The organism is Andreprevotia chitinilytica DSM 18519 (assembly GCF_000711875.1).
In the GTDB taxonomy this organism is placed as follows: domain Bacteria; phylum Pseudomonadota; class Gammaproteobacteria; order Burkholderiales; family Chitinibacteraceae; genus Andreprevotia; species Andreprevotia chitinilytica.
In genome coordinates this window covers 1-230,686 of sequence record NZ_JONM01000007.1, presented here as the reverse complement: position 1 = coordinate 230,686, position 230,686 = coordinate 1, and the positions used below count along the sequence as shown (strand labels likewise).

Annotated in this window: 197 protein-coding genes and 5 tRNA genes (1 of these 202 cut by a window edge); 96 read left to right on the top strand and 106 right to left on the bottom strand. The window is 60.3% G+C overall.

Annotated elements, in window-relative coordinates; translation table 11 throughout:
• The 3 genes from BR41_RS11590 to BR41_RS11580 form a co-directional block, all read left to right on the top strand.
• On the top strand, positions 1–2,497 hold the 3' portion of the coding sequence (locus BR41_RS11590) for an RICIN domain-containing protein (protein WP_035056471.1). The gene continues 59 nt to the left of window position 1, outside the view; the window shows 2,497 of its 2,556 coding nt (coding positions 60–2,556); its start codon lies beyond the left edge, outside the window; it ends in the stop codon at positions 2,495–2,497.
• 215 nt (positions 2,498–2,712) lie between these two features.
• The gene (locus tag BR41_RS11585; RefSeq protein ID WP_035056468.1) at positions 2,713–3,579 is read left to right on the top strand and encodes a hypothetical protein; all 867 of its coding nucleotides are present in this window, start codon (positions 2,713–2,715) and stop codon (positions 3,577–3,579) included.
• 110 nt (positions 3,580–3,689) lie between these two features.
• Positions 3,690–4,043, top strand: a complete 354-nt coding sequence (locus tag BR41_RS11580; RefSeq protein WP_035056466.1) for a hypothetical protein — start codon at positions 3,690–3,692, stop codon at positions 4,041–4,043.
• A gap of 63 nt (positions 4,044–4,106) precedes the next feature.
• Here the strand turns inward: BR41_RS11580 and BR41_RS11575 are convergent, their stop codons facing one another.
• Complete coding sequence (locus tag BR41_RS11575) at positions 4,107–4,388, bottom strand: hypothetical protein (RefSeq protein ID WP_035056463.1); 282 nt, start codon at positions 4,386–4,388, stop codon at positions 4,107–4,109.
• A gap of 503 nt (positions 4,389–4,891) precedes the next feature.
• Positions 4,892–6,031 (bottom strand): helix-turn-helix transcriptional regulator, encoded by a 1,140-nt coding sequence (locus tag BR41_RS11570; protein ID WP_035056460.1) that lies wholly within the window; start codon positions 6,029–6,031, stop codon positions 4,892–4,894.
• Positions 6,032–6,571: 540 nt separating this feature from the next.
• Here BR41_RS11570 and BR41_RS11565 point away from each other — a divergent pair.
• Positions 6,572–8,410, top strand: coding sequence for a hypothetical protein (locus BR41_RS11565; RefSeq protein ID WP_035056457.1), 1,839 nt, complete (start codon positions 6,572–6,574; stop codon positions 8,408–8,410).
• Between the two features lie 115 nt (positions 8,411–8,525).
• Here BR41_RS11565 and BR41_RS11560 read toward each other — a convergent pair whose 3' ends face one another.
• Together BR41_RS11560 and BR41_RS22935 are read right to left on the bottom strand one after the other, a co-directional pair.
• The gene (locus tag BR41_RS11560; RefSeq protein WP_035056455.1) at positions 8,526–9,941 is read right to left on the bottom strand and encodes a hypothetical protein; all 1,416 of its coding nucleotides are present in this window, start codon (positions 9,939–9,941) and stop codon (positions 8,526–8,528) included.
• The gene (locus BR41_RS22935) at positions 9,938–10,588 is read right to left on the bottom strand and encodes a TMEM175 family protein (RefSeq protein ID WP_051710760.1); all 651 of its coding nucleotides are present in this window, start codon (positions 10,586–10,588) and stop codon (positions 9,938–9,940) included. The genes BR41_RS11560 and BR41_RS22935 overlap by 4 nt, the downstream gene beginning before the upstream one ends.
• A 302-nt stretch (positions 10,589–10,890) precedes the next feature.
• Here BR41_RS22935 and BR41_RS11550 point away from each other — a divergent pair, with 302 nt between their 5' ends.
• Positions 10,891–11,283, top strand: a complete 393-nt coding sequence (locus tag BR41_RS11550; protein ID WP_035056453.1) for a DUF4280 domain-containing protein — start codon at positions 10,891–10,893, stop codon at positions 11,281–11,283.
• A gap of 161 nt (positions 11,284–11,444) precedes the next feature.
• Here the strand turns inward: BR41_RS11550 and BR41_RS11545 are convergent, their stop codons facing one another.
• From BR41_RS11545 to tssB, 17 genes are all read right to left on the bottom strand, one after another.
• Positions 11,445–11,987: a toxin-antitoxin system YwqK family antitoxin gene (locus BR41_RS11545; protein ID WP_035056450.1), complete on the bottom strand. Its 543-nt coding sequence runs from the start codon at positions 11,985–11,987 to the stop codon at positions 11,445–11,447.
• 159 nt (positions 11,988–12,146) lie between these two features.
• Positions 12,147–14,162 carry a type VI secretion system Vgr family protein gene (locus tag BR41_RS11540; RefSeq protein WP_035056448.1) on the bottom strand — a complete coding sequence of 672 codons (2,016 nt, stop codon included), beginning with the start codon at positions 14,160–14,162 and terminating at the stop codon, positions 12,147–12,149.
• 42 nt (positions 14,163–14,204) lie between these two features.
• A complete protein-coding gene (locus tag BR41_RS11535) occupies positions 14,205–15,146 on the bottom strand; it encodes a hypothetical protein (RefSeq protein WP_035056445.1) in 942 nt (313 codons plus the stop codon).
• 90 nt (positions 15,147–15,236) lie between these two features.
• Positions 15,237–16,172: a hypothetical protein gene (locus BR41_RS11530; protein ID WP_156970665.1), complete on the bottom strand. Its 936-nt coding sequence runs from the start codon at positions 16,170–16,172 to the stop codon at positions 15,237–15,239.
• An 88-nt stretch (positions 16,173–16,260) separates the two neighbouring features.
• Positions 16,261–17,166, bottom strand: a complete 906-nt coding sequence (locus BR41_RS11525) for a hypothetical protein (protein WP_035056441.1) — start codon at positions 17,164–17,166, stop codon at positions 16,261–16,263.
• Between the two features lie 39 nt (positions 17,167–17,205).
• Positions 17,206–18,393, bottom strand: coding sequence for a hypothetical protein (locus tag BR41_RS11520; RefSeq protein WP_035056438.1), 1,188 nt, complete (start codon positions 18,391–18,393; stop codon positions 17,206–17,208).
• A gap of 137 nt (positions 18,394–18,530) precedes the next feature.
• Entirely contained in the window at positions 18,531–19,583 is a 1,053-nt protein-coding gene (locus BR41_RS11515) for a hypothetical protein (protein WP_035056435.1), read from the bottom strand.
• A 66-nt stretch (positions 19,584–19,649) separates the two neighbouring features.
• Complete coding sequence (locus BR41_RS11510) at positions 19,650–20,681, bottom strand: hypothetical protein (RefSeq protein WP_035056433.1); 1,032 nt, start codon at positions 20,679–20,681, stop codon at positions 19,650–19,652.
• A gap of 101 nt (positions 20,682–20,782) precedes the next feature.
• Complete coding sequence (locus BR41_RS11505) at positions 20,783–21,550, bottom strand: hypothetical protein (RefSeq protein WP_035056432.1); 768 nt, start codon at positions 21,548–21,550, stop codon at positions 20,783–20,785.
• A 57-nt stretch (positions 21,551–21,607) separates the two neighbouring features.
• Positions 21,608–22,063, bottom strand: a complete 456-nt coding sequence (locus BR41_RS11500; protein ID WP_035056430.1) for a putative adhesin — start codon at positions 22,061–22,063, stop codon at positions 21,608–21,610.
• A gap of 26 nt (positions 22,064–22,089) precedes the next feature.
• Complete coding sequence (tssH, locus tag BR41_RS11495) at positions 22,090–24,648, bottom strand: type VI secretion system ATPase TssH (RefSeq protein ID WP_211251726.1); 2,559 nt, start codon at positions 24,646–24,648, stop codon at positions 22,090–22,092.
• Between the two features lie 205 nt (positions 24,649–24,853).
• Positions 24,854–25,903, bottom strand: coding sequence for a type VI secretion system baseplate subunit TssG (tssG, locus tag BR41_RS11490; protein ID WP_051710758.1), 1,050 nt, complete (start codon positions 25,901–25,903; stop codon positions 24,854–24,856).
• A gap of 205 nt (positions 25,904–26,108) precedes the next feature.
• The gene (tssF, locus tag BR41_RS11480; protein WP_035056425.1) at positions 26,109–27,914 is read right to left on the bottom strand and encodes a type VI secretion system baseplate subunit TssF; all 1,806 of its coding nucleotides are present in this window, start codon (positions 27,912–27,914) and stop codon (positions 26,109–26,111) included.
• 324 nt (positions 27,915–28,238) lie between these two features.
• Positions 28,239–28,709, bottom strand: coding sequence for a type VI secretion system baseplate subunit TssE (tssE, locus tag BR41_RS11475; protein WP_035056422.1), 471 nt, complete (start codon positions 28,707–28,709; stop codon positions 28,239–28,241).
• Positions 28,710–28,724: 15 nt separating this feature from the next.
• Complete coding sequence (locus tag BR41_RS11470) at positions 28,725–29,222, bottom strand: Hcp family type VI secretion system effector (RefSeq protein WP_035056420.1); 498 nt, start codon at positions 29,220–29,222, stop codon at positions 28,725–28,727.
• Positions 29,223–29,389: 167 nt separating this feature from the next.
• On the bottom strand, positions 29,390–30,871 hold the full coding sequence (gene tssC, locus BR41_RS11465) for a type VI secretion system contractile sheath large subunit (protein WP_035056417.1): 1,482 nt from the start codon (positions 30,869–30,871) through the stop codon (positions 29,390–29,392).
• Positions 30,872–30,950: 79 nt separating this feature from the next.
• Positions 30,951–31,490, bottom strand: a complete 540-nt coding sequence (gene tssB / locus BR41_RS11460) for a type VI secretion system contractile sheath small subunit (RefSeq protein WP_035056416.1) — start codon at positions 31,488–31,490, stop codon at positions 30,951–30,953.
• A 310-nt stretch (positions 31,491–31,800) separates the two neighbouring features.
• Between tssB and BR41_RS11455 the strand changes: the two genes are divergently transcribed.
• The 6 genes from BR41_RS11455 (at position 31,801) to BR41_RS11430 (ending at position 40,638) form a co-directional block, all read left to right on the top strand.
• A complete protein-coding gene (locus BR41_RS11455; RefSeq protein ID WP_211251725.1) occupies positions 31,801–32,316 on the top strand; it encodes a hypothetical protein in 516 nt (171 codons plus the stop codon).
• 199 nt (positions 32,317–32,515) lie between these two features.
• Entirely contained in the window at positions 32,516–33,904 is a 1,389-nt protein-coding gene (gene tssK, locus BR41_RS11450; protein WP_051710756.1) for a type VI secretion system baseplate subunit TssK, read from the top strand.
• Between the two features lie 243 nt (positions 33,905–34,147).
• Entirely contained in the window at positions 34,148–34,900 is a 753-nt protein-coding gene (locus BR41_RS11445) for a DotU/TssL family secretion system protein (RefSeq protein ID WP_035056413.1), read from the top strand.
• Positions 34,897–38,814 carry a type VI secretion system protein gene (locus tag BR41_RS11440; protein ID WP_035056411.1) on the top strand — a complete coding sequence of 1,306 codons (3,918 nt, stop codon included), beginning with the start codon at positions 34,897–34,899 and terminating at the stop codon, positions 38,812–38,814. The genes BR41_RS11445 and BR41_RS11440 overlap by 4 nt, the downstream gene beginning before the upstream one ends.
• On the top strand, positions 38,811–39,905 hold the full coding sequence (tssA, locus tag BR41_RS11435) for a type VI secretion system protein TssA (RefSeq protein ID WP_035056408.1): 1,095 nt from the start codon (positions 38,811–38,813) through the stop codon (positions 39,903–39,905). The genes BR41_RS11440 and tssA overlap by 4 nt, the downstream gene beginning before the upstream one ends.
• Before the next feature lie 151 nt (positions 39,906–40,056).
• Positions 40,057–40,638 carry an O-methyltransferase gene (locus BR41_RS11430; RefSeq protein WP_035056406.1) on the top strand — a complete coding sequence of 194 codons (582 nt, stop codon included), beginning with the start codon at positions 40,057–40,059 and terminating at the stop codon, positions 40,636–40,638.
• Between the two features lie 26 nt (positions 40,639–40,664).
• On the opposite strand, the gene BR41_RS11425 is transcribed toward BR41_RS11430, so the two are convergent.
• Positions 40,665–42,695, bottom strand: a complete 2,031-nt coding sequence (locus BR41_RS11425) for an autotransporter outer membrane beta-barrel domain-containing protein (protein ID WP_035056404.1) — start codon at positions 42,693–42,695, stop codon at positions 40,665–40,667.
• A 236-nt stretch (positions 42,696–42,931) separates the two neighbouring features.
• On the opposite strand from BR41_RS11425, the gene hflK reads away from it, so the two are divergent.
• From hflK to BR41_RS22930, 4 genes are all read left to right on the top strand, one after another.
• Entirely contained in the window at positions 42,932–43,984 is a 1,053-nt protein-coding gene (hflK, locus tag BR41_RS11420) for an FtsH protease activity modulator HflK (protein WP_035056402.1), read from the top strand.
• Between the two features lie 14 nt (positions 43,985–43,998).
• Positions 43,999–44,880 carry a protease modulator HflC gene (gene hflC, locus BR41_RS11415; RefSeq protein ID WP_035056641.1) on the top strand — a complete coding sequence of 294 codons (882 nt, stop codon included), beginning with the start codon at positions 43,999–44,001 and terminating at the stop codon, positions 44,878–44,880.
• A 192-nt stretch (positions 44,881–45,072) separates the two neighbouring features.
• A complete protein-coding gene (locus BR41_RS11410) occupies positions 45,073–46,308 on the top strand; it encodes an NRAMP family divalent metal transporter (RefSeq protein WP_035056399.1) in 1,236 nt (411 codons plus the stop codon).
• A gap of 18 nt (positions 46,309–46,326) precedes the next feature.
• Positions 46,327–47,535, top strand: coding sequence for a TerC family protein (locus tag BR41_RS22930; RefSeq protein ID WP_051710749.1), 1,209 nt, complete (start codon positions 46,327–46,329; stop codon positions 47,533–47,535).
• A gap of 755 nt (positions 47,536–48,290) precedes the next feature.
• Here BR41_RS22930 and xylB read toward each other — a convergent pair.
• From xylB to BR41_RS11375, 6 genes are all read right to left on the bottom strand, one after another.
• Positions 48,291–49,751, bottom strand: a complete 1,461-nt coding sequence (xylB, locus tag BR41_RS11400) for a xylulokinase (protein WP_035056396.1) — start codon at positions 49,749–49,751, stop codon at positions 48,291–48,293.
• Between the two features lie 120 nt (positions 49,752–49,871).
• Positions 49,872–51,272: a D-arabinitol 4-dehydrogenase gene (gene dalD, locus BR41_RS11395; protein WP_035056393.1), complete on the bottom strand. Its 1,401-nt coding sequence runs from the start codon at positions 51,270–51,272 to the stop codon at positions 49,872–49,874.
• 301 nt (positions 51,273–51,573) lie between these two features.
• A complete protein-coding gene (locus BR41_RS11390; protein ID WP_035056391.1) occupies positions 51,574–52,680 on the bottom strand; it encodes an ABC transporter ATP-binding protein in 1,107 nt (368 codons plus the stop codon).
• A gap of 295 nt (positions 52,681–52,975) precedes the next feature.
• The gene (locus BR41_RS11385) at positions 52,976–53,791 is read right to left on the bottom strand and encodes a carbohydrate ABC transporter permease (protein ID WP_035056381.1); all 816 of its coding nucleotides are present in this window, start codon (positions 53,789–53,791) and stop codon (positions 52,976–52,978) included.
• Entirely contained in the window at positions 53,788–54,723 is a 936-nt protein-coding gene (locus BR41_RS11380; protein WP_035056379.1) for a carbohydrate ABC transporter permease, read from the bottom strand. Before BR41_RS11380 ends, BR41_RS11385 begins: the two co-directional genes overlap by 4 nt.
• Before the next feature lie 236 nt (positions 54,724–54,959).
• On the bottom strand, positions 54,960–56,273 hold the full coding sequence (locus BR41_RS11375; protein WP_051710748.1) for an ABC transporter substrate-binding protein: 1,314 nt from the start codon (positions 56,271–56,273) through the stop codon (positions 54,960–54,962).
• 397 nt (positions 56,274–56,670) lie between these two features.
• Between BR41_RS11375 and BR41_RS11370 the strand changes: the two genes are divergently transcribed.
• Complete coding sequence (locus tag BR41_RS11370; protein ID WP_035056377.1) at positions 56,671–57,618, top strand: sugar-binding transcriptional regulator; 948 nt, start codon at positions 56,671–56,673, stop codon at positions 57,616–57,618.
• Between the two features lie 179 nt (positions 57,619–57,797).
• Here BR41_RS11370 and BR41_RS11365 read toward each other — a convergent pair whose 3' ends face one another.
• Both BR41_RS11365 and BR41_RS11360 read right to left on the bottom strand, forming a co-directional pair.
• Positions 57,798–58,349 (bottom strand): glutathione peroxidase, encoded by a 552-nt coding sequence (locus tag BR41_RS11365; protein ID WP_035056374.1) that lies wholly within the window; start codon positions 58,347–58,349, stop codon positions 57,798–57,800.
• 94 nt (positions 58,350–58,443) lie between these two features.
• Positions 58,444–58,692: an AbrB/MazE/SpoVT family DNA-binding domain-containing protein gene (locus BR41_RS11360; protein ID WP_035056371.1), complete on the bottom strand. Its 249-nt coding sequence runs from the start codon at positions 58,690–58,692 to the stop codon at positions 58,444–58,446.
• A gap of 99 nt (positions 58,693–58,791) precedes the next feature.
• Here BR41_RS11360 and BR41_RS11355 point away from each other — a divergent pair, with 99 nt between their 5' ends.
• Positions 58,792–59,151, top strand: coding sequence for a Rid family hydrolase (locus tag BR41_RS11355; RefSeq protein WP_035056368.1), 360 nt, complete (start codon positions 58,792–58,794; stop codon positions 59,149–59,151).
• 270 nt (positions 59,152–59,421) lie between these two features.
• On the opposite strand, the gene BR41_RS11350 is transcribed toward BR41_RS11355, so the two are convergent.
• Both BR41_RS11350 and BR41_RS11345 read right to left on the bottom strand, forming a co-directional pair.
• Positions 59,422–61,878, bottom strand: a complete 2,457-nt coding sequence (locus BR41_RS11350) for an ABC transporter permease (protein ID WP_035056365.1) — start codon at positions 61,876–61,878, stop codon at positions 59,422–59,424.
• Positions 61,878–62,582: an ABC transporter ATP-binding protein gene (locus BR41_RS11345; protein WP_035056362.1), complete on the bottom strand. Its 705-nt coding sequence runs from the start codon at positions 62,580–62,582 to the stop codon at positions 61,878–61,880. The genes BR41_RS11350 and BR41_RS11345 overlap by 1 nt, the downstream gene beginning before the upstream one ends.
• Here BR41_RS11345 and BR41_RS11340 point away from each other — a divergent pair.
• Positions 62,581–63,228 (top strand): arylesterase, encoded by a 648-nt coding sequence (locus tag BR41_RS11340; protein WP_084187054.1) that lies wholly within the window; start codon positions 62,581–62,583, stop codon positions 63,226–63,228. The genes BR41_RS11345 and BR41_RS11340 overlap by 2 nt on opposite strands.
• Before the next feature lie 59 nt (positions 63,229–63,287).
• Here the strand turns inward: BR41_RS11340 and BR41_RS11335 are convergent, their stop codons facing one another.
• The 4 genes from BR41_RS11335 to BR41_RS11320 all read right to left on the bottom strand — a co-directional run bounded on the left by BR41_RS11335 (position 63,288) and on the right by BR41_RS11320 (position 66,015).
• A complete protein-coding gene (locus tag BR41_RS11335) occupies positions 63,288–63,902 on the bottom strand; it encodes a BON domain-containing protein (RefSeq protein ID WP_051710746.1) in 615 nt (204 codons plus the stop codon).
• Positions 63,903–64,493 (bottom strand): phosphoheptose isomerase, encoded by a 591-nt coding sequence (locus BR41_RS11330; protein ID WP_035056360.1) that lies wholly within the window; start codon positions 64,491–64,493, stop codon positions 63,903–63,905.
• A 110-nt stretch (positions 64,494–64,603) separates the two neighbouring features.
• Positions 64,604–64,936: a YraN family protein gene (locus BR41_RS11325; RefSeq protein ID WP_035056357.1), complete on the bottom strand. Its 333-nt coding sequence runs from the start codon at positions 64,934–64,936 to the stop codon at positions 64,604–64,606.
• Positions 64,933–66,015 (bottom strand): penicillin-binding protein activator, encoded by a 1,083-nt coding sequence (locus BR41_RS11320; RefSeq protein WP_035056355.1) that lies wholly within the window; start codon positions 66,013–66,015, stop codon positions 64,933–64,935. The genes BR41_RS11325 and BR41_RS11320 overlap by 4 nt, the downstream gene beginning before the upstream one ends.
• 63 nt (positions 66,016–66,078) lie before the next feature.
• Between BR41_RS11320 and rsmI the strand changes: the two genes are divergently transcribed.
• Both rsmI and BR41_RS11310 read left to right on the top strand, forming a co-directional pair.
• The gene (rsmI, locus tag BR41_RS11315) at positions 66,079–66,957 is read left to right on the top strand and encodes a 16S rRNA (cytidine(1402)-2'-O)-methyltransferase (protein ID WP_245615855.1); all 879 of its coding nucleotides are present in this window, start codon (positions 66,079–66,081) and stop codon (positions 66,955–66,957) included.
• A gap of 44 nt (positions 66,958–67,001) precedes the next feature.
• A tRNA-Leu gene (locus BR41_RS11310) sits at positions 67,002–67,086 on the top strand.
• A gap of 160 nt (positions 67,087–67,246) precedes the next feature.
• Here the strand turns inward: BR41_RS11310 and BR41_RS11305 are convergent.
• The 3 genes from BR41_RS11305 to BR41_RS11295 form a co-directional block, all read right to left on the bottom strand.
• The gene (locus BR41_RS11305) at positions 67,247–68,785 is read right to left on the bottom strand and encodes a BCCT family transporter (RefSeq protein ID WP_035056352.1); all 1,539 of its coding nucleotides are present in this window, start codon (positions 68,783–68,785) and stop codon (positions 67,247–67,249) included.
• An 89-nt stretch (positions 68,786–68,874) separates the two neighbouring features.
• Positions 68,875–69,897 carry a glycosyltransferase family 9 protein gene (locus BR41_RS11300; protein WP_051710744.1) on the bottom strand — a complete coding sequence of 341 codons (1,023 nt, stop codon included), beginning with the start codon at positions 69,895–69,897 and terminating at the stop codon, positions 68,875–68,877.
• Positions 69,898–70,153: 256 nt separating this feature from the next.
• Positions 70,154–71,170 carry a phytanoyl-CoA dioxygenase family protein gene (locus BR41_RS11295; RefSeq protein ID WP_035056350.1) on the bottom strand — a complete coding sequence of 339 codons (1,017 nt, stop codon included), beginning with the start codon at positions 71,168–71,170 and terminating at the stop codon, positions 70,154–70,156.
• Between the two features lie 117 nt (positions 71,171–71,287).
• Between BR41_RS11295 and BR41_RS11290 the strand changes: the two genes are divergently transcribed.
• Positions 71,288–72,151, top strand: a complete 864-nt coding sequence (locus BR41_RS11290; protein ID WP_035056347.1) for a helix-turn-helix domain-containing protein — start codon at positions 71,288–71,290, stop codon at positions 72,149–72,151.
• A 73-nt stretch (positions 72,152–72,224) separates the two neighbouring features.
• On the opposite strand, the gene BR41_RS11285 is transcribed toward BR41_RS11290, so the two are convergent.
• From BR41_RS11285 to BR41_RS11270, 4 genes are all read right to left on the bottom strand, one after another.
• Positions 72,225–73,181 carry a lipase secretion chaperone gene (locus tag BR41_RS11285; protein WP_051710742.1) on the bottom strand — a complete coding sequence of 319 codons (957 nt, stop codon included), beginning with the start codon at positions 73,179–73,181 and terminating at the stop codon, positions 72,225–72,227.
• On the bottom strand, positions 73,178–74,107 hold the full coding sequence (locus tag BR41_RS11280; protein WP_051710740.1) for a triacylglycerol lipase: 930 nt from the start codon (positions 74,105–74,107) through the stop codon (positions 73,178–73,180). The genes BR41_RS11285 and BR41_RS11280 overlap by 4 nt, the downstream gene beginning before the upstream one ends.
• A 210-nt stretch (positions 74,108–74,317) precedes the next feature.
• Complete coding sequence (locus tag BR41_RS24640; protein ID WP_156970664.1) at positions 74,318–76,087, bottom strand: glycoside hydrolase family 19 protein; 1,770 nt, start codon at positions 76,085–76,087, stop codon at positions 74,318–74,320.
• 743 nt (positions 76,088–76,830) lie between these two features.
• Positions 76,831–78,444, bottom strand: a complete 1,614-nt coding sequence (locus tag BR41_RS11270) for a methyl-accepting chemotaxis protein (RefSeq protein ID WP_035056344.1) — start codon at positions 78,442–78,444, stop codon at positions 76,831–76,833.
• Between the two features lie 290 nt (positions 78,445–78,734).
• Between BR41_RS11270 and BR41_RS11265 the strand changes: the two genes are divergently transcribed.
• From BR41_RS11265 to BR41_RS11235, 7 genes are all read left to right on the top strand, one after another.
• Complete coding sequence (locus tag BR41_RS11265) at positions 78,735–78,959, top strand: hypothetical protein (protein WP_156970663.1); 225 nt, start codon at positions 78,735–78,737, stop codon at positions 78,957–78,959.
• A gap of 63 nt (positions 78,960–79,022) precedes the next feature.
• Positions 79,023–79,619: an undecaprenyl-diphosphatase gene (locus BR41_RS11260; protein ID WP_035056339.1), complete on the top strand. Its 597-nt coding sequence runs from the start codon at positions 79,023–79,025 to the stop codon at positions 79,617–79,619.
• A gap of 65 nt (positions 79,620–79,684) precedes the next feature.
• Positions 79,685–80,347, top strand: coding sequence for a response regulator transcription factor (locus BR41_RS11255; RefSeq protein WP_035056337.1), 663 nt, complete (start codon positions 79,685–79,687; stop codon positions 80,345–80,347).
• The gene (locus BR41_RS11250; RefSeq protein ID WP_051710739.1) at positions 80,323–81,705 is read left to right on the top strand and encodes an ATP-binding protein; all 1,383 of its coding nucleotides are present in this window, start codon (positions 80,323–80,325) and stop codon (positions 81,703–81,705) included. The genes BR41_RS11255 and BR41_RS11250 overlap by 25 nt, the downstream gene beginning before the upstream one ends.
• Before the next feature lie 64 nt (positions 81,706–81,769).
• A complete protein-coding gene (locus tag BR41_RS11245) occupies positions 81,770–82,339 on the top strand; it encodes a LemA family protein (protein ID WP_035056335.1) in 570 nt (189 codons plus the stop codon).
• Positions 82,340–82,348: 9 nt separating this feature from the next.
• Entirely contained in the window at positions 82,349–83,323 is a 975-nt protein-coding gene (locus tag BR41_RS11240; protein ID WP_035056332.1) for a hypothetical protein, read from the top strand.
• 42 nt (positions 83,324–83,365) lie between these two features.
• Complete coding sequence (locus BR41_RS11235) at positions 83,366–83,716, top strand: hypothetical protein (protein WP_156970662.1); 351 nt, start codon at positions 83,366–83,368, stop codon at positions 83,714–83,716.
• Between the two features lie 513 nt (positions 83,717–84,229).
• On the opposite strand, the gene BR41_RS11230 is transcribed toward BR41_RS11235, so the two are convergent.
• On the bottom strand, positions 84,230–84,469 hold the full coding sequence (locus BR41_RS11230; RefSeq protein ID WP_035056328.1) for a hypothetical protein: 240 nt from the start codon (positions 84,467–84,469) through the stop codon (positions 84,230–84,232).
• A gap of 136 nt (positions 84,470–84,605) precedes the next feature.
• On the opposite strand from BR41_RS11230, the gene BR41_RS11225 reads away from it, so the two are divergent.
• The 3 genes from BR41_RS11225 to BR41_RS11215 all read left to right on the top strand — a co-directional run bounded on the left by BR41_RS11225 (position 84,606) and on the right by BR41_RS11215 (position 87,683).
• On the top strand, positions 84,606–86,234 hold the full coding sequence (locus BR41_RS11225) for an NAD+ synthase (protein ID WP_035056326.1): 1,629 nt from the start codon (positions 84,606–84,608) through the stop codon (positions 86,232–86,234).
• 184 nt (positions 86,235–86,418) lie between these two features.
• Positions 86,419–87,288, top strand: a complete 870-nt coding sequence (locus BR41_RS11220; RefSeq protein ID WP_035056324.1) for a helix-turn-helix domain-containing protein — start codon at positions 86,419–86,421, stop codon at positions 87,286–87,288.
• Between the two features lie 35 nt (positions 87,289–87,323).
• Positions 87,324–87,683 carry a nuclear transport factor 2 family protein gene (locus BR41_RS11215; RefSeq protein WP_035056322.1) on the top strand — a complete coding sequence of 120 codons (360 nt, stop codon included), beginning with the start codon at positions 87,324–87,326 and terminating at the stop codon, positions 87,681–87,683.
• A 17-nt stretch (positions 87,684–87,700) separates the two neighbouring features.
• Here BR41_RS11215 and BR41_RS11210 read toward each other — a convergent pair whose 3' ends face one another.
• Together BR41_RS11210 and BR41_RS11205 are read right to left on the bottom strand one after the other, a co-directional pair.
• Positions 87,701–88,711 (bottom strand): CAP domain-containing protein, encoded by a 1,011-nt coding sequence (locus BR41_RS11210; protein ID WP_035056321.1) that lies wholly within the window; start codon positions 88,709–88,711, stop codon positions 87,701–87,703.
• A gap of 142 nt (positions 88,712–88,853) precedes the next feature.
• The gene (locus BR41_RS11205) at positions 88,854–89,438 is read right to left on the bottom strand and encodes a TetR/AcrR family transcriptional regulator (protein WP_035056319.1); all 585 of its coding nucleotides are present in this window, start codon (positions 89,436–89,438) and stop codon (positions 88,854–88,856) included.
• 236 nt (positions 89,439–89,674) lie between these two features.
• Between BR41_RS11205 and BR41_RS11200 the strand changes: the two genes are divergently transcribed.
• Positions 89,675–91,471 (top strand): GGDEF domain-containing protein, encoded by a 1,797-nt coding sequence (locus tag BR41_RS11200; protein ID WP_211251724.1) that lies wholly within the window; start codon positions 89,675–89,677, stop codon positions 91,469–91,471.
• 41 nt (positions 91,472–91,512) lie between these two features.
• On the opposite strand, the gene BR41_RS11195 is transcribed toward BR41_RS11200, so the two are convergent.
• Positions 91,513–92,628 carry a response regulator gene (locus tag BR41_RS11195; RefSeq protein ID WP_051710734.1) on the bottom strand — a complete coding sequence of 372 codons (1,116 nt, stop codon included), beginning with the start codon at positions 92,626–92,628 and terminating at the stop codon, positions 91,513–91,515.
• Positions 92,629–92,795: 167 nt separating this feature from the next.
• On the opposite strand from BR41_RS11195, the gene BR41_RS11190 reads away from it, so the two are divergent.
• Positions 92,796–93,143, top strand: coding sequence for a hypothetical protein (locus BR41_RS11190; RefSeq protein WP_156970660.1), 348 nt, complete (start codon positions 92,796–92,798; stop codon positions 93,141–93,143).
• A gap of 76 nt (positions 93,144–93,219) precedes the next feature.
• On the opposite strand, the gene rpsT is transcribed toward BR41_RS11190, so the two are convergent.
• Positions 93,220–93,483: a 30S ribosomal protein S20 gene (rpsT, locus tag BR41_RS11185; protein ID WP_035056313.1), complete on the bottom strand. Its 264-nt coding sequence runs from the start codon at positions 93,481–93,483 to the stop codon at positions 93,220–93,222.
• Between the two features lie 266 nt (positions 93,484–93,749).
• On the opposite strand from rpsT, the gene BR41_RS11180 reads away from it, so the two are divergent.
• Positions 93,750–94,253 carry a glycine zipper 2TM domain-containing protein gene (locus tag BR41_RS11180; RefSeq protein ID WP_035056310.1) on the top strand — a complete coding sequence of 168 codons (504 nt, stop codon included), beginning with the start codon at positions 93,750–93,752 and terminating at the stop codon, positions 94,251–94,253.
• 104 nt (positions 94,254–94,357) lie between these two features.
• Here BR41_RS11180 and BR41_RS11175 read toward each other — a convergent pair whose 3' ends face one another.
• The gene (locus BR41_RS11175; protein WP_035056307.1) at positions 94,358–96,379 is read right to left on the bottom strand and encodes a UvrD-helicase domain-containing protein; all 2,022 of its coding nucleotides are present in this window, start codon (positions 96,377–96,379) and stop codon (positions 94,358–94,360) included.
• A gap of 479 nt (positions 96,380–96,858) precedes the next feature.
• Between BR41_RS11175 and BR41_RS11170 the strand changes: the two genes are divergently transcribed.
• From BR41_RS11170 to BR41_RS11140, 7 genes are all read left to right on the top strand, one after another.
• The gene (locus BR41_RS11170; RefSeq protein WP_035056304.1) at positions 96,859–100,332 is read left to right on the top strand and encodes a transglutaminase family protein; all 3,474 of its coding nucleotides are present in this window, start codon (positions 96,859–96,861) and stop codon (positions 100,330–100,332) included.
• A gap of 253 nt (positions 100,333–100,585) precedes the next feature.
• Positions 100,586–103,141, top strand: coding sequence for a circularly permuted type 2 ATP-grasp protein (locus tag BR41_RS11165; RefSeq protein WP_035056301.1), 2,556 nt, complete (start codon positions 100,586–100,588; stop codon positions 103,139–103,141).
• A 193-nt stretch (positions 103,142–103,334) separates the two neighbouring features.
• Entirely contained in the window at positions 103,335–104,225 is an 891-nt protein-coding gene (locus BR41_RS11160; protein ID WP_035056299.1) for a transglutaminase family protein, read from the top strand.
• Between the two features lie 316 nt (positions 104,226–104,541).
• Positions 104,542–105,894 (top strand): YdgA family protein, encoded by a 1,353-nt coding sequence (locus BR41_RS11155; protein ID WP_035056296.1) that lies wholly within the window; start codon positions 104,542–104,544, stop codon positions 105,892–105,894.
• 334 nt (positions 105,895–106,228) lie between these two features.
• Positions 106,229–106,570: an ArsR/SmtB family transcription factor gene (locus BR41_RS11150; RefSeq protein ID WP_245615853.1), complete on the top strand. Its 342-nt coding sequence runs from the start codon at positions 106,229–106,231 to the stop codon at positions 106,568–106,570.
• Positions 106,567–107,016, top strand: a complete 450-nt coding sequence (locus BR41_RS11145; RefSeq protein WP_035056290.1) for an SRPBCC family protein — start codon at positions 106,567–106,569, stop codon at positions 107,014–107,016. Before BR41_RS11150 ends, BR41_RS11145 begins: the two co-directional genes overlap by 4 nt.
• A gap of 126 nt (positions 107,017–107,142) precedes the next feature.
• On the top strand, positions 107,143–107,601 hold the full coding sequence (locus tag BR41_RS11140; RefSeq protein ID WP_035056287.1) for a carboxymuconolactone decarboxylase family protein: 459 nt from the start codon (positions 107,143–107,145) through the stop codon (positions 107,599–107,601).
• Between the two features lie 106 nt (positions 107,602–107,707).
• Here the strand turns inward: BR41_RS11140 and BR41_RS11135 are convergent, their stop codons facing one another.
• The 10 genes from BR41_RS11135 to BR41_RS11085 form a co-directional block, all read right to left on the bottom strand.
• Positions 107,708–107,995, bottom strand: coding sequence for a type II toxin-antitoxin system RelE/ParE family toxin (locus tag BR41_RS11135; RefSeq protein ID WP_035056284.1), 288 nt, complete (start codon positions 107,993–107,995; stop codon positions 107,708–107,710).
• Entirely contained in the window at positions 107,985–108,227 is a 243-nt protein-coding gene (locus BR41_RS11130; RefSeq protein ID WP_035056282.1) for a hypothetical protein, read from the bottom strand. Before BR41_RS11130 ends, BR41_RS11135 begins: the two co-directional genes overlap by 11 nt.
• 50 nt (positions 108,228–108,277) lie before the next feature.
• Positions 108,278–109,684 carry an efflux transporter outer membrane subunit gene (locus tag BR41_RS11125; RefSeq protein ID WP_211251723.1) on the bottom strand — a complete coding sequence of 469 codons (1,407 nt, stop codon included), beginning with the start codon at positions 109,682–109,684 and terminating at the stop codon, positions 108,278–108,280.
• A 310-nt stretch (positions 109,685–109,994) separates the two neighbouring features.
• Positions 109,995–113,090 carry a multidrug efflux RND transporter permease subunit gene (locus tag BR41_RS11115; protein ID WP_035056602.1) on the bottom strand — a complete coding sequence of 1,032 codons (3,096 nt, stop codon included), beginning with the start codon at positions 113,088–113,090 and terminating at the stop codon, positions 109,995–109,997.
• A 304-nt stretch (positions 113,091–113,394) separates the two neighbouring features.
• Positions 113,395–116,514 carry an MdtB/MuxB family multidrug efflux RND transporter permease subunit gene (locus BR41_RS11110; RefSeq protein WP_035056273.1) on the bottom strand — a complete coding sequence of 1,040 codons (3,120 nt, stop codon included), beginning with the start codon at positions 116,512–116,514 and terminating at the stop codon, positions 113,395–113,397.
• 211 nt (positions 116,515–116,725) lie between these two features.
• Entirely contained in the window at positions 116,726–118,048 is a 1,323-nt protein-coding gene (locus BR41_RS11105) for an MdtA/MuxA family multidrug efflux RND transporter periplasmic adaptor subunit (protein ID WP_084187049.1), read from the bottom strand.
• Between the two features lie 141 nt (positions 118,049–118,189).
• Entirely contained in the window at positions 118,190–118,840 is a 651-nt protein-coding gene (gene nth / locus BR41_RS11100) for an endonuclease III (protein WP_035056270.1), read from the bottom strand.
• A gap of 13 nt (positions 118,841–118,853) precedes the next feature.
• A complete protein-coding gene (locus BR41_RS11095) occupies positions 118,854–119,408 on the bottom strand; it encodes a DinB family protein (RefSeq protein WP_035056268.1) in 555 nt (184 codons plus the stop codon).
• Positions 119,409–119,536: 128 nt separating this feature from the next.
• Positions 119,537–121,528, bottom strand: a complete 1,992-nt coding sequence (locus BR41_RS11090; RefSeq protein ID WP_084187047.1) for a S41 family peptidase — start codon at positions 121,526–121,528, stop codon at positions 119,537–119,539.
• A gap of 269 nt (positions 121,529–121,797) precedes the next feature.
• Positions 121,798–122,616: a MipA/OmpV family protein gene (locus BR41_RS11085; protein WP_169741288.1), complete on the bottom strand. Its 819-nt coding sequence runs from the start codon at positions 122,614–122,616 to the stop codon at positions 121,798–121,800.
• Positions 122,617–122,812: 196 nt separating this feature from the next.
• On the opposite strand from BR41_RS11085, the gene BR41_RS11080 reads away from it, so the two are divergent.
• Both BR41_RS11080 and BR41_RS11075 read left to right on the top strand, forming a co-directional pair.
• Positions 122,813–123,538 carry a response regulator gene (locus BR41_RS11080; RefSeq protein WP_035056259.1) on the top strand — a complete coding sequence of 242 codons (726 nt, stop codon included), beginning with the start codon at positions 122,813–122,815 and terminating at the stop codon, positions 123,536–123,538.
• A gap of 160 nt (positions 123,539–123,698) precedes the next feature.
• The gene (locus BR41_RS11075) at positions 123,699–124,994 is read left to right on the top strand and encodes an ATP-binding protein (protein WP_035056257.1); all 1,296 of its coding nucleotides are present in this window, start codon (positions 123,699–123,701) and stop codon (positions 124,992–124,994) included.
• A 141-nt stretch (positions 124,995–125,135) separates the two neighbouring features.
• Here BR41_RS11075 and BR41_RS11070 read toward each other — a convergent pair whose 3' ends face one another.
• Genes BR41_RS11070 through folD form a run of 3 tightly spaced genes read right to left on the bottom strand, consistent with a single transcriptional unit; the run spans position 125,136 to position 127,804 of the window.
• Positions 125,136–125,927: an RnfABCDGE type electron transport complex subunit B gene (locus tag BR41_RS11070; RefSeq protein ID WP_051710730.1), complete on the bottom strand. Its 792-nt coding sequence runs from the start codon at positions 125,925–125,927 to the stop codon at positions 125,136–125,138.
• The gene (locus BR41_RS11065) at positions 125,927–126,946 is read right to left on the bottom strand and encodes a quinone-dependent dihydroorotate dehydrogenase (RefSeq protein WP_035056254.1); all 1,020 of its coding nucleotides are present in this window, start codon (positions 126,944–126,946) and stop codon (positions 125,927–125,929) included. The genes BR41_RS11070 and BR41_RS11065 overlap by 1 nt, the downstream gene beginning before the upstream one ends.
• Before the next feature lie 3 nt (positions 126,947–126,949).
• The gene (gene folD / locus BR41_RS11060; RefSeq protein ID WP_035056252.1) at positions 126,950–127,804 is read right to left on the bottom strand and encodes a bifunctional methylenetetrahydrofolate dehydrogenase/methenyltetrahydrofolate cyclohydrolase FolD; all 855 of its coding nucleotides are present in this window, start codon (positions 127,802–127,804) and stop codon (positions 126,950–126,952) included.
• Positions 127,805–127,927: 123 nt separating this feature from the next.
• Here folD and BR41_RS11055 point away from each other — a divergent pair.
• The 4 genes from BR41_RS11055 (at position 127,928) to BR41_RS11040 (ending at position 129,888) form a co-directional block, all read left to right on the top strand.
• Positions 127,928–128,004 (top strand) — tRNA-Pro (locus BR41_RS11055).
• 41 nt (positions 128,005–128,045) lie between these two features.
• Positions 128,046–128,122: transfer RNA gene (locus BR41_RS11050), tRNA-Arg, on the top strand.
• A gap of 79 nt (positions 128,123–128,201) precedes the next feature.
• Positions 128,202–128,277, top strand: a tRNA-His gene (locus tag BR41_RS11045).
• A 123-nt stretch (positions 128,278–128,400) separates the two neighbouring features.
• Positions 128,401–129,888, top strand: coding sequence for a DUF6538 domain-containing protein (locus tag BR41_RS11040; protein ID WP_035056250.1), 1,488 nt, complete (start codon positions 128,401–128,403; stop codon positions 129,886–129,888).
• 158 nt (positions 129,889–130,046) lie between these two features.
• Here the strand turns inward: BR41_RS11040 and BR41_RS11035 are convergent, their stop codons facing one another.
• Together BR41_RS11035 and BR41_RS11030 are read right to left on the bottom strand one after the other, a co-directional pair.
• Positions 130,047–131,534, bottom strand: a complete 1,488-nt coding sequence (locus tag BR41_RS11035) for a hypothetical protein (protein WP_156970658.1) — start codon at positions 131,532–131,534, stop codon at positions 130,047–130,049.
• A gap of 16 nt (positions 131,535–131,550) precedes the next feature.
• Entirely contained in the window at positions 131,551–131,946 is a 396-nt protein-coding gene (locus BR41_RS11030; protein ID WP_035056245.1) for a plasmid mobilization protein, read from the bottom strand.
• A gap of 451 nt (positions 131,947–132,397) precedes the next feature.
• On the opposite strand from BR41_RS11030, the gene BR41_RS11025 reads away from it, so the two are divergent.
• Together BR41_RS11025 and BR41_RS11020 are read left to right on the top strand one after the other, a co-directional pair.
• A complete protein-coding gene (locus BR41_RS11025) occupies positions 132,398–132,622 on the top strand; it encodes a hypothetical protein (RefSeq protein ID WP_035056243.1) in 225 nt (74 codons plus the stop codon).
• Positions 132,619–132,816: a hypothetical protein gene (locus BR41_RS11020; RefSeq protein ID WP_035056241.1), complete on the top strand. Its 198-nt coding sequence runs from the start codon at positions 132,619–132,621 to the stop codon at positions 132,814–132,816. Before BR41_RS11025 ends, BR41_RS11020 begins: the two co-directional genes overlap by 4 nt.
• Positions 132,817–133,920: 1,104 nt before the next feature.
• Here the strand turns inward: BR41_RS11020 and BR41_RS11015 are convergent.
• Entirely contained in the window at positions 133,921–134,361 is a 441-nt protein-coding gene (locus BR41_RS11015) for a hypothetical protein (protein WP_156970657.1), read from the bottom strand.
• A gap of 101 nt (positions 134,362–134,462) precedes the next feature.
• Between BR41_RS11015 and BR41_RS23590 the strand changes: the two genes are divergently transcribed.
• Positions 134,463–134,729 (top strand): helix-turn-helix domain-containing protein, encoded by a 267-nt coding sequence (locus tag BR41_RS23590; RefSeq protein ID WP_084187043.1) that lies wholly within the window; start codon positions 134,463–134,465, stop codon positions 134,727–134,729.
• Positions 134,730–134,783: 54 nt separating this feature from the next.
• Here the strand turns inward: BR41_RS23590 and BR41_RS11010 are convergent, their stop codons facing one another.
• Genes BR41_RS11010 through BR41_RS22925 form a run of 3 tightly spaced genes read right to left on the bottom strand, consistent with a single transcriptional unit; the run spans position 134,784 to position 136,879 of the window.
• Positions 134,784–135,206 carry a hypothetical protein gene (locus BR41_RS11010; RefSeq protein ID WP_035056237.1) on the bottom strand — a complete coding sequence of 141 codons (423 nt, stop codon included), beginning with the start codon at positions 135,204–135,206 and terminating at the stop codon, positions 134,784–134,786.
• Positions 135,207–135,217: 11 nt separating this feature from the next.
• The gene (locus BR41_RS24175) at positions 135,218–135,865 is read right to left on the bottom strand and encodes an RHS repeat-associated core domain-containing protein (protein ID WP_156970656.1); all 648 of its coding nucleotides are present in this window, start codon (positions 135,863–135,865) and stop codon (positions 135,218–135,220) included.
• A 27-nt stretch (positions 135,866–135,892) separates the two neighbouring features.
• On the bottom strand, positions 135,893–136,879 hold the full coding sequence (locus BR41_RS22925) for a transglutaminase family protein (RefSeq protein WP_156970655.1): 987 nt from the start codon (positions 136,877–136,879) through the stop codon (positions 135,893–135,895).
• A 782-nt stretch (positions 136,880–137,661) separates the two neighbouring features.
• Here BR41_RS22925 and BR41_RS11000 point away from each other — a divergent pair.
• Positions 137,662–138,834, top strand: coding sequence for a GGDEF domain-containing protein (locus BR41_RS11000; RefSeq protein ID WP_211251722.1), 1,173 nt, complete (start codon positions 137,662–137,664; stop codon positions 138,832–138,834).
• A 107-nt stretch (positions 138,835–138,941) separates the two neighbouring features.
• On the opposite strand, the gene BR41_RS10995 is transcribed toward BR41_RS11000, so the two are convergent.
• From BR41_RS10995 to BR41_RS10985, 3 genes are all read right to left on the bottom strand, one after another.
• Entirely contained in the window at positions 138,942–140,159 is a 1,218-nt protein-coding gene (locus BR41_RS10995; RefSeq protein ID WP_084187041.1) for an alginate lyase family protein, read from the bottom strand.
• 175 nt (positions 140,160–140,334) lie between these two features.
• Positions 140,335–140,988 carry a glutathione S-transferase family protein gene (locus tag BR41_RS10990; RefSeq protein WP_035056235.1) on the bottom strand — a complete coding sequence of 218 codons (654 nt, stop codon included), beginning with the start codon at positions 140,986–140,988 and terminating at the stop codon, positions 140,335–140,337.
• 223 nt (positions 140,989–141,211) lie between these two features.
• The gene (locus tag BR41_RS10985) at positions 141,212–141,727 is read right to left on the bottom strand and encodes a DUF1993 domain-containing protein (protein WP_035056233.1); all 516 of its coding nucleotides are present in this window, start codon (positions 141,725–141,727) and stop codon (positions 141,212–141,214) included.
• A 116-nt stretch (positions 141,728–141,843) separates the two neighbouring features.
• Between BR41_RS10985 and BR41_RS10980 the strand changes: the two genes are divergently transcribed.
• Positions 141,844–142,740: a LysR family transcriptional regulator gene (locus BR41_RS10980; protein WP_035056232.1), complete on the top strand. Its 897-nt coding sequence runs from the start codon at positions 141,844–141,846 to the stop codon at positions 142,738–142,740.
• Positions 142,741–142,770: 30 nt separating this feature from the next.
• Here the strand turns inward: BR41_RS10980 and BR41_RS10975 are convergent, their stop codons facing one another.
• From BR41_RS10975 to BR41_RS10945, 7 genes are all read right to left on the bottom strand, one after another.
• Positions 142,771–143,208 (bottom strand): response regulator, encoded by a 438-nt coding sequence (locus tag BR41_RS10975; RefSeq protein ID WP_035056230.1) that lies wholly within the window; start codon positions 143,206–143,208, stop codon positions 142,771–142,773.
• Positions 143,205–146,207, bottom strand: coding sequence for an ATP-binding protein (locus BR41_RS10970; RefSeq protein ID WP_051710726.1), 3,003 nt, complete (start codon positions 146,205–146,207; stop codon positions 143,205–143,207). The genes BR41_RS10975 and BR41_RS10970 overlap by 4 nt, the downstream gene beginning before the upstream one ends.
• Positions 146,208–146,702: 495 nt before the next feature.
• The gene (gene fabV, locus BR41_RS10965) at positions 146,703–147,893 is read right to left on the bottom strand and encodes an enoyl-ACP reductase FabV (protein WP_035056228.1); all 1,191 of its coding nucleotides are present in this window, start codon (positions 147,891–147,893) and stop codon (positions 146,703–146,705) included.
• A gap of 159 nt (positions 147,894–148,052) precedes the next feature.
• Positions 148,053–148,757 (bottom strand): formylglycine-generating enzyme family protein, encoded by a 705-nt coding sequence (locus tag BR41_RS10960; protein ID WP_035056226.1) that lies wholly within the window; start codon positions 148,755–148,757, stop codon positions 148,053–148,055.
• Positions 148,758–148,982: 225 nt separating this feature from the next.
• Positions 148,983–149,453 (bottom strand): SRPBCC family protein, encoded by a 471-nt coding sequence (locus BR41_RS10955; RefSeq protein ID WP_035056224.1) that lies wholly within the window; start codon positions 149,451–149,453, stop codon positions 148,983–148,985.
• Positions 149,440–149,769 carry an ArsR/SmtB family transcription factor gene (locus BR41_RS10950; protein WP_035056222.1) on the bottom strand — a complete coding sequence of 110 codons (330 nt, stop codon included), beginning with the start codon at positions 149,767–149,769 and terminating at the stop codon, positions 149,440–149,442. Before BR41_RS10950 ends, BR41_RS10955 begins: the two co-directional genes overlap by 14 nt.
• Before the next feature lie 7 nt (positions 149,770–149,776).
• Complete coding sequence (locus BR41_RS10945; protein ID WP_035056219.1) at positions 149,777–150,235, bottom strand: SRPBCC family protein; 459 nt, start codon at positions 150,233–150,235, stop codon at positions 149,777–149,779.
• A 122-nt stretch (positions 150,236–150,357) separates the two neighbouring features.
• Here BR41_RS10945 and BR41_RS24170 point away from each other — a divergent pair, with 122 nt between their 5' ends.
• Together BR41_RS24170 and BR41_RS10935 are read left to right on the top strand one after the other, a co-directional pair.
• Positions 150,358–150,624 (top strand): hypothetical protein, encoded by a 267-nt coding sequence (locus tag BR41_RS24170; RefSeq protein ID WP_169741287.1) that lies wholly within the window; start codon positions 150,358–150,360, stop codon positions 150,622–150,624.
• A 924-nt stretch (positions 150,625–151,548) separates the two neighbouring features.
• On the top strand, positions 151,549–151,842 hold the full coding sequence (locus BR41_RS10935; RefSeq protein ID WP_035056213.1) for a hypothetical protein: 294 nt from the start codon (positions 151,549–151,551) through the stop codon (positions 151,840–151,842).
• Between the two features lie 70 nt (positions 151,843–151,912).
• Here the strand turns inward: BR41_RS10935 and BR41_RS10930 are convergent, their stop codons facing one another.
• The 3 genes from BR41_RS10930 to BR41_RS10920 form a co-directional block, all read right to left on the bottom strand.
• On the bottom strand, positions 151,913–152,290 hold the full coding sequence (locus tag BR41_RS10930) for a hypothetical protein (RefSeq protein ID WP_035056211.1): 378 nt from the start codon (positions 152,288–152,290) through the stop codon (positions 151,913–151,915).
• 210 nt (positions 152,291–152,500) lie between these two features.
• The gene (locus tag BR41_RS22920; RefSeq protein ID WP_051710724.1) at positions 152,501–154,771 is read right to left on the bottom strand and encodes a sensor histidine kinase; all 2,271 of its coding nucleotides are present in this window, start codon (positions 154,769–154,771) and stop codon (positions 152,501–152,503) included.
• Positions 154,772–155,064: 293 nt separating this feature from the next.
• Positions 155,065–156,678, bottom strand: coding sequence for a methyl-accepting chemotaxis protein (locus BR41_RS10920; RefSeq protein WP_035056208.1), 1,614 nt, complete (start codon positions 156,676–156,678; stop codon positions 155,065–155,067).
• Positions 156,679–156,932: 254 nt separating this feature from the next.
• Here BR41_RS10920 and BR41_RS10915 point away from each other — a divergent pair, with 254 nt between their 5' ends.
• From BR41_RS10915 to murJ, 4 genes are all read left to right on the top strand, one after another.
• Positions 156,933–157,220, top strand: a complete 288-nt coding sequence (locus BR41_RS10915; RefSeq protein WP_156970653.1) for a hypothetical protein — start codon at positions 156,933–156,935, stop codon at positions 157,218–157,220.
• 70 nt (positions 157,221–157,290) lie between these two features.
• Complete coding sequence (gene sbcB / locus BR41_RS10910; protein WP_035056202.1) at positions 157,291–158,727, top strand: exodeoxyribonuclease I; 1,437 nt, start codon at positions 157,291–157,293, stop codon at positions 158,725–158,727.
• 19 nt (positions 158,728–158,746) lie between these two features.
• Positions 158,747–159,694, top strand: coding sequence for a LysR family transcriptional regulator (locus BR41_RS10905; protein WP_035056199.1), 948 nt, complete (start codon positions 158,747–158,749; stop codon positions 159,692–159,694).
• Between the two features lie 143 nt (positions 159,695–159,837).
• Complete coding sequence (gene murJ / locus BR41_RS10900; protein ID WP_035056197.1) at positions 159,838–161,373, top strand: murein biosynthesis integral membrane protein MurJ; 1,536 nt, start codon at positions 159,838–159,840, stop codon at positions 161,371–161,373.
• 8 nt (positions 161,374–161,381) lie between these two features.
• On the opposite strand, the gene BR41_RS10895 is transcribed toward murJ, so the two are convergent.
• Positions 161,382–162,104 (bottom strand): SAM-dependent methyltransferase, encoded by a 723-nt coding sequence (locus BR41_RS10895; protein ID WP_035056194.1) that lies wholly within the window; start codon positions 162,102–162,104, stop codon positions 161,382–161,384.
• Positions 162,104–162,748 carry a Maf family protein gene (locus tag BR41_RS10890; protein WP_084187035.1) on the bottom strand — a complete coding sequence of 215 codons (645 nt, stop codon included), beginning with the start codon at positions 162,746–162,748 and terminating at the stop codon, positions 162,104–162,106. Before BR41_RS10890 ends, BR41_RS10895 begins: the two co-directional genes overlap by 1 nt.
• A gap of 60 nt (positions 162,749–162,808) precedes the next feature.
• Here BR41_RS10890 and BR41_RS10885 point away from each other — a divergent pair, with 60 nt between their 5' ends.
• From BR41_RS10885 to ribA, 15 genes are all read left to right on the top strand, one after another.
• Positions 162,809–163,375 (top strand): YceD family protein, encoded by a 567-nt coding sequence (locus BR41_RS10885; protein ID WP_084187033.1) that lies wholly within the window; start codon positions 162,809–162,811, stop codon positions 163,373–163,375.
• 34 nt (positions 163,376–163,409) lie between these two features.
• The gene (rpmF, locus tag BR41_RS10880) at positions 163,410–163,589 is read left to right on the top strand and encodes a 50S ribosomal protein L32 (protein ID WP_035056189.1); all 180 of its coding nucleotides are present in this window, start codon (positions 163,410–163,412) and stop codon (positions 163,587–163,589) included.
• A 103-nt stretch (positions 163,590–163,692) separates the two neighbouring features.
• Positions 163,693–164,769, top strand: coding sequence for a phosphate acyltransferase PlsX (plsX, locus tag BR41_RS10875; protein ID WP_051710722.1), 1,077 nt, complete (start codon positions 163,693–163,695; stop codon positions 164,767–164,769).
• A 68-nt stretch (positions 164,770–164,837) separates the two neighbouring features.
• On the top strand, positions 164,838–165,794 hold the full coding sequence (locus BR41_RS10870) for a beta-ketoacyl-ACP synthase III (protein WP_035056186.1): 957 nt from the start codon (positions 164,838–164,840) through the stop codon (positions 165,792–165,794).
• Positions 165,795–165,880: 86 nt separating this feature from the next.
• Positions 165,881–166,822, top strand: coding sequence for an ACP S-malonyltransferase (gene fabD, locus BR41_RS10865; protein ID WP_035056183.1), 942 nt, complete (start codon positions 165,881–165,883; stop codon positions 166,820–166,822).
• Positions 166,823–166,903: 81 nt separating this feature from the next.
• On the top strand, positions 166,904–167,647 hold the full coding sequence (gene fabG / locus BR41_RS10860; protein WP_035056180.1) for a 3-oxoacyl-ACP reductase FabG: 744 nt from the start codon (positions 166,904–166,906) through the stop codon (positions 167,645–167,647).
• A 144-nt stretch (positions 167,648–167,791) separates the two neighbouring features.
• Positions 167,792–168,031: an acyl carrier protein gene (gene acpP, locus BR41_RS10855; RefSeq protein WP_035056177.1), complete on the top strand. Its 240-nt coding sequence runs from the start codon at positions 167,792–167,794 to the stop codon at positions 168,029–168,031.
• 122 nt (positions 168,032–168,153) lie between these two features.
• A complete protein-coding gene (gene fabF / locus BR41_RS10850) occupies positions 168,154–169,398 on the top strand; it encodes a beta-ketoacyl-ACP synthase II (protein WP_035056174.1) in 1,245 nt (414 codons plus the stop codon).
• 197 nt (positions 169,399–169,595) lie between these two features.
• Positions 169,596–172,433, top strand: a complete 2,838-nt coding sequence (locus BR41_RS10845) for a DUF2339 domain-containing protein (protein WP_051710720.1) — start codon at positions 169,596–169,598, stop codon at positions 172,431–172,433.
• A 239-nt stretch (positions 172,434–172,672) separates the two neighbouring features.
• The gene (locus BR41_RS10840; protein WP_035056171.1) at positions 172,673–174,004 is read left to right on the top strand and encodes a DUF3999 domain-containing protein; all 1,332 of its coding nucleotides are present in this window, start codon (positions 172,673–172,675) and stop codon (positions 174,002–174,004) included.
• A 205-nt stretch (positions 174,005–174,209) separates the two neighbouring features.
• Entirely contained in the window at positions 174,210–177,251 is a 3,042-nt protein-coding gene (locus BR41_RS22915) for an EAL domain-containing protein (protein WP_156970652.1), read from the top strand.
• An 87-nt stretch (positions 177,252–177,338) separates the two neighbouring features.
• Positions 177,339–178,673: an aminodeoxychorismate synthase component I gene (locus BR41_RS10830; protein ID WP_035056168.1), complete on the top strand. Its 1,335-nt coding sequence runs from the start codon at positions 177,339–177,341 to the stop codon at positions 178,671–178,673.
• The gene (gene pabC / locus BR41_RS10825; protein WP_051710716.1) at positions 178,670–179,509 is read left to right on the top strand and encodes an aminodeoxychorismate lyase; all 840 of its coding nucleotides are present in this window, start codon (positions 178,670–178,672) and stop codon (positions 179,507–179,509) included. Before BR41_RS10830 ends, pabC begins: the two co-directional genes overlap by 4 nt.
• The gene (locus tag BR41_RS10820; RefSeq protein ID WP_156970651.1) at positions 179,500–179,823 is read left to right on the top strand and encodes a hypothetical protein; all 324 of its coding nucleotides are present in this window, start codon (positions 179,500–179,502) and stop codon (positions 179,821–179,823) included. Before pabC ends, BR41_RS10820 begins: the two co-directional genes overlap by 10 nt.
• A gap of 129 nt (positions 179,824–179,952) precedes the next feature.
• Positions 179,953–180,555, top strand: a complete 603-nt coding sequence (gene ribA / locus BR41_RS10815) for a GTP cyclohydrolase II (protein ID WP_035056162.1) — start codon at positions 179,953–179,955, stop codon at positions 180,553–180,555.
• A gap of 190 nt (positions 180,556–180,745) precedes the next feature.
• On the opposite strand, the gene BR41_RS10810 is transcribed toward ribA, so the two are convergent.
• From BR41_RS10810 to BR41_RS10745, 13 genes are all read right to left on the bottom strand, one after another.
• Entirely contained in the window at positions 180,746–181,045 is a 300-nt protein-coding gene (locus BR41_RS10810) for a HigA family addiction module antitoxin (protein ID WP_035056159.1), read from the bottom strand.
• Between the two features lie 9 nt (positions 181,046–181,054).
• On the bottom strand, positions 181,055–181,333 hold the full coding sequence (locus tag BR41_RS10805) for a type II toxin-antitoxin system RelE/ParE family toxin (RefSeq protein ID WP_035056156.1): 279 nt from the start codon (positions 181,331–181,333) through the stop codon (positions 181,055–181,057).
• Between the two features lie 62 nt (positions 181,334–181,395).
• On the bottom strand, positions 181,396–183,051 hold the full coding sequence (locus BR41_RS22910) for a response regulator (protein ID WP_169741286.1): 1,656 nt from the start codon (positions 183,049–183,051) through the stop codon (positions 181,396–181,398).
• Between the two features lie 201 nt (positions 183,052–183,252).
• Entirely contained in the window at positions 183,253–184,344 is a 1,092-nt protein-coding gene (cheB, locus tag BR41_RS10790; protein WP_211251721.1) for a chemotaxis-specific protein-glutamate methyltransferase CheB, read from the bottom strand.
• 40 nt (positions 184,345–184,384) lie between these two features.
• The gene (locus tag BR41_RS10785; protein ID WP_035056150.1) at positions 184,385–186,745 is read right to left on the bottom strand and encodes a hybrid sensor histidine kinase/response regulator; all 2,361 of its coding nucleotides are present in this window, start codon (positions 186,743–186,745) and stop codon (positions 184,385–184,387) included.
• A 98-nt stretch (positions 186,746–186,843) separates the two neighbouring features.
• Positions 186,844–188,616 carry a sensor histidine kinase, YfiR-like protein-associated gene (locus BR41_RS22905; protein ID WP_051710712.1) on the bottom strand — a complete coding sequence of 591 codons (1,773 nt, stop codon included), beginning with the start codon at positions 188,614–188,616 and terminating at the stop codon, positions 186,844–186,846.
• Between the two features lie 10 nt (positions 188,617–188,626).
• Positions 188,627–189,196 (bottom strand): TOL_0243 family YfiR-like periplasmic protein, encoded by a 570-nt coding sequence (locus tag BR41_RS10775; protein ID WP_051710710.1) that lies wholly within the window; start codon positions 189,194–189,196, stop codon positions 188,627–188,629.
• Between the two features lie 227 nt (positions 189,197–189,423).
• The gene (locus tag BR41_RS10770; RefSeq protein WP_051710708.1) at positions 189,424–191,343 is read right to left on the bottom strand and encodes a TOL_0244 family TonB-dependent receptor; all 1,920 of its coding nucleotides are present in this window, start codon (positions 191,341–191,343) and stop codon (positions 189,424–189,426) included.
• 74 nt (positions 191,344–191,417) lie between these two features.
• On the bottom strand, positions 191,418–193,496 hold the full coding sequence (locus BR41_RS22900) for a CHASE3 domain-containing protein (RefSeq protein WP_051710706.1): 2,079 nt from the start codon (positions 193,494–193,496) through the stop codon (positions 191,418–191,420).
• Positions 193,497–193,592: 96 nt separating this feature from the next.
• Positions 193,593–195,320 carry a methyl-accepting chemotaxis protein gene (locus BR41_RS10760; protein ID WP_035056148.1) on the bottom strand — a complete coding sequence of 576 codons (1,728 nt, stop codon included), beginning with the start codon at positions 195,318–195,320 and terminating at the stop codon, positions 193,593–193,595.
• 86 nt (positions 195,321–195,406) lie between these two features.
• Positions 195,407–196,021 (bottom strand): chemotaxis protein CheW, encoded by a 615-nt coding sequence (locus BR41_RS10755; protein WP_035056144.1) that lies wholly within the window; start codon positions 196,019–196,021, stop codon positions 195,407–195,409.
• Complete coding sequence (locus tag BR41_RS10750; protein WP_035056550.1) at positions 196,018–197,529, bottom strand: CheR family methyltransferase; 1,512 nt, start codon at positions 197,527–197,529, stop codon at positions 196,018–196,020. Before BR41_RS10750 ends, BR41_RS10755 begins: the two co-directional genes overlap by 4 nt.
• Before the next feature lie 37 nt (positions 197,530–197,566).
• Entirely contained in the window at positions 197,567–198,034 is a 468-nt protein-coding gene (locus tag BR41_RS10745) for a chemotaxis protein CheW (protein WP_035056141.1), read from the bottom strand.
• A gap of 397 nt (positions 198,035–198,431) precedes the next feature.
• On the opposite strand from BR41_RS10745, the gene BR41_RS10740 reads away from it, so the two are divergent.
• The 12 genes from BR41_RS10740 to BR41_RS10690 all read left to right on the top strand — a co-directional run bounded on the left by BR41_RS10740 (position 198,432) and on the right by BR41_RS10690 (position 211,430).
• Positions 198,432–199,823, top strand: a complete 1,392-nt coding sequence (locus BR41_RS10740; RefSeq protein WP_051710701.1) for a TolC family outer membrane protein — start codon at positions 198,432–198,434, stop codon at positions 199,821–199,823.
• 101 nt (positions 199,824–199,924) lie between these two features.
• Positions 199,925–200,236: a hypothetical protein gene (locus BR41_RS10735; protein WP_156970650.1), complete on the top strand. Its 312-nt coding sequence runs from the start codon at positions 199,925–199,927 to the stop codon at positions 200,234–200,236.
• 181 nt (positions 200,237–200,417) lie between these two features.
• Complete coding sequence (locus BR41_RS10730) at positions 200,418–201,686, top strand: HlyD family secretion protein (RefSeq protein WP_035056136.1); 1,269 nt, start codon at positions 200,418–200,420, stop codon at positions 201,684–201,686.
• An 86-nt stretch (positions 201,687–201,772) separates the two neighbouring features.
• The gene (locus BR41_RS10725) at positions 201,773–203,914 is read left to right on the top strand and encodes a peptidase domain-containing ABC transporter (protein ID WP_035056132.1); all 2,142 of its coding nucleotides are present in this window, start codon (positions 201,773–201,775) and stop codon (positions 203,912–203,914) included.
• A 111-nt stretch (positions 203,915–204,025) separates the two neighbouring features.
• Positions 204,026–204,343 carry a hypothetical protein gene (locus BR41_RS10720; protein WP_035056129.1) on the top strand — a complete coding sequence of 106 codons (318 nt, stop codon included), beginning with the start codon at positions 204,026–204,028 and terminating at the stop codon, positions 204,341–204,343.
• A gap of 156 nt (positions 204,344–204,499) precedes the next feature.
• Entirely contained in the window at positions 204,500–204,703 is a 204-nt protein-coding gene (locus tag BR41_RS10715; RefSeq protein WP_035056126.1) for a hypothetical protein, read from the top strand.
• 96 nt (positions 204,704–204,799) lie between these two features.
• Complete coding sequence (locus tag BR41_RS24880; protein WP_211251720.1) at positions 204,800–205,048, top strand: hypothetical protein; 249 nt, start codon at positions 204,800–204,802, stop codon at positions 205,046–205,048.
• A gap of 380 nt (positions 205,049–205,428) precedes the next feature.
• Positions 205,429–205,974 carry a fimbrial protein gene (locus tag BR41_RS10710; protein ID WP_035056123.1) on the top strand — a complete coding sequence of 182 codons (546 nt, stop codon included), beginning with the start codon at positions 205,429–205,431 and terminating at the stop codon, positions 205,972–205,974.
• 168 nt (positions 205,975–206,142) lie between these two features.
• Positions 206,143–206,895 carry a fimbria/pilus periplasmic chaperone gene (locus tag BR41_RS10705; protein WP_211251719.1) on the top strand — a complete coding sequence of 251 codons (753 nt, stop codon included), beginning with the start codon at positions 206,143–206,145 and terminating at the stop codon, positions 206,893–206,895.
• Positions 206,896–207,175: 280 nt separating this feature from the next.
• A complete protein-coding gene (locus BR41_RS10700; RefSeq protein WP_169741285.1) occupies positions 207,176–209,722 on the top strand; it encodes a fimbria/pilus outer membrane usher protein in 2,547 nt (848 codons plus the stop codon).
• 89 nt (positions 209,723–209,811) lie between these two features.
• Positions 209,812–210,855, top strand: a complete 1,044-nt coding sequence (locus BR41_RS10695) for a fimbrial protein (RefSeq protein ID WP_084187018.1) — start codon at positions 209,812–209,814, stop codon at positions 210,853–210,855.
• Between the two features lie 272 nt (positions 210,856–211,127).
• Positions 211,128–211,430: a type 1 fimbrial protein gene (locus BR41_RS10690; protein ID WP_035056118.1), complete on the top strand. Its 303-nt coding sequence runs from the start codon at positions 211,128–211,130 to the stop codon at positions 211,428–211,430.
• Positions 211,431–211,678: 248 nt separating this feature from the next.
• Here the strand turns inward: BR41_RS10690 and BR41_RS10685 are convergent.
• Positions 211,679–211,768: transfer RNA gene (locus BR41_RS10685), tRNA-Ser, on the bottom strand.
• Between the two features lie 132 nt (positions 211,769–211,900).
• Between BR41_RS10685 and mltF the strand changes: the two genes are divergently transcribed.
• The 4 genes from mltF (at position 211,901) to BR41_RS10665 (ending at position 216,910) form a co-directional block, all read left to right on the top strand.
• Positions 211,901–213,355, top strand: a complete 1,455-nt coding sequence (gene mltF / locus BR41_RS10680) for a membrane-bound lytic murein transglycosylase MltF (protein ID WP_051710697.1) — start codon at positions 211,901–211,903, stop codon at positions 213,353–213,355.
• A gap of 146 nt (positions 213,356–213,501) precedes the next feature.
• Positions 213,502–214,905, top strand: a complete 1,404-nt coding sequence (gltX, locus tag BR41_RS10675) for a glutamate--tRNA ligase (RefSeq protein ID WP_035056116.1) — start codon at positions 213,502–213,504, stop codon at positions 214,903–214,905.
• A gap of 8 nt (positions 214,906–214,913) precedes the next feature.
• A complete protein-coding gene (gene nagZ / locus BR41_RS10670; protein ID WP_245615851.1) occupies positions 214,914–216,455 on the top strand; it encodes a beta-N-acetylhexosaminidase in 1,542 nt (513 codons plus the stop codon).
• A gap of 92 nt (positions 216,456–216,547) precedes the next feature.
• Positions 216,548–216,910 carry a hypothetical protein gene (locus tag BR41_RS10665; protein ID WP_035056113.1) on the top strand — a complete coding sequence of 121 codons (363 nt, stop codon included), beginning with the start codon at positions 216,548–216,550 and terminating at the stop codon, positions 216,908–216,910.
• Positions 216,911–216,970: 60 nt separating this feature from the next.
• Here BR41_RS10665 and BR41_RS10660 read toward each other — a convergent pair whose 3' ends face one another.
• Both BR41_RS10660 and recQ read right to left on the bottom strand, forming a co-directional pair.
• Positions 216,971–217,363, bottom strand: coding sequence for a nuclear transport factor 2 family protein (locus BR41_RS10660; protein WP_035056110.1), 393 nt, complete (start codon positions 217,361–217,363; stop codon positions 216,971–216,973).
• A gap of 9 nt (positions 217,364–217,372) precedes the next feature.
• The gene (gene recQ, locus BR41_RS10655) at positions 217,373–219,163 is read right to left on the bottom strand and encodes a DNA helicase RecQ (RefSeq protein WP_051710695.1); all 1,791 of its coding nucleotides are present in this window, start codon (positions 219,161–219,163) and stop codon (positions 217,373–217,375) included.
• Between the two features lie 131 nt (positions 219,164–219,294).
• Between recQ and BR41_RS10650 the strand changes: the two genes are divergently transcribed.
• Positions 219,295–219,609: a tetratricopeptide repeat protein gene (locus BR41_RS10650; protein WP_035056105.1), complete on the top strand. Its 315-nt coding sequence runs from the start codon at positions 219,295–219,297 to the stop codon at positions 219,607–219,609.
• Positions 219,610–219,738: 129 nt separating this feature from the next.
• On the opposite strand, the gene BR41_RS10645 is transcribed toward BR41_RS10650, so the two are convergent.
• From BR41_RS10645 to BR41_RS10635, 3 genes are all read right to left on the bottom strand, one after another.
• The gene (locus tag BR41_RS10645) at positions 219,739–220,323 is read right to left on the bottom strand and encodes a GNAT family N-acetyltransferase (RefSeq protein WP_035056102.1); all 585 of its coding nucleotides are present in this window, start codon (positions 220,321–220,323) and stop codon (positions 219,739–219,741) included.
• Between the two features lie 119 nt (positions 220,324–220,442).
• Positions 220,443–221,120 carry a hypothetical protein gene (locus BR41_RS10640; protein ID WP_051710693.1) on the bottom strand — a complete coding sequence of 226 codons (678 nt, stop codon included), beginning with the start codon at positions 221,118–221,120 and terminating at the stop codon, positions 220,443–220,445.
• Positions 221,121–221,299: 179 nt separating this feature from the next.
• Positions 221,300–221,620 carry a Dabb family protein gene (locus tag BR41_RS10635; protein ID WP_035056531.1) on the bottom strand — a complete coding sequence of 107 codons (321 nt, stop codon included), beginning with the start codon at positions 221,618–221,620 and terminating at the stop codon, positions 221,300–221,302.
• An 86-nt stretch (positions 221,621–221,706) separates the two neighbouring features.
• Between BR41_RS10635 and BR41_RS10630 the strand changes: the two genes are divergently transcribed.
• The 4 genes from BR41_RS10630 (at position 221,707) to BR41_RS22895 (ending at position 224,149) form a co-directional block, all read left to right on the top strand.
• Positions 221,707–222,393: a helix-turn-helix transcriptional regulator gene (locus BR41_RS10630; protein ID WP_035056100.1), complete on the top strand. Its 687-nt coding sequence runs from the start codon at positions 221,707–221,709 to the stop codon at positions 222,391–222,393.
• 230 nt (positions 222,394–222,623) lie between these two features.
• Complete coding sequence (locus BR41_RS10625) at positions 222,624–223,043, top strand: SRPBCC family protein (protein ID WP_035056097.1); 420 nt, start codon at positions 222,624–222,626, stop codon at positions 223,041–223,043.
• The gene (locus BR41_RS10620; RefSeq protein WP_035056095.1) at positions 223,040–223,465 is read left to right on the top strand and encodes an EVE domain-containing protein; all 426 of its coding nucleotides are present in this window, start codon (positions 223,040–223,042) and stop codon (positions 223,463–223,465) included. Before BR41_RS10625 ends, BR41_RS10620 begins: the two co-directional genes overlap by 4 nt.
• A 153-nt stretch (positions 223,466–223,618) precedes the next feature.
• Positions 223,619–224,149: a hypothetical protein gene (locus BR41_RS22895; protein WP_051710689.1), complete on the top strand. Its 531-nt coding sequence runs from the start codon at positions 223,619–223,621 to the stop codon at positions 224,147–224,149.
• 60 nt (positions 224,150–224,209) lie between these two features.
• Here the strand turns inward: BR41_RS22895 and BR41_RS10610 are convergent, their stop codons facing one another.
• The 4 genes from BR41_RS10610 to BR41_RS10595 form a co-directional block, all read right to left on the bottom strand.
• Positions 224,210–224,566, bottom strand: coding sequence for a DUF1304 domain-containing protein (locus BR41_RS10610; protein WP_035056093.1), 357 nt, complete (start codon positions 224,564–224,566; stop codon positions 224,210–224,212).
• A gap of 65 nt (positions 224,567–224,631) precedes the next feature.
• Positions 224,632–224,991, bottom strand: a complete 360-nt coding sequence (locus BR41_RS10605) for a 5-carboxymethyl-2-hydroxymuconate Delta-isomerase (protein ID WP_035056091.1) — start codon at positions 224,989–224,991, stop codon at positions 224,632–224,634.
• 36 nt (positions 224,992–225,027) lie between these two features.
• On the bottom strand, positions 225,028–225,822 hold the full coding sequence (locus BR41_RS10600) for an MOSC domain-containing protein (RefSeq protein WP_035056089.1): 795 nt from the start codon (positions 225,820–225,822) through the stop codon (positions 225,028–225,030).
• The gene (locus tag BR41_RS10595) at positions 225,819–228,128 is read right to left on the bottom strand and encodes a DNA internalization-related competence protein ComEC/Rec2 (protein WP_035056088.1); all 2,310 of its coding nucleotides are present in this window, start codon (positions 228,126–228,128) and stop codon (positions 225,819–225,821) included. Before BR41_RS10595 ends, BR41_RS10600 begins: the two co-directional genes overlap by 4 nt.
• 291 nt (positions 228,129–228,419) lie before the next feature.
• Between BR41_RS10595 and BR41_RS10590 the strand changes: the two genes are divergently transcribed.
• A complete protein-coding gene (locus BR41_RS10590) occupies positions 228,420–228,920 on the top strand; it encodes a MarR family winged helix-turn-helix transcriptional regulator (protein WP_051710686.1) in 501 nt (166 codons plus the stop codon).
• Entirely contained in the window at positions 228,917–230,455 is a 1,539-nt protein-coding gene (locus tag BR41_RS10585) for an MFS transporter (protein WP_035056086.1), read from the top strand. Before BR41_RS10590 ends, BR41_RS10585 begins: the two co-directional genes overlap by 4 nt.
• Positions 230,456–230,686 lie beyond the last annotated feature (231 nt).

Here is a 230,686-nt window from a genome sequence, read left to right as displayed (position 1 = left end):
CTCGCTGCTGGGCAGCCCCCCAACCGCCAATGCCGCGACAGCCAGTCCGGTCACGGTCCCCACCGTGGGTGCAACCTATCGCATCGTCAATCGCTGGCAAGGCACGGGCCTGACCGACAATGGCACCAATGCCGGATATGGCACGGACGCAAGCAGCCGTGCCGGTCAATGGGTGGTAGAGGCCACGACGGATGGCTATTACGAGTTCCGCAACGTTGCCACCGGCGATTACCTGAATATCGAAAGCAATAACGGTCTGGTGCAGGCCACGCCGCGCAATCCGGTATGGCAGAGCGCCATGTGGAGCATCGAGCAAACCGGCGATGGCTACATGCGCATCCGCAGCCGCTGGCACAACACCCAGTACATCAATATTCAGGACCTGAACGGGTCTGCCGAGATCAGCACGATTTACCCCACGTGGGCCAGTGCAGAGTGGCAGCTTTACCCGGTCAGCGGCGCACCCACGCCGACCCCCACACCAGTGCCCGCGACACCAACGCCGACGCCGACACCTGTGCCGGTCACGCCGACACCGAAACCGGTCACCCCGACACCGACACCAACGCCGGTTCCGACACCGCTTCCAACCCCAGTCCCGACGCCGGTTGCAACGCCAGTTCCAACCCCAGTGGCTACGCCCACCCCAACGCCAGCTCCTACCCCAACGCCTAGCCCATCCGCCAGTCGGGGCATGAATGCACCGTGGACCGAATTCCTGGCGCAGGAAGCGCAGACCAACGCCCAAATCCTGCCGCCGAATCGCACCAAATGGGATGCCAATTACATTCAGGCCGAAGCCATCGGCCGTAGCGCGGTCAAGCTCAACAACACCGGCGATTACGTCGCGTTCCACACCAACGCGCCCGCCAATTCGATCGTGGTGCGGTTCTCGATTCCCGATGCGCCAGGTGGCGGCGGGATCAACGCCACGCTCGGCTTGTACGTGAACGGCCAGCGCGTGAAGTCATTGCCGCTCACCTCGCACTATGCGTGGTCGTACAAGGGTGGCTTGATCGGCAACCCGATCGTGGATACCCCGGCCGAGCAGCCGCACACCTTCTTTGATGAAGTGCGCGTCTTGCTGGACACGCCGATTCCGGTGGGTGCCGAAGTGAAGCTGCAACGGGACGGGCAGGATACCGCGCCGTGGTACATCATCAATCTGGCCGATTTCGAAGACGTGCCACCGCCATTGACCATGCCGGCCGGGTTCACCTCGGTCACCCAATTCGGCATTCAGCCCAATGACGGTAAGGACCACGCCGACGACATCCTCAGAGCACTGCACTCCACTCAGAAACTGTGGTTCCCGCCGGGCGAATATCTGGCGCAGAAAATCACCGGCGGTAACGTCGGGCTGGATAACCCGGGTATCGAAGTGCGCGGTGCCGGCATGTGGTACACCACGCTGCGCGGGCCGAAGGCGATGTTCTTTTGCGCTGGCGCCACCGCCAAGTGCGTGTTCGGCGACTTCTCCATCTTCGGCGAAGCCACCGCACGGGCCGAAGAAACCCAAGGCGTGCAAAAAGCGTTCGCCGGGCCGATGGGCGCAAACTCGCTGATCGAAAACATCTGGATCGAGCATGAAGTCGGTGCGATCTGGGTCGGCAATGATCCGCCCTACCAGACCCAACCCACGCAGTACCTCACCATCCGCAATTGCCGCATTCGCGATACCTACGCTGATGGCATCAACCTCGACAACGGCACGTCCAACACGCTGGTCGAGAACTGCCATATGCGCAATACCGGCGACGATGCCAACGCCATCTGGTCGATCAAGTGGACCAACTGGGTGCGGGACAAGACCTACGCACTCGGCCCCAACTTCATCAACCCCGCCGCGGTCAATGCGCCGGATCAAGGCATTGCGCACGACAACACCTTCCGCAACATCACCGTGCAGATGCCGTGGCGTGCCAACTGCTTTGCGGCCTATGGCGGCACCAACAACACGTTCCAGGACAGTGTTTGCGAAGACGTGCTGACCTACCCGGGCATTCTGGTGGACAACGAGTTCTCGTCCTACCCGTTCGGCCCTGGCCTGACCACGTTCCGCAATATCTCGCTCATCCGTGCCGGTGGAGAGATGTTCAACGAGAACACCGCCAACCCGTGGAAGCACGGCGCGCTCAAGTTCTACATGCGTGAGGGGAGCATCAGCGACGTGCTGGTCGATACCGTGGACATCATCGACCCGACCTACGCCGGCATCGAGTTCCGCGGCTTCGGCAGCGCCTACGTGCCAGCGGGAGAGAAGGACTCGCCGCAGATCCTGCAGGCGGCGGACAACGCCACGCTGAGCAATGTCACGCTCAAGAACGTCACGGTGAGCAACCCCGGCACCTATGGCATCCAGATTCTGGATGGCGGCGGCCGCGGCACGGTCAACTTCCAGAGCGTGGTGATCCAGAACCCAGGTGTTGCAGCGGTGGATACCGGCGGCGCGCCGGGCTCCTTCTTCAATCGCGTCTCTGGCAATCAGGGGTGGTAACAATCGATGATTTGATCTGATTGGATCTCTGATTTGATCAATGAGTTGATCTAACAAGGCCCTTCCGGATGCAAGTCCGGGCGGGCCTTTTCTTTTGCGGAGGGGCGCTAAAAATAGCAATCCAGGACAAGTAGCCGTTATTCGCTGTGGTTACCATTTGGGATTCGGGGCTGGCAATGGCTTGCCCATATGGTTGTCTTTCTCAAGGAAACCTCATGCAAATCACCACTCGATTGATTGGCGTTCTGGCCGCTGTCTTGTTCACGCCATTTGCAATGGCGCAAAGCAATTCCTGCAATAAGCTCGCGAATAAGGCTGCGCGCAAAGCGTGTCTGGCAAAGACGGCCACCCAGGCACCCGCGCCAGCCCCTGTTCCGAGCGTTCCGGTCGGGCAGGCTGGTATTTACGACGTGAATTACGGGCTGTTCTCTGGCGTCTATACGCTGCTCGATGACGGGCGGTTTTCCGGCATTCACATGTATAACGGCGCACTGGCCGGCCACCCGCATGGCGTGCTGCCTGCCGACAATAGCCCAAGCCATCTATCCCCCATTGCCTGGGCGAATTTCATTGATGACTATCAGCAGGTCGGCAAGCAGGAAATCGATCCGCGCTTTGGCCGCAGCTTTGGCGACAACACGCTATCGGTGACCATTGTTGGCGGTTTCGGCACGTTCTCGACCACGCAAAACGAACAGAAAACCTATGGCTACGACAGCGGCACCGCGCTTTACCTCCAGCCCTTGCCGCTGACCACGCTGGCCGGCCGCTATACCGGTGCCATGCGCAGCGTCGGTATCGATAAACCGCAGGAACAAATCAGCGCATTCAGCATTACCGCAGACGGCCGCTTTGAAGTGAACGCGGTGGACTGCCAATTCAGCGGGCAAATGGTGCAATACAAAACCACGGGCGTATACGAAGCCAGCACACAGGCCAGCGGCGCCAACTGCAAATACACTGCCCAGCTCGCCGGCCTGGTCACGCCAGTGGCCGTGAACAACGGCAAAGCCCGTTTGGCATTCCAGCTCGACACCGCAGACAACCGCCAAACCGCCGTGTTCCTGATCAGCCAGCAATAGCGATTCCGCCCCAATTGCAGCATGTTGCCCGATTGCTTGTTTTGGTCGGGATGTTCGAGTCGACGATGTGGCGCTAGTATGGTCGTCGATCAATAAAACGGGAGGAGTCTATGAATTCATCACCTTTTGACGGCGCATGGCAATTGATTACCGGCGAGTGCATCGATGACGGCCAAGTGCTGAATTACGATTCGCTGGAGATCAAATCAAGAAAGGTCATCGCAGACGGGCATTTCACGTTCATTTCGTACCAGAAAGGGGCTTTCTGGTCCGCTGGCAGTGGCCGTTACCGGATCGATGGAGAGCGATATATCGAAAGCCCGGATATGGGCACCTATCCACCAGCCGCATTGCGCGAGTACGTCTTTCAAGCACGCCGCGTCGGCGATGACTGGCACAACGAGCGCTGGGAGAATGGTGTCAGAGTCGAGTACGAGCTGTGGCGGCGCATTCACGATCTGTAGCCATCATCCCCAACAAAAAACCAGTGCCTTCTCAGGCACTGGTTTTTTTATGACCTCATCCGATTACTTCCGGTCTTTTTCCCTGAACTGCAACACGGACATGCGCACAGCATCAATGGTGATGCGTCGCTCGTTCGCCAGCGTCAGGCCCGATTGCGTGAGCTGATACGCCGTGGAGCCGGGTTCGACCACGGCAGCGAGAATCTGGAAGAGCCGGCCCAATTCGGCAATGCTGTTCATGCCGTATTGGGCGAAGTCGTCGGCAGTGCGGCCGACAGGCACCCGATCATGGATGAAGCCTTGGCGCGGTGGTGGTGCGGGGGTTGAGTGAGGTGAGTTGGGCATAAAAGCCTCCTATACCAGTTGGAGTTGCCAACCATCCCCAACGCCAATCGGGGTGGCAGGCACTAGGCAGCGTTGGCGTACCGGGGTATAGGAACCGGCGCATCCGAAGATGCCACCACCTAGGCCCGCCATTGCTCAGGACGCACCAAGGGTGTTGCAGACAATAAAAATGCCGCTAGTCAGCGGCTGTCTGACCATACCAATCCGAGACGCCAATCTCAGGTCGCGTAACCAAACGCGACCCCGCAAAACTACCCCAGCCGCGCCAAACCGGTCAAGGCGCCGCTGCGCTGTCGTAGGGTGGGTTAGCCCCTTGCGGGACGTAACCCACGCGGTGCGGTGCTTCGCTATTCGCTGCAGGTTGTTGTGTTGGCTGCGCGGGTTACGCCCCGCAAGGGGCTAACCCACCCTACATGTTGGTGATGAGTAATCGGCTGTTTTGGTAGGGCGGAACACCCGCAGGGCGTTCCGCCGCACGCTGTTGGACCGGCCACCATCCCCGTTCATTGGAAAGGCGGCGGGCTGTTCTGAGCGGGCAGCGGCAGCGACAGCGTGCGCAGCAATTCGGCCTGCCGCCGGGTGCCGGTTTTGGCGAACAAACGGGTGAGATGGGTTTTGACGGTATTGCGGCTGACGTGATGGCGCTCGGCGTAGCTTTCCAGCGTCTCGTTTTGCAATAGCCCTTGCGCAAGCCGTGCTTCGGCCGGGGTCAGGCCGAAAAACAGTTCCAGCTGTTTCGGGTGCGGCAGGCCGGGGCCGGCGCCGTCTTGCACGATCACGAGCGCGTACGGGCCACGTTGGCGGGGGCCGAATTCGGTCGGCAAACTCGCCGGAATCACCGAGACCAGCCACGGCGTGGTCTGGCGGGTGCGCGGGATCGACAGCCAACTGCCTTGCCGCCCCTGGCCTGCCGTGGCGCGTTGCAGCGCCGCTGCCAGCTTGTGCGCGACATTGGCATCGCTGCAATGCAGCCGATGGTTACGCACCTTGAGCCCATCGGACTGGGCCAGATACGCATTGGCGGCCGGACTGAGCCAGGCAATGCCCTGCATCGCATCCAGCCACAGCGCCCCGTAGGGCAAATGCGCGAGCGAGGTTTGCGCCGCGATTTGCTGGGCCTCCAATTCGCGCAAACGGGCACGTAATTGCGCGGCACGCACCAAATGGGATGAAAGGCTGTCCAGCAGCTGTATATCGTGCGCGGTGAAATCGCCGCCATCCCACGGCCGGGCAATCGCCAGGGCCTCGCAGATGCCGGCATCGTTTTTCAACAGGCAGCTGTTGATCACGCGGCGTGCACCCCACGGTTTGAGGAAGTCGTTGTATAGCTCGCTATTGCGGATATATCGGTCATCGAATTGCACCTGATCCGCCCGCCATTCGCCGCAAGCGCCGCCGGTAAACCACTGGAGGCGCGGATCAACGGCGACGAAATAATCGGCATATGCGGTGAGTGAATCCTGCAGTGCCGGGTCGCTGATCTGGTTACGGAAAATCTGTCGCTCGCCCGGCTCGATCGAGATGTATTGCCCAACGTAGCCACCCACCATGCGCGCAATATCACCGGCTACATTGGTGAGCGCGGCATCATCTTGAATGCTGGCGTAAATTTGCTCGACGACGGCGTTGTATTCCCTGTCCATTTCCCCTCTCTCTGGCCGGCATGGGCTGCCAAAGCGTCACGGTGTCCGATATGCAGAATAGCGGTGTGATTGTTACTTCACATGCTTGATGCAGGATCGCGTAAGCGCAAAAGAATCAGCGGGCGGAATTGGCCTGCCCAAGTAGTCGCCCCAATGCACGCCTTAATGCCGTCCGGCACGGTTTTGCAAAGCCCTTTCTGCTGCTGAATCCCTGCACCTTAATGGCGCATTCAATTGGGCCGGATTCAATCCCGGCCACATTTCATACCGAATTGTATTTTTACAAAACAACCGGATATTTCCGCAGCATATCCCCCATTTGGGTGATGTTCAGCTGCAAGGCACACGATTAGGCTTTAGTCAGCGCTCGTCAGGATGCATCGTTGCCGTGTCGGCTTGCTTCAGCCGTTTTCTGGTCTGCTTTCAAAGGCTGAAGCACATCGCCCCAATCACACCATAACGAATCGGCCGCCCACTGCCGGCACCGTGCCCAGCGCTGACGAAAGCCCGATCATTTTTTGCCTTGCGGGAGATATTCAGATGAACAGCAAACTCAAGCAGATCAGCCTGGCCTTGGCCGGCGCTGCCCTTTTCACTTTGGCCGGTTGTGGCGGCGACAGCAGCACCAACAGTAATGCATCGATTCCTGCGGTGAACATTTCCGGCGTTGCGGCCGTGGGTGCGCCGCTGGTGGGTACCGTGACCGTGAAGGATGCGCTGGGTGCGACCAAAACGGTCAGCATCGGCGATAACGGCGCGTACGTGGTCAACGTTGCCGGCATGACCGCACCGTTCGTGTTCCGCGCCACCGGCACGGTCAATAACCAGAGCTATACCGTGTATTCCATCGCCACCTCGGCGGATGACAACAAGATCAACATCACGCAGCTGACCGATCTGGTGGTGGCCAACATCGCCGGGCAGATCGCGCAGAACTACTTCGATAAGTTCGAGCAGAACAGCAACGCCAGCGCGGCCACCAAAACGGCTGTCGATGCAGAAGTCGCCAAGCTCAAGGAGAAACTGCTGCCGGTGCTGACTGCGCTCGGCGTGGATGCCAGCATCGATCTGCTGCGCACGCAGTTCACGCCCAAGGCCAGCGCGCTGGATGCCGCGCTGGACGTGATCCAGGTCTCGGTGGACGCCAGCAGCAGCATTGCCACGATTTCCACCTTGCTGAATTCGACCACCATCAGCGACGACTTGACCGTGAAAGCGGCCAGCGAGACCAGCCCGCCGACCTTGAGCAGCGACAACATTTCCAGCACCACGGCGACCACCGCCACCACCGATGCCGCTGCGGTGAAGCAAGTACTCACCGACTTCATCGGCAAATTCGCAAAGGGCCTGCCCGCTGCGGCCGATATCACGCCGCTGCTCACCAACAGCTTTCTGCTGGGTGACGTGAATGGCACCAATTTCGCGAACGCAGTCACCGCCAATGCGGCCTTGGTCGGCGGCAGCATCAGCAACATCACCATCCACCAGATCGACTACAGCGACCTGACCAAGATCACCGCGCGCGTCTCGTTCACGCTGCTGGATAAAAACGGCGTTGAGATCGAGCACGAGCAAAGCTGGCGGATTCGCAAGGGCACGGATGGCGTGTGGCGCTTGCACGGCGACCAGCGCGTGCTGCAGTTGTCTGCCTTCCCGCATGAGGTCATCAACTTGTCGTCGGCGCAAAACTGCCGCACCACCGGTTTTGAATTCGAGATTCAGGATTTCAATACCGCCAACAACGGCGGCACCATTGCCTACGTCATGGTCACCGGCCCCGGCCTGCCTGCCGCTGGTTTGCGCTACGTACCGCCGACGCTGGCTGGCGCGTATTGGAAAATCGATGGGCAAACGAATGCGTATTACGTGATGGGCAACTCTTGCGCGACCACGCAACCGGTGGCCGATAGCGTGATCGCCGCCATTCCGGACAATGCGTTCTACACCTTCACCGCCTATACCGCCGCTGACGTCAAAATCACCTTCCCATCCGGCACCGGCAACGGCGTTTACGGCCTCACCGTACCGCGTCGGCCGCACACGCTGAGCGAGGTGCAGGCTGCCAGCTTCCCGGTCATCAGCGCGCCGGCATCGTCCACTGTGTTCAGCACCTACACCAGCGGCCCGTTGACCATCACCGCCAGCGGCCTCAACCCGACCAAATATGGCCGGGCTTATCTGGGGCAAAACACCGATACCGGCGATTTCCGCGATACCGAAGTCGATATCGCCTCTAAAGCCGATGGCACGTTGAACACCAGCCTGTCACTCACGGCGGCGGCATCGGGCAATATCAACTGGCGCACGATGCGCGTGGAGTCGATCGACACTTACCGTCGTGTGCTGTCGTCGACCTATGCGGTGGGCACGCAGCCCTAAGTATTGGCCTGACTTATCGGCCTGAATGCCTGAATCGATCCGGCCCGCTTTGGCGGGCCGTTTTCTTTGGTAGGGCGTAATTCCCATGAGGCCCGCTAGGCCATGCCGCCAGCCCTCACGACTTCCCCACCGCCCGGCCGCCGCTGGCCGTTGAAACCACCAGGCCCTCGCTGGGTCGCCAGTCACCTTTCCAGCTGATCCGCACCTTGGCGCGATCGAGGTCGGCTTCGATGACTTCCACCCGGGCGGATTCCGGGCCGGCTTGCGGGTAGAACACCATGCCGGGAATCACGCCCTGCTTGGTGCCCAGATCGAGCGCCGCGCTGGCGCGGTATTCCACCTCGCCGCCGCGGGGTTGCAGCAAAGCCGCACGCGAGGTCGCGCCAACGGTGCCGAAGGTGCCCAGCTTGCCGGTCAACGGCGTGGCCTTGATGGCCTCACCATAGGGTTTGGGGAGCGCGGGCGGTTGGCTGGCTGTCCAGGCTGGCGTCGTTCCGCTGGCGGTCTGCAGCAGGCGGCTGGCGTTGACGGGCTGGCCGGCATTGAGGCGGTTGACGATGTCCGTGAGTGCCGCATCGGTCAGCAGATAGCGCTGGCCATCGGCTTCCAGCGGATAAAGGCGGCTGGGCAGGCGGCATTCGTCGCCACCGGCAGTCTCGACCTTGTACCAGCCTTCGTCCGGGCGCAGCGAGCCTTTGGTGGTCGTCTGCCGGGCGGGTTCGCTGCCCGCGCCAGCGCAACGCAGCGTGGCACTGTATTGCCCGTCGTTGCTGATCTGGATTTGCGTTGCTTCACCGGCCGGGGCGTCGTTGGCGCCATATTGGCCGATCCATTGCGCCAGCGGCGGGGCGACATCACGCTTGGGCAGCAGCGCGGTGGTATCGACGGTGGGCTTGGCCGGCGCGTCGTTCTGGTGGCCGATGCGCACGCCGGTGGTGTTGCAGGTCTTGGATTCGACCGTATCGAGCCGGGTGAATTGGGTATGCACGCCATTGCGCTCCACCAGCGTGAAGCGGTCGGCTTCTTCGTCCTGAATCGGGTTGGCGTCGGGCGGCCAGACCAGCCCTTCGTCATAGAACCACACCAGCTTGCCGTCCGCCGCGCCCCATGATCCGCTGGCGCTTTCCGTATTGCTGCGGCCGGTGACGAGGTCGGCGGTGAATGCGCCACTGTCGTCCATCGTGACGCGGAACACGCTCCCCGGCCGGGTGGAGGTCCACACGCCGACGTATTTGCACGGCGCGTTCGGCAAGCTATCCAGCATTTTCATGGTGCGCCAGAAGAACATGCGCTCGGGCAGGGTGTTGTGCCGGTCGATGCATGCCGCCAGCGATTTGGCCTTGATCAGCGGCGTTTGCGCCTTCGCCGCCGAATCTTGTCCCCACATGCTGCAGGTTTCCAGATTGCGGCCGATGCGGAACGTGACATACGAGCTGATCAGTGCGTAGCAGATCACGCCGGCGATACCGTAGCCGAGGATGCGGCCGACCCAGCGAGAGGAATTGGAGAGCGCGGATTCAGAGAGTTTCATAGCGAACTGGCAGGGGTTGAAGGGGTCGTCTTCGGCGTATAAGCCGGCGGCACGATGAAGAACCACGGCGTGATCATGTACATGACGAAGCCGGCATGCACCGATCCCCATGCGGCTGCGGCACCGATCAAGTAAGAGAACACGCCGATGAACGCTTTGCGGATGATGTGCGGGTCTTCCTGCCCGATCAGCTCCGGCTTGAGCAGGTTGCGCAGGATGTAGCGGTGCAGTGCCATGAACAGGATGGTGTTGAACGCCATGACTACGCCAAACAGGCTGACCGCCAGCGGGTTGACGGCGTATTCACCCATCAGGGCGGTCGGGAAGGGGATGAAGGACTGGAACATCAGAAAGATCGCGTTGATCCACACCATCGCGTAATCCGCATGCCGCGCCAGCCCGAGCACGTGATGGTGATTCAGCCAGAACTTGCAGACGATCACGAAGCTGATCAGCCAGCTCAGGAATTTGGGAAACAGGGCGATCAGCTGGCTGGCCAGCTCACGCGCGCTATCGGCGTGGTGCAGCTCCGGCACTTTCAGCTCCAGCACCAAGAGGGTGACGATGATGGCGAAGACGCCATCGCTGAAGGCCTCGATCCGGTTCAGGCGCAATTCGCCACGTTTGAAGCGAGCTAGGACGTTCATGTTGTTCTCTTGGTCAGCGCTATTGGGGCTGATGGTTTGATGCGATGGAGCACGGGTTTTGTAGGAGCGAGCTTGCTCGCGATAGCGGCGTTGAATTAGTCACCATTGCCATCGCGAGCACCCCAAGGGTATTTCCACGCTGAGCGATGCCAAGGCATCGCACGCTTGCGGGGCACAAGCCTCGCTCCTACAGGGCTTATGCGGCAATGAATGCACCGCCGCCATGCACAATACGATTCCCAATAGTACGATGGAATAAATCCGCGCGAATGCCAAGGCGCTCGCCATAGCAGGAGAAAACGATGGGAAGTCCACAAGTCTGCTCCGGGGCCATGTTGCAATGCTCCTTCGGTGTCGCGCCCGGCACGCTCAATGTGTTGCCGACCAACTGCACCATGGCCGGTGGCATGCCCGCCGCCACCATCATGGATAACGCGCCGATCGTGAACATCGCCCCGTTCGGCATGTGCCAGAGCCCCGCCAACCCGATGGTCGCCGCCGCCACTGCTGCGGCTTTGGGCGTGCTCACCCCCATGCCCTGCATCCCCGCCACCGCCGCGCCGTGGGTGCCGGGCGCACCCACCGTCATGATCGGCAAGATGCCGGCGCTCGATGGCAACTGCATGCTGATGTGCAACTGGGGTGGCGTGATCAAGATCAATATGCCGGGGCAGATGACGGTGTTGATTCCGTAGCGCCGCGTATGACTACAGACGGTTTTGTTCCCTCTCACACTTGTGGGAGAGGGTTAGGGAGAGGGGGGTGAGAAGGAAGTTGCCATCGATGAAGCCCTCACCCCCGGCCCCTCTCCCATAAATGGGCGAGGGGAGCACACCACCGCTGCGCTTACCCCACCCTACGCTTCATGCCCGCCAAACATCTGCCGCCACCACCACCTCACCCGTGATATCGGCTTGCCGGCGGCATCGAGCGGGCGGCCGTCGGTGGCGAAGCGTTGGAGTTCGTCCGCCGCTTTTCCTTCCTGAAACGTTTGCCGTTCCGAGAGCTTGTCACCGCCCAGGTGATAGCGCTGCAACAGGCCATGCAGCTTGCCCTCGCGATAGTGGGCAACCTCCGCCAGCGTGCCGTCGGCGTAAAAGGTCTTGGCCTCGCCATGCAGCAGGCCGTTCTTGTACTGCACCTGCCGTTGCAGCACGCCTTCCGGTGTATGAAACGTGGCCGGGCCGTGGAGTTTGCCGGCTTGGTGACCGAAGCGGGCGCTGGCCTCGCCGGAGCTGTGCATGACGACCGCCGGCCCGTTCAGCACGCCTTGCTGGTAGGTGAGCGAGGCCAGCGGTGCGCCGTCGCGGTGGATGCGCACGGGGCCGTCCAGCTTGCCGTGCTCTAGCGTGCCTTCCATGTGGGAGGTGTCTTGGGTGATGTCGACTTTTTGGGACATGGGCGCTGCATCCTACGGAACCTGATTTTGTCCCCTCGCCCATTTATGGGAGAGGGCTAGGGAGAGGGGGGTGAAAAGGTCGCTGCCCTTGGCCGGCTTCCTCTCCCCCGGCCCCTCTCCCATAAATGGGCGAGGGGAGAAATCTCGGGCGATACGCCATCAATTAATCTGCACAATCCCACCCTTCACCGTCAGCATCCCGCCGCCGTCCACCGTCTGCGAAGCACTGGCCTTGTTGTTGAGGGTGACGCCGGCATCGTTGGTCAGCGTGGTGCCGGCCTTGTTGTCCAGCGTGGTCCCTGCCTGATTGGTCAGCGCAGTGCCGGCTTTGTTGGTGAGCGCCGTGCCGGATTGATTGGTCAGGTTGCCGTCGCTCTTGGCGGTCAGGTCGCCGGTGCTTTGCAGCGTGAGCGTGCCGGTGACCTTGATGGTGAGGTTGCCGTCGACCGTGAGCGAATAATCGCCAGTGACCTTGTGTGCGAACTTGCCGCCGGTGGTGTGGGTCTGGTCGCCGTCCACCTTGAGCGTGCGGTTGCCTTTCACCTCCAGCGATTCATTGCCGGTCGAGACAGTGACAGTGCGATTGCCTTTCGAGATGGTGGTGGTGTCGTTGCCTTCGCTCACCGTGCGGGCGCGGTCGGTTTTGACCGTGCTGGTTTCGTTGTGGCCGATGGTGCGGGTCACGTCGTTGAGTACGTTCAGGTTCAGGTCTTTCTGCCCCTGGATGAAGACTTCCTCGCTGCCTTTCTTGTCCTCGAAACGCAGCTCGTTGAAACCACCGCCGCCCTTGCTGGAGTTGGTCTTGATGCCCGATTGCGTCTGGTTGTCCGGCAACGCGTAGGGCAGGGTGTTGTCGCCGTTGTAGACGCAACCGGCCACCAGCGGGCGATCCGGGTCGCCATCGATGAAGGTGACGATCACTTCCTGCCCGATGCGCGGAATGAACTGCGCGCCGAAGCTCTTGCCGGTCCACGCCTGTACCACGCGCACCCAGCACGAGCTCTTTTCGTCATTGCCGCCATCACGATCCCACGGGAACTGGATCTTGATGCGGCCGTACTGGTCGGTCCAGATTTCCTCGCCGGCCTTGCCGACCACGGTGGCGACCTGCGTATGCATGAACGGCTTGGGCGTGCGGCGCGGCGGGCGGTAGGGGGTGGCTTTGGGGATGGCTTCGAAACGGTTGCTGTAGCCCCGGTGATCGACCTCATGGGAGACGCCAGTGACCAGCCATTCGATGTTCGCCGCATCGCTGTCATGTCCGCTCAGGGTGAAGGTATAACCGGGGATCAGCCAGCGGCAATCACTCTCGCCCACGAAACGTAGCGCCTGGGTGCGCAACGCATCCACCCGCTGCTTGGCCAGCGTATCGCCGGTCGCCTTCACGGTGTAACTGCCGGGATGGTCGTACTGGCTCAGCGGCCCATCCACGGCCAGCGCCTGGGTATAGAGCGCGGTGGCGGGGGTGGTGAATTCGTAATCGGTCGTGCGGTGGCCGGTGCTGACGGCCTGCTGGCGCAATTGTCCGCCACGGATGGCGTGCAGCTCGCGCTCGCCCATCTCCCCCGGTTTGAAGGGAATGGTGGCTGCGTTCGGGCAGGCCGCGAAGGCGTCGTTGTTGTCCGCCAGTACCAGCGTGTGCGTGCCGGCGGTATGGGTGAAGAAATAGAAAATCCCTTCTTCTTCCAGCAGCCGCGATACAAAGGCGAAATCACTCTCGCCGTACTGCACGCAGTATTCCCGCGCTGTGTAGGTGGCATTCAGGCTCAGCTTGTAATCCGTGAAGCTGTGCACCGCGAACACCGCCTTCACGATATCCGGCGTGCTCTTGTTCTGGAAAACGCGGTTGTTGCTGGCGAGCGAGAGCCACCACAGCCACGGCCGCAGCGTCAGCACATAGCGATCGAAGCCGCCGCTGGCATCCAGCGGCAACTGGCTGATCTCGGCGCACAGGCCATCCAGCGGCCGGTTCTGCGCGTCGTTGTGTAGCGTGAGCGTGATGTGCTTGGCGATCGCGTCCGTCATCGTGATCGACGTCGCACTCACGCATTGCGCGCTGATCTCGCCCAAGGAATTCAGCGCCTCGCGCACCCTGAGGGAGTTGGCGACCAGCGTATCCAGCGGCGCGGCGGCGGTGAGGCTGAGCGAGGTATTGGTGTCGGTTAGGCGGGGCATGCATTTTCCACATCGCAGGTAAGGCGGATGGCCGGAGCCCGGTTATTTACAAGGCAGATCCATCGAGAACGAACCGCCGGTATGGTTTTTTATACTGGCCAAGTGCCCTTCGATATCTTGAATGATTTTGCCTCTATTGGTGTCCCAATGGAATTTGGCTTTGTTGATTTCATTGAAAATCGCATCGGCGACACTAAATTTCTGAATGGTCAGTGAGTGTATTAAGTCGGTGTAGTGTTTGCTCCCTGCTTGCGTTGTCGCCTTGAGGTCTTTTAGCAGTTGTGTGAATAGCTTCACCGAATCTTGCTTGGTGTGGGTGGATGTATTGTCGCCGCTGATATGATGGAGACGATCTACCATATCCGATTCCTTTGCCAGGAGCTGGGCGCTGTAGGCGGAGTTCTGCCGCGTCAGTCCAGGTAAATCATGACCGCTTAATCGGTTCTCCAGCCTATCCGAGTCGGGCTTGTAGAGCTGCCGCGCCATATGCATGCCTTCGGTGAATTCACTGCTCGGTGCGCGAAGTTCGCCGTGCAGGTCGGTACTGATGGTGGCATTGGGGTGCAAGAAGATCTTGTGTGGATCCAGCATATAGGCCTGATTGCGAGTATTGGTCAATGACCAGCCGGGAAACAGGTTCATGGGCTCGTATTCATAGATATCCCCCAGGCTATGGAATTTGCCTGGATCCCAATGTGGCTTTACCTGTGCATTGTGCAAATTGCCTGGTGCTGCAGCATAAAGACTTCCTATTGGGTCATAAGCAGCGCCCGAATAAATGACCAGCTGCGTAACCAGATATATTTTCGAATAGAGCATCGAGACATCCTGATCTGCTCTCTGAAAGATGGTTTTCAGATCAACATCCCTGATCTTGTGCCGTTTTTGCAGCGTACTGGCCAGCCCACCCTCCAGCTCCATGCTGTTTTGTAGTGATACAGCCGCACATTCTTGCAAAAACAGGTTCAGCGCTGCTTTGTTCATGGCTTATTGATTTATCCCGTGTTTTACCGTTCAAGCTGAAAACATTATTCAGGTTCTGCGATGTTTATCGATGCACGCTGCAAGCGGGGGTCACCACTCGGCATCACCCGCATGCCCGGCAATATCCGCGCAAGCATCGTTTGCCGCGCCGTTGAACAGCGCGCCGACATAATTGCCGAATCCGCCTTCACCCACCCCGGTTGGTCGCGTACCCGCGCCGCCGCCCACCGCGCGATTATCTCCTGCCGGCAAGCTGACCGTGAGGCGGTATTGAGCGCGCATCCACGGCGCAAAATGGCCGAGCCATGCGCCGCAATATGCACAGGCGCGCTTCAGGCCGCCAACGGCAACATCGCCTTCGGTCACGCGCAGGGCGTTGCTGATATGCACTTGGGCCAGCAGTCGCATCAGCTTGAGCTCGGCGTGGACCGTCGTACCGCTGTTCAGCAAGTTGACCTCGTTCGGGCCGGCGTAGTTATTGAGTAGATTGAAGTTGGTGGCCACCGGGCGATTCAGCCCGGCAATGGCTGCCGCTCCGGTGAATTTGCGCAGGAACCACGCCAGCGACCGTAGCGGCCCGGCGGGGAGGACTGCGGTGGTGACCAGTGTGCGGGCGGTCAGGATGTCTGCCGCCGACATCGGCGTAATCAGCGGCAGGCTCGCGGCGGCGTAATTCAGCGTGGCTTGTTCCTGCACGCTGAATGCGGCGACATAACCACGGCCGACATCTGCATTGCGCTGGCCGTGCGCTGTATTGAGCAACCAATAGGTGTGTTTCACGCAACTCAGCAGCGAGGCGTGATCGGATACGCCAAACGCCCGCAGATAGTCCGCGATGGCCAAGTGCTCATTGTGATTGCCAGCGATGTAGAGCCCATCCTTCATGCGCATGCATTGCACTTCCTGTACGGCGGCAAGCCCACCGCCGACGCCGATATCCAGACTCCAGCCACGCAGGCGCGCACCGCAGGCGATGACGGTGGAAAACAAGGCCAAATCCATGGCGGAGTAATTGGGAACGGGCATGATCAAGGGGCCATGGTGAAGTCGCGTATTGGTCAGCGGGTTAAGCTGCGCGCTTGTGTTTTATGCGCATTTGCAAGCGGCATGCCAATCAAACGAGGGTGAACAGAACAGGAAAATGGTCACTGCGAATTTCCATGCCGCAGCAAATCCGCTTGATCTCGATTGTTTCGTAATCCTGGTTTTCTTTTTTCTGGATCGAACCATGGCACTTGGCTTTCCATTCGCTCAACGAATGGACATAGGCGTAATCGAGGAGTGAAAGGCTCTCCTGCAGAACAAATTCCTCGATGCCTTGATTGAACATGTATTCCTGCATATAGTCCTTCGGCTTATAGTTGGCATAATTGCCGAGGGTTTGTTGATCGTTCAATTCGCTCGTGACACCTTCCATGGTTTTGTTGGTGATGCTGACATGGGTGTAGCCTGGATCGGTCGGTGCCAGCAATTGCAATCCCTTGATTTCCTTGTACGCGCTTTGTACCGGCACATTCAGGTCGCCGCCAAAGAACAGCAGCCCTTTCAGTTCGAGATTATCGAGGTTGTCCTGAATGAAAGTGATGGTATCGACAATGTTCTTCGAGGCGTTATAGGAGGCATTGGCGTGATAGAACGCAAAGCAATAGCCAGATTCCTTATGCTTGAGCAATAACGGCGCGCGCTGTTCATTGTCCGAGAGGATGTAGGTTTCGGATGCATCTTCGTATTGCTTGGCAAGGCCGTTTTTGACGAAAACGATGGAGCCCAGCGTGGAGTGTTTCTTCTTGCCGCCTTCCTGCTGCAAGATAGCAACGGCAGTGTAAGCACTCTTCAGGTCGTTGATCAGCGATGCGTTGACGTTGCCGGTTTTTCCCGTTTCAAAAAGCGTGAAGATATCGATATCGACTTGCTGCAGGTATTTCAGCAGGAATCCCTTTTTCTGCTGATAAGCTTCCGATTCATCCTGTGTCTGGTTATCAAAATGCTGGGTATTCCAGATCATGATGGTGAGCGCCATGAATTCCCCTTGCGTAGCTGGTGTATCCGGCCCGTGGCTTCAGGCAACCACGAATGTTTTGACGAAGTTGTAGAAAACCTGCGCGTCGGTTTTAGCACTGCCTTTGAGGAATTCGCACATCTTGATATTCAGCGTCGAGGTCTTTTCGCGCGACTCGATCACGGTATAGAGCCTGTTGTTATGGGTGAAGTTGTCGATGGCAAACCACGCCTCGACCGACGTTTGCAAAGACTGCCCGGGCAGGCCGATTTCCTCGATATCGAAGTCGGCATCGGCCATGCCTTTGGTAATCCAGTCGGCCACGTGGTTGGCTTCCAGGTCGGCGATCATGTCGGCTTTGATGGCATCGGCGCTGTCCGGGCCGGCCAGCACGGCTTGCGCGATCAGGTCATCGTTACCGGCCACGTTGCAGGCCCGGAACGACGTGGTGCCCTTGAAGTTGGCACCGAGCGCCGTTTTGGCCCACGCCCCTTCGGCCAGCCCGCCGGCAAAGTGATTGACCAGATACATGAACACGGCCAAGCGAATGCCGACTTTTTTTGCGCTGTACGCTTGCAGCAAGTGCCCGACCGCAGTCAGGTATCCCTCGATCTGGACCGCCGCATAGAGCAGGTCCTTGGCATATTGCTTTTTCGTCGGGTCGCCAATCAGTAGCTGCACCACGCCATTGCGCGTTTCTTCGGTGTTCGACAAGAGTTTGCTGGCGGCAACGCCGACGGTGGTTTGAATGTTGCCGGCGATCTTCACGGATGGATTGATCGCCCAGCGGGTCGTCGCCACCGTGTTCTGGAATTTGTCGGTATCCGGCAGGCGCTTGTCCTTGAGCTTGGCTTCATGCGGACGTGCCCGCATCGGATTCATGACGGTCTTGGTCTTGCCGGTCGCCAGGTTGGGCACTTCGACGCTGTTTTTCAGCGCCTTTTTGACCGAGTTGCGCAACAAGTCCAGGTTGGCAGCGTCGAGCACGTGCGGGCTCGATACCAGTTCTGCCGGGCCGCTGATGCCGAAGTCCCCGGAGTCTTCCGGCGTGATGTAGACCCCCCGGCTGTCGCTGAAGCTGTTGGAGCGCACCAGCGGTGTGCGCTTGAAAACATCATGGAAGTTGGCTTTCTTGATGATTTTCTTGTCTTTCCACACGGTCTTGACCGTGCCGACGCCTTCCAGCTCGATGCCGATGCGGACGTCATCATTCAGTGGGGCGGCTTCCTCGTTGATTTTCTTGGGCATGCGCTATCTTCCTCATCCGTTTTACGTGCTGCGCTGCCTGTGTATCAGGCATGGTTGTCATTGAATACGCGGTGGTTTTATCGATGTTGCCGGAGGCGGGCATTCCACCGTCGCCCGCTCCGCTGGATCAGGTTGAATCAGTTCGCTTCGGCGATCGCGCCTCCGCATTGCGTGCAATTGCGCCCTGCGCCAGCGCGCGGCAAAAGCATGCCGTGCAAATCACACCAAAGGGTTCCGCATGTCCCGCAGCGGTACCAGGCAGTCGCCGCGTGCGTTCGATTGCAGTACGGCTGACGACATTTGGCCTCTGCTGCCGGCGCACGCGGAATCGTGTCGATCACGTTGATATGGGTTTGCAGTAATCCAGTCAGGCCAATGCTGGCGAGTGGCATGTGCTCATCCCACATGACGTCGGTGGCGTGGCGGATCGTGAAATTCGGCACGGTCTGGATGTAATTGAGCACGTTGCCAGGCGGTACCCGCACGCCGATCCCCCAGTGATCCCAAGCAAACCAGCGGGACGTGCGCATATGCAGGGTATAGGTGTGCGCATCTCCGGGGCCGGCCGGAACCAAGCCATTCATCCGTGCGCAGATGCCCATCATGGCCTGTTTGAAGCGCGTTTTCTCGACGGTGGCCACGCCGGCGGCAGCGGCCCAGGCGGCCCTTGCGGTGGCTCTGGCTGCTATCACCGCCGGCACCGCCTCCATCGCGGTTTTTATCCTGGCCGCCCAGGCGGTTTTGACCGCCGCCGCTGCGTTCGCGGCGGGTTGGGGATCTGCTGCATACGCCACCACCCGCGCCGCTTCGAGGGCCGCTTCCAACGCCACGTCGGTGCCGCGTGCTGCTGCATCGGCTGCCCGGCAGGCGGCGATGTTGGCGCGCAAAATCACGAATTCCGCATCGCAGCCCGGGAATTGCGCATCGACATCGTTGATGTGGGTCGCGAGATCGAAGGTCGCGGCATCCGGGTTTTGCTCGTCGACCACAAGGTCGTTGCCGATAATCGCGTCATAGATGCTGCCGGCACTGTTGGCGTGTGCAAGGGAAAGAAAGCGGCCGGTCAAGGCCCAGCTCCAGCATGCGGCCGCATGCAGATCGCCCGCATGGGTGCCGGGGATGATGACTCCATCGCGGCTGGTGATATACGCGCCCAGCCTTCGCTTTTGATTGTCGGTCAACAAGGGCATGGTGATCGATCCTGCGCAAATTGTTTGTCAAAAGGAATGCTTGCCTGATGCGACTGCGCTGTCTGGCTACTGCGCAAGCTTTGCATAGTGCTCGGCACCGGATGGCATCACGGTGCGGTAATTGACGCCGCCGTTGGTGGTGAAAACATGGCCGCCCTCGTTCTCGAAGATCGAACTTTTATGGTCAGGGTTGTAACCCAGGTAAAGATGCGTGGGTACGGAGAGGGAGTCCGGAATTTTATAAGGCAGCACGGCCAGGCAATTGCCGGTGAAAATCGGAAATTCACCCTGAGTGGGTTTGGGCTTGAGCGTATTCGGGTCTGCTTCGATATGGGTCATTGCCCCGTAGAAATGCCGTAGCAGATTCAAGGTGCTGTTCTGGGCGCCCCACATTCTCATTTGTGCCGTGATTTGCTGATCGAAAACCGGGGTGCATTTTCGCTCTCTCAATAGCATCGAGCTAACGATCTTCTGCAGCGCTGTCTGGCTGATCCCTGCAAGCATCAGATGAACCTTGTTCGGGCGAAGCCCCGAACTCCAGACACTATTGAGCAGGTTGAATATCTGGGTGCCCGAATAGCTGGCGTCATCCACGTACAGCACGTCATAGGTATTGGCCTTCAAAGGAATCTTGCAGGCCTTTTCGGGGAGCGGTTTTGCGCTCAGCCCGAATCCGTGACCGGAGGGATTCATGCGCTTGTACAACTGGTCTTTCGACAGGGCTAGCCCGCCCAGCCATGCATCGCTTTTCCATTCCGAATTGAAAATCGGATAAATGGGCGTTTCGTCTTCCAGTTTCTTGCTGATTGCCTCTGCAACCTGCTGCGCAAAGACATCATGACCCTGATCCATTAGGGTATCTGTCCGCCAGACATCGCCCAGCGCCTGGCGCAACGTGTTTTCCCAGTTATTGTTTTGTTGAATGAGGGTGGAAATGGATGTTGCCCGTTGGTTATTGGGTACCAGGGCGGCCTGATTAATCCTTGATACCAGCCAGTCCGTGAAAACGTTGCTGCCATGAGAATGAACTTTGCCAAATGGGGTCATGCTGACCGTTTTGCTGCATTTCTTCAGTGCTTTCAGATCAACCAGATACATCGAAGAACTCCATGGCGTGCGTGGATAGTGATGGTTTCAAGCGTCTTGTTGACGGTCTTTTCGCATTCGTGAGCAAAGACCGTAAACCGGCTTTAAGCAAATCACATGAGAAGGCATTTCTCTTCCTTTTCTTCCGGCTTGTCTGACCAGCCGCTGCGCACCTCTTTTACGCCGTTATTGTATACATAGAATTTTTTATGTATTTTCAGTTCCGGCGTTTTGGATGGGAATTTATCTATGGATTCCACCATCTTGCGTCCATAATCATCGTTCTCGGTTTTGTGGAATATACTGACATAACTGTCATAGCCCGCCATGATTGGCGAGGTTCCCAGTTTGGAATGAATTGCTGTTGGCAGCATACTAATGAATAACGGATCGCCGCTGCTATCGCCGGATATGCCGCACATCAGCAAACACAGTTTGCGGATGTTTCTGATACCGAGTTCGTAAAGGAGATTGGCGATCGCCGAGGCCATATCGCTCATTTTCCAACCATCCACGCGCATGGCGCTGCCTTGGCCGCCGAAAATGGTCGGTCGATTTCCGTGGCCATGGCAAATGATATAAACCCCGACGTTGTTTGACTCTGCCACCGCCTGTTCAACCTTGCCATCGACCAGCGCATTGCCAATCTCGCATTGATAGTCGAGGGTGTTGTTATGCGTGAAATTTGATTTCAGTGGGTCGTCCAGCGTGCCGGATTTCTTGAAATTGTTGTGCCAAACAGTGATGACCCGGCAACTCTGTGGCGTGGATTTCCGCTGTGCATATTTATGGTGGAGTGCCCTTGCGCCCCTCATTGTTTCAGGGTCGCCCTTTTCGCCTTGTTTTGGAAAAGCAATAATCAATACATGATCGACGATCATGGCGAATTGCCCTTGATTGTTCCATTGCTTTTCTCATTCATTCCAATACCCCCTTCGCTAGATGATCTGCATGCCTCGGCAGCCCAGCCAGATGATGTATTTATTGGGGAAGGTGTCCACGACGGTGGATAAGGTCACGCCGTATTTCGAATCCGTCGTCACGATCGGGATCGCCTTGTTCTTGCGGTTGGCAGATTCAAATGCCGCGCGAACGTTGCCAAGATGTTCAGGCGCGCGCAGCAAGGTGAGGTTCTGTACCGATTTGAATTCGGGGGTGATGTTTTCGGGCGTTTCGAGATCTTCGATGTCCCAGATCATGTTCTTGGCACGCTGAGCGTTCATGTTCTCGCCGGCATCGTTGTAGAAGCCCACCTGTGAGCCCTTGGGTAGGCTGACGTAGCCGTCGTTGACGCCCCAGACCGAATGGCCGAAGACAAAGATCATCAGGCCGCGCGACCAGTCTCGTTTCGGGCTGGCCAGCCAGAGCCCATGCTTTTTGGGTACGCCTAACACTTTTCAATCTCCTTATCCTGATTGGCTTATTCCAACACCCACTCCGCCAATTTCCCCACCACTTCCGCCATCAATACGTTATCCACATCCCGTGCGCCGGCCGCCCGGCAACGCGCCAATACCGCACTGACAATGCCGGGCTCGAATTCGAATTTCTTGCCGGTGGCATCCATATAGCGCTGCTTTAATTTCTCCAGTTTCGCTTTGACGATATCGCCCAATATCGCGTCATCCAGCCCGCGATAGGGCACCACGGTCATGCGGGCGAGGAAGGCGGCGCGAAAGGCGCGGTGCAGTTCGTCGCGCAATTGATCGGTAAATTTGTCGCTGGCGAGGGTGTCCGGCGTGGCGTCGATGATGAGTTCCGCGCCGACATTGCTGGTGGCGAGGATGACGGTGTTCTTGAAATCCACCACCAGTCCGGTGCCGTCTTCCATCACGCCTTTGTCGAACACGTTGTAGAAGGCTTCCAGCACATCCGGGTGGGCCTTTTCGATTTCATCCAGCAGCACCACGCTGTAGGGCTTGCGGCGCACGGCTTCGGTCAGCACGCCGCCGGTGCCGTAACCCACGTAGCCGGGGGGCGCGCCCTTGAGCTGGCTGACGGTGTGCGCCTCCTGGTATTCAGAAAGATTGATGGTGACCAGATTGCGCTCGCCGCCGTACAGCGCATCCGCCAGCGCATAGGCGGTCTCGGTCTTGCCGACGCCGGTCGGGCCGACCAGCAGGAAGACGCCGACCGGTTTGCCGGGGTCGGTGAGGCCGGCGCGGTAGGCCTGGATGCGCTGGGCGATGCGGGCCAGCGCCACGTCTTGGCCGATCACGCGCTGGACCATGCGTTGCGCCAGCGTGCGCACGGCGTGGATTTCGTCGGCGAGCATCTTGCCGACGGGGATGCCGGTCCAGCCGGCGATGACGGCGGCGACGATCTTGGAATCGACGTTCTCCGGCACCATCGGGTCGTCCTGGCGGATGGCATCGAGGCCGGTTTCGAGTCGTGCCAGCTGGCCGGCGAGTTTTTCGATCTCGCGATCCAGCTTGGGGTCGGGCGCATCGTGGGTCTGGGTATCGGCCAGCTCGAGCAAATCCTTGCGGACACGCAGGATTTCCTGCACCGCTTCCAGCTCTTCACGCCAGCGCGTTTCCAGCTCGTTGAGGGTGATGGTGTTGGCTTCGTTTTCAGTTTCGATCACGGCGATGCGCAGGCTGTGATCCAGCCCGGTGGCTTGCTCGCGCTTGAGGCGAGTGAGTTCTTCCAGCAAGGCCGCCTGCTGGTGGCGCACGCTTTCCAGTTGCGGCGGGATATCGTGCTGCGCGAGCGAGACGCGGGCGCAGGCGGTGTCGAGCACGCTGATGGCTTTGTCCGGCAACTGGCGGCCGGAGATATAGCGGTGCGACAGCTTGACCGCATCGCGGATGGCGGCATCGAGCACGCGCACGCCGTGGTGCACTTCCAGCTTGGCGGCTACGCCGCGCAGCATCTCGACGGCGGTGTCTTCATCCGGTTCTTCCACCTGCACGAGCTGGAAGCGCCGCGCCAGTGCCGGGTCTTTCTCGAAGTATTTTTTATATTCCAGCCAGGTGGTGGCAGCGATGGTGCGCAGCTCGCCGCGGGCCAAGGCCGGCTTGAGCAGGTTGGCGGCGTCGCTTTGGCCTTCGCCCGCGCCGGCACCGATCATGGTGTGCGCTTCGTCGATGAACAGGATCACCGGTTTTTCCGAGCGCTTCACCTCGTCGATCACGCCTTTGAGGCGCTGCTCGAACTCGCCTTTGACGCCCGCACCAGCTTGCAGGAGGCCAAGGTCGAGCACGCGTAGCGATACATCCTTGAGTGGTGGTGGCACATCGCCAGCGGCAATGCGCAGCGCCAAGCCTTCGACCACCGCCGTTTTGCCCACGCCGGGTGCGCCAACCAGAATCGGGTTGTTCTGCCGCCGCCGCAGCAGGATGTCGATGGTCTGGCGGATTTCGTTATCGCGCCCGACGATGGGGTCGATGCGGCCGTTGATGGCGTCTTCGGTCAGGTCTTGCGTGTATTGGTCGAGCGTGGGCGAGGTGTTGGTTTCGCCGCTGCGGGAGGGTGTCGCGGCTGGCGCGGTGGCCGCTGCCGGGGTTTCGCACGACTGTGCCGTCCATTCCGTCAGATTGGTGCGCAAGGCATCACGCGGGATTTTGAGCAGCGACGATGCACCGTTCAGCAACAGGTTGCGTAGCTCATCGCGCTCGATCAGCGCCAGCAGCAGCAGGCCGGAGCGGATCGATTTTTCCTGCCGCATGGTGGCGGAAACGAGGGCGTCTTGCAGCAGCGTCACGGTCTGGTTGGAGAACGCCGGCGTGCGCGTGCTGCCGCGCTTGAACAGCTCCAGCGCCTTGTTGATCTCGCCACTGAGCGCGTCACGTTCCAGACCGAAACGGGGCAGCAGCCACGCCAGGTCGCCGCCTTCGATTTCCAGCAGCTCCAGCAATACGTGTTCGATTTCGATGTAGTAATGCGCCCGCTGCAGGCAGCGCTTGGCCGACCGCTCGAAGGCGTCACGGCATTGCGGGTTGAGACGGGCGATCAGTGCGCCGAGGTCGATGCTCATGGGGGCGTCACCTTGCCTAAGAGCCTGTGCAAAGTCTCGCAAACCGCCAACTTGAAGCGCTGCGGGGTTTTACCTCCCCCTTTTCGAAGGGGGATTGAGGGGGATTTCGACGCAGGTAGATGTTGAGATGGCGCAGAAATCCCCCCTAGCCCCCCTTCGTAAAGGGGGGAATAACAATGCTGGGTGTTGTGTCCTTCACGCGTATTCATGTCGGTTCTTTCGCCGCCACCAACGTCGTATCAATCCGCCGTTCCCCCTCTTGCCGCCCGAGCCAGCTACCCCAGCTCAGGCGTGGCGGGTCGGTGCGGTTCAGGCTGGCCGGGCGGGCTTCGCCGTCGGGCAGCAGCAGGGTGAGGTTGCAACGCAGATCCGGCCCGAAGTAGAACGCCGCCAACGCCACGAGGGCGGTGTAGGGCGTGCCGCCGGGCAGGAAGTCGCGGCAACGCGCTTGCGACATCGGGCCGAGCGTGATGCGGATGCCGGCGTGTTCATCCCACACCCGGCGGCCGGCTACGGCGTTGCGGCCGAGCGAGCGGTTGCGGCCATGCTGGCCTAGCGTGCTGCGGCTAACTGGAGGAATGTCGCGCCAACCGCCTTCGAACTGGCTGAGTCTCACTGCCACACCAAAATGATTGCGCACGATGACTTCGAATCCGGCCAGCGAACGGCGTTGATTGGCGAACAAGGCCGTGCGCGCCAGGATGGCGGCGTCCGGTACGTCCTGCCGGTCTTGCAGCGGGCGTGGCAGCAGGCCGACCAGACTTTGCAGCATGCGATAAGCCGGGCTTTGCGCGGGTGGGGCGAAGCTGGGCGCGACGCGGTATTTGCAGCGGGCGCGGTAGAGCAACGACAGCAAGCGATGCTGGAACAGATCGAGAAACTCGGCCGGGCCGTGATCCTTGCGCAGCGCACGCAGCTGCAGCCATTCCTGATAGGCGTAGGGCAGGGGGCCATCCGGCCCGCCAAGGCCGAACAGCTGCGCGGTCAGCACGGGCGCTTTGCCGTCGATGCCGCGTTCGAGTTTGCTGAGCGCGCTGACGGCGAAGACGGGCGACAGTGGCCCGCGCAGGCGAACGGCCTCGCGGCGTGGGTCGATGCCGGTGCCGAGTGGTGTGGCCTCTGGGCGCATCCGTTCCAGCAGCATCAGCGCCTGTGTGAATTCGAACGCCTGCGGTTCTTTGAACAGGCGCTCGCCAACGGGGATGGGCTTGGTGCGGGGCGGATCGTGTTCGGTGAGGGGGGCGTGGTCAGTCATGAGCAGCGGCCCTTGTCGTTGTTCCCCCCTTTGCGAAGGGGGGCTAGGGGGGATTTCTGCATCATCTCAACTTGAAATGAGGTCGAAATCCCCCTCGATCCCCCTTCGAGGAAGGGGGAGGCGAAATTGGACATAGTCGTGGTCATGCAAACGGTTTTCTCCCGGTCGCGGGTGAGAGAGTAGAAGCCTCTCTTCAGCTCGCCCCTCACAACACCAGCGGCTGACCAACCAGTGGTTGCCATGTCTTGATCTCCCGATCTGGTGTCTCTAGCACGGTGCGAATAAAGCGGTTGGCGTTGGCGTAGAGCGAGAAGAAATGCGCCAGCACACCGGAAAACAGCACCGGGCTGCCGCCGACGAAATGCTGGGCGTCGATGGTCAGCCGCACTTCCAGCCCGTTGCGCCAGCCACGCCAGGCATCGCGGCCGACGTGGTCGACCACGCGTTCGCTCGATAGCTTGGCGATGCCGTCGATCTGGCGGCGGGCGGCGGCTTCGTCGGTCAGGTTGTGCAGGGCGAGGATTTCCTGCAGCGCGGCCAGTGCCTGTTCGCCTTCGACCAGCGACAGGTGGTTGAGCGAGAGCTGCGAGATCAGCTTCCAGCGCGAGGCACCGCCCAGCGGCGGCATGGTTTGCGGGCGCGGCGGGCGCAGCAGGCTGATCCGTGCCACCGGGCCGGGGAGTTCGAACGACAGCCGTGAGCCGGGGGGCAGGCTTTCCGCCAGCGAGCGGTTGGTGCATAGCAGCTCTGCGGTCAGCGTTTTGGCCGGCGCGTCGGCCGGGTTGAAATGGGTGTCGACCAGCGTGAGCAGCATGTCGCTGCCGCGGCGGTTCGGCGTCAGGCCGTTCACGCGGCGGGCGTGCCAGTACAGACCGCTGGCCGCGCTGTGCGAATGGCTGCCATGCATGAGCGCGAAATAGGGCGGCACGATGGTCGCGCCCTTGTCGGTGCCGGCCCGCAGTGCGCGGATGGCGTAGATCTCGACGCTGTTCTCGCGGTAGGCGTCGGCAATGACGCGGTATTCGCTGCGGGTGCTGTCCGGTCGCAACGGTTCGGACGTGCGCGGGAACAGGTTGACCACCGGCACGCAGCCCAGCTCGAAATCTTCGCGCTGCACGCTGATCCGGCCAGCCGGCGCTTGATCGAAGGGGATGACGATGTCGAGCGTGTCGGTCGCATCGGCCGGTACCCGCACCGGGATATCGAAAAAGGCGAATTTTTCCGGGCAGGCAAAGTATTCGACCAGCAGGCGATAGGCCGGATGCTGGCCATCTTCGGGGGGCAGGAGTGCTTCGGTCGGGTCGAAACCCACCGGTTGCGGCAAGCCGCCCGGCACGGGGCGAATCGGTGTGCCCGGCACAGAACAGGCGACGAGCATGGCATGCGCGGCGAGCAGGTCGTACAAGCCGGCGGCCGTTACTGCTGTGCCGGACAAGTGCACGCGCAAAGTCTGGATCGGCAGCGCCGGCCAGTGATCCTTGCCGATGCAGCGCACGGTGAGCTTGAGCGCGGCGCGAGCCTGGCGCAGACCGGTGAGGTTTTGCGCTTCTTCGGCCGGCAGGAACTCGGCATCTTCGATGGCCAGCGGCCACAGCGTGGCGGGCGCGGTGGTGCGGAAGTGGATCGTCTCGCCCTTGGTGGTGGTGATGAACAGGGGGGTATCGCGGGCGATGGTATAGCCGGCGGCGACGTTGCCCTTGGTCGGGTCGGGCTCGAACACGGCGATGGCGCACGACGGCATCGGCCGCATGGCGTGCGGGTAGAGCTGTTCGAGCAGCGCATCGGTCAGTTCGGAATAGTCGTCATCCAGCCGGCGCTGCAGACGGGCGCTCAGGAGCGCGAAGCCTTCCAGCAAGCGCTCGACATGCGGATCGGGGCATTCGCCATCGACCAGTTCCAGCCGGCGGGCGATCTTGGGGTAACGCTCGGCAAAGGCGGAACCGGCGTGGCGCAGATAGCTCAGTTCGCGCTGGTAGTAGTCGAGGAGATGGCTGTCGATGGAGTCGGTCATGGGTGACCTTTTTGCTGTTGTATGAGGGGCTTCTTGGTGTGGTTGGTGGCTATTTGTGGCGTCGTCGAAATCCCCCCTAGCCCCCCTTCGGGGAAGGGGGGGATAGAGGCATCAAGTATTCGTCGGTAGCGGCTGAACGACCCATCGAAGCCATCAAGGCAAAATGGCTTCCTGCCGTTCATTGGTAGCCACGCGGCTGTTCCCCCCTTCTCCGAAGGGGGGCTAGGGGGGATTTCGACGCAAATAGAGTGTTTGATGCCGCTAAATTCAGCCACGATCAACAACTTGGATTCGTAAGGCGCTTCTCGTCCCGGCGTCCGCAACTCACTCCTCCACATACCCAACCCCCGCACTCCCTTCCACCAGCTCCGCCACAAATACGGCCGGCCAGCGTACGTTGCCGGCCTGTAGCACGCCGCTGATGCGCACGCGCAGCGCCTGGCGGCGGGTGTCGATCGGGTCGACGGTGACGTTGACTTGTGTCAGGCGGGGTTCGAAGTAGCCGATGGCAAGTCGGATATCCCATGCCAGGTGTTTGCGATCTTCGGCACGGTCGGCGTAGAGGGCGCTCCAGTCGGGCACGCCGTAGTCGATCACGGTGGGCGTTTTCAGGTAGGAGGAAGTGGCACGGCGGGTGTTGAGCAGGCGTGACAGCTCCGCGCCGACCGATTCGATCAGGGCGTCGCGGTCATGGGTGCGGACAGGCTCCAACTCCGACGACGAAAACGGATCGTCGTCGGTGAGCCGATCGAAAAGAACGGCGCGGGTGAGGCCCGCGCCGGCATTGCGATGCATGGCTGCGGCGCAGCGTTACTTGACGAGCTTGTTGGCGGCCAGATCCCACGTGGACGCGGCGGTGCCTTCCTTGCTGCCGTCGGTCTTTTGCGAGGTCAGTTCCCACTTGATCTTGGTGAAGTTCAGCGAGAGCGTTTCCACCGGCTTGCCACCCGCGCCGCCGCTGACGCTGACGTTCGAGAAGATCACGTTGGTGAGGGTGTAGACGATGTACGGCATGATCTTGCCGTCGCCTTCCGCCGCGTTACGGCCGATGGTGATCTTGACCTCGGGCAGGTCTTTACCGGCGCAGCAGAACTCGTTCAGCGTCGGGGTGGATTTGTCGACGAACTTGGTGACGGTGAATTCGCCGATGTGCGGCTTGCCGGAAGTCCGCTCGGTGTTGCTGACGTCGTTGGTGACTTGCATCGCGACGTTGTGGCTGTAGGACATCACTTCGATTTTGTCGGTGTAGCCTTCCAGCGTGCATTCGCCTTTGATATCGCTACCAAGGTCAAGAATGATTGCATCCATTTATGGAACTCCTGATTCGTTAGGCTTGGCTGCTTGGGCAGCCGTAAACATGTTGGGTTGGTGCAAGGCCGTGAGGCACTACGCGGATGTATATCGGTACGCGCTGACTCAGTCCCCTCTCCCACACAGTGGGCGAGGGGAGCACCAGGCGTTGAATTTCAGTCAGATCAAGCCGCAGCCGGCGGCGGCAGTGACGCCACCAGACGGATCGACGCGGTCAGCTCTTCCAGCTGGAAGTGCGGGCGCAGGAACACCGTGGCGCGGTAGGCGCCCGGTTTGCCCGGTACTTCGGTCACGTCCACGCGGGCTTCACGCAACGGGTATTGCGCCTTGATCTCTTGCGGCGCGTTGTCGTTGACCAGCACGTAGTCGGCGATCCAGCTGTTGAGGTAGGTCTGCACGTTGTCACGCGTCATGAAGCTGCCGATCTTGTCGCGCATGATCACCTTGATGTAGTGCGCGAACCGCGAGGCGGCGAGCACGTACGGCAACATGGCGGAGATCCGCGCATTGGCGTTGGCTTCGTGGGTGTTGTAGGTCTTGGCGAGGTTGGTGGTCTGGCCGCCGAAGAACACGGCGAGGTCACTGTTCTTCTTGTGGCACAGGGCCATGAAGCCGAGCGTATCCAGCTCTTTTTCACGACGGTCGGTGATGGCGATTTCGGTCGGGCACTTGAGGGCGATATCGCCCGATGCCGTGCCGAAGGTGTGGGCCGGCAAGCCTTCCACCGCACCGCCGCCTTCCACGCCGCGAATCGCGGCACACCAGCCGTACTTGGCAAACGCTTCGGTCACGCGCTGGCCGAGTGCATAAGCGGCGTTGCCCCACAGGTATTTGCTGTGATCGGCGCCGTTCACGTCTTCCACGTAGTTCATGCCTTCGGTCGGCAGGGTGTCCGGGCCGTACGGCAGGCGCATCAGCACATGCGGCAGCACCAGCGACACGTAGCGTGAGTCTTCGGTGGCGCGGAACGAACGCCACTTGATCAGCTCGTTGCTCTCGAACACCTTGGCCAGATCGCGCGGGGTAGCCAGTTCGGTGAAGCTTTGCATGTCGAACAGGCGCGGGCTGGCAGCCGCAATGAACGGTGCATGTGCGGCAGCGGCCACGTTGGAGAGTTTTTCCAGCAGCGCCACGTCTTGCGGGTGACGGCCGAACTCGTAATCGCCCACCAGCACGCTGTATGGATGGCCGCCGAAGGTGCCGTATTCCTCTTCGTACAGTTTCTTGAACAGGGCGCTCTGGTCGAATTCGACGGCTTTTTCCAGATCGTTCAGCAGGTCTTTCTTCGAGACGTTGAGCAGGCGCAGTTTCAGGCGGGTGCTGGTCTCGGTGTTCATCACCATGAAATGCAGGCCGCGCCACGAGGCTTCGAGCTGCTGTACTTCCGGGTGATGCAGGATCTGGTTCAGCTGCTTGCTGATCAGCTCGTCGATCTGCGAGATGCGGTGGTTGATCATCGCCACCGTGTCTTTGTCGATGGCCATGCCTTCATCCAGCACCTGAATCGCGAATTCGGACAGCAAGTCCTGCGCGTATTTCTGCTGGGTTTCGTCATGGGCCATGCGGCCTTCTTGAATGATGCGATCGAGCAGCGTCAGCGATACCGTTTCTGCGCCGCCGGCCGCGCTTGCTTGGGGTTCAGCCATGGTGTTTCTCCGCGAGGGTCCGATCGGAGGGTGATCCGACGGGAATCAATGTGAGGTCAGTTGAGGATGGGCGGGCCGATCAGGACGCCGGGGCTGCTTCGGCAGCGGGCGCTTCAGCGGCGGCTTCTTCCGGGCGGGCAGCTTTGATCTCTTGCAGCCCTTCGGTGTTCGCCACGACTTCCTGCAGCAGCTTGTCCAGCTCGTCGTTGCCGTCGAGCTTGGTCAAGAGGTCGCGCAGGCGCTGGCGGGCTTCGAACAGGCGCTCCAGCGGCTTGACTTGCTGCACGATGCTGACCGGGTCGAAGTGCTCGAACTTGGAGAACTTCAGCTCGACATTGAGCTTGCTGCCGTCGTCCGAAATCGCGTTGTCCACCTGCACGGCGAGGCGCGGTGCGATGGAGGCGAGTACGTCGTTGAAGTTGTCGCGGTCGATCTCGACAAAGCGGCGCTCGCCGACCTTGGGCAGCGGCGTTTCCGGCTTGCCGGAGAGGTCGGCCATGATGCCGACCACTAGTGGCAATTCCTTCTTTTCGATGGCGTTGCCGATTTCGACGTCGTAAGTGATTTGCACGCGTGGGGGACGGATCCGGTCCAGCTTGTGCTGTGTGCTTTCAGCCATGTTGACCTCATGAGTGGGGTTGATACGAGTGAGTGATCGGCATCCATCTCGCGTTGGGCGGCGAACGCCTTGCGTTGAGCCGGTTCAATGTGCATCCCTGCTTGAAAGGAGTGCCATGTTGGCCCGCGCTCTGGCATGCTTGTGTCATGTAAGATATCGCGTCTGTTGAATCTAGACCAGAGTTTGAAAAAAGCAAAAGTTATATGTTTTAAATAGGACGAATATGATTTATAGCTTTCTTTGGCCGATAGAATTTGCCGGGGCGCGGACGATTTGCTATGACTTTTGCATCGAGTGAACGAGTGGTTTTGTGAACAGGATCAAGATTTGGCCCCCCGGCAGCGGCGGTTGGACGCGCCGGGCGGCCTCGCTGACGCTGCTGTTCGGCATCGTCATGGGGCTTTTCGCGCTGAACGGCTGCTCGACGTTTTCATCGTCGGTGAAGCTCAAGTCCGTGACGCTGGATGTGGTTTCGCAAGCCAATGACGACACGCCGATCGCGGTCGATTTCGCGGTGGTGAACGATGCCGAGTTGTTGAAGCTGTTGCAGAGCCTGCCGGCCGGCAAATGGTTCGAGCAGCGCGACCAGTTCCTGCGCGATTACCCGCTGACGCTGAAGATCTGGAGCCACGAGCTGGTGCCGTCTCAGCACGTCGAAGTCGCCAAAGTGCCCATCGCCGGGGAATCCGCCGTGGGCTTGCTGGTCTTCGCCGGCTACGCCGGGCCGGGCGCGCATCGCTTGAATCTGGGCGTACGCAAGACGGCGTGGCTGCGGTTCGAGAGCAAGGATGTAAGGTTGGTCGAAGACGCGGAAGCCGCGAAGTAATGCGCCGCGCAGTACGCGCGAAGAATGTGAAACCTGTAGGCAAGCGTCAGTTTTCGCTTGCGGGATGAAGCCCATGCGGCGGGTTACGCAGCAAACTGCTAACCCGCCCTACGACGGCAACGGGATGGCAACAATCAAATGTAGGACGGGTTAGGCGCCAGCCGTAACCCGCCATTGCAAGAAGAGCAAGGGGAGCAGTTTGAGCACAGTTCCAGATGCAATCTGCTGGCATGAAGGCATGCAGCTGTTGCCGCAGCATTTCCAGTTGCAGTCGCTGCGGGCAGAAGGGGTGGCGGCGAATCACGCCGCTGCGGGGCAGCCGTATTACTGGGGCGTGCTGGATCTCGATATCGACGAATCGGCGCTGATCGGCGGGCTGGTGCGTATCTCGGCGCTGGAGGCGATCCTGCCGGATGGCCTGTTGGTCAATCACGACCCGGCGCTGGGTGGCGCGCTCGAACTGAATGTGGTCGAGGCGATTGCCGCCGCGCCGAATCGCACCGTCACGGTCTATCTGGCGGTGCCGCCGCTCTACCGGGCAGGCCGGCTCGATCCGGTTGCCAGTCGTTATGTCTCCGCAGTGGGCGAGGCAACGCCCGATCTGGCCAGCGGCGAGGGCGCTGCCAGCCTCACGGTCTGGCGTCCGGCGTTGCGACTGGTGGTCGATAGCGGCAAGGCCGATCTGGTGTGCGTGCCGTTGCTGCGCGTTGGTCAGCAAGGCGGCGGCTTCACCCGCCAGCCCTATGTGGCCCCTTGTCCGCGTGCCCTGCCGGAGTCCGTATTGGGGCGCAAGGTAGCAAATCTATGCGCCAAGGTGCGTGAGAAATGCGTGTTCCTCTCCGGCCGTTTGCGGCAGGCCAAGCAGGCCGGCAACGAAGACGACATCGAAGAAATCAATCGCCAGCTGACCGCGCTATGGGCGCGTTTGCCCGAGGTGGAAGCGGCGCTTGGCACGCGTTCCGTGCACCCGTCGGCACTGTATCTGACGCTGGCCGGCATGGCCGGCGCGTTGTCCGCGCTTGATCCGGGCGCGGGCGTGCCGGTGTTCCGCGCGTTTGATTATCTCGATTTGCTGGCGAGTTTCGATGACGTGATCCAGTGGTTGTCGATCTCGCTGGATCGTGTGCGCGCTGGTTACCACACCTATCCGTTCGGCCGCGACAGCACTGGCTTCTGGCTCGATCTGCCGGCGCTGGATTTGACCGAATACTGCGACGGCAATGGCCGCCTGGTGGTGGGCTTGCGCATGCCCAACGGCGCCGGCGAGCAAGCGGCCGCCGAGTGGCTGTCGCGAGCGATCATCGCCTCCGAACCGCATATCGCTACCCTCGTGCGGCAGCGGATGCGCGGCATGCCGTATCAAGCGATGGATCGGGCCGAGCAGGTCAGTTACAGCGTCGGCGAGGAAACGCGCTTGTTCGTGTTGACGGCGCAAGGCGAGTGGTTCGACGCGGCCCAGCGCTTGCGCATCGCCATGCCCAATGGCGGCGCGAGCGCCGAGCCGTGGGAAGTGGTGCTGTTTGTGCAGGATAGTGAGGCGGGCATTCCCGTGCTGAGCGACGGGGCAGTGGAGGCTGGTCGTGGTTGAGCTGATCATCTGTTCAAAATCTCCCGAACCAGTTGCCCAGAGCGCAGCAGCTTTTTACTTCCCCCTTTTTGAAGGGGGATTGAGGGGGATTTCGACGTCATTGCAAGTTGATATGCCGCAGAAATCCCCCCTAGCCCCCCTTCAAAAAGTGGGGGAGGACAGTGTTAACTGTTGCCGAAGAGACGCTGAACAGGCACTTAGTGTCTATCCAATATCCTTACCTGCGGTACAGGAGTGCTGCCTGTGACCGATCGCGACCAGTCGCTGAAATCTGGCGCGCCGCTCAGCACCGCCTTCAACGAGGCGTACGTGGAATGGCTGGCGCTGTTCCAGGGTTTGCTCACCAGTACCGATACCGACACGCGGGCGGCAGAGCGGGCGGCGGAAGAAGCCGGCGCATTGGCGCGGCGCTTGAGCCGGGTGGCGTTGACGCGGGTCGGCTCGGCCGGGGTGACGCAGGTCGATGCCTTGCAATATGCCTTTGTGGCGCTGATCGACGAAAGCCTGCTGTTTGCCGATTGGCCGGGGCAGGCGATCTGGCACGACGTCCCACTCGAATTCCGTCTTTACGGCACCCGCACGGCGGGCGAGCGCTTGCCGATGCAGATCGACAAATTGCTGCGCGAGCGCGACCCGACCACGCGTGATCTTGCCAATGTTTACCTGCAAGTGCTGCTGCTGGGCTTTCTCGGCCGGCTGCGGGGCGACGGTGGTTATGCGCAGCATGAGGAATGGCGGCGGGCCTTGTTCTCGTTCACCTATCAGCGTGATGCCGATTACAAGCGCGTTGGCGCGGCGCTGGAGCGCCCCTGCGCGGTCGAGCCCATCCGCCAGCCCGCACGGCGCATGCTGCCGGATGGTTTCCGCCTGATGCTCATCGTGCTAGTGATCACGCTGGTGATGGTCGGCATCGGCCATCTGTTCTGGCGTGATATCGCGCACCAGATCGAGCCGGCCTTGTATCAGGTCGGCGATACGGGCGGGGCGGCGAAATGAACGCGCTCGGCTCGATGAATGCCTTGGGGGTGATCGGCTTCGTGCTGCTGCTCATCCTGTTCCTGATCGTGTTGCTGATCGCGCTGTGGTGGTTCCGCCGCCAGACCGATCGCTCGCACCGCACCTTCCGCGGCACCGTGCACCAGCTGGAACGCGATATCGGCGTGGGCGACCGCTATCAGACGCCGTGGGTGCTGTTGCTGGGCGACAAGGCGCAAAACGCCGAGCTGCTGTGCCAGGCCTGGCGTTTGAACAGCGAAGGCAAGGCGGGCTGGTTCGGCCGCTGGTGGTATGGCAGCGATGGCGCGGTGCTGGCGATTCCGGACGATATGTTCGCTCATGCCGACGGGGCGCTGGCGCCGGTGTCGGCATGGCGGCGCTTGCTGGGCGCCTTGCTGCGCATTCGCGCCAATCGGCCGCTTGATGCGATCGTGTGGACGGTCTCGGCCAAGAATCTATGGTCGAGCGATGCATCTGTCGCGGCCGGCCTCTCCGCCTACAAGAAGTTCGCCGATCTGCAGCAACGGCTGGGCTTGAGCCTGCCGGTCTATCTGGTGGTGACCGAAACCGAGCAGGTGCCCGGCTTCCTCGAACTTAGCCAAGCGTTGCCGGACGATGCGCAGGACATGATGTTGGGCTGGTCGTCGCCCTTTGCGTCCGGCGTGGCCTACCGCTCGGATTGGGTGGACCTGGCGCTCGATCAGGTGACCCACACGCTGGTCGAAGCCGGCGCGGAAGTCGGCACGCTGGCGGGGGGCATGAGCGAGGCGCTCTACTTGTTGCCGCGCCAGTTTGACGCGATTCGCGGCAATCTGCAGGCGCTGTGCGATCCGGTCTTCCGTGGCAATGCCTTGGGTGAAGCCCCGGCGCTGCGCGGCATCTATTTTGTCGGCTCGCGCGCGGCGGATACCGGGCCGGTCGACGACTTCGCCCCGCAAGACGGCAAGGTGGCAGCGGCATTGCCGGTGTTCTCCGGCCGCTTGCTGCGGCAGCGCATTCTGGCCGAGCAAGGCTTGGCGCAGCCGATTCCGCGCATCCTCACCATGCGGCGGCGCTGGCATCGCATCACCATTGCCGTGGCGGCCGTACTGGCGGTGGTCTGGCTGGCGGGCATGACCTGGGTCTGGCATGTGGAGCGTAACGATGCGACCACGCTGGCGACGCTGCTGAAAACCATGAAGGACGAACGCGGCGAACATCGGGCGGCCATGACCAGCGATGACGGCGCGCGGCAAGGGGTCAGCACGCTGTGGCGCACCTTGAGCGATGCGCCATCCTGGGGCTTTTCCTCGGTGCTGTTTCCGACCTCCTTGTTTACCAGCACCGATGCCCGCATCGACGATGCGCTGAGCAACGCGCTGCGTCATTCGCTGTTCATGCCGCTGCGTGCCGGCCTGTTGCGCTCGGCGCAATCGGTGCGTGCGATTGGCGCGGACAGCACCCGCGAAGAGGGCGACGATACCGACGCGCCGGAGAAATGGCCGCGCTATGTCACCGCCAAACAGCTGGCTGATGCGGCCTCGACGCTGGAGCACCGTGCCAACCAGTTCAACCACGCGCTCCGTGATTCCACCGTGGCGCTGGATGAAGCGACCGACCTCGCCAATGGCTTGTTCGGCCTGGATCTGCATGCCGGCAAGCTGGCGCAGCGTGCGCATTTCCGTCGCATTCTGGCGGATGCGGACGAGCCAATGAGCCAGCCCATCGACCTGGGCCCGGTACGGCCGGCGATTGCCGAGCACTTTTCCTTGCTGATGCAACGTTGGCTCAACCGCTTATACGCGGACGAGACCTTTAGCCACACCGCCCAGCAGGCCGAGCAGGAATTGCAATTGCTCGATGCCGGCCAAGGCAATAGCGTGCCGGAGCTGGAAGCGTTCAACGGCCGGATTGATCTGTTGCGCCGACTGGTCGCCGCCACCAATAGCGCGTGGGGGCATACCTCCGGCCAGGATCTGGTGCCCGGCTATACCGCCTTGCTCGAGACGGCGCGGCGTTGCTCCCTGATTGGCGGCGACGTGGTGGATCGGGTGCTGGTGCACGCCGGCCAGGTGCGGGTGGAGTTCCATAATCGCTGGCTCAATGGCGAGAGTTCGTTCTCGGCGCTGCTCAAGCAGGGGCAGGGCGGCGTCATCGAGTTGCAGGATGAGGTGGTCAAGCTGGGGGCCGCGATTCATTCGCTGCTCGATCAAAGCTTCGTGGTCAATAGTCCTGCCGGCGAGATCAATGCCCGGCAGTCGGATTCCACCTTGAAGGGCATGGATACGGAAAGCGTGGTCGCGGCCCAGCATCTGTTTGAGGACTACCAGAAGTATTCGATCAAAGACGTGCTGCTGGTGCCGGAGCAATATCGCGCGGCGCTGGAATCCGCCGCGCAGGCCAACACCGCGAAATCGATGTGGGGCAAGCTCACCGAGCATGCCGCCTCGGAAGATAAAGAGGGCTTGGACGCGAACGACGAGGCGCTGCATTTCGAGGCGCTGAGCCGGGCGGTGACGGCTGTGCTGACGGCGTTCGACGAGCTGAAGCGGCGCGATCTGGTCGATGCGACCACCCGTGAAATGAACGAGCGGGCACTGGCTTCGCTGCACCACGCGGAGGACGCGATCCAGTCGCTGGCGCTCTACCAGCCGCTGCATGGCAACTTCATTTGGTGGGATGGCAGCAAGAACGCCGGCATGCGCGCTTACCGCGCCACCAATCCCAAGGAATTGCAGCAATACCTTGGCGCACAGCTCGAACTGGTGGCGAATCTCGCGGTGTCTGAACTGCCGGCGGTCACTTGGCTGGCTGGCCATCGCATCACGCTGTCGGTCAAGGATCAGTTGCTGGTTCACCGCTGGCAGAACATGAACGGCGAGCTGAAGCGCTACAAGGAGAAGAACCCCGGCGCCAGTCCGGCCGTGCTGGAGAAATTGATCAGCCATGATCTCAACGACATGGACCTGAACAACTGCAAGACGCTGCTCGAACAAGTGGATGTGCCGGTCAGCGGGCTGGGCAACGGGGAGTTCTTCGCCGAGCGGATTCAAACGATCACCGGCATGGCTAGCTCGCGCTGCAACGCCTTGCGCACCCAGGCCAGCGCCAATGCCTACATGAAGCTCACGGGCTACTTCAACCAGTATCTGGCCGGGCGCTTTCCGTTCGCCGACAACGTCAAAGCGCCGGATGCCGCGCCGGAACGCGTCGCCGAATTCACCAAGCTGCTCGATGAAACCCTGCCGATGGTGCAGATGGGGCTGGGTGATCTGCAGACGGCTCAGGCCGATGCTGCCCGCCAGTTCCTCGATGAGCTGCAGCAGGGCCGTACCTGGCTCGCACCCTTGTTCATGCGCGATGCCGGTGGCCCGTGGCAAGGCGTAGACGTGGATGTGCGCTGGCGCACCGACCGCGACCACGAGCAGGGCGCGGATCAGGTGATCGAATGGAGCATGAACGTGGCTGGCCAGAAGGCGCGTTACCCCGGCGGCGACAAGAACCGGGTGCACTGGAGTATCGGCCAGCCGGTCTCATTGGTGCTGCGCTGGGCCAAGGACGCGCCACAAATCCCGACCGATGACGCGTTCCAGCCTGCGCTGGGCGTGTTCGAGAAGCAGGCGGGTTGGGGCTATGACGGCCATTGGGCACTGCTGCGGCTACTGCGTGATCACCTCTCGCCGTACCGGGTGCCGACCGGCGGCGACTACAGCGATGTGGCGTTGATGTTCAACCTGCCGGTGCGCACCCCGGCCGTGCATACCGACGCCCGCGCCCAGATGTTCCTGCGCGTGGCCTTGATTGCCCCTGGCGGCAAGGCCAGCCTGGCGCTGTCGCCACTGCCGATGGCCGCGCCGCCATCGCCGTTCCGCAACATCACCATGCCGGATTCGAAAGACCCGAAGTTTGTTGCTGCATCCGAGGAAACCCTGTGAGCCGTACCGACGTCGTCATCCCGATCGACCCCTTGCTGCTGCCGATCAGCGATGACGCCCCCAGCGGCGTGCCGATGCGTTACGAGCCGGAGTACGACCAGATCCGCGAAGCCCGCCGCGAGGACGACGCCAGCCTGCCCTCGGGCATCTGGCAGTCCACCTTGAAGCGCGGCGACTGGGCCACGGTTGAGCAGCTCGCCACCGATGTGATCCGCAAACGCAGCAAGGATCTGATGATCGCCGTCTGGCTTGGCGAAGCATGGCAGCAGCGCCACGGTCTGGCCGGGCTCGAAGCCGCACTGGCCTTGCTGACCGAATTGAGCGAACGCTTCTGGGACACCGTGCACCCGCAAATCCGCGACGGTGATCTGAGTTTTCGGGCCGGCCCGCTGGAATGGGCCGCCCGCGCCTATGCCGAAACCCTCGTCATTGGCGTGCCGCTGATCGGTGACGACGCAGCCGGCGACGTCGGCCGGATCACCCTGGCCGACTGGCAGGCGCTGACGCGCAAGCAACTGCTGACCGGCACCAGCAAAACCGCCAAAGCCGAACAGGAAGAAGCCAAGCAAACCGCCAAGCAATACGCCGATGCCATCCGCACCCTGGCCGGCAACGGCCTGCGCCGGAACGCCGAACGGCTCGCTGCCAGCAGGGCGTGGCTCGCCAAGCTTGACGATCGCTACACCGAACACATGGGCAACGAAGCGCCATCCTTCGCCGCGCTGCGTGAAACGATCGACCAGATGATGCAAGTCGTGCAGGAGTTCATCGCGATGCAACCTGCCCCCGAACCGCCGCCGCCGCCCGTTGTCGCCGCAGCCGAACCCACCCCCGCAGCCAGCCAGCCGGACCCCGCCCCCGCCATGACCGCCACCCAGCTCAACAACCCCGTCAGCCGCGACGACGCCTATCGCCAACTGCTGCTGATCGCCGACTACCTCTCCAAAACCGAACCCCACAGCCCCGTGCCGTACCTGATCTACCGCGCGGTGGAATGGGGCCAGAAACCGCTGCGTGATCTGCTGGCGGAATTGATCTCGAGCGATGCCGAGGCGAGACGGTTGTGGTCGTTGTTGGGGGTGTTGCCTTGATTGGCGGAAAGCGCCGAAAACGTTGTAGGAGCGAGCTTGCTCGCGATGACGACGCCTCGGCTCATTGATGCAATCGCGAGCAAGCTCGCTCCTACAAAATACATATCCCATTGCCCTGCCTTGCAAACGGCGGTCGCTAAAAGGATTCCCTGTGAAACTGGACAGGTTACTCACCGAACTCGAAACCTTCGGCGCCGAAAACGATTCCGCCAACACCGAGCGCCCCAAGCGCATGCTCAATATCACCCGCGATACCGGCCAATTGCTGGATGTATTGGTCAAAGCCAATGCGGCGCGGCGAGTGTTGGAGATTGGCACCTCCAACGGCTATTCAACGCTGTGGCTGGCCCGTGCGGCGAAATCCTTGGGCGGCAAGGTGGTGACCATCGAGTTGTCCGATTACAAGATCGCGCTCGCCAAAGCCAATTTCGACCGGTCTGGTTTGAGCGACGCCATCGAGCAATTGCAGGCCGATGCCGGCAAGGTGCTGGCGGATACGCCGGATGCCGCGTTCGATTTCATCTTTCTGGATTCCGAGCGTTCGGAATACGTGGGCTGGTGGCCGGATATCAAACGCGTGTTGCGGCCGGGCGGCTTGCTGGTGGTGGATAACGCGACGTTGCATCAAAGCGAGATGGCGCCGTTCGTGGGGCTGGTGGATGGCGATGCGGCGTTCAGTTCGTCGCGGGTGCCGGTGGGCAATGGCGAATATCTGGCGGTGAAGGCGCGGTGAGCCGCTTCTGGCCCACCGCCTGCTAACTACTGCACCGTCACGTAATAGCCAGTGCTATCGCGGCTGGCGACTACCGTCACGCCGTTGCCGTTGATGCTGGCGAAGTCGCCGCTCAAGCCGCCGCTGGCGCTGATGAGCTGGAATTTCTGCCCGGCCGCGAAGCTGCCGGTGAAATGGAGCTGCAACGTGCCTTGCAGGGTGGCCAGCCCGGTGACTTTGAGCACGTCGTAATCCACGCCTTGGTTGACGCCGCCGATGTTGAGCACGAGCGTGCCGCTGCTGGTCTGGCTGAAGGTGCCGCCCACCGTGATGACGTGCTGGCCGCTGGCGGTGGCGAGGGTGGCGGCGTTCTTCACGCTGCCGCTGCCTAGTGCGGCGTTGCTGGCGATGTTCAAGGTGCCGCTGCCAATGGAGGTGCCGCCGCTGTAGCTGTTGCTGCCGGCCAGTGTTGTCGTCACGCTGCCCGCCTGGGTGAGTGAGCCGCTGCCGCTGATGTTCGAGAGCGTGATGTTGGTCGCGGTGTTCTGGATGATCAGCTGGCCGTTGTCCACGATGGCGTCGGTGCTGAGACCTCCGGTCGATTCGGCCGTGAGCAGGCTACTGTCACCGCTATAGGTGGCGGTCAGCACGGTGCTCTTGTTGCCGCTGGAATCAAAGGTGACGGTGTTGAGCGGCACGGATTTGCCGCTGCCCAGCCGCAGGATCGCGCCTGCGCCAATCGTGGTGGTGCCGTTGTAGTTTTGCGGCTGCGCGAAGGTGACGTCGTTGCCGGCTTGCGCCACGATGTTGACGTTGCCGGTGCCGGGGAGACCGCTCTTGTCCGGCCCGCCACCGCCGCCGGTAATGCCGATGTTGAGCGTGACCGGTCCGTTGTAATCGATCGCCAGCGTGCTGTTGTTGTGCAGGTTGATGTAGGCGTTCTTTGACCCCAGCGCGGGGTTTACTTCAGCCGGCGAGGGTGCGCTGGGCAGGAAGAAGGCGCTGGTTGTGCCATCGCCCCACTGGGCGGTGCCGGATTCGATGTTGATGCCCCGATAGCTGGAATCGTGGCCGTTGGCCTGGTTCGGGCTGCCGCCTTTGTTGACCACGACGGACATGTTCAGGCTCGGGTCGCTCAGGCCGGGATTCACCAGATTCGGGCTGCCGTGCGGGCTGTTGTCGGTGTAGCTGTAGACGCCCTGCATGATCACCGTGCCGGTGCCGCCGTAATTGATGTCGTCGCCGTAATGGGCTTCGTAGATGTTCGGTTTGATGAGGGTGGTGTGGTCGGGGGCCGCGCTGACGATCCACGAGCCTTCGTTGAGCACGGCTTTGGCGTTCGGCAGCGAGGCGGCAATATGCGAGATGCCGAAGTTGCCTTGGGTATTGATCACGAGCACGCCGGTGAAGGGATTGTCGCGCTCCATGAACGGCAAACCCCACGCGCCGGAGCGTTGCACGACATTGCCGCTGCCGCTGATCTGCCCCAGCCGCATGTTGTAGCCGGTGTTCAGGGCCAGGGTGCCGTTGTTGAGGATGTTGTCCAGGTTGACCTGGCCGTTGATCACGTTCGCGGCGTTCTTGCTGTTGGAATAGGCGAAGAACAGCGGCGAGTTGTCCGCACTGGTGTTGGTGCCAAGCTGAAGCGTTGCGCCGGGGTTGATGGTGATGACGGGCGGGTCTTCGCCGACCATTTCCACTACGAAGTGCGGCTGGTGCGACAGGCTGGAGGTCGCCACCTGCTGGGCATCGGGCAGGGTGACGTTGCTGCTCTGCGTGACGATCAGCGTGCCGGGGCTGGCCGTGCCGCCGGCCGGGTTGATCAGCAGCGTGCCTTGGCCGGTGATCACCCCGGTATAGGTGGTGGCACCTGCCGGCAGGTTGATGATCGAATCGCCGTTGAGCGTGATGTTCTGGTTGGCGAGGACGGCTGCCGTGATATCGGTGCGCGCGGTCGAGGCTGCGGTCGCCGTCGCGGCTCCGCTACTACTTCCGCCGCCACCGCCGCAGCCATGCAAGGCAAACGCAAGCGCCAGCATGGCCGCGAGCTTCCGGTTGGGGCGAAGGGGGTGGGGCATCGCGCAGCGCTCTATCTTATATGTAGGGGATTGCGCGGCAGCCTAGCAGCATATTAGTAAATGGACATATACACAGAACCGCTACGTTTTATGTGCATTTCGAGCGGTTGGACGCTGCATTCGCGCGGCGGCGGATTCAGACGATTCCTAGCCATGCTACATTTCGCGTCTTGTTCGGCCCCGCATTCCCAGCTCTCTGGCCATGCCGCGCCGCTTTCCCCTGCTGAGTGCCTGCGATGACGAATTCTTCCCCCGATGACGCCCCCAGCGCCGCTATGCCATCCGATCGCGGCGGGTTCGTGTCGTCCGCGCGAGACAAGCTGCTTGAAACCCTGCAATTGCTGGGCCTGAGCGGCCGCGGATTGCCATTGCTGGCGGGTTTGATCGCCATCGCCTGGGTGGCAGCGGGCATCTACAAGGTGCAGCCGGATGAACAAGGCGTGGTGGTCCGCTTTGGCAAATGGGTGGACACCACCGAGCCGGGGCTGCATTACCACCTGCCGTATCCGGTCGAGACGGTGCTGTTGCCCAAGGTCACGCAAGTCAATGAATTGCATCTGGGCAAGCCGCGTGTGGCCGATGCGGATGGCAGCAACGCTGATCTGCACGATAAGCAAATGCTGACCGGTGACGAGAACATCGTCGAGGCGGATTGCGTGGTGTTCTGGCGCATCAAGGATGCCGGCCGCTATCTATTCCAGGTCGAGAACCCGGAAAAAGTCGTCAAGGTCGCGGCCGAGAGCGCTTTGCGCGAGATCATCAGCCGCACGCCGATCCAGTCCGCCATGTCGGATAAACGCCAGCAGATTGCCGATCAATCCCGCGAGCTGCTGCAGCGGCTGCTGGATGCCGAACAAGCCGGCATCTTCGTCACGCAAGTGCAGTTGCAACGCGTCGACCCGCCAGCGGCCGTGATCGATGCCTTCAACGACGTGCAGCGTGCACGGGCCGATCAGGAACGGGCGCGCAACGAGGCGGAGGCTTATCGCAATGACGTATTGCCCCGTGCGCGTGGTGAAGCCGACCGCATCAATCAGGAAGCGCAGGCGTACAAATCGCAGGTGGTCAATCTGGCCGAGGGCGAGGCGAAGAGCTTTCTGGCGGTGTACCAGAGTTATGCCAAGGCCAAGGATGTGACGGCATGGCGCTTATATCTGGAAAGCATGGATGAGATGCTGAAGAAGGCGACCAAGGTGGTGATCGATTCGTCCGGCAAGGGGGTATCCAGCGTGGTGCCCTATATGCAGCTGAACGAGAAAGACAAATCTGCAGCCAAGGCGGCCAAATGATGAGTCAATTCCCGATGAGCCAACGCACCCGAATCATGCTTGCCGCAGCTGTGTTGCTGGTGCTGTGGTTGCTGTCCGCCACGCTGTACACCGTGACCGAAACGCAGCAAGCCTTGCTGGTGCGTCTTGGCGCGCCGGTCGCTGCGTCCACCGAGCCGGGCCTGCACGCCAAAGTGCCGTTCGTGGATACGGTGATTTTCTACGACAAGCGCTTGCTGCTGCTGGTGCCGGATGCGGAACAGGTCATCCTGGGCGACCAGAAGCGGCTGGAAGTGCAGCCCTATACCAGTTACCGCATCGCCAATCCGCTGCTGTTCTATCAAGCGCTGCGCACCACCGAGCAGGCGAGCACGCAATTGACGCAGCTGGTCAGCTCATCGCTACGCCGCGAGCTGGGCCAGATCAACCTGAGCGCCTTGCTCTCCAAAGACCGTGCGCGGATTACCGAGCTGGTGCAGAAGGCCGTGGCGGAAAAGGCCCGCTCGCTGGGCATCGAGGTGGTGGAAGTGCGCTTCCATCGCGCCGATCTGCCGCTGGAAACCAGCCAATCCATCTACGACCGCATGAAGTCGGAACGCCAGCGCGAGGCCAAGGAGCTGCGTGCGCAAGGGTTCGAGTGGGCGCAGCAGATCCAGTCCAAGGCCGATGCCGAGCGCACGGTGATTCTGTCCGAGGCGCAGCGACAGGCAAAAATCACCCACGGCGAGGCCGATGCCGAGGCGAACCGCATCCTGGCCGAGTCCTTCAGCAAAGACCCGCAGTTCTACAAGTTGTATCGATCGCTGCAGACCTACAAAGGCGCGCTGGCCGACTCCGCCCCGACACTGGTGCTCTCGCCCGATGCCGAATTCCTGCACAGCCTGAAAACCGGGCCGGGTAGCAGTGGGAAGCGTTGAGCGGATGGACCGTTTAGAGGCTGTTCAAGCGCGATTGCAGGTAGCTTTTCTCCCCTCTCACATTGATGGGAGAGGGGCCGGGGAAGAGGGTTTTGGCAACAACATTGTCCTAATTAAACACCCTCTCCCTAACCCTCTCCCACACGTGGGAGAGGGGACAAAAGCGAACAGCTCCTTGGCGGATTGCCTGCGATGAATCCCGGTGTTCGCAACGGCGCGCGCTGGCGACGGATTCTCGGCGCGCTCGGTCCCGGTCTGGTGGTCATGCTGGCCGATACCGAGGCCGGCAGCGTCATCGCAGCGGCGCAAGGCGGTGCGCAGTGGGGCTACCGGCTGCTGGTGTTCCAGCTGATGCTGATCCCCTTGCTGTTTATCGCCCAAGAGCTGTCGGTGCGATTGGGGCTGGGCACCGGGCTGGGTTATATCGAGCTAATCCTGCAGCGTTATGGCAAGCGCTTTGCCGGGGTGATCATGGCCGCGCTGGTGTTGAGCTGCTTTGGTGCTTTGGTGACGGAAATGAGCGGCCTGGCGGGCGTCGGCCAATTGTTCGGCGTGCCGCTGTGGCAGAGCATGACGCTGCTGGTGGTGGCGATTTTCCTGATGGTGATCACGGGGTCGTATCACTCGATCGAGCGCCTGGCGATCGGGCTCGGCCTGTTCGAGATCGCCTTCTTTGTCGTGGCGTGGAAAGCTGCACCCGACCACCACCTGATCCTCGACCACCTGACGCAACAACCGCTGCGTGACCGCGGTTACCTCTATTTGCTGGCGGCCAATCTCGGCACCTGCGTCATGCCGTGGACGGTCGCCTATCAGCAGTCCGCCATCATCGACAAAGGGTTGACGCTCAAGGAGCTGAAAATCGCTCGCCTCGATACCGCGTTGGGCGCGGTGTTTTGCCAGCTGGTCACTTGCGCCGTCGTCATTGCCGGCGCGACGTTGTACAGCACTGGCGGCGCGGGCGGGCTGAATAGCGTGCCGGACATCGCCTCCGCGTTTACGCATGCCTTTGGCGATACCGTCGGCCGCGTGGTGTTTGCTTTGGGTCTGAGCGGCGGGGCATTGGTCGCGATCATCGTTGTATGCCTGACCGCCGCCTGGACCATTGGTGAGGCGACCGGCATGCGGCACGCACTGGAAAAACATCCCAAGGATGCGCCGTGGTTCTATGGCACGTTCGTGTTGATGCTGGTGGCTGGCGGCGTGTTGGTGGCGTCCGGCATCAATCTGGTCCGGCTTTCCATCGCCATTGCCGTGGTCAACGCCATCTTGTTGCCGCTGACCTTGGGTTGTCTGTTCTGTCTGGCCCGCAGCGCCTTGCCGGCCGAGCACCGTTTGCGTGGCCGCTATGCGGCGTGGGTGGCCGCGTTGTTTATCGCGGTCGGTGCGTTGGGCCTGGTGTCGGGCATTGTCGGGGGATTGGGCTAGTCATGCGGGGAGCAAGCCATGGGCTTTGATAGCCTTTTCAACGCGGCGGGGATTTCGCTGCAGGCGTTGTTGATCGACCTTTTGCTCAGTGGCGACAACGCCGTGATGATCGCGCTGGCCTGTCGCGGCTTGCCGCCGCAGCAACGTCGGCAAGCCATGTTGCTGGGGGTCGGCGCGGCGATTGTGCTGCGCGTGGTGCTGGCGGGGGTGGTCAACGTCTTCCTCAACCTGCCGATGCTCAAGCTGATCGGTGCATTGGTGCTGCTATGGATCGCCATCCGCCTGATGGTCGATCAGGAAGAGCCGGATGTGGATGAGGTGGACGTCTCCAGCAATCTCTGGGCTGCTGCCATCACCATCATCGTGGCGGATCTGGCGATGAGTCTGGACAACGTCGTCGCCCTTGCGGCGCTGGCGCAAGGCAATCTGTTGTTCATGGCCTTCGGCGTCTTCCTGAGCGTGCCCTTGCTGATGTTCGGCAGCACGCTGGCGGTGGGCCTGATGGCGCGCTATCCGCAGCTGATCGTCGCGGGCGGCGCGTTGCTGGGTTGGATCGCCGGCAGCATCGCGGTGGCCGATCCGCTGGTGGCGGACTGGATCAACACCCAGTCGCCCGCGTTGACGGTGGTCATTCCGCTCATGGCAGCCTTGTTCGTGCCGCTGCAAAGCCGCAATGTGCTCAAGGCGCGTGCCTTGGCCCCGCCCAAGTCCAAACGGATACGCCCGGCCAAACCGGCCCGTGTCGATCTACCGGTATCCGATGCCGTGGCACCGGTCATGCCCGTTACCGAATCCATCACCGCGACTCCGCCTGTGAGCGTCATTGCCAAGCGGAATACGGGCAAATGGGTCGCTGCCGGATTGGTGGCGATGGCGATCATTTGCATCGGCTTGCTGGTGCTCACACCCGGCCACCGCGATGCCAAGACCAGCGGCGGCAGCCTGTTCTATCCTGCGCCGTCACAAAACACCTACCGCTGTGCGGAGATCGACGCCACCTTGCTGTATCGCCACGGCGGGATGAATGTGAGCCTGCACATCCGCAATGCGGAGGTGAATGGCTATCTTGATCAGGGCAAACTGACTTGGTCGATGCCGGCCAGGACGGCCGCTGCGCTGGGGATCAAGCTGCCGAGCCGGATCAGCGGTGACAGTGCCCGGACGGTGGTGTTGGGGTATGAGGGTGGGGTGGTGGTGCAGTGTGTGTTGAGTGGTTCGCTGCGTTGATTGACGCGTGGCGAGCTGAGGTTTAGCGCCTGCGGCGCGGGCAAAAGTTTTACATGCCGGTTCCGCCCGGCGGACGGGGTTTAAGCGCCAATGGCGCGAGTAAAGGTGTTTCAAGCGGGAGTTCGTCCCGCAGGCCGACTCACTTTTAGCGAAACTGCGCATGCGCAGTTTTCTTGTATCGCCAAGACAACCGGGCGCTGCCCGGTTGCGGCGAAGCCAAAAGTAAGCAAAAGAAGGCGACCCTGCAAAAACGTCTGTCGCAAGCGCCAGATGCCCTGCCAGCCAGCCCGTCACGGGCGGGCATCGAAAACTCGGGCCAAGGCCCTCAAACACTCGATCCCCGAAACCCCCGTGCCGGTCTGTCTGGCGGGGCGCTTTTGAAAGGGGGGCAGACCATCCTTACCCCGGCCCTCTCCTTGAAGAGGGTGACTTGGGCTGATGCAGTTGCGGTTCAAGTTACGCCGGGCCTTGGTTTTCTCCCCTCGCCCACTTGTGGGAGAGGGGCCGGGGGTGAGGGCACTACCACGGGCCGCATTCTTTTCACCACCCTAACCCTCTCCCTCTGTCCCTGAGCAAGGCAAAGCCTTGCACGGGATGTGAGAGGGGAGGTGCGGCGCAATGCCCTGCGGGGATTGCGCCCTACGAAACTACAGTGCGTCGCTATCCTACAAAAACTGCGACTGCTGTTCGTAACCACACTGTTGCTCGGCTGAGGGGCGCCTTGGGATTGTCAAGCAGTGACTGGCCCAAGCGGCCTACCGCAACGCCCCCGGCCCATCCCGATAGATCGCCCGATACTGCGCCAGCCGCCGCGCCAGAATCTCCGTCCGGGCATTGCTCGGCAAGTACTCCGCCCGCACGGGTGGCTTCTCGCAAATCGCAGCTTCAACGCCGCCGCTGGCCAGCCAACCCAACCGCGCCGCACCCAACGCCCCGCCAGCTTCGCCGCCGTGATGGGTGACGAGGCGGGTGTTCAGGATGTCCGCAATCAGTTGTGCCCAATACGGGCTGCGCGCGCCGCCACCCATGAGCGAGAGCGTATCGACTTCGGTGCCTGCGTCATGCAGCGCATCCAGCCCATCCATCAGCGCGAAGGCGACGCCTTCCAGCACCGCGTAGCCCAGCATGGCCCGGTCGGTAGCGTGGGTGAGGCCGTGGAAGATGCCTTGGGCGAACGGGTCGTTGTGGGGCGTGCGCTCGCCCGATAGGTAGGGCAGAAAGATCGGGGCATGGTCGAGCGCGGCGGTGGGTAGGGCGACGACTTCGGGCAGCAGCGTGGCTTCGTCGGTGCCGACCAGCTTGCACAGCCAGCGCAGGCAGCTGGCGGCGGAGAGGATGACGCTCATCTGGTGCCAGCGGCCGGGCAGGGCGTGGCAGAAGGCGTGCACGGCCGAGGCTGGGTTGGGGCGGTAGCGGTCGTTCACCACGAACAGCACGCCCGAGGTGCCGAGCGAAATGAAACCATCGCCGGGTTCGGTTGCGCCGATGCCGATGGCGCTGGCGGCGTTGTCGCCGCCGCCGCCAGCCACGATGACTTCATGCGTCCAGCCCCAGCGTTGTTTGAGCTCATTCCGCACGGTGCCGGAGATGGCATCGCCTTCGACCAAGCGCGGCATATGAGCGCGACTGAGGTTGGTCGCGGCGAGCAGCTCATCCGACCAATCGCGCTTGGCGACATCGAGCCACAGCGTGCCGGCGGCGTCGGATGGGTCGCTGGCTTTTTCGCCGGTCAGGCGCAGGCGCAGGTAGTCCTTGGGCAGCAGCACGGTGGCGGTTTGGGCGAACACGTTCGGTTCGTGCTTCGCCAGCCAGAGCAGCTTCGGGGCGGTGAAGCCGGGCATGGCGAGGTTGCCGGCGATGGCGTGCAGATCCGGTGCGCGTTCGGTGAGCTCGCGGCATTCGTCGGCGGCGCGCATGTCGTTCCACAGGATGGCCGGGCGTAGCACGCGGTCTTGCGCATCCAGCGTCACCGCACCGTGCATCTGACCGGACAGGCCGATGGCGCGCACTTCGGCGAACTGGGCCGGGTGGGAGGCGTGCAACTGATCGATGGCGTCGCACGTGGCCTGCCACCACGCGGCCGGGTCTTGTTCGGACCAACGCGGGTGCGGCCGACTGACGGTGAGTGCGACGCCGGCACTGGCGACGACGCGGTTGTCTTCGTTCAACAAGACCACTTTGACTTCGGAAGTGCCGAGGTCGATGCCCAGATACATGGATGTTTTCCTGTGTTGGCCGGGATGAAAACGATTGTAGGAGCGAGCTTGCTCGTGATTGCCATGATGGTTTGGTCAATGCAATCGCGAGCAAGCTCGCTCCTACAACGTTTGGATTTGCTATGCGCTTTGCATGCTGGCAAGCCATTGTTGTGTACGCGCTACTGCGCCCCGCAACAAGTCGGTAAACGCCGGATCGCCAGCCAGCTTGCCCCATAGCATCGGATCGGCGGCGTAGGCGGCGATCGGGTCGGCGCTGGTCAGCATGGCGCGGGTGGCGTCGGCGTCGAAAATGCCATCCTGATATTCATAGGGCAGCGTGCCGGCTTGCCAGCGTTGCAGAAAGACGAAGAACAGCGCGGGCAGCATGGCCGTGGCTTCCGGCGTAGCGCCGCGAGCGAAGCATTCCTGCAGCGTGGGGGCGATGAAGCCGGGCATCTTGGAGAACCCATCCGCCGCCACGCGCTGGTTGCTGTCGAGGATGTACGGGTTGCTGAAGCGGTCCATCACCGTATCGCGGTAGCGCACCAGATCGAGCGGGCTGGGGGTCAGGCAGGGGATGACGTCGCGGGTGACGTAATCGAGCATCATCTGCCGGATCGACGGCACGGCCATGTCGCCGTTGATGGTGGATAGGCCAATCAACGTGCCGGCCCAGGCCGCGCAGCTGTGGCTGGCGTTGAGGATGCGGATTTTGGCTTCCTCATACGGCAGCACGGACTCCACCATTTCCACGCCGACCTGTTCCAGCGCCGGGCGGCCGGCGATGAAGTTGTCTTCGATCACCCACTGAATGAAGCGCTCACCCATCAGCGCGCATGGGTCGTCGACGCCAGTGGCAGCCAGCGCGCGCTCACGGACTTCGGAGGTCGGGCGCGGGGTGATGCGGTCCACCATGCTGTTCGGGCTGCTGGTGTTGACCAGCACCCAGTCGCGCAACGCGGTCTCTTGGCGCAGGGCCAGAAACTCCAGCAGGCCATCGCGGAAGCGTTCGCCGTTGTGGCGCAGGTTGTCGCAATTGAGCAGCGTCACCGCGCCGTGACCTTGTGCTTGCCGAGCCCGCAGGATGGCGCTGAGTGTGCCATAGATGGTGCGGTGGTCCCCCTTTTTCGGATCAGACTCCAGATCGGCAGCGAGGTCGGCATTGGCGACGTCGAGCTTGTGATGCTGATCGAGGTAGTAACCGCCTTCGGTGACGGTGAAGGAGATGATGCGCGTCTGCGGATCAGCCCCGACCGCTGTCAGCGCGGCCAGCTCGGCATCCCACGGCACGATCTGGCGGACGGAGCGGATGGTTTCGTATTCGCGCGCGCCGGATGAATCGACGGTTTCCAATGTGTATGCGCCGTTTTGCTTGGCCAGCGCGTTGAGCAGCGGTGTCATGTCGTCGCGGATATTGCCGAGTGCGAGCGACCAGCTGGCATCGCCGGATTCGATGAGGCGATGCAGGTAAACCGCTTGGTGGGCGCGATGGAAAGAACCGGCGCCGATGTGCAGCCAGGTGGAGGGAGAGGTGGACATGGGGTGCTCCGGGTATTGAAAGGCGAAATCTGGTTTGGGTGCCATGTATGGAATGGCGGGATGTCTGTTGGGGCGGGGAGTGCGGGGGGGCGCTGTTTTGCTCCCCCCTTCGCGGTGGCGTACGAATCGTTGATTCGCTCAGCCAAGGGGCTAGGGGGGATTTCGTAGGAATTCCCAACCATTCGGCGAACAGAAAATCCACTTCGCTTTCGGGCTTGGTAGCTCTAATCCGAAGAATGGCTGTTGCTTTACCAAAATCCCCCCTAACCCCCCTTCCGCGAAGGGGGGGATAACACCAGCCTCACGCCGCCTGCAGCACCTTCACCCGCGCCAACGCCTGCCCACTCGCATCAAACAAATGGCAGCGTTGCGGATCAGCGCCCAGTTGCAGCGCCGTACCCGGCCGGTATTGCTCTTCTTCCGGCACGCGCAGGATCAGGCCGTCCGGTGCGGCGGGGCAGTCGGCGTAGACGTAGGCGTGATCACCGAGTGATTCCTGCGCGGTGACGGTGGCGGGGATGATCTGGCTCCCATGCACTACATGCAGGTGCTCCGGCCGGATACCGAGGGTGACGCGCTCGCCGGCTTTCAGTGCGCCGCGTTCCACAGCGACGGATTGGATGCCGCCGTTATCGAGCTGCACCTGCACGAAATCGCCATCAAACCCTTGCACCGTGCCAGCGAGGAAATTCATCTTTGGCGAGCCGATAAAGCCGGCGACGAAACGGTTGGCAGGGTGGTGATACAGCGTATGCGGGCTGCCGACTTGCTCGATGCGCCCGGCTGACAGCACGACGATCTTGTCGGCCAGCGTCATCGCTTCGACCTGATCGTGGGTCACGTAGATCATCGTGGTCTTGAGGTCGTCGTGCAGCTTGGCGAACTCCAGCCGCATCTTCACGCGCAGGGCGGCGTCGAGGTTGGAGAGCGGTTCGTCGAACAAGAATACGTGCGGCTCACGGGTAATGGCGCGGCCGATGGCGACGCGTTGGCGCTGGCCGCCGGAGAGCTGTTTGGGCTTGCGGTCGAGCAGATGATCGATGTGCAGAATCTTGGCGGCACGCATCACGGCGGCGTCGATCTCGGCCTTGCTCTTGCCGGCCAGTTTCAAGCCGAAAGCCATGTTGTCGTACAGCGTCATGTGCGGGTAGAGCGCATAGCTTTGGAACACCATGGCGATGCCGCGCTTGCTGGCGGGGACTTCGTTCATCCGCTGGTCGCCGATGCGCAGCTCGCCGGCGCTGATGTCTTCCAGCCCGGCAATCATGCGCAGCAGTGTGGATTTGCCGCAGCCGGAGGGGCCGACGAAGACGACGAATTCGCCATCGGCAATGTCGAGATTGATGTCGCGCATGACTTCGACTTCTTCATAACGCTTTTGCAGATTACGGATGGTCAGGCTGGCCATGATGCGAAATCCTTATCTATCAAATTTGGAGTCTTGGCTCCCCTCGCCCATTGATGGGAGAGGGGCTGGGGGAGAGGGCAGTTGTTTAGCCAACACCCTCTCCCTAGCCCTCTCCCGTAAACGGGAGAGGGGACAAAAGTCTTTGCTGTGTTTCTGTGTGCTTCTGCAGCAATGTTTAAAGCAGCCAGAAAAACCCAGCGCAGCGGTTCTGGCTAGGCGCGCGGTCGTACGAGCGTACGTGCGAGTACGGCAAGACCGCGCAACGACGCCAGAAGGGTTTTGCTGGTTGCCTCCACTACTTCACCGCTCCGAAGGTCATCCCGCGTACCAGCTGCTTCTGCGCCACCCAGCCCACGGCCATGATCGGCGCGACGGCAAGGAAGGAAGCGGCGGAGAGCTTGGCCCAGAACAGCCCTTCGGGATTGGAGTAGGAGGCGATGAACACCGTCAGCGGTGCGGCATTGACACTGGAGAGGTTCAAGCTCCAGAACGCCTCGTTCCACGACAGGATGATCAGCAGCAGCGCGGTGGACGACAGGCCCGGCAGGGTGGTCGGCAGCAACAGGTGCCAGATTTCCTGCCACGCGTTCGCGCCGTCGATGCGGGCGGCTTCGAGGATTTCCTTCGGCACTTCGTTGAAGTAGGTGAAGGCCATCCATACCGCGATCGGCAGGTTCATCAGCGTGTAGACGATGATCAGGCCGGGCACGCTATCCAGCAGGCCGGTGTTCTTGGCCAGTAGGTAGATCGGGATCAGCACGCCCACGGCCGGCATCATCTTGGTCGAGAGCATCCACAACAGCAGTTTTTGCGTCTTGCGGTTGGGGAAGAACGCCATCGAATACGCGGCCGGCACGGCGATCACCAGTGACAGCAGCGTTGAGATGATCGACACAGCCATCGAGTTGTAGACGAAGGTGCTGTAATGGCTGCGCTCGAACACTTCGCGGAAGCTATCCAGCGTGGGTGTGAAGATCAGCGACAGCGCGTAGGCATCCTGCTCGGTCTTGAACGCGGTGACGCCGATGATGAGGATGGGCAGGAACATCACCAGGGCGACGCCCCAGCCAAGGATGCCGACGCCGATCTGGCGCATGTTGGCGGTCGTCATTGGTCGTACTCCCCACGCAGGTTTTTCGCCAGCATGCGTACCAGGAAGATCGACACGATGTTGGCGAGGATGACAGCGATCACGCCGCCGGCTGAAGCGATGCCGATATCGAATTGCTGCAGGCCGATGGAATAGACGAGATAAGGCAGGTTGGTCGTTTCCGTGCCCGGCCCGCCGGCGGTGGCGGTGAAGATTTCCGCGAAGATCGACAGCAGGAAGATGCTCTCGATCATCACCACGACGGCAATCGCGCGCTTGAGGTGCGGCAAGGTGATGTGGATGAAGATGCGCACCGGGCCGGCGCCATCGAGCTGGGCGGCTTCGCGTTGTTCCTGATCCAGCGATTGCAAGGACGTGAGCAGGATCAGGAAGGCGAACGGCGTCCACTGCCACGCCACCATCACGATGATCGACCACAGCGGGTAGTCGGCCAGCCAGTCGATCGGCTCCAGCCCGACCAGCCGGAACAGATGCGACCACAGGCCGTAGACCGGGTGCAGGATCATGTTCTTCCAGATCAGCGCGCCCACTGTCGGCATGACGAAGAACGGCGCGATCACGAACAGGCGGGCAATGCCGCGGCCGGGGAATTTCTGGTCGAACAGCACCGCCATCAGCGTGCCGCCGACCACCGAGATCAACAGTACCGAGACGATCAGCACCAGCGTGTGGCCGATCGACGGCCAGAACGCCGGGTCTTCCAGCAGGTAGCGGTAGTTATCCAGCCCGACAAAACCGGTCTGGTCGGGGCTGAGCAGGTTGTAGCGGATGACGGAGAAATACAGCGTCATCACCAGCGGTACGATCATCCACAGGCCGAGCATGGCGACCGAGGGCGTGAGCAGCAGCTTGGCGGGGGAGAACTTGCGCCCGGGCGCGGGCGGCGCGATGGGCGTCGCCGGCGTGGGCAGGATGATGGTTTGTTGAGTCATGGAGGGGCTCACTTCTAATAGCAACGGCTTGGTTGCAGGAACGACGTTCCAGATGCAGCAGTGCAGGCCGGCTTGGCTGTTGGCTCCCCTCGCCCATTTATGGGAGAGGGGCTGGGGGAGAGGGGCGTTTTTTATTGCCACCACCCTCTCCCTAACCCTCTCCCACAGTCCCTGAACAAGGCAAAGCCTTGCACGGGAGGGCGAGGGGACAAAAGCTGGAGCCGGCCGTTGCAGACTTACTTCAAATACCCACCCTGTTTCATCGCCCGCTCGGCCTGTGCCTGTGCGGTCTTGAGCGCAGCATCGATCGTCGTCTTGCCTGTCAGCGCACCGGCAATCGTCTGCCCGACCACAGTACCGATGGACTGGAACTCAGGAATCGTGGCGAACTGCACGCCGATGTAGGGCACCTTTTGCAGCGTCGGGTCGGTCGGGTTGGCGGTCTCGATCGAGTTCAGCACGAAGCTCGCGAACGGCGCAGCCTTCTGGTATTCGGGCGAGGCGTAGGTCGATTTCCGCGTGCCGGACGGCGCGGAGGCCCAGCCCTTGTCCTTGGCGACGAGCTGGATGTATTCCTTCGAGGTGGCCCAGGCGGCGAACTTCTTGGCAGCATCCTGCGACTTGGACGACTTCGGAATCGCCAGCGACCACATCCACAGCCAATGAGCGCCCTTGGGCGTGCTGGCGATCGGCGCGGGGGCGAATGCGACCTTGTCGGCGACCTTGGATTCCTTGCCGTCGTAGAGCATGCCAGCCGCGACGGTGGCATCGACCCACATGGCGCACTTGCCGCCACCGAACAGCACCAGGTTCTCGTTGAAGCCGTTGGCGCTCGCGCCCGGCGGGCCGTATTTGTTCAGCAGATCGACATACTGGGTAACGGCTTTTTTCCATTCCGGCGTATCGAGGGTCGGCTTCCACTTCTCGTCGAACCAGCGGCCACCGTTGGTGTTGGCCATGGTGGTGACCAGTGCCATGTTCTCGCCCCAGCCGGCCCGGCCGCGCAGACAGATGCCATAAGTGCCCTTGGCCTTGTCGGTGAGTTTTTCAGCAAAGCCGGCAACGTCATTCCACGTCGGTTGCGCTGGCATCTTCAGGCCCTTGGCGTCGAACAGGTCCTTGCGGTAGTAGGTCATCGAGCTTTCGGCGTAGAACGGCACGGCGTAGAGCTTGCCCTCGTAGGAGAGGCCATCGCGCACCGCCTTGATCACGTCGTCGAGGTCATAGCTGGCCGGCATATCCAGCGGGCTGAGCCAGCCACGCTTGGCCCAGATGGGGGCTTCGTACGCGCCGATGGTCATCAGATCGAACTGGCCGCTGTTGGTGGCGATGTCGGTGGTGACGCGTTGGCGCAACACGCCTTCTTCCAGCACTACCCAGCGCAGCTTGATATCCGGGTTGGCGGTTTCGAACTGTTTGGAGAGCTTTTGCAGCTCGATCATGTCCGGGTTGTTGATGGAGGCAATCGTCACGGTGCTGGCCGCACTGGCGAGGCCAACGGTGGCAAACAGGGCGGTGGCGAGGGTGGAAAGCAGGGTCTTGCGCTTCATGGATCTCATCTCCTGGGCGGTGAGGCACGACATGTAGGCTCTAACAAGCTGTTTTAAAACAGCTTTCAAGGCGGTCGGTTCAGCTATCGGGACAGACGATCGGCCGGGCAATGGCAGTGCATACGACTGATTGTGGTGCATGGTTGCTGCCGCTGCGGCCAATATGTAATGAGCATTTGTTCGTTACATGGGCAAATATTCGATCTGTGTCGCACCAATGTCAAGCATTTGCTCTATGATTGAGCAAATGCAACGTGATGCGCTGCATCAAGCTGGTGCGTGGCCTGCAAGCCAACAACGGCGTCATTCATTGCCAAACGGCTACAATCACGCTCGAACGCAGCGCAGCAAATGCAACGGATGAGAAGACTGCCGTTCGTCGAATGAGGAGCAAGGGATGTCGCGACAACAAGAAAAAAGGGATCAAGCCGCCCGTGCCGCGTGGATGTATTACGTGGGCAACAACACGCAACACGAGATTGCTGACCGGCTGGGTATCTCGCGGCAGATGGCGCAGCGGCTGGTGGCTTATGCGGTGGAGCAGGGGCTAGTGCGGGTGCGGATCGAACACCCGATTTCGGATTGCCTGGCGCTGGCCGACGCGCTCAAGACGCGTTTCGGGTTGGCGATCTGCAGCGTGGTGCCTACCGATGGCAACAATGCCGAGGCGCTACGCCGCATGCTGTCGGTGGCGGGGGCGGAGGTGGTGGAGCAGTTCATTCACGCCGAGAAACCGATGGTGATCAATGTCGGCTCGGGCCGCACGCTCAAGGCCATCATCGATGAGCTGCCGGAAATCGATCGGCCGCAGCATCGCATTGTGTCGATGGTGGGGGCGATTTCCAGCGATGGCGCATCCAACCGCTACGACGTCGCCCTGCGTGCGGCGGAAAAGACCGGCAGCAAATACTTCATGCTGCCTGCGCCGTTGATTGCGGATAGCGCGGAAGACTGCCGCCAGTGGTGCAGCCATCGTGTCTATCGCGTCGTGAGCGAACTCGCCGCCCATGCTGACCTGACTCTGGTCGGCGTCGGCTCGGTCGGCCCGGCTTGCCCGTTGCTGGAAGACGGTTTCGTGAGCGAAGAGGAAGTCAGCCAATTGGTGGCTGCCGGTGCGGCGGGCGAGATGATTGGCCACATCATCGATGGCACAGGGCGACCGCTGGTGTCGCCGCTGTCTTCCCGCGTGACCAGCCTGCAGTGGCCATCCTCGCCCACGCGGCCGGTGATCGGTTTTGCGGGCGGCGCAGCCAAGCACAAGGCGATTGCTGCGGTGCTGCGTGGTGGGTGGTTGTCTGGTTTGGTGACGGATGAGGCTTCGGCGCGGGCGGTGTTGGCGGGGTAGCCTTGTCCGCAAATTGTAGTTCTCCCCTCGCCCATTTATGGGAGAGGGGCCGGGGGTGAGGGCCGTGCTGAGGGCAATGCCCTTTTCAGCACCCTCTCCTTAACCCTCTCCCACTTTCCCTGAACAAGGCTAAAAGCCTTGCACGGGATGTGAGAGGGGACTTAAAAGCGCATCACCCCTCAACCAGCCCGCCCCAACTCCACCTCAATCGCCCCCAACAAGCGCGCATCATCTGCCTCGATATCCGGCGCAAAACGCCCGACCACTTGGCCACTACGGTCGATCAGGAATTTCTCGAAGTTCCACAACACCTCGCTCTCGCTGCCAACCGGGATATCCCGACTGATCAGGCGTTCGCGAAACGGGCCGGTATCGAGTGCGTGCGGCAGAGCAGCGGTCAACGCGGCATAGAGCGGATGCTGATCCTCGCCCTTCACCGACAGCTTGGAAAACAACGGGAAGGTCACGTCATACGTGCCGCTGCAGAACGCCGCGATTTCCTCGTCCGTGCCCGGTTCCTGCTGCTTGAAGTTGTTGGCCGGAAAACCCAGCACTTCCAGACCGGATGCTTGCTTGTCGCGATAGAGTTGTTCCAGCCCGGTGTATTGCTTGGTCAGCCCGCACTTGGAGGCGACATTGACGATCAGCAGCACCTTGCCTTGATAGTCCTTGAGCTGGGCAGCAGTGCCATCGATTTTGGTCAGCGGGATGTGTTGCAAGTCTTGGGTCATGGGTGTTTTCCAGAGGGGGTGTTGAAGTTGTAGGAGCGAGCTTGCTCGCGATGGCCATGTCTCAAGATCCGGTGCCATTGCGAGCGCTGGCCGGTCAGAAACTTTCGCGTTCTTGCGCTGGCGCATCTTCGCGGCCGGCAGCCATAAAATCGGCGGGTAGATTGTTCAAGACGTCGAGTATGGCGGGCGTGTTAACAGGGTACTCATGCTGGATGTTCTCACCGTTACTACAGAATCCATTCGGCAAGTCTGCGGCGTCGTCAAGTTGAAATGGATCGGTATCTGCCATATGCACCCCGAAAATTTTTGCGGTCAGTGGGAAAGCATGTAGGGGATCGCTCATGCCGGCAAGGCTGGTGTTTCTGCATTCACAAACCCGCGCCAGTACCGCCGGAACACGCCAAAATATCGTCCTTTTCCCCGACCGCATTTGGAGCCCATGATGAGCGACCCGGATATCCACCGCCTTAACCCGACCGACTTGTGGTCCGACGCGGTCAGCTTCAACGGCATTGCCTGCTTTGTCGAAGTCCCGGAAAGCGGCAGCGGGTTTGCCGAACAAACGCAGGCGTTGCTGGCGCAGGCGGAGCGCACTTTGCAGACCATCGGTTCAGACAAGAGCCGCTTGATGATGGCGACCATTTACGTGACTGATTTCAGCAACCGCGCCGTGCTCAACGAGATTTGGGCGGCGTGGTTGCCCGCTGGCGCAGCACCAGCGCGGGCGTGTGCGCGGGCGGAGTTGGCATCGCCGGATTTGTTGATTGAGATTGCGTTTACGGCGGCGGTGAAGGGCGGCTAGGGGGCGCTTTTTTGCACACGCTGAAGGAGAACGATGCGTGTCGTTTCACACGTCCCCTGTAGGAGCGAGCTTGCTCGCGATGGCGACGGTGAATGATACGATGCAATCGCGAGCAAGCTCGCTCCTACAATGTTCATTGCGCCGGGCCGTAGCCCGGACGGCTTGGCCGGCCGGGGTGACACTGGGTCAAACAATCACCGCCGCTGGCCCTGGTCACGGAGCCCCCGGCCGGCCAAGCCGTCCGGGCTACATGGGGCATCTCCTTGTGTCTCATCCCGGATCGCGAATCAACTCCAGCGCGGTACTGCGCGCAAGGCGTCGCCGCTCCCACGCGGTGACCACGGCAGCCAGCAGCAGGCCGGTCACCATGCTGTAAACCGGCAGCAGCCAGTTCACCGCCACTGGTAGCTCCAGCACGTATTTCCCGATTGCCCAGCCGCATACGCTGGCGGCCAGCCCGGCGACCAAGCCGGCGGCAGCACCGATAGCCGCGCCTTCGCGCCAGAGGATGGCGGCGATCTGGCCGCGGGTTGCGCCAAGAGCGCGTAATACGGCGATTTCGCGGTGGCGTTCGGGGGCGGTGGTTTCCAGTGCCGCCAGCAGCACGGTGATACCGGCGGCGAGGCAGAAGGCGAACACCAGCCGCAACGCGCCAGAGACGAGATCAAGCACACGGCGGACTTCGGCCAGCACGGCGCCGACGTCGATAAAGGTCACGTTCGGGAAGGCGCGGGAGACTTGCGCGAGCTTGGCGTTCTCCGTTCCTGCCAGGTGGAAGCTGGTGATCAGGCTGGTCGGGGCATCGCGGAAGAGAGCGGGTGTGCCGACAACGAAGAAGTTGACCCGGAACGAATCCCAATCGACCTGCCGCAGATTCACCACCTTGGCGCTGACTGGCGTGCCGGCGACGTCGAAATCGAGCGTATCGCCCAGCTTGATACCCAGCGTATCGGCCAAGCCTTTCTCGACCGAAAAGCCCGGCTGGTCGTCATTAAGCGGATCGCCGGCGACGATGCGGTTGTCGGCACGCAAGGTCTCGCCCCAGGAGAGGTTGAACTCACGCTCGGCCAGCCGCTTGGCGCGATCGTCTGGCAGCTTGGCCAGATCGACCGGCTGGCTGTTGTGCCCGACCCAGCGGCCGCGAATCATCGGCTGCAGCGCGGGGTTGCCCAGACCGATGTCGCGCAGTTGCTGGGTAAATGCCTTGGCTTGATCTGGTTGGATATTGATTGCGAACTGGTTGGGGGCATTGACCGGGACTTTGCTTTGCCACGCGGCCAGCAGATCGTTCTCGACCGACGTCAGCAGCCACAGGCCGAGCAGCCCGACCGTCAGCGCGGCGAGTTGCGCGGCGGCGAGCCAGCGGCGGCGTAGCAGTTGCCGCACGGCGATGCGGGCGGCGAAATCCTGCGCGAAGCTGGCCCAGGCCCGCACCAATAACCAGCCAAGCAAGCCGGCGGCCAGCAGGGCGGCGATGATGCCGCCTGCCACCAAGGCGGCCAGTGTGGCATTGCCGGCGACCCACCACAGCAGACCCAGCGCCGCGCCGCCAGAGAGGACGAGCGAGACCCATAATTTGGCCGGTGCTGTGAGTTCGCGGCGCAGCACTTTCAGCGGCGGCGTGGCTGCCAGTTGCAGCAGCGATGGTCCAGCCACGCCAACCAAGAGCACGAATCCAAACAGGCAGGCCGATAGCCAAGGCCAGAGCGATCCGGCTGCGAGTGGCGCGGGCAACTGGTTCTGGATCGCCCAGCCGAGCACATTCTGCGCCCCCCAGCCCACCACGCCACCGACGAGCGCGGCGGACAGGAACAGCAAGAGCAGCTCGCCCAACAGCAAGCCGCGAATCTGTTTGCGGCTGGCACCAAAAGTGACGAACAGCGCGACCGCATCGGCCCGGTTGGCGGCGTGGCGGCGGGCGGCCAGCAAGATGGCGACAGCGCTGAGCGTGGCGGCCAGCAGGGTGACGAGGCGCAGGAAGCGTTCGGCACGATCGAGTGCGGTTTTCACTTCCGGCCGGGCTTCGCGCACGTCTTCCAGCCGCTCGCCACGGCCGAGTTTGGCGTTCACTTCCGCTTTCCACGCTGCGACATCTTTGGTCGGGCCGGCTACCAGCAGGCGGTAGCGCACACGGCTGCCGAAGCCGATCAAGCCGGTAGCTGGTAAGTCGGCCGCGTTCATCATCAGGCGCGGTTGCAGGCTGGCGAAATCGAGCGCGGCATCGGGTTCCTTGTCGATCAATGCTGTAACGCGGAAATCGCTACGGCCGAGCCGGATGGTGTCGCCGGCCTTGGCGTTGAGGCGCGTTGCCAAGCGCGGATCTAGCCAGACTTCGCCGACCTTGGGCGGGCCGGATACCTGTTGACTGCCAGCCGCCGTGCCCAGCATGAGCTTGCCGCGCAGTGGATAGCCGCCATCGATGGCCTTCACGCTGGCGAGCACGGCCGCATCACCAGCCCCGCTCATACTCGGGAAGGCGGCGGTGCGGGCGATCTGCAGACCATGTTTGTGGGCAGCATCGGTCGCGCTTGGCGAGATGGGGTGGTCGGTGGTGAGTACCGCGTCGGCAGCCAGCAGGTTGTTCGATTCGGTGTTCATCAAGCGCGACACGCGCTCGGTGAACAGGCCGACGGCGGTCAGCGCGGCGATGGTGACGATCAGTGCGGCCAGCAGCGTGCGGTAATGGCCGGCGCGCAAGCCGTGGATGAACTGGCGCAGGATGAGCATCACAGGCCGTCCTGTTCGACGACTTCGCCGGCCGTGAGTCGCAAGCGGGCGCCGCAGCGGCTGGCGAGCTGGTTGTCATGGGTGACGAGCACCAGCGTAGTACCGGTTTCGCGGTTCAGCTCGAACAGCAGATCGGCAACTTGTTCGCCGGTGTGGGTGTCGAGACTGCCGGTCGGTTCGTCGGCAAACAATAGCTGTGGCCCGGCGGCAAAGGCCCGCGCCAGTGCCACGCGTTGTTGCTCGCCGCCCGATAGCGTGCGCGGCGTGTGATCGATCCGCTTGCCCAGTCCGACCCGGCCGAGCCAATCCGTCGCGGTGGCTTCCATCTGCCGGCGCGAAGCGCCCTTGCGGGCGGCCAGTTCCAGCGGCAGCATCACGTTCTCGAGCGCAGTAAGTTCCGGCAGCAGCTGGAACGACTGGAACACGAAGCCGGCATATTTCGCACGCAAGCGGGCGCGGCCGTCTTCGTCTAGCGTGGATAATGCATTGCCGCCCAGCCAGACTTCGCCGCGCGTTGGTGTATCGAGCCCGGCCAGCAAGGACAGCAGCGTCGATTTGCCGGAGCCGGATGCGCCGACAACGGCCAGACTGCTGCCGGCGGCCAGTTGGAACGTCACGCCAGCAAGGATGTCCAGCTCACCATCGGCGGCGACCACGTGCTTGCCGAGGTTTTCAGTACGCAACAAGGGAGAAAGATCAGTCATGTTTTTGAATGGGCTCGGCAGGGGATTCGGTAAGGGGCTGGGGCGCGTATTGGTGTTGTTGGTCGGGGTGCTGCTGTTCTCGATCGCCGCCGCAGCGGATCGACCGGTGCTGCTGATCTTTGGTGATAGCCTTTCTGCGGGCTACCGGCTGCCAGCCGATAAAGCCTGGCCGGCGTTGCTGGAAAAACAACTTGCGCAAGGGAGCAAGCCTTATCGCGTGATCAATGCCAGTGTCTCCGGAGAGACGACTGCCGGTGGCCTGACCCGGTTCCCGGCAGCGCTCAAGCAGCATCAGCCGAAGGTGGTCCTGATTGAGCTTGGATCCAATGATGGGTTGCGCGGCTTGCCGCTCGACAAGGCTAAAGCGAATCTGGAGGCGATGGTGAAACTTGCCAAGGCATCCGGTGCAAAAGTTCAGCTGTTGGGCATGCAACTACCACCCAACTATGGCCCGGATTACACGCTGCGTTTTGCCGGTATGTACGAAGATATCGCCAAATCGCAACGAGTCGGCCTGACGCCATTCCTGCTCGCGCCGATCATTCAGCGGCCGGACTGGTTCCAGTCTGATCAATTGCACCCGACGGCGGAAGCCGGCCCGTCGATTGCGCAAATGGTGGCGCGGGATATCCGGTCGTTGTTGTAGGTCGCAGTCATCGGCAACAAAAAAGGGCGTCAATGACGCCCTTTTTGCTTTGCTACCACTTAGTTGCTGCCCTTGCCGGCCGGGCCTGCTGGTGCGTATTCGATCAATTTCACCACCTGTGTCACGCCACCGACGTTTGCGGCCGCTTGTGCAGCGCGATTGGCGATCTCTTCGGTGGTGATGCCCATCAGGTACACCACCTTGCGTTCGGTGGTCACCAGGATATGGATCGCGTTCGGATCGCCAGCACTATTCAGGATGGCGGTCTTCACCCGCGCCGTGAGCTGGGTATCGTTGGCACGCGTGCCGAGTTCGGATGGCGGCGCAACCACGGTTTCGTCATAGAGCTTTTTCACGCCGGCTTCGGTGCGGGCGATCTGCTGGATCTTGGCGCGATCTGCTTCGGTCGGCGCTTCGCCGGTGAGCAAAACCTGACCGTTGAACGCATGCACGTTCACGTGGGAGTTGGTTTTGTAGAGGTCGTAGATGCGGTTGGTGATATTGGTGCTGATCCGCAGATCAGTGGCTTGTGTCTCGCTCTTGCGCGGGTCAGAGCCGATCCACGCGCCGACGGCGACACCGCCGGCCACCAGAATCGGCACGCAGGCAGAGAGGGCGATGCCGGTTGCGGCAAGGGCGATGGCCAGGGTTCGCTTTCCCGATGTCCAGTTCATTTACTCGCCCCCGAGCAACAGGTAGTCAACTGCATCGCACAGGGCGTGGATGGCGGTGATGTGGACTTCCTGAATGCGGGCGGTGCGCGGCACTGGCACGTTCAGGTGAACGTCGTCGCCACCGAGGATTTCGCCGACTTGCCCGCCATCCTTGCCGGTGAGGGCGATGATGCTCATCTGGCGTTCGTGTGCGGCGTGAATCGCGGCGACCACGTTGGGCGAATTGCCGGAGGTGGAAATCGCCAGCAGCACGTCACCGGCGCGGCCGATGGCGCTCACTTGCTTGGAGAACACCATGTCGAAGTCGTAATCGTTGCCGATGGCGGTCAGCGCCGAGGTATCGGTGGTGAGCGAAATCGCTGCCAAGCCGGGGCGCTCGCGCTCGAAGCGGCCGACCATCTCGGCGGCGAAGTGTTGGGCATCGGCAGCGGAGCCGCCATTGCCGCAGGCGAGGATCTTGCCGTCTGCGACCAGTACTTGCACCAGTTTTTCGGCGGCGGCGGCAATGGATGGCGAGAGCACGTCCATGGCGGCGGTCTTGGCGGCGATGCTGTCTTCAAAGTGCTGGCGCACCCGTTGTTTCAAATCCATGGTTCTTGTCCTTTAACCACCTGCCCGGCATTGGCCACGGCAGGTTTTCGTTGAATTTTCGGCTGCCTTGGCAGCGACATTACACGCCAACGGCATCGGACGAATCCGGTTCATCCCTGAATACAGTCCCGCAGCCAGTCGATTCGTTCCCCATCGATGCATACCGCGTCGAAGCGGCAGGGTGGCGTCGGGCGTACGGTTTGCAGATAGCTTTGTGCAGCGGCCCAGAGTTTAGCGCGTTTCGAAGCGGTGATACTCGCGGCTGCACCGCCAAAAGCGCGGCTGCGGCGTTGGCGGACTTCGACGAACACGAGCGTGTTCCCGTCGCGGCAGATCAGATCCAGCTCGCCCGCCTTGCAGCGCCAATTGCGCGCCACGAGCTTGAGGCCGCGATTGACGAGGTACTCTGCGGCGCGGTTTTCCGCCTCTTGCCCACGCATCATTCCAGATCGGTTGCCGGTGAATCTGGCGCAGCGCCATTTGCCTTGGGCCAGGCCAGCGTTTGCATGGGCATCTCCCGCCGCACTACGCCGGCAGGCGAAATCGACAGCTTTCCGGTCAAGCCATCATCAATTTTTACGCCGTCATCCGGTGCTTTGAGCAGTGCGATGGCCAGTCGCCACGCATCGACACCCAGGGCAAACACGCGCTCCAGATCGCTCGACTTGGTTCGCTCGCGTGGGAATACCGCATAGGTGGGTTCGTTCGGGTTGACCAGCCAGGGGATGTCCAGATAGCGGATGCCCCCCAGATCAATGAGTGTTGTCGACGGCAGGCTACCGGGGTTGAGCTGCGATGACGCATACAGCGGCAACTCGCTACCCAGATAAGGCCGCAGCTTGCGGGTCTGCTTGGTCGTGGTAGCGAGGAACACCGCATCGATGCCCAGATCGGCCAGATGCGTTTTGAGTGCGCCGTATTCCTTCACGCTATCGCCGATTTGTACATGGGCAGCTTCGGTGCCGGTGGCCGTCTGCCATGCCGCGCTAAAGCCTTGCGCCGTACGCCGGTTCAAGGCGCCTGTGCCTTCCAGTATCACCGGCTGGCGCACACCGTCTTGTGCCAGCTGCCGCGCCAAGGCGGCGGCTTCTTCTTCGACCGAAAGGTTGAAGCTATACAGATTGGGCCGGCGTAGCGTTTGCTCGTCGAAGTTGTTGAGCGCGATGACTGGTACGGGGAATTTGCCGTTGTCGGCGAGGTAATTGAGCGCGGTGCGCGTGAGCGGCCCGATCACTGCCGCCGCGCCATCCTGTATCGCTTTGGTGTATTGGGCGAGGACGTCTTCATCCTTTTCGCCGCTGTCGTAGGCATGCACCGGCGGTTGCTTGCCATCGCCATAGACTTTCTCGGCGAGTTGCACACCGCTTTTGAGTTGCGCTACGGCGGGCTTGAAGGCCTTGCTGTTCAGCGGCAGTAGCAGCGCGATGAAGGCGGGTTTGCTGGCCTCCGGCTCCGGTTCTGCTGCAACGCTGCTGGCGGCGCTTGCCGCACTGGCGATTTCTGCCGCTTTCGCTACACCCATAAAACAGACGCCGATCAGCCATGCGCCGTATAGTATTGCCCGCCAGTTGCCAGGAGCCCGAATGTGCATACCGACCCTTTCATCGCCGTTAAGTCCACATTATATGTGGTGGCTACCCCTATCGGTAACCTGAGGGATTTAACGCCGCGCGCGCTTGACATCCTGGCCGCCGCCGATGTTATCGCCGCCGAAGATACGCGTGTCACCGGCCTGCTGCTCAAGCAGTTCGGGCTCTCCAAACCAATGGTGAGCCTGCGCGAACACAACGAGCGGGCAATGGCGGAGAGACTCGTCGCCCGCTTGCAGGCTGGCGATATCGTAGCCCAGGTATCGGATGCGGGCACGCCAGGTGTCTCTGATCCCGGCGCCCAACTCGCCGCTGCCGCGCACGCTGCGGGTATCAAGGTGGTGCCGATTCCAGGTGCCTCTGCGTTGACTACGGCGCTGTCCGGGTCCGGTTTCGATTGCGCCCATTCGCTGTTCTACGGCTTCCTGCCACCCAAAACCAAACAACGTCGTGATGCGCTCGCGCCGCTGGCCAGTCTGCCTTACCTCACGGTGTTCTACGAAGCGCCACACCGCATCGTTGAATGCCTGGCTGATCTGGCCGAGGTCTATGGTGGCGATCGCAAGGCACTCCTCGCGCGCGAATTGACCAAGACCTTCGAAACACTCCGCCGCGCGCCACTGGCTGAGCTGGTCGAATGGGTGAAGGCGGATAGCAATCAGCAACGCGGCGAATTCGTACTGGTGCTCGATGCCGCGCCGCCCGCACCCGTGCTGGAGGCAAGCACCCACGATCAGGTACTCGCCCCGCTGGTTGCCGAGCTACCGCTCAAGCAAGCTGTTGCGCTGGCGCAGTCGATTACCGGCGCGGCGCGCAATGCCTTGTATGAACGCGCGCTCGAACTGAAGAACGCACAGCAAAATCAGCAAGACTGAGCTTGTCACGCTCGTAGCAGTTAGGTCATAATCCGGCCTCCACCGCCCGGGTGGCGAAATCGGTAGACGCAGGGGACTCAAAATCCCCCGCTGCAAGGCGTGTCGGTTCGAGTCCGACCCCGGGCACCAGTCAGTAAAACAAGGGCCTGAAGCGATTCAGGCCCTTGTTGTTTTTGTGCTTTGCAGAAATTTGTTGCTCGGCCCACAGCCTAAAAAAACCGCAGATAAATCTGCGGTTTTTTTATTTTCCTGATTTCAAACTTTCAAGCATTCAGCTTTGCTGGCTGTTTCACCGACCGGTTCGGCTGATGTCTCGCGCCAGCATCCCGTCGACGGCGTGCCGCCGCGCTTTCTCTTTCTTGTCCAGCAACTGCTCGTCTTCAGCCAATGCCTTGTAGAGCGCCACGCACAGCCCGACCATGATCAACGCGAAGGGGAGTGCGGTCACGATCGCCAATGTCTGCAACGCCTTCAGCCCGCCAGAGAACAACAGCACGATGGCCATTGCCGCCACGATCACGCCCCAGACAATTTTTACCCACGCTCGTGGATTGGGATTGCCGCGTGACGAGAGCATGCCCAGCACCAGATTGGCAGAGTCGGCCGAGGTGACGAAGAAGCACGAGACCAGCACCAGCGCGAGTACCGACAAGGTCTTGGCGAGCGGTAGCGCGTCGAACATGGCGAACAAGGTCTTGGCGTAGTCTTCCTTGTGCACGGCCAGCAGATTGATGCCGTCCAGCAACTGCTGGTGAATGGCGGTGCCGCCAAAGGCCGAGAACCACAGGAAGCTGACGATGCTGGGGGCGAGCAACACACCGACGACGAATTCGCGGATCGTGCGGCCTTTGGAGACGCGGGCGATGAACAGGCCCACGAACGGTGCCCAAGTGATCCACCACGCCCAATAGAACAAGGTCCAATCCGCTACCCACGAGCCTTTGGAGAATGGCGTGAGGCGCAGGCTCATGTACGAGAGATTGTTGATGTAGCCGCCCAAGGTGGTGGTGAACGACTCGAAGATGAACAGCGTCGGCCCGAGCACGATCACGGCGGCGAGCAGGATGAAGGCGATGGCGATATTCAGGTTGGAGAGCCATTTCACGCCACGGCCAACGCCGGTCAGCGATGAGATCAGCGCCAGCCCCATCGCAAAGACGATGATCGCGATATGCAGCGTATCGGTATCGGCCAGACCCAGCGTATGCGTGAGGCCGCCGGCGATTTGCAGCGTGCCCAGACCGAGCGAAGTGACCACGCCGCAGGCAGTAGCGATCACGGCGAGGATGTCGACCAGTTTGCCAAAGCCGCCATCCACGCGTTTGCCGAGCCACGGCCGGAAGGCTTCGGACACCAGTGCGGGCAAGCCGCGATTGAAACTGAAATAGCCGATGGCGAGCCCCATCACGCTATAGATAGCCCACGGATGCAGACCCCAATGGAAGAAGGTGTAGCGCAGTGCCTCACGTGCGGCATCTGCCGTCATGCCTTGGCCGGAAGGCGGCGTGGCAAAGTGCGATAGCGGTTCCGCTGCGCCCCAGAACACCAGGCCGATGCCCATGCCAGCAGAGAACAGCATGGCAAACCAGCTGCCGCGGCTGAATTCCGGTTCGGCATCATCCCCGCCTAGCCTGATCTGGCCGAAGCGGCTGAAGGCGAGGTAAAGCGCGAAGAGCAGGAAGCCAAACACCGCAAGCAGGTAGAACCAGCCGAAGTGGCTAATGGTGAAACCCAGCATGGCTTGTGTCGCGGTGGTCATCGTCTCCGGCGCGAAGACGCCCCAGAGCAGGAATAACAGCGCAACAATCGCTGAAATGGCAAATACCATGCCTATCTCCATGATTTATTGAAAGTTTTTCATGGTATCAGGCTGGCTGTAAGCCACGACTGGTCAAGGGAAATAGTTGAGCGGCCGTATTACCTTGTTGGCATGGCGGTAGTGACCCAGCTTTGCCAGCTTTGCCAGCATTGCCGTGCATGGTCGATTTGCCAGCCCGCATCGGCATGATGCAAACCCGAGAGTTGCCCAGTCTGGTCGAGCTGGATTGCTTCGCAGTGCGGATAGTCACGCACCCGCAATCCCGGCTGTATGCCCATGAACAACGCAGTGCACGGCACGCCCAGCCCCGCCGCCAAGTGGACAATGGCGCTGTCCACGCTGATTACCCGTTCTGCGCCGGCAATCAGCGCCAGCAGTTGTGGCAGGCCCGATGAAACCGCGCCCACGTCCCGGTAGCCGGTGATGCCTAGCTGCCCAAAGCCCAGCACCGTCTGACCGCTGGCAAGCAAGTGTGTTGCCAGTAGTGCCGTAATCTCTACCGGCATCGTGCGCAATGGTGAGCTGGCTCGTGGGCAAAGCAGCGTGTAGCGGAGTGGCAAGTCGTTTGGTAATGGCGGACGGGGAATGTGTGCCAGCCAGCTATTCGCTTTGGCTGCTGCTGGCATCGTGCCAGGTTCCATGCCAAGACTATCCAGAAAGAAATCCACCATCGGTAATGCGTCAAACGCGGGGCGGAACATGAAATCCGCCAGATCGATCACCACGCCATCCGCAGCCGTCAGCTCGGCGAGCGGCACCGGCAGCAATCGAACCTGGGCCCACGGGGCCAAGCGATAGATTTCCTCGACATGCGCCGGTGCATGCGGGCTGCGGTAAAGCACGATGGCAAGCTGCGGGTATTGTGTTTTCAGCCAATGCAATACGGAGAGCCCGACCACCGAATCGCCCAGCGCCACGCCCATGCCGTTGATGATGTGCAGTGTTTTTACGTTGGCGTAGTCGAGCCGGAATGGCGTGTAGTTGGCGTTCAGGATGCCTTTGCCGGCGGATATCGGCCGGAAGCCTGTTTGCGTTGGTAGGAAGGGCAGGTCATACGGCAACCAGACTTGCTCGGTGGTATCGACGATCGCAGCAGCGGAAAGCTTGGAGGAGGGGGGCATGGGGCGATTGTAGGGAGCCGCACCGCTACGGCCAACCCCGTAGCCTGGATGGGGCTTCGTCGCTCATGTTGCCCCCCGGCCGGCAAGCCGTCCGGGCTACGGGGTTGGTGTTCTCCCCTCGCCCATTGATGGGAGAGGGGCAGGGGGTGAGGGTTTACCGCCGGTTCTTCGTCGCATGTATTGCTCCCGGCCAGCGGGGCCGTTCGGATTACGCGAGCTGATCCGGCGGGTTACGACACGATGTGTCTAACCCGCCCTACGCAACTGATACGTCTGTTGCAAACACCACCGCCGGATCAAACACCCGCTCCCCATCTGCCCAGCGCGCCAATCCCAAAATCCGCTCGCCCAGTGGCGAGAGCTGCGCTTGCGGGTAGCGGGTTTGCTCCCAACCACGCGGGTCGCCGGGGAAGGCGTAACCGCGTGCCGGCTCGCGCTTGAACCAGCTGCCGATACGCCAGTCGCGTAGCTCCAGATTGCTTTCATCCGCGGGTGTGAACGAGATGTACTGTGCCAGCCGCACTTTGTCGGTCGAAGTGTTCGGGCGGATGCCGTGGGCGAGCAGGCTGTTGAAGATCAGGAAGTCGCCGGCCTGCATCGGTATGAAACGCGGCTGCCACGGCAAGCTATCGACATCCGGCCGCCACGGATTGCGGTCTGCGGGGGCGGTTTTGCGCCATTCGATAAAGTGCTCGAACAGCTCGGGAATGCACTGGAAGCCGCCGCCTTCCTCGGTGGTATCCGATAGCGCCAGCACGCCCTGCACATTGACCGGCAACGGGTCGAGCGTGGTGTCGGCGTCCCAGTGGATGAAGCCGCCGAACTTGCGAATACCGTTGTTGGGTGTGTTGAGATTGGCTCGGTCGATGGTCACCCACAGATCGGTGCGATCCCAGATATCGACGAAGGCATCGTAGATGCGTTGCGACTGGCGGTTGTCCCACAGGGTCTGGTTCTGATACGCCTCGACCATGCCGGAGCCGTTCAGCTCTTTCATGTCGTGATCGCGTAGTTGGGGTTTGGTCCAGCTGGCGATGTCGTGCTGGTCGAGTTCCTGGAATTCCCACAGAAAATCGGCGGTGCGTTTTACCTGTTCGGGCGAGATCGCGTTCTTGATGATCACAAAGCCGTAGCGTTGCCAGTGGGCGAAGTCAGCTTCAGACAGCACGCGTAGCGGCAGCGTTTTTTGCAGGTCGCGCAGCTGGACCTGATCGAGATAGGCAACAGACGGGTTGCCGGGGCGTTGGTCGCCATAGGCGTAGCGGTCGTTCATGGTGGTCTCCGGTCGAAGGGTGAGTGGATTGTGGCCACCGAATGCCAGCCGGATTTCGCTGTAGCTAACGATGATTGATACGATCGTGATGTTTTGATCGCTAACTTGGGTGAGCCGATGCGGCCGCAATTCGAACACGTCACGATTCCGGCGGGGGCATCCTGGGCACTGCTGTGGCGTGAATTGCCGGAGCTGCCGTTCGAATGGCATTACCACCCGGAATTTGAACTCACGCTCACCGTCAACGCGCGCGGCCAACGCTATATCGGAGACCATCTCGGCGATTTCGACGAAGGTGATCTGGTGCTGGTTGGCCCCAATCTGCCGCATACCTGGTCGTCGAACCGGCCCGTTGATCCGGCTGCGCCGATGCTGGCGGTGGTGGTCTGGTTCACGCGTGAGTGGGTGGATCGGCTAGTGGCCAGCTTGCCGGAACTGGTGCCGATCGCCCGGCTGGCTACCTCGGCTGGGCACGGCTTGGCGTTCTCTCGTACGACGGCCGCTGTGGTGCAACCCTTGTTGTTGTCGCTCAACCAGCTCGATGCGGCGCAACGTATGCCGGTGTTGCTGGATGCCCTGCTGCAGCTGGCGGCGGATCAAGTAGCGCAACCCTTGGCGGTTTTAGCCGCCACACCGGATACCGACAGTGGCCGCGAACGCCTTGGCCGCGTACTTGATGTGTTGCACCGCCGCTTCGCCGAACCCATCGCTGTGAGTGAGCTGGCCGAAAAAGCGGCGCTATCCGTCGGCGCATTCCATCGCTTCTTCAAACGCCATACCGGCAAGACGGTGCTGGAATACCAGACGCAACTGCGCATTGGCCACGCCTGTCAGTTGCTGATCCAGACCAGTAAGCCGGTGGGCGTGATCGCCAGCGAAGCCGGTTGGCAGAATCTGGCGCATTTCAATCGCCAGTTCCTCGCCGCCAAGGGGCTGACGCCGCGTGATTTTCGGGCGCGGTATCGGGCTGGTGGTGGGTAACGGGTAAGGATGAAAAAAGCCCGGCCACGCGAAGTGGTCGGGCTTTTGGTCGGACGGGGATGTGTCGTTGCGCCTACTTCTGCGCCATGCTGTCCTGCAACCCCAGCGCACCATCGAGCCGACGTTGCTCGGCGGTGCTGAAGCGCTGGCTTTTCAGTGCGTCGATGGCGGCCTGCCGCTGGCTGGCACTGAGCGAACCATCGGCATTGAGCTGGTCGAGTGCATTACGGTAGTTGTTCAGGCGTTGTTGCCAGAGCGCTTGTTCCTGATCAAGCGTGGCGAGTCGCTCGGCGGCGGGAGCGCCGAATTGGCTGGCGCGCTCGCGATAGACGTCATCGTTGCTGGCACCCCGAGCACGCATCTTGGCAACCTCGTCCTCCACGGAGAGGTACGCTATCGGTGCTTGGCGGGCCTGCCGTTCTTCCGGGCTGAGGCGTTGCTGGTCGAGCTGGGTCAGTGCAGCTTGCCGGCTGGCATCCGACAACCCTTGCTGCTGCAGAATGGCCAGCCGCTCTTGCATGTAGCGGTCGTAATGGTCTTCATCACCAAACAGTGCCGTGCTATCCGATTGACCGAAATACTGCAGCCGCAACGCAGTGCGGGTATTCAGGCTGGCCAGTACCGACTTGGCATCAAACTCACCGGACGGTGCTTTCAACGTGGCCAGCGCCCGCTTGTAATCGACATAGCGATCAAACAAGGCCAAGGCTTGGGCACGCGCCGCTGCGGATAGCCCCTCGTGTTCCAGATCACCTGCCAGCTTGAGGCGTGCCGCCACCGGATCGGGCGGATCGACGAGGCTGAGCAGGAAGTCGAAGCGGGCTTTCAGATCGGCGTTGACCAAAAGTTGATGCGCCGCATCGAACTCGATCTGCCCATCGGGGGCTGGTGGACCGCTGTTTTGGGCTGCAGCCGCAAGCTGCGACGTTTTGGCGATACTGCCATCCGCTTGCGGTTTGTCGCCCAACCACCAGAACAGCAGCGGAACGATCAGCAACGTACCGGCAATTGCGATGCGACCGGTGTTCACAGGCCGACCTGCTGTAGACGATTGGCGTGCTGGCGGTACAGCGTGACCGGATTGGTTTCGAACAGATCGGCCAGCCCGAACATCTGGTTCACTTCATCCAGATGGTTCATGCGGTAATTGTCGCGGATCACCTTGCCCAAGTGACTGGAACATCTGCCGACCAAGCCGTCATTGGCTTCGTTGACAAAGGTCAGGGATGTTGCGCCAAGTGCCAGGTCGCTGGGGTCGAACAGGTTGGTTAGCGGTTTGGTGCCGCTCCATGAGTAATAACGGATGCCGTTACTGGCGATTTCCGGGCCTTCGCCGCAGGCGCTGACCGGCAAGCCTTCCGGGTATTTGACGTTGAAGGCGCGGGTGCCGGGGGTGGTGAGGGCTTCCATTGCCGCTACGGTGTCTTGCGGCAGGCCGGGGTGGCCGGTGCCAAGGCTCATCAGCAGCGCCAGTGCATTGCCGGCCTTGGCGACGACGGTTTCGGTGATGCTACCGCGTGGGAGGAGGCCGCGGATCGCATCGGCGGTTTTCGAGCCATCGTTGACGCCACCGATCGAGGTGACGGAGGCCACGAGATCGGGGCGAACCGATGCCACGTAGCGGCTGGTCGGGCTGCCTTGGCTGTGGCCGATCAGGTTGACCTTGCTGGCGCCGCTGACTGCCAGGATTTGCTGCACCTGCGCCAGCAGCTGCTCGCCGCGTACTTCGCTGCTGTTAACGCCGGAAACCTGCGCCACGTACACCTTGGCACCGCTGCGTTGCAGCTCAGCGGGAATGCCATAGAAATAGTCGATGCCGAACAGCTTGTCGAAGCCAGTCAGGCCGTGCACCAGCACGATCGGATAACGGGTTTGGGTATAGGTATCGGCAGCGCTAGCTTGCCAAGCGGTGACGGTCAGAGTGAGCGCCAATAGCGCGCGCAGGAGCTTGTACATCGGTAATTCCCTTGGGTGACGTTGAGCTGAAAAGCCAGAAGGGCCGTATTTTTCAGGACGCCTATGCCGAGGGATATGAGATTTGTCTTAAAAGCTGCAGTCAGGCCACTGATTTTATTGATTTTTTTTTGCGCCTTGCTCGTCTGTCGCCGAAGTAAAAAAGAGAGCCCGCAGGCTCTCTTTCAAGGTTGGATGAAGCTGCCGTTTATCTTATTTGAGCGTAATGCCCCAGTTGTCCTGCACGCACTTCACATAGTTACCCGGCATCAGCGCGTTGTATGGCGTCTGGTAGCTCACCAGCTGGCACTGGTTGTCGCCGCCGACATTCCAGTTCTTTTCCCAGTAGATGTTGTACGCCGCCGAGCTGCCTGGGCCGAAGCGCTGCATGGTGGCGCAGCTCAACTGCTCCTTGCTGTAATCCCAGCCCAGATCGGTGGCGAACTGCTTGTAGTAATCGATGCGGTTTTGCGCCGCTTGCTTCTCGGTCCCCAGGCCGCATTCCGCGTTGATGATCTGGATCGTCGTCGCAAAGTTGTTGCCCGCGCCAGCCGCTTGGTCGGTCTGGTTCGGTACCCAGCTGCCATCGATCACTTGCAGCATCGAGGGCTTGGGCGGTTGCGGGTAGACAAAGAAGAACGTGGCGCTAGCCAGATTCAGCCAGGTGCTGGCGACTTGATCCGGATTGTTCAGCAGCACGAACTGGTCGCCGTTGTTCATCGCTTGCGAGAACGGGCCGTAGTTGTAGTTGTACGAGAGTTGCTTGGCGCCGCGCCCGAAGTACTTCTTGAAGCTGCCATCGGCGTTCTTGCCGCAGGTCCACACCTTGTTGAACACCGGATCGGCGCACTCGATGTTGTAGCCGCAACCGGTACCGGTATCGTCGCAACCCATCTCGCGCAGGTATTTCAGACCCTGCCGCCATTGCGGTGTGGCGATATTGGCGTTGTGGTCGCCGGTTTCCTGCGCGAAGTGGGCGAACATGGTGGCGAGCGAGTGTTTGCAGATCGCATCGGCATCGCGGCCATCCTTGTAGTCATCACACACGGCTGGGAACTTGGCGACGGCTTGCAGGAAGCGCTGGTAGGTGTAGCTCGGCTCGCGCACTTCGAAGTAATAGTTCCACTTCGTTTCCGGCAGGATGCGCTCGACGCGTTTCACGTTGATGGGATTGGCGGCATTGCCCGGCGCGACCAGTTCCACTACGGCGTTATCCAACGTGCGGATCGATGCCTTGATGGTGCGGAAGAAGTCGTTATTGGTCAGCGCGGCTTCGGTAGCGAGCGCTTGTTGCAGTGTCGGCGGGCCGGAAGGTGTGGGGGCGGGCGTTGGTGTCGCGCTGTTGCCGCCCGTGGTCGAGCCGCTGCAAGCAGCGGCATCGACCCACACGCCACCCTTGCTCGGGTCTTCGCCCTTGGTCCACCACTTGGCACTGTAGTTATGGCCGTTGTAGCTGGCTTGCGCGCTGCCGTTGTAGGCGACGCTGGCATCCCATGCGCCGGCACATGTCGCGCTGCCCGGAGTCGGCGTAGCGGCTGGCGTTGGTGCCGTGGTCGGGGTAGCAGTTGGCGCTAACGTCGGGGCTTGGGTGGGAAGCGGGGTAGGTGTTGCAGTCGGTTGCGGCGTAGCGACGGGTGTCGGTGCCGTGGTTGGCTTCGGCGTCGCGCTGGGTACTGTGGTCGACTTTACCGTGGGGATGGTGATTGGCGTCGGTGCCAGTGTGGGCGCTGCTGTTGGGGAGGGCGTCGGGCTGCTGGTGGCGACCATCTTCCACAGTGTTGCCGAACTGGCCGGATTCCAGCCGGTGCCGAGGTAGGCCGTGTGCGTGACCAAGGCTTGGTACGTCTTGCCTTGGTAATCGACCAGCGTGCCGGCCGAATAGGTTTGCCCTTCTTGCCAGGCCGGGTAGGCCCAAGCGCTGGCGGAGATCACCCCGGCCAACAGGCCTGCCAGCAGGCTGGCTGTCCATGTGTTTTTCTTCATATCGTCTTCTCGCTCTATTTGCTTGTTGTGTGAGAGCCGTTCACGAAATGCAGCCAACAGGGTTTGATGAGCGGCTCCAGGAACCGCGTTGCGATCGCGGCGAGCGGCATCATCGTATTAGTAAAACTACTTACGTTATTCGGGATATCCCGTAGTCATCGGGTTTGAAATTCTTTTAATAATCAACAGGATATTATGGTTTGTTTATGTTGCGTCGCCGCAAGGTGGGCATGAAAAACCCGGCCACTCAGGGCCGGGTTGGTGGTGGGCTCAGAACCTGTCCACGATCTTTTAGTTATGCGCCGTTGGCGCGATTAAAGGCTTTACAGCGCGTTCCGCCGCGCTGACGGGTTAAGGGGCTTGTCTCGCCAAGCCCCTTAACAATCCCAAGGCGACCCTGCAAAGGCGTCTGGCGCAAGCGCCAGATTCCCCCGCCAGCCAGACCGGCACGGGCGGGAATCGAAAACTCGGGCCAAGGCCCTCAAACACTCGATCCCCGAAACCCCCGTGCCGGTCTGGCTGGCGGGGCGCTTTTGAAAGGGGGGCAGACCATCCGCACCCCGGCCCTCTCCTATGGAAGGAGAGGGTGACTTGGGTTGATGCGGCAATGGCGTTTCAGTCGCGATGCTGGTGCTTTGCTCCCCTCCCACACTTGTGGGGGAGGGGCCGGGGGAGAGGGTGCTTTTGTAGGATGGGTTGAGCTTGTGATACCCATCGGCTCGCCAGGGGCAAGCCCTATCGCGCTAACTCAAGCGGAACCGCGCCACCGATTGGCGCAGGCCCGCAGCCAGCTGCTCCAGCGCCTGTACATTGGCATTGGCCGCCCGCACCGCGCTGGCGGATTCCTCGACCATGCGGGCAATGCGTTCGACATTGCCGGCGACGCTATTGCTGGCCTGGCTTTGCTCGGCGGTGGCGTTGGCGACATCGCGAATCTTGCGCAGTGTTGCCGCCGCGCCATCGCTGATCTGATGTAAGGCGCTGGCAGCTTCGCCCGCCATTGCTACGCCGCGCGCGACCTGCGGTGTAACGGCATCCATGCTGACCACCACCGAGCCGGTATCCGCCTGGATCGCATGAATGGTCGTCGTGATCTGGCCGGTGGCTTGGGTGGTGCGCTCCGCCAGCTTGCGGACTTCATCGGCCACTACGGCGAAACCGCGCCCTTGTTCGCCAGCACGTGCCGCTTCAATGGATGCATTGAGTGCCAGCAGATTGGTCTGATCGGCAATTTCCTTGATCACCGAGGCGATGCCGTTGATTTCGCGCGAGCGTTCCACCAGGCCGCCGATCAGCACAGAAGCATTGGAGATCTGCGTTGAAACCAGCTGGATCTCATCGGATGCCTTGTTGACCAGTGCACCGCCTTGCGTGGCCAGTTCGTTCGAGCGGGCGGAGTTGGTTTCCGTCTCGCGCGCGCTGTTCGAGATCTGATCCACGCTGACCGACATCTGTTCGATCGCACCGGCCATCGCGGCGGTGGCGTCGGATGATTCATGCGATGCCCGGTTGATGTGCTCCATCTGGCTGGTCAGGCTGGCGGCGGCTTGCCCCACTGCGCTGGCTCCGCTTTGAATGCTTTCGATCATCTGCCGCAAACTGGCCTGCATGCTGGCGACGGCGCCAATCAAGCTATCCGGGGCCGCTTTGCGATCGACGATGCGAGACAAATCGCCGGCCGCAATGGCCAATGCCACCTCCGTCGCGTATTCCGGCTCGCCACCTAAACGGCGATAGATGGAGCGCGACATGGTGAATGCGAGGCCGACGACCGCAACGAGCACCACCAGGCCAATCAACAGGAATTCGAATGCAAAGCGCCAGAACACTTGATCGATATCGTCGACGAATACGCCAAATCCAATTAGCCAGTTCCAATCGTGAATGCGTAGATAGCCATTGATCTTGGGCACGAAGACGTCCGAATTGGGGCGTTTGACCTGGGCATCGAAATAGGTGAAGTCTTTGCCGCCAAAGGCGTCTTCCGTGGCTTGCAGCGAGTTGCGCCCATCCGGCAATTTGTAGCCGGTTTCGACTTTGCCCAGTTTGCGCGGGTCAGGGTGAACCAGATACAGGTTGCTGCTGGTACGGATGAAGACGTAGTCGCTGCCATTGTGCAGCCCGCTGGCCGCGGCGATGGCGCGGGCCTGGGCCTCTTCATGGCTGAGTTTGCCGCTGCGTTCCTGCTCCTGGAAAAATGCGATCTGCTTGCCGACCAGGTCCAGCACGGTGCGGATTTCGATGCGGCGGTCTTCCAGCATCGTGGTACGTATGGATTGCAAGGCAAACCCGGCGACAATAATCAGGCCAAGGATCGCGCAGGCGACAATGATGGCCAATCGGGTGGAAAGCTTCACGATTTCATCCTTTTCTATTTTGTGTGTAAGTACGTCGGCCGATAAAAGGTCGATTTCATCTGGATGCCTTGATTTTTATTACATAGAAGGATGAAGGAATCATTAAATCAACCAATTTATATTGATCCATTCATTTCTGCTGCTGAATATTGATTTCAATCTTTGAAAGATATTGCCGCTTGTCCTGTCGATTCGTCATTTCATCCATCACGGATCAATGAAGATGCCCCGGATTGTTGCAATCACTTTGATGCTAGCGCTGGGCGGAGTGGCCGGCAGAGGGTTTATTTGTGCCTGTCTGCCAAGTGGTCAGCGGCAGCAAGGTGAAGCACCGCGACAAGGAGTCCACCGAATGCATCAGCGATGATTTAAAGGACGGCGAGGTGATTGCCGGTGGCAAAAAAGCCACGTTCCATTTTTTGATTCAACCAGCGGTTGGCCGGTTTTTTCTTGCCAGTCGTTTGCCTGCTGATCCGGAGTTGTTTATTACCGAGACCCTGCTAAGGGTGCACTAAGCCGCTTGGTTTACCTTCGCGGTTTTCTGATCAAATTACCTCGTCTATCCGACCGCGATTGCCATGGAAGAACTCAACACAATGCTGTTTTTGCTCATCAACGCGCCGGCGCATCCCGCCGCTGGCTGGTTGATGGTGGCCACTTTCTTTGCCGAGCAAGCGATCTGGCTGGTGCCGATTTCGCTGCTGGTCGGCTGGTTCAAAGGCGGTGAAGAGACCCGCAAGCTGATGCTGCAAGCCGCCGTTGCCGGCTTGACCGGTTTGCTGCTCAACCAGCTGATCGGGCTGGTCTGGCAGCACCCGCGCCCGTTCATGATCGGGCTGGGACACACCTTGATTCCACACGTGGCGGATTCGTCGTTCCCCAGTGACCACCTGACGTTGCTGTGGGCGGTGGCGGGCAATTTCCTGTTGCACGCGCGTACTCGCCGGGCGGGGCTGTTCCTCTCCGTGCTGGGTATTCCGGTGGCGTGGGGCCGCATCTATCTGGGCGTGCATTTCCCGTTCGACATGGTCGGCGCAGTTGCCGTCGCGGCCCAAAGCGCTTGGCTGGCGTTGTGGGCGCAAAGCTGGCTCATCAATCCGCTGTTCCGGTGGATCTCACGCATTTATCAGTTTTTGTTCGCGCCGATGATCCGGCGTGGCTGGTTGCTGAAATAAGCACCATTCGCTCTACACTGGGCCAAGGCAGTTGCTTGCAGGTCACAAGTTCTACAGGGGTCACCATGCGTGTGTTGTTGGTCGAAGACGACCGGATGATCGGCGAGGCCGTCGCCCAGGCGCTCAAGGATGCGACCTATGCGGTGGATTGGGTGCTGGACGGGCAGATGGCCATTGCCGCGGTCGAAGCGCAGAACTACGACATCGTGCTGCTCGATCTCGGCTTGCCGCGTCGTGATGGCGTGGCGGTGCTGCGCACCTTGCGCGGCAGCGACAACCCGGTGCCGGTGGTGATCGTGACCGCCCGCGATGGGGTTGAAGACCGGATCGCCGGTCTGGATGCCGGCGCGGATGACTACGTGCTCAAACCCTTCGAGATGGGCGAGTTGCTGGCCCGCATGCGCGCCGTGGTGCGCCGCAAGGCCGGCAACCCGAATCCGGTGCTGAGCAATGGCACGCTGACACTCGATCCGGCCACGCGGGAGGCCGGTTTTGATGGCAAGACCTGCCGCCTTTCCGCCCGTGAGTTCTCCTTGCTGCATGCGCTGATGCTACGGCCCGGCGCGATCTTGTCGCGGCAGGAGCTGGAGGATCACATCTATGGTTGGCAGGACGAAGTGGAAAGCAACGCAGTCGAATTTCTCATTCATGGCCTGCGCAAGAAGTTGGGTGCGCAGGTGATCAAGAACGTACGGGGAGTGGGATGGCTGGTCTCCAGGCAAGGTTGAATCGCTCGCTGCAGGTCCGCCTTTCGGTGTGGCTATCGGTGGTGCTGGTTGCCACGGCGCTGGCAGCGGGCGTGGTGTCGTTTGCCAGTGCGTTCAAGGAAGCGAACGAGCTGCAAGACGATCAACTGCGCCAGGTGGCCGCGCTGATTGACGATCATGATTTGCCGGTCCGGCGTCCCGAGCCGGCCTTGGTCGCGCAAAACACCGATCCCGAATCACGCGTGATCGTGCAGATGCTCGGGGCTTCGGCACAGGCGCGCGGTGATGACCCGGCCGCGCTGGATCTGCCGGGTGATCTGCCCGATGGGCTGCATACCGTCACGGTGGGGGCGGACTCATGGCGATTGCTGGTGCGCCCCTTGCCCTCTGGCCGGCGGCTGGTGGTTGGTCAGCAAACCGCTGCGCGGGACGAGATTGCCCGCGATTCCGCCATCCGCACCGTCATGCCGCTGGTGGCGCTGATCCCGGTGCTGGTGATCCTGATCGGGGTGATGGTCCGGCGCATGCTCCGGCCGGTGACGCAGCTCGCGGCAGAAGCCGACCACCGTAGCGAACACGACCTGAGCCCGCTGAGCGACGACCATGTTCCCCGTGAAATCCGCCCGTTTATTGCATCGATCAACCGGCTGCTGGCGCGGGTGGCGCAATCGGTCGAGACGCAACGGCGCTTTGTGGCCGATGCCGCACATGAATTGCGCTCACCGCTCACGGCGCTGTCGCTGCAAGCAGAAAACCTCGCCAGCGTGGATTTGCCGCCGCCAGCGCAAACCCGGCTCGCCACGCTACGGCAGGGGTTGGTGCGCGCCAGCAGCTTGCTGGATCAGCTGCTGACGCTTGCCCGCACCCAGGCCGCTCCGCTGGCCGCGACCACCACGCCACCGTGCATTGCGCTGCAGCCCATCGTGCGCCGGGCGCTTGAAGAAATGCTGCCACTGGCCGAGGCGCGGCGTATCGATCTGGGCATGGAGCAAGCCGACCCGGCCGCAGTACCCGCGACCGAAGTCGACCTGACGGTGCTGCTGCGCAATCTGCTGGACAACGCGATCCGCTACACGCCTGAAGGGGGCCGGGTGGATGTGCGCGTGGTCGCCGCAGCCACATCCGTGACCATCGAAGTCGCCGATAACGGGCCGGGGATTCCGGCGGCGGAACAGGCACGCATCTTCGATCCGTTCTATCGTGTGCTCGGCAACGAGGCCCAAGGTTCCGGGCTGGGGCTATCGATCGTGAAAAGCATCGTCACCCGGCTGGGCGGCGAGATTGCCGTGCATTCGGGCGATGCCGAGGCGGTGGTTGGTACTTTGCTGCGCGTGGTGCTTCCAGGGGGATTGGAGCAGCCGGCAATTCCGGTGGCATGAACGGAACTGAGCCGGTGCGGTTCCATTGCGTAGAATGGAGCCGTCCCAACCCGGAGCTTGTTTCATGCCCTTCGTGATCTTCCTCGCCCTGATCGCTGTCGTTCTGCTTTACCTGATCTCCATCTACAACAATCTCGTCACCATCAAGCACGGCGTGGCGCGTGCATGGGCGAATATCGATGTGCTGCTCAAGCAGCGGCATGACGAATTGCCCAAGCTGATCGAGGCTTGCAAGCAATACATGAAGTTCGAGGTCGAAACACTGGAGCGGGTGATGCAGGCGCGCGCCGGTGTCGCAACCGCGCGTGAGGCCAGGAATATTCCGGCGCTGGGCGCGGCTGAAGGGCGATTGCGTGCGGGCTTGAGCGCCTTGTTCGCCACCGTCGAGGCTTACCCGGAGTTACGCAGCAACGAGCATTTCCGCCATCTGGTCAGCCGCATTACCGAATTGGAAGACGGCATTGCTGATCGGCGCGAGGTCTACAACGCGGCAGTCAACATCAACAACGTGCGCATCGAGCACTTCCCGGACGTGATCGTGGCACGCAATTTCGGTTTCCGCGCCGCCATCCTGCTGGAATTTGCCGAGCCGGAAAAATCCGACGTTGATGTCGCCCAAGCCTTCAAGTCCTGATCAATCCTGATGTTTGAAAGTGTTTCGCTCGCGCTGCGCCGGTTCTGGGCCAGCTGGATCACCTCTGGCGCGCATCTCTTCATCCTGTTGTTTGCCTGGCAGCGCGGCGAAGTGCGTGTCTGGCTTTGGAGCCTGTTGGCGGTGGTGGTGCTCAGCCTGCTGGCTTGGCGAGCCAACCTGAAACGCCGCCACGCGCTCGGCAACACGCCGTGCTCGGCCATCGCCAGTACCGCGCAGGGCTACGCCGCCATCGAAGGCCGCGCCAAGCGGCTGGATGATTGGCAATACACCCCGTCCGGTGTGGCTTGTGTGTGGTTCCGTTGTCGACATGAGCGCCGCGTGCAAGGGAGCGGCAATCGCAGTGGCTGGCAGCACATTCGCACTTGGGAAAGCGATGCGCCATTCATCCTCGTCGATGGCAAGGCCGAATGCGTGCTCGATCCGCAGGCCGCCGAGGTCGATATCGACCAGCCAGAAACCCATCTCAACGGTGACGAGCGCTTTACCGAGTGGGTGATCCTGGAACAGCGCTGGGTGTATGCCACCGGCGAGTTCAGCAGCGAACGGCCGGATCGCAGCTCCAGACAGGCGATCAAAGCCGCCATCTCCGACAAACTCACCGACTGGAAAGACGACCGCGCCGCCTTGCTCAAGCGCTTCGATGCCGATGGCAACGGCGAGATCGATCTGGACGAATGGGAGGCGGCGCGCATCGCCGCAGCCAAGGAAGTGGAAACCGAGGTAGTGCGTGCTGGCGTCGCACCGGTAACGCATTACATGTCAGTGCCGCGAGGCGACCAACCTTTCCTGATTACCGTGCGTGACCCGCAAAAACTGATCCGCCGCTACCGCCTCTGGGCGTGGCTGCATTTCGTGATCGTGCTGGCGGCGCTGCAGGGGATGATGTGGGTTTATAAGCATCCGGGTCGGGTGGGGCACTCGTTTACACAGCCGGCAGAGGTCGAGGTTCAATCCGATGAGTGAGCTGCGTGCACTGCATTGAAAATGCGCTTGCAGGAGAAGGGAATGAGAGGCTTGTTTGCAACTGGAATGCTGTCGCTGCTGGTGGGCGTTTCGGCCCCCGTAGTTGCAGAAGTGAAACTCTACTGGCCTGATTTGGAAAAGCTGGTATCAGGCAATCAGCCCATTAGTCGTTCGGTTGCCGACACGATAGCGAATCGTTACGTCATGAAGACTTATGGTGTTTGTGTGCAACATGAAGGCAACCCGGAGGATGCATGGGGTTACTGGATCGTGAGCATTCAAGGTGGGTGGGATATAGCCCCACATGACATTTACATCAGCAAACAAACCGGCCTGATCTATGCGGATTCGCTTGAACATAAACCATTGGTGCAGTCGTTGAGCGAGCTGTAGGTATTTCCGCATCAGGAGATCGACGGCTAGGTCGAACTTTATTTGGCATCTGATGAGCCGTAGTCCTTGTCCTTTTTTGCTGCGAATTAAAGGCCCCAAAGAAATGAAATCACATGGCAGATGGATTGCAGGCATGTTTGCTGTGTTGCTTCTCTGTTCCGTGCCGGGCTTTTGCCTTGGGACTGAGGGCAACGAGCTATTCCCGCAAACGTGGCTGGAAAACACGTTTGTGGTGGATCGGGCAGCCGCACGACATATTGCAAACGTTTGGCTTGATGGTGAAACAGATACCGTTTGCACAGGGATCAGTGAGCCAAAGCTGATTGGGCGCTTGTGGCGGGTAAATATTCGCATTGGTTATTCAAATGGGCAGGACGTGTATATCAGCGCCGATACCGGCGCGATGTATAGCGACGAGATGGCCAGCATTCCGCTGGTACATAGCGGGAAACATTTCTTCCAACCCAAGCCGGTCAACCAAGGGACGGATATCGATGGCGGTGTTATGGCAGATCACATCGCCGACGGCACCTCACTTGCATTGTCCTGGCCCGGCTGCGGCGCAGCCTGCACCTCCTCCCCACACAGCTCCTTGATCCCTCGCTCAATCCCCGCCTTGCCGTGATAGGCGTATTTTTCGGTGTTCTGCACTTTGCGGATGCAGGCTTCGCGGGCGGTTTCGGCGGTGGCGTTATGGCCGCTCGCCAGGATGAGCAGCATCAGCGTACTGGTCAGATACGGCGTTTTCGGCATGACTTGCTCCTTGGTACATTGCCTCTAAGCGAATCTTAGCTGCGAACGCAAAGCCAGCTTGGCATATAGCCCCCGACCCATCCTGCAATGCGATCCCGTAAAATGGCGCTTTGCTCTTGCTCCTGACGATCCCCGCATGAAAATCGCACTCGCCCAACTCAACGCCAAGGTCGGCGATCTCGCCGGCAACCTCGATCTGATCCTTGCCGCCGCCGCCAAGGCTCGCGCGCAAGGGGCGGATGTGCTGGTGACGCCGGAACTCGCGCTCACCGGTTATCCGCCGGAAGACCTGTTGCTGCGGCCCAGTTTTCTGAAGGAATGCCAGCGCCAGATCGGCCGCATCATCGATGAGGTGGATGGCATCACGGTGGTGGTGGGGCACCCGTACCTGGCGGGCAAGGAGCGTTTCAACGTGGCGACGGTGATCCGCGACGGCAACGTGCTCGGCCGCTACGAAAAGATGCTGCTGCCCAACGATGAAGTGTTCGATGAGGTGCGCTACTTCACGCCGGGCGCCGGGCCGCTGGTGTTCGAGCAGCCCGATGGCGATCGCATGGTGAAGATCGGCGTGCTGATCTGCGAAGACCTGTGGCATGTCGAGCCGGCCTCCGCCGCGCTGGACGAGGGCGCGGAGCTGTTGCTGGCACTCAACGCCTCGCCCTATCACAAGACCAAACAAACGCAGCGCCGCGATCAGGTGGTGGCGAATCGGGTCGAGGAAACCGGGTTGCCGATTGCCTACGTCAATATGGTCGGCGGGCAGGACGAGCTGGTGTTCGATGGTCATTCGTTCGCGCTTAACAAACATGCCGAGTTGGTGATGCAGGCACCGGCCTTTGTTTCGACGCTGGCGATGGTCGAGTACGTCGATGGCGATTTCCAGCCGGGCGACATCGCGCCGGATTTGGTGGAAGAGGCCAGCGTGTATCAGGCGCTCGTCACTGGCGTGCGTGATTACATTGGCAAGAATGGCTTCCCCGGCGTGCTGCTGGGGCTGTCTGGCGGGATCGATTCGGCGCTGACCTTGGCGATTGCCGTCGATGCGCTCGGCGCGGACAAGGTACATGCGGTGATGATGCCGTCGCGCTACACCGCCGATATCAGCGTGACCGATTCGCGCGACATGATTGCGCGGTTGGGCTGCCGGTATTCCGAGATCGAAATCTGGCCGATGTACGAATCATTCATGGCCGGCCTTGCGCCTGAATTCGCCGGCCGCGAGATGGATACCACGGAAGAGAACCTGCAAAGCCGCATCCGCGGCACCATGCTGATGGCGCTGTCGAACAAGACCGGCAAGCTGGTGCTGACGACCGGCAACAAATCCGAAATGACCACTGGCTACGCCACGCTCTATGGCGATATGGCGGGTGGCTTTGCGGTGCTGAAGGATGTGGCGAAGACGCTGGTGTACCGACTGTCCAGCTGGCGCAATCAAACCGATGCTTTCGCATTGTGTAATGTCATTCCCGAGCGCATTATCACGCGCCCGCCTAGCGCCGAGCTGCGGCCGGATCAGAAGGATCAGGATTCGCTGCCGGAATACGACGTGCTCGATGCGATCCTCGCGGCCTATCTGGAAGAGAACCTGAGCCGCGACGAGATCAAGGCACGCGGTTATGCGGCGGATGATGTGGACAAGGTGGTGCGGCTGTTGCGCATCAACGAATACAAGCGTCGCCAGGCCCCGGTCGGCCCACGCATTACGGCACGTGCGTTCGGCAAGGATTGGCGCATGCCGATCACGAATGGCTACAAGGATTGATGCGAACGCGCATCGCACAAAAACGGCTGCTTTGGCAGCCTTTTTTTTATGGGTTGAACGCCAGCGACTGTTCTTCGCTCATGTTGGCGTGCTCCTGCTAACCCCGAGCAAGTGCGCAACTGAGCACAAAATGTCATAAATCAGGGCTTTGCTTGCCTTATTGTCTGTCCATCAAGGAGTTGCGATGAATTATCTCGATCAAATCCAACGCGGTGTCGACTATATCGAGGCCAATCTCGATCAGCCCATCGCCATTGCCGAGGTGGCGAAAGAAGCGAATATGAGCCAATGGCACTTTCAGCGCATGTTCAAGGGTTTGACCGGCGATACGGTCAAGGACTATATCCGCTCAAGACGATTCGGGCGGGCGCTGGAGGTATTGCTCAATAGCGATAGGAGAATCATCGATATTGCCTTGGAGGCTGATTTCGAAACGCAGGAAAGTTTCTCAAGGGCTTTCAAAGCCGCATTTGATATATCGCCGGCACAGTATCGTAAAGCAGGGAAAAAGTACCCGTTTCCGCCAAAGGTAAAATTCGATCAGGATTATCTGGCGCATATCAATAAGGGCTTGGATACCGTCCCCGAAATGTATGCGCAACAGGCAATGAACTTTGTCGGAATGCGGACCAGTTTCTTCGGTACGGACTCAGAGCGGAATAACCTGGCTGAGAAACTGCCGCCACTATGGCAGCAGTTTATTCCGCGGCTATCCGAAATCAAGCACACGGTAGGTGGCCTATGTTATGGCATCGTCCGGCAGCTGAAAGAGAATAGTGATGAGCTGGAATACTTTTGTGCGATTGAAGTGACGGCGATTGCGGATATCCCTGAAGGGATGGTGGCAATCAAGAATCCAGCATGTACCTATGCGAAGTTTACGCATCAGGGAGCGGTTAGGTTCATTGACGATACCGTCAATTATATTTACTCGACCTGGCTGCCGCGCAGCGGAAAAAGGCATGCCTATCTGGCTGATCTGGAGTTCTATGGCGCAGGCTATGACCCGGTTTCTGCTGAATCAACAATGCATTACGCCATTCCTATTGATTGAGTACGTGTGATAGACCCAACCAAGGAGTAAGCAATATGAATAACGATTTCAAAGCGACATGGGAAAAATATACCGCCACCTGGAAGATGACGAATCAAGCTGATCGGTTGGCGGTGTTTTCAGATGTGCTGGCCGAAAATGCCGTTTATACCGACCCGCTGGTACAGGCAAAATCATGGAATGAGCTGATTGCTTATATGGAGAATTTCCATCAGCAGATACCGGGTGGCCATTTCGTGACCACTTACTTCTTGGCGCATCATCAAAAAAGCATTGCCAACTGGGAAATGAAAACGGCTGACAACATCACGATCGGCACCGGCACCAGTTATGGCGAATATAACGATCAAGGCAAATTGATCAGCATGAATGGATTTTTCGAGAATCCGGCCTGAATGCTGAGAGGTTGCTCTTAGTCCTTGAAATCGATCCGTTGTTCTTCGCCCGTCACCGGATCGCTCACGCGGATATAGGGGTTCTTTTCGGTTTTCTTCGCCCGCACGGTGTTGTGGGCGATCTGCAGCTTATCGAAACCTTCGTACACATAGGCCGCATCGCCAGAGAACGTGTGGGCGGTCAGTTTCAGCTCGCCGTGATCGATGCTCGCCTTCACATCCAGATGGGCCAGCGTATCGAACGACCAGCTCAGCGTGGTTGGCTGGTGGTCGATCTGGCCGGTGAAGCGCACGGTGTAATGGGTGCCGGGCTTGAGGGGCGCATTCGGTACCAGCAGCACGAAGTTGTCTGGTGCATAGGGTAGGGCGTCGCGGACGAGCAATTGGGCCGGGAGCGGCGTGTTGCTACCGGCTTCCACGACGACGAAGGTGGTCACATCGATGCTCGCCCCGGCCTGCAGCGACACTGGATAACCCACCGCCTTGACGCCGAGCGGCACCGGGTCGGGTACTTCATGACCGGCAGGCATCAGTGGCGAAACGGGGATGCTTTCGTTCGGCCAGCCGATCACGCCCTGTTGTTCGCTATCGATGCCGATATCGATCACCCGTGCGCCGGGCTGGCCCATGGCGGCCGATGCGCCGTAGCGGATGCCTTGCGGGTCGAGCAACAGCTTGCGGTGAAACGGTGCGCGCAGCAGATCGCGCATGGCGTCGTCGCCATCGGGGATGCCAGCGGTGATGACTTCGGAGCAGAACGGGCTGTAGCCCGCCTTGTCGCAACGCTCGGACGGCGTGGCGGCGAAAAAGCCGTCGGTGTTGCCGGTTTCAAGGTGATCGATGCGCTTGCGCGGCGCGATATAGGCCGCATGCAAACCGGCGGAGCGTGCCAAGGCTTCGTTTTCCAGCAGCGGTTGTAAACCACTGCGGGTGCGAATCTGGTTCAGCAGCGCGATGCCATCGTTGTCGGCAGCCTGCGCGGCAATAGGGCCGAGTAGCAGCAAGGCGACGATGACGGCGTGGCACATGATGAAGACCCAAGGCACAGTTGACGTTGGTGTGAATAATCACACCACTTAATGATAGGCTCGTTATGAGCCTCGTCACACGCCGAATGGCGGCTATTTCCCAGCACGCCACCGCCGCGAAACAAACGTCAACAACGCCTGATCAGGCGATCTGGAACCGGCTGGTGAACTCGCTCGGCGGCGGCAATTGATCAAGCAACCATTGCACGGCAGATACCAAGGTATTGCGCTCGTAATCGAGGCTGAAACGGTGCATACAGGCACCGTGCAGCATGAAGCGCAGGGCCAGCACGTCCGGCGAGATGTCCTGGTCGGCCCGCACGCCAAACAGACGGTCCAGCGCGGTGAGGAGGATGGGGTTGGTCCGCTCGGCCAGCTTGGTGTCGCCGCGGGCGGCCATCCAGACTTCGAGGATGACAACGGCGTTGGATTGGACCGGGTCATGCAGCACCCCGTACAGCATCAGGTAGATGCGTTCACGCGGGTCGCGCGGGCCGGCGGCGGCGAGCTCATTGCTTTGCCGCTCGATCAGTTGTTCGATCAACATCGGCAGCAGGTCGTAGCGGCCGTTCGGGTAGTGATGGCGCAGTGCGCCGCGAGTCAACTTGGCGCGTTCGCAAATGCGCGCTTCACTGAGTGCGGCGTAACCATTTTCGGCGATGAGTGCTTCGGCTGCGCTGAGTAGCGCCTGCTGAGTTTGGGTTGAGCGTTGGATTTGGGTTGGCATGTAGAGTGGTTCTAATGTAGGTATTGGGGTTTTCCCTAGTATGATAGATACTGCCTTGTTTGCTTACAAGCAGAATCACTATTCCCTGATATGGTGCGTTCAGCTCGGGTTCGCTTACAGATTTTTTGTGATCTTGCTGTCGATTCATCTGCTGATATAGATGAATCGACCCAATTGTCACTCCCCGGTAACGGGCGCTGGCTAGACTCGCTGTTTTGTTGCCCCGGATGCCTGCCATGCCTGAATTGCCTGAGTTGCAAAGCTTGCGCTGCGACCTGGAAGCCGTTCTTGCAGAGAACCGGCTCTCCGCGCTATTTCAACCGATCGCATCATTGAATGACGGGGAGTTGTTTGGCTATGAGGGGTTGATCCGAGGGCCATCCGCCAGTTTTCTGTATTCACCGATCAATCTCTTTCGCAGTGCCGAGGCGCTGGGCATGCTGCCGGCGCTGGATCTGGCCTGCCGCCGCGTCATCATTGCGGCCTTCGTGGCCGAGCGTTTGCCGGGGCGCTTGTTCCTGAACGTGTGCCCAAGCTGCGTGACCGCGCCTGATTTTCAGCCGGGCGTAACGCTGGAAATCCTGCGTTCGGTGGGCTTGCCGCCGCAGCGCGTGGTGATCGAGCTGACCGAAACCCAGCCCACGCATGACTACGCGCTGCTGAAGGATGCGTTGCTGCATTACCGGGAAATGGGGTTTCAGATCGCCATCGATGACTTGGGCGAGGGTTTTTCCAGCCTGCGTTTGTGGTCCGAGCTCAAGCCGGACTTCATCAAGATCGACAAGTATTTCGTGCAGGGTGTGGCGAGCGATGCGCAAAAGCGCCAGTTCGTTCGTTCGATCCAGCATATCGCCCTGAATACCGCGACCCGCGTGATTGCCGAGGGCATCGAAACGCCGCAAGAGCTGGATGTGGTGCGGCGCATCGGCATCGGCTTCGGGCAGGGCTATCACATCGGCCGACCCCACGCGCATCCATCGCGGTTGTTGTCGCTGGATCTGGTCGAGCAAGACAGCGCGAAGGCGCTCAATCCATGCGCCAAGAGTGCCGGCAGCCTGTTGGTGGAAGCGCAGACCGTTTCGCCGACTGAACGCGGCGAGGCCGTTTGCCAGTTGTTTACCCGCTCACCGCAGCTGTATGCCTTGCCGGTAGTGGAGGACAACCGCCCGGTCGGCCTGTTGAAACGCCATGATGTGCTGGAGTTCTTCGCTCGCCCGTTCACGCACGAGCTGTATGGCAACCGCCCCTGCCAGGGCTTGATGGACGCCGCGCCGCTGATCGTCGAAACCTCGATGAGCCTGCAGGAATTGTCGCTGCTGGTGACGGCGGCCGAGCGCCGTTATCTGGCTGATGGCTTCATCATTACCGAGCATGGCCGCTATCTGGGCATGGGCACCGGGCACGATTTGATGCGGGCGATCACCGAGCTGCAAATCCGCGCCGCACGCTATGCCAATCCGCTCACCCTGCTGCCTGGCAACGTGCCGATCCAGGAGCAGATCGATGCACTGTTGGCGGAAGGGCGTGCCTTTACCATTGCCTACTTCGATCTGGATCATTTCAAGCCGTACAACGATGTCTACGGCTACGCCAAGGGTGATGCGGTCATCCAGCTGGTCAGTGAGCTGCTACTGGGGTTTGCCGATACGCAGCATGATTTCGTCGGCCATATCGGCGGCGACGATTTCGTGATGCTGTTCCGTTCGGCCGATTGGCAGGCGCGGTGCGAGGCGTTGTTGCAGGAGTTCGACCGGCGGCGTGTCGAGCATTTCGAGCCCGCGGACTATGTGGCTGGCGGTTACTGGTCGCCAGATCGTCGTGGCGAACAGCAGTGGCACAGCATCGTCAGTTTGTCGGTCGGGGTGGTGGAAGTGGCGCCGTCGGAATACAACTCGCATCACGAAGTGGCTGCCGTTGCCGCAGCGGCCAAGCGCTGTGCCAAACGCTTGTCGGGATCGAGCTTGTTCGTCGAGCGGCGCAAGGCCAAATTCCCTGCCGGGGATCAGACGCCAGCGGTGAAGCTGGTCGGATAAGGGCCGGGTAGCGGTCATTCTACGGCCCAGAGCACCCCAGGTCAGCGGCGCTCGAATCGCTCCAGATCCCAATTCAGCGCCAATTCCTCATTGGCGAGCTTGAGCAGCGGCAGCAGGTTCTTCATCAGGTGCGCCACGTGCGGGCGCACTTCATCCTCGCGTCCCTTATGCAGCATCAACACCGCTTCCGCCAGTAGCGGCGCGGCGATGTGTCCAGGCCCTGGCGTTGGGACGATCACGCGGTTCTGGCCGGCTTCGGCGTAGAGCCGGTCGGATGCGGCGGCAAACAAGCCGGCGGCATTGTCTTGCGCATCGTGCCCCGAGTTGGCGGCGGCGATGCTGGCCGTGACGGATACCAGCTCATCCCGATAATGCACGCGTGCACCGGCAATGGCCTGACGCAGCCGCTCGCCGAGAATGCGTGCTTCGTTCAACGAGGTGCTGGGCGAGATCACGGCGAACTGCGGCCCTTCCACGTGGGCGAGGGTGTCTTCGCGGCGCAGCTTGGCACCAAGGTGCTTGGCGAGCAGCCCCAGCATCTGTTCAGCCAGACGTACGCCCAGTTTGTCCTGCAAGGCTTGGTAGTGATCCACCTCGATCAGCAGCAGCGTCACTTCGCTGTGATGACGATGGGCGAAGGCCATGGCTTGCTCGGCCTGCAGCATCAACAGGTGGTGCGTGCCCGCGCCGGTGTGGTCGGTGGTCGAGGTGGCGGCCTGTTGCAGGCGAGCAGCCTCCAGTTCCTTCTGGGTTTGCGCGAGCTGGATGGTGGCCGTGACGCGCGCCAGCATTTCGGCGCGGTCGGTCGATTTGGTGATGAAGTCATTCGCGCCGAACTCAACGCAGCGTTGCTTGGTGGCTTCGTCTTCTTCGCCGGAGATGATGATGATCGGCAGTTGCATCAACCGGGCATCGCCGCTGCCGCGAATACGTGCCAGCAAGCCCAGGCCATCCAGCTCCGGCATGGTCAGGTCGGAAATCAGTAGCTGCAGGCCCGGTTCGGCTTGCAGGCGACGCCAGCCGGCTTCGCCGTCGGCTTCTTCAATGACGTCGTAATCAGTGGAGAGATGCTTCTTGACCGTCGCGCGGACGATGCGGGAGTCATCGACAATGAGGACTCGGGGCAGGGCGGCGAGTTCGGTAGCGGCTTCCGTCATGGCATCAGGGCTCTTATGGTGCTTCGTATGCAGTGTTTGGAATCTAGCACAGCGGCCCGGTATTTGGCTTTACGCGTGACTCACAAACCCGTTGGCGGTTTGCATCGATGTGCCTGGCTGGATAGCCGGCGCTTGTGATTCGCGAAGCGGGTGATAAGCTGATTCACATGAAAAAACATCCGCTCCAGCTCAGCCTGGCCCCGCTTGCCCCGCGCGAAATCGATGCGGTATTGCGTGAGCTGGCTCGGCTGCGCCATCCCGTGCTGCGCGCCTTGCGTCAGCCCCATCCGCAGGGCTGCTTGCTGACTGTGGATCTGGAAATCGAGCTGAGTGACGAAACCCCACGCTGGTTTGCCGAGCGGCTGGCAGCGCATTTGTGGCTGGCCATCGGTCGCTTTGTGCGGATCAATTGCTGGTTTGATGATGGCAATGCGACTGCAGACGGGGTGTGGCTGCATTTTGAGGAAACGGACTACCGCACCTTGATGCCGGCGTTCCGGCTGTCGCGGCGCTGAGTCAGCCGGCTCCAAACGGCAGGCAATAAAAAACCCGACCGAAGTCGGGTTTTTTTATCTTCCAGCCAACAACGAATCAGGCAAGAGCCTTGATCGCAGCGGACAGACGGCTCTTATGACGAGCTGCCTTGTTCTTGTGGAAGATGTTTTTGTCGGCGATGCTGTCGATCACGCTGACGGACTGTTGGAACACAGTCTGAGCCGCAGCCTTGTCGCCTGCTTCGATAGCCTTCAGCACCTTCTTCACTGCGGTGCGGAATGCCGAACGCTGGCTGGCATTGTGTTGGCGGGCTTGTTCAGCCTGACGCGCACGCTTGCGAGCTTGGGCGCTGTTAGCCATGTTTTAACTCCATTCGGATTTGAATTGTACGGACCCGGCTTGCCGGGAACGGCACACTCGGAAACCCGCGATGATAACTGCTTGACCCTGTCAATGCAAGGGCGACTACGGCAAAACGGTGGGCCTTCAGCGGGCGTGATGTTGCCGGATGTAACGCCGGGTTCCCAAAAGAACACGGTGTCAGCGGTGGGTAGGCGGTAGCCGTTGAGACGGTATGGGCGATGTATATGACATATCGCCGTACTCAAGCTCAGGGGAGCCGCAGCATGAAAACCATCAAATCGACGATTGCCATTGTTCTTGCACTGAGCGCCGCAGGCAGCTTCGCGCAGGAGTTCTACGATAACGCACGCGTGATCAGCAGCAATGCCATCGTTGAGCGCGTGAACGTACCGCGCAAGGAATGCTGGACGGAAAGCCGCGAGGAACGCGTGCCGGACAACGGCAACGGCACGGCCGGCACCATCATTGGTGGCGTGCTGGGCGGCGTGATCGGTCACCAGATCGGCGGCGGTCACGGTCGCGATGTCGCTACCGTGGGTGGTGCGATTGCTGGTGCCATGATCGGTAACCACGTCGCTACGCAAGGGACGCAAGGACCGCAGTATGCCGAACGTGAAGAGCGCCGTTGCCGTCAGGTCGATGCCTGGCAAGATCAGGTGACCGGTTATCAGGTCAATTATGAGTATCGCGGTCACACCTTGACGACGACCATGCCGCAACAACCGGGCTCGACGATTCCGGTGCGGGTGGATGTATCGCCGCGTTAAGGTGATGTAGCCCGGACGGCTTGCCGGCCGGGGTTGCGATGCTTGATAAGGTGGCGACCCCGGCCGGTGAAACCGTCCGGGCTACGGTGAGGTTTGCACGCCAATCACGGCGTCAGATTGAACGGACTCTTTGCCGATAGATTCGCCATCAGCATGCTCGCCCGGTCATGGTTCGCCTGCCGGCTTTCCGCTGTCTGCGGCGTATTGGTAGAGAGCCGCCCCTCGAACACCACATCCTCGGTCGACATCTCCTGCAGAAAACGACTCGGATCGACGATCTGCCATTCACCGGCGCGTTTGCGCTTGCCGCAGTAGGTGATCGTCAACGTGCGCTGGGCGCGGGTGATGGCCACATACATCAGCCGCCGTTCTTCCTCGACCATGCCGGTTTCGATCGAGTTGGCGTGCGGCAGGATGTCTTCCTCGCAGCCGATCAGGAATACGTGTGGATATTCCAGCCCCTTCGACGCATGCAGGGTGGTCAAGCGCACGGCATCGACTTCCTCTTCGTCGCGGCCTTCCAGCATGGTGATCAGCGCGATGGTCTGTACCACCTCGATCAGCCCTTTGCCTTTTTCCTCGCCGTATTTGCCGACCCATTGCAGGAATTCGAGCACGTTCTTCCATTTCGATTCGGCTGGCTTGGGGTCGTCCGAGTCATACAGCCACGTCTCGTAATCGATGGCTTCCAATAGCTCGCGCAGCAACGGCCCGGCCGGTTCGCGCAGGGCTCGCTGTTGCATGCGGCCGATGAAGTCGCAGAAGGTTTTCAGCGGTTCGTACTGCTGGGCCTGCACCTGCCAGATGAATCCTTCCTCGCTCGCTGCCTGATACAGCGAAATCTGCCGTTCGGTGGCATAAGCGCCGAGCCGCTCCAGCGTCATATTGCCTACGCCGCGCTTGGGCACAGTCACGGCGCGGATGAAGGCCGGGTCGTCGTTCTCATTGGCGAACAGCCGCAGATAGGCCAGCACATCCTTGATTTCGGCTTTATCGAAAAAGCTCTGCCCGCCGGAGATCACATAAGGAATCTTGTGCGTGCGCAACGTGGTTTCGATGATGCGCGCCTGATAGTTGCCGCGGTACAGGATGGCGTAATCGGCAAAGCGGGTGTTGTGCAGAATTTTGTGGTCTTGCAGGCGGAACGCGACCATTTCCGCCTCGTGTTCTTCGTTCTTGGCCTCGATCACCCGCACCGGGTCGCCAATGCCCAGGTCCGACCACAGCGTTTTTTCGAACAGCTTCGGGTTGTTGGCGATGACGGCATTGGCGCATTTGAGGATGCGTGCCACCGACCGGTAGTTCTGCTCCAGCTTGATCACGTGCAGCTTGGGGAAGTCAGTCTGCAGCAGCCGCAGGTTCTCCATATTCGCGCCACGCCAGGCGTAGATCGATTGGTCATCGTCGCCCACGGCGGTGAACTGGCCGGTGATGTCGGTCAGCATCTTCACCATGTTGTACTGGGTGGTGTTGGTGTCCTGATATTCGTCGATCAGCAGATAGCGCAGGCGCTGCTGCCATTTCTTCAGCACCTCGGCGTTTTGCTCGAACAGATCGACCGGCAGGCGGATCAGGTCATCGAAATCGACCGCCTGATAAGCAATCAGCGTGTCTTGATAGATGCGATACACGCGGGCCAGATGCAATTCGCCTTCCGATTCCGCCATCAGGATGGCTTTCTCGGGCGAGATGCGGTCGTTCTTCAGCAGCGAGATGCGGCTCACCGCCGAGCGGATCAGTTGTTTATCGGTCGTGGCGAGCGTATCGCTGATGATCTTGCCGGCGTCAGCGCTATCCAGAATCGAGAACTGCGGCTTGTAGCCCAGATGTTTCGCTTCTTCGCGCAGGATGCGCATGCCCAGGCTGTGGAAGGTCGAGACGGTCAGCCCGCGCAGCCGCGATGCCTCCATCAGATGACCCACCCGCTCGTTCATTTCCCGCGCCGCCTTGTTGGTAAAGGTAATGGCCGCGATGTTGCGCGCATCCATGCCGGCCTTTTCGATCAGGTAGGCGATCTTTTGCGTGATCACGCGCGTTTTGCCCGAGCCGGCACCGGCAAGCACAAGGCAGGGGCCATCCAGATACATCACGGCGGCACGTTGAGCGGGATTGAGTTTATCGAGCATGGCATAGAGGGGGCGAAGTGGCCGCCATTTTAACTGCTAGTGGTCGAGGGGCGGGGGCGATTCGCCAGCCGGTATAAGTCAGGTGAGTGGCTTGTGGGGTTATCCCCTCTCCCGCATGCGGGAGAGGGTTAGGGTGAGGGTGCTTGCAAAGGTCGATGTATTTGGCACGACCCTCTCCCCCGGCCCCTCTCCCACTAATAGCTGAGCAAGGCTAAAGCCTTGCACGCGAGGGCGAGGGGAGCTAACTGTTCCGGTGCACCGCCAGCCCAATCTGGTGCAATCCCACCAGCAACCAGCCCCCAAACACGACATTTGCACCAATTTCGTCATGGCACATGCCTTGCTTCACCGGACCGCCTATTCTCAAACGCCTCGCTGGTTTTCTTATCACTGTCATTTAAATGTGATTCGCTCCATGCCAGTTGGATTTCGCGCCTTTCCAAACTACCCGTTCCTAACTCGCGCCCAAGGAGACGACCTTGCCCATCCACGTCGCGTTGAACCACATCACCCACTACCGCTATGACCAACTGATCGAGCTGGGCCCGCAAGTGGTGCGCCTGCGCCCGGCGCCGCATTGCCGCACGCCCATCCTGTCGTACTCGTTGCGTATCGAGCCGGCTGGCCACTTCGTCAATTGGCAGCAAGATCCGTTTTCCAACTACCTCGCCCGGCTGGTGTTCCCGAACAAGACCCGCGAATTCAAAGTTACCGTCGATCTCGTGGCCGAGATGTCGGTCTACAACCCGTTCGATTTCTTCCTCGAACCGTCGGCGGAAAACTACCCCTTCGGTTACGACAACACCCTCAAGAAAGAACTGGCGCCGTATCTGGTGAAAAGCCGCCTGACGCGCCGCTTGAAGGCGTTTCTGGCCGACGTGAACGTCAAGGAACAACGCACCATCGATTTCCTCGTGGCGCTCAATCAACAGGTACACGACGCCGTCAGCTATGTGATCCGGCTGGAACCGGGTGTGCAAACGCCGGAGCAAACCCTCGCGCTGGGTTCCGGCTCTTGCCGCGATTCCGCCTGGTTGCTGGTCAACGCGCTGCGCCGGCTGGGGCTGGCGGCGCGATTCGTCTCTGGTTATCTGATCCAGCTCACGGCGGATGTGAAGGCGCTGGATGGTCCATCCGGCGCGGAGGCGGATTTCACCGACTTGCACGCGTGGTGCGAAGTCTATTTGCCCGGCGCGGGCTGGATCGGGCTGGACCCGACCTCCGGCCTGTTCGCCGGCGAAGGCCATATTCCGCTGGCGTGCTCGCCCGAGCCGGGCAGTGCTGCGCCGATTACCGGTGCGTTGGACGAATGCGAGGTGGAGTTCAGCCACCACATGGCCGTCACGCGGATTTATGAATCGCCCCGCGTCACCAAGCCGTACACCGATGAACAATGGGCGGCGATGGTCGCGCTCGGGCATGCCGTCGATCGCGATCTGGTCGCGGGCGACGTGCGTTTGACCATGGGCGGCGAGCCGACGTTTGTTTCGGTCGCGGATCGCGATGGCGCGGAGTGGAACACCGATGCGCTCGGCCCGACCAAGCGCGGCTTCGCCACCGAATTGGTGCAGAAGCTGCGGGCGGAATATGGCGAAGGCGGCTTCCTGTATTTCGGCCAGGGCAAGTGGTATCCCGGTGAGCAACTACCGCGCTGGGCCTTGTCGATTTTCTGGCGTGCCGACGGTCAGCCGTGCTGGCAAGACCCGTCGCTGTTCGCCGATGAGCGCGAGCCATCCAGCTACACCGAAGCCGATGCCGAGCGCTTTATCGGTACCTTGGCCGGCAAGCTGGGGCTGGACCCGAAATATGTGATCCCCGGCTACGAGGATGCCTGGTACTACCTGTGGCGCGAGCGCCGGTTGCCGGTCAACGTCGACCCGTTCGATGCCCGGCTGGACGACGAAATGGAGCGTGATCGCCTGCGCCGCGTGTTCGATCAGGGTCTGGATCGCAAGGTGGGCTACATGCTGCCGATCAAGCGTGCTGAAGCGACCGCGCTGACTGGCCCGGCCTGGATTACCGGTTCCTGGTTCGTGCGCGACGAGCGCTTGTATCTGATCCCTGGCGATTCGCCGATGGGCTACCGCCTGCCGCTGGATTCGCTGCCGTGGGTGTCGAAAGCCGACTACCCCTATCTGATCGAACACGACCCATTCGCGCCGCGCGCGCCGCTGCCGGATGCTGCGATGGTCACGGCGCAGTATCGCGGTGTACCGGTTGCTGGCGCGATGGGTGAAGCGGCGGACACGCTGCATCCCTCGTTGGCACGTGGGCGGGCTTTGGCACTGACCATGGCCAAGGCGGCGCATCAGGCTGGCTTTGTCGGCTCGCTCGGTACTGGATCGGGTGACCCAGCAGGTGAACAGCCGGAAGAGGGAGCCAACCAGGCTGACGAGCACGCCCCGGAACGCTTCCAGTCCGCCGGCTGGATCACCCGCACCGCCATGTGCATCGAACCGCGCAATGGCGTGTTGTATCTGTTCATGCCGCCGCTGGCCGCGCTGGAGGACTATCTCGATCTCGTGGCTGCCGTCGAAGCGACCACTGCCGAGCTGGGCGTGAAGATCGTCATGGAAGGCTACCCACCGCCGCGTGATCCGCGCCTGAAAATGCTGCAAGTCACGCCCGACCCCGGCGTGATCGAGGTCAACATCCACCCGGCTGCCAGCTGGGACGAGCTGGTCGACCACACCGAATTCCTCTACCAGGCTGCGCACGAATCGCGGCTCTCGACCGAGAAATTCATGGTCGATGGCCGGCATACCGGTACGGGCGGCGGCAACCACTTCGTCCTCGGTGGCGCCACGCCGGCCGATAGCCCCTTCCTGCGCCGGCCGGATTTGCTGGCCAGCCTGATCGCCTATTGGCACAACCACCCGTCGCTGTCCTATCTGTTCTCCGGCCTGTTTATCGGCCCCACCAGCCAGGCCCCACGGCTGGATGAAGCGCGCAACGATCAGGTCTACGAGATCGAACTCGCCTTCGCCGAATTGCGCAGCCAACTGGCCCGCACCGGCAAGGATGCCCCGCCTTGGCTGATCGACCGCGCCCTGCGCAATCTCTTGATCGACGTGACCGGCAACACGCACCGCGCCGAGTTCTGCATCGACAAGCTGTATTCGCCGGACAGCGCCACCGGCCGCCTCGGCCTGCTGGAACTGCGCGCCTTCGAAATGCCGCCGCATGCGCGCATGAGTCTGGTGCAGCAGCTGTTGCTCCGGGCACTGGTGATGCGTTTCTGGAACCAGCCCTACACCACCAAGCTGACCCGCTGGGGCACCGAGCTGCACGACCGCTTCATGCTCTCCACCTTCGTGCAGATGGATTTCAACGACGTGATGACCGAGTTGAACGAAGCGGGTTACGCCTTCGACGCCGCCTGGTTCGCGCCGCACTTTGAATTCCGCTTTCCGCAGATCGGCACGCTGGCGGTGCAGGGCATCGAGCTCGAACTGCGCAACGCGCTCGAACCGTGGCACGTGATGGGCGAGGAGGGCATGGCCGGCACTACGGTGCGGCACGTCGATTCATCGCTGGAGCGGCTGGAGATCAAGGTGAGCGGCCTGAACGGCAACCGCCACGTGATCACCGTGAACGGCCAGGCCGTGCCGCTGCAACCTACCGGCCGCGTTGGCGAATATGTGGCCGGTGTGCGTTACCGCGCATGGCAGCCACCTTCCGCCTTGCACCCGACCATCGGCGTGCACGCGCCGTTGACCATCGATGTGGTGGATAGCTGGATGCAACGCTCGCTCGGCGGCTGCCAGTATCACGTCGCGCATCCGGGCGGGCGCAATTACGACACCTTCCCGATCAATGCCTACGAGGCGGAAAGCCGCCGGCTGGCACGCTTCGTTCAGCTTGGCCACACCGCTGGCCGAATGGAGGTCGAACCTGCAACACCAAGCCGCGAGTTTCCGTTCTCGCTCGATTTGCGGCGGCGTGACGCGTAAGCTGCTGCTTTCAAAGCATGTTTAGTATTGAATCCAAACCCCGGGCGATACCCGGGGTTTGGGTTTCTCCCCTCGCCCTCGCGTGCAAGGCTTCAGCCTTGCCCAGCTATTAGTGGGAGAGGGGCTGGGGGAGAGGGTGGTGGCTACGGCAGCTGCATATTCGCCACCCTCACCCTAACCCTCTCCCATAAATGGGAGAGGGGATGATTCACAGCAAGTTGTGACTAAGCGTTTTTGATTCCAATTGAGCCGAATGAGCAACAACCTCGCCTTCCCCTTCGACGACGATGCCAGTTTCGCCGCCAGCATCAGCAACCTTGCCGTGCCAGTGCGTTCCGGGCATTACGACGAGTTGCGTGCGGCGGGCAGTCTGCGCGAGCCATACCGGCGCTTCTTCGAGACGCTCGGCAGCGAGGGGATGGACGATCTGGAGCGGCGGCGGCAGGCGGCGGCCAAGCAGATTCGTGATAACGGCGTCACCTACAACGTCTACGCCGATGCCAATGGCCCATCGCGGCCGTGGTCGCTGGATTTGCTGCCCTTTGTGCTCGACGCGGCCGATTGGCAGCAGATCGAACACGGCGTCGCGCAGCGTGCCTCTTTACTGAACGCCATCCTCGCCGATGCCTATGGCCCGCGGCAGCTGTTGCACGCCGGTCTGTTGCCGGCCGCGCTGGTGCAGGGGCATCCCGGTTATTTGCGGTCGCTGGCGGGCTATACGCCGCCCGGCGGCGTGTATCTGCACATCGCCGCCTTCGATCTGGCCCGCGCGCCGGATGGCCGCTGGTGCGTGGTGTCGCAGCGCACCCAAGCGCCGTCCGGCCTGGGCTATGCGCTGGAAAACCGGATGATCGTGGCGCAGCAATTCCCCAAGGCGTTTCGCGAGCTGCGGGTGCAGCATCTGGCCTCCAGCTACCGAAAGCTGCTCGATACGCTGTACAGCCTGAGCCCTGCCGGCACCTCGCCCGATGGCGCGCCGCGCATCGTGCTGCTGACCGCCGGGCCGTACAACGAAACCTATTTTGAACACGCTTATCTCGCCCGTTATCTCGGCCTGCCGCTGGTTGAAGGCAGCGATCTGACGGTGCGGGACGACAAGCTGTACATGAAGACGCTGTCCGGTCTGGAACCAGTGCAAGCGGTGCTGCGACGGCTGGATGACGATTTCTGTGATCCGCTCGAACTGCGGCCGGATTCCACGCTTGGTGTGCCGGGCCTGTTGCAAGCGGTGCGGGCCGGCAATGTGTTGGTGGCGAATGCGCTCGGGTCGAGCTTTCTGGAATCGCCCGGCATCCTCGCCTTCCTGCCCGGCATTGCCGATCACCTGCTGGGCGAGCCGCTGGCGCTGCCGTCGCTGCCGTCGTGGTGGTGTGGCGAACAGGCGGCGATGGAAGAAGCGTTGCTCGATCTGAAACGGCACGTGATCAAGCCGACCTACCCACGCCAGGCCACGCAAACGCACTTTGAACCGGTGATGTGCGCCAGCACGCCGACATCGGCACTCGCCGGCTGGCAAAGCCGCATGCAGATCAACCCGGAGGCTTACACGCTGCAGGATTACCTGCCGCTATCGCAAGTGCCGACCTGGACCGAGCAACGGCTGGTGCCGCGTGCCGCGATGGTGCGGGTGTTCGCCATTGCCGACGGCAACGGGCACTGGAGCGTGCTGCCGGGCGGGCTGACCCGCATCGCCAGCCGCGATCAGCAAATCGTCTCGATGCAGCATGGCGGCAGCAGTCTGGACACCTGGGTGCTGACCGAGGGCGAGGTCGATACCTTTTCCATGTTGCCCGGCAAACTGCGGCCGGAAGACCTCGCCAACCGGCGTGGCGTCATCTCCAGCCGTGCCGCCGAAAACCTGTTCTGGATGGGCCGCTACGCCGAGCGGGCCGAAACCGGCGTGCGCTTGGCGCGGCTGGTGCTCGATTGGCTCAATGCCAACGAACGGTTGCCGGCTGATTTCATCGCCACCGTCAGCCAGCTCTGTCTGCGTGCTGGTCTCGTGCCGGTCGATGCGCCGGAGTTGGCGGCCAATCCTTGGGCATTCCAGCAGAAGCTGATCGCCGCCTTGGGCGATGCCGATGGCGCAACCAGCGTGGCTTTCAACCTCGATGCCTTGGCGCGTTCGGCGGCGCAGATTCGCGATCGCCTATCACCCGATCACGCCCGGCTGGTGCTTGCGCCCAACGCGCCGTTCGCCAACTGGGCCGAGCGTGCCGGGCCGGAGAGCCGCGACCCGACCACCGAAGCCATGACCGCGCTCGATCAGCTCGCCATCGATCTGGCCGCCATCAGCGGCGAACAAGCCGACCGCATGACGCGCGACGATGGCTGGCGGTTGCTGACCATCGGCCGCCATATCGAACGCCTTGCCGCCATGAGCAGCGCGATGTCCGCCGCCTTCCATAGCGGCACACCGCATGGCCCGGCGTTCGATTTGCTGCTGGGTGTGTTCGACAGTGCCATCACTTATCGCAGCCGCTATCAGCGCCACGAAGAAATCCCGGCGTTGCTCGATCTGCTGGCGCGGGAAAAGGACAACCCCCGCTCGCTGCGCTTTGTATTGCGTGTGCTACGGCGAGAGTTGGGCCGCTTGCCGACCCTGCCTGGCGTTGCGCCATTGACCGAACTGCTCCCGCTCGGCCGCCCTGATCTGGCTATGCTCTGTGAGAAGGACAGCAACGGTTATCACCCTGCCTTGATTGACTGGACCCTGAAATTGCAACGTACGGCCATGCAGTTGTCCGATGCGATTGGCTTGCGGTATTTCAGTCATACGCATGATGTGAATCAGACGTTTTTGATTTAGGGGGCGGTACACGTAGCGTCAAGGTGTAGTTTTTGTCCCCTCTCCCACTTGTGGGAGAGGGTTAGGGAGAGGGTGCTTGCATAGGTCGCTGCATGTTGCACGACCCTCTCCCCGGGCCCCTCTCCCACAAGTGGGCGAGGGGAGATAGGTTGTTTCGAAGAACCGTTTGCTTAAGCGATTACCATCAATCCCAATGCCAACCCAGCTCTACGTCGCCCACGAAACCACCTACCACTACGCCTCGCGGGTCGATCTGGCCCAGCATCTGGCGTGGCTGGAGCCCGTGTCGCAGCCGTGGCAGCAGCTGGAAAGCTGCGCGCTGACCATCACCCCGGAGCCGGCGTACCTCTCTCGCGTGACGGACTACTTCGGCAACACGCAGCATCGCTTTTCCATTACCGCGCCGCACGATGCGCTGTGCGTGAAGGCGGAAAGCGTGGTGTCGCTCAGCCCGCGCTTTACCAATGTTGATCCTGCCGCCAGTCCCGCGTGGGAAGCAGTCCGCGCTGCCATGCATTTTCAGGTGGGCATGCCGTTCGCGCCGGAGTCCGAATTCGCTTACCCGTCGCCATTCGTGCCGCTGCTGCGACAACTGCACGATTACGCGCTGGCATCGTTCATGCCCGAGCGGCCACTTTTGGATGCCGTGCTTGAACTGATGCATCGCATCCACCGCGAATTCACTTATGCCGCCGCCAGTACCGAAGTCTCGACGCCCGTGCTCGAAGCGTTTAATGCCCGCATGGGCGTGTGTCAGGACTTCGCCCATATCATGATCGGTTGCCTGCGGGCGCTGGGCTTGCCGGCACGCTATGTCAGCGGTTATCTGTTGACCGACCCGCCACCGGGCCAGCCGCGCTTGCTCGGGGCCGATGCCTCGCACGCGTGGTTATCGGTCTGGTGCCCGGTACATGGCTGGGTTGATCTCGACCCGACCAACGACGTCGTGCCGACCTGCGCGCACGTCGTGGTGGCGGTGGGGCGGGATTATGGTGACGTCACGCCGTTGCGCGGGGTGATTCAGGGTGGGCGGGATCACACGCTGGACGTGGCCGTGAGTGTGTTGCCGCTGGGTGGAGTTTGAAGCCATGTAGGCCGAGTCATTTGACCCGCGCGGGCAATGCATCTCTTGCACGCGGATGTTGCGGGTTACGCCTCGTGGCTAACCCGCACTACGAACGGCGCGCCTTTTCTCTACTGGATTGCGATATCAAATCCGCACCGATTCGAGGTTCCATATCGCAATGCAGCATCCTGATTTGCCATCGCCATTCAAAAACTGATAACTTCCGAAAGTTTTAAGACATGCCAATGTCTGCGTAAACCCGCCGACGCAACTCATTCAATTACGACGCGAGCGTGCTGTTACCCGCTTGCGATCAAATCAGGGATCAGCACTCATGAGCACAGCAATCAAGGCCATCGTGGCCATCATCGCATTGGGCGGGGCAGGCTTCGCCGGTGCCACGTGGTACGCCGGCCAGAAGGTGGACGGCAAGTTCGACAAACTCTCAGACCAGCTCCATCACTATCAGATCGTCAATGTGGTCAAGCGTGATTTCCAGAGGGGCTTCTGGCGCTCCACCGAGACCGTGACTTATCGCATTGGCTGTGAAGGCGCACCTGCCACCGGCGCGCACCCCTTTCCGATGGCCGAGTTGACGATCCGCAACACCATCCACCACAACCCGCTGGCGATGAGCATCGATTCCGAGATCGTCTACAGCAAGGAAGCGCAGGAAGGGGTGGACAAGATCTTCAAGGGTAAGCAGCCGCTTGCTGTCCACACCGCGATTGGCCTGAGCGGCGATATCGTCACCGAAGTCACCAGCCCGGCGGTCAGTTACACCGAAGCCGGCCAAGGCACCTTCGACTGGAAGGGCTTCACCGGCACGGTGAAATACGATCAGGATTTGAGCCGCATCCAGAGCAAGCTGAACATCGCCGGCTTCGATGTGAAGCACCCGGAAAAGAACGACACCCTGCACTTTGGCGCGGTCAACTTCGAGGGCGAGCAGACCAAGGCGCCGGAAGGCATTTATGTTGGCAAGCAAGCGATGACGTGGGATGGCTTCGGCGCCAAGATGATTACGCCGCAGGGCCGGCCGCTGGACTTCAGCGTGGGTAAAACCGCGCTGCGTAGCGACACCAGTATCAAGGATGGCTTGGTGGCCCTGGTGGCGAACGTCGACGTCGATAGTGTGATCGTTCATGACAAGAAGGTCGGCTCGCTGGCGATGGACTATCAGGCGGATCGCATCGATGCCAAGGCAATCAAGGCATACAACGATCTGACTTGGGAGCAAGGATTTCTGCAGTGCCAGCTCGACCCCAAGCAGAATCAGGAGCAGATCAAGACGATGGTCGTGGCGTTGCTCAAGCAAGACCCGAGCCTCAAGATGGGCCTGAAGCTCAAGACCCCGGCCGGCGATGGCACCTACCAGCTGGATGTCGCCAGCAAGGACGTCAAGCAGGAAGACTTCGGCAACCCGGCAGCCCTCCTGCCCAAGGTGAATGCCACGGTGGCCGTGCAAGTGCCGCATGAACTGATCAACTACATGATCACCGAATTCACCCCGGAAAGCGCCGCTGGCTCCCAAGCCATGGTGGACGCCGTGCTGGAACAAGGCACCGCCAAGGGCTTCGTTGAAAACGACGGCAAGCTGATCAAGGCCAAACTGGTGTTGAAGGGCGGCCAGATGGAGCTGAACGGCAAACCCACGAGCATTGCGCAACTGATGGCGCAGCGCTAAGCCGTAGCGAAGTTGCTGCCGAAACAAGCCCAGCCAAGTGCTGGGCTTGTTTTATTTGTGCGGCGGTTTGAGTGATGGCCGGGCAGCGATGGGTATCGCATGCTCAACCCGTCCTGCAATGGCGGCCCATGTAGCCCGGACGCATTCTGCAGCCGGGGTTTCCACGTTCTCGACCCGTTTCACCCAGTCCGAGTCTACTGACGAAAGCGATCCCGTCCGGCTACGGGTAATTCGCCTGTCGGCATGCCGATCCCCCTCCCAACCCGCTATCCGCCTCAATTCACAATAAGTGATCGCTTTTTTGTATCACCTCACGCTTGCCAATATATAACTGGTGAGTTATGTTTTTGATATGCAAGCCACTCATGACGACATTTTCAAGACTCTCGGCGACCCGACCCGTCGGGCGATCTTCGAACGCTTGGCCCGCGACGGGGAACAGACCGTACGTGCCTTGACGGACCAATCCGGCGTCTCGCAGCCAGCGGTCTCCAAGCACCTGGGCGTACTCAAGCTCGCCGGGCTGGTGCGCGATCGGCCCGAAGGCCGCCTGGTTTACTACAGCGCCGAGCCGCAAGGCCTGGCACCCCTGATCGACTGGATGAGTTTCTACGGCGCCTTCTGGCGTGACCGGTTCGATCGCCTCGAAAACCTGCTGGATAGGATGGACCAATGACACTGACCGCTACCGCCACCACTACGCGCACCCTCGTTGTCGAACGGGAGATCGCACACCCGCCGGAAAAAATCTGGCGCGCACTCACGCAAGGCCCGCTGATCGAAGATTGGCTGATGGCCAACGACTTTTTGCCGGTCGTGGGGCATCGCTTCACCTTCCGCACCGCACCCGTGCAGCACTGGAACGGCGTGACCGATTGTGAAGTGCTGGTTGTCGAGCCCAATGAACGGCTTGCCTATAGCTGGAATGCCTCAGGCGACGAAGCCCCGAACGGGCTGAAGACCATCGTCACCTGGACGCTGGCGCCGACCGACCGTGGCGTGCTGGTGCGCATGGAGCAATCCGGCTTCCGCCCGCAAGACGAGCACAACTACCAAGGCGCGAACTACGGCTGGCAGCGTTTCATCGCTGGTCTGGAACGCGTGGTGGCCGGGCTGGGCTGATCCGCAACCCCGCTAGAAAAGACGTGTTCTTTGGCTGGCGGGTATAGCCCCCGTCCCGAGCAAGCTGATTCCGTTGCAGTTGTACCTTGAGCCTCGTCCCTGAAAGACCCTTGGAGAAGACCCATCATGCAAGCACGAATGACCAATCCGGCAATGATCGTTCCCGACGCCCTGCAAGCCCTGATCGCGCTATCGAAAGCCACGAACAAGGCCGGCGTGCCGGCTCTGACACTCAACCTGGTTCATCTGCGCGCCAGCCAGATCAACGGCTGCAGTGTCTGCGTCCACATGCATGCACGCGACATGAAGAAGGCCGGCGATACCGATGAGCGCCTCGCCACTGTGGCTGCCTGGCGGGATGCCCCGTACTTCACCGACGCCGAGCGCGCCGCGCTGGCCCTCACCGAGGCGCTTACCCGGCTCAGCGACCGGGCGGATCAGGTACCGGACGAGCTCTGGCGCGAAGTCACCCGGCATTACGACGCAGAAGCACTCGGGGCTTTGATTCTTTCGATCTCCCACGTCAACCTCTGGAACCGTCTGAACATCGCGACCAGGCAGGTTGCGGGTACGGATTGGGGCTGAGCGGTCACGTAGGATGGGTTGAGCTTGCGATACCCATCGCCCATGTTGAACGAGGCGGTATGGGTATCGCTTCGCTCTGCCCATCCTACGAACTTGGGGCTTTTTGTTAGAGTCCAGAGCGCCAGCCGATGCCGCGCGCCTGATGAACCACGCGAATCACCTGCACAACCTCTTCATTGGCTCGGTAAACGATCAAAAAAGGAAAGCGGCTCATCACGTAGCGATGACGGCCATCCGCAAATCGCTGGTAGGCCAATGGGAACGCGTGAATGTGGCGAAGTGAGGCAAGAATGGCGACGCGAAATCGATCTGCCAACGCGTGGTCGACGCTGGCGTAATAGACGGTTTGGTCTTCAATGTCCTGCGCGGCCCGCGCGGATATCTCAAGCCGCATTCGGCTGGCTGCCGGTGACAATGGCTTGCAAACGATCTTCGAGTTGCTGAAGGCTGATGCTGGGCGACGTCAGCAAGCTTTGCTCACCTTCTTCGATCTGCTCTCGAAGCCATAGCTCATATTCCAGTCCTTCGGAAACCAGCCGTTCCAGCACAACATCGAACGGCTCGCCGGCATGCTGAGCGAAGCCTTCAACCCGCTGGGCTAACTGCGAAGAGAGATGGATGGTCATAACCAGCCCCTTGATTCAACGATGGTCCAAGTTTACATCGCTCTTGCCACTCAAGGCTTCGTGGCTAGCGCATCCACCCGCCATCCCCCTCCCAACGCCTTGATCAGCAACACACTGGCCGACCATTGCCGCCCTTGCAGTTGCAACATGCTGCGCTGGCTGGAGAGCAACGTTGCCTGCGCGGTGGCGACGTTCAGATAGCTGGTGGTGCCGGCCTTGTACTGGTTGAGGGCGAGCCGGGCGGAGTCCTGGGCGGCGGTGACGGCGGCGGTTTGGGCTTTGGCTTCCTGTTCCAGAATGCGCAGCGTGGCGAGGTTATCTTCGACTTCCTGCAGGCCGCCGAGCACGGTTTGCCGATACGCCGCGACGGTGTTGTCGTAGTTGGCCTGCACCTCTTCGCTTTGCGCTTTGCGCAGGCCGCCGTCGAAAATCGTTTCCGCCAGCGCAAGACCGAGCGACCAGATTTGGCTCGGCGCGTTGAACCATTGGCTGAGGCTGCTGTTCTGGAAGCCGCCCGACGCACTCAACGTCAGCGCCGGGAAGAACGCGGCGCGGGCGACGCCGATGTTGGCATTGGCGGCCGCGACCTTGCGTTCGGCGGCGGCGATGTCCGGGCGGCGTTCGAGCAGGTCGGACGGCACGCCGGCTGGCACAGCCGGCAGCGTGGCCGTGACGGGGGCTTTGGCGAGGGTGAAGTCGGCTGGCGCCTTGCCGATCAGGATGGCGATGGCGTGTTCGAGCTGGGCGCGCTGAATGCCCAGGTCGAGCTGCTGCGCTTGCGCCGACTGCCATTGCGTTTCGGCCTGCGCGACATCGGCACGGGTGACGATGCCGGCGTTGTACTGGTTCTTTGTCAGTTGCAGCGATTTGGCATAGGCGGCCACTGTCTGGTCAAAGAGATCTTGCTCGGCATCGAGCACGCGCAATTGCAGGTAGTCCTGCACCAGTTCGGCCTGCGCGCTCAGTAACGCACCAGCGAGACTCGCGGTGCTGGCCTGGCTGGTGGCTTCGCCCGCATCGACCGTGTTGGCGACCTTGCCCCACAGATCCGGCTCCCAGCTGGCATCGAGCGAGGCGTTGAAGTTGTTCTTGACGATGCCGTTGCTGCCGCCACTACCGCTGCGATTGTCCGATACGCCTGCCGAGACCGTCGGCCAGAAACCGGCGTGTGCGGCTTGAGCGGCGGCACGCGCCTGGCGGTATTGCGCCTCGAACTGACGCACGTTCTGGTTGTTGAGCTTCACTTGCGCAACGAGATCGTTCAGCGCCGCGTCGCCATAAATCTCCCACCAATTGCCGCGTGCCTGCAGGTCTTGCGGGTTGGCGAGCTTCCAGCCGGCGTTTTCCTTGAAGGCGGCCGGGAGCGGCTCCGACGGTTTTTGATACGCCGGACCGGTGGCGCACGCGGAGAGAATCGCGGCGACGGTGGCGAGGAGAAGAGGGGATTTCAGATTCATGGTCATGCTCTTTAGAACGGCAGCCTTGGAGGCTGCCCTCACAATTTTCGAGGTCATGGTTCCCCCCTTCCACGAAGGGGGGCTAGGGGGGATTTCGACGACAGTTCAAATGTCACCGATGCTGAAATTTTCCGGTGAGAAGGTCGAGATAAAAGCTGGCAGTGCCTGCGCAATGGCAACTTCTTGATTTGGGAAGTGGGTTCTTGGGTTAGAGCAGCTGAAACTGGAGATATTGCAGAAATCCCCCCCAGCCCCCCTTCGTGGAAGGGGGGAGCAAAAACTGCTGCCTTTGGTGTTTGGCGCGTCATCATCACCCCTCCACCCCCAACCCCTGCGGCTCGACTCGCCCACTACGCCGCATCGCCCACAGCCGGAAGCGATCCAGGTAGAGATAAACAACCGGCGTGGTGTACAGCGTGAGTAACTGGCTGACTACCAGCCCGCCGACAATCGAAATCCCCAGCGGCTGGCGCAGCTCAGCGCCGTCGCCGTGGCCGATCGCCAGCGGCACCGCGCCGAGGATGGCGGCCATGGTGGTCATCAGGATCGGGCGGAAGCGCAGCAGGCAGGCGTGGAAGATCGCGTCGTGGCTGGTCATGCCCTGCTTGCGCTCCGCATCCAGCGCGAAGTCGATCATCATGATCGCGTTCTTCTTCACGATGCCGATCAACAACAGCACGCCGATCAGGGCGACGATGGTGAACTCGGTGTTGAACAGCATCAGCGCCAGCAAAGCGCCGACGCCGGCCGAGGGCAGGGTGGAGAGGATGGTGATCGGGTGCACATAGCTCTCATACAGGATGCCCAGCACGATATAGACGGCGATGATGGCGGCCAGAATCAATAACGGCTGGCTGTTCTGCGATTGCTGGAACGCCTGCGCGCTGCCGGCGAACTTGCCCTGGATGCCGGTCGGCACGCCGATGCGGTTCATGGTGTCGGCGATCACGGTCGTCGCTTCGGAGAGCGACGTGCCGGGGTCGAGGTTGAACGAGATGGTGCTGGCGACGAACTGGCTCTGGTGATTCACGCCCAGCGAGGTGAAGGTCGGCGCGTAGTGCGCCACGGCCGACAGCGGCACTTGCGCCCCGCTCGACGTGATCATGTAAACGTTCTTGAGCGCTTCCGGGCTTTGCCAGTACTGCGGCGCGACTTCCATCACCACGTGGTACTGGTTGAGCGGGTTATAGATGGTCGAGACCTGCCGCTGGCCGAAGGCGTCGTTCAGCGCCGAATCGACCTGGCTCACCGTGAGGCCATATTGCGCCAGCGCATCGCGATCAATGGTCAGCGTGGTTTGCAGACCCTTGCTTTGCGAATCGGTGTTCACGTCCTTGAGCAGCGCGACATTGGATAGCGCCTCGCGAATCTTCGGCTCCCATGCCCGCAGCAAATCCAGATCATCGGCCTGCAAGGTGTATTGATACTGCGCGTTGCCGGCCCGCCCACCGATGCGGATGTCCTGCACCGCTTGCAGGAAAAGTTGCGCGCCCGGCTCCTTGGCGAGCTTGCCGCGCAAGCGGGCGATGACCGCATCTGCCGACATCTGCCGCTCGGCCAGCGGCTTGAGCGAGACGAACATCGAGCCGGTATTGCGTTGCGAGCCGCCGGTGAAGCCGACCACGGTATCCACCGCCGGGTCTTGTTTCACGATGTCGATGAAATCCGCCAGCTTGAGCCGCATGGCCTGGAACGAGATGCTCTGGTCCGCCTGGATGTTGCCGACCAGCCGGCCGGTATCCTGCTGCGGGAAAAAGCCTTTCGGGATGACGATGTAGAGATAGACGTTGAGGCAGATGGTGATCAGCAGGATCAGCATCATCAACGGCCCGTGCTTGAGTGCCCACGTGAGCGAGCGGCGGTAACCGGCCAGCAGCGCATCGAACACCTTTTCGCTGGCGCGGAACAGGCGGCCCGGCTCTTTGGGCTCCGGGCGCAGCAGCCGCGAGCACATCATCGGCGTGGTGGTGAGCGAGACCACCAACGACACCAGAATCGCCACCGACAAGGTGACGGCGAACTCGCGGAACAGCCGGCCGACGATGCCGCCCATCAACAGGATGGGAATGAACACGGCCACCAGCGAAATGCTCATCGACAGCACGGTAAAACCCACTTCCTTCGCGCCTTGCAGCGCCGCCTGAAAGGGCTTCATGCCATCTTCGATATGGCGCGAGATGTTCTCCAGCACCACGATGGCGTCATCGACCACGAAGCCGGTGGCGATGGTCAGTGCCATCAGCGACAGGTTATTGAGTGAAAACCCCAGCAGATACATCGCCACGAACGCGCCGATCAACGACACCGGCACCGCCACGCTGGGGATCAAGGTCGCCCGGCCGTTGCGCAGGAACAGGAACACCACCAGGATCACCAGCCCGACCGACAACAACAAGGTGCGCTCCACCTCAGCCAGCGAGGCGCGGATGGTGGGCGTGCGATCCACGGCTACCTGCATGTCGATGGCAGCGGGGATCGATGCCTTCAGGCTCGGTAACAGCGCCCGTACCCGATCGACGGTTTCGATGATGTTCGCGCCCGGCTGGCGGTTGATGACCAACAACACCGAGGGCTTGCCGTTGGCGGAACCGGCGTTGCGCAAGTCCTGTACCGAATCGACCACATCGGCCACGTCGGACAGCCGCACCGGGTTGCCGTTGCGGTAGCTCACGATCAGCGGCAGGTATTCCTTGGCGGTCTTGGCCTGATCACTGGCGTAGATCTGCCAGTGCTTGTCGCCCTCTTCCAGCATGCCTTTGGGGCGATTGGCGTTGGCGGCGGAGAGTGCTGCCCGCACGGTTTCGAGCGGAATGGCGTACTGGTTGAGCGCGGTCGGGTTCAGCTCCACCCGCACCGCCGGCAAGGAGCTGCCGCCGACGCTGACCTGCCCGACGCCATCCACCTGCGAGAGTTTCTGCGCCAGGATGGTCGAGGCGGCGTCATACATCTGGCCCTGGCTCATCGTGTCCGACGTGAGCGCCAGAATCAGCACTGGCGCATCGGCCGGGTTGACCTTGCGGTAGTTCGGGTTGCTGGGCATGCCGGACGGCAACATGCTGCGCGAGGCGTTGATGGCCGCTTGCACATCGCGCGCCGCGCCGTCGATATCCCGGTTCAGCTCGAACTGCAACGTGATCCGCGCCGAGCCGAGCGAGCTGTTCGACGTCATCTCCGTCACGCCGGCAATGCGGCCGAGCGCACGCTCCAGCGGCGTCGCCACCGTGGCCGCCATCGTCTCCGGCGATGCGCCGGGCAGGTTGGCGGAGACGGAGATGGTCGGGTAATCGACTTGCGGCAACGGCGACACCGGCAACAACCGGAACGCCACGATGCCCGCCAATGCCACGCCGAGCGTGAGCAGGGTGGTGGCGACCGGACGTTTGATGAAGGTGGAGGAGAAGCTCATGGCCGCCACCCGGTGGTGCCCGAGTCAGTGCCGCACTCCCCCCTTCCATGAAGGGGGGGCGGGGGGGATTTCGACGATGCAGAAAACTTCGCTAATGCTTGGTGATAATTCATCCCCCCCTTCGCGGAAGGGGGGTTAGGGGGGATTTCGGTGGATGAACAACCATTCCGGTATTCGGAAAGCTGAAGTTGGATTTGTCTCCGTGTTTCTTTGCCAATGAATGGATGAGGACGAAACAAAATCCCCCCTAACCCCCCTTCCGCGAAGGGGGGGATGTGGGCTGCAGTGACCTGAGCAATGTTCATCATCGCTGTTCAACCCCAACCGCGTTTACACCACCATTCCTACGCGCCCGCCACCCCTTGAACCGCCGCCCCAGGTCATCAAACGCCAGATAAATCACCGGCGTGGTGAATAGCGTGAGCAACTGGCTGACCAGCAAGCCGCCGACCATGGTCACGCCGAGCGGATGGCGTAGTTCCGAGCCAACACCCTGGCCCAGCATCAAGGGCAGGGCACCCAGCAGCGCGGCCAGCGTGGTCATCAGGATCGGGCGGAAACGCAATTGCGCAGCCTCGAAGATCGCCTCACGCGGCGCTTTGCCGTGCTCGCGTTCGGCCTCCAGCGCGAAGTCGATCATCATGATCGCGTTCTTCTTCACGATCCCGATCAGCAGCACGATGCCGATGATGGCGATCACCGATAGATCGCTGCGCGCAACCAGCAGCGCTAGCAACGCGCCGATGCCGGCCGAGGGCAGGGTGGAGAGGATGGTGATCGGGTGGATGTAGCTCTCGTACAGCACGCCCAGCACGATATACATGGTGATCACGGCGGCGAGGATCAGCCACAACTGGTTGGTCAGCGCCGAGCGGAATGCCAGCGCCGCACCCTGGAAGCTGGTGACGATGCTCACCGGCATGCCGATTTCCTGCTCGGCCGCTTCGATCAGTTTCACCGCGTCACCCAACGCCGCGCCGGGGGCGAGGTTGAACGACACCGTAGCGGAGGGGAATTGCGCCAGATGGTTGATCGCCAGCGGCGAGGTGCGTTCTTCGATGGTGGCGACGGCCGACAGCGGCACCTGCTTGCCGCCTGTACCCGGCACATAGATATCGTTCAGCGATTGCGGGCCTTTCTGGAAGCCGGGCGCGACTTCCAGCACCACGCGGTACTGGTTCGACTGGGTGAAGATGGTCGATACAAGCCGCTGGCCGAAGGCGCTGTAGAGCGCGTTATCGATGCCGGCCGGTGTGATGCCGAGCCGCCCGGCCGCATCGCGGTCGATGTTGACGAAGGCTTGCGCGCCTTGGTCTTGCAGATCGCTGGCGACATCGGCCAATTCCGGAATCTGCTGCAGGCGGCTGACCAGCTTGGGTGTCCACGCCGACAGCTCGGCCGGATCGGACGTTTGCAGCGTGAACTGATATTGCGTGCGGCTGATGCGGTCTTCGATGGTCAGGTCTTGCACCGGCTGCATATACAGCGTGATACCCGGCACCTTGATGACTTGCGGTTGCAGGCGGCGGATCACATCGCTGGCCGATACATCGCGCGTGTCGTGCGGCTTCAGGTTGATCAGCATGCGGCCGCTGTTGAGCGTGGCGTTGGTGCCATCGACGCCGATGAACGAGGTCAGGCTATCCACCGCCGGGTCTTTCAGGATCACGTCGGCCAGTTGCTGCTGGCGCTCGGCCATGCCGGTGAACGAGATCGACTGCGTGGCATCCGAAATGCCCTGAATCACGCCGGTATCCTGCACCGGGAAGAAGCCCTTCGGCACGAACACATACAACACAGCAGTCAGCACCAGCGTGCCGAGGGCGACAAACAAGGTGAGCCGGCTATGGTCGAGCACCCAGTCCAGCATTTTGGCGTAGCGGGCGATGACGCCGTCGATGACCGCGCCGCTGGCGTGGAAGAACCAGCCCTGCTTTTCTTCCGGCACATGCTTGAGCAGGCGGGCGCACATCATCGGCGTGAGCGTGAGCGAGACCACGGCGGAGATCAGGATCGACACCGCCAGCGTGATGGCAAATTCGCGGAACAGGCGGCCGACCACATCGCCCATGAACAGCAGTGGAATCAGCACCGCGATCAGCGAGAAGGTGAGCGAGATGATGGTGAAGCCGATCTGCTCCGCGCCTTTCAGCGCGGCCTGCATCGGTGTTTCGCCCTCTTCGATATAGCGGGCGATGTTCTCGATCATCACGATGGCATCGTCGACCACGAAGCCGGTGGCAATGGTCAACGCCATCAAGGTCAGGTTGTTGATCGAGAACCCGGCCATGTACATCACGCCGAAGGTGCCGACCAGAGACAGCGGCACGGCCACGCTGGGGATGATCGTGGCCGGCACATTGCGCAGGAACACGAAGATCACCATCACCACCAGCGCCACCGCCAGCAGCAGCTCGATCTGCACATCGGTGACCGAGGCGCGGATGGTGGTGGTGCGGTCAGTCAGCACCTGCACATCCACCGAGGCGGGCAGGCTTTGCTGCAACGAGGGCAGCAGCTTCTTGATGCTGTCCACCACCTGAATCACGTTCGCGCCCGGCTGGCGCTGGATGTTGAGGATGATCGCCGGCTTGGCATTGGCCCAGGCGGCGAGCTTGCTGTTCTCCGCGCCATCGACAATCTCGGCGATATCCCCCAGCCGCACCGCCGCGCCGTTCTTGTAGGCGATGATCAGCTGCTTGTATTCATCCACCGATTTGAGCTGGTCGTTGGCATCGATGGTGGACGCACGCAAGGGGCCGTCGAAACTGCCCTTGGCCTGATTGGTGTTGGCGTTGCCGATGGCGGTGCGCACGTCTTCGATGCTCATGCCGAAGCTGGCGAGGGCGGTCGGGTTGGCCTGAATGCGTACCGCCGGGCGCTGCCCGCCCGACAAGCTGACCAGACCCACGCCCGGCACCTGCGAAATCTTCTGCGCCAGCCGGGTATCGACCAGGTCTTCCACCTTGGGCAAGGGCAGGGTGGGCGAGGTGATCGCCAGCGTGAGGATCGGCGCATCGGCCGGGTTTACCTTGCTGTAGATCGGCGGCATCGGCAGATCGGTCGGCAGCAGGTTGTTGCCGGCGTTGATCGCGGCCTGCACTTCCTGTTCCGCCACATCGAGGCCGATATCCAGGCTGAACTGCAGCGTGATGACCGACGCCCCGCCCGAGCTGGTGGACGACATCTGGTTCAGCCCCGGCATCTGGCCGAACTGGCGTTCCAGCGGCGCGGTGATCGACGACGTGGTGACGTCCGGGCTGGCACCGGGGTAGAGCGTGACGACCTGAATGGTCGGGTAGTCGACTTCCGGCAACGCGGAAATCGGCAGGAAGCGGAAGGCGACAAGGCCAGCAAGCAGGATGGCGACCATCAGTAGCGAGGTGGCTACCGGTCGCAGGATGAAGGGGCGGGAGGGGTTCATGGGGTGGTCCGCGACAGAGCGGTCAATGTTTCACTGAACTTTAAGCGCTGCGGGTGTTGACCTCCCCCTTTGTGAAGGGGGATTGAGGGGGATTTCGACGTCACTTCAACTTGAGATGTCGTAGAAATCCCCCCTAGCCCCCCTTCGGGGAAGGGGGGGACGAGTGATGCGTGCAGTAGCTGGTTCCCGCAAGATGGGATCTGAACCGCCATCACGAATTGGCTCCCTTATCCGAGCCAGCACCTGATCCGTCACTACCATTCTTATGCCGATGCTGCGCCCCGCTCGCATTCGCTCCACCCTTGCCACCATGCGGCCGCTTGCCCGCAACGCCACTCGCATTGGCCGCCACCACTTCAACCTTGCCGCCTTCCTTGAGCTTGTCCGCGCCATCGATCACCACCACGTCACCGGGTTTCACGCCGGACTGGATCACCACGTTGTCGCCATCGACCGGGCCGAGGGTGACCGGTTGCGCGCTCACGCTGGTGTCTGCGCCAACCACGAACACAAAGGTGCCTTGCGCGCCGCGCTGCACGGCGGCAGTCGGCAGGATGGTGGCGTTGTGCAGGGTTTCGACCAGCAGGCGCACGTTGACGAACTGGTTCGGGAACAGCGTGCCGTCTTCGTTCGGGAACACGGCCTTGAGTTTGACGGTGCCGGTGGTGGTGTCGATCTGGTTATCGACGGTGAGCAACTTGCCGCTGGCCAATTTGGTTGTCTGCGCGCGGTCGTAGGCATCGATGGCCAGCGTCTGACCATCGTTCAACTGCTTGAGTACCGGCGGCAGCTTGTCTTGCGGAATGGTGAACAGCACCGCAATTGGCGTGACCTCGTTGATCAGCACCAGTCCATTGGTATCCGAAGCGTGGATCAGGTTGCCCGGATCAACCTGCCGCAGACCAAGGCGACCGGAAACCGGCGCGACGATGCGGGTGTAGGAGAGCTGCAGCCTGGCCGCATCGACCGTCGCCTGATCGGCCTGCACCGTGCCTTCGGTCTGGCGCACCAGCGCGGCTTGCGTATCGACTTGCTGCTTGGAGATCGAATCCTGCGCCAGCAGCGTCTGATAGCGGGCGAGGTCTTGTTTGGCGTTGGCGAGCAGGGCCTGATCCTTGGCGAGCTGGCCTTGTGCTTGCGCGAGCTGGATGCGGAAGGTGGCGGGGTCGATCTCGGCCAGCAATGCGCCGGCTTTCACCACTTGGCCTTCCTGAAAGTGCAGCGCCAGCAAGGGGCCGTCGACACGTGAATGCACGGTGACGGTGGACGAGGGCGTTACCGTACCCAAACCGTTCAGATACACGTTGAGATCGCCGGATCGCGCCGGCTTGGCCTGCACCGGCATCGGCTTGTTGCCCTGGCCGGGGCCGCCACGCTTGCCGCCACCCGCATTGGCTTGCGTCGACGCTTGCGGCTTGGCGTTGTAGATCAGGTAAACCCCGCCCGCGAGGATGATGGCGGCGGCGAGCAGCCACAGCCAGCTGCGGCGGGGTTTAGCGGTGGTGGGTTGGGTGTTGAGCGGTTCGGCGGACATCGGCTGTTCTCGGTGTGAACGGCGCGCCGGGATTGGGCAGGCCCGGCTCGCAAGGTTGCTTTTCGGTGGAGCAGGCCTGAATAACGTCAGGTTGGAACTTGGGTTTACCCCTTTTCCAAAAACTTACGAATTTCGGGGGGATTACCGCCCCTTCGGCGGCGTCATTTCCTTCCCTTTGTAGTCGCATACGTCCGCCACCACACAGCGCCAGCACTCCGGCCGTCGGGCCTTGCATACGTAGCGGCCGTGCAGGATCAACCAATGGTGCGCATTGAGGCGGAATTCCGGCTCGGTGACTTTCAGCAGTTTGTCTTCCACCGCCCGCACATCCTTGCCGGGAGCGAGGCCGGTGCGGTTGGCGACGCGAAAGATATGCGTATCGACCGCGATGGTCGCTTCGCCAAAGGCGGTGTTCATCACCACGTTGGCGGTCTTGCGGCCCACGCCCGGCAGCGCCTCCAGCGATTCCCGATCGCGCGGCACTTCACCGCCGTGCTGCTCGATCAGGATGCGACAGGTTTCCAGCAGGTGCTTGGCCTTGCTGCGATACAGACCGATGGTAGCGATATAGCCTTTCAGCGCCTCCTGCCCGAGCGCGAGGATGGCAGCGGGGGTATTGGCAACCGGGAACAAGCGCTTGGTGGCCTTGTTCACGCCCACATCGGTGGCTTGGGCGGACAGCAGCACGGCGGTCAGCAGCTCGAACGGTGTGGTGTAGTCGAGCTCGGTGGTCGGATGCGGATCGAGCTCGGCGAGCCGTTGATAGAAGGTGTGGCGGGTTTGCTTGTTCATTGCGCGGCGCAGTCTAGTTGAGCGGTTCGTCGGGAATCAGCATCGGCAGATCGGTCACGCCGACATCGACACCGGCCTGGAAGAACAGCGTGCTGGCCTGGCCGCGGTGATGGGTCTGATGGTTGAAGAGATGCATCAGCACCAAGGCGGAACGCTTTTGCTTGTGCTCGCCCTTGGCGTTCTTGTAGGCCAGTACGTGGTCGAGATCGGCATCTTTCAGCTCGGCGACGAAGGCGGAAATGACACCATCGAGCAACTGGCGGCGCGCGGTGTAGGAGGCCAGATCCGGGCAGACGAGTTCATCCAGCGAGGCGGGGATCGGCAAATCGCGGACTGGCTCCAGCGAGGCATAGCCGGCCGGATGGTTGAGAAAGCGCTTGAGCCACATCGTATCGGCCACGATCAGGTGATTGAGCGTGCCGAGAATCGAGCCGAAATACGCCTTGCGATCACGCAGCAATTCGTCGGCCGGCAACTGGGCGGCGGCCTCGATGACCTTGGCGTTCATCCACTGGTTGTATTGGCCAAGCAGGACGAATTGGTCGGATCGGGGATTGGCGGCGGGCATGGCGGGCTCCTGGGCAATTGTGTTGCGAAGAGCCTGATTGTCGCGGGGGGATGTGCCGCTCGGCAAGCGCGTGCCAGAAGGTGGGTCGCAAACTGGCACGTCTTTGCCTGAGCAAGTGCAACAAAGCCCTATTTTTGCGCGATCACACGCACACTGCGCTGCGTGTTCCAGCGTGGCGTGTGCCCTGCGTCAATGCCAACAATACGCAAGGTATAAGATTGTCCGGTACGCATTGCTGGCAAAGGCAAGCGCACTGTTTGGGGCGCACCATAGCTATAAACAGGCAGTGATTTAAACAATTCATGGTCCACGTAGACTTGCACATACTCGGTTTCAGCAGTCTGAATATCCAGGTTGGTCGTGGTTTCTTCAACCTCGATTACGTCTGCCACGGGATGCACAAATTTAAACAATGAGCGGGGGGGCGGTTTAGACAATAAGTGAGTGGTGATCTTATCGAGCTGGGTTTTATCCCCATTCGTCAGATCACTGAATGTACGCGGCACATTGACATCTGCTGCACAGCCTTCATCTTCGATAAGCTCATTCTTGTGATACCCATCACGGATCGTTTGCAACCACGAAAACCTCATCTGCACGCCACCAGGAAGCGGTTTAAACCAAGCAGGGCCATTTTCAGCCAGGACGCTATGCGGTATCGGATTGCTGCCACCACCACCTGTCAATGGATCTTCACCATACAGCGTAGCGGCGCCATTATCTTGCATCGCGCAGCTGAACATCTCCGTTGCTGAATAACTGCGTGCATTTGTTAATATCCCTACGGGTTTATAATACATTTGCCCCAGGCTATTGGCTTCTTCCAGTGATAATTCAGTTGTCGTTTGGGTGTAGGTGTTGTTGGTTTTGGCTGCTTCATCAATAAGCTTTACCAGTTTGGGTTGAAACGCCCTGAAAACATCCTGATTCAAGAATTGCGCATTGAGTTTTGTATTTAACAGACGAACAGCATTGGTGTGGGCAGGGCCAGGGGTGAATATTTGCAGTAATTTGTCTACGTATTGATTGTCGCCGCCACCGTTGTTGCGAACATCGATCAACAGCGCATTGGTATCGGCTAATTGTTCACGCAAGAGATGGGCAATGATATTCAATGATTGATCTGCATCATCATTGATTGGCTGAAAACGACTAATTCCAAGGTAGGCTACGTTGCCTTTGGGGATGATCGCCCATTCAATAGCAGGGTCTGCTGTAGTGTTTGTTGCAAAATATAAATGCTCGATATCGCTGCGCTGAACGGGCGTTATCGCACCCACTTCTTTTTGATCAAGCACTTGCATTTTCGAAGGTGGTTTTGGGTTGGGCGATTGAGCGGGGATGTTTTCGGTTTTTTCTAGCAGTTTAGCGTCGTCATATTCCACCAGCCACGGCAGCTGAATCGTGTACGCTTCGCCAGTTCTTGCAGAGCGCAATTTCAGTAATGCCGTGTCATGTGCGGGTGGTAAGTTAAGCGCGTGATCAATTTGTGTCATGTACTCTAGCGCACGGGAAAAGCCACCGTAAGGGTTTGCGCCTGAAACCATCGGCATCAATTTGTTTATTGCTTTTTGAGTCGGCAGCTCATCATATTCAAGTAGTTGATCGCCGACTTCAGGTTTTCTGGTTGAAGGCAGCATCGAGTCAAATACAGGTAGTAGCTGCTCGACGCGCACCACACTTGATCCATCATGGGTTCGTGTCAGTGTAAGTGGCAAATAGCTTTTGAATGCACTGTGCGGCAGCGGAAAAATGTAATTCAAATGTCGGTCGCGTTGATTGATGAAAATCTGGCTGAGCTGTTGATGTAATTCGCGCGTGCTGAGCTTGTCCAGGTGATTGATGAGTTGCTGGATGGATAGCGCTGGGTCGACATGACCTTGGTTCATGCTGGGGTAGTTGCCGTAATAATTGTTTTTTTCTTCACGTTCAACGTAAAGATCTCGCAACAGGAGCTGAGCTTGTTCGGCAATCGTGCGTTTATCTGTTGCGTTCAATTCGTTGAATTTAATCTGGTCTCGGATATTGGATAAATAATCTGTCCTTATTTCTGCCCGTGCTTGTAGCGACCATGCAGCAAAACCAAACAAACACAATTTACTTAAAATGCTTAATTTCATGATGCACCTACTCCAAGATATACAGCGGCAAGGCGCTGTTGCATAAGTCAGTCCAGATTTGAAGTGACTCAAACCTCAGACGGATTCATGCCACCACCCCGTTTTCGGCATGCCGAGCTGCGGTTTTGCAGCTCGGCCACCTGTTGATCAAAGTCTCTCGGCATCACCCGTTCACCCAGCAACTTGAAGCAACGCATCTTGGTTTCCACCAGACTGCGCCGGTGGTAATCACGCCACTGTCGGCGGTCACGAGTGCGTTGAGTTGCCCCTCAAAACGTATAAGACACCACTGACATCGCGAAAAACCCCTGCTTTTTCTGCACGATCGGGCTGCCAGCCGCGTCACCGAGCAGACGGCTGACGCCCAGTTCCGTATGCGTGGACCAGTTGGGCGTGATGGTGTAGCTCCATGCCGCGGATACAGATGTGCTGTCGACGCCCGCGTGGGTGCTGTAGGCGTTGAATGTGGTATTGGCGGCTTGCTGTGCGGTGACGCCAAAGAAGGACTGCGTGTACTTGCTCGAGCCGAAATGCACGCTGGGTGTGATCGTGATCTTGTGCGCACCTTGGTCGAACACTGGCACGGTCAGGTCGACATGGCCGGCAACGCCGCGTTCGCTATGTGTCAGCGGCAGTTCGAGGGTGAGGCTGGTGGTGGTTTTGCCGTAGATCGGCATGCCGACGGTGATGACGCCAAGCACGGAGCCAGAGATATCGCCCATGCCTTTGAGGTAATCGTTGCCGGGTGTGTTGTAGCTTTGCTTTTCTTTGCGCCCGCCATCGTAGGCGAGCACCGCCGACGCGAACATGCTGTTGGAGAACGTGGTTGCGTAGCCGGCGCCCTGCGCGGTATCGACGAACCAGCCGTTGCCGAAGTCGGCGCGGAGCGCGATCTCGGGCGCTGCATGGTAAACCCTGCTGCCTTGATATTCCTGGCTGACGCCGACCCCCAGTGAAGCCGTATAGGTGATCTCGGCTTTGGCCGAGAATGAAGCCGTCAACATGATGATGGGGAGTGCGAGCAGGTAAGCGTTTGGAAACAGGGCAGGAAGAAGGGCGGGAAGGCGGGCTGGACGGGATTGACGCACAGAGAACACTCCAGGGTTGGAAGAGTTCGCAGTCTCACCATTGTGCTGATTCATGTCTGTCTGGAATTGGCGGGTAATCTGTGCGCAATTATGGGTAAGTGTCTTGAAGTTTATTTTGGCTCCAAACTGACGGCATGAGCGCATACACTGGCGCTTCGCCGACCCGGAGACGGGGGAATTAAGAAGGAAATGGGGCATGGATGACACGCCGCTCAAGATCAAGGTGCTGCTGGTCGAGGACGACGATCGCCTCGCGCAGCTCGTGCGCGAGTACTTGAGCAATTACGAGTTCGAAGTGACCATCGTGCGGCGCGGCGACGTGGCTGAAGCGGCCGTGCGCGAGCAGCAACCGGCCTTGGTGATTCTGGATCTGATGCTGCCACACATGGACGGCATGGAGGTCTGCCGCCGTATCCGTGCGTTCTCGCAGGTGCCGGTGCTGATCTTGACGGCGCGGGTGGATACCTACGATCAGGTCGCCGGGCTGGAGCTGGGGGCGGACGATTACGTGCTCAAGCCCATCGAGCCGCGCCTGTTGGTGGCCCGTGCTCGTGCACTGTTGCGGCGGGCGCAGCCGGCCGGGCAAGCGGCCTCCCCGGCGCAAGGGAGCGAGTTGGTCTTTGGCGAGCTGGCGATCTCCCCGCCGAACCGCACCGTCTTCTGGCGCGGCCAGCTGGTGGAGCTGAAAACCGCCGAATTCAACCTGCTGCTGATCCTGGCCAAAGCGGCTGGCACGGTGCTCAGCCGCGATGACATCCTCAAGCAATTGCGCGGCATCGAATTCGACGGGCTGGATCGCACCGTGGATTCCGGCATCTCCCGCTTGCGGCGGCGCTTTGGCGATGCCTCGCCCGAGCCGCAGAAGATCAAGACGATCTGGGGGCGGGGGTATCTGTTCAGCCCGTCAGCGTGGGAGGAATGAGCGCCGCTGGCAAAACCCTGCTGGCGGCGTTGTGCTCGCTTGCCGTACCACTTGTACTGTCTGCGCTCGCACGCCTTGCCAGCACCGCTACGCTGGGTTTTGCCAGCGGCGCTCGCTCCGATTCTTGCCCTGCACGCTTCATCACACACCGAGACCCCCCATGCTGCGCCCACTGATCAAACTCTATTTGCTGGTCTGCCTGGGCGTAGCGGCGGCGGTCCTGTTCATCAATTACGCCTTCATCCCGATGTTCCACGAGCGCTTTTCCGCAGATGTCCGCGAAGGCTACAAGGGTTATGTGTTCGTGCTGACCGACTATCTGGAGCGCCATTCGGGGGCCGAGCGCGCAGCTGCATTGGCTCGTTTGCAAGAGAATGCGCAGGAGCGTTTCAGGGTCTTGAGTCAGGCCGACGTGGCTCGTTTGTCCAGCAAAGAGCAGCGCGATCTCCGTGCCGGCAAACTGGCGATGAGCCTCGATGGCAAGGACTATTACTTGTCCTTGCGCGACGGCACGGTGATCCACGCGCGCACGGTGGAAGCGGATAACACCGACATCAATGTGATCGCGTATGGGGTGGTTGGCTTGACCACCTTGCTGGCGGTCATCGCCTGGGTGCACTTCCACTGGCGGGACCTGCGCAAGTTGCAAGAGGCTGCCCGCAGCTTTGGCGCCGGCAACCTGGCGACGCGCGCGACGCTCAAGAAGAAATCCAACATCTACGCGCTGGCCCAGCAGTTCAACGATATGGCTGAGCGGATTCAGGCCTCGATCCTGCACCAGCGTGAAATGATGCACGGCATTTCGCACGAGCTGAAAACACCGATCGCCCGCCTCGAATTCGGCATTGCCTTGCTGCAAACGACAGAGCCGGAAGCGCAAGCCCGGCAGGCGGCACTAAGCCGCGACGTGCGTGAGCTGGATGAACTCGTCACCGAGCTGCTGACGCTCAGCCAGCTGGAGCAGGGGGCGACGAATCTGGTGTTGATGCCGGTTGCGGTGGGGGAGTTGCTGGATAGCGTGGCCGCCAGTGTTGCCAACGACGTAGCGGATCGCCAGATCGAGTTGTCCGTCCACATGGCTGACGCCCCGGCCGAGCACATTTGCGACCCCCGGCTGGTGGCGCGTGCGCTGCTGAACCTGATCCGCAATGCCAGTCGCTACGCCAGCCACGCCATTACCATCCGCGCCGAAGCCGGCCCGGATGAGACATTGCGCCTGACGGTGGAAGACGACGGGCCGGGTATTCCGGAGGCAGATCGCAAGCGGGTGTTCGAGCCATTCCTCCGCCTGGATGCCAGTCGCGACCGCCACACCGGCGGCTTTGGCCTCGGTCTGGCGATTGTCCGGCGCATTGCGCTGGTGCATGGCGGTGAGGTGGTGCTGGATCGCAGCGCGCTCGGTGGGGCACGGTTTGTGATTGTGCTGCCGGTGTTGGGAGTGGAGGCGGTGGTTTGAGTTGGAATGCCTGCAATTCTCGCTGACATGCTGTGCTTGTCTCCCCTCGCCCTCGCGTGCAAGGCTTCAGCCTTGCTCAGCTATTAGTGGGAGAGGGGCCGGGGGTGAGGGTGGGGAGAAAGATGCTCTCCAGCCTGCCGCTCAGCGCTTCCGCAACGCCGTAGCCCGCGCAATTGCCGCCGCGATGCGCGCCTGTTTCAATACTTCGGCATCGTCTTGAATGGGGTCGGCTGCTGGTTGGTCTGGAGCTGGCTCATCAGCCGGCGATACCTCACCCCGCTTCGCACTCGCCCGCGCCATCGCCGCGCGAATCTTCTCCGCACGTAGCGCCTCATCAGAACCAGGCGCTTGCTGTGCTGCCGCCAGTTTGGTTACTGCCTTCTGCGCCAGTCGTTCGTGCCGTTCGCGCTGTTCGCGATCCAGCCGGAATTGGTGGAACTGATAGCGACCACGCGCGTGGCTGCGTTCCGGCTCGACGAGTCGTGATAAAGCCACCGGCTGCAACACGACCATATCGATGCAATCCACCGGACAGGGCGCAACGCACAGCGCGCAGCCGGTGCATTCGGCATTGATGACGGTATGCATCTGTTTGGCCGCGCCGAAGATCGCATCGACCGGGCACGCCTGAATGCACAGCGTACAGCCGATGCAGCACTCTTCATCGATCACTGCCAGCTCACGGGGCTGTTCGATGCCGTGCTCGGCGGATAACGGCAAGATCGGCAGCTTTAGCAGCGCCGCCAGTTCAACGATGCCGGCAGCACCGCCCGGCGGGCACTGATTCAACGGCACCGTGCCGGCAGCCAGCGCCTCGGCATACGGCCGGCAGCCGTCGAAACCACATTGACGACACTGCGTTTGCGGCAGGATGGCATCGATCTGGTCGACGAGATCGGAGGCCCCGGATGCCACGGTCGCAGTAGCGTTCATTAACGGCTCGCCAAGGTTTCCACGCAGTCGCTGACGATCTGCGGGCCGCGATAGATCAGGCCGCTGTACACCTGTACCAGTTCAGCACCGGCCTGAATTTTCTCCAGCGCGTGTTCGCCTTCGAAGATGCCGCCGATACCGATCACTGGTAACGCGCCATCGAGCGCTTCGGCCAGTTCGCGGATCACATGGGTGGATTTGGCGCGCACCGGTGAGCCGGAGAGGCCGCCAGCTTCGCTGCCATTCTTGAGATGCCCGACGCCCACGCGAGACAGCGTAGTGTTGGTGGCAATGACCGCATCGATCTCGTTGGCGATCAGCCGGTCGGCGATTTCTTGCACCTGATGTGCATCGAGATCCGGTGCAATCTTGAGTGCCAGCGGCACATAGCGGCCGTGCTTGTCCGCCAGTGCGGCTTGCTTGTGCTTGAGCGCAGCCAGTAGCTGATTCAGCTCGTCCGCCTGTTGCAGCTGGCGCAGGTTCTTGGTGTTGGGCGACGAGATGTTCACCGTCACGTAGCTGGCGTATTCGTAGACTTTTTCCAGCCCGATCAGGTAGTCGTCGGTGGCTTTCTCGATGGGTGTATCGGCGTTCTTGCCGATGTTGATGCCCAGCACGCCTTTGTACTGCGCGCGCTTTACATTTTCGACTAGTGCATCGACGCCATCGTTATTGAAGCCCATGCGGTTGATGATGCCTTCCGCTTCCGGCAGGCGAAACATGCGCGGCTTGGGATTGCCCGGTTGCGGGCGCGGCGTGACGGTGCCGATTTCGATAAAGCCGAAGCCGAAATCAGCCAGCGTATCGAGGTGATCGCCGTTCTTGTCCAGCCCGGCGGCGAGGCCCACCGGATTGGGGAAATCGATGCCCATCACCCGTACCGGCAGCGGTTCGACATGCGGCATGAACACGCGCAGAAAGCCCATGTCATGCAGGAAGTCCGCTGTACGGAAGGTGAGGGTGTGTGCGCGCTCGGCATCGAGCGAGAACAGGAGCGGACGAATCAAACCGTAGGTCATGGATTACTTGCCCCGCTTTTCGCAGGCGTCGATGGTGTTCTGCATCAGCGTGGCGACCGTCATCAGGCCGACACCACCCGGCACCGGGGTAATCCAGCTGGCGCGTTGCCTGGCGGCTTCGAATTCCACGTCGCCGCACAGCTTGCCGGTGTCCAGACGGTTGATGCCGACGTCGATCACGATCGCGCCTTCCTTGATCCAGTCACCCTTCACGAAATTGGGGATGCCCACACCGGCCACGACCACATCCGCGCCGCGTACTTTCTCGGCCAGATCCTTGGTTTTGCTATGGCAGATAGTGACGGTGGCGCGTGCCAGCAGCAGCTCCAGCGCTTGCGGGCGGCCGACGATATTGGAAGCACCCACCACCACGGCATCCTTGCCGACCAGATCGATGCCGGTCTTTTCCAGCAAGGTCATGACGCCACGCGGGGTGCACGGGCGCAGCAGCGGCATCTTGAGTGCCAGCCGGCCGATGTTGTACGGGTGGAAGCCATCGACATCCTTGGCCGGATTGATCAGCTCGATGATCTTGTCGCCATCCAGATGCTTGGGCAGCGGCAACTGCACCAGGATGCCATCGACATCGTCATCCTCATTGAGCTTGTTCACCAGATGCAACAGCTCGGCTTCACTGGTCGTTTCCGGCAGATCGTAGGCAATCGAGGTGATACCGGCGTTTTCGCACTGGCGTTTCTTGTTGCCGACATACACTTGCGAGGCCGGATCGCTGCCGACCAGCACTACGGCCAGTGCCGGTGCACGCTTGCCGGCGCCCTTGCGGGCATCCACGCGGGCGCGCACTTCTGCAATGATTTCTTGGGAAATGGCTTTGCCGTCAAGGATCTGGGCGGTCATCGGGGGCTCCGGGCGGGCGAATGCAAAGCGCGCATTCTCGCATTTTTCAGCGCATCCGCTCAATTCCACCGTACTAGCCGCTTGACGCATCGCAAGTGCTGCTGATACATTCCTGCCTCTGTTCGGGGCGTAGCGCAGCCTGGTAGCGCATCTGCTTTGGGAGCAGAGGGTCGTGAGTTCGAATCCCACCGCCCCGACCAGTACCCAGATTTTTAGCTCCAGATGTATCAGCTTGGACCGGGCGCTCGTAGCTCAACCGGATAGAGCAACGGCCTTCTAAGCCGTAGGTTACAGGTTCGATTCCTGTCGGGCGCGCCAGCAAAGGCCGCCGTAAAAATCGAAATAAGTTTCAGCATGGTTTCAACTGCACGTGCAAACGGGCAGTACCGTTTTTGTGGTGGCTGTAGCTCAGTTGGTAGAGTCCAGGATTGTGATTCCTGTTGTCGTGGGTTCGAGCCCCATCAGCCACCCCAAGTTTCAAAAGTCGTTGAAGATCAACGACTTGGATCACTGAAAAGCTGATCGGTCTAGCACCAAGTCTTGCACTTGGTCTAGCACTTCCAAGGTTGCATGTAGGTTCCACCCCACGGAACTTCATGCGAAATACCTACCAAGACAGGAACGGAACTTTTTACCTCCGTCTCCTTGTTCCCAAGGTTCTTCTTCCTCATGTGACCCGCTCCAAGGTCGTCCAGAGTCTTCGCACCAAAGACCGGCGGCAGGCATACTTCCGTTCAATGGAAGCCAGCTTGGCCTTTGAGAAATGGATTCGGGACATGAAGAACAAATTTGGCATTGGCGACGACAACAGGGAGCTTATCGTCAGTCTTCCCAATGGGGCCAAGATTGAATTTGACTTGGAGAAGGCCACCGAGAAGGATGCCTATGAGTCCCTTATGGGAACCATTGCGGCAGTGCCTCAAAACGGCCCCCAGATCGTAGAACAGGTGCGGGAGGCTACTCCCCTGCCTCGTGTGCCTGCATGGGCCACCAGAGCTCGTTTGATTGATATTTTTGAGTCCTACAAGCTGGCAAAGGCCAAGACCTTTGCCCAAGCGACTCAAGATGGCTACTTCCCCCGGATTCAGAAGTTCATGGACTTCTATCGGGCCAAAGGAATCGTCTTCATTGACGAAATCAGGAAAACCCATGCCAGTGATTACCGCGATGAAGTTACTCGGTTGCAGGAAAGCCCTCTGACGATTGATAACTACACCAAGACTCTGAAAGGATTTTTTGATTTCGCGATCAGTGTTGGCAAGTATTCCTTTGAGAACCCTTTTGCCAATATGCACCTTGTCAAGAAGTCCGAGCGGGCCAAGCATACAGACTCATGGATTCCCTACACCAAGGATGAAATCCAGCGGCTTTTTGTGGGGAATTATGAAGCCTACTGCAAGAGGTTCAATAAGCCTGACCTGTTTTTTTCTCCCCTCATTTCATTGACAACAGGTATGCGGGTTGATGAGATTGCCCAGCTTTATGTCAGTGATATTTATCAAGAAAATGAGGTGTGGGTTTTTGATATTAATGACAATGGGGACGATAAAGAAGTCAAGACCCCTTCGTCTATCCGAAAAATGCCTTTTACAAGTCAGTTGCTTCAAACGAATTTCTTGGACTACTTCCATATGGTCAAGGAAAAATATGGGGAGACGTCTTTGCTGTTCCCCTATCTGACCAAGACCGCTTCAAATGGCTATGCCAAGAATATTTCCTACAATTGGACTCAATACAAGCAAAAGCTGATTACTGTGGATGAGTCGCAGAAGGTCTTCCATAGTTTGCGGAAGAATGTAGGGGCGGCAATGGTGGATCTCTTGATTGACATTGCATTGCGAAAACGGATTCTTGGTCATAGTATGGATGGGGACATTACCCATACTGTCTACGGTGCGGAATTCTCTTTGGAGAATATTCGCAGCCTACTGGAAAAAATGGACTGGGGAATTGATTTCTCCAAGTTTCAATTCAAGTTCAAGAATGAAAATGTGCTTGTGGGGTGGGTCAATTCCAAAGCAATCAAAGCTCGCAAGAAGGCCCTAAAAGATGCTTTGATAGAGAAGACCAGCAAGAAGAAATGAAGGAATAAGCTGTCTTCTTGAATATTCCAGAAGGACCCGACGAAGCGGTCCTTTTTGCCCACGGCACCTGTCTGCAACGATTGGTGCTTTTTTCATGCCTGCTTTATTTCTGTGAATGATCCATTCACGGAAATGAAGTAGGAGCCACCGGCAGGGAATTAGATTTTTAGCCTGCTGGCTGTGTTGCTGTTCTTGTGACGGTTGGCATACTGGTTGATTAGCTCGGCTTCTGCTGCTTGTTCCTGCTCTGCCTTCAAGACGGCAATTTGCTGCTCTAGCCATGCAATCTTCTGCCTGAGTAGCTGAATCTTCTTCATATCGGACAGCTTGTAATGATTTAAGCTGCCAATCTGTAATTCCAAATTCAACTTTGAAAATAATATCTGGTGAATTTGAACGGAAATCAATGCAGCTCTTGAGCTAGCGGCAGTCTGACTAAATGCGGCAATGGCGGGCTTGTGGTTGTGCTGGGCCTGTTTTTTGTCATTGGACTTCGCCACGATTGGATCAGCAGGTTGGGCGGCTTCCTGTTTCTTGTTGTCCAGCTTCTCAAATGTTTCCTGCTTCTTCAATGACTGTTCGTTTTCTTGCCTGACTTCGGCCAACATTTCCTTCATTTTTTGCATTGGGTCAGGTTCTTGACCTTGGGGCTGCTGCTGTTTAGGCTGTTGTGCTGATTTTGGAGGGGCAGACTTTTTTGCTTTCATGGACTTTGGGCCAAAGGTGCGAACCTTCTTCTCCTTCTGCTGATATTGCTTTTTGAAATACTCAAGGCGGGACTGCTTCAAGCGGTCAATTTTTTCCTTGTTCTGCTTGAACTGCTCTTGAGTTAAATCCTTGGGCTGCTGCTTGGATTGCTGGTATTCCTTGGACTTCTCTTTCAGTTCCTTGTAGTCTGCCCCTTCTTCAAAAACTGGGCCTTTCAAGCGAATGGCCTTGGCTTCACCTTCTGGCTTGAAGGAAATGTAATCGGTGCCGACTCTGGTTATATCGCCATGCTCTTTGAGCAAGTCAATAATATTCTGACGGCTCTTAATCTCGTCATGCTCAATAGCTGACTTAAAAATATCCTCCAAGTTGTCGCTGATTTCTCTGTGTGACTTAGCTTGCTGGCAGATTTCGGCAGTGGCTTCTTTGAGTGGCAGAATTTTTTGTTCAAACTTTGAGCGAGAAATTTTCAGCGGGTCAGTTACGACCTGGTCGTAGCCAAGTTGCTGATTAGTGTTCTGAACCCAAGCATCATTGAACTCATGTTGAAGGGTGCCGGGTGGAAAAGGGTTTAATTGCTTTCCTGTAGTTAGCTCGGTGGTGGCAAGAAAATAGTTCAGTTCAAGATTGCCCTTGTCCCAATGAGCAACCCATGCGATCGCATAGTTCTTGTCTTTCTCAAGACCTGGAAGGAAGGTAGCTTCAAAGTCCCTCATAACGGCCTTCTGCTGGGCCAGGGTAGGCTTTTCTGTGTCACGGAAGGCTAAGACCCCAGTTGCATACTTGTGGGCTCTGGTGGTCATGTTGGCAATCTTGGCAACATTGTTGGGATCACCGTCCAGAATTTCAGGCATGACAGAGCGAGGCTTGCCAGTGTGGTCTTTGTCACTCAAAAGATAGTCGGCGGCTTTTTGGGGAGCTCCTTTGCCATGTTTCATTCGGACATGGAGCATTTCATTCCCCGTCGTTCAGATTGGAAATCTTCTCAAGCTCAATCCTGATTTTCTCCATTTCGGCGATCAAGGTCTTGGCAGTAATGAAGTCATATTTTGAGTTCAACTGCTTGGCAAGCTGGTTGAAGTTGGAGCCAATTTTGCCAAGAGCACCTTGCACCTTGAGACGATCAAGTCCGGTCTGCTTCTTCTGGTTGAGATGAATTTCTATCTTGTCCTCGTCACCAAAAATACAAGCACGAGCATAACGGGCCATTGAATTGTGCTTGCCTGATTTGTGCCATTGGGCCACAAGGGCCTCATATTCAATCTCTGAAAGTCTGATTTCAAATCGTGTGTCTCGCTTGAATTGGTGATCGTCGTTTGTTCTTCCGGGGTGTGTTTTTGCTGTTGCCATTTTTCTTCTCCGTGTTGTTCTTATAAGGGTTCTAGGGCAGAGCCCTAGCAAGGTATTTTTCCAGAAACGAGGCTATGAAATAGCCGAAAGTTTCGTCTGGAAAAATTGGCCTTGCTTTCTTATGCTTTTATCTTACAAAATGAAAATGGAATGTCCACGATCCGGGGTGAAGTTCGATAGCGGAGACAGGTATTCATTGAGGTTTTCTTCTGTGATTTACTTAAGAATAATGGCAATGAATACAAATTTCTTGCTGAAGCTCCTGCCTCAATGGAAAGCATGAGCACTCATATTCGTCAATGTTGAATACAGGTGTTCGCCTTCGTGCAATAGATAGTTTTCACGATACGAAGCGAGCAAGACCGTGAATACAGGTGTTCAAGTCGATAGCAAGACTGACTTGATTTTGTCTCACCGTTTGTTATCTCTTGAATATATTTAAGGAGAAAAAATGGAGAGAACCAATGTATTTTTTGAGGCCAATGACCTCAACCGATTGAAAGAAATTGCCGCTGACAATGAGCAAAGTTTGGCTTGGGTCATTCGCAAGGTGGTCAGTGGCTTTGTTAAGTTCGTGGACGAAAAGCAGCTACCAACCTCCACCGTTGCGGAAGTGAATGCGGCAGTCACCGAAGTGGACCAGGCTTGGGCTGACTTCCTGGGAGAGTTAAAATGAGCTTATTTCCAGAGAAAAAATATCAGAAGGAATGTGCCGACCTCTGTCAAGAGTTTGACCAGACCCATAAGGATAAGCCTGACATGAGCGAGGAAGAAAAATTCCAGGTGCTGAATGAGTTCACCGACAGAATGACTCAACTTATGCTTTCATACCGATATGAAAAAATCCAAGCAGAGAGATCACGAAAGTGAATGGCAAGCTCTTCTTGCTTCTAATACGAAAAAAAGCCAGTCAATGACTGGCTTTGTTGTTTGTGCGGTGGAAATTTTCGCCGCTGCCAATTTATTCTTCTTCTGTTGTTTGTGGAGATAAATTCTCTTTGCTTGAGTGGTGTTTGTCTACTTTGCTTGTGTACTATTTATTAATTATGCTTATAAAGAGTACCTAGGCTTTGCTTTTTTCTAAAGAAAAAAGGCAAAGCCTTACCCTGGCGACTTGGAAAAAGTCGTGGAGCTTTTGCCTTTTTCATTCTCTTGAAAAGAGGCCCTTGCAAGCAGTTAGCTACTTGCCCGAATCTTGGTTTCTTTCTGCCAATCTAACAGCAGGGTGCAGGGTATCCAAGACGTTCCTTTCGGAACTAAGCCTAAACCTGTATTGCTCGCACCGCCCAACATCTTGCTTCAACAGGTCGGTTTGAATAACCTGCTGCCAGTAGCTTTGAAAGAAGCTCCCCTATCCTTGGATAAGGGCATTTGTGCTATTGGGCTCGTTCGTTTGGCTGGGTGGTAGCTTCTTACCTGCTACCGTTCGGACTTATCTTATGCCGTATCGCTGTAATTTTGCCAAACTACTTCACTCTAATGAGCCATGCTATTTTCGTCACACAAATGACTGACTGAATACTTTCAGGTGATGAAGATTGCTTGTTGTGTGGGCCACATGGTTCTTCATGGTTGCTATTGATGCCCTAATCACTCAAGTTCTGCTTTTGTTCTTCGCTGTATGGTGCAACCATGAACAAGCATTCTCTACCTTCCTGACTTCTTCCTAGGTTGACCGATACTGAGGCACGGGTCTTATGATTACTCTTGCTGCCCGCTGACATATAACACTTCAACCTATCTTTCTAGGGCATAAAAAATGCCCTTGTTTCACCGACAAGAGCAATCATTAGAATCTGGTTATTGACAATTTCAATAAATCAAATATGATTAATTCTGTGTTGGTAGTATACCTATAAGATAATTTGAAAGAATGTCAAGAGGTATGCTGTTAGAAACCGGGTGGTGCCGAATCTAACGACAAAAAAGAAAAGCTAGTCTCAATGACTAGCCTTTTTGTTTGGTGAAGGTTTTCTATTTCGGAATAAATGCAAACCCGCATTCATTGCAATGGAAGCCTTTCGTATAAAGTGGCTCCCAAATCTTGTGATATTCCCTGTATTCCTTCCATTGCTTAAAGTCACGGCGAAGAATAAAGAGGAAGATCAACCAGACCCCAATGCTGGCATACCTGAATCCGACATCAGGTCCATGAGCTTGCAGCCAAGGTGTTGACCCCAATGCTGCAAGGCCGAGTACGACTGTAGGGGCAATAGTCGGCTTGTCTGGTTGACTGAATTTTGCAGCCAAACTTGTTTTGCTAATGCTCGTGGTAGTCCCAAGACCAACCCCCACCCCTCCTGTGCCGATACCCACCCCGGTAACGACACCGCTACTCATTGATGTTCCTGATTGAACAACCACACGAATAGCTTGAGTGTGATTGCCTCCGCATTTTGGACATTGAACGGCCATTGGCTCTCCATTGCTGATTGAAGGGTTTGCTGTACGGTGGCCTGCTCATATGTGAAGCAAACTCCGTAGATGCAAATGTATCAGATGGATAGCGTGGCGTCATGTCCGCTAAGCCCAAGCCACCAACAGAACTCCCAGCCCCTGACGATCTCCGTGGTGTGCTGGCCTTCAATGTGCGATTGCTGAGGGTGGGCAAGGGCTGGTCACAAGAGACCTTGGCCTTGGAATGTGGCCTGGACAGAACTTATGTGTCTGCCGTGGAGCGATCCCGGTGGAATGTGTCGCTATCTAACGTTGAGGCCCTTGCTCGTACGTTGGGCGTGCAGCCGTGGATACTTCTCAAGCCACCAGAAGAAGGGGCTGTGTAGCTGGTCAGCAATCTCTCGAATCGGCTGAGGGATAGTGTTTCGACGAATCTGCGGCTAAGTAACCTTATTGTTTTTTACTGCAATCCACCAAAAAACGGAGCTTGCTATTGAGCCACCAATTATGCCAATCAAGCCAAGACCCAGCGTATTCTTGAGCGTCGATAAAGCAAGATCGAGCCCAAACTGCAAATTCGAGAAAAAGGTAGGTATAAATAAAAGCCCGTAATATGCAACCCCAGTGAGCGCACCGAGAACTAAATAGGCGAGCAAGGAATATATCTTTTTGTAGAGCAGAACGAAATAAATCGGAATACCAAGGACGATTGCGGAACAATAACCAATTATGGCTAAAACATATGCCCCTTGCATGGCCTCTCTATGCCCGATAGTCAGAACTTGAGCAAGATACATTATCAGTGCTGGAATTCCTGGGGCCACCAAAAATCCCATAACCACTCTGGCGACATTTTTTTTCATCTTTCACGCCGTCACTTTGAGCATGAACATGCGTCAATAGCATTTTGTGTCAGGCCATACCAGACATTGTTGATGAATTTATCGCTTCCCGGCATGTACGGGTTTTGTGCTAAGCCCGTGCCTTCCCCAAAATTGTTGACGATATTGCCATTGCTGCCGGGAACAACGGTTCTCGCCACATAACCTGGAAATAGAGGGTGGTCTGGCATAGTGACATTCACTACAACAGGCACACCATTGGATGTCATTGAATAGCTGCGCACCGGACTGGAAGTCAGCCATGAGGCCCAAAGTGGGCTTGCGTCATTTTGTGTACCCGATGGGGTTGCAGGCTGTGGCGACCCCGGTGTCGGGTGATTTTGAATATATTGCTGCAAGCACCCTGAATCGGTCTTTCCAGCATTCACCCACTTATCGTAGTAGTGGTAATTTGAATCACCGGGTTGAATGTGATCGGGCCATTTTGGCGGGCGAGGGAAAGAAATCGTCGGTCCACCCGGAACATTACACGTAACGGTTCCGTTCGCTGCGGTGCATGCGAGTCCAGTCGGATCAATATTACCCAATGGATTCCCATTCACATAGGTTGCATTTGCCCCATTTAGCAGCCCCATAGACAGCGACACGCCGACGCACAGTTTTCTAACCAAATAATTCACAGTCTCATTCTCCTGAATATTCTTCCCTTATTGATCTTCGCCAGCCCTGGCACGCCGAATTCTTTCACGATAGGCCGCCTCCATCGCTGCAGTAGGTGCCTGAAAGCCAAGCTCCTTGGCCCTGTTTCCCCAATACCACCACCCCTTTTCGAGCTGCTCATACTGTGGCACCAGATACCCCGGTATGTCGGACGGGTGCGGATACTTGTCGATGAATAGTCTCTGCCGCAAACTCTTGTAGCCCAAATAGGCATTAATCATGGCGGTCATGTCTTTGGGAGAGTGATCAAGCAAAAGCAGGGCCAGCTTGATACGAGCCTCGTCTGCCTCGTTGCTGTGGCGGCTGTCATAGCTATCAAATAACGTCTCGGCGATGACGGCGGCAGTTTCCTTTTTGGTTAAAGGCTGCATGTAGATTCCGTTCGCGACTGCTTGCGGAGTCAATGTCGGAAATTGCGACATCTGCCAATCGTCTTCGGCCCATCCGCCTCCGCTCGTTGTTTCCACCCCGTACCAAAGTCCGTTGTCCCCACGGAATTTCACGTAGAGGTGAGCCGGTGCCGTCGTGATTGTGACGGGGATGTCCAGCTTCTGCCCAAGGATGACGAACAGCAGGGGCATTGAAACGCAGTTGCCTCTGTGCGTGGCCAGATAGACCGACAGCAATTTCGCCTTGGGATTGCGGTCGTCTTCAAAGTTGTAGAGGAACGGTTGCCTGCCGCTAAGCGGTGGCGGTCGGTACAGGTAATCACGCAAGACCTTGAATTTGACTAGATTGCTGGCACCGAGCGGAAAGGACGCCTTGATTTCCGCAGCCATATCGTCAATCTGCTTGCGTACTGCGGCTTGGTTGCTCTCAGGATCGATCATGTGGTCGATGACCAGCTTTGCCCTTGCCAAGTCGATTTTGTCGTCTGGTGCCTCCAAGATCGCCCGGATTGTACGAAGATTGGCGTGATCTACGGCTGGTGCGACATCCAATGCTTGGGCCGACGAAATGACTGCAACAGTCACGAGGACGGCACAAAGTACTACCCTGGCGAGGATTCGGGTAGGCGATGAGACAGCTATCTTCAATCTGTAGCACTCCGAAGCATGTACGCACTGTCAAGTGTACTATGCCCACGCCATACCAGACAGCATTATGACGTGTTTGTGCCAGCACATAGCCCAAGGCTTCCATGCCGTTTATGTCGTATTTCGTAAGGTTTGGTTGGCAATGAGAGCGGCTAACCCAATATGAATTTGCAAAAAAATTTATCTTATTGATTTGTAAGATAAATTTTCCAAATTCGGATTGGAGTCACCAGAAGTATTGGCACTGTGAGGAGAACGCTTGAGAGGCAGCCTTTATGACCACCAAGCGGGGGCCTTGAAGGCAGGACGGCGAACTGATGGCCTGTGCTTGGCTGGCCTCGGTGGGCAGAGTACGTTAACCTTGGTCTAGCACTTGCTGATGTAACTGGTCTAGCACTTTTTAGTGCATTTTTCGTCCAGATGACATGAGAAATTCTTTGTAAATCAACAGCCTAGATGCAATCTGGATTTTCCCCCATCAGCCACCCCAGTATCTAAAAAGCCCTTGAGCATTCAAGGGCTTTTTTCATTTCCGGGGTTTCCCTTGGTCGTCCCGGCAAAATCTTTCTGTCGAGCCTTGCCTCGTCATCTGACACTATCTCCCCTGTTCCTGAATGAAATGCTGACATTCAGCCCTGCGGTATTTCCGGTCTGTTTCTATCATTGCGACAATGACGCGTTAAACTTCGGTAATCCGGCGTGTAACTGATTATTTACCTGTGACCTTTCTCGATCCCCGCACCATTCTCGTGATGTCCTCGTCGATGTACGCGGCGATGAGCATTGTCCTGTTTTCCGCCAAACAGAATTTCCCGCTCGGTATCAAGGGCATCGGCTATTGGGCCTTGGGTACATTGATGTTCATGGTGGCGGGCATTCTGTATGGCGCACGTGGCCTGGTGCCTGATTGGCTCTCGATTGCCTGCGCGAATCTGGTGATGTTCTGGGGTGTCGGTTTTCTATTGATTGGCACCCAGAAATTTTATGGTCGGCCGCCAACGTGGTGGTTATTCCATCTGGTATGGGGAATCGGGATTGCCAATGTGATCTGGTGGTGGCTGGTCACGCCCGATTCCATTTCACGCGTGATCGCAATCTCTTCTCTGTTGTTCGTGCTTTATTTTGCGCAATTCCTGTTAATCGCACGTTATGGCGAACGACATTTCTCTACCTATCTCTTCGGCCTGTTGATGTTGCTGCAATCGGCCGTGGTATTGATTAGAAGCGTGACCTGCCTGAAGTACGTCGGCACCAATCCTGGCGTGCTTGATGGCGGCGTATTCAATGTCTCGTATCTGGCTACATTCAGCGTGATGGCCCAGATGTTGACGGTGGGATTCATGACCGCGGCAACACGGCGTCTGCAAATCCTGCTGGAACAACGCTCCAATCTGGACCCGCTCACCGGTGTGCTCAATCGGCGCGGTTTTGCGGAAATCTACGCCAAGGAAAAAGCGCGCATGAAGCGCGATCTGCTGCCGCGAGCGCTCCTGAGTATCGATCTGGATTTCTTCAAATCGATCAATGACCATTTTGGCCATGCCATGGGTGATCGGGTGCTGATTCACGTTGCGAGCACGATTCGCGAGGCGTTGCGCGATACCGACTATGTGGCGCGTTTCGGTGGCGAGGAGTTCATCGCGCTGCTGCCGGATGCCACGGCCGAGCGGGCGCTGACCGTGGCTTCGCGTATTCAGGCCTCCGTGCGCGAAGCACGCCCGGATGATTTGCCGGCCTATACGATCAGCATCGGCATTGCCTGCCAGACCTCGCCCGAAGAAAATCTGGACAGCTTTTTATTGCGCGCCGATACCGCGTTGTATCGGGCCAAAGCGGCCGGTCGTGATCGGGTTGAAGTGAACGAGCCGGCGATACGGCTCGGGTTCTGTTGACGGGCTCTGTTGAAGGCATGGCAAGTCCTGACCCGGATTGAAAAAGCCCTTGAGTCGTCTCAAGGGCTTTTTCGCATTTCGCCGTCGCTCACCGATGCCAACAGCGGCTAGCGGGCCTGATGTTCCGCTTTTCGGGGTGGGTCCAGCGTGAAGGTCAGCGTCCCGTAGCCTAATTGATCAAAGCCACCGCTGTTCGGGCCGTAATTGCCGCCGCCGCCTTCGGGGCGCACCTGCTCCGCGAATGCCCGAATATTCGGCGCATCCAGCCCCTTGAGTACGGCGTAGTGGTTGTAGAACAGCTCCCACACCGGGCGGATATCGCCGCGGCTGGCGCTGGAAATCACATCCTGCGTCACGTCACTGTTGTGATACGGCGTATAGGGCACGTCGTTGCCGAGGTTGTACTTGGCGATGTATTCCATGCCGCGCAGTACCCGGTTGTCCTCGTAGCCGAACAGGTCATCCTTCTGGTTCCACGCCATCTGGCAAAAGACGCCCAGCAAGGCGACGTTGAGGACGTTGTGGCCTTGATCGCGCCCGCTTTCCTGGGTTTGCCCCAAGCCATCCAGGTAGAGCTTCCACACCAGATGATCGATCGCGCCGTTTCCCCCGCCGTGCTTGAAGTAATCGATGGCCTCGGCGTAGATGTCGCGCCGGTCGGTCAGAATGCCGATCGCCAGCATGGAATCCATATTGGCCAGATCCCAGTTGGCCCAGTAGTGATCGATCTTCGCGCCGTTATGCCGGGTCAGGAAATCGTGGTTCATCGGGTAAAAGATGGTCAGCATCATCTGCTGGAAGCGCTGGAAATTCGGTGCCGGCCATTTGGCATAGCCACGCATGATCTCGGCGGCGTTGGCGAGCTGGTAGCCGTAGATGCCCGAGGCGAGGAAGCGGTCGGAGTTGCCGCCGACGGTGGTCAGCGTGGCGCCCCAGCCATCCAGAATACTGATGGCCTTGTCGGCATAAGCGTCGTCGCCGCTGACCTGCCAACGCAACGCCAATGCATAGGCAGCTGCCGCATCGTTGAAGAGCGTGGCGTAGTTCTCGCCGTGCGTGCCGTCCTTGCCGCGGTAGACCTCGGCCAAGGGGCGAGGCTTCCAGTTCAGTGAGGCGTGGTTGTTGCTAAGCAAGCGGTTCCAGCCATCGAGCCAAGGCTGTGCGCCTTGCGCAACGTGGCTTTTCATCCGGTCGAAATCAGCCTGCGTGTGAAGGGCACCGGGATGCACGAAGGAGTTTGCCTGCGCGGATGGCGTGAGCAGGATGGCCAACGCCGTCATGCCGACGACATGGCACAGCGTTTTGTGAAGCGTAGCGAAGTGCATGGGAGTCTCGTCGATGGCATGTGGCAAAAGGGCAAACCCGGCGCATTGCGCGGTGCAAGCCCTGCGCAATGCTGATCTGCGCCTCGCCAGTCTATTGACCGAGCTTGCTCTGGCAATAAGGCATTTGCTTGAGGGCCGCCCATGCGCCAAATGAACATCCGCCGCCGTGCCTGCTTTACCGCATCACCATCTTGTTCACTTCGCTCGTATCCCTGGGGGCGGATGGCGGCAGCAAGATGCCTTTTTGGCACGCCGGCCGCGCCGCCATGCGCGCCATCCAGGCTTGTAGATGATCCAGCCCATCGATCGGAATACCGCTCCAGTCGTGGATGCGCACCCACGGCCACGTTGCGATGTCGGCAATGCTGTATTCGTCGGCGAGGAATTCATGCGTGGCCAGATGACCGTTCAAGACCTCGAACAGCCGTCGCCCTTCGTGCTGATAGCGCTCGATGGCTGCGGGAATCTTCTCGGGGAAGTAGCGATAGAACACATTGGCCTGACCCATCATCGGGCCGACGCCGCCCATCTGGAACATCAGCCACTGCAATGCCTGCGAGCGTTTCTTGGGATCGGTTGGCAGCAATTTGCCGGTTTTCTCGGCCAGATAAATCAAGATCGCGCCGGATTCGAACACTGCAAAGTCGTCATTGTCATGATCGACAATCGCCGGAATACGGCCATTCGGATTGATCGCCAGGTACTCGGGGCGCTTTTGATCCAGTGCCGACAGATTGAGCGGAATCAACCGATAGGGCAGGCCAAGCTCTTCCAGTGCAATGCTGATTTTGTGGCCGTTGGGTGTGGCTGCGGTGTAGAGATCGATCATTGAATGCCTCCTGAAAATGCGTAGAACTGACAACGCGCCGGTTCGTGGTGTTACTTCCCCCTTTTTGAAGGGGGATTGAGGGGGATTTCGACTTCGCTGCAAATTGAGATGCCGCAGAAATCCCCCCTAGCCCCCTATGCCTGAACGAATCAAAGATTCGCACGGAACAAAAAGGGGGAACAACGGCGTTCGTTGCCATTTAGAAAAGATCGTGCACAGCCTCTCAAGACCACACATGAAACCCATCGAAATCACGCTTGCCAATCTCGACCCCCATATGGCGCAAGATGCCGTACGCGGTCGAGACATGAAAGAAGAAATTCGGCAGCGCGTAGTGCTGCAAAAAAGTCTGGCCGGATAAACACAGCACCGTGTGCCCGGCGGGCGAGTTGATCGTGCGTGTTTCGCTGCCGTTGATGCTGGCCGGCGAGAGCGTTTGCAGAAAGGCCGTCGTGCGGGCCAGTCGAGCTTGCAGGCCGGCAAAGCTGGTTTCGGCTGCGCCCTGATCGGGCTTCTCGAGCCCCGCCAATGCCGCGCAAGTGCGCAGCACGAAATCATCGGCGATTTGGATCTGGCTCAAAAACGGATGCATATCGGGCGCAAGTCGCGCCTGCAATATCGCCTGCGGATCGATTTTCGTCGCAACGACATGCGCCTCGGCCAGCTGAAGCAACGCCGTCAATTGCGCCAAATAGCGCGTGAAGACCGGAACCGACGATTCGTACATGGAGAGCGGCATAGCCTTGATCGATGAAGTGCTGAAAGTGCAGCGATTGTGCACGCGCTGGCCCGTGTTGATAATGCGGCGATAAATAGATTTACTTTCAATTCAAATTTGAAAATCGGCACCAGCAAATGTACAGCCTGACTGACCTGCAACTATTCCTGCGTGCCGCCGACACCGGCAACTTCAGCACGGCTGCCCGCCAGCTACAGATCACGCCCGCCGCCGCCAGCGCGGCCATCAAGCGGCTGGAGCAAGCGCTGGAAGCGCGGCTGTTCGAGCGTTCGACCCGCTCACTCCGCCTCACCGCCGAAGGCGCGCTGTTCCGGGACTACTGCGAGCGCGCGCTCGGTATCCTGACCGATGGCGAGGCGCAGATCAGGGTCGGGCGTGCCGGCTTGGCGGGCGATATCCATCTGGCTGCGCCGTCTGATCTGGCCCGATCCGTCCTTACCCCCTGGCTGGACGAGTTTCTGCGCCTGCATCCGCAAGTGCGCGTGGTGCTGCACGTATCCGATGCCCTGCACGACTTGCTGCGCGATACCGTCGATCTCGCGCTCCGCTACGGCGAATTGCAGGATTCCCGCCTGGTGGCGCGCCGGCTGTGCGATAGCCGGCAGATCGCTTGTGCCTCCCCGGCCTATCTACAAAAGCATGGCACGCCGCTGACCCCGAGCGATCTGGAACACCACAACTGTCTGAGCTTTTACACCGGTGGCAGACAGAACACCGCGTGGACGTTTTATGAGGGCAAGAAAGCCATCGTCGTGAATGTGCGCGGTGATCGTTGTGCCGACGACAGCGCCATCGTGCGGCAATGGGCGATCGAAGGGGCGGGGGTCGTCTACAAGTCGAGCCTGGACGTGGCCCACGATATTGAACAGCAGCGGCTGGTTCCGCTGCTGGAGAACTACCAGGGCGAGGCCGCGCTGCTGAATGTGGTGTATCCGGGTGCCCGATATCTGCCGCTGCGGGTACGTCGCTTGCTGGACTTCCTGATCGGGAAGTTTGAGGTGGCGGCGTCGTGAATCGTCAGGGGGGAGGAGGTGCCAAGGGGATCAGCCCGGTGGTGCAATGTCTGCTTTCAACCAATCCTGTTCGATCTGGGCGATGGTGCCGCGAGACTCTTTAAACCCTCTGGGCTTCTTGATATAGCCGTTGGCGCCCAGCCGATAGGCTTCGCGCTCATCTGACTCGTCGTCAGATGAACTCAGGATCACCACCGGCAGCGTCCGCGTGCGTTCATCGGCCCGCAGGCGCGCCAGCACCTCGAACCCGCCGAGCCTTGGCATGTTCAGATCAAGCAGCACCAGCCGCGGCAGGGCATTGCCCGTGCGCTCGGGCTGCGTCGCGTCGCCAAACAGGAAATCCAGCACTTCCACACCGTCGCGCACGACCCGGATGGTCGCCTCCGACTTGTTGGCCTCAAGGGCGTAAACGAAGAGCTCCGCCGTCGTGGGGTTGTCTTCAGCCAGCAGGATGTCTGGTGTGCTCATGGCTGGGCGGGAAGGGGGGCGGGAAGGCTGAAGAAAAAGGTGGCGCCATGCCCGGGAGATGACTCCGCCCACACGCGACCGCCGTGGCGCTCGACCACCCGCCGCACCGTCGCCAGCCCGATCCCCGTGCCCGGAAATTCGTCTTGCTGGTGCAGCCGCTGGAAGGGCTGAAACAGCTTGTTGGCATAACTCATGTCGAACCCGGCGCCGTTGTCGCGCACGAAAAATACCGCGCCGCCATCGCGCTGCTCTGTGCCAACGGTGATGGCCGGCACGGCGGTCTTGCCGGTGAACTTCCAGGCATTGCCGAGCAGATTTTCCAGCAGCACGCGTAACAACCGGCTGTCTGCGGCGGCGGCAAGTCCGTTCTGGATCACGAGGCTCACGCTGCGTGCCGGGTCCCGGCGTTTGAGTTCCTCGCAGACCACCTGAGCCAGACCCGAAACGTCGACCGGATTGCGGACGAGGTCGGCACTGGCCACCCGCGCCAGTTGCAGCAAATCGTCGATCAACTCGCCCATCCGCACAGCAGAGGCGCGAATCTTGTTCAGGAAATTTTGCCCGCTGGCATCGAGTTGCTCCGCGCACTGCTCTTGCAGCATTTCGCTGAAGCCATCGATGGCCAGCAGCGGCGCGCGCAAGTCATGCGAGACCGAATAGCTGAACGCTTTCAGCTCCTCGTTGGCCCGCACCAGCTCGGCATTCAGCTCGTTGCGCGCCTGCGCCATGCTGAGGTGGGTGCGAACGCGGGCGAGCAGTTCCTGCGAGGTGAACGGCTTGGCGAGATAGTCGTCCGCGCCGGCAGAGAGCCCTTCGAGCGAGGCTTCCTGCCCCGCCCGCGCTGAAAGCAAAATCACCGGCAGCGTGCGTGTCTCGGGGTTTTCGCGCAGGGCGCGCAACAGGCCCAGACCATCGAGGTTGGGCATCATCACGTCGCTCAGCACTAGATCTGGTTTTCTCGCCTGAATGGCGGCCAGCGCTTCGCGCCCATCGGCTACGGCCTGCACGTCGTAATGCGGCGCAAGCAGGCTGACGAGGAAGTTGCGCAAGTCGCCGTTATCGTCGGCGACTAGCAAGCGGGTGCTGCTCTTTGTCGTTGTCGAGGCGACGGCGGGCGTCTCGTAGGGCAGCCATTGCAGCGCGTCGTCCAGATAGGCCGCCACGTTCCGCGTGACTGCTGCGACGTCGGCGGATTCGAACACGTGTTCCGGTGGCAGGTGCTCGCGTCCGCCGGGCAAGGTGATCGTGAATTCGGTGCCTTTGCCGGGGTCGCTGGCGACGTGGATTTCGCCACCATGCAGCTTGACGAGTTCGTTCACCAGCGCCAGACCGATGCCGGTGCCCTCGTGCGTGCGTGAGCGGGCGCCTTCCACGCGGTAAAACCGCTGGAACAGCCGGGACTGTTCGGCTTGCGGAATGCCCGTGCCGCTATCTTTTACCGTCAGGCGTGCGCCGCCCGGCGTCGCGGCGACCTGCACGTTCACGCCGCCCTCGAAGGTGAACTTGAGCGCGTTCGAGAGCAGATTCATGACGATCTTCTCCCACATGTCGCGATCCACATAGATCGGGGCCGGCAGGGACGAACAATTCACCGTGAAGGACAAGCCCGCTTTTTCCAGCGCCGAGCGGAAAGCGCTCGCCAGATCGGCGGTATAGCGAGCGAGATCGGTCGGCGCAAAGCGTGCGGAGTGCCGGCCCGCATCCATGCGCGAGAAGTCGAGCAGCGTGTTCACCAGTCGCAGCATGCGGAGTGCATTGCGCTGCATCTGCACCAGCCGCTCGCGGGTTTCGGGTGCAAGGGCGGGGTCGGACAGCAGCACCTCCAGCGGCCCGAGCAGCAGCGTGAGCGGGGTTCTGAACTCGTGGCTGATGTTGGAAAAGAACGCCGTCTTGGATCGATCGAGTTCGGCCAGTTTCTCGGCCCGCTGCCGCTCCTGTTCGGTGGCGTGGGCGTTGGCAATGATGGTGGTGACTTGATCGGCGGTGGCGTGAAAGAACCGCTGATAGCGGTCATCAAAGGTGCGGTGCGGGCTGATGCCCAAGACCAGCACAGCGGAAGGCGTTGCTTGGCCGGCATGCAGCAGTGGCAGCAGGATCGCGCGTTCGGGGCGTGCGCCCCAGCGGCCGGTCGGTAACGGCCCGAAGCGTGCGGTGAGGTCGTCGATGACCAATTCGTGCCCACTGCGGATCACCTCGGCAAGCGGCCAGCTTGTGGCGCTTGTGTCTTCGGCAAGTGACAGATGGGTGGGGGCGGCAGGGCTGGCTTCTTCTTGCCAGCCGCCCGCGCCGACGCGTGATGCGCCATCCGCCTTCTCGTTCAGGACGTACAGCAGAACAAACGGAATATCCAGCTCGTTGGCAGCTAAGACCTCGGTGGCGATGCGATAGGCTTCATCCTTGGATTTCGCCTCTGCGGCACGGGCTGCCAGATCGTGCAGCATGCGGATTTGCCGCTCGCTCTGCACCTTGACGGTTGTTTCCTGCACGGTGTTGAGCAGGCCACCGACCCGCCCGTCGTCCCCAGGCACGGGGCTGTATGAAAACGTGAAATACGTTTCCTCCAGCATGCTGCCGCTATTGATGAAGAGCTGCAGGTCTTCCGTCCATGTCGCAGGCCCGCCTTCCTGCACGCTTCTGGCCATCGGGCCGGCCACGTCCCAGACCTCGGCCCAGATTTGCGCGGCCGGGGCGGCGAGGGATGCGGGGTGTTTGTCGCGCAGGATCGGGCGATAGGCATCGTTATACAGATGCAGCAGATCGGGGCCCCACCACAGCAGCATGGGGAAGCGGCTGCCGAGCACCACGCCCAACATGGTTTTGAGGCTGCGCGGCCAGGATTCGACCGGGCCGAGCTTCGTTTGGGCCCAATCCATCTCGCGCATGATCGCGCCCATCTCGCCGCCGCCGGCAAACAGGCGCTGCGCGGATAGGCCAGAGGAGGCGGCATCCGGCGGGAGCATGGCCTCGGATTCGTCGCCAACCCGCCCCTCGTCTGTCATCTTTTTCCCCTTTTTTCATCGTGGACGAGACGTGCAAGACGTCGTGTTGCTCCCACGACAATCATGATTGGCCGACGCGTGAAGACGCGCCTGAACGACCCGATTACGCATGTTGCCGGCAGCGATGATTCTTGCCGGTTTAATAACCACGTCAGTCATTGTTGGCAGAGTGGTCAGCGGTGTCGAGGACTGGGCGCCAGAATCCGGTAACGCTTCCGCCGAACGGCAGTTTGTGGGGGCACTTCCGCTGCGGGAGCAACGCGGCCTTAGAGGTTGTTCAAAGTCTCGCAAACCACCAACTTGAAGCGCCTCAAGGTTTTACTTCCCCCTTCTCGAAGGGGGACTGAGGGGGATTTCGACGTCATTGCAAGTTGAGATGGCGCAGAAATCCCCCTTAGCCCCCATACCTGAACGAATCAAAAGATTCGCACGGCACAAAAAAGGGGGATGGCAACGTAACTCGTTGCCAAAAAAGACTTTGAACAGGCTCTATGCCTAGCCAAGGCTGGGGACTGGCACGTCGGGATTCACGTCCGCTTCGTAATCCACCCCATCGATGCCAAAGCCAAACAGGCGCAGGAATTCCGCCTTGTAGCCGGCAAAGTCGGTGAGCTCATAGATATTGTCGTTGGTCACCTGGCCCCAAAGCTGCTGCACGCCGGCCTGGACTTCCGGATCGAGTTCCTTGTAATCCGCACGCAGACGGCCTTCGTCATCCATCAGTGGTGCCGCGCCGTACAGGCTGTCCTTGTAGAGGCCGTAGACCTGCTCGATACAGCCTTCGTGCGTGCCCTTTGCTTTCATCACCTTGAACAGCAGCGACAGGTACAGCGGCATGATCGGAATGGCGGAGCTGGCTTGGGTGACCACCGCCTTCAATACCGAGACCCGCGCATCGCCGCCTTTGCTGGCCAGCTTCTCGCGAATGCCGAGTACCTTTTGATCGAGATCCTTCTTGGCCGCGCCGATCGAGCCGTTCCAGTAGAGATCATGCGTGATCTTTTCGCCCAGATAGGTGAAGGCGGTCGTCTTCGCGCCATCGGCCAGCACGCCGGCATCCAGCAGCGCATCGATCCACATCTGCCAGTCTTCACCACCCATCACCGCCACGGTGTTGTCGACTTCGGCTTGCGTGGCCGGCTCCAGCACCGTTTCTTTGACGATTTCCTGATCGGTATCGATGCCACGCAAGTGGACGGCCTTGCCCACCGGTTTCAGCGTCGACGTGAACACCTCGCCGGTCTTGGGATGCGTGCGCCGTGGCGACGCCAGGCTGTAGACCACCAGATCGACCTGACCGAGATCACGCTTGATGACATCGATGGTCTGCTGCTTGATCGCGTCAGAGAACGCATCGCCATTGATGCTCTTCGCGTACAAGCCCTTGGCGGTGGCAAATTTCTCGAACGCGGCGGTGTTGTACCAGCCGGCGGTGCCGGGTTTGGTCTCGCTGCCGGGGCGCTCGAAAAACACCCCCAGCGTATCGGCACCGGCGCCGAAAGCAGCGGTGATCCGGGCTGCCAGACCGTAGCCAGTTGATGCGCCAATCACCAATACGCGCTTGGGGCCGTCCGCAAAGGGGTCGCTCGCGGCGACATATTCGATCTGTTCCTTGACGTTGGCTTCGCAGCCAGCAGGGTGGGTGGTCACGCAAATGAAGCCACGCACGCGCGGTTTGATGATCATGAAGATTCCTTGAGTGGGCTGCCCGGAGGATTAAGACGACTGGGGGCGCGAAAACTTTGCGCATTGTAAACGAGGTGGCCGACCTCAAGCGGCCCGTGCCGTAGTACCCACGTTGGGCTTCGCTGCGCTCAACACCAACCTACGGACTTAGGTGCTGGATCACCCGCGATTGATGCCCGGCGATCTGGCCACCCGAAAGCCGAGATCATCAATGGCAAAGGTCGGATGACTGCGGCGTCGATTGGTCGCAAGGCAGCCTCTTTCGGCATCAGACCAACCGCCACCACGGAATACGCGATACGACCCATAGACCGCCGGATCGTATTGATCGGCACACCATTCCCAAACGTTGCCCAGCATGTCGTAAAGCCCCCAGGCATTGGCTTGCTTCTGACCGACATCCTGCGGGTGCCCACCGGCGTTTTCTGCATACCAGGCGATATCGCCGAGTTCGCCATATCTTGGGCCATGAGTGCCGGCGCGGCAGGCGTATTCCCATTCCGCTTCGGTGGGCAGGCGATAGCCGTCGCTGCCGGGAATCAGAGTGGCGCCCGTTCCGTCTGCATGGATTTCGTAGCAGACGAGCAGGCCAGCCGTCTTCGATAGCATGTTGCAGAACCGAGCGGCATCAAGCCAGGACACGCTCTCTACCGGGCATTGCGCGGCGACAGCGGCCGATGGCCATTGACCGGTCACCGCTGCATATTGCGCCTGCGTAACCGGATAGCGGCCAATGGCAAAGCATTGTATTTCGACGCTCCATTGACGGCCCGTTCTATCGTCCCGCAATGCGATGCTGCCTGCGGGAATCTCTACGGTCTGCATATCAAGGGGCACAGCAAGCGTTTCAGACAGGTGTTCCATGTTCTCCACAACGATGAAAACTGCCCGTGGCGAGCAACGCTGCAAATCGGGTCGGTGAGTGGGCTGGGGACATTGATGCCCAACATACGTAAGAGCCTGTTTACGATCTTTTTAGCGACGATGCCGGGTGTATTCCCCCTTCCGCGAAGGGGGGATAAAAGCTGCACCTCAATACATGGAAAAGATCGTAAACAGGCTCTGAGATAAGTATGTCGGGCATCCGGCTCAGCTTGCCACGGGCGAGCCAGGAAGCGCGTGACCGCTTTCGAGCAGCGTCTTGAGGTTCGAAAGCACGATCGGCCAGCCGCCCGATATGCCTTTTAGCATCTCCGGGTCGCGTTCAAGGTCTGCATGCGTGACCATCAAACGGACGAGCCCGTCGCTATAGGGCTCGATATCGAACGTAACCCGCGAATGTTTCGCTTCGTCCTCGACCTCCGTCGGCCGGGCCCACGTGATGACCAGGCGGCTTGGCGGCGTGGTCTCGACCACCTTACCGAGGATATCGACCGTGCCGTCGAGGCGTTGGTGCTCCCACCGAGAGCCAGGCTGCCAGTCCGACACGTTCACCCGTGCGCAGCCCCCTTTCGGGTCGGCCCAATACTGGCGTGCCAGCGCCGGGTCGATCAGGGCCTGCCACACTTTCTCCGGCGTCGTTGCGATGTAGGTCACGTACACGAAATCAGGTTTTGTCATTGTCATCACCTTCCAATCTCTGTTTGAGGTTGTGCAACGCATCGAGGCGGCCGTGTTCGAACTTTTCGATCCAGCGCGTGTAAATCTCGTGCAGCGGCACAGGGTTCAGGTAGTGGAGCTTTTCCCGGCCTTGCCAAACGATGGCGACGAGGTTGGCTTCTTCGAGTTGTTGCAAGTGCTGGGTCACGGCCTGGCGTGACATATCCATGTGCTCGCAGAGCGCCGTGAGCGTCTGGCCGCTCTCGCTATGCAGCTGGTCAAGCAGGCGCCTGCGCGTTGGGTCCGCCAGCGCCTTGAAGACTTTGTCGATGTCCAAGAGTTGTTCAGTTCCAGCTATCTATCTTGACGTCGTTGGGGCTGGGCGAGCCTTTTCCAGTTTCCAGCAGCGACTTCAGGCTCATCAGGAAAATTGCCCACTTGGTGCTGCAGTGGTGCATGAATTCCACCGGCTCTTTCCAGTCCAGATGCTTGAAGTGAACGAGGCAATAGTCGTCCTCTTGCCTGAGATCCCAACTGATTTTGGTGCCGATCCATTCTGCCGGCCCGTCGACCACTTGCCAGAGCACACGCTCACCGGGATGCAGCTCAAGCACCTTCATCTCGAAGCCGCCAAGCTCGGAGCCATCGGGGGCGCGGAAGCGGAAATTGAGCACTCCACCGACTTTGCTTTCCCCTTGCGTGTCGTTCGTCCACCAGGCGGCAAGGCCTTCGCGCGTGGTCAGGGCCTTATAGACCTCATTCAGGGGCGCTTTGATTCCGACTCTATGCAGGATATCCACCACGATATTTCTCCTTACAAGATTGCTCGAAATGAATGAATGCGTTGTCACGGCCAAAACCACGTGGCATCGCCATCGCTTTGAAGACCCTCGTTGATCTCCAGGCCCCGATCTTCAGGAGCGTGATGAATAATATGCAAGCATTTACTTGCATGTCAACATGGCTTAGCTGTACGGCGTCTTTTGGCCGAGCGGGTCGTGCTCGCCATACTGCAATTCATCAAGCAAACGGTGCCATCCAAGCCGATGCGAACAACAAGATCGCCATGCATCGATTGAAACGCCTGATCTGCACCGCCGACCGCAACACCCGCGCTGAACCTGCGCCAAGGCAAGCCCATGCCAGCATGGACGGGATGGCAATCAGAAAGAACGTTAGCGCCAGCGAATAAATGTGCGCAGAGCGATCCACGCCGTGGCCGGCAAAGACGCTGGTGACCGCTAGCGCCATCGCCTGCTGCTGCCACGGATGCGCCGCGAGCGGCTTGAGGTTGTGTCTGGAAGATTTGTGCAGGGGTGATGGGCGGTGACGGATTGTGCTGCCAGGGTATGCATGAAGATTCGCCAACCGATTCGCCAAAGCTCTGAGGAGCTTATTCAAATCAATGGCTTATTGGTGATGGTGGGTGCCTCGCACATTCGCCAAATAACGCGTTATGGCCTCGAAACACCTCTGCGCTAGCAAACGCAAATACGTGTATTCAATCCTCCCCGCTCAGAGAATCACTTGGATGATGCTTTGGATGTCGGTTTTTCTGCCGCGAAGTCTGAAGTCGATCAACTCGAGCCGTAAATCTAAAACAAAACCTCCATACGTAGGGCGCAATCCCCGCAGGGCATTGCGCCGCACCCCCATTTAGCTATTCCATCATTGCTAATGCATTTGGTAGCTCTGGGTTTTTTCTTGCTCAACGCTGGATAAAAAACGCCGCGAACGGGCACCTGCCATATCGAGCAACGAGAGTGCGGCGCAATGCCCTGCGGGGATTGCGCCCTACATTTGAGTGGCTCGTTGCCCCGGTTGCTTCAAAGCCCCCAAACTTGACCTCCCCCAAACCCCTGCGCTACGTTTGCACCTGTCGCGTTCAATAGCGCGACCGGGATTGGACTCCTGGATTTAGCTCAGACAGACAGCCGCTGTTTAGCGGCATTTTTGTCTGCAATGCCCTTGGTACGTCCTTCTGCGGCGGGCCTGGGCGGGGGTACCTTCGGGTACGCCGGTTCCTGAGCTCCGGTAAGTCCAACCCCGCCTTGTGCCCGCCACCTCCGATTGGACTCGGAGTGGCGGTGTGTAATCGCTAGCTCAGGAGGCAACCATGCCCAACTTCCATCAAGGCACTCCCGCACCACCTCATCCCGACCTCGGCATTCCGCGCCCGTCGGATTTCACCGCTAACGCCGGCAGCATCGCCCGGCTGGGCATGAACGGCATTGCTGATCTTGGCCGGTTGTTTCACATCATCGTGCACCTGACCGACCCCGGTTCGGCGGCCTATCAAATGGCGCGAACCGGTATGCAGATGGCGGAGGCGCGGCGCAGGGCCATCGACGGTGCGCGGGTGAGTGCTGAGTATCGGCGCAGCATCGGTACTCGCACTGATCGGCGTTAAACAATGAAAAACCCGCCGTAAGGCGGGTTTGACATATTTGGACCGCAGCCCCGGCCGATTTGGCGGTTGCTTATAACAACTGAATCGTGGCAACCCCGGTGTGCCCGCATTCGGCGGGACTCTGCCCAGACGTTTGCACAAATATAGGCTTGCTCGTCGCTTTCGCCATCAGGATGGTGGCGACCATATCTTTGTATCCGGGCGCAGTTTGTGGAATGGAAAACCACGGCGAACCTGGCGCTACGGTGGGGTCGGATTGCGACACACCAACTAGCTGAAAGAGCATGCACGGTCTGTCGCCACCTGGCCGGACGACTCCGATTTGGTAGCCGTTGTCATAGTAGTTAATTGCTGCGATTGATTGCGTCGCGATAACGAACGTACTCAGTACAGAAAGCGCAGAACAAAGCGCGGCTTTTTTGTGTTTGCACAGAAGTGAACTTGCCATTGGCTTTTCCAGTAGGTTGATTTTGTAAGTTGGAAGTAGGTCGTAAGTAACCGGCTGTCATTGTAGCGAACTATGGCTATGCTCGAGCGGCGGAGGCGCGGTGTAGCGCCCTGAGTATCGGTGCAGTATCGGTAATCGCACGGATCGGCGTTGAGCAATGAAAAACCCGCTTTGCGGCGGGTTTGTTGGCTCGGTGGGAGGCGGGGCGATTCAAGGCGGCCGTTTGGGCAGCGCAATCGTGAACCGGGCGCCTTGATCCGGTGCACTTTCCAGCCGCAACTCGCCTTTCAAACTCCCGGTCACCAGGCTGTAGACCAGATAAAGCCCCAAGCCGCTGCCGCCTTGGCCGAGGCGGGTGGTGAAGAATGGATCGAATACGCGCTTGTGCAGGCCGGCCGGAATGCCGTGGCCGTCGTCTTCGTACACGAGGTAAACGATGTCGTTTTCATCGTGGGCGGACAGGCGGATCGTGCCGGCTTCGATGTTTTCAAAGCCGTGGATCAGTGAGTTGGTCACCAGATTGGTGATGACTTGCTCCAGCGGGCCGGGGAAGCTGTCCAGCAGAATGCCGGATGCCACGTCGACCACCACGTTGTGCTTGGTGCGCCGATATTGCGGGGTGAGCGTGCTCAGCACCTCGTTGAGCATTTCCCGCAAGTCGAAGTGCCGCCGCCGGGTGCTGGCGGTATCCACGGCGATCTGCTTGAAGTTCTTGATCAGGTCGCTGGCCCGTTCCAGGTTGCGGATGACGATGCCGTGGCCTTCTTGCTGCATATCGGTAAAGCGCTCCAGATCGGATCGCTTCAGGCTGCCGGCATTCAGTCGCTCGTGTAGTTGCAAGGCTTCCTGATGTAAGGTCGAGGCGGCGGTGAAGGCGGTGCCGATCGGCGTATTCAGCTCGTGCGAAACCCCGGCGACCAGATTGCCGAGCGAGGCGAGTTTTTCGGTCTGCACCAGCTTTTCCATGGCGCGATGCAATTCGGCGTTTTTCATTTCCAGCTCATGGGTCCGCTTGGCCACCTTGTCTTCCAGCCGGTCGCGCGCTTCGCGCAGGTCGTTTTCCATCTGCTTGCGGTCGGTGATGTCGTACAGCGTGGTGCGGCTCATCACGAATTCGCCGTCGGCATTGAAGAGCGCGGTGGCGGAGGCCAGCGTGTGCATCTCGCGCCCACTTCTGCTGACCAGCCGATATTCCGCATCTCGAATCGAACCGCTGGCGATGAAATGGGCGAAGTTCTCCTTGAAGGATTGCCGGCCTTCCAGCGAGAGAAAATCGGTGAAACGCAATTTGCCGATGGCCTCTTCCCGCGTTACGCCCAGCCAATCGAGTTCGGTGTCGTTGATCTGCACAAAGACGCCGAATCGATCCAGTGAGTGATAGCCGCAGGGCGCCCGGTTGTAGAGGTCTTGGGTTTCATCGGCAGTGCGGCGTAGCTGTTGCTCGGTGAGTTGGCGCTCTCGTTCCGTTGCGTCAAGCCGCTCCGCCATATCGAAGAACAGCGAGCCGGAGATCAGCAGCGCCAGCACGGCCGCGATGAGGTAAGCCGCTTGTTGCCGGTTTAGCTGATCGACGCGCAGTTTGAGCAGCACGCTTTCTTGGTCCAGCGCGAGGTCGGTCAGGGCGATCAACTGCCCGGTGAGTGGGGCGGCGAGGGCGGCCGCTTGATTCGGTACGGCATTCAGCTGGCCATCGAGCACTTGATCCAGCAAGCGTTGCAAGGGCGGCAGATGGGTGCCGAGGGGTTGCACGAGCGGCGCGAAGCGGCTTTTCATGCCGGCATCTTGGCGATAGAGCTTGTCCAGATCGTCATACAGGCCACGCTCCGCCTCGACGATCAACGGGCGTAATTCGACCAGCCGGGTGCGGATCGGCGGATCGAGCCGGCCCCGGACCAGCGCCCAGGTCAGCAGGGCGGTGGTTTCGTTGCTGCGAGTCAGCAGCAGCGGCAGTTTCTCGCAGACGGTTTGGCCCAGGTAGTAGGTGTCCAGCACCGGGTCGAGCGTGAGGTTCGAGTTGTCACAGCTATCGTTGATCAGCGTCAGCAGGGCGCCGATCGCAACGGCGTGCCGGTTGACGATGGTCAGGGTTTGATCCTGATCATGGGTGTTTTTCAGGGCCTGCCAGGCGGCAGAAAACTGCGCGACGCGGTCAGCCGTGGCCAAGCGGTTGCCGAGGGCGGCGTGCGTGGCTTGCAGCGTGCTCAGCCCGATATCGACCTTGCGGGCAAGGTCGGCGGTTTCGACGGTGTTGGTGCGGATATGGCTCAGCTGATGCTGGTAAAGGGCATCGAGGGTGGGCGAAATCGGCCGCAGAAAGGTGACACCCACCCGCTCCCGCTCGGTGAAGTCGATATTGCGCTGAACATCGGCACAGAGGTGGTAGCCAAGGTAGAGCAGCGTCATGGCGAAAATGAGGCCGATGACGACGAAGCGCCGGGCATAGTTTGCCTTGCTCCGCCACCATGCGAGCAGGGACTGCATGACTCTCCTCCAGCTTGTTTTTATTGAGCGGCAGCCAATGGCTGGCACGGTATGCGGCCCGCTTGGGGTAATGCCGCTTACTTAGGAAGTTATCCCCTCGCCTACGAGTGAGAGAGGGTGCGTGCAAGGGCATTGCTCTTGGCGCGACCCTCACCCCCGGCCCCTCTCCCATTGTCGCTGAACAAGGCTAAAGCCTTGCACGCGAGGGCGAGGGGAGTCGTTCAGTGTGCGGCATTAGCCCTCTTGGGGGCTGTTATGTTCTTTGGTTGTACCCCAAGCATCGCTTACCCGGATCAAGCGTAGCGGAAGCGCTGGATTTCCCGTTGCAGCTGGCCGGTCAGGTCGCTCAGGCGCGTGGCGGTCTGGTTCATGGCGGAGACGGCACCGGTGTTTTCTTCGGTGATCTGGGCCACGCGTTCCACTTGTTGGGCGATCAGCTGGGTGCCGGCCTTGTGCTCTTGCAGCGCCTCGGCGATGCCGGTGACGGCTGCTTCGCCGGCGTTCACGTCGCGATGGATGTCGTCGATCGACTGGCCGGCCGCGGCGGCGGATTGTGCACATTCATGCGCCCGTTCCACGGTGGCATTCATCGCCCGGACCGCTTGCTCGGTGTTAGCACCGATCTGGTCGGTCATGCGGTGGATATCGACGGTGGCGGTGGCGGTGCGTTCGGCCAGTTTTCTGACTTCGTCGGCAACGACTGCAAAGCCCCGGCCTTGTTCGCCGGCGCGTGCGGCTTCGATGGCGGCGTTGAGTGCCAATAGATTGGTCTGGTCGGCCACATCCTTGATCACGGCCACGACGGAGGTAATGCGCTGCGCGTCTTCCCCGAGCGTGCTGACCTTGCCGGCGGCATCGGTCACGGCTTCGTCGATGGCGGTGATCCGCTCGACGGTGGCGCGGATTTGCGCCGAGCCTTGGGCGGCCCGATTGCTGGCGGTGTTGCCCAGTTGCTTGGCGTCGTGTGCGTTGTCCGCCACATGCGCGATGCTGACGGTCACTTGCTCCACTGCGGCTGCCATGGCGCTGGTGGATTCCGCGCCAATGCTGGATGCCTGGGCGATTTGCTCGGTGGTGCCGGCGAGTTGCGTGGCCTCGCGGGTGACGGTGCCGATGGCCCCCGCGACCGAGTGCACCAGCTTTTGCATGCTTTCTGAGAGGGCGTTATAGGCGCGGGCGATGCTGTCGATTTCGTCGTGGCCGTTCACGGGGGCGCGCACGGTCAAATCGTTGTCGGAGTATGCCCGGTGCATGGCGTTGTTCAGGCCGCTGATCTTGTTGTTGAGCATGATCAGCAGGGTGATCGACCAGCCGGCTGCCAGCAGTAGTGCCAGTATCAGCGTGATCCAGGTGGTGACACGCGCATGCGCATAGTCCGTTTGCGCCTGATCGAAGTTTTCCTTGGCCACCCGCAATTGCAGGGCGCTCAGCTTATCAATGCTGCCGGCCACCGGCTCGATGCTGGGGTAGAGCTCTTTACGCGCAAAGGTATCCAGGCCCGCTGCGTCTTTCGTGCTGACCAGCGTATCGAGCTTGGCGAGCGCGGCGTCGGCCTGCTTCATGTTGCCCTTGGTTTCTTCGACCAGCTTTTTTTCCTCGTCGGTGAGGTAGGTCGACGTGTAGGCGGTCCATTGTTCGTTGATCTTGCTCTTGGCCTCGGCGTAGTTGGCCTTGGCCTTGTCCCAATCGAGGCTTTGCTGGTTGAGTTTCTGGGTGGTGTCGACCACGTTGACGGCATACATGTCCGCCACGGTCTTGAGCTGACCCAGACAGATGACGCGGTCGTTGTAAGTGGTATCGAACGCGGCCTGGATGTTGGCCATGCGGAACAGGCTGTTGACGCCCAGCAGCAGCATCAGCGTCAGCACGCCTAATACCAGCACAATCAATTTGGTGCGAATCGTCATGTTTTCTCCCTTCAATTTGGACGCGAGCGCGGCTACAACCCTATATTCGTCTGGGCTTTGTTGAGTCACTCTAGCACGTTGTAAGGAAGATGCTATTCGCATTAAGGCAATCGTTCCATCCATGGATTGAGCGGGACTTTGCAGGCGGTAGCGCTTGATCGGTGTGACGCGTGCCAGCCATGCTTTCGGGATGATTCAAGAATCACGATGGGGAGCCGATAAGTAATAAGGTGATGATCTGAAAGTGATTTGTCATGAAAATATCCATGATCATCGGTGGTGAAACCTTACTGCCGGTTGGTAGCGCCCGCCCATCGCTGGATGCAGAGCGCGGCAGTTCGCCGGAAGCTCTGCCTGTGCCGTCAGCAGAGCGCCAGCCAGTCTGGAACGGCAAGGAACGCCGCGGTGGAGAGGATCGCCGCCACGGCGAGCGGCGCGGCCAGCAACAGGCCGTGCTGCTGAATACACGCGGCCGGCAGGAGCGACGCTTGCAAGGCCGTCGGCAGGGCGATGCGCCGGCGAGGTTCTCGTTCAAGGCGTGAGCGGTGTTGGCGGTAGGGACTGCTAGAATGCCGGTTGCCCTGCATCTGCCATTCCTGCGATACCCAGCTCATGAGCCATACCTTCCTCTGGCACGACTACGAAACCTTCGGCGCCGTGCCACGCCGCGACCGGCCAGCCCAATTTGCCGGTATCCGCACCGACGCCGAGTTGAACGAAATCGGTGATCCGGTCGAAGTGTTCTGCCAGCCTTCCAATGACTGGCTGCCCGACCCGGTGTCTTGCCTGATCACCGGTATCACCCCACAGCAATGCCTTGAGCGCGGCGTGCCGGAGTTCCGCTTTGCGGAGACCATCGAACGTGAACTCGCTACGCCCGGCACCATTGGCGTCGGCTACAACACCATCCGCTTCGACGATGAAATCACCCGCCACCTGTTCTGGCGCAACCTGATCGACCCATATGCCCGTGAATGGCAGAACGATTGCGGCCGCTGGGACATCCTCGACGTGGTGCGCACGACATGGGCGTTGCGCCCGGAGGGCATCGAATGGCCCATCAACGACGAAGGCAAGCACAGCTTCAAGCTGGAGCACCTCTCCAAAGCCAATGGCCTGGTGCACGATGCGGCGCACGATGCGGTATCGGACGTGCGCGCCACCATCGGTTTAGCGCGGCTGATCCGCAACGCGCAGCCCAAACTGTTCGACTTCTGTCTGAGTCTGCGCAAGAAAGATCGCGTGCAGGCCGAGATCGGCACCACGCCCAAGCCATTCATTCATATCTCCGGCATGTTCGGCGTCGACCGGGGTTGCATGGCCGTGGTGTGGCCGCTGGCCTGGCACCCGACCAACAAGAATGAACTGATCGTGTGGGATCTGGCATTCGATCCGGCCGAGTTGTTCGCGCTGGATGTCGCGACGATCCGCGAGCGCATGTTCTCCCGCGCCGCTGATTTGCCCGAGGGCGTGACCCGTCTGCCAATCAAGACCATCCATATCAATAAGTCACCCATCGTCATCGGCAACCTGAAAACGCTGCAACCAGCGCAGGCCGAGCGCTGGGGGATCGACTTCGCCGTGATCGATCGCCATGTGGCAGCGTTGCAAGCCGCGCCGGACATGAGCGCCAAATGGCGTGATGTCTACGCCCGCGATCTGGAACCGCTGCGCGATGTCGATCAAAACCTCTATGGCGGCTTTGTTGGCAACGATGATCGCCGTCTGCTTACCCGATTGCGCTCGCTCTCGCCGGAGCAACTGGCCCAGGCCAAACCGGATTTTGCCGACCGGCGTTTGGCCGAGCTGTTGTTCCACTACCGTGCCCGCAACTTCCCGGCGACATTGAGCGAAGCGGAGAACGCGCGCTGGCATCAATTGCGTGTCGAGCGCCTGTTCGAAGGCCGCGATGGCTACACCACGCTGGAAGCGTATTGCGAAAAGATCGACCAACTGGCCGAGGATGCTGGCGAACGCGGCGATGAACGCGCCGAAGCCATCCTCTCGGTGCTGTACGATTACGCCGACCTGATCACGCCGGACTACTGAACAAGGCTCTGAGAACCTAGTGAGATATACGCTCCGCCAACTCGAAGTCTTTGTGGCCGTCGGCCGCTACGAAAGCGCATCCCGTGCCGCCGAGGCATTGGGCTTATCGCAATCGGCCACCAGCACCGCGCTGGCCGAGCTGGAAAAGCAGTTCGATGTGCGCTTGTTCGATCGCTTCGGCAAGCGGCTGCAGTTGAACGAACTGGGGCGGATGCTGTTGCCCAAGGCGATCGAATTGCTTGATCGCGCCAGTGAAGTCGAGGCGGCATTGGGCGGCGCTGCGGGAGTGGGCGCGTTGCGCATCGGCGCGACGCTGACCATCGGCAACTATCTGGCCACGCTGTTGATCGGCGAATTCCTGCGCCGCCATCCGGGCAGCCAGGTAAAGATGGAAGTGCACAACACCGCCATGATCGTGCGGCAAGTGGCGCACTTTGAACTCGATTTCGGCTTGATCGAGGGCGATTGCCAGCATCCCGATCTGGAAGTGGAAAGCTGGGTGGCCGATGACCTGGTGATCTTTTGCTCGCCCGAGCACCCAATGGCCCAAACCGGCCGCGCCACGCTGGAAGAGCTGACTCAGGTGCCGTGGATCGTGCGGGAAACCGGCTCCGGCACGCGCCAGACTTTCGATGCGGCCATGCGGCACGTACTCTCCAAACTCAATATCCGGCTGGAGCTGGAGCACACCGAGGCGATCAAGCGCGCAGTCGAATCCGGCTTGGGCATCGGCTGCATTTCGCGGCTGGCACTGAAAGATGCCTTCCGCCGGGGCAGTCTGGTGCCGATTACGGTGGATGGCCTCGATCTGTCGCGCCAATTCCATTTTGTCGTCCACAAACAGAAGTTCCGCACGCCGGGGATGATCGAGTTCCTGTCGCTGTGCCGGGAAGTGGCCGCCAATGTGTCGGTGAGTGACGAGATTGTGTTGCTGCGGCCGGATGGTGGTCCGTTGACCTATCGCTAAGGGTGGGGTGGTCATTCCCTATGCGTTTAGTCACATGAAACCTGCAGGCAGGGCCGACGCATTCGCTTAGAATTGCGCTCTTCTCACTTCAGCCGTTTCCCGTCCCGCCGAGCGCTGCCGGCCTGACGCGTTTCGCATCACCCATGAACCTGCTCAAATCCCTCGCCGCCGTCAGTTCGATGACGCTGGTCTCCCGCATTCTCGGCTTCGCCCGCGAGGCCATCGTCGCCCGCTATTTCGGCGCGCAGATCGGGACGGATGCCTTTTTCACCGCCTTCCGTCTGCCGAACCTGCTGCGGCGGATTTTTGCTGAAGGCGCGTTCTCGCAAGCTTTTGTGCCGATCCTGGCCGAATACAAGGCACAGCAGGGCGAGGAGGCGACCCGCACCTTCATCGCTTATGTATCCGGGATGCTGACGCTGGCGCTGGCTATGGTGACGCTGATCGGCGTCGTGGCGGCACCGGTGGTGGTGTGGGTGACCGCATCCGGCTTCAAGGGCGACCCGGAAAAATTCGCGCTGACGGCACATATGCTGCGAATCGTGTTTCCGTACATCTTTCTGATCTCGCTATCGTCCCTGGCCGGGGCGGTGCTCAATACCTGGAACCGCTTCTCGGTGCCGGCGTTCGTGCCGACGCTGCTCAATGTGTCGATGATCCTGTTTGCGTTGTTCGTGTCGCCGTACTGCCATCCGCCCATCATGGCGTTGGCTTGGGGTGTGCTGGCCGGCGGCATCCTGCAGCTGGTGTGGCAGCTGCCGCATCTGAAACAGATCGGCATGCTGGTATTGCCCAGATTGCGCTGGAACGATGCTGGCGTGTGGCGCGTGATGCGCCAGATGGGGCCGGCCATTCTGGGCGTATCGGTGGCGCAGATTTCCTTGCTGATCAACCTGAGTTTTGCATCCTACCTGCCGGATGGCTCGATCTCGTGGATGAATTACGCTGACCGTTTGATGGAGTTTCCGAACGGTTTGCTCGGCGTGGCCTTGGGCACCATCTTGCTGCCCTCGCTTTCGAAAACCTTCGCCAACAAGGATCAGGCCGAGTATTCGCGCTTGCTCGACTGGGGGCTGCGCCTGTGCCTGATGATGGCTTTGCCGGCCTCGGTGGCCTTGGCGATCTTGTCCGGCCCGCTGATCGCATCGCTGCTGCAGTACGGCAAGTTCCTGCCGCATGACACGTTGAAAACCCAATACGCACTGCTGGCCTATACGGTGGGCTTGTCGGGTTTCTTGCTGGTCAAGGTGCTCGCACCCGGCTTCTACGCCCGGCAGAACATCCGTACGCCAGTGAAGATCGCCATCTTCACGCTGGTGCTGACGCAGTTGATGAACCTGGCGTTCATCGGCCCGCTCAAGCACGCCGGGCTGGCGCTGTCGATTGGCTTGGCTTCGTGCGCCAATGCCGGCCTGCTGTACTGGAAGCTGCGTTCGCAAAACGTGTTTACGCCGCTCCCCGGCTGGAAAATCTTCTTCATCAAGATTCTGGTCGCGCTGGCCGTGATGGCGGCGGTGCTGTTCGGCACCCTCTATGTGATGCCGGCTTGGGATCAGGGCTTGATGGTGATGCGGCTGTTGCGGCTGTCGGTGGTGGTGCTGGCCGGCTTGGTTGCTTATTTTGGTTCGCTGTTTGCGCTGGGCTTCAGGCTGAGCGACTTTTCGCGTCGCGCAGCCTGATCCGTTCATTACCCCGCGTAAATCACAAACACCGTCGGCCGTTTGTGCAGGTTGGGCTTCGGGCCTTTGCGCCAAGTAGCAACGGTCTGGCTCTTGATGAATTCGCTGGCCGTGGTGATATCGCACGCCACGGTGAGCTGACTGCCCGGTTTGAGCGAGGCGAGCAAGGCATCGAATAGCGCGCCGTTGCGATAGGGCGTTTCGATGAATAGCTCGGCTTGTCGCTGTTTTTGCGATTCCAGTTCCAGCTTGCGGATGGCGTCGATTCGTTCCGCATCTTGCGTCGGCAGATAGCCGTTGAAGCGGAATTTCTGGCCGTTTGCACCCGCAGCCATCAGCGCCAGCAGAATCGACGACGGCCCCACCAAGGGTGCAACGCGAATGCCGCGGGTGTGGGCGAGCCGCACCAGATTCGCACCGGGGTCCGCCACGCCGGGGCAGCCGGCTTCGGACATCAGGCCGACGTCGTTGCCAGCCAGCAGCGGCTGCAGCAGCGCATCGAGTTCGTTGTCCTTGGTGTGTTCATTCAGCTCTTGCATCCACAGGCTGCGCAACTCGTGCGGCGTGCCGAATACCTTGAGCATCGCCCGGGCTGTTTTTGGCGCTTCGACGATGAAGTGGGTGAGGCGCTGTGCGGTGGCAATGACGTCGGCCGGTAGCACGGATGTGAGCGTGTCATCGCCCAGCGGTACCGGGATCAAGTAGAGCGTTCCGAGTGCAGGCGTTGCCATCAAATCACCTCCACGCCAGCGCGGCTCAGCATTGTGACCAGTGAGATCAGTGGCAGGCCGATCAGCGCGGTCGGATCGACACTTTCGACCTTGTTGATCATGGCGATGCCGAGTGCTTCGACCTTGGCGCTACCAGCGCAGTCATACGGTTGCTCGCGGTGCAGATAGGCGTTGATTTGCGCATCGCTGTATTCGCGCATCGTCACGCGGGTGACATCCACGGACGATAGAGTCTGGCCGCTGGCAGTGTCGTGCAAGGCGAGTGCCGTGTGGAATTCAACCATCTTGCCGCGCATGGTCTTGAGCTGCAGCATCGCTCGCTCATGATTGCCGGGTTTGCCGAGCTGCACGCGGTCGAGGAGTGCTACCTGATCGGAGCCGATCAGCAGCGCATCCGGATAGCTATTCGCGAGTGCCTGTGCTTTGGCGATGGCGAGTCGCAGGCAGGTGTCGGCTGCAGATTCGTTCGGGAAAGGCGTTTCGTCGATGCCTGGGCTGGCAGCGTCGAATGGCAAGCCGAGTCGTGCCAACAGTTCGCGGCGGTAGGGCGAGGTGGAGGCCAGCACCAGCGTGCGGCCAGTTGTTTGACGAACCAAGGTTGGATGACTCAGGGTCGGGTCGTCAGAAAGCGTTTGTTTTTGCATGGAAAATCGCCAAGACCGGCTGGATAAAAGCTTTGACAGTGGAATGGCGCGGATTGTATCATGCGCGGTTTCCGACTCGCCTTGGCTGCGTTGTTAGCCGGGTTGGTCTGGAGTCAAGATGAAGGGTTTGGACGCAGTATGCCGGTTATCCACAGCGCCGATTTCGCCCGCGAGGGCGGTGTACTAGATGGCTCGCTGCCGGTTGCCAGCTTTCCCCGTTTGGCGGATGTGCTGGTCAGTACCGATGGCGATGTGGCATGGCAGATCCGTGGTGGCGTGGATAAATTCTCGCGGCCGTGGATCGAGGCAAGCCTCGAAGGCGAACTGGTGGTGCGTTGCCAGCGTTGTCTGAACCCGATGTCCTGGCCGTTCTCGATCGAGACGCGCTTTACGCAGTTTGCCGATGAGGCCGCTGCCGATGAAGCTGAAGAACTCGATCCGGATATGGAAACGATGGTGATCGAACCGGCCCTGCTGGTCGAAACCCTGCTGGAAGATGAATTGCTGCTGGCTTTGCCTTTTGCCCCGACACACGCAGTTTGCGATGCGCCGCAAGAGCAAAACCGGCAAGACAAGCCGAATCCGTTTGCTGCCCTGGCTGGTTTGAAAACCAGGAAAGCGGAATAACTGAACTGAAAACTGGTTTTCAAGGAGTTTTATCATGGCCGTTCAACAGAACAAAAAGTCCCCGTCCAAGCGCGGCATGCATCGTGCGCACGACTTCCTGACCGCTCCGGCTGTCTCGATCGACCCGAACACCGGCGAAGCACATCGCCCGCATCACATCTCCCCGAATGGCTTTTACAAAGGCCGTCGCGTGATCAAGGCCAAGGGCGAGTAATCCCCAAAAGCCTTTATAACCAATTGGTTATGAAAACGGCGCAAGCGAGCCCTCGCTTGCGCCGTTCGCTATTCTGGAATCAAGTCCTGGAACCCCGCACTTTATGGACATTACCGTTGCCGTAGACGCGATGGGCGGAGACCACGGCGCGCACGTTACCGTGCCTGCCGTCCTGCGCTTTCTTGATCGCTACCCGGAGGTGAACGTCGTCCTCGTCGGCGTGCCTGACGCGCTCGAGGCCGAGCTCAAGGTCCGCAAGGCCAGTGTCGGCCCGCGCTTGCGTATCCACCCTGCGACCGAGATCGTCACGATGGACGAATCGCCGCAATCTGCCTTGAAAAACAAGAAAGATTCGTCGATGCGCGTGGCCATCAATCTGGTGAAGTCCGGCGAGGCCAACGCGTGCGTATCCGCCGGCAACACCGGGGCCTTGATGGCGACAGCCCGTTTCGTGCTCAAGACCATCGCCGGGATCGAACGGCCGGCCATCGCCAAGATGCTGCCGACCGCCACGGGGGGCGAGACCTGCATGTTGGACTTGGGCGCGAACGTCGATTGCACGCCAGAGCAGCTGATGCAGTTCGGCATCATGGGCGCTGCGCTGGTGGCTTCGGTCTACCACAAGGAAAACCCCTCGGTCGGGCTGCTCAATATCGGCTCGGAAGACATCAAGGGCAACGAGGCGGTGAAAGACGCTGGCGAAGCCCTGCGGGCCAGCAAACTCAATTTCCACGGCAATGTCGAAGGGAATGACCTCTTCACCGGCGTTGTCGACGTGATCGTCGCCGACGGCTTTACCGGTAACGTGGCGCTGAAAACCACCGAAGGCCTGGCCAAGATGCTGGCCGATTTCCTGCGCGAAGAATTCACCCGTACCTGGTGGACCAAACTGATCGCTGCACTGGCCTGGCCGGTGCTTGGCCGCTTCAAGAAGCGGGTCGATCCGCGCCGTTACAATGGCGCTTCGCTGTTAGGTCTGAAGGGGATTGTGGTAAAAAGCCACGGCGGTGCGGACCAGATGGCGTTCTATTGGGCGCTCAAGCAAGCCGTTGAAGAGGCGCAAGCAGGTGTTATTCAGCGGATTACTGATCAAGTGCGTGATCAACTGGCTGCCTTGGCCGCCAGCACGTCCGAGAGCGCCATTGCCAGCACGCCTGCACCGGCCTCCGCCGCCGAGTAGTCCGGCCGCCCGTGTCCAAACCGGCACACCAACGCAAGTAAATATCGAATCCCGATAGGGAACACGCCATGTACGCACGACTGATCGGAACCGGTTCCTACTTGCCGGAAAAAATTCTCACCAACGCCGAGCTGGCTACCCGCGTGGAAACCAGCGACGAGTGGATTGCCAGCCGCACCGGTATTCGCGAACGGCGCATCGCCGCCGAGCATCAAATGACGTCCGATCTGGCCCTCAAGGCGGTCGAGCGGGCACTGGAGTCTGCTGGCATCGCGCGCGAAGAGATCGATTTGCTGATCGTCGCCACCACCACGCCGGACAACACCTTCCCATCCACCGCCTGTCTGTTGCAGGAAAAGCTCGGCGTTCACGGTTTTCCGGCGTTTGACGTGCAGGCCGTTTGCGCCGGTTTCGTCTATGCGCTGACCACTGCCAACGCCATGATCAAGAGCGGCGTTGCCAAGTGCGCCGTGGTCGTCGGTGCGGAAAAGCTCTCCAGCATCGTTGACTGGAATGATCGTGGTACCTGCGTGCTGTTTGGAGACGGTGCGGGCGCGGTGGTGCTGAAGGCTTCCGAAACGCCGGGCATCCTGTCGACCCAACTCCACGCCGATGGCCGCTACAGCGGCATCCTCAAGGCCGAAGGCCGGGTCAATCACGGCGCGGTTGTGGGTAACCCATTCATCTACATGGAAGGCAACGCCGTTTTCAAGTTCGCCGTGCGCGCCTTGGCCGATGTGGCGGAAAAGACCCTTGCCGCTGCCGGTTTGCAGAAATCTGACATTGATTGGCTGGTACCGCACCAAGCCAATCTGCGCATCATCGAATCGACCGCCAAACACCTTGGCTTGCCGATGGAGCAGGTGATCGTTACCGTCGACAAGCATGGCAATACTTCTGCCGCATCGATTCCGCTGGCGCTGGATGAAGGCGTCAAGTCCGGTCGGATCAAGCCGGGCCAGACCTTGCTGCTGGAAGGGATTGGCGGCGGGTTCGCATGGGGTTCGGTGCTTCTCAAGTTCTAAATAAAACGGCGCAGCGATGCGCCGTTTTGCTGTTCAAATAATTGTTTGATTTGCTCCGTTACGCGGCGCAATGCAGGGAGAAAAACATGGCACTTGCTTTCGTATTTCCAGGCCAGGGTTCGCAATCGATCGGCATGATGAAGGGGTTTGGCGATGACGCTTCGGTGCGTCAGACCTTCCAGGAAGCCAGCGACGCACTCGGTCAAGACCTGTGGGCGATGGTTGCTGAGGGCGCAGATGTAGCCGTGATCAATGCCACCGTCAACACCCAACCGCTGATGCTCACCGCTGGCGTGGCCGTGTTCCGCGCCTGGCGTGCTGCCGGCGGCGCTGCGCCGGTCGTGGCCGCAGGTCACTCGCTGGGTGAATACACCGCGCTGGCGGCGGCGGGCAGCATTGCCTTCGCCGATGCAGTGAAGCTGGTGCGCTTGCGTGCGGAGGCGATGCAATCGGCCGTGCCGGAAGGGCAGGGCGCGATGGCGGCGATTCTGGGTTTGCCGGATGACGTCATCGTGGCCGCTTGCGCCGAAGCCGCACAGGGCGATGTGGTCGAGGCAGTCAATTTCAATTCGGCGGGTCAGGTGGTGATCGCCGGCAGCAAGGATGCCGTCGAGCGTGCCATGGCGCTGTGCAAGGAAAAAGGCGCCAAGCGGGCGTTGCCGCTGCCGGTCTCCGTGCCGTCGCATTGCGCGCTGATGAAGCCGGCTGCAGAGAAGCTTGCCGCAGCGCTGGAGCACATTCACGTCGGCGTGCCGGAGTTCCCGGTGATCCACAACGCGGATGTTGCCGCATATACCGATCCGGCCCAGATCAAGGACGCGCTGGTGCGCCAGCTTTATCGTCCGGTGCGCTGGGTGGAAAGCGTGCAGAAGATCGCCGCTGGTGGTGTTGCAGAGGGCGCTAACGTGATCACCGAGTGCGGTCCAGGCAAAATCCTGGTCGGCCTCAACAAACGCATTGCTGACGGCGCGCAGCACGTGGCGCTGACCGATGCGGCGGCATTCGATGCCTTGAAGGCATTGCTGTAAACATTCGCTGCAAACATGAAGACCCGCACGATGGGTGCTGCACCCGCCGTGGATGAGATGTAACTGGATGGAGATGGAGTGATGAGTCTTGAAGGCAAAGTAGCGCTGGTCACCGGCGCATCGCGCGGCATTGGCCAGGCGATTGCACTGGAGCTCGCTGCGCAGGGCGCGATCGTGGTTGGTACCGCTACCAGCGATAGCGGTGCAGAAGCGATTACCGCTTATCTGAAAGTGGCTGGCGCGCAAGGCAGTGGTTTGAAGCTGAACGTGACCGATGAAGGCGCATGCGAAGCTGTGGTGGCGCAGGTCGAGAAGGACTTCGGCGCGATCGCCGTGCTGGTCAACAACGCCGGCATCACCCGCGATAACCTGTTGATGCGGATGAAAGATGAGGAGTGGGATGCCATCATGGACACCAACCTCAGACCGGTCTACAAGCTCTCCAAGGCCGTCATGCGTGGCATGATGAAGGCGCGCTGGGGCCGTATCATCAACATCGCCTCGGTGGTCGGTGCCACCGGCAATCCGGGGCAGACCAACTATTCGGCGGCCAAGGCTGCGCTGTTCGGCTTTACCAAGTCGCTGGCGCGTGAAATTGGCTCGCGCGGGGTGACCGTCAACGCGGTTGCGCCGGGTTTTATCGATACCGATATGACCCGCAGCCTGCCGGAAGAGCAGAAAGCCGCGCTGGTGCAAAGCATCGCACTAGGCCGCTTGGGTGATCCAAAAGACATCGCCGATGCAGTGGGTTTTCTTGCATCGGGCAAGGCAAATTACATTACCGGCCAGACAATTCACGTCAACGGCGGCATGTATATGAACTGATCCGTTCAAGGCTGCATCGTGCAGCCTTGCGGGTTGTACCGAGTGCGCATTGTTCGTTCGTCTCCCCTTAACTTGGCGGCAGGCATTTTTTTGGTACAATGCGCTCGCATTTTTACATCCCCCTTAGGGTTAAAGGTTAAATCCATGGAAAACATCGAACAGCGCGTGAAGAAGATCGTAGCCGAACAGCTTGGCGTGCCAGAAACAGACGTCAAGAACGAGTCTTCCTTCGTGAACGACCTCGGCGCCGATTCCCTCGACACCGTTGAACTCGTGATGGCCCTCGAAGAAGAGTTCGAGTGTGAGATTCCGGACGAAGAAGCCGAAAAGATCACTACCGTTCAGCAAGCTATCGACTACGTGTCCGGCAATCTGAGCAAGTAATTCAGCAAGACGAAGACCTCTGCGACGGCGTTGTATGCCAGACCAGGGGTCTTGTTCCATCTGGCGCGCCGATCGGGCAATTGAAGGCCCCATCGGCGTGCTGCCATGCTTGGAGAATTCCCGTGTCCAAACGCAGAGTTGTCGTCACCGGTCTGGGTCATATCTCGCCGGTCGGTAATGATGTCGCCACCGGCTGGGCCAATCTGTTGGCCGGCCAATCCGGTATCGGTCAGATCACCCGCTTCGATGCCTCCGACCTTGCCTGCACCATTGCCGGTGAAGTGAAGGGCTTTGACATCACCCAGTACATCAGCGCCAAGGATGCGCGCCGGATGGACGTATTCATCCACTACGGCATCGCCGCTGCGCTGCAAGCCATTGCCGACTCCGGCCTCGACGACGCGGCTGGTCTCGACAAGACCCGCGTCGGCGTCAATATCGGCTCCGGCATCGGCGGCCTGCCGCTGATCGAAGAAACCGATGGCGACCTGCGCGCGGGTGGCCCGCGCAAGATCGGCCCGTTCTTTATTCCCGGTTCGCTGATCAACCTGATCGCCGGCCATGTCACGATCATCAAGGGCTACCAAGGCCCCAGCTACGGTATCGTGTCCGCCTGCACCACCGGCGCGCACTCGATTGGCGATGCGGCGCGGATGATCCAGTACGGCGATGCAGACGTCATGGTCGCTGGTGGCGCGGAAGGCGCGATCTCGCGGTTGGGTATTGGCGGCTTTGCTGCCATGAAGGCGCTCTCCACCCGCAACGATGATCCGGCAACCTCATCCCGCCCGTGGGACAAGGGCCGTGATGGCTTCGTGATGGGTGAAGGCGCTGGTGTGCTGGTGCTGGAAGAGTACGAACACGCAGTCAAGCGTGGCGCGAAGATTTACGCCGAGTTCGCCGGTTTCGGCATGAGCTCGGATGCGCACCACATCACCGCCCCCAGTGCTGAAGGCCCCGCCCGTGGCGTAGCCAACGCATTGCGCGATGCCGGCCTCAACGCCGATCAAGTGGATTACGTGAACGCCCACGGCACCTCGACCCCGCTGGGCGATAGCAACGAAACCAACGCACTCAAGCTGGCGTTCGGCGATCACGCCAAGAAGCTGGCCGTGAACTCGACCAAGTCGATGACCGGCCACTTGCTGGGTGGCGCAGGCGGCGTGGAAGCGGTGTATTCCATTCTGGCGATGCACCACCAGAAGTCCCCGCCGACGATCAATATCTTCGAGCAGGATTTCGAATCCGGTTGCGATCTGGATTACGTCGCCAATGTTGCGCGCGATATGAAGATCGATGTTGCGATCTCCAACTCGTTCGGCTTTGGCGGCACCAACGGCACGCTGGTATTCAAGCGTCTCGCCTGATCGCCCGCCCGATCGTTGTACTGCTGCAACAAAAAACCCGTGCTTTGGCGCGGGTTTTTTGTTGCCTATGCTTTACACAACTTCGCCCATGCAGAATGAATCCGGGCTGAGTCGACTCGTCGGCGTTTCGAAAAACTGACAAAAATCTGCCTTTACGATTACTCTCACGCACCCCCAATCACCTCGGGATCAGTTTCATGTGGAAATGGTTGCTCGGCTTCGGCGGTTTGCTGGTTTATCTGGTTGGTGAATTCGGTCACGGCTATGCGAGCCCGGTCTGGATCGTGCTTGGCTTTGTCGTCGGCTATATCCTCGATGGCCGTAACGACCCGCGCATCGAGCCTTTGCTCAAGCGCATCAGCCAGCTGGAAGCGCTGGTGGGCGAGCTGGGGGCGAGGTTGGTGCAGCTGGAAGGGCGCAGCCCGGCCACGCCGGTGACGACTGTCGCGGAGCCCGCCGCTAGTGCCGTGCCAGCGCAGCCTGCCGTAGCGGCTCCGGTGGCGCTGGATCTGCCAATGGCCGAAACCGCCAGCGTGCAGCCGGAAGCCGTGGAGATGCTGGAGCTACCCCCCGAGTCGCCCGCGACAGCCCAGCCGGTTCAGCCGTCACCCCAGCCCGTCCCGGCCTATCAACCTCCCAAGTTGCCCCAGCAGCCCCGACCCCCGCGTAAACCGCCCGAGCCAGATATCTTCGAGCGCGCCTTCGCTGCTGCGCGGGGCTGGTTGTTTGGCGGCAATACCGTCGTGCGCTTCGGCATCCTGATCCTCTTCTTTGGCGTCGGCTTCCTGATCAAGTACGCCGCCGAGCATAGCTTGGTGCCGGTTGAGTTGCGGCTTGCCGGGGTCGCTGCCGGCGCTGTTGCCTTGCTGGTGATCGGTTGGCGACTGGTTGAAAGCCGACGCGGCTATGCGCTGATCCTGCAAGGCGGCGGGGTGGGCATGCTCTATCTCACTGCGTTTGGTGCGGTGAAGCTGTATCACCTGCTACCGGCCGGTCTTGCGCTTGGGCTGATGGTGGCCTTCTGCGGCTTTTCGGCGTTTCTCGCGATCCGGCAGGACGCCCGCTCGCTGGCGGTGGTGGGTAGCATCGGCGGCTTCCTCGCGCCGATCCTCACTTCGACCGGTGGTGGCAACCACGTGATGCTGTTCAGCTATTACGCGCTGCTCAATGCCGGCATTTTCGCCATTGCCTGGTTCAAGGCATGGCGGCCGCTCAATCTGGTTGGCTTCTTCTTCACTTTCGGTATTGGTGCTGCCTGGGGCGCGCAATCGTACGTGCCGGAGCTGTTCGCCAGCACCGAGCCCTTCCTGGTGCTGTTCTTCCTGTTCTACGTCGCGATTGCCGTGCTGTATGCGCGCCAGCAATCGACCGACACCAAGCCATCGGTGGATATCAAACACGTCGTCGACAGCACGCTGGTGTTCGGTACGCCCTTGGTGGCATTCGGCTTTCAGGCTCGTCTGGTATCCCAGTTTGAATTCGGCCTCGCCTTCAGTGCCGTCGTGCTGGCCGCGCTTTACCTTGGTCTGGCCGGCTGGTTGTTGCGCCAGCGAGTGGAACGCCTGCGCCTGCCGGGCGAAGCCTTCTTCGCGCTCGGCGTGATCTTCGCCACCCTGGCGATTCCGCTCGCGCTCGACGCTCGCTGGACCAGCGCAGCGTGGGCGCTGGAAGGTGCCGCAGCGGTCTGGGCGGCATTGCGGCAGAACCGGCGACTACCGCTGATATTCGGCTTGTTGCTGCAACTGGCGGCCGGCGTGTCTTTAACGCTCGATACGCATACCGCAGCAGACGTGATGATCCTCAACCATCGCTGCGTGGGTGGCGCGCTGCTGGCGCTGAGCTGGCTATTCAGTGCGTGGCGTTTGCAGAAGGCAGAGCCGCGTACGCCGTGGCGACAGGTCTTGTCCTACGTCTTTGCCGTACTCGGCCTGCTGGCATGGTTGGCGAACGGGGCGGACGAGATCGAGCGGCAGCATTGGGCGGAAATGCCGTCCTGGCTGTGGCTGCTGCTGGGTACGGCCTGGCTGGCCAGTCTGGCGCGTACGCGGCTCGCTTGGCCTGCTGCCCGCTGGCCGGCATTGCTGCTGCCGGTGGCGTTGCTCTGGCTGGGTTTGATCGATGCCGGACGCCAGCTCGATCAGTTGGCCTTGGCTTGGTGGGGGCCGCTGGTTGGCTGGGCTGGCTTGGCCTGGTTGGTCGCGGTGGTCAGCGGCTGGGGTCTGCTCAAGCGGCACGATGCGGAAACCCCCGCGCCGCTGGCGGCGGTGTTGCATGCCATTCTGGTCGCAGGTGCTGTGCTGCTGGTTGCTTCGCAGGCCGGGGACTTGGTGGCTGGCTGGTTGCCGCAAAGCGATTGGGCCACCGCCATTTGGGCCGCCGCGATTGCCGCCGCCTTGTTTGGCCTCGCCACGCGTGCCAAGGCCATCAAGCGTTGGCCATTCACTGCGCATGAAGCCGCTTACCGACTCTATGCCGGTGGTTTCTGGGCACTGTTGGCCGCTGGCTGGAGTTTGTACGCAGCTGCGCAGTCTGGCATCGCAACGCCGCTGCCGTATCTGCCGGTGCTCAACCCGGTTGATCTTGCCACTGCCTTCTCATTGCTGGCGCTATGGCGCTGGTCGGCCACGCTGACTGAAGTCGATGATCCACGCATCGCCCGTGGCTTGCTGGCGGCCTTGGTCTTCGTCTGGCTCAACGCCATGCTGTTGCGCACCCTGCATCACTGGGCGGCCGTGCCGTGGGATGGCGATGCGCTGGCCCGCTCGACGCTGGTTCAAGCCGCGCTATCGATTTTCTGGAGCGTGATCGCGCTGGCGGTGATGTTTACCGCCACGCGCCAACTGTCGCGCCTCGTCTGGTTCGTTGGCGCAGTGTTGCTGGCGGTAGTGGTCGGCAAACTGTTCCTGATTGACTTGTCGCACCTGACCGGCGTTACGCGCATCGTCTCTTTCATCGGCGTTGGTGTGTTGCTGTTGCTGATTGGTTATCTGTCGCCGCTGCCGCCTGTTGGTAAGCCGGAAAACATGAAGTCTTGAACCACAGATGTTCACAGTAGAAAACCAACGACAAACCTGTAGACGCAGAGCCGGGTGAGAACACGGAGAAAAACAGGCTTTTGTAGGAGCGAGCTTGCTCGCGATGGCCATGTATCAATTAACGAAGCAATCGCGAGCAAGCTCGCTCCTACAAAGGGTTTCTCATTGTTCTCTGTGTACTCCGTGTTCTCTGTGTCTACAGGTTTGTCGTTGGTTTTAACGATTTTCAGGAAGGCCTAATGTCACGAATTCTGTTGCTTCTATCGCTGCTCGCTGTCCCAGCCTGGGCTGATTCCGTCGCTGATCCGCACAATTTTGCGCGGCATGCCGAGCTCAAGGTGACGAACAATGCCGCTGTCTACCAGCTCGATCTGCCGGCCGACGTCTACCGCTATGTCACCCGACCAGACTTGGGCGATGTGCGCGTGTTCAACGGTGCGGGCGAGCCGGTGCCGTATGCCTTGTCGGCGTTGCCGGCCGTGACCGAGGTCAGGCAGACGCCGGTATCGCTGCCGTTCTTCCCCCTGCCGCAAACGCCATCCGAAGACGGCGGAGTCGCAGTGACAGTGCAGGCCGGCACGGACGGCGCGCTGGTCTCGGTGAAGCAAGGCGACAAATCCAGCCACGGCGGCGGGCCGACGCAGCATTTCATTGTCGATGCGAGTCGTCTCAAGACCACGCTGGATTCGATCTCGCTGGAATGGCGCGAGGCCAGCTTCCAGGGCCGCGTGCAGATCGAAGCCAGTGATGACCTGCGCCAGTGGTATTCGCTGGCGAGTGCCGATGTCCTGCGGCTGGAGCAAGGCGGGCAGCAGCTCGATGTGCGCAAGATCGATCTCGGCGGCGTGCGGGCGCGTTATCTGAAGCTCAGCTGGCTTAGCCTGCCGCCGACGCTGCAAAGCGTGAGCGTCACCCCCAGTGCCACGCAGGTCGAAACCCGGCGCGTCTGGTTCGATGCCGGATCACTGGAGGTCGATGCCGCCAAGGGCGAGTACCGCTTCACCTCGCCGGCTGCCGCGCCGATTGATCGCATCCGCATCGGCTTGCCGCAACCCAATACGCTGGTCTCCGCTACCTTGCTGTCGCGTGGCGATGCGAACGATCACTGGCGCGAAGTAGTCCGCACCCAGCTCTATCGATTGCAGCGTCAGGGCGGCGAAGTCGTCTCTGGCCCGCTGACGCTCTGGCCCACCAGCCGCCGTGAATGGATGCTGCGTGTCGACACCCGTGGGGGTGGCTTGGGGCATGGCCAGCCGGATGTGCAATTGGGCTGGTTGCCGCAAAAGCTTACCTTCGTTGCTCGTGGCAATCCGCCGTTTACGCTGGCTTATGGTCAGCGTGGGCTGGAGAGCGCCGCCCAGCCCGCAGGATCGCTGCAGATCGGCGATACCAAGCCCACCGTCGCCGAAGTTGGCCCGCTGCAAGACGGCACGCCGCAACCCGAGCCGTTGGTCGCCCGGGAAACGCTGCGCCGCTGGGGCTTGTGGGCGGTGTTGATCGCCGCCGTGCTGGTACTGGGGCTGATGGCATGGCGCTTGGGCCGCAAGGTTGCGCCGCCGGATGCGCAATGACCGTGCGGCCAGCGCCGCATTGTCTTGCTTCACAGCGGACAAAGATCGTCTAGTCTCTGATTTACGCCGCGATGAAGTAACGATTCATCGTGCCGCCGATCGTCCCGCGGGCGATCACCTTGATTGATCCGAGCCGCTTCAGCGGATCCACGCCCTGCCAGATCACCGCAGGGCGCAGGGCGTGGCCGCGATTCGTGGGGGGGACGTGAACATACCGAACCGTTTACGCGATTTGAACGTCTTCGATCTGAAAATACGCACCCAGCTGGTCCTGGTGTTCACCGTGCTGCTTTTCTTGATGGCGACCATCAGCGGCGTGGCCGTCTATCAGATGCGTGTCTTGCACGATGAACGGGAAAAGGTCGTGCAAGGGACATTCGAGGCCCAGCGCGAACTGGACCCGTTCGATCGGGTATTGCTGGCGCAACAGGGCATCAACCTGGTCAACGAGAATGCACGGCGGGCATTCGAACTCTTCATCATCGCCAACCGCGCAGTCGTCGATCGGCAGCAATTCGAACAGGTTTTCGCCCAGCAACGCGAAACGACCCGGCAAATCACCGCCATCTACAAGAAATTCGAAACCACGCTGCGTACAGAGCAGGAACGCAAGTCCTTTCACGCCATCGTCGATGCCCGTGCGGATTACGTAGCGACCCGCACGCGGATCGAGAAAACGCTGGCCGCCGGTCATTCCGAAGAGGCCCTGGATGGCCTGCAGCATCAGGTGCTGCCGAGGCTTGCCGTGTATCTCAATGCCTGGCATGCCTTGATCGAGCTGGAAAGAAGTCTGGCGGTCAGTGCCGAACGGGATGCGACGGCGACTTACCAGGGCGCCAGGGATTTCATGTTGCTGCTGCTGGGCGTGTCCGTGGTGTTTGCCGGACTGATGGCGTTCAGCGTCACTCGCCATGTCACCACGTCGCTGCGGGAGATCGGCGACGGCGCCCGGCGGATTGCCGGCGGCGATTTCAACTTCCGCATTCCGGTATCCAGGCGTGACGAGATTGGCGAGGCGACGCAATCCTTCAACAAGATGGCGGATGAACTGAATGACGGTTATGGCAAATTGCTGGCCTATCAAGGTGAGCTGGAAGACCGCTCCAGAGCGTTGACCGAGTCCAACGCCGGCTTGCGCGCCGAGATCGATCTCCGCCACGAGGCAGAACAGCGCCTGCGCATCTATGCACAGGTGGTCGGCAGCACCAGTCATGGCGTGCTGATTTCCACCATCGGGCACGTTGTCACCGACGTGAATCAGGCTTATCTGGACATCACCGGCTATCGGCGGGAAGAAGTGATCGGCACACGGCTGCTGGAGCATGCCACCCAACCCGGCGAGGAATCTCCCGATCCTGACTGGCGCGAGCAACTCGCGGCGCGGGGCAACTGGAGCGGCGAATTGCTGCTGAGCCGTAAGAACGGCGAACCGATGCCTTGTCTGGCGACCTTCAACGAAGTGCTGGAAGACGGCGGGCAACATGCCAGCCATCTGGTCGGCATCTGCAATGACATCTCCTCGATCCGCCAGCACGAAGCCGCGCTGGAATACCAGGCCACGCATGACGCGCTGACGGGCCTGCCCAATCGTGCGCTATTGCTGGACCGGCTGAACTGGGCGATCAGCCGCTCGGCGCGAGACCACAAGCGCCTGGCGGTGATGTTCATCGATCTGGACAAATTCAAGTTCATCAACGATTCGCTCGGGCATGGCGCGGGCGACGAGCTGCTGGTTGCCGTTGCGCAGCGGCTCACCGAGACCATCCGCGAGTGCGATACCACCGCCCGGCTGGGGGGCGACGAATTCGTGGTGCTGGTCGATCAGGTCGATGACGAGCAATCGGTATCGCGGCTGGCGCAGCGGATCATTCCGGCGCTGGCCGCCCCGGTGCGTCTGGGCGGCGAGGAACGTTCGATCACCTGCAGCCTGGGCATCAGCACCTACCCGGAAGACGGCAGCGATGCGGAAGTCCTGATGAAGAACGCCGATATCGCGATGTACCGGGCGAAGGAATCGGGGCGCAACAACTTCCAGTTCTTCCGGCAGGAAATGCAGGTGCGCCTGGGCGAGCGCTTGAGCCTGGAGCGCCAGCTGCACCGCGCGCTCGACCGCGACGAGTTCATGCTGCATTACCAGCCGCAGGTTGATTTGCGCAGCGGCAAGATCGTCGGGCTGGAAGCATTGATCCGCTGGCAATCGCCGGAGCTGGGCCTGGTCGCCCCGGCCCGGTTCATTCCGTTCGCGGAAGAGAGCAACCTGATCCATGGTATCGGCGAATGGGTGCTGGGCAAGACCTGCCACAGCATCCGCGCCTGGGAGCAGCATGGCGTGCCCGTCGTGCCGGTGTCCGTCAACGTCTCCGCCTCGCAGTTTGCCCAGCAGCGCATTGATCGCCTCGCGCAGCAGGCGCTGCAATCGACCGGCGTCAACGCGAAGTATCTGGAGCTGGAGCTGACCGAGAGTGTCTCGATGGTCGATCCGGAGGCCACCATCGGCTTGATGCATCGCCTGAAAGACCTCGGCGTATCGCTGTCGATCGACGACTTCGGCACGGGTTATTCGAACCTGTCGTACCTGAAGCGCTTTCCGGTTGACCGGCTCAAGATCGATCAGTCGTTCGTGCGCGGCTTGGCGACCGGGCCGGAGGAGCAGGCGATTTCGGCGGCCGTGATCGGGCTGGCGCATGCCTTGGGCTTGCGGGCGCTGGCCGAAGGCGTGGAAACGGAAAGCCAGCTGCGGCTGTTGTCGATGCTGGGCTGCGATGAATTCCAGGGCTTCTGTTTCAGTCACCCGGTCGCGGAAGCGGACGCCATCGCGCTGCTGCTGAATGGCGCGCGTTTCAGCCCGGAGGGCATCGGGCGAGCGCCCTACAAGCGTACGGTCTTGCTGGTCGATGACGAACCGGGCGTGCGCGCCAGCCTGCGGCGCATGCTCAAGGGCGAAGCGCTGGAGCTGCTGGAGGCGGAGAGCGCTGCCGCTGCCTATGACCTTCTCGCGGCACACGAAGTCGGCATCATCCTGTCGGACTACTGGATGCCGGGCGAGGATGGCGTGACCTTCCTGTCGAAAGTGCGGCAGATGTACCCGAAGACCATCCGTATCCTGCTGACCGGCTCGACCAGCCCGGATACCTTCACCACGGCCATCAACCGCGGCGAGATTTTCCGTTTTCTGACCAAGCCGTGGGATGAAGCAGAGGTGCGCAATACCCTGCGCGAAGCGGTGCAGCGCTACGAGCAGGTTTGATTGGCGGGGCCGAATCGCCCGGTGGTGCTCACACGTCGTAACGGCTGCAACCGCAAGCGGTAGGCCCGAGCTTGGTACAATCGCGCCATGCCGTTGAAATATCTCGATTCCGTCCCCGATTTGCCCGCACTGGCCGCCGCTTGCCCGGCGGCCTTTCCCGGTCTATTGCAATCATCTAGCACCTCGCAGTCATCCAGCGTTCCGTCATCCGGTGCGCAACCGTCTGGAATGGCAAGTTGGGACGTCCTGTTCGCGCTACCGCAGGCGCGGCGCGTCTATCGCCATGCCGAGATGGCCGAATTCCTGGCCGATCTCGATACCTTGCCGGTTCACGCTGGTGAAACGCATGAATTGCCCTTCCTCGGTGGCTGGCTGGTTTACGCCGGTTACGAACTGCTGGAAGCCTTCGAGCCCAGCGTGCCGGCACGCAACGATGAAACCTTCCCGGTAGCTACATTGATCCGCTGCCCGGCCGCCGTGATCGTCGATCGCGCTGCGCAAGCTGCGTGGCTGGTGGCTGAGACGGATGCCCAACTGGCTGAGCTGGGCGAACTTCTTGCCGCCGCGCCAGCATGGATCGCCAGCGACGTGACGGTCGCTACCGTGACCGAAGATGCGCCGCAGGCGTTCCTCGATGGCGTGCTCAAGTGCAAGGACTACATCGTCGAAGGCGACGTGTTCCAGGTGAACCTGTCGCGCGCTTGGCAAGTCACGCTTGCGGCCGGCGGCCCGCACGATCTTTATGCGCGGCTGCGTGCCGCCAACCCGGCGCCGTTCTCCGCCTTGCTGGACCTGGGCGAGCATCAGGTCGTCAGCTCGTCGCCGGAACGTTTGGTGAAGGTGGCTGGCGGCGTGGTCGAAACGCGGCCGATCGCCGGCACGCATCCGCGAGGCGCCACGCCCGAGGAAGACGAAGCGCTCAAGCGCAAGCTCATCAACACGGTGAAAGAGCGGGCTGAGCACATCATGCTGGTCGATCTGGAACGCAACGACCTCGGCCGCATCGCCGTGCCCGGCACCGTGGAAGTCGACGAGCTGATGGCCGTGGCCAGCTACGCCTTCGTGCACCATATCGAATCCAACATCCGCGCCCGATTGCAGCCGGGCACGACGGTACGGCAGGTGCTGCGCGCCCTGTTCCCCGGCGGCACCATCACCGGCTGCCCCAAGGTGCGTTGCATGCAGATCATCCGCGAACTGGAAGACGCGCCGCGCGCGGCCTATACCGGTAGCCTTGGCTATGTCGGCCTTGATGGCCGCATGGATTTCAACATTCTGATCCGGAGCTTTATGCAGACTGGGCAACAGCTTTATTTCCGCGCTGGCGCGGGCATCGTCGCCGATTCCGATCCCGAACGGGAACTGCAGGAAACCCGCCACAAGGCCCGTGGCCTGTTGCGCGCGCTGGGGGTGGCCGGATGATTTTGCGCCTGGTCAACGGTGTGGCAAGCGATACGGTGAACCTCGCCGATCGCGGTTTCCAGTTTGGTGATGGCGTGTTCCGCACGCTGAAAATGGTCGATGGCAAAGTGCCGTTCTGGCTGCGCCACCTCGACAAACTCACGCACGATGCCGCGATACTCGGCATCGAAGCGCCCTCCGCCAAGGAATGGCGGGCCGATATCGCCGTGCTGCGCGCCCAAGGCGTGCGTGATGCGGCGCTCAAGTTCGTCGTCACCCGTGGCGAATCCCTGCGCGGTTATGCCGTGCCGGACGTGATCAAGCCGAATCGCGTCGTGCAGGCCACGCCGCTGCCGCAATACCCGGCCGGATTGCATGAGGATGGCGCAGTCGTGCGCTGGTGCGATACGCGAGCGAGCTGGCAACCCAAGCTGGCGGGCATCAAGCACCTGAACCGGCTCGACAACGTGCTGGCGCGCAACGAATGGCACGACCCGGCCATCTTCGAGGGCCTGATCAGCGATCGCGACGGTGCCGTGCTCGAAGGCACCATGAGCAATATCCTGCTGCTGGAAGGCAAGATGCTGGTCACGCCCAAGCTGGAGACGGCCGGTGTGGCCGGCGTGATGCGCGATGTGGCCTTTGCCGCTGCCGCTACGCTGGGCTGGCAGGTGAACGAAATCCACATCACCCCCGAGCGCCTGCTGCGCGCCAGTCGTCTGTGGCTGTGCAATAGCCTGGCGGGCCCGGTGCCCGTGCGTGAGCTGGCCGGCCGGCATTGGGAGCCGCACGCCAACGACATGCAGTTCGTACACGCCATCAAACAATTAGAAGAGGATGAAACCGAATGTTTCTAAGTACGACCGCCACCCATAAAGCCACCCTCATGCTCGCCGCCCTGCTCGTCTGCGGTGCAGTGCAGGCCGAGGAATACTACAAGGCCGATCCGGCCAAGATGGCGCAACTGGAAGCGCAGCGCTGCAGCAAGCTGTATCGCGACGGGCAAGTGATCCGCACCCGGCTTGGCTCCGGCATCAATCACGATTACGACGTCGTGAAAATGAAAAAACGCTTGTCCGAAATCGACTATGACTTCGGCAAATACTGCACCAACTGGCAGCCGCCAGCGACACCCGTGCCGCCGACCCCGGCGACCAAGCACAAGCGCTAATTGCGCTGCGGGGTTTTAAGGCGTCAAATTCATATTGTTGAAACAGCTAAGGAAGGGCTTGCGTTGCCGTGATACGTCCCCATGTGGGGAGCATATCCAGCATGCGTGGTGCCCCCATTGAACTCAGCCTTGAACCCGAACACCCTGATTGAAAAAGCCGGCGTGGCCCGGCTGCCGACCCCGCATGGGGTATTTACCGCGCACGCCTATCGGGCGCTGAAAGACGGTGTCGAGCATCTGGCCGTCACCATGGGCGAACCGGCTGGCGAGGCCACCTTGGTGCGTTTGCATTCCGAATGCCTGACCGGCGATGTGTTTGGCAGCCTGCGCTGCGATTGCGGCGAGCAGCTGGCGCTTGCCTTGGAAAGCATCGCTGCAGAAGGCCGTGGCGTGTTGTTGTATCTGCGTGGCCAGGAAGGGCGCGGCATCGGTCTGGCCCACAAGATTCGGGCCTACGCGCTGCAAGATGAAGGGCTCGATACCGTCGATGCCAATGCAGCACTTGGCTTGCCGATCGATTCCCGCAGCTACGAAATGGCCGCCGCCATGCTGCACGATCTCGGCGTGACGTCGGTGCGGCTGATGAGCAACAACCCGAAGAAAATCGCCGCCCTCGAAGCGGCCGGCCTCAAAGTCGCCGAGCGTGTGCCGCACGCGGTCGAAGCCAACGCGGAAAACCGTTATTACCTCGCCACCAAGCGCAAGCGGATGGGGCATTTGCTCAAGCCTTGAGCTGGCGTGGCGGTAAAGCGCATTCCAATCAAAACGCCCCGGTTTTAGCCGGGGCGTTTTGTATTTGCAATTCGTAGGCGCAATTCCCGCAGGGCATTGCGCCGGACAGCGTAGTTAGGGAAGGTGCGGCGTAATGCGTTTTGCTGAGCGAATCATAGATTCGCACGCGACGGGGATTACACCCTACTGGCTAGTGTGCCGATTTGACCGTGTGGCGGGTGATTGCCGGACGGGGGTGTTGCTCTGCCTGCCATAGATCGTAGGCAAGCTGCCCCTTGAGCCAGCTTTCGGCACTGGGGCCGTCCAGCCATTGTTCCAGCCGTAGTGCCAGATCAATGCTGATGCCGGCGTTGCCGTTCAGAACCCGCGATAGCGTTACGCGGTTGATGCCAAGCTCTGCGGCGGCTTGCGTGACCGAGAGGCCCAAGGCGGGCAGCACATCCTCCCGCAAGGTTTCACCCGGATGGGGTGGGTTAAACATACGCGTCATCATCGTTTCCTAGTGATAGTCCTGGTAATCGACCAGCACGGCGTCTTCGCCCTCGAAGCGAAACGTCATGCGCCAGTTGCCATTCACCGTGACGGAAAAATGGCCTGCCAGATCGTGGCTCAACGCATGCAAACGCCAGCCTGGCATATTCATATCGGAGGGAGATGTAGCGTCATTCAGCTGCCGCAACTGCCGCGCCAACTTGCTGGCGTGGTCGGGGCGGATGCCCGCCTTGCTTCCGGTTTCGAAGAAAGCTTGCAAACCCTTGTGATTGAAATGCTTGATCATGCCTGCGATTGTAGTTTGTAGCGCCTCACGCTACAACCCGGAGGGCCGACGCCCAACCCGCCCTACGGCGCCGTCGGCCCCGCCACCTTCCCCGGCAACGCAAAATAAAACGACGCTCCTTTGCCGACTTCCCCTTCCGCCCAGACCCGGCCGCCGTGCCGGACGATCACGCGTTGCACGTTGGCGAGGCCGATGCCGGTGCCGGGGAATTCGTCGACGTGGTGCAAGCGCTGGAACACGCCGAACAGCTTGTTGCTGTAGCGCATGTCGAACCCGGCGCCGTTGTCGCTGACCTTGTAGACCAGCTCCGGCCCGACGGTTTCCGCGCTGATGGTGACCACCGGCCCGGCTTGTTTGCCGCTGTATTTGATCGCGTTCGAGATCAGGTTGACCCATACCTGCCGGATCAGCGCCGCGTCGCCATTGGCTTTGGGCAGCGGGCCGATTTCCAGCTGAACGGGGCGGCTGTCGGGGGTGTTCTGCAATTCGTCGAAGACTTCCTGGGCCTGGGCTGTCATGTCGATGGCTTGCGGCCGGATCGAGACCGACCCGAGACGGGAGAACGACAGCAGATCGTTGATCAGCTGGCCCATCTTGTGACTGTTCTCGCGGATCACATGCAGCATCCGGCTGCCTTCCGGGCCGAGCTGGCTGTCTTTGGCCCGCTCCAGCATGCCGGCAAAGCCATCGATGGCGCGCAGCGGCGAGCGCAGATCGTGCGAGACCGAATAGCTGAAGCTTTCCAGCTCCTTGTTGGCGTATTCGAGCTGGGTGGCGCGCTGTTCCAGTCTCGATTGCAACTTGACGCGATCCAGCGCGACGGCGACGCCGTTGGCGATCAGGTCGAGCGCTTTCAGGTCTTCCGTGCCGGGGATGCTGCCGATGACTGGCAGCACATTCAGGGTGCCCAGGCATTGTTTGCCAACGATGAGCGGCACCATGATCGGCTCCGGCATGCCGGCGGCGGGTGTCAGAGGTTCGCCCAGACCTTCGCGGCTGCCGCCGTAGGCGTCGGCAAGCTCGACCCAGCCGCCGCTGAAGCAGGGCAGCATCGAGATGCCCTGCAGCGCGTGCTGGCAGACGCCGGCGCTGGTCGAAACATGGTTCATGCCTTCCGCGATGCGATACAGCGAGAGCAACACCTGGTTGGAGCGTGCAATTTCGCGATGCCGCTCCTGCAGCTCGTCGTTCATGCGGATCGCTTCTTCATAGGTCGATACCAGCAAGTCGATGATCTGTTCGCGGTCGGAGGTGATGAAGTGCTTCTTGCCGTCGAGATACAGCTCCATCCCCATCCGCACGCGGCCCGTGCTGCGCAGCTTGTTGTTGAGCAGGATGTAGTTGACGCGGGAGAGCAGGATCGCCGGGTCATAGGGTTTGCGCAGGAAGTTGTCCGCGCCGCATTCCAGGCTCTTGGCGATGTCCTGCAGCCCGCTGAGCGAGGTCACGATCACCACCGGGATGTCCTTGAGGACTTCGTCGGCCTTGATCGCTGCGCACAGCTGGTAGCCATCCATCTCCGGCATGACCACATCGGTGATGACCATGGTCGGCCGCTTGGCGCGGAGCATCTCCAACGCCTGCCTGCCGTTGCGGGCGGCTTCGACGGTATAGCCCTGCTGTTCGAGCAGAAAGCGCAATTGCTCGGCCTGCGTGGCGCTGTCTTCCGCGATCAGGATGGTGGTGTCTTTGGCCGCATCCGCGGTTTTCTTGTTCATGAAGGATTCCTTGCCTGTATCGCCCATGCTGTCATCCATTTCTAAGAGCCTGTTTATGATCGCTTGCAAACAGGTTTTCTCCCCTCGCCCACTTGTGGGAGAGGGGGTGAGGGTTGTGCCAATTGCATCGACCTTTGCACGCACCCTCTCCCTAACCCTCTCCCACAAGTGGGCGAGGGGACAAAAGATCGTAAACAGGCTCTAACGACCCGTGGTCACCAGCCGTCGCAGCGCGGCGGCGATCATGTCTGGCGCGAGAACGTAATTGGCACCGCCGAGCTTGACCGCTTCGCCCGGCATGCCGAACACCACGGCACTTTCCTTGTCCTGCGCGATGGTCACCGCGCCGGTCTCTTTCATTTGTAGCAACTCCTGCGCGCCATCCCGCCCCATGCCGGTGAGCAATACCCCGGCGGCGGTGCCCTGATACACCTCGGCCACCGAGCGGAACAGGCAGGAGACGGAAGGCCGCAGCCCATGTTCGGGCGGGTCGTTGGTCAGTGCGATGGTTTCCAGCGCGCAGACGCGCATGTTGCAGTGGTCCGGCGCGAGGTAGACGGTGCCGGCGCGCAAGGGTTCGCGATGCTGGGCGACCCGTACCGGAAAGCCGGTGGTGCTCGCCAGCCATTGGGCGAAGCCGACTGCAAAGCCCGCCGAAATGTGCTGCACCAGCACGATCGGCACCGGGAAATCCGCTGGCAATTGCGAAAAAATGGTTTGCAGCACCATCGGGCCACCCGTGGAGGCGCCGATGGCGACGATGCGGATGGGGCGATCGCCACTGGGCAGGCTGACGGGTGGGCTGGTGGCTGGCGTGGCCGGTGTCTTTGCCGCCCTTTGCGGCCAACGCCGAACCACATTCACCTCGGACATCAACTTGATGGTCTGCAGCAGATTGCCAACGTCCGCTTCAAACCCCGCCAGCCCGATGCCGACCGGCCGCGCCAGTACGGCCAGCGCTCCGGCATCCAGCGCGCTAAAGGTGGCGGCGACTTCGCCGGGAATCTCCACGGCGGTCACCATCACGATGCGGGTCGGGCAGGATTCCATGATGCGGCGCGTGGCGCCAAAGCCATCCAGCCCCGGCATATGGATATCCATGGTGATCACGTCCGGCTTGAGCTTGGCCGCCATCTCCACCGCCTGCTCGCCGCTGCTGGCCACGCCGATGACCTGAATGGCCGGGTCGGTATTGAGCACGTAGACCAGCAGCTCGCGTGCCGACGGCGAGTCGTCAACAACCAGCACGCGGATCATGGCGCGTGCTGCAGTTGCCGGTTCAGGTTCGTACATCAGCATGGTTCCATCCGGGGGCGGAGACCGCTGGGGCTGCTCATATGAGTCTCCGGATCACATCCAGCAAATTGCTCTGATCAAAACTGCTTTTCACAATATAGGCCGATGCGCCGACGTCGATGCCCCGTTCGCGGTCTTCGCGTGAATCGAGCGCGGTAACCAGGATGACCGGCAACTCCTTGAGGCGCGCCTCTTGCCGGATGCGGGCAGTCAGGTCGAAGCCATCCATGCGCGGCATTTCCACATCCGACACCACCAGCTCGAAGGTTCCGGTGCGCAACGAGGTCAGCGCATCGATGCCGTCGACCGCCGTGGTGACGTCGTAGCCGGCGGATTCGAGGATGTTCTTCAGTAGCGAGCGCGAGGTGATCGAGTCTTCGACCACCAGCAGCGGGCGGCGCGTGGCGGGGGCGGCTTCGGTATCCGCCACTTGGGTCGGGGCGAGCTTGATCGCCGATTTCAACAGATCCGGCACATTCAGGATCGGCACCACCCGCCCGGCATCGAGCAAGGTCGCCGCTGACACATTGCGCACCCGCACCAATTGCGGGCCGAGGCTTTTCACCAGCACTTCCTGATCGCCCACGATGTCGTCGACGACGAAGGCAATGTGTCGTGCCGCAGCGCTCAGCACGACCACCTGCAGCCATTGCGTTGCTGGCTCGCGGGGTAGCCCCAGCACATCGGCCAGCCACGCCAGCGCGACGGATTGCCCGGCGAATTCGAAGGTTTCCCGCCCCTCCACGGTGCTGATCGTGGTCTGCTCGATGCGCAGCACGCGCTCGACGTTGACCGATGGCAATACGAACTGGCGGTCGCCCACGGCGATCAACAGCCCGCGGAACGTGGCCAGCGTGGTCGGCAAGATGATGCGGAAGGTGGCCCCGGATTGTGGCGGCGAACTCACCTCGATTTGCCCGCCGAGCTTTTCCACCTTCTCGCGCACGATGGCCAGCCCGAGGCCTCGGCCGGAGATATTGGTGATGATCGGGCTGGTCGAGAGACCCGATTCAAACAGCAGGTCGTAGTTGGCGCGCTCGTTGTCGGCGTTGTCCGGCACCGGCAGGCCGAGTCGTTCAGCCGCCTGGCGCACTTGGGGCAGCCGGATGCCGCCGCCATCGTCGGAAATCGTCAGCACGATCTTGCTGCCTTCCTGCGCGCTGACGGCGATGCTGATGTTGCCCTGCGCCGGCTTGCCGCTGCGTTTGCGCTCCTCCGCCTTTTCGATGCCGTGGTCGACGGCATTGCGCATCATGTGGATCAGCGGGTCCTTGATGTGCTCCAGGATGCGGCGGTCGATCTCGATGGCGGCGCCACTGATATGCAACGCCACTTCCTTGCCGCTGGCCTTGGCCTGATCGCGGACCAGCTTGGGGAACAGTTCCAGCAGCGATGAGAACGGCAGCATCAGGGCCTGCTTCATGTTGTCGAGCAAACTATCCACCCGGCCCGCTGCGGCGCGGTTTTCCTGTTGCGCGGTGGCGACCAGATGCAGCGCTTGTTCCTCGATGCCTTTAACGCGCCAATCATCCTGCTCCATCGCCTCCAGCAACTTGTCGATCTGTGTCTGCCGCCGCGCAAAGTCGTGATAGGGCGTGGATTGGGGGCTGGGTGAGGTAGGCGCGCCGGACTGGAACGGCGACTGCCGGTCGGCGCGTTGCCAGCCGCGCCGCAGGGCACGGGTTTCACGCGTGAGCTTGTTCCAGTCCTTGCGCCAGGCGGCGATTTCATTGCCCAAATGCGTCAACTCGCCCAGCAGATGGCTGGAGCCGAACTTGAGCGCCAGCAGCTCCTCGGCCAGATTCATCAATGCCCCCAGCCGGGCGGCGGAGATACGGAGTGTTTCGCTGGGTGGGGCAGCGGGCTTGCCGTCATCGGCTGCCTTGGGCGTCGCGGCAGGCTTGGGTGGGGGCGGCGTTGGCACGGGGGCCGGGGGAGCCTCGACCTCAGGCGCGGCGGGTGCGGCTGCTACTGGCGGCGGGCTGCGTTTGGCGGCGGGTGTCTTCGGCGGGGAAGGCTGCGCAGGGGCAGGCTTGCGCGCTGTTTCACCGGGTGCCAGGGCCGGGGCGCTGAGCAAGCGGGTGACTTCATTCACGCCGCGGTGCAACTCGTCGAACACGGCTGCCGACAACATCATCTGACCATGCTTGAGTGACGACAGCATGCTCTCCATGCTCTGGCAGCAAGCTTCCACATCTTCCTGCCCGACCGCGCGCGCCGCGCCCTTGAGGCTGTGCGCCTCACGGAACAGTGATTCGATCAGCGCCGCCTGCTCGTCGCCGGTTCTGGTTTGCTCCAGCACCAGCAGTTGCGTGCTCAAGGTCTGCAGATGTTCGTCGGCTTCGATCTTGAACGTCGCCAGCAAGCGCTTGAGAAAGGATTCTTCGTTCTCTGCCATGGTCGCCCTTTGGGCGTGAGGTGAGAGGAGTGAGGTGTAAGGGGGTGTTGTTGTTCCTACCCCTCACGCCTTACTCCTCACCCCTCACGCCTCATCATTCACACCTGATACCGCCCCAACATATCCTTCAACTTCTGCCCTAGCCCATGCAGGTTCTGCGCGGCGGTTTCTGCACCCTTGGAGCTGGCCAGGTTCTGTGCGCCAGCCACGCGGATGTTGTCCATCGCCTGCGCCAGTTGATCCATGCCTGCCAATTGCTGCTGCGCCGATACGGCAATCTGCGTGGCGGACTGGGCGCTGTCGGCGATGCTTTCCGACAGCACGCGGATGGCCTCGCCGGCCTCGTTCGATTGCTTGAGCCCGCTCTCCACCGCCTTGCCGCCTTGTTCGGTCGCCAGCACCGCGCCGTTGGTGGCCTTCTGGATTTCGCCCAGAATGCCGCGCACCTGCACCGTTGCCTGCTTCGATTGTTCGGCCAGGCTCTTGACCTCTTGCGCCACCACGGCAAAGCCCTTGCCCTGCTCGCCCGCCTTGGCCGCTTCGATCGAGGCATTCACCGCCAACAGATTGGATTGCTCGGCCAGATCGTTGACGGTGGCGATGATTTCGCCGATGGCCTGCGTTTGCTCGGACAACCGCATGATGCTGTCGGCGATCAGGGCCATTTGATCGTGGATGCGCTGCATGCCATCGATGACCTCGTCGACTGCCTTGCGGCCGGTTTGCGAGACCTGTGCCGCACGTTGTGCGGCTTCAGATACGGCTTTGGCCTTCTGGCTGGACACCAGCGCGGTTTGCTTCACTTCATCGAGCGTGACGGTTGTTTCGCTGACCACGGCCGCCGCCTGCGCCGCGCCGGAGGCGACCTGGCTGGTGCCGGTGAGGATGGTGCTGGCCGAGACCGCCAGTACATCGACCCCCTCGGAGAGTTCGCTATTCACGCCGCGCAAGGTGTCCACCATGGTGGCGAGCGCCTTGCCCAACTCGTCCTGCTCTGATTGCAGCATCACCTTGACGGTCAGGTTGCCGGCGGCGATCTCTTTGGCGACGGCGGCTTTTTCCTGCAGGCTGGCCGCCATCGCGGCAAAGGCGTTGCCCAGCACGTCGTGGCACGATTGCGGCGTGACCTGCACCGCCAGATCCCCCTTGGCGATCCGGCTGGCGATGGCCGCTTTCTCTTGCAGCGATTCGGCCATCTGGCGGAATTTCTCTTCCAGAAAGCCAATCTCGTCCTTGCGTGGCTGCGTGGCGGGCAAGACCACGATCTCCCCGGCGGCCACCTGCCGCGCAGCTTCGGCCATCTGGCGGATCGGCTCGGTAATGGCCGCATGCAGCCGCCGCGATAGCGGCAACGTGATCAACAACGAGCCGATCATGACCAGCAAGATGATGCCGCCGTAACGCGTCAGCCGGGCCGCCAGGGATTCGGTCGTCATGCGCAGGTAGACCGTGCCCAATTGGCGCGTGCCCTCGAACACCGGCTGGAACAGCACCAGCTCGTCGTCCTCGAAACGCTGGCCCGGCGATTCGGCATGCGTGGGCAAGGGGTGGGCCGGGCCGTTGGTGCGGGTATAGCTGCTGAAGGGTGAGCCATCCGCTGCGTAGAGGCCGGCGGTGGCGATATCCGTATTGGCTTTGAGTGCGTTCAGCGATTCCTGGGCGGCCTTGGGGTCGTTGAACAGCAGCGAGGCGGAAACGCTCGCGGCAAGGATCTCCGCCTGCACCGCGCCTTCCCGCGTCTTTTGCGCCCGGTAAGCCGCTACGTCGTAGATGACGATGATCGTGCCGGCCAGCAATAGCGCGATTGCACTCGCCAGGAAGGTGATCAGCATCAATTTGCGGCTGATGGGGATGTCGGTTAACCAACGCATGGTCGCCTCCCTAACGCCTTGGCTTGACGTTGACGGCCAGGCTCAACAACTTGGAGCTGATGGTCAGGCCATTCTGGGCTGCTGCCTCGTCATCGATATCGAAGCGCACGCGGTTGTCCTTGATCACGAAATTGATGATCCCGCCGCGACCCTCGGCCACGATCAAGGCCCCGTTGCCGCGCAAGCTCTCTACCAGTTGGGCGGGGTTGTTGCTGGCGTAAACGATGTGGCACCCCGAATCCCGCCCGACTGTTTTCAGGCGTCGCACCGTGATCGGCCGGCTGCCGATTTTCTGGCCGTTGACGGCCTCGTCCAACACCGGGCCGAACGGATCATCGCCGACCACGCAGAGATTGATGGCGCTGCTGGATGAGGCGAAGGATGCGCTGGGCCATTCGACGAAAAAGCCGAACTTGTAGAGATAGGCGGCTTTGATGGCGTATTCGGATTCGGCGGCTTGGGCGGTGGGGGCGATGCTGAATGCTACGGCGATGAGCAGGGTTAGCCTGAACAGCTGCCGCTGCAGTTGCCTTTGATTCCCCCCTTTTCGAAGGGGGGCTAGGGGGGATTTCTGCGGCATCTCAATTTGCAATGACGTCGAAATCCTCTGGCTGGGCGAATCAATAGATTCGCACGCGCACAATCCCCCTTTGCCGTGCGAATTTTCCAATTCGCCCAGGCATAAAAGGGGGAGGCTAAGATCCGCAGCGCACAAGTTGGCGATCTGTGTTGGCGATTTCGTTGACGAAACGGCTTTGTTTAAAGCCAAGGCAGAGAAGGACGTTTGCATACGTCGGAACCAGCTTCTCAATGCGTCCATGTCAACCTCACCAAGAAGCTGCGTTCGAACTCACTGCGGCTGGCGGCTGAGCCGGATTCCGGGTGGGCGGCGTCGAGCAGGTTGAAGCCGGCGAGCGAGAGTTCCAGATTCTTGTTCACGTGCCAGCCGACATGCACGTCCAGTGCGGTGTAGGACGGCACGGCCGGGTTGGGTAGGGCGCCGATGGTGCGCAGTGTGGCGTCGAGTTCGGTGTCGTGCGGCAGGTTCAGGCTGGAGCGCAATGACCATTGGTAGGCCGGGTCGTTACCGGTGTTGGCGGTCGGGTCGCCCAAGGTGTTACTGCCCGCCTTGGCACGGAACCGTTCCCGCAACGCGTTGTAGCCGGCAGAAAGTCGCCAGGCATCGGTCAGCTGGTAGGTGGCCCATGTTTCCACGCCCCAGGTGCGGCCTTCGAGCTGGTTGCCGACCACCAGCGTGCCACCGGGGGCGAAGTCGATGCTGCGCAGGTCGGCATAGACGTTGTAGAACGTCGAGACCGAGAGCGACAGCTTGGGCAGCGGCTGCGCACGGTAGCCCAGTTCATAGGCAGTCAGTTTTTCCGAGTGGAAATCAGGCCCGCCACGTAATTGGGAGCCGGGGACGAAGACGTAGAAATCGCGGTCGATCAGTGATGGTGTGCGCACGGCGCGTGAGATCGCCGCCCACCAGAGCGTGTGTTCATCTTGCTTGAAGGCCAGACGGGCATCAGGTTGAAACTCGGTGCCGGTGAAATTGTTGCGCTCCAGCTTCGCACCCACGGTTAGCTTCCAGCGCTCGCTGAAGGCCCAGGCATCCTGTGCGAATACGTTGGAGATGCTCAGGCGATTGTTCGCCGGCACGAAGGCAAAGAAGGGAGTGGTAGTGTTGACGCTGTCGTTGGTGCTCCGGTAGCCGCCACCCCACACGATGTCGTGATGCTCACCCAGCTTGAAGTTGTGCTGCAGATCGATATCCCACGTGTCGCGCAGCTCGCTGTAACTGCCCGGATAGGTGCGTTTGATGTGGTCGTAGTACGCCTGCACCTGCACGGACGAGTCGTTCGCCAGCGGGCGACTCCAGCGGGTGAGTACGTTATTGCCGGAAATCCGGCCGTTCGGAAACGTCGCCTGGTTTTCTGCGCCGTCGTAGATATCGCCCTGCACGGTGAGGGCATCGTGTTCGTAATTGCCGTCGAGACGGAAGCCGGCCTGCTTCATGCGCCAGGCATCGTGTTGGCTCATATCCTTGGCGTTTTCCGTCTCATTGCGCTCGAAACCCTTGGCGTAGAGGCGGAAAGCGGTGTTCTCGTCGAGCTTCGCGCCATAGCGCGCCGCGCCGCCGGTTTCGGTATTGCCGCCGCCCACGCTCACCAAGGCACCTTGGGTGTCCTTCGCGGATTTGGTGAGGATGTTGATGACGCCATTCACCGCGTTGGAGCCCCACAAGGTGCCGCCGGGGCCGCTGATGACTTCGATGCGGTCGATGTCTTCCAGCATCACGTCCTGCACATCCCAGAACACGCCCGAGTGCAGGGGGGTATAGACCGCCCGCCCGTCGATCAGCACCAAGAGCTTGTTGCCCGAGTTGTTGAACCCGCGTGCACTGATCTGGTAGCCGTATGCGTTTGATTGCGCCACCTCCAGATTCGGTGCCAGTCGCAATGCCTCTGGAATGCTGGTGACGCCGGCGCGGCGGATGTCTTCATGCGTGATGACGAAGATGGCGGTGGCGGCATCGCTCAGGGGTTCCGCGTGTTTCGATACCGAGGAGATTTCGATATTGGCCAGCTCTTCCAGGCTCAGGCTGGTGAGGTCCGGTGACGACGGATTGCTGGCGGCGCTGGCGCTGTCGAGCCCGTAACACAGGGCGATGATCAGGCCGGCCCACAGCGGGGGGGGATGGTGCCGTCGTTTTGCAGGGGACTTCATGTGTGCCATTCCATCTCTCCTTCCTCTGGCCTGCTTTTGGTCTGCTTGTTTAGGTCTTGTGTGCTGCGAGAAATCTATAGCTTGTAGCGCGCCAGCATGTCCTTCAGCGTCTGGCCCAAACCGTGCAGATCCTGCGCGGAGGTTTCCGCCTGTTTGGCGCTGGCGATGTTCTGGACACCCGCGACGCGGATGTTGTCCAGCGCCAATGCCAGCTGATCCATACCGGCTAGCTGCTGCTGGGCTGACACGGCGATCTGGGTGGCTGATTGCGCGCTTTCGGTGATGCTTTCTGTCAGCACGCGAATCGCATCACCGGCTTCGGACGATTGCTTGAGGCCGCTTTCCACCGCCTTGCCACCTTGTTCGGTGGCCAATACCGCGCCGCTGGTGGCTTTCTGGATTTCGCCCAGCATTTGCCGTACTTGCACGGTGGCTTGTTTCGATTGTTCGGCCAGGCTTTTCACTTCTTGTGCGACCACGGCGAAGCCCTTGCCGTGCTCACCGGCCTTGGCGGCTTCGATCGAAGCGTTCACCGCCAGCAGATTGGATTGCTCGGCCAGATCGTTGACGGTGGCAATGATTTCGCCGATGGCCTGGGTTTGTTCGGAGAGGCGGACGATGCTGTCAGCGATCAGCGCCATCTGGTCGTGAATGCGCTGCATGCCGTCGGCCACCTCATCGACCGCCTTGCGGCCGGTTTGCGACACCTGCGTCACTTTTTGTGCTGCCTCCGAGACGGACTTGGCTTTTTGGCTGGAGACCATCGCGGTCTGTTTCACTTCTTCGGCGGTGCTGGAGGTCTCGCCGATCGCGGTGGCAGTCTCTTGTGCGCCACTGGCGATCTGCGTCATGCCGGCCTGGATTTCGGCGGCCGAGCCGGCCAGCACGTTGATGCCGTTGAGGATCTCCCGCGTCATTGCGCGCAGGTTCTGCACCATGGTGGCAATGGCGTTGCCGAGCATGTCTTTGTCTGACTGGGGCATCGGCTGCACGCTCAAATCGCCGGCCGCCACGCGCTCGGCGATGCCGGCCACGGCGCGCAGGTTTTGCACCATGGTGGCAACGGCGTTGCCGAGGATGTCTTTGTCTGACTGGGGCATCGGCTGCAGGCTCAAATCCCCGGCGGCAACCCGTTCTGCGACACCGGCCACGGCGCGCAGGTTTTGCACCATGGTGACCACGGCGTTGCCCAGCATGTCCTTGTCCGAACGGGGCGTGGGTTCCACGGTTAAGTCACCGGCTGCCACCCGCTCGGCGACACCGGCCACCGTGCGCAGGTTGTCGACCATGGTGGCGACGGCGTTGCCGAGCACATCTTTGTCAGAGAGTGGCGTGGGTTGCACGCTCAAATCGCCGGCCGCGACGCGCTCGGTGGTGCTGGCGACGGCACGCAACGAATCCTGCATCTGGACGAAAGTGCGCGTGAGCGTGCCGATTTCGTCGCTACGTGGCGTCGGCGCGAGATCGAACGACAAGTCGCCGCCGCCGATCTTTTCCGCCGCGACGGTCACGTCCTTAAGTGGCCGGCCGATATGGCGGCCCAAAAAGGCTCCTGCGCCGACCACCAGTCCCGCCGCCACCAGAAAACCGGCCACGATGGTGACAAAGGCGCTCTGCGTGCTGGCCTTGGCGTCTTCCTCCCGTGTTTTCAGGAGCGCGTTTTCTGCATCGCTCATCGTGGCGGTTATGGCACGGATTTCATCCATGGCTTTTTTGCCGCGATCACTCACCACCACGCTGCGCGCGGCCTCGAAACCCTTGCCGCGTCGCAGGTCGATCGTTTCCTTCAGCTCGGCCAGCTTGGCGTTGCTCAACGGGGTAATGACGGCCAGCCGTCGTTGTTGTTCCGGGTTGTCGGCCGTCAGCGCCTTGAGATTGCGCATGGCCGCATCCAGCTTGGGGCCGGCGGCGTTGTAGGGTTCGAGATAGCGATCTTCACCGGTGATCAGATAGCCGCGCTGGCCGGTCTCGGCATCCTGCAGCGCCGAGAGCAGATCGGTCAGCTGGCCAATGACGATATGGGTGTGGGCAACCCACTGGGCGGTATCGACCAGCTTGCGGGTGTTCTGGTAGGCGGTGGCGCCGACGAGCACGATGACGAGCAGGATCGGGATAAAGGCTGCCCACAGTTTTGCACCGATGGAGAATCTCATGCGGAACTGCTCCTTGTTCTGCCTCATTCATGGGCAAACGCGCCGGTTCGGTGTGCTGCCATCTCGGCTTGTCCGGTCATGGCGGGGCGCAACTACCTAGAGCTTGTAGCGCGCCAGCATGTCTTTCAGCGTCTGGCCCAGGCTATGCAGGTTTTGCGCGGCGGTTTCGGCTTGCCGGGCGCTGGCGATGTTTTGCGCGCCGGCGGTGCGGATGTTATCCAGCGCCAATGCCAGTTGATCCATGCCCGCCAGTTGCTGCTGGGCGGATACCGCAATTTGCGTGGCCGATTGCGCGCTTTCGACAATGCTTTCCGTCAACACGCGAATCGCATCACCGGCTTCGGACGATTGCTTGAGGCCGCCTTCCACCGCCTTGCCGCCTTGCTCGGTCGCCAGCACCGCGCCGCTGGTGGCTTTCTGGATTTCGCCCAGGATTTGCCGTACTTGCACGGTGGCTTGTTTCGATTGTTCGGCCAGGCTTTTCACTTCTTGCGCCACTACTGCAAAGCCCTTGCCGTGTTCGCCGGCCTTGGCCGCTTCGATCGACGCATTCACCGCCAACAGGTTGGATTGCTCGGCCAGATCGTTGACGGTGGCGATGATTTCGCCGATGGCCTGCGTTTGCTCCGATAGCCGGACGATGCTGTCGGCGATGAGCGCCATCTGGTCATGGATGCGCTGCATGCCTTCGACCACGTCATCGACCGCTTTGCGGCCGGTCTGCGACACCAGCGTCACCTTTTGCGCTGCCTCCGAGACGGATTTGGCTTTCTGGCTGGAGACCATGGCGGTCTGTTTCACTTCTTCGGCGGTGCTGGAGGTTTCGCCGATCGAGGTGGCAGTCTCTTGTGCGCCGCTGGCGATCTGCGTCATGCCAGCCTGGATTTCGGCGGCCGAGCCGGCCAGCACATTGATGCCGTTGAGGATTTCCCGCGTCATTTCGCGCAGGTTCAGCACCATGGAGGTGACGGCGTTGCCGAGCACGTCTTTGTCCGACTGGGGGGTGGGCTGCACGCTCAAATCGCCGGCAGCGACGCGCTCGGTGATGCTGGCGATTGCACGTAATGCTTCCTGCATCTGGGCGAAGGTGCGCGTAAGCGTGCCGATTTCGTCGGTGCGCGCTGTTTGAGTGAGATCGAGCGATAAGTCGCCGCTGCTAATCTGTTCTGCCGCAGCGGTGACCTCCTTGAGCGGGCCGCCGATATGCTGGCCCAGAAAGATGGCGGCGGCGATCACCAGCGCTGCTGCGATCAGGAAGCCGACCACGATGGTGATGAAGGCTGTCTGCGTGCTGGCCTTGGCTTCTTCTTCGCGGATTTTCAGCAGGGCGCTTTCCGCGTTGCCCATCTCGCTGGTGAGGACGCGAATATCGTCCATGGCTTTTTTGCCGCGGTCGCTGAGCACCACGCTACGGGCAACCTCGAACCCCTTGTTGCGGCGTAGATCGATGGTTTCCTTCAACTCGACCAGCTTGGCATCGGCCAGCGGGGAAATACTGGCGAGACGCTTTTGCTGCTCCGGGTTGTCGGCGGTCAGCGTCTTGAGGTTGCGCATGGCCGCATCCAGCTTGGGGCCAGCTGAGTTGTAGGGCTCTAGATAGCGATCTTCACCGGTGATCAGATAACCGCGCTGGCCGGTTTCGGCGTCCTGCAAAGCCGAGAGCATGTCGGTGAGCTGGCCGACCACGATATGGGTATGGGCAACCCACTGCGCGGTATCGACCAGCTTGCGGGTGTTCTGGTAGGCGGAGGAACCAACCACCACGATGACGAGCAGGATCGGGATAAAAGCGGCCCAAAGCTTGGCACTGATCGAGAATCGCATGCGGTCCTGCTCCTTGTTCGTTCGTCTGTCCGTGCGCCGCTCCGCTCCTGGGGTCGGTGGGCGCCCAATGGGTACAACAACCGGGGTTACAGCACTTCTTCGTTCACAACCAGATCGGGGTCACGCAAGAGCGCAGCGCCATCCAGCACGATGAGCCGGCCGGGGGCGATGCCTTTCAGGTATTCGGCGCGGATGCCGGTCAGCGTGGGCAGCGCATCTTGCAGGCTGGCCAGCGGGACGGTGGTCGCGCCGAGAATCTGGTCCGCCAGCACGCCGAACGCCATCGCGCCGTCGTGCAGGATGATGACCTTGTTGAGATCGGGCAGGCCGGTCAGCGGCAGCCCGAAAAAGCGTTTGAGATCGATGACCGACACGATCTGGCCGTGCACGTTGACGACGCCGAACAGGAAGGACGGCACGCAGGGCAGGGGGGTGAGCGTTTTGAGCGGGCAGACTTCGCGGATATAGGCGGATTCAAGCGCATAGCGCTCGTGTGCCAGTACGAATTCGACGACCTCCAGCAATTCGCCGCTGTCTTCCAGCGTGGGCGCGCGGGCAATGGCTTCGGCACGGCGCTGCAAGATGGCGGTGAGTGCTGCCGGGTCGGGCTCGAATTCTCGCTCCAGCACCTCGGACGTGGCCTTCATGCGGCGATGCACGGCGGGCCAGTCGATGGTGTTGACCGTTGCCTTGCGCTTCATCTGGCTTCCCTCCGTTGCTGGATGATCTGGGCCAATCTGCCGGCGGTCATGCCTTCTCCTTCTGGTAACAAGCTATCTGGCGAGTAGGCCGCCAGCAGTTCGAGGGCATGATCGAAGTGCTTGTTGGCCTTGGGTCTTTCCAAGCGCCGCGTCAGGTTGCCGAGCGCGAAATGCGCCAGCACGAAGCCCGAATCCAGGTACAGCACACGTTTCAAGGCGGTGATCGCCGCTTCCGGCTGACCTTGCTCATCGCGGATCGCTGCCAGCAAATAAGGGCCGACCGGATCGAGCAGGTTGGCGGCCATCGCCTTTTCGCACCAGCCCGCCGCCTGATCGAGCTGGCCAAGGTTGGCGTGCGCTCGAGCCAGCAACAGCATGGACTCAGCTTTGGCCATCGGATGATTCAGCGCTTCGGCAGGATCGGTCAGCGTTTCGGCAGCTTCCGCATACTTACCTTGGTTGTAGCACGTCAGTGCAATGTCATATGGGGAGTTGGCGACGGGTTCTGTAACGGGGGCCGCGATCACTTGCACAGCGGCTTCGGCCCGTGGTTTCAGTGCCGGCTGCTGCACGGGCGGCGCGACAGGCGCGAAGGTGGGAATGAGGGTCCGGGCCGACGGGGTGGGGGGCGCTAAGTCCGGCCGTGGCCCGCCTCCGGCCGCATTCGACTTGCCGTAGAACAAGGTATCGGGAAAGTGGATCGGGTTGAAATCAGCAAACAGGGTCTGGCTGGTTTCGGCCGCACCGACTACCAGGCAGCCCTGCTCGACCAGAGAGCGCTGCAACCCCTGTACCACGCGCCGCATGCCGGCCTGATCGAAATACATCAGTACGTTGCGGCACAGGATCAGGTCCATGGCGTTGGTGTTGTTCTCGACCGATGGATAGCCGTCGTCGATCAGGTTCAGATAGCTGAACGTCACCATGCGGCGGATATCGGCTCGTAGCGCCCAACCGCTCTGGTTGGCATGGAAGTAGATCTTGCGCACCCAGTCCGGCGTGTTGCGGAACGACCATTGCGGGTAAACGCCGGCTTCGGCCCGTTGCAGGAAGGTGGGGTTGATATCGGTGCCGAGAATGGTGATGTTCCAGTCCGCCCGATCCGGCAGCATCCGCGCCAGCAGCATCGCCAGCGAATAGGGCTCTTCGCCGGTGCAGCAGGCCGCGCTCCAGAAGCGCAGGCGCAGGTTACCGGCCTCGCGCCGGGATTGGATCAGGCGCGGCAGGACGTGTTGTTCCAGCGCATCGAACACGGCGGGTTCGCGAAAAAAATAGGTTTCGCCCACTGTGAGGTGCCGCGCCAGCAATTCGATTTCGCGTCGCGACGGTGGCTTGACCAATAAGGCGCGCATGCAGGCATCCGCATTCGCGTAACCGAAATCAGCCGCTGCAGCGGTCAGGCCACGCAACAGGTCGTTCTGACGGGATGGCGGAAAGTACAGACCCACCGAATCGGCGACAAAGCCGGCAAATCGGCTCAGCAAGGTGTCGTCGAGCGGTTCGCTCATCGGCATGGTCCGTCTGTGGGGCGTGTCGGGCGCTGACTCATTCGAAGCGCGCGAGGGCGGCATCGAGCGCTTGGGCTTCATCCGGCGCGAGGAACGCGTCCAGATCGTGGATCAGCAAGAGTCCGTCCGGCAGCCGCACCACGCCTTTGATAAAGGCGCTGTTGTGCAGCAGCACCTCGGTCGGGTCGGCGATGGCGCTGTCCGGAAAATCCACCACACCTTCCACTGCATCGACGCCAAGCGCCACCAAACGCAGCGCTGCACGGGCCAGGATCAGCTGATCGCCCAGCCGCGGCGGCCGGGTCTGCAGGCCGAAACGGCTGCGGATGTCGAACACCGATGCGACCTGCCCATGCACGTTCACCACGCCTTGCACCGCTGCGGGGGCTCCCGGCAAGGGCGTGACCGCCAGCGCATGCAGTACCCGCTCGACCACCGGCAGGCTGAGCGCATAGCGCTGCTGTTCAAGCAGGAACACGAGCAAGGATTGATCGACGGCGGGCATGGCATTCCTCAAGGGGCGGCGTGTTGGCTGGGCACCGCAGGCTTGTTCGTAGATCGGCTTTGCTGCGCTGCGGCGTGCCTTTATCGATATAGCACGCGATGGGCAGGGTCTTGGGGTGCACTTACCCCTTTCTTTCTCATGGGCATGGGATTGATTGAGGAAATTCGCCAAGGACGATCGCTGATGTGCTGACTTTTGAGGAAATAAATCAGATAGATCGACCAACTTTATCTTGCTTGGATGTTTTTTAAGGCCTTTCTGATTCATCACGACCATGAGTGGAAGAGATACTTCGCGCCATTCAGAAATCTCTTACCCAACTGCCCACCGATAGCCGGTAGGTATTTTTTCCTGACAAATAGCAAGGTTTGACGTGAAAACAAGCAAGTCATTGATATTGTTGCTTCTGCTAGCCAGTGCCGACGTTGCGACAGCCGTCGATGCGGCTGGTAGTGACGTCTTGCCCGGTTTGGCACCGACCATGTCAACGACGAAAGACTTACCCGGTGAGAAAGTTGAAATCGCCGAAACCGTCGATCTGATCGCCTCGGTGCAAGCGGCACGGCTATATGATGCGGCGTTCTCCGCATCGCGATCCGCGCGTGGCGCCGGGCTGGAGAAGAAAGCACAGGGCCTGGCCGGGTTGTTGCCGCAACTGTCTGTGAGCGGCAGCCATACCTATTCCCGCCAGACCGAGGGTGATCTGGTCGGCAAGAACAAGACCACTTCCTATCAGTTCAATCTGGTTCAGCCGATATTCGATGTTGCCAAGCTGGCTGATTATCGCCGTGGCGAGGTTGGCGCCATGCAAGCGGAAACCGAATTTGCCCAGGCAGAGCAAAAGCTGTTGCTGGACGTCTCCAGTGCGTATTTCGACATCCTGCTGGCAGGCGACAAGCTCCGCGCCACGAAGGCAGCACGGCAAGCATTTGCTACGCAGCTCGATCAGGCCAAGGTTGCGCTGTCCATCGGCGAGGGCACGCGAACTGAAGTCGATGAGGCGCAAGCCAATCTTGATCAGGCACAGGCGCGTGAAATTGCCACCGAAAGCGATCTTGAGCTGGCGCGTTTCTCCTACCGCAAGCTCACCGGCGTAGAGCCGCAACGCATCGCGCCCATCGACTGGGCCTGCCTGAATATTTCCCCAAGTGATTCGCTGGCGAACCAGCTGAGTCGGGCGGCGACCAGCAATCTCAATATCCGTGCGGCCGAGCTACAGCGTCAGCAGGCCGGCGCCGATGTTACTACGGCGCGTGGCGCCCATCTGCCGGTGATTAATGCCGTTGCCAGCTATAGCGAAACCAATGGCCCGAACTCCTCAATCGCCATTTACCTCCAGCAAAGCGGGAAAACACGCAATTCCAACGTCGGACTCAATATCAGCTTTCCGCTATTTGCCGGCGGTGGCGATATGTCGCGGTTGCGCGAAGCGCTTGGCCGCGATGATCAGGCCACGCAACTGGTCGAGAACGCACGCAGACAGACATCGCTCGACGTCCGTAGCGCCTTCCTGAATACCACCAACGGCGTTGCCTTGATCCGCGCCATGGAGCGTGCAGTAGCTTCGGCGCAAAGCAAGGTCGAATCGACCCGGCTGGGGCGGGAAGTCGGCGTGCGCACGACCATCGATCTGCTCAATGCCGAGAAGGGTTTTTACGAGAGCCAAAGCGAGCTGGCCAGTGCGCGCTACACCTATTTGAAAGCGCGGTTGCAGCTTGCCGCAGGCACAAATGATTTGAATGAGCCGCAATTGGCAGAGATTAATTGCCAGCAGAAAAAAGAACAGTAAGTGTAAATGGTCGGCGAAGCCGGAATTGTTAATGATATCGGATGGAAGGCAATATGCCTTGAATTATTTAATCCATGTCTGATGTTTGAAAGGGTGAAGAAATGAGAGAATTATCTGATCGGGAATTGGTTTGTGTATCCGGTGGTTTGAGTATCGATGCTGCTGGCCAGGCCTATGTCAAAGATCTTTTTGCCGGATTGGCGCTTGGTTATTCCATGTGGCAAGCCGCACGGGGGCAAGGCAGGAGCGCTGTCGATTCCTGGCTGCTCGGCGCGACCCGTTTTGGCCTGCAGCTGGCAGGTGGTGGGGCCAAGCTGGTTGGTTTTAATCTTTTCTTTTCATCGAGCGTGAACGAATTGACTGGTTATCTAGGCAATGCCTGGGATGCAATAAAGGGTCACGTCAAGGTGTGAAGTGATTTGCTTGTCGTAATGAAAGTGGCAAGAATTTCCGGCCCTGCATGAAAGATGTGCTGTTGGTTGGCCGAGTTGGTTTTTAATGCCTTTTTATTCCGGATTTTGCTGTTCATGTAGTGAATGGTTTTTCAGTTAAATCTGAAATAAATCGCAATTAGAGCGAAATACACAGATCAATATGTCTGATAACGATAATTTGTTCCGGCAAGAAGCACTGGATGCCAGCAAGCACAGCTTGATGGGCTCGGTGACCTTGTACACGCCGCCGTGGCGCTGGCTGGTTATCAGTCTGGTTGCGGCGCTGATCGTCGGTACGGTGTGCTTCATGTTCTTCGGCACTTACACCAAGCGCGAACGCGTCGTTGGCCAGCTGGTGCCGATGGATGGCCTGATGAATGTACTGCCGATAGCAACCGGCACCATCAGCCGCGTGCTGGTGCGTGAAGGGCAAGTGGTGCAGAAGGACCAGATCCTGGCCGAAATTTCGACTGACGTGGCCACCACGGGCATCGCGGCGACGCGCCAATTGGTCAGCGAGCAATTGCAGGATCAGAAATCACGCCTGCAGATCGATTTGTCCAGCCAAGGCAAGCTGAGTGCCGAAGAGTCTCGTGGCTTGCAGGTGCGTTCCGGCATGCTGCGCGACCAATTGCAGCAAATTGACCAGCAGACCGCCCATCGTCGCCGCCAGGTTGAGCTGGCACGCCAGCAGCTCGAAAAACTGCAAGTGATGCGGGAGAAAGGTTACGTCTCCAACAGCCAGCAACAGCAGCAGGAGGGCGCGCTGCTGGAGGCGGAATCGCAACTGCAGGGTTCATTGCGGCAGCGGCTCGATACCGAGCAACAACTGACCTCGGTCGAGCAACAGCTGCGCCAGTTGCCGCTCAATGCGGAAAGCCAGCGCCACGATATACAGCGCAAGTTGGCCGAGCTGAATCAATCATTGGCCGAAAACGAATCACGCCGCGCCTCGGTGCTGCGTGCCCCGCAAGACGGCGTAGTCACCTCGGTGCTGAGCAAGGCCGGGCAAACCGTGCAGGCCGGACAGCAGGTGGTGACCATCCTGCCGCAAGGCTCAAAGCTGGAGGCGCAATTGATGGTACCGAGTCGCGCAGTTGGGTTCATTGCCACTGGCAGTCGCGTGGTGTTGCGCTACCAAGCCTATCCCTATCAGAAATTCGGCCAGCAATACGGTCGGGTGACGGAGATTTCCCGTAGCGCGTTGACGCCAGTCGAAGTCGCCACGCTGACCGGGCAGCGAGACGTCACCGAGCAGAACTACCGGGTTGTGGTGGCGCTCGATGGTCAGACGATTTCCGCCTACGGTCGCCAGGAAAGCCTCAAGCCCGGCATGGCGCTGGAAGCCGACATCCTGATCGACAACCGCCGCCTGATCGAATGGGTCTTCGAGCCACTGTATGCGCTCGGACGACGAGTGATCGACTGATCCCGTCCGCGACTGATTCGTGACTGATTGATCAATTCGCAGCCATGCCCTGGTGCCTGGCCGCTGTATCAAAAACAGGAATAGACATGAAGTACTTAAGCGGCCTGCGATTCGGCTGGGGGCGACGTTTGCCCATGATCTTGCAGACCCAGACCACCGAATGTGGTTTGGCCAGCCTTGCGATGGTGGCGAACTTCTGGGGCCACGACGTTGATCTGCTCACCTTGCGGCACCGTTTTTCGACCTCGCTCAAAGGCGCCACGCTCGGCTACGTGATGGTCATGGCCAACCGGCTGGGCTTCGCTTCCCGCGCCCTGCGGCTGGAACTGGACGAGCTTGATCAGCTGCGCTGCCCGTGCATCCTGCATTGGGACATGAACCACTTCGTCGTCCTGAAGAAGGTCTCCGGGCGGCGGATTACGATTCACGATCCGGCGCAAGGCGTGCGGGAGCTGAGTTTCGAAGAAGCATCGAAGCACTTCACCGGCGTAGCGCTGGAGCTGGCGCCATCAGCCAATTTCCAACGCGTGAGCGAGCGGAAGTCGATTTCGATCGGTTCGCTGATCGGCAGTGTATTCGGCCTGAAAAGTGCACTGGCGCAAGTGTTGTTGCTGTCCGTTGCCCTGGAAGTATTCGGCTTGCTCACACCGTTCTATATGCAATGGGTGATGGACCAGGTGCTGGTCTCGGCCGATTACGACCTGCTGACCTTGCTCTCCATCGGTTTTCTGATGGTCGTGGTGTTCCGTAGCGCCATCACAGCCCTGCGCTCATGGGTGGTCACGTGGTTCTCCAGCCTGCTCAGCGTGCAATGGACCACCAATGTGTTCGCCCATTTGCTCAAGCTGCCGATGGACTATTTCGAGAAGCGCCACATCGGCGACATCGTGTCCCGCTTTGGCTCGCTCGGCACCATTCAGGAAACGCTGACCACGCGCTTTGTCAGCACGCTGCTGGACGGTGTGATGGCCGTGGCCACGCTTGCAATGCTGTTTGTCTACAGCGGTACGCTGACGTGGCTGGTGCTGGGCCTGTTCGCCGCCTACGGCATCATCCGCTGGATCGCCTACCGGCCGTTCCGCCAGGCCAACGAAGACCAGATCGTGTTCGCTGCCAAACAGCAGTCGCAAATGCTCGAAACGATCCGCGGCGTGCAGGCGATCAAGCTCGGCAACAAGCAGGAATCACGCGTGGCGAGCTACGCCAATGCGGTGGTCGATACCACCAACAAGAATGTCGCCGTACAACGCCTGAGCATCAGCTTCAGCACCGTGCATGACGTTATCGCTAGTGCGGGCCGTATCGCCCTCATCTGGCTGGCGGCGCGGCAAGTGCTGCAGGGGGAGTTCTCAGCCGGGATGTTGATCAGCTTCGTTACCTTTGCCGATCAATTCACTGGCCGCGCATCGGGCCTGATCGACGCCTGGATCGATTTCCGCATGCTGCGCCTGCATACCGAGCGGCTGGCCGACATCGTGCTGACCGAGCCGGAGCAACACATAGAAGCCAAGGTTGCGGCGCCTGCCGAGCTGGCGACCAGCCTGGAAATCCAGAATGTCAGTTTCCGTTATTCAGAAACCGAGCCGTGGGTGCTGAATGAATGCTCATTGCGGGTCGAGGCGGGCGAATCCGTTGCGATTGTCGGCCCGTCCGGTCAGGGCAAGACCACGCTGGTCAAGCTGATCCTCGGCCTGTTGGAGCCTGAGTTGGGCGGCATCCTGGTCGGTGGCGTGGATATCCGCAAGCTGGGCCTGCATGCCTATCGCGACATGATTGGCTGCGTGATGCAGGACGACATCCTGTTCGCCGGCTCCATTGCCGACAACATTGGTTTCTTTGACAGCGAGCCGGATCAGGCGCGCATCGAGGAAGCCGGACGCTTGGCGGGCATTCACGACGACATCGTCGCCATGGCGATGGGCTACCAGACGCTGGTGGGTGATATGGGTTCATCCCTCTCTGGCGGTCAATGCCAGCGCGTGCTGCTGGCCCGGGCGCTGTACCGCAAGCCGGCCATCCTGGTGCTCGATGAAGCGACCAGCCACTTGGATGTGGAACGTGAAAAGCTCATCAACGACGCCATCCGGCAGATGAAGGTCACCCGGATCATCATCGCCCACCGGCCGGAAACGATCCGCAGTGCCGACCGCGTCATCGTGCTTGATCAAGGGACGGCGCGCAGTCTGGACGCCAATGCCTTGGCGGGCCACGCCTTGGCACCAGTGTAACGAAACAAGCAAAACCGAATTTTTCGTACCGGCGCCGCCGGTATGGAAATGGCCGAAGTCGGGAGGGGCCTCTGACATGCTCCCGGCAATTTAATGAAAGGTGTTTTTAAAATGCGTGAATTGAACGTAATGGAAGTTGAAGCGGTTTCCGGTACTGGTTTTTTCAGCCGTCTCGGTTCGATGGTCCTGGGTGCAGTTACGGGTGCTTCGATTGGCGCAGCCAAGGGCAGTGCCAATGGTGGTAGCGGTGGCGGCCTCCTCGGGTTTGGCCTGCTCGGTAATGCAGTAGGTGCAATCGTTGGTGGTGTGCTGGGTGTTGTTCAAGGCGGCCTATTCGGCTTCGTGAACGACTGGGATGCCACTGTGAAACTTTTCAACGACTCCACCAAAACTTGGAGCGACCCGACCACTTCGACGCCCAAGGTCTAATTCGGATGGAACGGGATGTGCTGCTGAGCTAAGGCATCAGTGCAATCTAAAGCGCTGTTGTCTGATTCCGCAGTGATGGAAGGCGGTCGGCATTCGTGCCGATCGCTTTCTTGCTTGTTTTCAGTTCAGATAATTCAATCGGATAGGTGAATTTAAATGCGTGAATTGAATGTTCGCGAAGTAGAAGCCGTCTCTGGCGGCGTGTTCGACGCCAAGGCGTGGGTGCTGGATGGTATTGGTAAACTCAAGGCGGCGGCAACCACCCTAAACGCATCCTTTGCAAAAGCGATTGGCGGTGCAATTGGCTCGCTCATTACTTCGACCTTTTTAGGCTTATTTGGCGGCCTGATTCGGAAATGACGGACAAATGAGTCTGCCTTTGCCAGATGCTTGGTAATACGGGCTCAGTTGATGTTTTTTGCCAAATGATTAGATTTAACACACAGGGAAGTTGATATGCGTACTTTGAATGTGATCGAGGTAAATGCTGTATCAGGAGGGGCAATAACGACTTCATCCGTGATGGATGCAATCCGCGCTTTGTTCGGTGGGAGCAACGGTTCCTCTAGCGGTGCTGGTTTTACGCTAGGCCCTACCAATGCTGGTGAAATCGGCACGGGGTTTGGGGTTGTTGTCGCTGCGGTTGCTGTCGCCGCCGCTGCTGCCGCTATTTGGGGCGGTTGGTCGTTGTTTCGCCGTAAATAATCGAAAAATGTTGTCTCCTGATTAACCCGGTCATTGAGGGGTAGGAGAACTTGATGGGGAATCGGGTTGTATCGATTTCCCATTTTTTTCGGGAAATGACGTGGTTTGTCCAGTTTAACTCGCAATGCCAGATTAAGATGATTCTGATGGTGGGGATGGTTGCATTTTTGAAATGCAGCGTACCCATTCATTGAAAGTGAATTTCATTTGGTTGGCATGATTTTTGTTTCATGGTTTTGGCGGTTTTAAGGGAATTCTTATAGCGGGTTTGTTGTGGTTTTTACGATAATGGCCTCGTCAATTTATGACTTCCCAGCTTGGGTTTTTTGTTGGCGGGAATTGTGTAATTTTTATTCGGTTTGTATTAAAAGGGTTAAATCATGAACAAGAAATTTGCGCTGGGCGCATTTGCAGCTTCGACCATCGTTTCGCTTGCGCTGACTTCCGGCGCTGCCGCTGCCAGCGATGGCACCATCACCTTCACCGGCAAGGTAACTGCCGCGACTTGCAAGATCGACGTAAACGGCAGCGGCGCCAAGGACGCTACCGTGGTTCTGCCGACGGTGACAACCACCAGCCTGGCGTCCGGCAGCGTGGCTGGCGCAACCAAGTTCGATATCAAGCTCACCGAATGCGCAACGGCTACCTCGGTTCGCGCTTTCTTTGAAAACGGCACCGGTGTTGATAACGCGACCGGCAACCTGAAGAACACCGCGACAACGGCTGCCGCCAACGTCCAGGTGCAACTGACCAATGCCAGCGATGTGAAGATCGTCCCGGGTGATCAGGCCCAGCGCACTGCCGCTGCAGTCACCGTAACCGGCAATGCCGCCACGCTGAGCTACGGCGGCCGCTATGCTGCGACCGGCGCTGCTGGCGCGGGTGACGTGACGTCCTCCGTGACTTACTCGATCGACTACATCTAAGCCGATGCAGTCTCAGGTGCGGAGCGCCAGTTAAACGGCTTTCGCACCAGGGTGATGGTAGAAGAGGGGCGGCCAACCTTGGCGGCCCCTCTTACTGAGTGAAGAAATGAATTGGAGGCTGCAATGCTGCAACGATTCTTTGGGTGGATGCTCCTCGGCGTCGTGAGCATGGTAGCTGTTTGTCTGGCCGTGCCTGTGCAGGCCAGTATCGTGATTGCCGGTACGCGAGTGATCTACCCCGAAAGCGCGCGCGAGGTCAGCGTAAAGCTGGAGAACAACGGTGAATATCCGGCACTGGTGCAGGCGTGGGTGGATAAAGGCGATCCGTCTTCCCGGCCGAACGACATTGAAGTGCCATTTGTATTGACGCCGCCGATTTTCCGGGTCGATCCCGGCAAGGGACAGACGCTCCGCGTCATGTTCACCCGTGAGCCACTGCCCGGCGATAAGGAATCCGTATTCTGGCTGAACGTGCTGGAGATTCCGCCAAAAGCAGAGGCCAAGGAAGGTGCGAACCTGCTACAGATGGCGTTCCGCACCCGTATCAAGATTTTCTTCCGGCCCAAGGGGCTGGATAGCGAGGGCAGCGGGAAAGCACCGGGCCAGATCGTCTGGTCATCGGTGCCAGCACCGGATGGCAAAGGCTTCGCTGTACAGGCCACCAATCCGACACCGTACAACGTCAGTATCGCCAGCGTGAGCATAACGGATGGCGAGAAGTCCCATGAAACCCACGATAGCGCGATGGTGACTCCAGGTGCCTCGCACGTTTTTGTGATCGATGGCTTGGCGAATAAATCGCCTTCGGCATCCGCCGAACTTGGTTTTACCGTCATCAACGACTACGGCGGCCCTTCTGGCGGCAAGGCTCTGTTGAGCCCGGCACCGCGCGAGCCCAATACGGTTAGCCCGTCGCGCTGACGCCCGTTCGGCCACATCCGTTTTACATACCTGGCGAGCAGAAAGACGTGGTGCAAACCACCACGTTTCTTTCCCCGCTACTTCCGATTCTGACAAATGCCCAGCGAACGCCGCATGCGTACGCAGGGCGCGTTTTGACCAAATTTGCGCACTGGTGATGGAAATAATGAAACAGTCACGCCGGCTTGCCGGATACCGCACCCGAGTATCCCCGCCCAGGCCCTTGCCAAGGCTGAGACCGCTATATGCCATGTTGGCCGCTTTCTCATTTGCGCCGCTGATGGCTGTTGCAGATGAAGCGTTGCCTTCGCAGCCAGCCACCCAACCCGCTCGTAAGCCGACACTTGCCCAAGCGACGTTCGATCCGGATTTTCTGCCGGCCATGCCAGGCGGCACCGTTGATCTGTCCCGGTTCGAGAAAGGCAACCCGCTGCTGCCGGGCCGCTACCGTGCCGATATCGCGCTGAATGGCCGACTGATCGGCCGTGATGACGTTGTGCTGCAAACGGATGTCGCGACTGGAGAAACACGTATCTGCTTCAACCGGGCGCAGCTGGATAAGCTCGGCGTCAACCTTAGCGGGCTGGACGCAGCGCTGTTGGCGGAGCTTGCCGCACCCAATGCGTGTGTGGATCTACAGCGCGTTATTCCCGATGCCAAGGCGGCATTTGATAGCGGTGAGTTGCGCCTGGACGTCAACATTCCGCAAATCGCCTTGCGCCGTACGGCGCGTGAATACGTTGACCCGCTGCTATGGGATAGCGGCGTGACTGCCGGCATGCTCGGCTATACCGCCAACGTGTATCGAAACGTGGTGCGGGGCGTGAGTACTGATTCCGTGTCGCTCGGCTTGAATGCGGGTTTAAACGTCGGTGACTGGTATTTCCGGCACAACGGCTCTTTGTCGTGGACTGAAGGTGCCTCCCGGCAATACAACGTGCTCAACACTTATGTGCAGCGGGACATCACCCCGATCAAAGGGCGCTTGACGCTAGGCGACGCGAATACCAGCGGCGACGTATTCGACACCATTTCTTTCCGTGGCGCGCAACTGGCTAGCGATGACCGCATGCTGCCGGAATCGCAACGTGGCTATGCCCCTGTGATACACGGCACAGCGGAAACCAACGCACGGGTGACGATCCGGCAGAACGGCTCGGTGCTCTATGACGTCTCCGTGCCGCCTGGGCCGTTCGAAATCGATGACCTGTATCAGACCGGCTATGGCGGCGATCTCGAAGTCACGGTGAAGGAAGCGGATGGGCGCGAGCGCACGTTCAAGGTTCCCTATGCATCGGTGGCTCAACTATTGCGTCCGGGTGCAATCCGTTACAACGTGATGGCCGGTACGGTTCGCAATGCGCCGCTGTCATACACGCCGAGTGTGCTGCAAGGCACCCTGCAGCTGGGTTTGTCGAACACGCTGTCTGCCTACGGCGGGGTCTTGGGCAACAACGATTATGCCTCGGCACTGATCGGGGGGGCGTTCAGTACGCCGCTTGGTGCATTTGCACTGGATATCTCCGGCGCGCGTACGGCTGTCGCCGGTCAGAGCATGAACGGCACCAGTGTCCGGGCCACCTACAGCAAGTTGTTTACCGAAACGAACAGCAACATTTCGGTAGCGGCGTACCGCTTTTCGTCCCGTGGCTTCCTGGATTTCAACAGCGCGCTGTATTTCTCCGACAACGTCCGTCGTGGCCTCGTCGGGCGCGATGCTGCCAATGTCTGGCGGCCCCGCAACCGGTTGTCGCTCCTTGCCAACCAGTCACTGGGCGATCCCTGGGGCGAGTTCTATCTGAGCGGATTCACCCAGAACTACTGGGATCGCTCCGGCAGCGATACGCAATTCCAGGCGGGTTACAGCAACCGGATCGGCATCGCGAACTACAGCTTGTCGGTCAATCGGGCCCGCACGCTGGATAGCCAGATCGATACCCAATACATGTTGGGCGTATCGATGCCGCTGGGCCGCGAAGCCAAAGCGCCACAGCTCAATTTCAACATGATGCATGACGGTGCTGGTCACAATTCCGGGCAAACCAGCGTGACCGGCGTGGCTGGTGAGGACAACGAATTCAGCTACAGCGCCATGCTGGCCCGCAGCCAGGACAATACGACGGCGGGCAACCTGGCTGGGCAGTATCGCAGCCCGTTCGCCACATTGCGGGCGAGCTATGGCAAGGGCTCGAATTACTACGGTGGCTCCATGGGCATGAGCGGCTCTCTGGTTGCGCATCCCGGCGGCATAACCGCAACGCCGTATGTGGCCGATACCTTTGCCGTGGTGGAAGCCCCGGCTGCGGCCGGGGTGAAAATACTCAACTACCCAGGTCTGAAACTGGACCCGCGTGGATTTGGCGTGGTGCCATACCTGACCCCGTACCGGCGCAACGAGGTCGTGCTGGACCCACAAGGGCTGCCTGCCGATGTCGAGTTGCAAATGACCAGTCAGCAGGTCGCACCTCGGGCCGGGGCAGTGGTCATGCTCAAATATCCGACCGTTTCCGGGCGTGCGGTGTTGATCAAGTCGCAGCAGCCCGATGGCGAGGCACTGCCGCTTGGTGCCACGGTATCCGATGAGCACGGCGACAACGTAGGCACCGTGAGTCAGGGCAGTCTCATCTATGCGCGGATCAGTAACCCGCAAGCCCGGTTGACGGTGACGTGGGGTGAGGGCAACGAGCAGCGATGCAGGATCGATGTTGCTTTGCCCGAGCCCGAAGCCGGTGTGGCCCCTTCCGCTTTTGAGCGCCTGCAAGCGTCATGCCAAGCACAGTTGATCGCGGCTGGTCACGCGCAGCAGGAAGCAAAGCCGGCGAAATGAACCGGCAGGTATTTGCGTAATGATCGATGGCAGGCGGGGCGCGAAATGGCGCGTCCCGCCGTGCCGGAAGATGAACAGGACAATTAACTATGCACAAAATGACAGCAATGATTCATGCGTTGCCGCGCGGTGTTTCGATCCCGCTGGCGCGTCTTGGCGCGCTGATTGCAATCGTCGCCGGTCTCGGGCTGGCCCCCAGTGCGTTCGCCCGGATCAAATGTGACGTGCAGACATCAGGCACCCTTGCAAGACTACCGTCGCTTAACATCTCGGCCGATACACCAATCGGCACCGTGCTCTGGAGTGCTTCCGGCGTAACCATCACTGCCGACTGCGGCAAGGCCTCCGTCACAGGCAAGGCCGAGGATGCGTGGTTCTACCGTAAGGATATGAGCCTTGGCAATGGGCTATCGCTCTATCTGACGTATAAAGGAGACCGTGGCAACACGGCAAAAGGGTTCAATACCGGCACCAGTGTCAGCAATTACTACGTGCCGACGATCGATGGCACTTTGGTCCGCGCGATTGTTGATCTCGAATTGGTCAAAACGGGGGCTACCCAAACCAGCGGCACGATTGCTACGGACTTGCAAGCGGTTGCCAGTATTGCGTCGGCGGCTCCGGATCAGACCACCGACCCGGCCAATTTTTTCGTTGCCGGGCTGAGCAACGTCAGCTTTCAGGCGAATACCTGCTCGGTCAGGAACAGCTCGATCGCCGTGGATCTGGGGCAAGTTGCTGCAAACCGGGCCAGTGGCTTCGGCAGCGCAGTGGGCACTACATCGGCCGACAAGGCGTTCAATATCGATCTGACCTGCAACACCGTCACGGCCGGCACTTTCGGGGTCTACATGCAGCTTGGTGGCACTGCTGTGACCAACTACGCCAATCAAGGCGTGCTGGCCTTGTCTGCTGTGAGTGGTGCAGCTGATGGCTTGGGCATTCAGGTGCTCAAGGGGGACGCCTCATCCCGAACGGCGGTTACCTTCAATACGCCGTGGAAGATTGGCGCTTTCCCGATGGCGACGACGAATCTGTCGGTTCCGTTTATTGCTCACTATTACCAGACCGCGACAACTGTCAAACCGGGTATCGCGAACGGATCGGCGACGTTTACCGTGACATATCAATGACGCATGCCGCAACGCTTGGTGACCCTGCTCATCAAAGGTTGCGGTGAGGCTCGACAAGTGGAATGGTCGATTCAACACTGAAAGCAGCTCCGGTTTCCGGAGCTGCTTTTGTTTCTGGCGCTGAGTTTTTATTGGGGTGCCCGCAGTATTTATGATGCATGCATGAGTGCGTTGTTTGAACGCAACATAATGAGTGCCTAATATAGAGTTAAAGTTTTAAGTGATCCCTTATTGCCTAGAATTGAAAAGTCAAAGACAAGAGGGGGTCCAGAATGAAAGTCCGCAAAACGCTGCTTCAAAATGCTGTTGTGCTGCTGGTACTTGCCGGTGCGCAGTCTGCCTTTGGTGCTGATGGAACGATCCGCTTCACCGGCCAGGTTGTTGAGGGCGGTTGCCAAGTCAGCTACCAAGGCGGCGCAACCGAGCCGCAACTCAGTGGCTGTAGACCTCATGTCGCTGCAAGCACGCAGATCAGTCTTGTTCCTGTGCAGCTCCAGGTGACGAATACTTCGATCATTCCGCCGCAAACCGGCACAACGTCGAAACCCTCGGTGGTTTTGATCGAATACCTGTAATAGCACCTTCCCTGAGTGGGAAACAGACAGGCATCGGGCTGTTTAGCCGATGCCTTTTTTATGGGCTGTCATCTACCATGACGCGTTGCATGCGGCAGCGAGAGGGCGAAGCAACGGATGGGATGGTGGGGTGAAGGGGGGGTAAGGGCCGGTGTGGTCCGGCGCTGACGTAGGCAGTGCGGCTCGGGAAAGCCGGAAAAGAAAAAACCCATGAGTTCGAGTGAATTCATGGGTTTTGTGTCTTGGCCTGGCGGAGAGGGAGGGATTCGAACCCTCGGATAAGTTGCCCTATCGCCTGATTTCGAGTCAGGTACATTCGACCACTCTGCCACCTCTCCGCGTAGGAGGCGAGACTATAACCAAGTTTCACGCCGCTGCAAAGAGTCATGTACTCAAGTACAAAGAGTTCACATTGCTCTTTGCATACTCACAAGGCAGAATGCGCAGCGATTCAATGACTTGGGAGTGCTATGCGGCATTGGCTGATGGCGTTTGCAGCGGCGGCTTTGGTGGGGTGTGGCAACCTGCCTGGCGATGCCGCACGGGTATTGCCCTTGGGGGAATCCAAGGAGCTGGTGGTGCTGATGCAAAACAGCCCAACCACGCTCTACGTGGATGCCGAGGGTAACTATGCCGGCATGGAATACGATCTGGTCACCCGGTTTGCCGAAACGCACGGTTTCAAAGTGCGCTTCGTGATCGAGCCGAGCTATACCAAGTTGTTCGAACGGTTGCGCAACCATGAGGCGCATCTGGCTGTTGGTGTGCATGTCGATACCACGCAGGACGGCCTGAATTTCGGCCCCGCCTACCAGTCTGTGGCACCAGTGCTTGTCTACAACAACAAGGACAAGACTGAAGATCAAGCGCTCGACGAGTTGTATTCCGGTCACGCCATGATCAAGACCTTGCCGCAGTACGTCACCGCCTTGAACCATGCCAAGACCGAGCACGCCGATCTGAACTGGCGACTCGTCGACGAAATGGATGGCGAGGAACTGGTCGAGGCGGTGTCGGAAGGCAAGCTCGATTACGTAGTCGTTGGCTCGCACGTAGCCGAACTGGCGCAGAACTACTATCCGCAAGCGGCGATCTCGCGTGAGTTTGGCGAAACCCCGCCACTCGCCTGGGCTGTGCCGCAGCAGGATGGCCAGTTGCTGGCACAGGTACGCGGCTACTTCGCTGGCATCCAGAACGACGGCTCGCTGGCCAAGTTGCTCGATCGCTATTATGGCCACGTCAATCGCGTTGGCCAGCCTGATGCGCTTGCCTTCTTGCAAAAGCGCACCGATACGCTCCCTAATTATCGCGACTGGTTCCAGAAGGCCGAGCACGAAACCGGTCTGGACTGGCGTCTGCTCGCTTCGCTGGCCTATCAAGAGTCGCACTGGAATCCGGATGCCGTATCGCCTTATGGTGTGCGTGGCATGATGATGCTTACCTCGCAGACCGCTCAGCGCATGGGTGTCGACCGGCTGGACCCACTGCAAAGCATCCTTGGCGGTGCGCATTACCTGCAGTTGATGAAAGACACCTTGCCGGAAAACGTGCCGGAACCGGATCGGACCTGGCTCGCGCTGGCGGCCTATAACGTTGGCCTCGGCCACTTGCTGGATGCGCGTGAACTCGCCCGCCGTCAGAGCAAGAACCCGGATAGCTGGCTGGATGTAAAAGCCATGCTGCCCTTGCTGCGCAATCCCAAGTATTTCTCGACCGTGAAGTACGGCTACGCCCGTGGTGGCGAGCCGGTGATCTACGTTGAAACGTTGCGCAATTTCTACGACATTCTGGTGCGCTTCGAAGCACCCTATAAACCGAGCGCGCTGCCGAATACTGGCGATGAAGTGGTCGTGCAAAATCCGGGTAACCGCTCGCTGGGAATCAATAGCCGCGTCGTGACCGCCCGTGCATTGGCCGCACTCTGATTTGGATGCCACCCCGTTGAAAAGCCGCCGCAAGGCGGTTTTTTTCTGCCCGGAATAGCGGGTAGCAATGCGCTTTCCGCCAGTCGCAACTGCCCAGCGCCCGGCGCTTCCCGTAAAATCGCCGTTTTGCTTGTTTCTGGATCGTCATGACTGCCATCCGTACCCCCGTTCGTACCCGTTTTGCGCCCAGCCCGACCGGCCTTCTCCATATCGGTGGCGTTCGCACGGCGCTGTTTTCGTGGGCTTATGCCCGCAAGCATGGCGGCGTATTCGTGCTGCGGATCGAAGACACCGACCTGGAACGCAGCACACCCGAATCGGTTGCGGCGATTCTGGATGGCATGCACTGGGTCGGCCTCGACTATGACGAAGGCCCGTTCTACCAGATGCAACGCATGGATCGGTACAAGGAAGTGATCCAGCAGATGCTGGCATCTGGCCATGCCTACCTGTGCTACACCAGCCGCGAAGAACTCGACCAGATGCGTGCTGATGCCGAAGCACGTGGCGAAAAACCGCGTTATGACCGTCGCTGGCGGCCGGAGCAGGGCAAGACACTGCCGGCGATTCCGGCCGACATCAAGCCGGTGGTGCGTTTCCGTACACCGATCGATGGCGTGGTGGCGTGGGATGACCAGGTGAAGGGCCGTATCGAGATCGGCAACGTCGAACTGGACGACCTGATCATCGCCCGCCCGGACGGCACCCCCACCTATAACTTCTGCGTCGTCGTTGACGACGTGGATATGCAGATCAGCCATGTGATTCGTGGCGACGATCACGTCAACAATACCCCGCGCCAGATCCACATTTACGAAGCAATGGGCGCGACCGTGCCGGTGTTTGCCCACTTGCCGATGATCCTCAACGATCAAGGCCAGAAGATGAGCAAGCGCCGCGATGCGGTGTCCGTGGTCGATTACGACAAGCAAGGCTATTTGCCGGAAGGGCTGCTCAACTATCTGGCGCGTCTTGGCTGGGGCCACGGTGACGACGAATTCTTCACGCTCGAGCAGTTCGTCGAATGGTTCGACCTCAAGGATGTATCGCCATCTTCCAGCCGCTTCGACCGCGAAAAGCTGCTGTGGCTGAACGCCCAGCACATCAAGGCGGCCGACCCGGGACGTTTGGCGCTGCGCGTCGCCAGTTTCCTCGCCGATAAGGGCGTTGCTACCGATAGCGGCCCGCACCTTGCCGATGTCTGCACGCTGCTCAAAGACCGTTGCCAGACCTTGGTGGAAATGGCCGATCAGGCCGAATATTTCTACCGCCCGCTTGACCCGACTGCAGACGTGGCCGAAAAGCACCTCACGCCGGACGACGAAGCACGGCTCGGCTTCTTTGCCGAAGGCGCTGCCAAGCTGGAAGCCTGGGATGTGCCGACGTTGAGCCAGTTCATCAAGGACTTCGTCAAGCAGCAGGGCGTGAAGATGCCGCAAGTCGGCATGCCGTTGCGCGCCAAGGTCTGCGGTATCACCAACACGCCGTCGGTGGATGCCGTACTGGCGCTGATCGGCCGCGACGAAGTGCTGCGTCGGCTGGCGGCGTGATTCCACCGTTGACGCTCGTACAAAAAACCGGCCAGTTGTTGATGGCCGGTTTTGCCGGGTTCGAGCCGAACGAGCACATCGAAAAACTGATTCGCGAACGTCACCTCGGTGGCGTGATCCTGTTCCGCCGCAATGTCGAATCTCCGACGCAAGTCGCGCGCTTGTGCCGACTGCTGCAGGAAATCAATGCGGAAGTCAGTGACGTGCCACTGCTGATCGGCATCGATCAGGAAGGCGGCATGGTGATGCGCATCGAAGACGGCATGACGCCATTGCCGTCGCCGCTGGCCTTTCAAGCCGCGGGCTCCGTTGACGACTGCCGCGAGCTCACGCGCATTGCCAACACCGAGCTGGCCGCGCTTGGCATCAACATCAATTTCGCGCCCTCGTTCGACGTCAACAACAACCGCAACAACCCGGTGATTGGCGTGCGCGCCTTTGGCGAGGACGTTGCCACCGTTTGCGACTACGCCGGCGCGGCGCTGGCCGGTATCCACGCGGCTGGGATGTTGGCGACCGCCAAGCATTTCCCCGGCCACGGCGATACCGATACCGATTCCCACCTTGGCCTGCCGCGTGTACCGCATGATCGCGCTCGGCTGGATACGGTCGAGCTTGCGCCATTCCGCGCCGCGATTGCAGCGGGTGTGGATGCAGTGATGTCCGCGCATGTGGCCTTCCCGGCGGTCGAGCCTGATCCGGATACCCCGGCGACGATGTCCCGCGCCGTGCTGACTGGCCTGCTGCGCGATGAGCTGGGTTTCGGTGGCGTGGTGTTTACCGATTGTCTGGAAATGGACGCCATCGCCAAAGGGCCGGGCACGGTCGCTGGCGCATTGCGTTCGCTGCAGGCCGGCGCGGATGTGCTGCTGATTTCGCATACGCCAGAGCGTCAGCATGGGTTTCTGGACGCGCTGCAGGCGAGTGTCATTAACGGCGAGATTGACGAAGCCACCGTCGATACCGCCGTGGCTCGCATCCTTGCCCTCAAAGCCAAGCTCCCCGATTGGCGTAGCTTGCCAATCGATCCAACCCCGTTGCTACGCACGCCGGCCGCGCTGGATTTATCCGCACATGTCCACGGCAAAGCTGTGCAGCGCGTTGATCGCTTCGTACCGCTCGACCCGACTCAGCCAGTGCTGGTCATTACGCTGGAAGTACGCACCCGCACCGAGATCGACGAAGTGGCGAACGGCAAGATCGCGCAACGACGCGAATCCCTCGCGCAGCCGCTCGTCGCGGCCGGGCTGGAAGTGGCAGAAATCGCCTTGCCGCTTGCGCCATCCGCTGTTGAAATCGACGCCGCTTTGCAACAAGCCGTCACCCATTCGCAGATCGTGCTGGTGAGCTACAACGCGGTCTTGCAGCCAGCCCAACGCGAGTTGATCACGCGCTTGCCGCAAAACCGCCTCTGGTTGGTAGCGGGGCGTTTGCCCTACGACTTGACCTTGGCGCCCGAGGCATGCGGCCGACTGGCTGCCTATGCCAACCGGCCTGCCGCACTGAATGCCTTGGCGGATGCGCTGCTTGGTCGCGTAGTTGATCAATAAAAATCATCGATAACAATCGATACATATAACCGCGTGCGCACGGCGTACGCTTTTTGAAATTCGCTCGGTAGTAGCGATTTAGGAATCACCTGATGAAAAAATGTCTCGCCCTGTTGCTCGGCCTCGCGCTGCACTTTGCCTATGCGGAAGATGCGCCACTGCCGTTCGACGATCCTTCCTCCGCAACACAAGCAGCACGTGGCCATGCCACCACTCACCACGCCGCTTCACCGCGCCCCGGTGTGACTCGTCACGGCAAGCATGCCGGCCATCGTGCCGTTGCACGCAAGCATCATGGCAAGTGGGGAGGTAAACGCGTTGCTACACATGCCAAGCCCGGCAAGCGCCACGCGAAGGCAGTCGCAACCAAGCCCGCCAGCAAAGGCAAACTGATCCATCGAGCGCCAGCCAAGAAGCATGTGAGCGCCAAGGTCAGGAAACATCACCGTAAATAAGAAAAGGGAGCTTTCGAGCTCCCTTTTTTAATGCCGGCACAAAATGCGCTGATCAGCCTATCAGCAATCCAGCCGCTGCTCTTCATACGCAGTACAAAGCAGAATTCGCCAGCCGGACTCGGTGCGCAGCAAGTTATAGCTGGTTTGAAAGCGCCACGGTTCCTGGTCTTGCGACCGATCGATATGCCAGCTCAAGCTCACAACGGCATGATTCGGGCCTTGCGGTAGAAAAGTGGAATGCTCGAAATGCGCAGTGACGTAGCCGTTGTCGCGATAGAGATTGCACAGGCCAACCATATTACTGCGGATGGCTTCGAAGTCCGCCCAATGCGTGTAAATCCCATCCTGCGCAATGCCGGATGGTACCGCGTAGAAGCGCGCAATGGCTTCGCCGTCGAGGCGGTTGAACGCATCGCGGTATTGTTCGAAAAGCTGTTGAAGTGCTTGTGGCATTGGTGGCCTTTATATTGTCGCAATCGCCGCCAAAAACTCCGACCCATATTTCTCCAGTTTGCGATCCCCCACCCCGGAAATCCGCGAGAACTCGTACTCATCCGCTGGTCGCAACCGCACCATTTCACGCAAGGTCGCATCACCAAAGATCACGTAAGCCGGCACGTTCTGCTCATCGGCCAAGGTCTTGCGCAGTTTGCGCAGTGATTGCCACAGCGCTTCGTCGGCCGGGTTGTCGAAACCGGTTTCCTTGGCCTTGTAGCTGAATTTTTCGGTGCGGGCGCGCAGGAAGAGCGGGGTTTCGCTGCGCAGGATGGGGCGGGCCGCATCGGTGAGGGCCAGGCCGCCGTGGCCGTCCGGGCTCATGCGCAATGCGCCGCGGGCGACCAGTTGGCGGAATACCGCCCGCCAGGTCGGCTCATCCACGGTCTTGCCGATGCCGAAGGTGGTCACCTTGTCGTGACCGTGCTGCTTCACTTTGTCGGTGAGCCTGCCTTGCAGCACGTCGACCAAATGGCCGACGCCGAAGCGGTTGCCGGTGCGGAAGGCGCAAGAGAGTGCCATGCGGGCAGCTTCGCTCTGGTCGATCAGTTGCGGCGGATTCAGGCAGTTATCGCAGTTGCCGCACGGTTGGCTTTCTTCGCCGAAGTAACCCAGCAGCGTTTGCCGGCGGCAATCGGTGGCCTCTACCAGCCCGAGCATTGCTTCGAGCTTGCGGCGCTCCACCAGCTTCTGTTGCTCCGACGAACCCGAGCTTTCGATCATGCCGGACAGCAGCATCACGTCGTTCAGGCCGTAAGTCAGCCAGGCATTGGCTGGCAAGCCGTCCCGGCCGCCGCGGCCGGTTTCCTGATAGTAGTTTTCGATGCTCTTGGGCAAGTCGAGGTGGGCGACAAAGCGCACGTCTGGCTTGTCGATGCCCATGCCGAAGGCGATGGTCGCCACCATCACTACGCCTTCGTCGCGGATGAAAATCTGTTGATGCTTGGCGCGGGTACTGGCATCCAGCCCGGCGTGATAAGGCAGCGCCTTGATCTCTTTCTCGCGCAGCCACGCCGCCGTGTCTTCGACCTTCTTGCGTGACAGGCAATAGACGATGCCGGAATCGCCCTCATGCAGGCGGCGGATGAATTGCAGCAACTGCTCGCGGCCGCTTTTCTTTTCGACGATGGTGTAACGCAGATTGGGTCGGTCGAACGAGGAGACGAACTGGCGCGCATCCTCCAGCCGTAGCCGCTGCACCATCTCTTCCCGCGTGGCGTGGTCGGCCGTGGCGGTGAGGGCGATGCGTGGAATGCCGGGGAACATCTCGGCCAGCAGCGACAACTGCAGGTATTCCGGCCGGAAATCGTGCCCCCATTGCGACACGCAATGTGCCTCGTCGATGGCGAACAGCGCGACCTTGGCGCATTGCAGCAGCTGCACGAAACGCGGCGTGACCAAGCGTTCCGGCGCCACGTAAATCATCTGCAGCTCGCCAGACACGAAAGCCTGCTCCACCTCACGCGCTTCGTCGTTGGTGAGCGTGGAATTCAAGAACGCAGCCGCCACGCCCAATTCCTTGAGCGCATCGACCTGATCCTGCATCAACGCGATCAGCGGCGAGACGACCACACCGCAGCCGTCGCGCATCAAGGATGGAATCTGGTAGCACAAGGATTTGCCGCCGCCGGTGGGCATCAGTACCAGCGCATCGCCGCCATTGGCGACCTGTTCGACAATCGCCGCTTGTTCGCCGCGGAAGGCGTGGTAACCGAAAACGTGCTCGAGATAATGCAGGGCGGAGGAGGGGGCAGACATGGGGACGGATTTTACCCGACTGCGGTCCTGCACGGCGTCGCGCCGGTCGGGGATTGCGCATGTTGGCTTGAAAACCTGCCAGTCAGCGTGATCTGTTTTGAATCTTGCACAGGATCATTGAGAGAAACGCCATGCATGACCGCCAAATCGCCGCCTTCCTCGCCATGCTCGCCAAGGGGCAGGACAACGCGTTATTGCGCTTCGGTTTGGGCCAAGCATTGCTGGCCGATGGCAAGGCGGCGGAGGCGGTGCCGCATCTGCGCGCTGCCGTAGCACACGATGGCAACTATTCCGCGGCGTGGAAATTGCTGGGCAAAGCCTTGGCCGAGCGTGGCGACAAAGAGGGCGCACGCGAGGCGTACTCGGCTGGTATTGCAGTGGCGGAAGCGCGTGGCGATATTCAGGCGCTGAAGGAGATGCGGGTGTTTCTGCGGCGGCTGGATTGATCAGGCTTAGGGCGGGTTAGACGCTTTGCGCCGTAACCCGCCGGACAATGTCACGCCGAGCCTTAAATGCGCCGGGTGACGCACTGTCGCTGAGCGACGTCAACGTCGCACGCCGACCACTAACTCGCCCTACGAGGCGTGATTCGCCCACCGCGCCCGGTTGAGCCGATACAAACAATGTGTCCGCAACGGACTGCCTTCGGCCACGGCGGGATGCTCGAACGTTGCTGCATCACGTCGCATCCCCAGTCGCGCCATTACCGCCTGCGAGCGTTGGTTCGGCAACGCAGTGAACGACACCACCTCATCCAGCCGCAATGTTTCAAATGCCACGCGCAACGCGGCGAGTGCTGCCTCGGTGGCATAACCCCGGCCCCAATGCGCTGCGGCCAGTCGCCAACCGATCTCCACACACGGCGAGCAAGGTAGCTCTGCACTCGGGATACCCAAACCGACGAAGCCGATGAATTCACCGCTGGCCAGTACCTCCACTGCCCACAACCCCCAGCCGTGTTCAGCGATGCCCGTTTCGATGCGATCGGCCAAGGCATCGCTTTGGGCGCGGGTGAGTGGTGCAGGGAAGTGCTCCATCACGCATGGGGCTGCGTTCAATGCCGCGAACGGCTCACGATCGGATTCGCGCCATTGGCGTAGTCGCAGGCGAGCAGTGGTGAGTTCGATAACTGGCGTGACGAAGGGTGGAAGCGTGCTCATGGCGGAGAGATGCAAGTGGCGGGATGGGTATTACGCCAGTATCCCGCTCGATTGGCAGATGTAAAAACGCCCGACGATGCCGCCGGGCGTTTTCATGAGCGAAATGCCGCTGGCCTGCTTTAGTGCTGTTCCCACCACTGTTGCGCGTATTCGCGATTGAACGGCGACAGGATCTGTTTGGTGACCACTGCGTTTTTCAGTACCGGGAATTGCTCGGTGAACTTGGCGATGTCTGCATCATATTGGTCGTTGATGGTGACATCGTAAGTGCCCTCGGCAGCACCAACTACCGCTTGATCGATCAGCGGGATCACGGCTCCGGCGCGGAATTCCTTGTCCTTGCGCAGGCGGATCGTTCCGGACACATGGCCCAAGTAAACGATCTGGCCTGGTTTCACTTCGATTTCTTCATGCAACGGCATCAAAAAGTGACCAAACAGCAGCAGGCTATGGTACTTCCCGGAGTCGGCAACGAGCTTGTATTTCCCAGGTTTGAGCGAGAAGCGATAGAGGTAGCCATTGGCACCATCTTTGGTATAGGCACCTTCGCTATCCGCGATGTAATTGAGTTTGTCGGCAACAGTCGTTCCACCATTTTTTTCCATGTGCAGAATCCATGGCGTTGGCTGGTAATCCGGCTTGTATTCATTCTTCATATCAACCGAAAGCAGATAGATCGATTCTTGCGATACATCGAGTTTTTCTGTTTTCTGGTTAAACCCCATTTTGGTGGGGGTGGCACAGGCAGCCAGCAGTAGAGCGCTTGCCAGGCAGCACAAAAATTGGGCGATTTTCATTCGGGGCCTTTCTTGGAATGTTTACAAGGAGTCAGCATTAAGCTGGCTTCACACACTAAGAGGTGCCTATGACATTTGCAAGAAATGGCTGGCGCGTGTTGTTTCTTGTGACGATCAAACGATCGTCTGCTTGCCAGATACCAAGGAGGTACTCCAGGACAGCATGCCTTGATTGCGCTTTACCCCACCAAGTAATCAAACACCAACGCCTTCGTCAAAAACGGCTGGGCCAGCGCCACAAACGCTTGATGCGCCGGATGGGCGATGTAGCGATTGCAGGCTTCGGCGGAGGCAAAACTCAAGGTGAAGGCGTGGGTGTAGCCGTCGTTCAGCGCTTCCGGGCTGATGTTCTCGCCAAGCTCGAAATGCAGGATGTCAGCAATCTGCAGTGGCAGTTGGGTGAAGGCGGTGATGACGGCGGCGATCTGGTCTGCGCTGGCGGTCGGTTGAAAGGCGAACAACACGATATGGCGCAGCGGGGCGTGAGCAGGGAAGGGCATGGTGGTGCTCCGGGAGTGGATGCCAATAGCATCGCCAACCGCCAGCCATGCTGCAATACTGTGGTGCCCCAACCCACGCGCCGACCATGTCTCGCTCTGCCCGCCTGCTTGAATTGATCCAATGCCTGCGCCTGCATCGGCGGCCGGTATCTGGCGCTGCGTTGGCGGAAGCGCTGGGCGTATCGCTACGCACCCTCTATCGCGATATCCAGACCTTGATTGCCCAGGGCGCGCCGATTGCCGGCGAGGCGGGCATCGGCTACGTATTGCGCCCCGGTTTCATGCTGCCACCGCTGATGTTCGGGGACGAGGAAATCGAAGCCATCGTGCTCGGGGCCAGGATGGTCACGCGGGATGGCGATGCCCAATTGGCGCACGCCGCCGCCAATGCACTCGCCAAGATCGCCGCCGTGTTGCCGGCCGATTTACGCGACCGGATCGAAATCACCGGCCTGATTGCCGGGCCGAAGGAGATCGGTGGCGGCGTCGATCTGGCGGCGCTGCGTGCCGCGATACGCAGCGAACACAAACTACACATTGCCTATGCCGACGCCAGCGGCAAAGCCAGCGAGCGCACGGTCTGGCCGATTGCGTTGTCGTTCTTCGAAAAGGTGCGCGTGCTGGTGGCTTGGTGCGAGTTGCGGCAGGATTTTCGCCATTTCCGCACGGATCGGATTGCCCGGCTCACCGTGTTGGCGGAGACCATGCCACAACGCCGTCGCACTTTGTTGCGGCTGTGGCGAGCGCAGGAAGGCGTGCCGGAACCGCAATAAACAGTTTTTCGCGATGAATGATCTTCCCATCGCCCGGACGGCGTCTCCAGGTTTGAAGCCGCCTGTAGGAGCGAGCTTGCTCGCGATGGCAACGTTTCATTCGCCAGCGTCATCGCGAGCAAGCTCGCTCCTACATAAACCCGCAAGTTCTGCCAATGCACACTGCTGACAGAATTTGACACTGGTGCGTCGTATGCTGGCTTCATCTCCACCCCGATGAGGAAGCCACCATGTATCGCCATCAAGTCGAAACCACCGTCGCCGTTGCCTCCGCTCAGCTGTTCGCTGCCAAGAGCCGCATTGCCGACTGGCCCCAATGGGATGCCGAGCTGGAAGCCATCGGCATCGATGTCCCGCTGCAAGCCGGCGCGGCATTCTGGCTCAAGCCACGTGGCGGCCCGAAGGTGGCGATGCGCATCGAGGCGCTCGTTGCCCCACATACTTTTGTCGATATCGCCCGCCTGCCGTTGGCGCAATTCCGGACTCGCTCCGAATTTCTGCCGGCCGACAGTGGCACGCTAGTGCGCGAGACGTTCGAGGTCTTCGGCCCGCTGGCCTGGCTGTGGAACCGCTTGCTGGTGCGCAAAATGGCGGCCGGCGCGGTGGAGGAAATCCATCAATTTGCTGCATTCGTGGCTCGCCAATCATGAACGCGCCGATTCGTTACTGGATTGCCGTCGCCAGCGCTGAACATGCGCGGCGCGGGCGGGCGCTGGGTTTCATGCAGACCTGCCACGGCAAGGCCGCGCCATTGCGGCGCATCAAGCCGGGTGACGTGGTGATCTACTACGCACCGACGGAAATCTTCGGTGGTCGCGATGCCTGCCAGCGCTTCGTTTCCATCGGCCGGGTGAAAGAGGGCGACGTTTACCCCTTCGATATGGGCGGCGGCTTTTGTCCGCACCGGCGTGATATCGACTATTGGCCATCGCAGGAGGTCGCCATCCGCCCGATGCTGGAACAACTGGATTTCACCCGTGGCAAGCGGAACTGGGGTTATGCCTTCCGCTTCGGGCTGCTGGAAATCAGTGCGCATGACGGTGATTTGATTCGGGTTGCGATGGGGACGTGAACAGCAATGCCAGCCAAATAATGATGACTCCAGAATTAATTATTATTCATTTTTGTACGTATTTTTTATTTCTGTGGATGTAATATATTCGGGCGTTCGTCATGAACGGGCCTTGCTTTCGTTTTCTGGTGCGTCATTTTCGAGGATGAAGTCATGAAAGCTTATTCACAGCATCTGTTGGTTCGTGTGTTCTTTGTTCTATCCGGCCTGTTATGTGTACTGCCCGGATTGGCACAAGCGGCGGTTCTGACCTGCGAAGGCACGGGCATGCTGACCTACTCACCCGGATTCACCAACACGCCGCAGCTGATCACGGTCAAAGGGGATGCCATTGTTGGGCCGTGTGTTGGCCTTCCGGCAGGACTGGCGGCAAAGTGGCATTTCGAAGGGCAGGGCACTTTGGGTTGCCAGCTGTTGCCGAACGCGGTTGCGGGCGGCTATGGCACGGTCAGCTGGAACGATGGCACGACGAGCATGGCCAATTTTGTCAGCGCGCTGACCACCCGAACCATTACCGGGGATCTGGTCACGGTCAGCACGCTCAAGATCGTGTCCGGGAAGTTTGATCAGCAGACGTTGAATATCACCGCGACACTGTTGCAGACGGATGCCCTGGCGTGCTTCACGCCGCAAGGAGTGACCAGTGTAACCGGGCCATTCGAGCTATCCGTGCTGCCGCTTTGAATACCGTCAGTTGCTGGGTAGCGATGGGCGGGATGTATCCCGCCCCGTTCGCCAGAGCGATCAGACCAGCAGCACAAAGACCGTCGCCACGACTGCCGGCAGCGCCTGCACAAACAGAATCTTCTTGCCCACCGTTACCGCGCCAAATACGCCGGCCACTACGACGCAGCCCAGAAAGAAGAGTTTGACCGACAGGCCCGCGCCGCCGAGCGATAGCCCCCAGATCAACCCTGCCGCCAGAAAGCCGTTATACAAGCCCTGATTGGCGGCGAGCGTTTTGGATGCGGCGGCGAATTCAGGTGTGAGTCGGAAGGTCTTCAGGCCGAGCGGCTTATCCCACAGGAACATTTCCAGCACGAGGAAATAGATGTGGAGCAGGGCGACGATAGCGGTCAGGACATTGGCAACGAGGTTCATGCAGGGGCTGCTCCTTGGGTTTTATTTTCAATTGCGCCCGTGCAACCCGACTGAATGCAGGCCGCTCAGGCAATCACATGTTTTGTATATGAATCACGGTCAATGTCCAGTATTTCGACGCAAAGCTGGGTATGCAATCCGGCAGGGGCCTTACTGAGCTGCTTCAAGGTCTGCAGCAGGCTTTCTGATAATTCGCGTTTCACTTGGGGCGTGCGGCCGGTCAGCAGAGCGAGTTTGATATGGATGAAGGCGCGCGCCTCGGCCGATGTGCCGACCAGATAGGTATCGATGGGAATGGCCCGGCTTTTGATATCGATTTCTTCAAACTGGCCCGAGGCCATGATGGTTTGATTCAGTGCCATTAGCGCTTGCTGGGTATCGAGTGTTGTCAGGTTGTGGGTGTATTCGAGCGTGAGATGAGGCATTTCAATTCCTGTTGATTTTTTTAATATGGCGGGTGCTTAAGCCAATTCCAGAATCTCGACCGGCATTCCCACCGCAATTTGCCCTGCATTCTCTGCGATCACGTTCTGCCCGAACATCACACCGCCGTCCCCTTTGCGATGTTTCGCGAGTGCGCGCATCGGTTCCTGATCGGCGGATTTTTCGCCGGTTTCCGGGTCAACGGTGGTGAACACGCAACGTGCGCAGGGTTTGACGATGCGGAAGGTCACGTCGCCGATGCGGATGCGCTTCCAGCCGTCTTCGGCAAAGGCATCTGCGCCACTGACGACCAGATTCGGCCGGAAGCGGGCCATCTCCATATCCCGCCCCACCCAACCGGATAACTGCTGCCGCGATGCTTCGCCCGCCAGCAGGATCGGATAGCCATCGGCGAATGAGAGAGGTACGTCCGGGTGGTGTTTCACGCGACGTTGCGTGTCGCCGGTGTAGACCAGTTGCACCGGCTGGCCGAGCACGGCGGAGAGCCAGGCATCGGCGTCGGTCGCGCCGATCCAGGCTTCGAAATGGTCGCGCCAGACTTGCACCGGCTGCGGCGTGGTGAAGGCACTGCAGGCGACTTCGATGGTCTCGAAGCCGGCAGCGCTGAGGATCAGGCCGGTTGCGGTCGGCGTGGCGACCACTCTGACGAAGTGCGGCAATTCCCGCCCGGTGATGAAGCGGCCGGTGGCATCGGCCACCATCCAGGCGCGATCGTCGGGTAGGCCGAGCGGGGTGACCTGGGTGTGCACCAAGGAATGGGCACGCGTGGATTTGACCGGATAACGGTAGAGCGCGGTGAGGGTGATGGTCATGGCGAGTCCGTGACGGGAGGTGCGGCCAACCAGTAACGGCGGCGCTTGTTGCGTTCAGTGGTGATCGCAACTGTATCACCGACCGAGAAGGATATTGCGCCGTCATGATCGGTACGCAGTCCTTCTGCTCCGGCCGCCGCATAGCGATTCAGCACGGAGCGGTTTGGATGGCGGTAATGGTTGAGATAGCCAGCAGAAAACACGACCCACTTCGGTTCTGCCGCACCTAGCAACGCCGGCGATGAAGAGCTGGCGCTGCCGTGATGCGGCGCGACGAGAATGCCATGCGGCAGGATAGTCCCGGTGTCGGCCAAGGCGGCTTCCTCCCGCTTGCCGATGTCACCGGTGAGCAAGAGCGGTGGTCGATCGGGGGCGGAAACCTGCAACACACAGCTGTGGGCATTGTCGTCGCCTTCCAGATCAGCCGGTGGCCAAAGGACGTCGAAATTGACGCCATCGCGCTGCCAGCTTTGCCCCGCTTCGCAATCCACATGCGCCACGCCTAACTGCCGCGCCGGATGATCGTCCGGCAGCGTGCTCAGCAATTGCGTCGATGGCACGCCCTTCAGCACGTCGACCGCGCCACCGCTGTGATCGTTGTCGTTGTGCGAGACAACTACTGCATCGAGTTGCTTCACACCGAGCGCACGTAACGCCGGCAGGATATTGCGCTGGCCGGCGGAGGGCGTGCCGGTGTCATAGAGCAGCGCGTGGTGCCCGGTTTGCACCAACACCGATAAACCCTGACCGACGTCGAGTACTGTCGCCCGGTAAGTCACGTCTGCCGGCTGCACGGGTTTGAACGCGACCAGCGGCAGCAGGAATACCGTGCCCAATAACCGGGTGGACGTTCCGCGTGGCGCAAGCCACAACAGCACCCCCAGCGCGGCGGGTAGTCCGGCCCACGCTGGCGGTGCGGGCAGGGCGACGAGGCCGGTCGGCAGCCGCTCGCACCACTGCAAGAACCAGTCAGTAAGTGCAAACAACCGCTCCGCGCCATACAGGGCGAAGTCGAACGGCTCGATCAATCCGAACAAGGCCAGCGGCGTAACCAGCAGGCTAACCACCGGAATCGCCACCGCATTGGCCAGTGGCGACACCAGCGGCACTTGCTGAAATACGATTAGCAACACCGGGAACGAGGCGAGCGTGGCAGCCCATTGCGTGGCGATCCAGCCCTGCCATTTCAGCCCCTCGCCGAGCTTGGCGCTGCTGGCCCACAGCAGCCCGCCAACAGTGAGAAAAGACAGCCAGAAGCCGACCGACAGCACCGAGAACGGATCGAAGGCGACGACCACTGCCAAGGCCGAAAGCCAGACGGTGAGCGGCCCGGATGGCCGCAAACGCCACATGCCATAAGCGGCAATCGCCAGCATGATGAGCGTACGTTGCGTGGGCACAGACATTCCCGCCAGCGTGCTGTAGACCAGCGCCGTGACTACACCAGCCGTCAAAGCCGCACGGGGTGCGCCGATGCGGCTGCAGAGTCGGGGCGAGCGCCGCCACAGCCAGCGCGTCAACGTCGCCATCAGCCCGGCGAGCAAGGTGATATGCAGACCCGAAATCGAGATCAGATGGGTGACGCCGGTATTGGCATAACGCTGCCATTGCTCCGGCGGCAGCCCGCCTTGATCGCCAACCGTCAGCGCCACGATCACGCCTCGGTAAGGCACGTCCGGCAGTGCCGCGACGATGCGTGCCCGTAGCGCTTCGCGAATGCGCGATATGCCGGCCTGCCAGGCAAAACCCGCCAGTAGTTCGCCGCTTTTCACGCTGGCCGTCGCGCCGACACCTTGTTGCATCAGCCAGCTTTCCAGATCGAAACCACCGGGATTCAGGCTGCCGTGCGGTTGCTTGGCTTTCAGCTGGAGTTGCCAGCGTTGGCCGGCATGCAAGGCGGGCCGATCATCTGGCGCGGTACTGCGGCGGTTGCCGTACCAGTTCGTCTGGATGCGTTCCGGCAGCCCTTGGCCGGCATCGGGAACGAAGGTGAAACGGGTGCCGAAGCGCGTGGGTTGCGGCAGGTCGGCAATGTAGCCGCTGACGTCGAGCGGGATGTTTTCCTGCGCCGGATCAAGCCGATCCGCCATGCGCAGACCGGCGCGCCAATCGGCATAGCCGAAGCCGAGGACAAAGGCCGCGATGATGAATAGCCAGCGTAGGCGCGGTCGTGAGCGCTGCATCAGCGGTAATGCGGTGCAAAAAGCTGCGGCCAACAACCAAGGCCAGACCGGGGGCAAGGTAGCTTGGGTTTGCAGCAGGCAGATACCGACAACGAAAGCGAGCAGGGCGGCGAGTTTGAGCACGCTAGAGCTTAGGGGGCGACGATTTGGCGCGACTAGTGAGGGAATCGCGCATGGCGGTATGCCGTTGCGCTATCGCGTAGCCCGGATGGCGTGGTCCTCCCATGCGTTATCCCCGGCCGGCAGAGCCGTCCGGGCTACGGGGGGCTCCAATGTAGCCCGGACGCGTTTCGCGGCCGGGAACGATGGTTCTACTGCGCGATTCCGCACGGTATTCATGCCGCTGGACGCGCGTCATTTTATTGATATAGTTACAAATGTAATTAAATTCGTCCGGATTCACCCGAGAAAACCATGCGCTTTGAACAACGACTTGATCGCTACCTCACCCATTACCCGGCCGCACCGCGTGAAGTCATCCGTGCCTCGCGGCTGATGTTTCGCGGCGCGCATTTGCTGCAAGCGCGCATCGAAGCCGCGCTCGCGCCGTTCGAGCTGGAAATGCGGCACTACCTCGCGCTGGCGATCATCACCACCGATGAAGACGAAGCCATCACGCCATCCGACTTGAGCACCTCGCTCGATGCCACGCGTACGCAGATCACGCGTTTGCTGGATGGGCTGGAAAAGCGCGGGCTGGTCGAGCGCCGGCTGTCGCAGACCGACCGCCGTAGCCTCGATCTGACCCTGACCGCTGCCGGTAGCGCCTTGCTCAAGGCCGCTACGCCGGTCGTGCACGATGCCTACCGTGAGGCGTGGTCTGCGCTGGAAGCGGATGTCCTGCAGAACACGCTGAACGGGCTGAGCTGTTTGAATGCTGCCTTGGGGGCAGAACAGGAACCAGAACCGAAATGAAGCTGCGCCTGTCCGCCCGCATCCGCCACGAAAAGAAACGCCTGTTGATGGCGCTGCTCGGGCTGATCACGGCGGTCGAGTTTCTGGAAAACCTGATGTTCGTCTTTGCCGCCAGCCACATCGTCGGCGGCATCGACGCCGCGCCGCGTGAGTTTGCGCAAGTGCAGGCGGCCTACGCCATCGGCAGCATGCTGATGATCGTGAAGCAGCAATGGCTGGCGAAGCGGTTTGGCTATCGCCGCTATCTGAGCGGGGCACTCGCGCTGTTCGTCGTCGGTGCGTTGGCGAGCGCGGCCAGCCATAACCTGATCGAGTTGACCGGTGCGCGTTTCATGCAAGGCGTTGGCGGCGGGGCGTTGTTTACCAGCAGCCGCATCTTGATCAACGTGATGTTCCCGTCGGCCGAGCGCCCGCGTGCGCTCAAATATTTCATGGTGATGATCTTTGGTGCCTCTGCCGTAGCCCCAGCGCTGGCAGCGTCGCTGGTGGAAACGCACGGTTGGGAATGGGTGTTTTACGGCGCGGTGCCACCTGCCATGTTGGCGCTAGCCGGTTGCTGGTTCTTGCTGCCGGAGACCGAGCGCGATTCATCGCCCGTCAAATACGATGCGTGGCCGCTGATGCTGTTTGCCGTCGCCATCGTTAGCCTGCAATTGATGTTGTCGCAAACACGCTACGACTTCTTCGCCCACTCCGGCCGGCTGGTCTTGCTGGCGCTGCTGGGTAGCGCGCTGCTGGCCGGTTTTCTGTGGCAGCAATACCGCCATCCCGATCCGCTGCTGCATGTGCGTGAGTTGCATAGCAGCGTGTATCTGACCGGGCTGGGGTTGTATTTCCTGCACTATTTCCTCTCCAACTTCAGCAGCTACCTGTTCCCGGTCTATGCCGAACAGGCGCTGGGTATGCCGCTGGTGACGGTGGGCTGGCTTAATACCTTTGCCGGCGTGATCGGCTTGGGCGTGGCCTATGGCTACGTCAAATTCGGCCGATGCTTCCCGAACAAGAAGCCCTTGATGCTGGTCGGCGCATTGGCGATGGCGCTGACAGCCTGGCTGTTCGCCCGCATGCCGCCCGATGCCACACCCGCTGCGCTCATGCCGGCGCTGCTCACCAAGGGGTTCTTCTCTGTACTGTTGGTGATGCCGGTGGCGGGGCTGACTTTCCGCGAATTGGGTGATGAACGCTTTGCCCACGGCTACCAAGGCAAGAACCTGATGCGGCAGATCGCCGGGTCGATCTCGACCGCCATTGCTGCAGTGCTGATGCAAAACCGCCAATTCGCAGTGCGGCAGGAAATCAGCGCGAGGCTAACGCCCGATCACCTGCAAGTCGCGAGCTGGCTGGATACGATGCAACATGCCCTCGCAGCGCGTGGTTTTGCACAGGAGCAGGCGCATGCCGGTGCATTGGCGGAGTTGGCAAGGGTGGTGGAGCGGCAGGCGCAGCTGATTGCCTGCGAGGATTTGTATTTGTTTCTGGCGGCTGCGGCGTTGGTGACGGCGATGGTGGTGGGGGTGCAGCGGAAGTTGCTTTGAGTTGCTGTTAAGTAAAGCGCCGTTGGCGCAGGTAAAGGCGTTACAGCGCGTTCGGGCGCGCGGCCGGGTTAAGGGGCTTGTCTCGGCCGTACATTTCCTTTGGGCCCCTTAACAATCCCAAGGCGTCCCTGCAAAAGCGTCTGTCGCAAGCGCCAGATTCCCCCGCCAGCCAGCCCGTCACGGGCGGGAATCGAAAACTCGGGCTAAAGCCCTCAAACACTCGATCCCCGA

Excerpts from the sequence above, each read along its gene's own strand:
- BR41_RS11585 (WP_035056468.1), top strand. The coding sequence starts at position 2,713 with ATGCAAATCACCACTCGATTGATTGGCGTTCTGGCCGCTGTCTTGTTC.
- BR41_RS11580 (WP_035056466.1), top strand. The coding sequence starts at position 3,690 with ATGAATTCATCACCTTTTGACGGCGCATGGCAATTGATTACCGGCGAG.
- BR41_RS11575 (WP_035056463.1), bottom strand. The coding sequence starts at position 4,388 with ATGCCCAACTCACCTCACTCAACCCCCGCACCACCACCGCGCCAAGGC.
- BR41_RS11570 (WP_035056460.1), bottom strand. The coding sequence starts at position 6,031 with ATGGACAGGGAATACAACGCCGTCGTCGAGCAAATTTACGCCAGCATT.
- BR41_RS11565 (WP_035056457.1), top strand. The coding sequence starts at position 6,572 with ATGAACAGCAAACTCAAGCAGATCAGCCTGGCCTTGGCCGGCGCTGCC.
- BR41_RS11560 (WP_035056455.1), bottom strand. The coding sequence starts at position 9,941 with ATGAAACTCTCTGAATCCGCGCTCTCCAATTCCTCTCGCTGGGTCGGC.
- BR41_RS22935 (WP_051710760.1), bottom strand. The coding sequence starts at position 10,588 with ATGAACGTCCTAGCTCGCTTCAAACGTGGCGAATTGCGCCTGAACCGG.
- BR41_RS11550 (WP_035056453.1), top strand. The coding sequence starts at position 10,891 with ATGGGAAGTCCACAAGTCTGCTCCGGGGCCATGTTGCAATGCTCCTTC.
- BR41_RS11545 (WP_035056450.1), bottom strand. The coding sequence starts at position 11,987 with ATGTCCCAAAAAGTCGACATCACCCAAGACACCTCCCACATGGAAGGC.
- BR41_RS11540 (WP_035056448.1), bottom strand. The coding sequence starts at position 14,162 with ATGCCCCGCCTAACCGACACCAATACCTCGCTCAGCCTCACCGCCGCC.
- BR41_RS11535 (WP_035056445.1), bottom strand. The coding sequence starts at position 15,146 with ATGAACAAAGCAGCGCTGAACCTGTTTTTGCAAGAATGTGCGGCTGTA.
- BR41_RS11530 (WP_156970665.1), bottom strand. The coding sequence starts at position 16,172 with ATGCCCGTTCCCAATTACTCCGCCATGGATTTGGCCTTGTTTTCCACC.
- BR41_RS11525 (WP_035056441.1), bottom strand. The coding sequence starts at position 17,166 with ATGGCGCTCACCATCATGATCTGGAATACCCAGCATTTTGATAACCAG.
- BR41_RS11520 (WP_035056438.1), bottom strand. The coding sequence starts at position 18,393 with ATGCCCAAGAAAATCAACGAGGAAGCCGCCCCACTGAATGATGACGTC.
- BR41_RS11515 (WP_035056435.1), bottom strand. The coding sequence starts at position 19,583 with ATGCCCTTGTTGACCGACAATCAAAAGCGAAGGCTGGGCGCGTATATC.
- BR41_RS11510 (WP_035056433.1), bottom strand. The coding sequence starts at position 20,681 with ATGTATCTGGTTGATCTGAAAGCACTGAAGAAATGCAGCAAAACGGTC.
- BR41_RS11505 (WP_035056432.1), bottom strand. The coding sequence starts at position 21,550 with ATGATCGTCGATCATGTATTGATTATTGCTTTTCCAAAACAAGGCGAA.
- tssH (WP_211251726.1), bottom strand. The coding sequence starts at position 24,648 with ATGAGCATCGACCTCGGCGCACTGATCGCCCGTCTCAACCCGCAATGC.
- tssG (WP_051710758.1), bottom strand. The coding sequence starts at position 25,903 with ATGACTGACCACGCCCCCCTCACCGAACACGATCCGCCCCGCACCAAG.
- tssF (WP_035056425.1), bottom strand. The coding sequence starts at position 27,914 with ATGACCGACTCCATCGACAGCCATCTCCTCGACTACTACCAGCGCGAA.
- tssE (WP_035056422.1), bottom strand. The coding sequence starts at position 28,709 with ATGCATCGCAATGCCGGCGCGGGCCTCACCCGCGCCGTTCTTTTCGAT.
- BR41_RS11470 (WP_035056420.1), bottom strand. The coding sequence starts at position 29,222 with ATGGATGCAATCATTCTTGACCTTGGTAGCGATATCAAAGGCGAATGC.
- tssC (WP_035056417.1), bottom strand. The coding sequence starts at position 30,871 with ATGGCTGAACCCCAAGCAAGCGCGGCCGGCGGCGCAGAAACGGTATCG.
- tssB (WP_035056416.1), bottom strand. The coding sequence starts at position 31,490 with ATGGCTGAAAGCACACAGCACAAGCTGGACCGGATCCGTCCCCCACGC.
- BR41_RS11440 (WP_035056411.1), top strand. The coding sequence starts at position 34,897 with ATGAACGCGCTCGGCTCGATGAATGCCTTGGGGGTGATCGGCTTCGTG.
- BR41_RS11425 (WP_035056404.1), bottom strand. The coding sequence starts at position 42,695 with ATGCCCCACCCCCTTCGCCCCAACCGGAAGCTCGCGGCCATGCTGGCG.
- hflK (WP_035056402.1), top strand. The coding sequence starts at position 42,932 with ATGACGAATTCTTCCCCCGATGACGCCCCCAGCGCCGCTATGCCATCC.
- hflC (WP_035056641.1), top strand. The coding sequence starts at position 43,999 with ATGAGCCAACGCACCCGAATCATGCTTGCCGCAGCTGTGTTGCTGGTG.
- BR41_RS11410 (WP_035056399.1), top strand. The coding sequence starts at position 45,073 with ATGAATCCCGGTGTTCGCAACGGCGCGCGCTGGCGACGGATTCTCGGC.
- BR41_RS22930 (WP_051710749.1), top strand. The coding sequence starts at position 46,327 with ATGGGCTTTGATAGCCTTTTCAACGCGGCGGGGATTTCGCTGCAGGCG.
- xylB (WP_035056396.1), bottom strand. The coding sequence starts at position 49,751 with ATGTATCTGGGCATCGACCTCGGCACTTCCGAAGTCAAAGTGGTCTTG.
- dalD (WP_035056393.1), bottom strand. The coding sequence starts at position 51,272 with ATGTCCACCTCTCCCTCCACCTGGCTGCACATCGGCGCCGGTTCTTTC.
- BR41_RS11390 (WP_035056391.1), bottom strand. The coding sequence starts at position 52,680 with ATGGCCAGCCTGACCATCCGTAATCTGCAAAAGCGTTATGAAGAAGTC.
- BR41_RS11385 (WP_035056381.1), bottom strand. The coding sequence starts at position 53,791 with ATGACGACCGCCAACATGCGCCAGATCGGCGTCGGCATCCTTGGCTGG.
- BR41_RS11380 (WP_035056379.1), bottom strand. The coding sequence starts at position 54,723 with ATGACTCAACAAACCATCATCCTGCCCACGCCGGCGACGCCCATCGCG.
- BR41_RS11375 (WP_051710748.1), bottom strand. The coding sequence starts at position 56,273 with ATGAAGCGCAAGACCCTGCTTTCCACCCTCGCCACCGCCCTGTTTGCC.
- BR41_RS11370 (WP_035056377.1), top strand. The coding sequence starts at position 56,671 with ATGTCGCGACAACAAGAAAAAAGGGATCAAGCCGCCCGTGCCGCGTGG.
- BR41_RS11365 (WP_035056374.1), bottom strand. The coding sequence starts at position 58,349 with ATGACCCAAGACTTGCAACACATCCCGCTGACCAAAATCGATGGCACT.
- BR41_RS11360 (WP_035056371.1), bottom strand. The coding sequence starts at position 58,692 with ATGAGCGATCCCCTACATGCTTTCCCACTGACCGCAAAAATTTTCGGG.
- BR41_RS11355 (WP_035056368.1), top strand. The coding sequence starts at position 58,792 with ATGAGCGACCCGGATATCCACCGCCTTAACCCGACCGACTTGTGGTCC.
- BR41_RS11350 (WP_035056365.1), bottom strand. The coding sequence starts at position 61,878 with ATGCTCATCCTGCGCCAGTTCATCCACGGCTTGCGCGCCGGCCATTAC.
- BR41_RS11340 (WP_084187054.1), top strand. The coding sequence starts at position 62,581 with ATGTTTTTGAATGGGCTCGGCAGGGGATTCGGTAAGGGGCTGGGGCGC.
- BR41_RS11345 (WP_035056362.1), bottom strand. The coding sequence starts at position 62,582 with ATGACTGATCTTTCTCCCTTGTTGCGTACTGAAAACCTCGGCAAGCAC.
- BR41_RS11335 (WP_051710746.1), bottom strand. The coding sequence starts at position 63,902 with ATGAACTGGACATCGGGAAAGCGAACCCTGGCCATCGCCCTTGCCGCA.
- BR41_RS11330 (WP_035056360.1), bottom strand. The coding sequence starts at position 64,493 with ATGGATTTGAAACAACGGGTGCGCCAGCACTTTGAAGACAGCATCGCC.
- BR41_RS11325 (WP_035056357.1), bottom strand. The coding sequence starts at position 64,936 with ATGATGCGTGGGCAAGAGGCGGAAAACCGCGCCGCAGAGTACCTCGTC.
- BR41_RS11320 (WP_035056355.1), bottom strand. The coding sequence starts at position 66,015 with ATGGGTGTAGCGAAAGCGGCAGAAATCGCCAGTGCGGCAAGCGCCGCC.
- BR41_RS11305 (WP_035056352.1), bottom strand. The coding sequence starts at position 68,785 with ATGGTATTTGCCATTTCAGCGATTGTTGCGCTGTTATTCCTGCTCTGG.
- BR41_RS11300 (WP_051710744.1), bottom strand. The coding sequence starts at position 69,897 with ATGCCCCCCTCCTCCAAGCTTTCCGCTGCTGCGATCGTCGATACCACC.
- BR41_RS11295 (WP_035056350.1), bottom strand. The coding sequence starts at position 71,170 with ATGAACGACCGCTACGCCTATGGCGACCAACGCCCCGGCAACCCGTCT.
- BR41_RS11290 (WP_035056347.1), top strand. The coding sequence starts at position 71,288 with ATGCGGCCGCAATTCGAACACGTCACGATTCCGGCGGGGGCATCCTGG.
- BR41_RS11280 (WP_051710740.1), bottom strand. The coding sequence starts at position 74,107 with ATGTACAAGCTCCTGCGCGCGCTATTGGCGCTCACTCTGACCGTCACC.
- BR41_RS24640 (WP_156970664.1), bottom strand. The coding sequence starts at position 76,087 with ATGAAGAAAAACACATGGACAGCCAGCCTGCTGGCAGGCCTGTTGGCC.
- BR41_RS11260 (WP_035056339.1), top strand. The coding sequence starts at position 79,023 with ATGGAAGAACTCAACACAATGCTGTTTTTGCTCATCAACGCGCCGGCG.
- BR41_RS11255 (WP_035056337.1), top strand. The coding sequence starts at position 79,685 with ATGCGTGTGTTGTTGGTCGAAGACGACCGGATGATCGGCGAGGCCGTC.
- BR41_RS11250 (WP_051710739.1), top strand. The coding sequence starts at position 80,323 with ATGGCTGGTCTCCAGGCAAGGTTGAATCGCTCGCTGCAGGTCCGCCTT.
- BR41_RS11245 (WP_035056335.1), top strand. The coding sequence starts at position 81,770 with ATGCCCTTCGTGATCTTCCTCGCCCTGATCGCTGTCGTTCTGCTTTAC.
- BR41_RS11240 (WP_035056332.1), top strand. The coding sequence starts at position 82,349 with ATGTTTGAAAGTGTTTCGCTCGCGCTGCGCCGGTTCTGGGCCAGCTGG.
- BR41_RS11235 (WP_156970662.1), top strand. The coding sequence starts at position 83,366 with ATGAGAGGCTTGTTTGCAACTGGAATGCTGTCGCTGCTGGTGGGCGTT.
- BR41_RS11230 (WP_035056328.1), bottom strand. The coding sequence starts at position 84,469 with ATGCCGAAAACGCCGTATCTGACCAGTACGCTGATGCTGCTCATCCTG.
- BR41_RS11225 (WP_035056326.1), top strand. The coding sequence starts at position 84,606 with ATGAAAATCGCACTCGCCCAACTCAACGCCAAGGTCGGCGATCTCGCC.
- BR41_RS11220 (WP_035056324.1), top strand. The coding sequence starts at position 86,419 with ATGAATTATCTCGATCAAATCCAACGCGGTGTCGACTATATCGAGGCC.
- BR41_RS11215 (WP_035056322.1), top strand. The coding sequence starts at position 87,324 with ATGAATAACGATTTCAAAGCGACATGGGAAAAATATACCGCCACCTGG.
- BR41_RS11210 (WP_035056321.1), bottom strand. The coding sequence starts at position 88,711 with ATGTGCCACGCCGTCATCGTCGCCTTGCTGCTACTCGGCCCTATTGCC.
- BR41_RS11205 (WP_035056319.1), bottom strand. The coding sequence starts at position 89,438 with ATGCCAACCCAAATCCAACGCTCAACCCAAACTCAGCAGGCGCTACTC.
- BR41_RS11200 (WP_211251724.1), top strand. The coding sequence starts at position 89,675 with ATGCCTGAATTGCCTGAGTTGCAAAGCTTGCGCTGCGACCTGGAAGCC.
- BR41_RS11195 (WP_051710734.1), bottom strand. The coding sequence starts at position 92,628 with ATGACGGAAGCCGCTACCGAACTCGCCGCCCTGCCCCGAGTCCTCATT.
- BR41_RS11190 (WP_156970660.1), top strand. The coding sequence starts at position 92,796 with ATGAAAAAACATCCGCTCCAGCTCAGCCTGGCCCCGCTTGCCCCGCGC.
- rpsT (WP_035056313.1), bottom strand. The coding sequence starts at position 93,483 with ATGGCTAACAGCGCCCAAGCTCGCAAGCGTGCGCGTCAGGCTGAACAA.
- BR41_RS11180 (WP_035056310.1), top strand. The coding sequence starts at position 93,750 with ATGAAAACCATCAAATCGACGATTGCCATTGTTCTTGCACTGAGCGCC.
- BR41_RS11175 (WP_035056307.1), bottom strand. The coding sequence starts at position 96,379 with ATGCTCGATAAACTCAATCCCGCTCAACGTGCCGCCGTGATGTATCTG.
- BR41_RS11165 (WP_035056301.1), top strand. The coding sequence starts at position 100,586 with ATGAGCAACAACCTCGCCTTCCCCTTCGACGACGATGCCAGTTTCGCC.
- BR41_RS11160 (WP_035056299.1), top strand. The coding sequence starts at position 103,335 with ATGCCAACCCAGCTCTACGTCGCCCACGAAACCACCTACCACTACGCC.
- BR41_RS11155 (WP_035056296.1), top strand. The coding sequence starts at position 104,542 with ATGAGCACAGCAATCAAGGCCATCGTGGCCATCATCGCATTGGGCGGG.
- BR41_RS11145 (WP_035056290.1), top strand. The coding sequence starts at position 106,567 with ATGACACTGACCGCTACCGCCACCACTACGCGCACCCTCGTTGTCGAA.
- BR41_RS11140 (WP_035056287.1), top strand. The coding sequence starts at position 107,143 with ATGCAAGCACGAATGACCAATCCGGCAATGATCGTTCCCGACGCCCTG.
- BR41_RS11135 (WP_035056284.1), bottom strand. The coding sequence starts at position 107,995 with ATGCGGCTTGAGATATCCGCGCGGGCCGCGCAGGACATTGAAGACCAA.
- BR41_RS11130 (WP_035056282.1), bottom strand. The coding sequence starts at position 108,227 with ATGACCATCCATCTCTCTTCGCAGTTAGCCCAGCGGGTTGAAGGCTTC.
- BR41_RS11125 (WP_211251723.1), bottom strand. The coding sequence starts at position 109,684 with ATGAATCTGAAATCCCCTCTTCTCCTCGCCACCGTCGCCGCGATTCTC.
- BR41_RS11115 (WP_035056602.1), bottom strand. The coding sequence starts at position 113,090 with ATGAGCTTCTCCTCCACCTTCATCAAACGTCCGGTCGCCACCACCCTG.
- BR41_RS11110 (WP_035056273.1), bottom strand. The coding sequence starts at position 116,514 with ATGAACCCCTCCCGCCCCTTCATCCTGCGACCGGTAGCCACCTCGCTA.
- BR41_RS11105 (WP_084187049.1), bottom strand. The coding sequence starts at position 118,048 with ATGTCCGCCGAACCGCTCAACACCCAACCCACCACCGCTAAACCCCGC.
- nth (WP_035056270.1), bottom strand. The coding sequence starts at position 118,840 with ATGAACAAGCAAACCCGCCACACCTTCTATCAACGGCTCGCCGAGCTC.
- BR41_RS11095 (WP_035056268.1), bottom strand. The coding sequence starts at position 119,408 with ATGCCCGCCGCCAATCCCCGATCCGACCAATTCGTCCTGCTTGGCCAA.
- BR41_RS11090 (WP_084187047.1), bottom strand. The coding sequence starts at position 121,528 with ATGAAATTAAGCATTTTAAGTAAATTGTGTTTGTTTGGTTTTGCTGCA.
- BR41_RS11080 (WP_035056259.1), top strand. The coding sequence starts at position 122,813 with ATGGATGACACGCCGCTCAAGATCAAGGTGCTGCTGGTCGAGGACGAC.
- BR41_RS11075 (WP_035056257.1), top strand. The coding sequence starts at position 123,699 with ATGCTGCGCCCACTGATCAAACTCTATTTGCTGGTCTGCCTGGGCGTA.
- BR41_RS11070 (WP_051710730.1), bottom strand. The coding sequence starts at position 125,927 with ATGAACGCTACTGCGACCGTGGCATCCGGGGCCTCCGATCTCGTCGAC.
- BR41_RS11065 (WP_035056254.1), bottom strand. The coding sequence starts at position 126,946 with ATGACCTACGGTTTGATTCGTCCGCTCCTGTTCTCGCTCGATGCCGAG.
- folD (WP_035056252.1), bottom strand. The coding sequence starts at position 127,804 with ATGACCGCCCAGATCCTTGACGGCAAAGCCATTTCCCAAGAAATCATT.
- BR41_RS11040 (WP_035056250.1), top strand. The coding sequence starts at position 128,401 with ATGCGAAATACCTACCAAGACAGGAACGGAACTTTTTACCTCCGTCTC.
- BR41_RS11035 (WP_156970658.1), bottom strand. The coding sequence starts at position 131,534 with ATGAAACATGGCAAAGGAGCTCCCCAAAAAGCCGCCGACTATCTTTTG.
- BR41_RS11030 (WP_035056245.1), bottom strand. The coding sequence starts at position 131,946 with ATGGCAACAGCAAAAACACACCCCGGAAGAACAAACGACGATCACCAA.
- BR41_RS11025 (WP_035056243.1), top strand. The coding sequence starts at position 132,398 with ATGGAGAGAACCAATGTATTTTTTGAGGCCAATGACCTCAACCGATTG.
- BR41_RS11020 (WP_035056241.1), top strand. The coding sequence starts at position 132,619 with ATGAGCTTATTTCCAGAGAAAAAATATCAGAAGGAATGTGCCGACCTC.
- BR41_RS11015 (WP_156970657.1), bottom strand. The coding sequence starts at position 134,361 with ATGGCCGTTCAATGTCCAAAATGCGGAGGCAATCACACTCAAGCTATT.
- BR41_RS23590 (WP_084187043.1), top strand. The coding sequence starts at position 134,463 with ATGTCCGCTAAGCCCAAGCCACCAACAGAACTCCCAGCCCCTGACGAT.
- BR41_RS11010 (WP_035056237.1), bottom strand. The coding sequence starts at position 135,206 with ATGAAAAAAAATGTCGCCAGAGTGGTTATGGGATTTTTGGTGGCCCCA.
- BR41_RS10995 (WP_084187041.1), bottom strand. The coding sequence starts at position 140,159 with ATGCACTTCGCTACGCTTCACAAAACGCTGTGCCATGTCGTCGGCATG.
- BR41_RS10990 (WP_035056235.1), bottom strand. The coding sequence starts at position 140,988 with ATGATCGATCTCTACACCGCAGCCACACCCAACGGCCACAAAATCAGC.
- BR41_RS10985 (WP_035056233.1), bottom strand. The coding sequence starts at position 141,727 with ATGCCGCTCTCCATGTACGAATCGTCGGTTCCGGTCTTCACGCGCTAT.
- BR41_RS10980 (WP_035056232.1), top strand. The coding sequence starts at position 141,844 with ATGTACAGCCTGACTGACCTGCAACTATTCCTGCGTGCCGCCGACACC.
- BR41_RS10975 (WP_035056230.1), bottom strand. The coding sequence starts at position 143,208 with ATGAGCACACCAGACATCCTGCTGGCTGAAGACAACCCCACGACGGCG.
- BR41_RS10970 (WP_051710726.1), bottom strand. The coding sequence starts at position 146,207 with ATGACAGACGAGGGGCGGGTTGGCGACGAATCCGAGGCCATGCTCCCG.
- fabV (WP_035056228.1), bottom strand. The coding sequence starts at position 147,893 with ATGATCATCAAACCGCGCGTGCGTGGCTTCATTTGCGTGACCACCCAC.
- BR41_RS10960 (WP_035056226.1), bottom strand. The coding sequence starts at position 148,757 with ATGGAACACCTGTCTGAAACGCTTGCTGTGCCCCTTGATATGCAGACC.
- BR41_RS10955 (WP_035056224.1), bottom strand. The coding sequence starts at position 149,453 with ATGACAAAACCTGATTTCGTGTACGTGACCTACATCGCAACGACGCCG.
- BR41_RS24170 (WP_169741287.1), top strand. The coding sequence starts at position 150,358 with ATGAATAATATGCAAGCATTTACTTGCATGTCAACATGGCTTAGCTGT.
- BR41_RS10935 (WP_035056213.1), top strand. The coding sequence starts at position 151,549 with ATGCCCAACTTCCATCAAGGCACTCCCGCACCACCTCATCCCGACCTC.
- BR41_RS10930 (WP_035056211.1), bottom strand. The coding sequence starts at position 152,290 with ATGGCAAGTTCACTTCTGTGCAAACACAAAAAAGCCGCGCTTTGTTCT.
- BR41_RS22920 (WP_051710724.1), bottom strand. The coding sequence starts at position 154,771 with ATGCAGTCCCTGCTCGCATGGTGGCGGAGCAAGGCAAACTATGCCCGG.
- BR41_RS10920 (WP_035056208.1), bottom strand. The coding sequence starts at position 156,678 with ATGACGATTCGCACCAAATTGATTGTGCTGGTATTAGGCGTGCTGACG.
- BR41_RS10915 (WP_156970653.1), top strand. The coding sequence starts at position 156,933 with ATGAAAATATCCATGATCATCGGTGGTGAAACCTTACTGCCGGTTGGT.
- sbcB (WP_035056202.1), top strand. The coding sequence starts at position 157,291 with ATGAGCCATACCTTCCTCTGGCACGACTACGAAACCTTCGGCGCCGTG.
- murJ (WP_035056197.1), top strand. The coding sequence starts at position 159,838 with ATGAACCTGCTCAAATCCCTCGCCGCCGTCAGTTCGATGACGCTGGTC.
- BR41_RS10895 (WP_035056194.1), bottom strand. The coding sequence starts at position 162,104 with ATGGCAACGCCTGCACTCGGAACGCTCTACTTGATCCCGGTACCGCTG.
- BR41_RS10890 (WP_084187035.1), bottom strand. The coding sequence starts at position 162,748 with ATGCAAAAACAAACGCTTTCTGACGACCCGACCCTGAGTCATCCAACC.
- BR41_RS10885 (WP_084187033.1), top strand. The coding sequence starts at position 162,809 with ATGCGCGGTTTCCGACTCGCCTTGGCTGCGTTGTTAGCCGGGTTGGTC.
- rpmF (WP_035056189.1), top strand. The coding sequence starts at position 163,410 with ATGGCCGTTCAACAGAACAAAAAGTCCCCGTCCAAGCGCGGCATGCAT.
- plsX (WP_051710722.1), top strand. The coding sequence starts at position 163,693 with ATGGACATTACCGTTGCCGTAGACGCGATGGGCGGAGACCACGGCGCG.
- BR41_RS10870 (WP_035056186.1), top strand. The coding sequence starts at position 164,838 with ATGTACGCACGACTGATCGGAACCGGTTCCTACTTGCCGGAAAAAATT.
- fabD (WP_035056183.1), top strand. The coding sequence starts at position 165,881 with ATGGCACTTGCTTTCGTATTTCCAGGCCAGGGTTCGCAATCGATCGGC.
- fabG (WP_035056180.1), top strand. The coding sequence starts at position 166,904 with ATGAGTCTTGAAGGCAAAGTAGCGCTGGTCACCGGCGCATCGCGCGGC.
- acpP (WP_035056177.1), top strand. The coding sequence starts at position 167,792 with ATGGAAAACATCGAACAGCGCGTGAAGAAGATCGTAGCCGAACAGCTT.
- BR41_RS10845 (WP_051710720.1), top strand. The coding sequence starts at position 169,596 with ATGTGGAAATGGTTGCTCGGCTTCGGCGGTTTGCTGGTTTATCTGGTT.
- BR41_RS10840 (WP_035056171.1), top strand. The coding sequence starts at position 172,673 with ATGTCACGAATTCTGTTGCTTCTATCGCTGCTCGCTGTCCCAGCCTGG.
- BR41_RS10830 (WP_035056168.1), top strand. The coding sequence starts at position 177,339 with ATGCCGTTGAAATATCTCGATTCCGTCCCCGATTTGCCCGCACTGGCC.
- pabC (WP_051710716.1), top strand. The coding sequence starts at position 178,670 with ATGATTTTGCGCCTGGTCAACGGTGTGGCAAGCGATACGGTGAACCTC.
- BR41_RS10820 (WP_156970651.1), top strand. The coding sequence starts at position 179,500 with ATGTTTCTAAGTACGACCGCCACCCATAAAGCCACCCTCATGCTCGCC.
- BR41_RS10810 (WP_035056159.1), bottom strand. The coding sequence starts at position 181,045 with ATGACGCGTATGTTTAACCCACCCCATCCGGGTGAAACCTTGCGGGAG.
- BR41_RS10805 (WP_035056156.1), bottom strand. The coding sequence starts at position 181,333 with ATGATCAAGCATTTCAATCACAAGGGTTTGCAAGCTTTCTTCGAAACC.
- BR41_RS22910 (WP_169741286.1), bottom strand. The coding sequence starts at position 183,051 with ATGAACAAGAAAACCGCGGATGCGGCCAAAGACACCACCATCCTGATC.
- cheB (WP_211251721.1), bottom strand. The coding sequence starts at position 184,344 with ATGTACGAACCTGAACCGGCAACTGCAGCACGCGCCATGATCCGCGTG.
- BR41_RS10785 (WP_035056150.1), bottom strand. The coding sequence starts at position 186,745 with ATGGCAGAGAACGAAGAATCCTTTCTCAAGCGCTTGCTGGCGACGTTC.
- BR41_RS22905 (WP_051710712.1), bottom strand. The coding sequence starts at position 188,616 with ATGCGTTGGTTAACCGACATCCCCATCAGCCGCAAATTGATGCTGATC.
- BR41_RS10775 (WP_051710710.1), bottom strand. The coding sequence starts at position 189,196 with ATGCCGCAGAAATCCCCCCTAGCCCCCCTTCGAAAAGGGGGGAATCAA.
- BR41_RS10770 (WP_051710708.1), bottom strand. The coding sequence starts at position 191,343 with ATGAAGTCCCCTGCAAAACGACGGCACCATCCCCCCCCGCTGTGGGCC.
- BR41_RS22900 (WP_051710706.1), bottom strand. The coding sequence starts at position 193,496 with ATGAGATTCTCCATCGGTGCAAAACTGTGGGCAGCCTTTATCCCGATC.
- BR41_RS10760 (WP_035056148.1), bottom strand. The coding sequence starts at position 195,320 with ATGCGATTCTCGATCAGTGCCAAGCTTTGGGCCGCTTTTATCCCGATC.
- BR41_RS10755 (WP_035056144.1), bottom strand. The coding sequence starts at position 196,021 with ATGAAGCGCAAGGCAACGGTCAACACCATCGACTGGCCCGCCGTGCAT.
- BR41_RS10750 (WP_035056550.1), bottom strand. The coding sequence starts at position 197,529 with ATGAGCGAACCGCTCGACGACACCTTGCTGAGCCGATTTGCCGGCTTT.
- BR41_RS10745 (WP_035056141.1), bottom strand. The coding sequence starts at position 198,034 with ATGCCCGCCGTCGATCAATCCTTGCTCGTGTTCCTGCTTGAACAGCAG.
- BR41_RS10735 (WP_156970650.1), top strand. The coding sequence starts at position 199,925 with ATGAGAGAATTATCTGATCGGGAATTGGTTTGTGTATCCGGTGGTTTG.
- BR41_RS10730 (WP_035056136.1), top strand. The coding sequence starts at position 200,418 with ATGTCTGATAACGATAATTTGTTCCGGCAAGAAGCACTGGATGCCAGC.
- BR41_RS10725 (WP_035056132.1), top strand. The coding sequence starts at position 201,773 with ATGAAGTACTTAAGCGGCCTGCGATTCGGCTGGGGGCGACGTTTGCCC.
- BR41_RS10720 (WP_035056129.1), top strand. The coding sequence starts at position 204,026 with ATGCGTGAATTGAACGTAATGGAAGTTGAAGCGGTTTCCGGTACTGGT.
- BR41_RS10715 (WP_035056126.1), top strand. The coding sequence starts at position 204,500 with ATGCGTGAATTGAATGTTCGCGAAGTAGAAGCCGTCTCTGGCGGCGTG.
- BR41_RS24880 (WP_211251720.1), top strand. The coding sequence starts at position 204,800 with ATGCGTACTTTGAATGTGATCGAGGTAAATGCTGTATCAGGAGGGGCA.
- BR41_RS10710 (WP_035056123.1), top strand. The coding sequence starts at position 205,429 with ATGAACAAGAAATTTGCGCTGGGCGCATTTGCAGCTTCGACCATCGTT.
- BR41_RS10705 (WP_211251719.1), top strand. The coding sequence starts at position 206,143 with ATGGTAGCTGTTTGTCTGGCCGTGCCTGTGCAGGCCAGTATCGTGATT.
- BR41_RS10700 (WP_169741285.1), top strand. The coding sequence starts at position 207,176 with ATGGCTGTTGCAGATGAAGCGTTGCCTTCGCAGCCAGCCACCCAACCC.
- BR41_RS10695 (WP_084187018.1), top strand. The coding sequence starts at position 209,812 with ATGCACAAAATGACAGCAATGATTCATGCGTTGCCGCGCGGTGTTTCG.
- BR41_RS10690 (WP_035056118.1), top strand. The coding sequence starts at position 211,128 with ATGAAAGTCCGCAAAACGCTGCTTCAAAATGCTGTTGTGCTGCTGGTA.
- mltF (WP_051710697.1), top strand. The coding sequence starts at position 211,901 with ATGCGGCATTGGCTGATGGCGTTTGCAGCGGCGGCTTTGGTGGGGTGT.
- gltX (WP_035056116.1), top strand. The coding sequence starts at position 213,502 with ATGACTGCCATCCGTACCCCCGTTCGTACCCGTTTTGCGCCCAGCCCG.
- BR41_RS10665 (WP_035056113.1), top strand. The coding sequence starts at position 216,548 with ATGAAAAAATGTCTCGCCCTGTTGCTCGGCCTCGCGCTGCACTTTGCC.
- BR41_RS10660 (WP_035056110.1), bottom strand. The coding sequence starts at position 217,363 with ATGCCACAAGCACTTCAACAGCTTTTCGAACAATACCGCGATGCGTTC.
- recQ (WP_051710695.1), bottom strand. The coding sequence starts at position 219,163 with ATGTCTGCCCCCTCCTCCGCCCTGCATTATCTCGAGCACGTTTTCGGT.
- BR41_RS10650 (WP_035056105.1), top strand. The coding sequence starts at position 219,295 with ATGCATGACCGCCAAATCGCCGCCTTCCTCGCCATGCTCGCCAAGGGG.
- BR41_RS10645 (WP_035056102.1), bottom strand. The coding sequence starts at position 220,323 with ATGAGCACGCTTCCACCCTTCGTCACGCCAGTTATCGAACTCACCACT.
- BR41_RS10640 (WP_051710693.1), bottom strand. The coding sequence starts at position 221,120 with ATGAAAATCGCCCAATTTTTGTGCTGCCTGGCAAGCGCTCTACTGCTG.
- BR41_RS10635 (WP_035056531.1), bottom strand. The coding sequence starts at position 221,620 with ATGCCCTTCCCTGCTCACGCCCCGCTGCGCCATATCGTGTTGTTCGCC.
- BR41_RS10630 (WP_035056100.1), top strand. The coding sequence starts at position 221,707 with ATGTCTCGCTCTGCCCGCCTGCTTGAATTGATCCAATGCCTGCGCCTG.
- BR41_RS10625 (WP_035056097.1), top strand. The coding sequence starts at position 222,624 with ATGTATCGCCATCAAGTCGAAACCACCGTCGCCGTTGCCTCCGCTCAG.
- BR41_RS10620 (WP_035056095.1), top strand. The coding sequence starts at position 223,040 with ATGAACGCGCCGATTCGTTACTGGATTGCCGTCGCCAGCGCTGAACAT.
- BR41_RS22895 (WP_051710689.1), top strand. The coding sequence starts at position 223,619 with ATGAAAGCTTATTCACAGCATCTGTTGGTTCGTGTGTTCTTTGTTCTA.
- BR41_RS10610 (WP_035056093.1), bottom strand. The coding sequence starts at position 224,566 with ATGAACCTCGTTGCCAATGTCCTGACCGCTATCGTCGCCCTGCTCCAC.
- BR41_RS10605 (WP_035056091.1), bottom strand. The coding sequence starts at position 224,991 with ATGCCTCATCTCACGCTCGAATACACCCACAACCTGACAACACTCGAT.
- BR41_RS10600 (WP_035056089.1), bottom strand. The coding sequence starts at position 225,822 with ATGACCATCACCCTCACCGCGCTCTACCGTTATCCGGTCAAATCCACG.
- BR41_RS10590 (WP_051710686.1), top strand. The coding sequence starts at position 228,420 with ATGCGCTTTGAACAACGACTTGATCGCTACCTCACCCATTACCCGGCC.
- BR41_RS10585 (WP_035056086.1), top strand. The coding sequence starts at position 228,917 with ATGAAGCTGCGCCTGTCCGCCCGCATCCGCCACGAAAAGAAACGCCTG.